The following is a 230,686-nucleotide window of genomic DNA, read 5'->3' as shown; positions in this document are numbered from 1 at the left end:
GCGCGGTCAGCCTGATGAACCAGCTGCATGGCCGGGTGAAAATGGGCATCATCACCAACGGTTTTACTGCGCTGCAGCAGACGCGTCTGGAGCGCACCGGTTTCCGTGATTACTTCTCGGCGCTGGTAATCTCCGAGCAGGTCGGTCAGCCAAAACCGGCGCCAGAGATTTTTGATTACGCACTGAATCTGATGGGCAACCCGGATCGTGAGCGGGTGCTGATGGTGGGTGATACGCCAGAGTCAGACATTCTGGGCGGCATGAATGCCGGTATTAAAACCTGCTGGCTCGATCATGGCACCCGGCCATTGCCGGAACATATTAAGCCCACCTGGCAGGTCAAATCACTGGGCCAGCTGGAAGCGCTGCTCATCGGCTAACGCAAGACGCCTCGCAAATCAGCATCTTTCCCATAAAAAAGGCCCGCACAGCGGTAATGCTGGTCAGTTAAGCGACAGGTGATAACGCAGTCTGGTGCCGGGCAGGGGCTGGCGGTCCTCGCGCCGCTGCGCGGTTCCTTCACTTCATTCCTCTGCCTGACGGACCGCCGGGGATGGCACATCCTGTGCCGCCCCGCCTTTCGCCCGCGTCCTGCGGGCTCTCCTGGCAGACTCATTCTGTTCAGCGCTGCGGATTGCCTGCCCCTGCCCGGCCCCGGCCTGCTCTGAAACTTCAGTGTGTATTGTTAAAAAGGGCACGAGAGTGGAGGCCTGAGCGCCTCTGCTGCTGAAAGGGCTATCCGCAGCGCTGAGGCGTGACGGCGGGCCAGAAGTCCACGCCGGGAAGCGTGGACAGTTCGGGGCCGGCCAGGGAGGGCCGATCCCCGAACGGTTCGTCGGCAAGACGTCAAAGCCGAAGGTACCGCGTGAGCGGCGCGAGGACGGCCCGGCAGCAGCAGAGGTGCGCTGGCCCGCACTGAGGCTCGCTCGCCCATAAAAAAAGCTGCCACGTCTGACCGTGACAGCCTTTACAAATCTAATCTTAACTGACCAGCATTACCGTTGTGCGGGCCTTTCTTGTTTTATCTTTACCGCAGCCGGAGCGTTACTCTTTCTTCTCGTCGTCCTCATCCCGATCCTCTTTCACCGGGGTGCTGGCGGTGAGCAGGAACGGCGACTGCTGCCAGCGGGTGCGGCGGTGGCGCAGCAGGGTGCGTGAGAGAATAATGCCAATTGCCAGCGCCAGCAGCATCATCAGACGCAGAATATTGGTGGTGTTATCGACCTGATGCGAGTCGGTGACAAGTACGTGGGTATCCAGCGTCACGCGCAAAAAGCCCAGCGGACCCTCGTTTCCGGCCAGCGGCTGCACAATCTGATGGTTGAAATAGCTGCCCGCGCGCTGGCCGTCGAGCGCCAGCCGATCGCGGACATTGATGTTTTCACCACTGTGCGCCACCAGGCTGCCGTCGCCGTCATAGACCGATGCATCCAGAATACGGCTGTTAGCCGTCATCTGATTAAGAATGGCTTCTATCTGAGTCCGGTTATTTTCACTGTTGTCCATCAACGGCTTAAGGCTGAACGCCACCTGGCTGGTCAGCGTATGCGCCAGCTCCTCGACCTGTTCAGAACGCGCCGCCTGATGGCCGAGGCTGAACCAGGATGCGCCCTGCATCAGCACGACCAGCAGCGCCATCGAGATGAGAACGATCACGGTACGATGTAAGCGAAATTTCAGTGCGGTTTTAGCCATTAATCATCCGGGTCATATCACAACAGAAAGCCTGGAGATTATGTTGCCAGAAGCGGCGCAGACAAGGTAGCCTCTTGCGTGGTTTTGTTGTCCCTACAGGAGCTCTGATGCCAAATCGTTTAACCTGGTGCGATCTTCCCGCCGATGTCTCCCTCTGGCCGGGTTTGCCCCTTTCTCTTAGCGGTGATGAAGTGATGCCGCTGGATTATCGCGCTGGCCGTACCGGCTGGCTGCTGTATGGCCGCGGGCTGGATAAGCAGCGGCTGACCGATTACCAGCACCAGCTGGGTGCCGCCATGGTGATCGTCAGCGCCTGGAACGTCGATGAGTATCAGGTGATTCGCCTGGCGGGATCGCTGACGCCGTTTGCCAGCAAGCTGGCGCACGACGCTGGCCTGGATGTTGCGCCGCTGGGCAAAATCCCGCATCTCAAAACGCCAGGCCTGCTGGTGATGGATATGGACTCCACCGCGATTCAGATCGAGTGCATCGATGAGATTGCAAAACTGGCGGGCTGTGGCGAGCAGGTGGCGGAAGTCACGGAACGCGCGATGCGCGGCGAACTCGACTTCACCGCCAGCCTGCGTCAGCGCGTGGCCACGCTGCAGGGCGCGGACGCCAATATTCTGAAACAGGTGCGTGATGCCCTGCCGCTGATGCCAGGCTTAACCACCCTGACTCAGAAGCTGCAGGCGCTGGGCTGGCAGGTTGCCATCGCGTCTGGCGGCTTTACCTACTACGCCGAATACCTGCGCGACAAGCTGCATCTGTCGGCGGTGGTCGCTAATGAGCTCGAAATTCGCGACGGCAAACTGACCGGCAACGTGCTGGGACCAATTGTCGATGCACAATACAAAGCCGATACCCTGAAGAAGCTGGCGCAGCGTTTTGACATCGCGCCGGAACAGACGGTGGCGATCGGCGATGGTGCCAATGACCTGCTGATGATCAAAGCCTCAGCACTGGGCATTGCGTTCCATGCTAAACCTAAGGTGAATGAGCAGACTGCGGTCACCATTCGCCATGCCGATTTAATGGGGGTGTTCTGCATCCTCACCGGCAGCCTGATCCACGAAGAGCGTTAACTGAGGTATTGATTTGGCCAAAGCGGCAAAACGCGCATTTGTCTGTAACGAATGTGGCGCAGATTACCCACGCTGGCAGGGGCAGTGCAGCGCCTGTCACGCCTGGAACACCATCACCGAGGTGCGCATTGCCGCCTCGCCCGCGGCTGCGCGTAACGAGCGCCTGAGTGGCTATGCCGGCAGCGCCGGAACCAGCCGGGTGCAGAAGCTCTCTGAAATCAGCCTGGAGGCGTTACCGCGCTTCTCGACCAGCTTCAAAGAGTTTGACCGGGTGCTGGGCGGCGGGGTGGTGCCGGGCAGCGCCATTCTGATTGGCGGCAGCCCCGGCGCAGGCAAATCCACGCTGCTGCTGCAGGTGATGTGCCGGTTGTCAGAGGGGATGAAAACCCTGTATGTCACCGGTGAAGAGTCACTGCAGCAGGTGGCGATGCGCGCCCATCGTCTGGGATTACCCACCGAAAATGTGAATATGCTGTCGGAAACCAGCATTGAGCAGATCTGCCTGATCGCCGAACAGGAGCAGCCGCAACTGATGGTGATCGACTCGATCCAGGTGATGCACATGGCGGAGATCCAGTCATCGCCGGGCAGTGTCGCCCAGGTGCGTGAAACCGCCGCTTACCTGACGCGCTTCGCCAAGACGCGCGGCGTGGCGATCATCATGGTCGGTCACGTCACCAAAGATGGCTCCCTGGCCGGACCGAAAGTGCTGGAACACTGTATCGACTGTTCGGTGCTGCTGGATGGCGATGCCGATTCCCGCTTCCGCACCCTGCGCAGTCATAAAAACCGCTTCGGCGCGGTTAATGAACTGGGTGTGTTTGCCATGACCGAGCAGGGCATGCGTGAAGTCAGCAACCCGTCAGCTATTTTCCTGTCGCGCGGCGAAGAGATCACCTCGGGCAGTTCGGTGATGGTGCTGTGGGAGGGAACGCGACCGCTGCTGGTGGAGATTCAGGCGCTGGTCGATCACTCGATGATGGGCAATCCACGCCGCGTGGCAGTGGGTCTGGAGCAGAACCGTCTGGCGATTCTGCTGGCGGTGCTGCACCGGCACGGCGGATTGCAGATGGCCGATCAGGATGTGTTCGTTAACGTGGTCGGCGGCGTCAAAGTCACTGAAACCAGTGCTGACCTGGCGCTGATGCTGTCGATGGTGTCGAGCCTGCGCGATCGTCCGTTGCCGCAGGATCTGGTGATCTTCGGCGAAGTGGGGCTGGCGGGCGAAATCCGTCCGGTGCCCAGCGGTCAGGAGCGCATCGCTGAAGCGGCGAAGCATGGCTTCAAACGCGCCATTGTGCCGGCAGGGAATGCACCGAAAAAACCGATTGCCGGGATGCAGGTTTTCAGCGCGAAGAAGCTGGCCGATGCGCTGGCGATTCTGGACGATCTGTAACGCGCCTGCGGCCGCCAGCGAAAAGCCGCTGGCAGGCCGCTCCCACCTTAACCGCATTGATGCAGGAGGCACGACATGTCGTCGTTTGATTATCTGAAAACGGCCATTCGCCAGCAGGGCCACACGCTGCAACAGGTCGCTGATGCCAGCGGCATGACCAAAGGCTATCTGAGCCAGTTGCTCAATGCCAAAATCAAAAGCCCCAGCGCGCAAAAGCTGGAGGCGCTGCACCGTTTTCTGGGTCTGGAGTTTCCGCGCCGCGATAAAACGGTCGGCGTGGTGTTTGGTAAATTCTATCCGCTGCACACCGGCCATATCTATCTGATTCAGCGCGCCTGTAGCCAGGTCGATGAGCTGCATATCATTATGGGCTACGACGAGCCACGTGACCGCGAACTGTTTGAGAACAGCGCGATGTCACAACAGCCCACGGTCAGCGATCGCCTGCGCTGGCTGTTGCAGACCTTTAAGTATCAGAAAAATATCCGCATTCACGCCTTTGATGAGGAGGGGATTGAGCCCTATCCGCACGGCTGGGATGTCTGGAGTAAGGGCGTCAGCGCGTTTCTCAGCGAGCATGGTATTGCGCCGGATTGCATCTACACCAGCGAAGCGCCCGATGCGGAGATGTATCAACAGCATCTTGGCATTCAGACCGTACTGGTCGATCCCAGCCGATCCTTTATGAGCATCAGCGGCGCGCAGATCCGTCAGGATCCGTTCCGCTTCTGGGATTATATCCCGACCGAAGTGAAACCTTTCTTTGTGCGCACCGTGGCGATCCTTGGCGGTGAGTCGAGCGGTAAATCGACGCTGGTGAATAAACTCGCCAACATCTTCAATACCACCAGTGCCTGGGAATATGGCCGCGACTATGTCTTCTCCCACCTGGGCGGTGATGAAATGGCGCTGCAATATTCAGATTACGACAAGATCGCGCTGGGCCAGGCGCAGTACATCGATTTCGCGGTTAAATACGCCAATAAAGTGGCGTTTATCGACACCGACTTTGTGACCACGCAGGCGTTTTGTCTGAAGTATGAAGGGCGTGAACATCCATTTGTGCAGGCACTGATCGATGAATATCGCTTTGATCTGGTGATCCTGCTGGAGAACAACGTGCCGTGGGTTGCCGATGGCTTGCGCAGCCTGGGCAGTTCCGTGGATCGACGGGAGTTTCAGTCGATGCTGGTGACGATGCTGCGGGAAAACAACATCGAATTCTTGCACGTGCAGGAAGATGATTATGACACCCGGTTCCTGCGCTGCATTGAACTGGTGAAAGCGATGCTGGGCGAGAAAAACGCCCAGCCGTAACGCATGCTGTAACCCGGTCTGCCGCACGGCAGCCGGGTCAGCGCATTAATACACCATCACTACTTTGCCGCGCATGTGGCCTTCCAGCACGCGCTGATGGGCAGCAGTTAAGGTCTCAACGCTTAAGCCGTGCAGCGTCTCGCTCAGTGTGGTTTGCAGCTTACCTTCATCCAGCAACGCCGAGACGGCATCCAGAATCTCGCCCTGACGCGCCATATCCGGCGTGTTAAACATGCTGCGGGTGTACATCAGCTCGAAATGCAGGGCAGCACTCTTCAGCTTCAGCTGATCCATCGACAGCGGATGTTCGTTTTCCACGATGGTGCAGATATGGCCCTGCGGGGCGATCAGCTTTGCCATGGTTTCCCAGTGACCGTCGGTATCATTCAGGCAGAAGATATAATCGACCTGTTTAATGCCCTGTTTTTCCAGCTCTCCAATCATATCTTTGTAGTTGATCACCAGATCGGCGCCGCGATCGCGGCACCACTGCGCGGAATCTTCACGCGAAGCGGTGGCAATGATCTTCACCTTGCTGCGCAGTTTTGCCAGCGGGATCGCCAGCGATCCGACGCCGCCTGCGCCGCCCACGATCAGCAGCGTCTGATCTTCCGTTGCTGACTCCAGGTTCAGTCGCTCAAACAGTCCTTCCCAGGCGGTCAGGGCCGTCAGCGGGATCGCGGCCGACTGCGCCCAGTCCAGGCTCTCTGGCTTGTGACCGGTAATGCGTGAGTCAACCAGCTGCTCGGTGCTGTTACTGCCAGGACGGGTCAGGTCACCCGCATAAAAAACTTTATCGCCTGGCTTAAAGTTGCTGACTTTGCTGCCCACTTCCAGCACCACACCGCTGGCATCCCAGCCGAGGATGCGTGGCTGCTCTAATCCGTTCTTCTTCGCCCCTTTGTGAACCTTGGTATCGACCGGGTTGACCGACGCGGCTTTGACTTCGACCCGCAGGTCATACTCCCCTGGCGCTGGGGTGTCAGGGAAAATTTCAGTGAAGTTTTCAGGACTTTCCGGATTAATTGCGATAGCGCGAATAGACATAAATTTTTCCTGTTTAGTCAGGCTGGAAGCCTGGATCTGGTGGTTGCCATTCTGGCCCTGAAGAGTGCTCACACTCCGCAGGGGCTGTGCCACGCTGTCTGTGGCAGACTGGCTGATGATTCGGAACAGGCTTTAAGTGTAGAACCTGATTTTAGCAGTGATAAGATGGACAATCTTTCATAGAGTGTTCGTCTGAGGTGAACAATGGCGTTTCGTCAGTGGCAGGATATGGCACTGTTTGCGCTGGTGGCGGAGTGCGGTAGCTTTACCGGCGCGGCAGAACGCGCAGGGCTGCCAAAATCGAGCGTCAGTCAGCGCATCAGCCAGCTGGAGCAGCGGCTGGGGATTCGTCTGCTGAACCGCACCACCCGCCAGCTCAATCTGACCTTTGCCGGTGAGCGCTATCTGCTGCATTGTCAGGAGATGATGCAGGCCAGTGAACGCGCCGATCAGGCGATCGCCAGCCTGCGCGAAAACCCCAGCGGGCGTCTGCGCATCACCAGCCCGGCGGGGATTGGTGCCACGCTGCTGGCGCGCTGTAACGCGGCGTTTTTACGTCTCTATCCCGATGTGACGCTGGATGTCGCGATCTCCGATGAGATGCGTGATCTGGTGCAGGAGGGCTTTGATGTGGCGCTGCGCACCGGTCAGCCGCAGGAGTCCTCGCTGATTGGCCGCCGTATAGGCAACTGCCCGCGACTGCTGGTCGCTTCACAGCGCTATCTTGATCAGCATCCGCCGCTGGTTCATCCACAGCAGCTGTCTGCCCACCGCTGTATAGCGCATCGTGCCTGGAATGAATGGGTGTTGCAGCGCGATGACGAATTCTATCGCTGGCTGCTGCCGCCAGGCCATCTCACGGACAATTTGCTCTATGCGCGCGAATCTGCGCTGGGCGATGCGGGCATTACGCTGCTGCCGCACTTTCTGACCGACGGGGCGATGGCGGATCCCCGGCTGGTGCCGGTATTGCCGGAATGGGAAATCGAGGGGAATGAGCTCTGGCTGGTCTATCCGGGCCGTAAACTGAATTCACCTGCGCTGGCGCGGTTTATTGAGTTCGCGCTGCAGTCACCGGTGTTCAGGGAGTTTTATCGCTGACCGGTACAATGTGGCGCAGGAAGAGTGCCGCCATTTTTTCCGGGCCACTCTGGTAACCTGCGATATTTGCCGCTAACCAGTCGCTGGGGCTCACGCCTTCCCAGCTCACCTGATAGCCTGCGTGAAGAATGATATGCTCGAACAGAATGCGTAATGCCCGACCGTTTCCTTCCCGAAAGGGATGCAAGATATTGAACTCGCAGTAATACCAGGCAACCTGATGACAAAAAGCTTCATGGTCAGTCTGCTCAAGCCATCTTTCGCACGCCAGTTTTGCAAATAATTTCTCCGCTTCACGCAGAATAAAAGCGGGCTGGCAAAAGCGGGTCTCTCCTTTGCTGATAGAGATATCGCGTATCTGCCCCGCCCAGCTATAAAGCTCGTTAAACAGGCAGTAATGAATGTGACACAGTGACTGAAGGGTAAAAGGAGGATGAGAGAGCTTAATGGTGTGAATGGTCAGCGCGGTAACAGCACGCTCAGCCTGATCCAGCAGGGTTTGTTCGCGGATATCATAGCGATTGATCAGCACATCGGAATCGGGATAACAGTAGTGATCTCGCCAGACAAGATAACGATTCACGTTGGCTTCCTGTTACTGCTTATAGCGGCGTCGAACCTGTTCCAGGGTCGATAATTCAGCATCTGCTGAAATACGTATCCCCTCCAGCAGGGAACTTGCGGCAAAGTTTGCGACTTTAGTGGCTTCATAAATCGCTTCAGCTTTTTTAGCCACTGGCCGCTCAGCTTTTTTCTTCATTGCGTTCAGCCCTTAAAACGTCACTGGTGAAGCAGGAGGAGGCCTGAGCCTCCCCCTGACATCGTTACTTCGTCATACGCTTGTACTTGATGCGCTTCGGCTCCAGCGCTTCGGCGCCGAGAGTACGCTTCTTGTACTCTTCATATTCGGTAAAGTTACCTTCGAAGAATTCGATGTTGCCCTCATCCTGATAATCCAGAATGTGTGTGGCGATACGGTCCAGGAACCAGCGGTCATGCGAGATCACCATGGCACAACCCGGGAACTCCAGCAGGGCGTTTTCCAGCGCGCGCAGGGTTTCAATGTCCAGGTCGTTGGTTGGCTCATCGAGCAGCAGCATGTTGCCGCCAACCTGCAGCAGCTTCGCGAGGTGCAGACGACCACGCTCACCACCCGACAGTTCGCCTACGCGTTTGCCCTGATCGACGCCTTTAAAGTTAAAGCGGCCGACATAGGCGCGGCTTGGCATCTCGGTGTTACCGATGCGCATGATGTCCTGACCGCCGGAAACCTCTTCCCACACGGTTTTGGCGTTATCCATGCTGTCGCGGAACTGATCCACAGAGGCCAGTTTCACGGTTTCACCCAGTACAATCTCGCCGGAATCAGGTTGTTCCTGACCAGACATCATGCGGAACAGCGTTGATTTACCCGCGCCGTTCGGACCGATAATCCCGACAATCGCACCTTTCGGTACCGAGAACGAGAGATCGTCAATCAGCACACGGTCGCCATAAGACTTACGCAGATTGCTGACTTCCAGCACTTTGTCACCCAGACGGGCACCTGGCGGAATGAACAGTTCGTTGGTTTCGTTACGTTTCTGGTAGTCGGTGTTGTTCAGCTCTTCAAAGCGTGCCAGACGGGCTTTGCCTTTAGACTGCTGGCCTTTTGGCCCTTTGCGCACCCACTCCAGCTCTTTCTCAATCGACTTGCGACGAGCGGCTTCAGAGGAGGCTTCCTGCGCCAGACGCGCATCTTTCTGCTCCAGCCAGGAGGAGTAGTTACCTTCCCACGGAATCCCTTCACCGCGGTCAAGTTCCAGAATCCAGCCTGCAACGTTATCCAGGAAGTAACGGTCATGCGTAATCGCGACGACGGTGCCTTCGAAGTCGTGCAGGAAGCGCTCCAGCCAGGCGACAGATTCGGCGTCCAGGTGGTTCGTTGGTTCGTCCAGCAGCAGCATGTCTGGTTTTTCCAGCAGCAGGCGGCAGAGGGCGACGCGACGACGTTCACCACCGGAAAGGGTGGCAATTTTCGCGTCCCAGTCAGGCAGGCGCAGCGCATCGGCAGCACGTTCCAGCTGGGTATTCAGGTTGTGACCATCGTGAGCCTGGATGATCTCTTCCAGACGGCCCTGTTCCGCGGCCAGTTTGTCGAAGTCTGCATCTTCTTCAGCATAGAGCGCATAGACTTCGTCGAGACGCTTCAGTGCGCCAACGACTTCTGACAGCGCTTCTTCTACCGACTCACGCACGGTGTGTTCAAGGTTAAGCTGCGGTTCCTGCGGCAGGTAGCCAATCTTGAGGCCTGGCTGCGGACGCGCTTCCCCTTCGATATCTTTATCGATGCCGGCCATGATGCGCAGCAGGGTAGATTTACCCGCGCCGTTCAGGCCGAGTACGCCAATTTTTGCGCCAGGGAAGAAGCTGAGCGAGATGTTTTTCAGGATATGTCGCTTCGGCGGAACCACTTTGCCGACGCGATGCATGCTATAGACGAATTGAGCCACGTTGGTTTGAGCCTCTGGGTCTGTTGGTCGTTTGAATGATGTCGAAGTTTAGCCTTTTTCACCGTTTAATCCCAGCCGGGGGGCGGCGAATATTAGCGTGGCGGAGCCGATGCCGGGCATTGCCAGGCATAACTGACTGATTTCCACACTCAATCGCTGACAGAGTCAGGAGAGGATGTCAGAAAGAGGCGTCAGGGCAGGCGCAGCGGGATCGCCTGCTGGGCCAGCCAGTTTTGCAATGCCTGATCGGGCGCGCTGTCACTCACCAGCAGATCAAAGCGCTGCAGTTCGGCGATGCGGGCAGGCAGCACCTTGCCATATTTACTGCTGTCAGCCACCAGCACCGACTTTCGGGCACGCAGCATGGCGTGATGCTTCATCATCAGCTCATTGGTGTTGTAGCAGGTCGCGCCCTGATCTTTGTCGATGCCCGCCGCAGAGATAAAGGCCAGCGTCGGGCAGAGATCGTCAAGGATGGTATGCACGCCAATCGGCGTAAACAGGGCGTTGTCGGCATGAAATTCACCGCCGCTGAGAATCACGTTACAGGCCGGTTTCTCTTTCAGGGTCAGAAAAGTATTCATGGCGCAGCAGATGGCAGTAAACGACAGGGTGTCGGGAATCGCATCCACGATGTAGGGCAGGGTGGTGCCGCAGTCAAAAAAGACCGTATCGTTCTCGTTGATCAGGCTGGCGGCCGCCTGTGCCAGTCGCTGCTTTCTGGCGGCATTCTGGCCATGCTGATCGCTGACAAAATAGTGGCTGGCATGACTTTTCGGATCGCTGACGATATAGCCGCCCAGCAGGACCACGCTGGAGCCCGGCTCGGTTAAATCGCGGCGAACGGTCATCTCTGAGACGCCGAGCAGCTGGGCCGCATCTTTCAGATGCAGTTTGTCGGTGCGTTTCAGCGCCTGCGTCAGCTTGTGAATGCGTTCGTCGCGCCGGGTTTCCATGGTCATCTCTCTGTTCCCTATCCTGCAGTGCGGAAGAAAGACGCCGGGATCGACGTCAATACGCTACAAACCTCACAGATTTGAATGAGTTGCGTCTCATCCGCCAGGCTGGCAGTCAATCTTACCCGCATTCCGTGAGGGCCGCAAACCTCCGCCGTGCTGTCAGCGCGTGGTGATATCGGCACGTCACCACAGGCGGTTGTGGCTTTCATACAGCGCGTTCAGTGATGTTAGCTTGTTATAATAATAACACTGAAAATCCCATTTTATGGCGTAAGTTGCCTATTCTCACCGCCTCAGGATGTGGTTTTTGTCACATATTTAACCTTTAAGAATTGTTATTGTTACTTTAATAACATTTTAAGTTTAAAAAACATCCGGGAGAAAAGGTCATGACAATTGCGGTCATCGGCTCAAACATGGTCGATCTGATTACCTATACCAACAGCCTGCCGAAAGCGGGCGAAACCCTTGAAGCGCCCGACTTTGCCATTGGCTGCGGCGGTAAAGGGGCCAACCAGGCGGTCGCGGCGGCAAAAATGGGCGGCAACGTGATGATGGTCAGCAAGGTCGGTGACGATCTCTTTGCTCCGAACACCGTTGCAAATCTTCAGCAGCAGGGCGTGGACACGCGCTTCGTCACCACCGCACCGGGCACCTCCAGCGGCGTGGCACCGATTTTTGTCGATGACCAGTCGCAGAACCGCATTCTGATTATCAAAGGTGCTAACCAGCAGCTGAAACCGGCCGATATCGACGACGCGGCAGAGGCGCTGAAAGCCTGCCAGCTGATCATCCTGCAGCTGGAGATCCCACTGGAGACGGTCTATTACGCCATCGATTTTGCCCGCCAGCATCAGATCACAGTGATCCTTAATCCGGCTCCGGCCGTCGCCACGCTTGATATTGATTACGCCTGCAAATGCGACTTCTTTATGCCCAATGAAACCGAGCTGGAGATCCTCACCGGTCTGCCGGTCAGCAGCGATAAAGAGGTGATCCTCGCCGGACAGTCGCTGCTGAAGCGCGGCCTTAAAAATCTGATCATCACCCTGGGCAGCCGGGGATCGGTCTGGATGAGCGGCGACGAGATCCATCGCGTGGATGCCACACCGGTTCAGGCGGTCGACACCAGCGGCGCGGGCGATGCCTTTATCGGCTGCTTTGCGTATCTGCTGGTGGAAACCGGCGATGTGGCCGCCGCCATGACCCAGGCGTCTGCCTATGCCGCCTGCAGCGTCACCGGGCGCGGCACCCAGCGCGCCTATCCCGACGCAGAGAGTTTCCAGCGCTTTCTCAACCGTAACTGAGGGTCTGCCATGCAACAGAAAATTGTTCAGCAATCTGATGGCTATCTGAATAAAACGCCGCTGTTCCAGTTCATTCTGCTGTCGTGCCTCTTTCCGCTCTGGGGCTGTGCGGCGAGTCTTAACGATATCCTGATCACTCAGTTTAAAAGCGTATTTGCCCTGAGCGACTTTGCCAGTGCGCTGGTGCAGAGTGCCTTTTATGGCGGCTATTTTCTGATTGCGATCCCCGCGTCGCTGGTGATCCGCAAGACCAGTTACAAGATGGCGATCATGATCGGCCTGGCGCTCTACATTGCCGGCTGTATCGCCTTCTATCCCGCCTCGCACATGGCGACCTACACCATGTTCCTGGCGGCGATATTTGCCATCGCCATCGGCCTGAGTTTCCTGGAAACCGCTGCCAACACCTACAGCTCGATGATTGGCCATCGTGATCACGCCACGCTCCGGCTCAACGTCAGCCAGACCTTCTATCCGATCGGTGCACTGATGGGGATCGTGCTGGGTAAATATCTGGTGTTCCAGGACGGCGACAGCCTGGAGAGTCAGATGGCGACCATGACGGCAGAGCAGGCACATGCGTTCCGCCTGACGATGCTGGAACACACGCTGGAGCCCTACAAATATCTGGTGATGGTGCTGGTGGTGGTGATGCTGCTGTTTATGTTCACCCGCTATCCGCGCTGTAAACCCGAAAGCAGCGAGAGGTCGCGCCCCTCGCTGGGCGAGACCTTCCGCTATCTGGCTGGCAACCGACACTTTAAACGCGGAATTGTGACTCAGTTCCTCTATGTCGGCATGCAGGTGGCCGTCTGGTCGTTTACCATTCGTCTGGCGCTGACGCTGGGGGCGACTAATGAACGTCACGCCTCGAACTTTATGATCTACAGCTTCATCTGCTTCTTTATCGGCAAGTTCGTGGCGAACTTCCTGATGACCCGTTTCCGCGCCGAGAAGGTGCTGATTGCCTATTCGGTGCTGGGCGTGCTGACGCTGGCTTATGTGATGCTGGTGCCGAACTTTACCGCCGTCTACGCCGCCGTCTTTGTCAGCGTGCTGTTTGGTCCCTGCTGGGCAACGATCTACGCGGGAACGCTGGCGACGGTCGATAACAAATACACCGAAGTCGCGGGCGCGTTTATCGTGATGGCGATTGTCGGTGCGGCCTTTGTCCCGGCGCTGCAGGGCCTGGTTTCGGACTCACTGGGTTCAATGCAGCTGGCATTTGGCGTCTCGCTGCTCTGTTTCGCCTGGGTCGGATTCTACTTCTATGGCGAACTGCGCCATAAAAAACAGCCGGTTGCGACCGGTCGTCTGGCGGAGGAGTTACCATGAAAACCCGTTTACCCTTAGCGCGTGAACAGTTTCACACCACACCCTGGGTGCTGCTGGAGAGCGATGATTTCCGGGTTGAGCTGTTTCGTTATCCGGCGGGCATTGAGGCGGTGCGCATTCATAACCGGCGTGGCAGCGTGACCGTGCTGCCGTTTCTCGGGCAGATGATCTGGGACGCAGAGTTCGACGATCATAACCTGACCATGGGCCACAGTTTTAAGCAGCCGCTGCCCGCAAATTCGAGCATCGACACCTATGGCTGTTTTGCGTTTCATTCGGGACTGCTGGCCAACGGCTGTCCCGCACCAGAGGACGATCATCCGCTGCACGGTGAGATGGCCTGCGCCCGTATGGACAGCGCCTGGCTGGTGCTGGAGGATCAGACGCTGTCGCTGGAAGGGGAGTGTGAATATGTCAAAGGCTTCGGCCATCACTACCTGGCCGCACCCGCCGTCCGCATTCCGGCCAGCCAGCCCCGGCTGACGATTGAGATGACAGTCACTAATCTGGCTGGCGCGCCGATGCCGCTGCAGTATATGTGTCACCTCAACAGCGCGTGGATCGATCAGGGCCGCTTCCGGCAGTCGATCCCCGAACAGGCATTCCAGCTGCGTCGCTCGATCCCGGCGCATCTGCGACCGACGCCCGCCTGGCGGGATTACACCGATCGGCTGGCGCGCGATCCGCAGGCGTTACAGCAGCTCGATCAGCCGCAGCTCTGCGATCCGGAGATCGTCTTCTTCGCGGACGATCTGCCTCAGTATGGCGATGAGGTGCAGTTTGAGCTGCATGCGCCGCAGGGCTATGCGTTGATGACGCGCTTCTCTACCGCACAGTTCCCGCACGCCACTCGCTGGCTGCTGCACAACCACGATCAGCAGGTGGCGGCCTATATTCTGCCCGCCACCTGCCGGCCAGAGGGCTTTCTTGCCGCGCAGCAGGCTGGCACGCTGATCACCCTGGCGCACGGTGAACAGCGCCACTTTTCTGTCGAGACCGGCTTACTCTGAGCCGGGTTTAAATTGCCACCAGGCCGCGCACACCCTCTGCTTCCATGGTGTCGCCGCGGCCACGCTGCACAATTTCTCCGCGCGACATCACCAGATAGCTGTCCGCCAGCTCCGCCGCGAAGTCATAAAACTGCTCCACCAGCAGGATCGCCATATCTCCCCGTTGCGCCAGCTGGCGGATCACCGCGCCGATCTCTTTGATCACCGAAGGCTGGATCCCTTCGGTCGGCTCATCAAGGATCAACAGCTGGGGCCGACAGGCCAGCGCCCGGCCAATCGCCAGCTGCTGCTGCTGACCGCCAGAGAGGTCGCCGCCCCGGCGTGACTTCATCGCCAGCAGCACCGGAAAGAGCTGGTAGATCTCCTCCGGCACTTCACGCGCCTGCGCAGCCGGAAAGCGTGACAGCCCCATCAGCAGATTCTCTTCCACCGTCAGACGCGGAAAGATTTCCCGCCCCTGGGGCACATAGCCGATGCCAGCCTGCACCCGCTGGTGCGGCTTGCGGCCATTCATGCGCTGCTGCTGCCAGTGAATCTCGCCCGACTTCGCCGGGATCAGCCCCATCAGGCATTTCAGCAGCGTGGTCTTCCCAACGCCATTGCGCCCCAGCAGACAGGTGATTTCGCCAATCTTTACCTCAAACGACAGGCCGCGCAGAATATGACTGCCGCCATAATATTGATTCAGTTCAGTAACCTGTAACATTTCAGCGCCCCAGATAAACGTCGATAACCTGCTCGTTGGCCTGCACGTCGCGCAGCGAACCCTCGGCCAGTACCTGACCCTGATGCAGCACCGTCACGTGGTCGGCAATGGTTTCGACAAAGCCCATGTCATGCTCCACCACCATCAGCGAATGCTTGCCCGCCAGGCTGCGGAACAGCTCGGCGGTGTAGTCCGTTTCGGCATCGGTCATGCCCGCGGCCGGTTCATCCAGCAGCAGCAGATGCGGCTCCTGCACCAGCAGCATGCCGATCTCCAGAAACTGCTTCTGGCCATGCGACAGCAGGCCCGCGCGACGCTGGCGTTCGCCGCCCAGCCGCAGCAGTTTCAGCACCTCATCAATGCGGTCACGCTGTTCGCCGCTGAGGCGGGCGCGCAGGCTGGCCCAGACCGATTTATCGGCTTTAAGCGCGATCTCCAGATTTTCGAACACGGTTAACGCCTCAAACACCGTGGGCTTCTGGAACTTGCGGCCGATCCCGGCGCGGGCGATCTCAACCGGTGAGAGACGGGTCAGATCGCTGTCCTGGTCGTAGATCACCCGGCCGGCGTCGGGCCGGGTTTTGCCGGTGATCACATCCATCAGCGTGGTTTTGCCCGCACCGTTGGGGCCGATCACGCAGCGCAGTTCCCCGACGCCGATCTGCAGCGAAAGATCGGTCAGCGCCCGGAAGCCTTCAAACGACACGCTGATCTTCTCCAGTTGCAGCACCGGATCGCGCTGCACCCGATGGCGATCCGCCAGTTGAGTTTGGGTAAACAGGGCATCACTCATTTTTTCCTCCGGCGCAGCAGGCCAATCACGCCGTGCGGCAGAAACAGCGTGACCAGGATAAACATCAGCCCCAGGAAAAAGAGCCAGTATTCGGGGAAGGCGACGGTGAAGAAGCTGCGTGCGCCGTTAACAATCGCGGCACCCAGCAGCGGGCCTATCAGCGTGCCGCGTCCGCCCAGCGCCACCCAGATCGCCGCTTCAATCGAATTGGCCGGTGACATCTCACCCGGATTGATAATGCCGACCTGCGGCACATAGAGCGCCCCGGCCAGGCCGCACAGCACGGCGGAGAGCGTCCAGACAAAAAGCTTGAAACCGCGCGGGTCGTAACCACAGAACATCAGACGGTTCTCCGCATCCCGCACCGCAGTCAGCACCCGGCCAAATTTGCTGCGCGCCAGGGCGAAGCCGATCGCCAGGCTCAGCAGCAGCAGCAGCACCGTGGCGATAAACAGCCCGATACGGGTGGGGGTTGCCGTTACCGAAAAGCCGAGCAGGGTGGTAAAGCCGGTAAAGCCATTGTTGCCGCCAAAACCGGTTTCGTTGCGGAAGAACAGCAGCATCCCGGCGTAGGTCAGCGCCTGGGTCATGATGGAGAAGTAGACGCCTTTAATCTTCGAGCGAAAGGCGAAGAAGCCAAAAATCAGCGCCAGCAGGCCCGGCACCAGCATGCTCAGGCAGAGCGCCCAGACGAAATAGTCGGTGCCGGTCCAGAACCAGGGTAGTTCCCGCCAGGAGAGAAAGGACATAAAGGCGGGTAAACCCTCGCCTGCGGCCTGGCGCATCAGGTACATGCCCATGGCATATCCACCCAGGGCGAAAAAGATGCCGTGGCCCAGCGACAGCAGTCCGGCGTAGCCCCACACCAGATCCAGCGCCACCGCGACCACCGCGTAGCAGAGGATTTTGCCGACCAGCGTCAGGGTATAGGTGGAGATCGCCAGCGGATGCGTGGCGGGCAGCAGCGCCAGAAACGGCATCACCAGGAGCGCTACGGTAATCGCCAGGCCAATGCTGATGGTCAGGCGCGGCGCGGTGCGCGCCACGCGAAGCGTGATGGGTTGCGTCATCAGTCAGTCACCCTTCCTTTTACCGCAAACAGCCCCTGCGGACGTTTCTGAATAAACAGCACGATAGTCACCAGAATCAGGATCTTGCCCAGCACGGCGCCAATCTGCGGCTCCAGCACTTTGTTGAGAATGCCCAGGCTGAACGCGGCAACCACGGTGCCCGCCAGCTGACCGACGCCACCCAGCACCACCACCAGGAACGAGTCGATAATGTAGCCCTGGCCCAGCTCCGGTCCGACGTTACCGAGCTGCGACAGCGCCACGCCACCCAGCCCGGCAATGCCCGAGCCGAGTCCAAACGCCAGCATATCGACGCGGCCGGTCGGCACGCCGCAGCAATCCGCCATGGCGCGGTTCTGGGTCACGGCGCGCACGTTCATGCCAAGGCGGGTCCGGTTCAGCAGCAGCCAGGTGAGCGCCAGCACAAACACCACAAACAGGATCACCGCGATGCGGTTCCACGGCAGCACCAGATTGGGCAGCAGCTGTAAGCCGCCGGAGAGCCACGCCGGATTCGCCACCTCCAGGTTTTGCGCCCCGAACAGCACCCGTACCAGCTGGATCAGCATCAGGCTGATCCCCCAGGTGGCGAGCAGCGTCTCCAGCGGACGGCCATAGAGATGGCGGATCACCGTGCGTTCCAGCGCCATGCCGATGGCGGCGGTGACCAGAAAGGCGACCGGCAGCGCCAGCAGCGGATACCAGGCTAAATAGTGCGGCGCAAACTGCTGAAACAGGCTCTGTACCCACCAGGTGGCGTAAGCACCGAGCATCAGCATTTCACCGTGCGCCATGTTGATCACCCCGAGCAGGCCATAGGTGATCGCCAGACCCAGCGCGGCCAGCAGCAGTATGGAACCCAGCGACAGGCCGCTAAAGGCCTGCCCCAGCAGATCGCCCCACATCAGCCGTTTCTGAATCTGTTGCAGACTTTCCGCCGCGACGGCCCGTACCGTGGCGTCCGGTTCATTCGCGGGCTGGGTCAGGCGTTGCAGGCTGGCCTGCGTATTGGGATCGCTGGACTCACCCAGCAGTTTTACCGCCCGCAGACGCACCATCGGCTCGCCATCCGCCAGTTGCAGGTTCGCCAGCGCCAATGCCAGTGCGGCATGAACCCGGCTGTCCTGCTCGGCGGCAAAACGCTGCTCCAGCAGCGGCAGCTGGTCAGCAACGCCCTCACTTTGCAGCTGCTGCGCAGCGCGCAGACGCAGGGCCGTATCAGTGCTCACCAGCTGGTGGGCGGCCAGCGCGTTGTTAACCAGCACGCGCAGACGATTGTTCATAAACAGCTTTTTCAGGTTGCCCGTGGGCTGCGCCACCGCATCCAGCGGCTGCAGCGTGGATCCCTGCTGGCTGAACGGCTGTTTATTCTGGTCGATGACCACCGTTTCGGCATGCAGCGCTTCCAGCAGCGGCAGACGATGGCTGTCCGGTGCGGCGGCCCACTGCTGCAGCAGCGTGGCCTGCTGACTGCGGCTGGCGGCGGCAAAGTCAGCCGCCGGTCCGGCACTGGCCAACAGCGGCATCAGCAGCAGCAGGCTGAACAAGCAGCGACATAGATTCATAAAAGGAGCCTCGTCAGGGGAGGGCAGCACGGCGGGGTGCCGTGCTGCCGCTTCACAGCGGGTGACGCTGCGTATCTATCAGCAACCCGCGATTACTGCGCGGTCTTCACCGGGTGATCGGGTTTTTTGTCGTTACCGGCAATGTACGGGCTCCACGGCTGCGCGCGTACCGGCTGATCGGTCTGCCACACCACGCTGAACTGGCCGTTCTCTTCCACTTCGCCAATCATGACCGGCTTATGCAGATGATGGTTGGTCTGATCCATGGTCAGGGTAAAGCCATCCGGCGCTTTAAAGGTCTGACCGGCCATCGCCGCCCGCACTTTGTCCACATCCGTGGTGCCCGCTTTTTCCACCGCCTGCGCCCACATATGAATGCCAACATAGGTCGCTTCCATCGGGTCGTTGGTGACGACGGTGGCGGCGTTCGGCAGGTTATGTGCTTTGGCATATGCGCGGTAGTCGGCGACAAACTTCGCGTTGGTCGGATTATCGATAGACTCGAAATAGTTCCAGGCGGCTAACTGACCCACCAGCGGTTTGGTGTCGATGCCGCGCAGCTCCTCTTCGCCCACCGAGAAAGCGACCACCGGAATGTCAGTGGCTTTGATCCCCTGGTTCGCCAGCTCTTTGTAGAACGGCACGTTGGAGTCGCCGTTGATCGTGGAAACCACTGCCGTTTTGCCGCCAGCCGCAAACTTTTTGATGTTGGAGACAATGGTCTGGTAGTCGCTGTAACCAAACGGCGTGTAGACCTCTTCGATATCTTTATCCGCCACGCCTTTGCTGTGCAGGAAGGCGCGCAGGATCTTGTTGGTGGTGCGCGGATAGACATAGTCGGTGCCAAGCAGGAAGAAGCGTTTCGCGCTGCCGCCATCTTCGCTCATCAGATACTCCACGGCCGGAATCGCCTGCTGGTTAGGCGCAGCGCCGGTGTAGAAGACGTTGGGTGACATCTCTTCCCCTTCATACTGCACCGGATAGAACAGCAGGCCGTTCAGCTCTTCAAACACCGGCAGCACCGATTTGCGCGACACCGAGGTCCAGCAGCCAAACACCACCGCCGCCTTATCCTGAGTCAGCAGCTGCCGCGCCTTCTCGGCAAACAGCGGCCAGTTAGAGGCGGGATCGACTACCACCGGCTCCAGCTTTTTCCCCAGCACGCCTCCTTTGGCGTTGATCTCATCAATGGTCATCAGCGCCACATCTTTCAGCGGCGTTTCCGAAATCGCCATGGTGCCGGAGAGTGAATGCATGATCCCCACTTTGATGGTGTCAGCCGCCTGCGCACTCCAGGCGAACCCCATGCTGACAACGGTGGCGGAGAGGGCGAAAGCCTTGATCAACGAACGTCTTTTCATCATCTGAAACCCCTGAGTAGTTGTTGTGTTATTCGGTGAGCTGGAGCCGGGCCTGCTGAAGGCGGTGCAGCGTGATCTTTCTGACCTCCGCCTTACTCACGGCGATGTGATCGGTCAGGATGCGTTGCGCCCCGGCGGTCTGCTGCTGAAAAATCGCCTGTAAAATCTGTGCATGTTCCTGATAAGTGGCACAGATGCGATCGTCACGAGTGAAGTCGAGCCGGCGGATAATGCGGATCTTCTCGGTGAGTTCGGCGTGAATGCGTGCCATCTCCGGGTTACCCGCTGCCGCCACCAGCGTCATGTGAAACGCTTCGTCATGCTGCGACACCACCAGGCCCTCTGTAAGCGCCTCCGCCTCGCACCAGAACTGGTTCAGTTCGTTTAACAGCGCGGCACACTGCGGCGCGGGCAGGGCACAGAGGCGTTTGACCGCCTCGCACTCCAGCACGGTGCGCAGGTCATACAGCGATTCGAACCAGGCGAAATCGAAGTTCTTAATCTGCCAGCCGCTGCGAAACCAGACGTCGACAAAGCCTTCGCGTTCCAGCCGGAACAGCGCCTGACGGACCGGGGTGCGGCTGACCGCCATCCGTCCGGCGATTTCGCTTTCGCTGAAGCGATCGCCGGGCATCAGGCGAAAGGCGAAGATATCGTCCTTCAGCGCCTGATAAACCCGTTCCGCCAGCGCTTCCGGGCGGGCTTTAGGGGAGTGGGGTTGCGTTGTCATTACCGCTCCTTATTCCAGCCACAGCAGGTTATCGCCAGGACTGACCGGACGGCCCGCCTGGCAGGCAATCCGCGTCACACGACCGGCCTGCGGGGCGACAATCGCCAGCTCCATCTTCATCGCCTCTACGATAATCAGCGTCTGCCCGGCGCTGACCTCGTCGCCCGGCTGCACCAGCACTTTCCAGATGTTGCCATTGAGATCCGCCTGCACCGGCAGCCCGTTCTCCTCCTCTTCGCTGGCGCTGGCGCGCGTTTCATCCTCCTCCGGCGGCGCGTTCTGCTCCTCCTGCGCCCATAGCTGCACTTCCTGTTCAAAGGCGGCGGCCTGGCGCTGGCGGAACGCTGCAATATCAGCGGCGTGGTCGGCAAGGAACTGCTGGTGGGCGGCAAAATCAAACTGCGTCTCTTCAATACGAAGGCTGGCACGGCCTTCGCGGAAATCTTCGCGCAGCTGGGTCAGTTCGGTTTCACTCACCGGATAGAAGCGCACCTGATCGAAGAAGCGCAGCAGCCACGGCGCATCGGTAGCGAACTGCGGATTTTTCAGGAAGGTGTTCCAGATGGGCAGCGTGCGGCCCACCAGCTGATAGCCGCCGGGCGAATCCATGCCGTAGATGCACATGTACATGCCGCCGATCCCTACGGTACCTTCGGCGGTGAAGGTGCGCGCCGGACTGTATTTGGAACTCAGCAGGCGATGGCGCGGATCGATCGGAACGGCACAGGGCGCGCCAAGGTAGACGTCGCCCAGCCCCAGCACCAGATAGCTGGCGTTGAACAAGGTATCGCGCACCTCATCGCGGCTGCTTAAGCCATTAATCCGCTGGATAAAGTCCACGTTGTTGGGCAGCCAGGGGGCGCTGGCGCGCACCGTCTCCTGATAGCGGCTGACGGCACCCAGCGTGGCGCTGTCTTCAAATGCCATCGGCATCCACACCACGCGGGAGGGCACTTTCAGCGTGCTGACGTCGCCCAGCCTCGCTTCCAGCGCCAGCAGCAGCGACATCAGCCGGGACTGGTTAATGATGCGGCTGTCGTAGCGCACCTGCAGCGAACGCACGCCAGGCGACAGCTCCTCTACGCCGGGCTCCGCCTGCGCCGTCAGCGCATTCATCAGCAGATGGACACGCAGACGCAGCGCCAGATCCAGCACATTGTCGCCATACTCAATCAGCACATATTTGTCGCCCGCCTGGCGATAGACCACTTTCGGCGTGCTGGTCGTGGCCTCCAGAGCGGCCAGAATCGTGGCGGAACCGTGGGCGGTTTCGGCCAGTGACGGCACGGCAAATGTGGGCGGATGCTCAGGCCGCAATGTCTCAATCAGATGCATCTGCGCTTTTTCCCGCGCCAGCGCATCGTCTGCGGTGATGGGGTGGAAGCGGATGGTGTCGCCAGGTTTAACCTGGCCCACTTTCCACAGCTCGGCTTTGGCGATGGTCACCGGACAGACAAAGCCGCCGAGGCTCGGGCCGTCGTGCGTCAGGATCACCGGGAAGTCGCCGGTAAAATTGACCGCGCCAATGGCATATTCACAGTCGTGAACGTTGGAGGGATGCAGGCCCGCTTCGCCGCCGTTGGCGCGGGTCCAGGTCGGTTTCGGGCCGACCAGCCGCACGCCGAGGCGGTTGGAGTTGTAGTGCACCTGCCAGTCACTGGCAAAGAACGCATCGATGGCGGCCTGGGTGAAGAAATCCGGTGCGCCGTGCGGGCCGTAAAGCACGCCGATGCGCCACTCGCTGCCGTAGTGCGGAATCAGCGCCGCATCGAGCGGCTGCGGATCGCTGACCGGGGCAGGCGTGGTGCAGGCTGCCCGCTCAGGCTGGGAGATCGCCAGCATATCGGCAACCCGCAGGGTGCGTCCGGCGTGACCGCCAAACTGGCCCAGCGAAAAGGTGCTGCGGCTGCCCAGATACTCCGGCACGTCGAAGCCGTTACGCACGGCCAGATAGCTGCGGCAGCCCGTCCGGGCGCGTCCCAGCACCAGAGTCTCTCCCGCTTTCACCGCCAGCGGCTGCCAGGTGCTGACCGGTTCGCCCTCCAGCGTGGCGTCGCAGTCAGCACCGGTCAGCGCCACGATGGCATCACAGTGGAAACGCAGCGTCGGCCCCTGCAGGGTAAATTCCAGCCCCGCCGCCGCGTCATGATTACCGACGATGCGGTTAGCCAGCCGGAAAGCGAAGTCATCCATCGGGCCGGAAGGCGGCACGCCGATATCCCAGTAGCCGAGGCGGCCTGGATAGTCCTGAACCGAACTGAAGGTACCAGGTTGCAGCACTTCCACCACGGAGGAGGCAGGCACCACGCTGTCGAGGTAGCGCGTCCAGACGTTGCCGCTGCGAAACGCGTCGCTGGCGGTAATCTGGCGCAGATAGTCGAGGTTGGTGGCGATGCCGTGCAGCTGAGTGGCATCCAGCGCATGGCGAAGTTTTTCCAGCGCCGCATCGCGGGTGTCGGCATGCACGATCAGTTTGGCGATCATCGGATCGTAGAAGCTGGAGACCTCGCTGCCGGTTTCGATGCCGCTGTCGACCCGCACGCCGTCAGGGAAAGTTACGCCGGTTAGCAGGCCGGGGCTGGGCTGAAAGTTCTTGAGTGGATCTTCCGCATAGAGCCGCACTTCAATGGCGGCGCCCTGCGGCGCCTGCTGCAGACGTGACCAGTCAACCGCATCGCCCGCCGCCACCAGCAACATGCACTCCACCAGATCGAGTCCGGTGACGCACTCAGTGACCGGATGCTCCACCTGCAGGCGGGTGTTCACTTCCAGAAAGTAAAAGGCCTGCTGGTCGACGTCGTAGATATACTCCACGGTGCCTGCGCTGCGGTAGTTTACCCGCTCGCCGAGCCGCACCGCCGAGGCGAGCAGGGCGTCACGCGTCGCCGGAGACAGACCGGGCGCGGGCGTCTCTTCCACCACCTTCTGATTGCGGCGCTGCAGTGAGCAGTCGCGTTCACCCAGCGCGACCACAGTGCCGTTACCGTCACCAAAAATCTGCACTTCTACGTGGCGGGCGCGATCGATGCAGCGCTCCAGAAACACGCCCGCATCACTGAAGAACTGCTCGCCAAGACGGCGTACGCTCTCCCAGGCGCTGGCGAGCGCTCCGGCGTCGGCGCAGCGCGTAAGGCCAATGCCGCCGCCGCCCGCCGTGCTTTTCAGCATCACCGGATAGCCGATCTTATCGGCCGCCTGTATCGCCTCCTCCAGCGACGCAAGCAGCGGTGTGCCGGGCGTCATTGGTACACCCGCACTGGCTGCCAGCTCACGGGCACGGTGCTTAAGGCCGAACTCACCAATCTGCTGCGCGGTGGGGCCAACAAAGGCGATCCCCGCCGCTTCACAGGCTTCGGCAAACGGCTGGCTTTCTGAAAGAAAACCGTAGCCCGGCCAGATAGCCTGGGCGCCGCTCTGCTGAGCCGCCGCCAGAATTTTGTCGGTGCGCAGATAGCTGTCGCTGGCTTTATCGCCGCCCAGCGCGATAGCGATATCCGCCTGCTTAACGTGCTGCGCGTTGCGGTCAGCATCTGAATAGACCGCGACACTTTTGACGCCCAGGCGCTTCAGCGTCCGAATGGCGCGGCAGGCGATTTCGCCGCGGTTGGCAATCAGTACGGTGGTGAACATGATCAGTGACTCCCCTGTGATGCCAGCCAGTTGCGCCAGCCGCCCGTCTCAGTAATCTCCAGCGCGTTGTTCAGCGCCGCGCCTTCGCAGATAAAGCCTTTCACCACCCGCCCATCCGCCAGCGTCAGGCTGCCGATGCCCAGCGGTGCGGGAATCTCGGCCACAAACTCACCAAAGCGCGCCAGCGGGATATCCCACAGCTCCACGGTGATAGCGGCGCCCTGTTCGTCACGCATCAGGCCGGGTTTTTTGATCGCGCCCTCCAGCAGGGCAAACAGGCGATAGTGTGGCGCGGTCTTCGTCTCTTCCACCCAGACGGCATGGCGATCGGTGAGCTGGAAATTAAGCGGCATTCCGGTGAGATGCGCGCCCACTACCGCCAGCCGGACATGGTCGGCGGAGGCGGGCAGGCTGGTGCGCCAGGCAGGGCAGGGCTGGCCGGTCGCGCCCAGCGGCAGAGCAAGCTGCTGCTGCCAGCGAATGCCAAACTCAGCCAGCGCCCGATCGTGCCAGGCGGGCGCAATCAGCGTGATGCCTGCCGGGAGATCGTCATTGCGGAACGGTGCGGGCAGCGCCAGCGCGGCGAGGTCGGCAAGGTTGGTAAAGTTGGTATAGGTGCCAAACTGCGAGTTGTAGTGAATCGGCTCCTGCTTCATCTCCTCCAGGGTATGAATCGTGGGCGAGGTCGGCACCACCAGCGCGTCAAACTGTGCCAGCGTCTGCTGAATCTGGCGCGTCAGTTCGGCCCGCAGATACTCCGCCTTATAGGCGTCGACTGCGCTGTATTTCAGGCCACTGGCAATAATCTCGTGTACCACCGGGTCCATCTCCGCCGGGCGATCGAGCATCCCGCCCACCGCCGCCGTGCGTTCAGCGATCCAGGCACCGTAGTAGAGCTGTTCAGCCAGCTTCCGGAACGGGGTGAAGTCGATGGGGTGCAGCGTCACGCCACCCGCCTGCAACGCCTCCAGCGCCTGGTCCCAGGCGGCTTCGGCGGCGGCATCATCAAAAAACTCCGGGTTCAAAGGTACCGCAAAATGGGGATGAACCGGCAGGCTGGCCGGGGCGGTGCGCGGATTAATGCGCGAATAGGCGTCACCGGCATCATAGCCACCCATGACGCTGGCGACGCTAAAGGCATCTTCTGCCGTCAGCGCAAACACGGAAATCGTGTCGTTGAGGCGGCAGGCGGGCACCACGCCGCGTGCAGAGAACCAGCCCTTGGTCGGTTTTAGTCCGACAATATTGTTAAAGCCCGCCGGAACGCGGCCCGATCCCGCAGTATCGGTGCCCAGTGAAAAGGCGACCAGCCCGCGCGCCAGCACCGACGCGGAGCCGGAGCTGGAGCCGCCACTGACGTAATCGGCATCAAAGGTGTTACTGACCGCGCCAAACGGGGAGCGGGTGCCCACCAGGCCGGTAGCGAACTGATCGAGGTTGGTTTTGCCGATGACTATCGCGCCGGCGGCTTTCAGCCGGGCGACCGCTACCGCGTCTTCGCTGGCGGTATAGGTAAAGGCGGGGCAGGCGGCGCTGGTCGGCCAGCCCGCCACATCAATGTTGTCTTTGACGGCGAAGGGAACACCAAACAGCGGCAGCGAGCCGGGATCGCGCTGATAGTGCGCCAGCAGGGGCTCAATCTGAGCCGCTAACTGCTCCGGTGTCGCCAGATAAATCCAGGCATTATCCTGAGGATCGAGTGCCGCCAGGTGTGCGCTCAGCAGCGAAGTAATCTGTTGCGGCGCCTGCTGATAGCGCTGCTGCCAGGCGTGAAGCGTCAGGCCAAAGGTTGAAGTCATACGAAGAATTCCAGCTGGTATACAAGATGGAATTCAACAGAGCAAAGGCTGTGCCACTTTTTTAACGCGATGATTCAACAGTTTAATGCGTTCAGTGATAAGATTTTCTGATGATAATTTGCACAATTACGGCGCGCACGCTGAGCGATGACGGTGCGTTTACCTTTCGTGTGCGTAAATTTTGTGAAGAACATGGCAAGAGTCCGGTGGCCTGGTTAGCATGAAGACTGTCTGGCAACTCGCCGGCCCCAGCAACAGAGGAGATTTACGTGGTGAAGTGGCGTAACTGGATAATAGGGATCTGCATGGCCGGCACGGCCAGCAGCGCATGGGCCGATTCGCTTGATCAACAACGGCAACGTTATCAACAAATTAAACAGGCCTGGGACAGCAATCAGATGGCCACCGTGGATCAGCTGTTGCCCACGCTACAGGATTATCCGCTCTATCCTTATCTGCAATATCGCCTGCTGGCACAGGATCTCGATCAGGAGACCACCCTGGCGGTACAGAACTTTATTCGCCAGTATCCAACGTTGCCACCCGCGCGTTCGCTCAGCACCCGCTTTATTAATGTGCTGGCTTACCGACAGGACTGGCAGGGTGTGCTGAACTTCAGTCCGACCGAACCTAAGCCGGTGCAGGCACGCTGTAACTGGTATTACGCCAAATGGGCCACCGGTCAGCAGCAGGCCGCGTTTGACGGCGCGAAGCAGATCTGGCTGCGCGGCACGGCGCTGCCCGCGGACTGCGATAAGCTCTTTTCGGTCTGGCAGGCGTCCGGTCAGATTTCGCCAATTACGATCCTGGAGCGTATCCGGCTGGCGATGAAAGCAGGCAACGACAGCCTGGTGAGCTATCTGGCGAAAACGTTGCCTACTGACTATCAGACCATGTCTGACGCGATACAGGCCCTGCAGCAGGATCCGTTAACGGTCAGCACCTTCGCCAGCGCTGTCGGGCCAACCGATTTTACCCGCCAGGCGACGATTTACGCCTTTACGCGTGTGGCGCGGCAGGACATGGAAAATGCCCGCAGCCTGATTCCGATCCTGGTCCGGGCGCAGAAGATGGGGCCGGAGGATGAGCAGGCGCTGAAGGAGATTGTGGTCTGGCGCATGATGGGCAGCGATCTCACCTCTGAGCAGGCACGCTGGCGCGATGCGGTGGTGATGAACAGCGAGTCTACCGCGCTGGTAGAACGCCGGGTACGACTGGCACTCTCTCAGCATGACCGACGCGGCCTTAACACCTGGATCGCTCGTCTGCCGCTGGAAGCCAAAGAGAAAGATGAATGGCAGTACTGGCAGGCCGATCTGCTGTTTGAGAAAGATCGCAAAGAGGAAGCGGAAGAGATCCTGCGCAAACTGATGCAGGCACGTGGCTTCTACCCGATGGTGGCCGCGCAGCGGCTGGGCGTTGACTACCCGTTGCAGGTGGATGAAGCGCCGAAGCCTGACAGTGCCACGGTGCAGGGACCGGAGCTGGCCCGCGTTCGCGAGCTGATGTACTGGGGTCTGGATAACCTGGCGCGCAGCGAGTGGAGCAATCTCATCGGCAGCCGCACGCACACGCAGCAGCAGATGCTGGCGCGCTACGCCAATGAGCAGGACTGGTGGGATCTCAGCGTACAGGCAACCATCACGGCCAAAATGTGGGACAGCCTGAAAGAGCGTTTCCCGCTGGCGTGGCAGAGCGTCTATGAGCGCAACACCGCGGTGAAGCAGATCCCGCCGAGCTATGCGATGGCGATTTCGCGTCAGGAGAGCGCCTGGAATCCGAAAGCGCGTTCACCGGTCGGCGCCAGCGGTCTGATGCAGATTATGCCTGCCACGGCGGCGCATACCGTGAAGATGTACAACATCCCTGGCTACAGCAACACCAGCCAGCTGCTCGATCCGGAAACCAATATTCAGATCGGCACCCAGTATCTGGAATATGTCTATCAGCAGTTCAATCAGAACCGGATTTTCGCCTCGGCGGCCTACAATGCCGGGCCGGGCCGGGTGCGAAGCTGGCAGAAAACCAGTGCAGGCAATCTTGATGCCGTCGCGTTTATCGAGACCATCCCGTTCTCTGAAACGCGTGGCTATGTGAAGAATGTGCTGGCGTACGACGCCTACTATCGTCACTTCATGGGCAAGCCTGACAAGATCCTGTCAGATGCTGAGTGGAATCGCCGTTACTAGCTGTGCTAAGCTTCCGTACTCTTTAGCGAGTACGGAAGCCTCTTCATGACCCATTCTGATTCCCCCACCGATGCGCATCCGGCACAAGATAGCTGGCAACGCTTTGTCGTGCTGATGCAGCAGGCCTTTGCTGATGGTCATGCGCTGCCACTGATGCAACTGATGATGACGCCCGACGAGCGGGAAGCGTTCGGCACCCGTCTGCGGATTATCGAAGAGTTAATGAACGGCGAGATGAGCCAGCGCGAACTGAAAAATGAGCTCGGCGTTGGCATTGCGACCATTACACGAGGCTCGAACAGCCTGAAAGAGGCGCCGCCGGAGCTGAAACGCTGGCTGGAGGCGCGTCTGGGACGCGCCTGATCACTGCTGGTAAAGCGGATGGATGAACGGGCAGAGCGCCAGAATCAGTGCCTGATGATAGACACTGGAGCGGCTGAGCAGGCCATTTGTGAACGCCCCGATAGCGCCACCCTGGTGTTTGATATTTTCGATGCCGGTTAACCGCGCCATCTCTTCACCCAGCTCCCGGCCTTCACGCAGACCCGCCAGCACCACCGGCGGCAGGGTGAAACTGGCCGAGCGCGATTCGCCGCGCTGCTTCTGATTTTCTACCACCATCCAGGCAAACGCGCTGTCATCTTCGATGCCCGCCTCAATCGCTACCCAGAACGCCGCTTCTGGCCGGACCTGCCGGGCATTCATCACGCGCTGACGTGCGCCAGTTCGCGTTTCGAGATGGGTTAACGGTTGTGCTGCTACGCCGCTATCGACCTCGACCCCTTCAATATGGCAGGATCCCTCGCCGAAAACGTCGTTGAATGCCTGAGCAATCGCATGAATTTTCGCTGGATTGGTGGTGGCTGCGACAACATGGTACATAATTGGTTGAACCCTCAGGTGATTAAGCGCCTGGCCTATCGGGCTGTTTGATTTGTCATTCTGAACCCGGGCAGTGCTCACAATCCTCACGTACTTTCCGTACGCGCCGGTTGTTTCGCGCTCTCCGTGTGCAGACTGACTGCAACAATGACGCCTGATGGGGTAAGCTCTAAAGCGATTTTTGTCGCAGTATAACGGAAACTAACATGCTACAGGTCTATCTTGTTCGTCACGGTGAAACGGTATGGAATGCGGAGCGTCGCATTCAGGGTCAGTCCGACAGTCCGCTGACGGAAAAAGGTGAGCAGCAAGCCTGGCAGGTGGGTGAGCGCGTGAAACATCTGGGCATTACGCACATTATTGCCAGCGATCTGGGGCGAACGCGCCGCACCGCGGAGATTATTGCGGATGCCTGCGGTTGCTCAGTAACGCTTGATCCGCGGTTGCGTGAGCTGAATATGGGGGTGCTGGAGAAGCGTCCGCTGGATGGCTTAACCGCGGAAGAAGAGCAGTGGCGCGCCACGCTGGTCAACGGCACCGAAGGGGGCCGTATTCCTGAAGGGGAGTCGATGACTGAGATGGCGACGCGCATGCACGCCGCGCTGAATGCCTGTCTTGATCTTCCTGCTGGAAGCCGTCCACTGCTCGTCAGTCACGGTATGGCGCTGGGGGCGCTGGTTAGCACGATCCTCGGTCTGCCCGCCTATGCGGAACGTCGTCTGCGTCTGCGTAACTGCTCACTCTCACGTGTTGATTATCAGCAGAGCGCCTGGCTGGCAGAAGGCTGGATTGTCGAGACGGCGGGGGATATTTCCCATCTGGATGCGCCTGCACTCGACGAGCTTCAACGCTGATTTACCTGAGGCTGCCGTCGCGATGACGGCAGCCTTAACGTCAGCTGGCTACGGTCTGGCGGCGAATGGGAATCAGATATTCGCAACGGATCTCGGTCGGTGGCTCAGCGCGTTTTTTACCGCCATCGGTATAAAAGCGTTCGATGTCCTGTCCCTGACGACGGGTCAGCCCCAGCGTCGGCATGCAGGTGCCGTAGAGCAGCAGGATAAACTCCTGCAGATTGACGCGCGGGCCGGTATAGGTGAACTGCACGTAGTCGCCCGCTTCCAGAATCACGTTCTGGCCGGAGTGCAGGTTGACCGCGCTGTCAGCAGGCACCGCCGTGGTGTAGAGAATCTCCTGCTCATCATCTTTGTCCTGGCTGGCGCGCACCTGATGCAGGCCATACAGTACCGGCGGCACCGTGTCGGTTTCCAGCAGGAACTGCTTCCAGAAATGAATACGCATTTCGTCGCGGTAGCTGGAAATCTGCTCCAGAATACAGGTGTAGTTCTGGGTTTGTCCTACCAGCACCGTCTCCGGTAAGGTGACGAAAGCCGGTTCCGGCTGCGTCTCATCGTCCAGGCGAATAGGGGGGCGAATACCGAATGAGTTCCAGTCGGAAGAGCGGCGATACCACGCCGGTGTCTGAGCAAACTGCTTCTTGAATGCGCGAGTAAAAGTCTGTTGTGAATCAAAACGATACTGCAGTGCGATGTCCAGAATCGGGCGGCTGGTCAGGCGCAGCGCCACGGCGGCTTTAGACAGACGACGCGCACGAATATAGGCACCTATTGCGTGTCCGGTTACGTCTTTAAACATCCTCTGTAAATGCCATTTAGAGTAACCGGCTTTCTGGGCAACATTGTCCAGTGAAAGGGGTTGATCCAGATGGCTCTCCAGCCAGACAAGCAAATCGCGAATGATACCGGCTTGGTCCATAAAACATCCTCATACTCTGGTGGTGCAGCTAAACGCATTCGAAGAATATTAGCACTCATTGCTCAAAAGACGTGGGCCGTTTTCCGGGGAAGGTTGTGCTAAATCAGTACGGGCTTCAACCCGTTTTGGTTTGGTCATTAACTCGATTAACAGTACATTACATTCTCATCTATTCCATTTGCAATGGTAACTCCATGACAATATTCCGACTTATGATCGCTGCGCTGACCACGCTGACCTTTTCCAGCCCGCTGTTTGCCGAACAGATTGGCTCTGTTGATACGGTATTCAAGATATTCGGGCCTGACCACAAGATTGTCGTTGAGGCTTTCGATGACCCGGACGTTAAAAATGTAACCTGTTATATCAGCCGGGCGAAAACCGGGGGTATTAAAGGCGGACTGGGTCTGGCAGAAGATACCTCTGATGCCGCGATTTCCTGTCAGCAGGTGGGTCCGGTCGAACTGAGTGATAAAATCGCGCAGGGCAAAGCAGAGGGTGAAGTGGTATTCCGCCAGCGCACCTCATTGATCTTCAAGAAGCTGCAGGTTGTACGCTTCTTCGACAAAAAGCGCAACGCCCTGGTCTATCTGACCTATTCCGATAAAGTGGTTGATGGCTCACCGAAAAATGCGATTAGCGCTGTGCCAATTATGCCGTGGCACTGATTATGCCGTCACGCTAAGGACAAAAAAAACGCCCGCAGGGGCGTTTTTTATTTGCCGCGTCTGACAGGGGCTTAATCCTGCAGGTCACCGCAGAAGCGATAACCTTCACCATGAATGGTGGCGATGATCTCTGGCGTGTCCGGCGTTGATTCGAAATGCTTACGAATACGACGGATGGTGACATCAACGGTGCGATCGTGTGGCTTGAGGTCGCGGCCGGTCATTTTTTTCAGCAGATCGGCACGGGTCTGAATTTTGCCCGGGTTTTCGCAGAAGTGCAGCATGGCGCGGAACTCACTGCGTGGCAGTTTGTAGTGCTCGCCGTTCGGGTTGATCAGTGAGCGGCTGTTGATATCCAGCTCCCAACCGTTGAACTTGTAGCTCTCTACCTGACGACGCTCTTCGCCTGGCATGGCCAGATTCATGGTGCGCGACAGCAGGTTGCGGGCACGAATAGTCAGCTCACGCGGATTAAACGGTTTGGTGATGTAGTCGTCAGCGCCAATTTCCAGACCAAGAATTTTATCGACTTCGTTGTCACGACCGGTCAGGAACATCAGAGCGACATTGGCCTGCTCACGCAGTTCACGGGCCAGCAACAGGCCGTTTTTACCGGGCAGGTTGATGTCCATGATGACCAGGTTAACGTCATTGTCGGTCAGCACCTGATGCATTTCAGCACCATCAGTCGCCTCATACACCACATAACCTTCCGCCTCAAAAATACTCTTGAGGGTATTACGCGTGACCAGTTCGTCTTCAACGATAAGAATGTGCGGGGTCTGCATGTTTAGCTACCTAAAATTTGCCAACAAATTGAAAACAGGGCGTACAGCGGTATGGCGTTCTCCATCATCGAGAGCGGCGGGCCGCGCTGAACCGTTGTACGAAATCATATTTTGATAAGCCATCTATCAACGTCAACAACAGTATTAGCTCAGCCAGTCAGGATGAAAATTGCATGCCCCGGGCGTTAATGATAATGGCGCATATCCTAACTGTATTAACAGCAACCTAACAGCACCAACTACAACCGATAAGCATAAAAACAACGCTTCGTTGACTTATATCAAATGCAATTGTAGCACGTTAACACTTTTGTGAAAAACTTCTCGCAGATTGCCTGTTTAGCTCACAAAAAGCATCATTTTCGTTACATTTTTTACGCAGTCGGGCCAAAATAAAACCCGCCGGAAATCACATTCTATCTCGTTGAAGTTAAATGGTTTAATAATGATTTCTTTAATAAAGCTCGTTTCAGGGATAAAAAGATTCAGGCCATCACTTTTAACCAGTTTTAACATGGTTAACACACGATTTTCTTATTACCTTCTGGCGACTGAATCATTAACAGCCATGTTAATATGGCGTTATGTTAATGGACCAATGGAATAAATATGCTTTTTCCCCTGATTCTCGTCTCGCCCGCGCGGCCAGAAAATATCGGCGCTGCGGCGCGTGCCATGAAAACCATGGGATTCAGTCAGCTGCGCATCGTTGCCAGTGACGCCTGGCAGGATCCCGCCGCGCGCCGGGTGGCACATGGTGCCGGCGAAATTCTCGACAATGTTCAGACCTTTGCAACCCTGGCCGACGCGTTAGCGGACATCGATTTTTCGGTCGCGACCACCGCGCGCAGCCGGGCAAAGTTTCGTTATTACGCCACACCGGAGCAGGTTGAAACGCAACTGCTGGAGAAACGCCAGTGGGTAAACAGTATGGCGCTGGTGTTTGGCCGCGAAGATAGCGGGCTGACCAACGAGGAGCTAGAGCTTGTAGACCTGCTGACCGGCATCCCGATGGCGAATGACTATCCTTCACTCAATCTCGGACAGGCGGTGATGGTCTACTGCTATCAGCTGTCGAAGCTGAATCAGGTTGAGGCACCAAAAGCCTCTGCGGCGGATGGGCAGCAGTTGCAGGCGCTGCGTCAGCGTTTCCATCAGCTGCTGGCGCAACTGGAGGTCAGTGATGATGAGAAGCTGTCAGACTGGATCGATCAGCGGGTGGCGCTGCTGGAACAGCGCGACAGTGCGATGCTGCATCGTCTGCTGCACGATATTGAAAAAAAACTCACAGATAAATCCTCGGCAAAAAGCTGATTTTACAGCAACAGATCGCAGGGAATTTCTGCATCGCAACCGATCGAACAGCGTTTTACGCTTTCACCGGTGGCTGTGCGCAGTGGTGGAAATCTGTCCGCCGGACAAATCGGGTTGACTTAATGTGCGCTTTGCTTTACTTCTGGAAGCAAGACGGACAGACAAAAACAGACAGAAAATAAATCTAAATGCGTAAAATCAGCCTGAACACCACAATTATTACCACCACCATTACCACAGGTAACGGTGCGGGCTGACGCATACAGGAAAAACAGAAAATAAGCCCGCACCTAAACAGTGCGGGCTTTTTTTTCGGCTTAAATTCAGGAGAGTTTATATTATGCGAGTGCTGAAATTCGGCGGGACCTCGGTAGCGAATGCGGAGCGGTTTCTTCGCGTCGCTGACATTCTGGAAAGTAATGCGCAACAAGGACAGGTTGCAACCGTGCTCTCTGCGCCAGCAAAGATCACTAACCATCTGGTGGCGATGATTGAAAAAACCATCAGTGGTCAGGATGCTTTGCCGAATATCAGCGACGCCGAACGCATCTTCAGCGAGCTGTTGCAGGGACTGGCTGACGCGCAGCCGGGCTTTGAGTACGATCGACTGAAAACCCGCGTTGACCTGGAGTTTGCGCAGCTGAAGCAGGTTCTGCACGGTATCAGCCTGCTGGGACAGTGCCCGGACAGCGTCAATGCGGCGATTATCTGCCGCGGTGAAAAACTCTCGATTGCGATCATGGAAGCGCTGCTGCAGGCGCGTGGCCATGAGGTCAGCGTGATCGATCCGGTGGAGAAATTGCTGGCGGTCGGCCACTACCTTGAATCCACTGTTGATATCGCCGAATCAACCCGTCGCATTGAAGCGAGTCAGATTCCGCCGCAGAACATGATCCTGATGGCAGGCTTCACGGCTGGTAACGAGCGAGGCGAGCTGGTCGTACTGGGCCGTAACGGTTCTGACTATTCAGCCGCTGTGCTGGCCGCCTGTCTGCGCGCCGACTGCTGTGAAATCTGGACTGATGTGGATGGCGTCTATACCTGCGATCCGCGTCAGGTGCCGGATGCGCGCCTGCTGAAGTCGATGTCCTATCAGGAGGCGATGGAGCTCTCCTATTTCGGCGCCAAAGTACTGCATCCCCGCACCATCGCGCCCATTGCCCAGTTTCAGATCCCCTGCCTGATCAAAAACACGGCCAATCCGCAGGCACCCGGCACCCTGATTGGAGCAGAAGGCGAACAGGATGAGAACCCGGTAAAAGGCATCACCAACCTGAATAATATGGCGATGGTCAACGTCTCCGGTCCTGGCATGAAAGGGATGGTCGGGATGGCGGCCAGAGTCTTTGCGGCGATGTCGCGCACCGGCATCTCGGTGGTGTTGATCACCCAATCCTCTTCCGAATACAGCATCAGTTTCTGCGTGCCGCAGAGCGAGCTGGCGCGGGCGCGTCAGGTGCTGGAGGAGGAGTTCTACCTGGAGCTGAAAGATGGCCTGCTGGATCCGCTGGATATCATTGAAAACCTGGCGGTGATTTCAGTGGTGGGCGATGGCATGCGCACGCTGCGCGGCATTTCAGCCAAATTCTTCTCGGCGCTGGCGCGCGCCAATATCAATATCGTGGCGATTGCTCAGGGCTCCTCCGAGCGTTCAATCTCGGTGGTGGTGAACAATGATGAAGTGATCACCGGGGTTCGCGTGGTGCATCAGATGCTGTTCGCCACCGATCAGGTGATCGAAGTGTTTGTGGTCGGCGTCGGCGGCGTCGGCGGCGCGCTGCTGGATCAGTTACATCGCCAGCAGGCGTGGCTGAAGAAAAAGCATATCGACCTGCGCGTCTGCGGCATCGCTAACTCCCGTGCGCTGTTAACCCACGTCCACGGCATCGATTTAAGCAACTGGCAGGCGGCATTAGGCGAAGCGAAAGAGCCGTTCAATCTCGGTCGTCTGACCCGTCTGGTGAAAGAGTATCATCTGCTCAATCCGGTGATTGTGGATTGTACTTCCAGCCAGGCGGTCGCCGATCAGTATGCTGATTTTCTCAGCGAAGGTTTCCATGTGGTGACGCCAAACAAAAAGGCCAACACCTCATCCTGGAATTACTATCAGCAGATGCGCGCCGCCGCTGCCAAATCGCGGCGTAAATTCCTTTATGATACCAACGTCGGCGCCGGACTGCCGGTGATCGAAAACCTGCAGAACCTGATGAACGCCGGTGATGAGCTACTGCGCTTCTCCGGTATCCTCTCTGGCTCGCTGTCCTACATCTTCGGCCAGCTGGATGACGGAATGTCACTGTCGCAGGCGACAACGATGGCGCGTGAGATGGGCTTTACCGAGCCCGATCCGCGTGACGACCTCTCCGGCACCGATGTGGCGCGTAAGCTGCTGATCCTGGCCCGTGAAGCGGGTCATCAGCTGGAGCTGAGCGACATTGAGATTGAGCCGCTGCTGCCCGCCAGCCTGACCGAAATCCAGGACATTGAGCAGTTTATGCAGCGTCTGCCTGAGCTGGATAACGCTTTTGCCGCCCGGGTTGCGCAGGCGCAGGATGAGGGCAAAGTATTGCGCTATGTTGGCGTGATTGAAGAGGGCGGCATCTGCAAAGTGAAGATCGACGCCGTTGACGGCAACGATCCACTCTATAAGGTGAAAAACGGCGAGAATGCGCTGGCGTTTTACAGCCGCTACTATCAACCGATTCCGCTGGTGCTGCGCGGATACGGTGCAGGAAATGATGTCACAGCGGCCGGTGTTTTTGCCGACCTGCTGCGGACGCTGTCATGGAAGTTGGGAGTTTAATCATGGTAAAAATTTACGCACCGGCCTCGATTGGTAACGTCAGCGTCGGCTTCGATGTGCTGGGCGCGGCGGTTTCGCCGGTAGATGGCTCCCTGCTGGGTGACTGCGTCTCCGTGGAAGCGGCAGAGCAGTTTTCACTGACCAACGCCGGACGTTTTGTCAGTAAGCTGCCCGCCGATCCGAAAGAGAATATTGTTTACCAGTGCTGGCAGCGTTTCTGCCAGGAAATCGGCAAAGCGATCCCGGTGGCGATGACGCTGGAGAAGAATATGCCCATCGGCTCCGGACTGGGTTCCAGCGCCTGCTCGGTGGTGGCCGGTTTAATGGCGATGAACGAGTTTTGCGGCAAACCTCTCAGCGACAGCACGTTACTGACCCTGATGGGCGAGCTGGAAGGACGGATCTCCGGCAGCGTGCACTATGATAATGTCGCCCCCTGCTTCCTCGGCGGCATTCAGCTGATGCTGCAGGAGAATGACATTATCAGCCAGGCGGTGCCGGGCTTTGATGACTGGCTGTGGGTAATGGCCTATCCGGGCATTAAAGTCTCAACCGCAGAAGCGCGCGCCATTTTACCGGCGCAGTACCGCAAAGAAGACTGCATCAGGCATGGCCGCTTGCTGGCTGGCTTCATTCACGCCTGCCATACGCGTCAGCCGCAGCTGGCAGCTAAACTTATGCAGGATGTGATTGCCGAACCTTACCGGACCCGGCTGCTGCCAGGCTTCACCGAGGCGCGGCAGGCCGCGAAAGATATTGGCGCACTGGCGTGCGGTATCTCAGGCTCTGGTCCGACACTTTTCGCCGTTTGCAATCAGATGGAAACGGCACAGCGGATGGCTGACTGGCTGAGCCAGCACTATCTGCAGAATGATGAAGGCTTCGTCCATATCTGCCGTCTCGACACGGCTGGCGCACGACAATTGGGATAACGCATGAAACTCTACAATCTTAAGGATCACAACGAGCAGGTCAGCTTCGCCCAGGCGGTGAAACAGGGTCTGGGTTCGCAGCAGGGTCTGTTCTTTCCGCTGGAACTGCCGGAGTTTGAACTGACCGACATCGACGCGATGCTGGAGATGGATTTTGTCAGCCGCAGCAGCAAAATTCTCTCGGCTTTCATTGGTGACGAGATTCCGGCCCAGCAGCTGCATGAGCGTGTTAAAGCCGCTTTTGCTTTTCCGGCCCCGGTGAAAGCCGTCAGCGAAGATATCGCCTGTCTGGAGCTGTTCCACGGCCCGACGCTGGCGTTTAAAGATTTCGGCGGCCGTTTTATGGCGCAGATGCTGTCGTATGTCTCAGGCTCAGATGAGCAGATCACCATTCTGACCGCCACCTCCGGTGATACCGGCGCGGCCGTGGCGCACGCCTTTTACGGCATGAAGAACGTGCGCGTGGTGATCCTCTATCCGCAGGGCAAAATCAGTCCGCTGCAGGAGAAACTCTTCTGTACTCTGGGCGGCAACATCGAAACCATCTCTATCGACGGCGATTTTGATGCCTGCCAGTCGCTGGTGAAACAGGCGTTTGATGATGAAGATCTGAAGCGCGCGATTGGCCTGAACTCGGCTAACTCCATCAACATCAGCCGCCTGCTGGCGCAGATCTGCTACTACTTTGAAGCGGTTGCACAGCTGCCTCAGGAAAAACGTAATCAGCTGGTGGTGTCAGTGCCGAGCGGCAACTTTGGTGATTTGACCGCCGGTCTGCTGGCGAAATCGCTGGGCCTGCCGATCAAACGTTTTATCGCCGCCACCAACGCCAACGACACGGTGCCGCGCTTTCTGGGCAACGGCGAGTGGCAGCCAAACCAGACGGTCTCTACGCTGTCGAATGCCATGGATGTCAGCCAGCCTAATAACTGGCCGCGTGTGGAAGAGCTGTTCCGCCGTAAAACCTGGCGCTTAACCGATCTGGCCTGTGGTGCGGTCTCGGATGAGACCACGCGCGCCGCCATGCGTGAACTGGCTGAGATGGGCTACATTTCCGAGCCGCATGCCGCCATTGCCTGGCGTCTGTTGCGCGATCAGCTGCAGGAAGGGGAGTATGGTGTGTTCCTGGGAACCGCGCATCCGGCGAAATTCCGCGAAAGTGTGGAAGCGATCCTTGAACAGACCCTGACGCTGCCGCCGGAGTTAGCGGAGCGCGCCGACCTGCCGCTGCTGTCGCATCAGATGAAGGGTGATTTCGCCTCGCTGCGGGCGTTTCTGCTGAAGTAAACCTGTGAAAGGCTTCCCGGTTGCGGGAAGCCTGTTTGTGGAAAGCAGAGGGCGCGGGGTGTTACTGCTCTGCGCGCTTAAAGACCAGCTCGCTCTCGCTGCTGCTGGCTGCATCAAAACGATAGCCATCCAGATCAAACGCCTTTAGCTGTTCCGGCTTCGTCAGGCGCTGCTGAATCACATAGCGACTCATTAATCCACGCGCCTTTTTGGCATAGAAGCTAATCACTTTGTAACTGCCATTCTTTTCGTCGAGGAACACCGGCTTAATCATCTGTGCCCGCAGCGTCTTCGGCTTAACGGCCCGGAAATATTCGTCCGAGGCGAGGTTGATCAGCACCTCATCGCCCTGTTCCGCCAGCGCGGCATTCAGCGTTTCAGTGATGAGATCGCCCCAGAAGGTGTAGAGATCTTTGCCCGCCGGATTCGCCAGGCGAATGCCCATCTCCAGACGGTAAGGCTGCATTAAATCGAGTGGACGCAGTACGCCATACAGGCCTGATAACATACGCAGGTGCTGCTGAGCAAAATCGAAATCCTGATCGCTGAAGGTCTCTGCCTGTAAACCGGTGTAGACATCACCTTTGAACGCCAGGATAGCCTGACGGGCATTCTTAGGGGAAAAATCGGGCTGCCAGCTGTTAAAGCGCTCGGCATTGAGGTGCGCCAGTTTATCGCTGATGCCCATTAACGAGGCGATGCTGGCGGGTGACAGCTCGCGCGCAATTTCAATCAGCTGTTGTGACTTTTCTAACAGCGCAGGCTGGGTGAAACGCGTTGTCGCCAGCGGGCTTTCATAATCCAGCGTCTTGGCGGGAGAGATCACCATCAACATAGTTGCTTCCTCGGTTAATGCCTGGTTTAACAGGGCATTGGCTGCTTATCAGGCTTCGCAGTGTACCAAAAAAGCCGCAAAGAATGACGAATCACACCTATTTGTTCGCGCTATCGTAAACGGCATTCCCTGACCTTGCGCCACCGTTGCCGCGTGATATTATCGCAACAGCCTTTTTTCACACTGACAGTTAACTAAGAGAAAAGAACATGACGGACAAACTTACCTCCCTGCGTCAGCTCACCACCGTCGTCGCCGACACCGGTGATATTGCAGCCATGAAGCTGTATCAGCCACAAGACGCCACCACCAACCCTTCTCTGATTCTCAACGCCGCGCAAATTCCTGAATACCGTAAACTGATCGATGAAGCGATCGGCTGGGCGCGTGATCAGAGCAGCAACAAAGAAGAGCAGCTGCAGCTGGTTTCTGACAAGCTGGCCGTGAACATTGGTCTGGAAATCCTCAAACTGATCCCAGGCCGCATCTCGACGGAAGTGGATGCGCGTCTCTCTTACGACACTGAAGGCAGCATCGCCAAAGCCCGCAGCCTGATCAAACTCTACAATGATGCCGGTATCAGCAACGACCGCATCCTGATCAAACTGGCCTCTACCTGGCAGGGCATCCGTGCTGCAGAGCAGCTGGAAAAAGAGGGTATCAACTGTAACCTGACGCTGCTGTTCTCCTTTGCTCAGGCGCGTGCCTGTGCTGAAGCGGGCGTGTTCCTGATCTCTCCGTTTGTTGGCCGTATCCTCGACTGGTACAAAGCCAACACCGACAAGAAAGAGTATGCCGCGCACGAAGATCCAGGCGTGGTTTCAGTTTCTGAAATCTACAACTACTACAAGCAGCACGGCTATGAAACCGTGGTGATGGGCGCCAGCTTCCGTAACGTCGGCGAAATCATCGAGCTGGCTGGCTGTGACCGTCTGACCATTTCTCCTGCGCTACTGAAAGAGCTGGCGGAGAGCGAAGGCACCCTGGAGCGTAAACTGAGCTACAGCGGCGAAGTGAAAGCGCGTCCGGCGCGCATGACCGAGTCTGAGTTCCTGTGGCAGCACAACCAGGATCCGATGGCGGTTGCGAAGCTGGCAGAAGGTATCCGCAATTTTGCCGTTGATCAGGGCAAACTTGAGAAGATGCTGGCAGAACTGCTGTAATCTGTTGACCGTGGCGGCGCAGGCTGCCACGGTTTTCCCTTTTCCGACCCTTTCACTTTATATTATCCTCTCGGCTATTCCCCTTTTACTCCAACCGCACCGCGGTAAATCACAGCGAAGCTAATCATGAATACATTACGCATTGGCCTGATCTCGGTCTCCGATCGCGCCGCGAACGGCATTTATCAGGATCAGGGTATTCCCGCGCTGGAGAGCTGGCTCGGCAGCGCAATCAGCAGCCCGTTTGAGATTGAGTCCCGACTGGTGCCCGACGAGCAGCCGATGATTGAGCAGGCGATTTGCGAACTGGTCGATGAACGTTTTTGCCATCTGGTGTTAACCACTGGCGGCACCGGTCCGGCCCGACGTGATGTCACGCCCGATGCCACCTTAGCCGTTGCCGATCGTGAAATGCCTGGTTTTGGTGAGCAGATGCGCCAGATCAGCCTGCAGTTCGTGCCGACCGCGATTCTGTCGCGTCAGGTCGGGGTGATCCGCAAGCAGTCGCTGATCCTCAATCTGCCTGGTCAGCCGAAGTCGATCAAAGAGACGCTGGAAGGACTGAAGGATGAGCAGGGCAACGTAAAAGTTCACGGCATCTTTGCATCTGTACCTTATTGTTTACAGTTGCTGGAAGGGCCTTACGTCGAAACGCATTCCAGCGTAGTAGCAGCATTTCGGCCTAAAAGCGCGATACGTGAGATAAATAACTAAATATTCCCCATTTCAGGCATAAGCTATAGCCTTGCTGGTGTGGCAAAAGATTGACGGTATAGTAATAAGATCTTTACAACTTTATCTCTTTTGCCTCTGGAATATTATGAATCCGACTCACATTCAGCGTCTGACCGGTAAGGATTACAAGACCCTGGCGCTGGCCGCGCTGGGCGGCGCGCTGGAATTCTACGACTTCATCATCTTCGTTTTCTTCGCCACCGTGATTGGCGAACTCTTTTTCCCTTCGGATATCCCGGAATGGCTGCGTCAGTTGCAGACGTTTGCCATTTTTGCCGCAGGCTATCTGGCTCGTCCGCTGGGCGGCATCGTGATGGCGCATTTTGGCGATAAGCTCGGGCGCAAAAAGATGTTCAGCCTGAGCATTCTGCTGATGGCGCTGCCGACCCTGATGATGGGCGCTTTACCCACCTGGCAGACGATTGGCATTGCTGCGCCACTGCTGATGCTGCTGATGCGGATGTTACAGGGCGCGGCGATTGGCGGTGAAGTGCCGGGCGCCTGGGTGTTTGTCGCGGAACACGTGCCCTATAAACGTATCGGCATCGCCTGCGGCACGCTGACGGCCGGGCTGACTATCGGCATTTTACTGGGGTCACTGGTAGCCACGCTGATCAATACCTCAATGTCGCAGCAGGCGATCCATGATGGCGGCTGGCGCATCCCGTTCTTCCTCGGCGGCGTGTTCGGGCTGGTCGCGATGTACCTGCGTCGCTGGCTGCATGAGACGCCGGTGTTTATTGAGATGCAGCAGCGTAAAGCGCTGGCGGAAACCCTGCCGCTGAAGACCGTGCTGGCAGAGCATAAAAAGTCGATTGTCATCTCTATGCTGCTGACCTGGCTGCTCTCCGCCTGCATCGTGGTGGTGATCCTGATGTCGCCGGTGTGGCTGCAAAAACAGCAGGGCATCGCGCCTGCGCTGACCCTGCAGGCCAACAGCATCGCCACCGTGATGCTCTGCATTGGCTGCATTATTGCCGGACTCGCGGCCGATCGCTTTGGTGCCAGTCGTACGCTGTGTGTCGGCAGCCTGCTGCTGGCGATCTGTAGCTGGCAGTTTTATCACCTGACCGCCCTCTATCCACAGCAGCTCTTCCTGCTTTATGGCGTGGCGGGTCTCAGCGTCGGTATCGTCGGCGTGGTGCCCTTTGTGATGGTGCGCGCCTTTCCGGCAGAAGTGCGTTTTACCGGACTCTCATTTTCCTACAACCTCTCCTATGCGATCTTCGGCGGGCTGACACCGATCTTTGTGTCGCTGCTGATGAACGTCTCAGTTATGGCACCCTGCTGGTATGTGATGGCGCTGGCGCTGGTGGGATTGCTGACGGGGATCTGGCTGCGGCGTGATGTCAGCCACGAGCCTGGCCTGCAGCAGGGGATTAACTCTTTGTAATGCGGGGACGCGGAGCCTGGCTCCGCGTCTTTTTTTATGTGTAAAAGCAGGCTTAAAGCGATTTCGCGCCAATCGGCAGAATGGTGCGGCCAAAGGTTTCGTTCAGCACTTCACCCATCGCCAGATAGCAGGCGCTGGCACCACAGAGTATCCCGACCCAGCCCGCGGAGACCACCAGCGCCGACAGGTGCATAAGATGAGCCACGGCCAGCAGCAGAAACAGCAGCGTGAGCGAGCCGAAAACAAACTGCAGCATCCGCGCACCTTTCAGCGTACCGACGAACATAAACAGCGTGAAAATGCCCCACAGTGCCAGCCAGGCCCCCAGGAAACGTTCGTCTGGCGCTTTTGCCAGACCCATTTCAGGTAACAGCAGAATCGCCACAAAGCTTAACCAGAACATGCCGTAAGAGGTAAAGGCGGTCAGCCCGAAAGTGTTGTTCTTTTTAAACTCCAGCAGACCGGCCAGCACCTGTGCAATCCCGCCATAAAAAATGCCCATGGCTAAAATCGCCACGTCCATGGCAAACAGGCCCGTGTTGTGCAGGTTCAGCAAAATGGTCGTCATGCCAAATCCCATTAATCCCAGCGGGGCAGGGTTAGCCAGCGTTGAATTTGCCATAGTTCCTCGGCAGTAAAATGATCGTTGATGTAATAAACGGATTTCGTCCTGCTCCCTGAGGGGAACAAGGCGACGCATCATATTCAGCGTTGTGGCAGCGTTCTTTGATCCCGACAGGGCCAAAGGTAAAAATTTTTTTTTGGTTTAGCCCTTGATGCGCATCGAAGCGGCCCCATTTACTTGTCATCGAGCGTTGTGAACGTTGGAAAAAAAGCATGTGCTGGCAGTTGAATGCAAACAACCCGCCCACATAAAAGGTTCACAACCCAAATTGGCAACGAATTTAAGTGGGAGATGTTTAGATGGGTAAGATTATTGGTATTGACCTGGGTACAACCAACTCTTGTGTTGCGATCATGGATGGCACTAAAGCACGCGTGCTGGAAAATGCCGAGGGCGATCGCACCACGCCTTCAATTATTGCGTATACACAGGATGGCGAAATTCTGGTCGGTCAACCGGCTAAACGTCAGGCAGTGACCAACCCGCAGAATACCCTGTTCGCAATTAAGCGTCTGATCGGTCGTCGCTTCCAGGACGAAGAAGTACAGCGTGATATTAAAATCATGCCGTACAAAATTACCGGCGCTGACAACGGCGACGCATGGCTGGAAGTGAAAGGTCAGAGAATGGCACCGCCGCAGATCTCTGCTGAAGTGCTGAAGAAAATGAAAAAGACCGCCGAAGATTACCTCGGTGAGCCAGTGACTGAAGCGGTTATTACCGTACCGGCTTACTTCAACGATGCGCAGCGTCAGGCGACCAAAGACGCCGGCCGTATCGCGGGTCTGGAAGTCAAACGTATCATTAACGAACCGACTGCTGCTGCACTGGCATACGGTCTGGATAAAGGCCAGGGTAACCGCACCATCGCGGTTTATGACCTGGGTGGCGGTACCTTCGATATCTCAATCATTGAGATCGACGAAGTTGACGGCGAAAAAACCTTTGAAGTTCTGGCGACCAACGGTGATACCCACCTGGGTGGTGAAGACTTCGATAGCCGCCTGATTAACTATCTGGTTGCTGAATTCAAGAAAGACCAGGGCATCGATCTGCACAACGATCCACTGGCGATGCAGCGTCTGAAAGAAGCGGCAGAGAAAGCGAAAATCGAACTTTCTTCTGCACAGCAGACCGACGTTAACCTGCCATACATCACGGCAGATGCGACCGGTCCTAAACACCTGAACATCAAAGTGACCCGCTCTAAACTGGAGTCACTGGTTGAAGATCTGGTTGCTCGCTCAATCGCGCCACTGAAAGTTGCGCTGCAGGACGCCGGACTGTCTGTTTCAGACATCAACGACGTTATCCTGGTGGGTGGTCAGACTCGTATGCCACTGGTTCAGGCCAAAGTGACTGAGTTCTTCGGTAAAGAGCCACGTAAAGACGTGAACCCGGATGAAGCGGTCGCGGTCGGTGCTGCAGTTCAGGGTGGTGTACTGGGTGGCGACGTGAAAGACGTGCTGCTGCTGGACGTTACCCCGCTGTCACTGGGTATCGAAACCATGGGTGGTGTGATGACTTCGCTGATCAGCAAGAACACCACTATCCCAACCAAGCACAGCCAGGTCTTCTCGACTGCTGAAGATAACCAGTCAGCCGTGACCATTCACGTGCTGCAGGGTGAGCGTAAGCGCGCCAATGACAACAAGTCACTGGGCCAGTTCAACCTCGACGGTATTCAGAACGCGCCACGCGGTCTGCCGCAGATCGAAGTGACCTTCGACATCGATGCGGATGGTATCCTGCACGTGTCGGCGAAAGATAAGAACAGCGGTAAAGAGCAGAAAATCACCATCAAAGCCTCTTCAGGTCTGAGCGATGAAGAGATCCAGAAAATGGTGCGTGATGCGGAAGCGAACGCTGAATCTGACCGCAAGTTCGAAGAGCTGGTACAGACGCGTAACCAGGGCGATCAGATTGCCCACAGCACGCGTAAGCAGTTGGAAGAAGCGGGCGACAAACTGTCAGCTGATGACAAAGCGCCAATCGAAGCCGCTCTGGCCGCGCTGGAAACTGCGCTGAGAGGCGAAGACAAAGCTGAAATCGACGCCAAAATGCAGGCGCTGATGGAAGTGTCCGGCAAACTGATGGAAGCGGCACAGCAGTCTCAGGCGGGTGCAGCGGATGCCGGTGACGCGTCAGCGAAGAAAGATGACGACGTTGTCGATGCTGAATTCGAAGAAGTGAAAGACAACAAGAAATAATTGCCCCTGACCGGGCGCGACGGTTGGCCTGACAGCCGTTGAAACCAGCACGGGCGTAGGAGATCTCTCCACGCCCGTGCGATCATGTTAAGGGCTAAATAAACATGGCGAAGAGTGATTACTACGAGATTTTAGGCGTCGCCAAATCCGCGGACGAGCGTGAAATCAAAAAGGCTTACAAACGCCTGGCAATGAAATTTCACCCGGACCGTAATCCCGGTGACAAAGAAGCCGAAGCCAAATTCAAAGAGGTCAAGGAAGCGTACGAAATCCTGACCGATGCGCAGAAGCGTGCGGCCTACGATCAATATGGTCATGCAGCCTTTGAACAGGGCGGTATGGGTGGCGGTGGATACGGCGGCGGCGGCTTTGGTGGCGGCGGCGCAGACTTCAGCGATATCTTTGGCGACGTGTTCGGTGACATCTTTGGTGGTGGACGCCGTCAGCGCGCCTCCCGTGGCGCCGATTTACGCTACAACATGGAGCTGTCGCTGGAAGAAGCGGTACGCGGCGTGACCAAAGAGATCCGCATTCCAACGCTGGAAGAGTGTGACGTCTGCCACGGCAGCGGCGCGAAAGCGGGAACGCAGCCACAAACCTGTTCAACCTGTCACGGTGCAGGCCAGGTGCAGATGCGCCAGGGCTTCTTCACCGTTCAGCAGGCCTGTCCGACCTGTCATGGTCGCGGCTCGGTGATTAAAGATCCGTGCAACGCCTGTCATGGTCATGGCCGTGTTGAGAAGTCGAAAACGCTGTCAGTGAAAATCCCGGCAGGGGTCGACACCGGCGATCGCATTCGTCTGAGCGGCGAAGGCGAAGCGGGCGAGCAGGGCGCACCAGCAGGCGATCTCTACGTTCAGGTCTCGGTGAAGAAACACCCGATCTTCGAGCGTGAAGAGAACAATCTCTACTGTGAAGTGCCGATCAACTTTGCGATGGCAGCGCTGGGAGGTGAGATTGAAGTACCGACCCTGGATGGTCGCGTGAAGCTGAAAGTGCCGTCAGAAACTCAGACCGGCAAGCTGTTCCGCATGCGCGGACGTGGCGTGAAATCTGTGCGTGGCGGCGCGGTCGGCGATCTGCTGTGTCGTGTCGTGGTGGAAACACCGGTCAGCCTGAATGAGAAACAGAAAGCGCTGTTGCGTGAACTGGAAGAGAGTTTTGGCGGCCCGAGCGGCGAGCATAACAGCCCACGCTCCAAGAGTTTTTTCGACGGCGTGAAAAAATTCTTTGATGATCTGACTCGTTAAGTCTGCCTGATAAAAAGCGGAGCCCCGGCTCTGATGCTGATCAGTTTAGATTAGATTTGTAAAGGCTGTCACGGTCAAACGTGGCAGCTTTTTTTTGGGCGAGCGAGCCGCAGTGCGGGCCAGCGCACCTCTGCTGCTGCCGGGCCGTCCTCGCGCCGCTCACGCGGTACCTTCGGCTTTGACGTCGTGCCGACGAACCGTTCGGGGATCGGCCCTCCCTGGCCGGCCCCGAACTGTCCACGCTTCACGGCGTGGACTTCTGGCCCGGCACCAGACTGCGTTATCACCTGTCGCTTAACTGACTGGCATTAGAGCCCCGGCTCCGCTTTTTTTTACTTTAAATCCCCTGCCTGTGATGGCTGCATTATCTCTCCCTCACCGCAGCACTCATAAAAATGTCGACGTTTACTGCTATTACTGCTCGGCGAAACCGAGCATATAGCGCGGTATAAGCTGCTTTTAACGAACTATATGAATCGTTACACTGTTTAACATTCTGTCTCTGCTCAGGAAGATGAACGTTGAACAAGCCGCGCAAATTAAAGAATCTGCTAAAAAGTTTTATTGAAAGTGATGCCAGCAATGGCGTGATGTTGATCGTGGCGGCGGTCGCGGCGATGATCCTCGCCAATACGGCCGCTACCGCCCAGGGTTACCAGGCGTTGCTGAATGAACCGGTACAAATCCGCTTCGGAGCGCTGGATATCAGCAAAAACTTGCTGTTGTGGATCAACGATGCGCTGATGGCGCTTTTCTTTCTGGTTATTGGCCTGGAAGTAAAGCGTGAGTTGATGGTCGGCGAACTTGCCAGCCGTGACAAGGCGATCTTCCCGGTCATCGCGGCAATAGGCGGCATGGCGTTACCCGCCCTGATCTTCCTGCTTTTCAACCATGGTGATGAGATTGCACGTAACGGCTGGGCCATTCCCACCGCAACCGATATCGCTTTTGCGCTGGGTGTGCTGGCCCTTCTGGGCAGCCGTGTTCCCGTTGCGCTGAAAGTCTTTCTGATGGCACTGGCGATTATTGATGACCTGGGTGCCATTGTGATTATCGCTCTGTTCTATACCAGTGACCTCTCAGTGCTCTCCCTGTGCGTGGCTGCTGGCGCAATTGTCGTGCTGGCACTCCTGAACCGCTTTAACGTCCGTAGAATCTCAGTCTACATACTGGTGGGTATCATACTCTGGACCGCCGTGCTGAAGTCGGGCGTCCACGCAACCCTGGCTGGCGTCATTGTGGGCTTCTTCGTGCCTCTGGAGAAGAAAGAGGGGCACTCTCCAGCGGAACATCTGGCGCATGGTCTGATGCCGTGGGTGAACTGGATGATTCTGCCGCTGTTTGCCTTTGCTAATGCCGGTATCTCACTTGCTGGCATTACGCTGAGTGATGTCCTCTCGCCTGAACCGTCAGGCATCATCTTCGGCCTGTTAATCGGTAAGCCATTAGGCATTACGCTCTTCTGCTGGCTGGCGGTAAAATTGCGGCTGGCGGTATTACCCAACGGCACAACCATACGCGATATTATGGCGATTGGTGTGCTGTGCGGAATTGGCTTCACTATGTCAATTTTTATCAGTTCGCTGGCCTTTGATGCCGCGCATGAACAGCTGGTGACCTTTTCAAAACTGGGCATTCTGACCGGCTCTCTGCTTTCAGCTGTCATCGGCTATACGCTGCTGCGAATTAAACTGCGTTAATGGAGAGGAGGCGCAAGCCTCCTTTTTTCTATGAATCAGCTCAATTTCAATCATCTCTACTACTTCTGGCACGCCTGCCGTGCGGGATCAATTACGGCAGCAGCAGAGGCACTCTCCCTGACGCCACAGACCATTACCGGGCAGATTAAGGCACTGGAGGAGCGCCTGCAGGGCAAGCTGTTCCGGCGTCAGGGACGGGGCCTGGTACCGACGGAGCTGGGGCAGCTGGTTTTTCGCTATGCTGACCGCATGTTTATGCTGAGTCAGGAGATGCTGGATATTGTGAATTACCGCAAAGAGTCCCATCTGCTGCTGGATGTTGGCGTGGCAGATGCGCTCTCAAAGCAGCTGGTCAGCAAGGTGCTGGAGACGGCGGTGGTCGCAGAGGAGAAAATTCATCTGCGCTGTTTTGAATCGACCCACGAAATGCTGCTGGAGCAGCTCAGTCAGCACAAGCTGGATATGATTATCTCTGACTGCTCCATCGACCCCACCCAACAGGAAGGGCTATTTTCGGTGAAGCTGGGGGAATGCCCGATCAGCTTCTGGTCAACCCAGCCGCTCAGCGATCTCTCTTTTCCGGCCTGCCTGGAGACGCGTCCCCTGCTGATTCCGGGGCGCCGCTCCATGCTGGGGCGCAAAATCCTCAACTGGATCAGCACCCAGGGAGTGCAGGTGGAGATTCTCGGTGAGTTTGATGATGCGGCACTGATGACGGCGTTTGGTGCGCGACAGAATGCGATTTTTGTCGCGCCTTTGCTGGAGATGGGTCAACGTGAGGGGATATATGAAGTCGGGCGGCTCGACGCGGTATCAGAGGAGTATCACATACTCTTCGCGGAGCGGATGATTCAGCATCCGGCGGTGCAGCGACTCTGTCACGCAGACTTCAGCGAACTCTTTCCCCGCCAGGGGACAGACGAAAAAAAACCGGCGTAAGCGCCGGCTTTTTTAACAAAGCGATTAACAACAGGCGATTAAGCCAGTTTGTTGATCTGTGCAGTCAGGTTAGACTTATAACGTGCAGCTTTGTTCTTGTGGATCAGACCTTTAGCAGCCTGACGGTCCACGAGTGGTTGCATTTCATTGAATGCGTTCTGCGCAGCAGCTTTGTCGCCTGAAGCGATCGCCGCGTATACTTTCTTAACGAAGGTACGCATCATAGAGCGGCGGCTAGCGTTATGCTTACGGCGTTTCTCAGATGTTACGGCGCGTTTCTTAGCTGATTTGATATTAGCCAAGGTACAACTCCCAAATGTGTTCTATAGAGACAAATCAAAGGCCGAGGACTATGCCCTTCTAACCTGATTTTGTCAATGGATTTGTGCAAATAAGCGTCGCCCTGAGAGCGGCACTCGGTTACGTATTTGATGGCGCAGGATTCTACCAGCTTCCCCTCGCTGAATACAGTATTTCGCGACAAAATTCTTAACATGCGCTTCTGCAACAGGAAATGCAGCGCCTAAAGCATGAAAGGCGTGCTGACGGGTTAACCTGAGTCGCTTTCAAGGGTATAATCCGCCGATTTCCACCGGTTTGGGCCAGCCATGAAGTTTATCCGCGGTATTCATAATCTTAACGAGCAGCATCGCGGCTGCGTTCTGACCATTGGTAATTTCGATGGCGTGCACCGTGGGCATCAGGCGCTGATGTCGCGGCTGTGTGAAGAGGGACGTAAGCGTAATCTGCCGGTGGTGGTCATGGTTTTTGAGCCACAGCCGCTGGAGCTGTTTGCCGGTGACAAAGCGCCGGCTCGTCTGACGCGTCTGCGTGAAAAACTGCGATACATGGCGGAAGCCGGCGTCGATAAAGTGTTGTGCGTGCGGTTCGACCGTCGCTTTGCGGCCTTGTCCGCCCAGCGTTTTATCAGTGACCTGTTAGTCGAAAAGCTGGACGTAAAGTACCTTGCGGTAGGCGATGATTTCCGCTTCGGCGCTGGTCGCCAGGGTGATTTCCTGTTATTACAGAAAGCCGGTGCGGAGTACGGCTTTGAGGTCGTCAGCACCGAAACCTTCTGTGATGGCGGTAAGCGAATCAGCAGTACTGCCGTGCGTCAGGCGCTGGCCGTGGATGATTTAGCGCTGGCGCAGTCGCTGCTTGGTCACCCTTTCACTATTTCCGGCCGCGTTGTGCACGGTGATGCACTGGGACGCACGCTGGGTTTCCCCACGGCGAACCTCCCTTTACGCCGCAGCGTCTCGCCGGTGAAAGGGGTTTATGCGGTAGAGGTACGGGGTCTGACGCCCGAGCCACTGCCAGGTGTCGCCAATATCGGCACCCGTCCGACCGTAAAAGGTTTACGCCAGCAGCTTGAAGTTCACCTGCTCGACATCAATATGGATCTCTATGGTCGTCACATTGATGTGGTGCTGAAACAGAAAATACGAAACGAGCAGCGCTTTGCCTCACTGGAGGCGTTGAAAGAACAAATTGCGAACGATGTGGTAACGGCCCGGCAGTTCTTTGGGCTGCTTTAACCTGAGCGAAAAACGGAATCGAGAATCTGATGAGTGACTATAAATCTACCCTGAATTTGCCGGAAACGGGATTCCCGATGCGTGGCGATCTGGCCAAACGCGAACCGGGAATGTTGCAACGCTGGTATGCCGACAACCTGTACGGCATCATCCGCGAAGCCAAAAAAGGGAAAAAAACCTTTATCCTGCATGATGGCCCTCCGTATGCGAACGGCAGCATTCATATTGGTCACTCCGTTAACAAGATTCTGAAAGACATTATCGTTAAGTCGAAAGGCATGGCGGGTTATGACTCGCCGTATGTGCCGGGCTGGGACTGTCACGGTCTGCCAATCGAACACAAAGTTGAGCAGATGATCGGCAAGCCAGGCGAGAAAGTCACCGCTGCTGAATTCCGCGAAGCGTGCCGCAAATATGCCGCGGAACAGGTTGAAGGCCAGAAGGCAGACTTTATCCGTCTGGGCGTGCTGGGCGACTGGGATCGTCCTTACCTGACCATGGATTTCGGTACCGAAGCCAACATCATTCGTGCGCTGAGTAAAATCATCGGCAACGGCCACCTGCACAAAGGCGCGAAGCCCGTGCACTGGTGTCTGGATTGCCGTTCTGCCTTAGCAGAAGCGGAAGTGGAGTATTACGACAAAACGTCACCGTCGATTGATGTGATGTTCAACGCCATTGATGCCGACGCGGTGCGTCAGGCGTTTGGTGTGGCACAGGTTAATGGTCCGATTTCACTGGTGATCTGGACGACGACACCGTGGACGCTGCCGGCTAACCGTGCCATCTCGTTAAACGCGGAATTTGAGTATCAGCTGCTGCAGATCGACGGTCGCGCGCTGATCCTGGCAAAAGATCTGGTCGAGAGCGTGATGAAGCACGCGGGCGTCAGCGAATGGCAGGTACTGGGCGAATGTAAAGGCGCGGCGCTGGAGCTGCAGAAATTCCAGCATCCGTTCCTGGCGCTTGAGTCGCTGGTGGTGCTGGGCGATCACGTCACCCTGGAAGCGGGTACCGGTGCAGTCCACACGGCACCTGGCCACGGCCCGGATGACTATGTTATCGGTCAGAAATATGGCATCGAAACCGCCAATCCGGTCGGACCGGATGGCCGCTATCTGCCAGGCACCTATCCAACGCTGGATGGGGTCAATGTCTTTAAAGCCAACGACATGATCGTTGAGCTGCTGAAAGAGAAGGGCGCGCTGCTGCACGTTGAGAAACTGCTGCACAGCTACCCGCACTGCTGGCGCCATAAAACGCCGATCATCTTCCGCGCCACGCCGCAATGGTTCATCAGCATGGATCAGAAAGGATTGCGTGCGCAGTCGCTGAAGGAGATCAAAGGCGTGCAGTGGATCCCGGACTGGGGCCAGGCGCGTATCGAATCGATGGTGGCGAACCGTCCCGACTGGTGTATCTCTCGTCAGCGTACCTGGGGCGTACCGATGGCGCTGTTCGTTCATAAAGAGAGCGAAGAGCTGCACCCGGACACGCTGGCGCTGATGGAGAAAGTGGCGCAGCGCGTTGAGCAGGAGGGGATTCAGGCCTGGTGGGATCTCGATCCGCGCGAGCTGATGGGCGATGATGCCGATCATTACGTAAAAGTGCCGGATACGCTGGATGTCTGGTTTGACTCCGGTTCAACCAGCTATTCCGTGGTTGATGCGCGTCCGGAATTTGGCGGACATGCGCCTGACCTTTATCTGGAAGGGTCCGATCAGCATCGCGGCTGGTTTATGTCCTCGCTGATGATCTCCACGGCGATGAAGGGCAAAGCGCCTTATCGTCAGGTACTGACGCACGGTTTCACCGTGGATGGTCAGGGCCGCAAGATGTCGAAATCGATCGGTAACACGGTTGCGCCGCAGGATGTGATGAACAAACTGGGCGCCGATATTCTGCGCCTGTGGGTGGCATCAACCGACTACTCGGGCGAAATGGCGGTCTCCGATGAGATCCTTAAACGTTCTGCCGATGCCTATCGCCGCATCCGTAACACCGCGCGTTTCCTGCTGGCTAACCTCAGCGGCTTTAACCCGGCTACCGATCTGGTGAAACCGGAAGAGATGGTGGTGGTGGATCGCTGGGCCGTCGGTCGCGCTCAGGCGGCACAGGCCGATATCGTTGCCTCTTACGAGAACTACGATTTCCACGAAGTGATCCAGCGTCTGATGCAGTTCTGTTCAATTGAGATGGGCAGCTTCTATCTCGACATCATCAAGGATCGTCAATACACCGCGAAAGGCGATGGCCTTGCGCGTCGCAGCTGCCAGACCGCACTGTGGCATATCGTCGAAGCGCTGGTGCGCTGGATGGCACCGATCATGTCCTTTACGGCGGATGAGATCTGGGGCTACCTGCCAGGCGAACGTGCGCAGTATGTCTTTACCGAAGAGTGGTATCAGGGGCTGTTTGGCCTGGCTGAAGATGAAGCGCTGAATGACGCCTACTGGGCTGAGCTGCTGAAAGTGCGTGGCGAAGTGAACAAGGTGATCGAGCAGGCGCGTGCGGATAAACGTATCGGTGGCGCACTGGAAGCAACGGTCACGCTCTATGCCGATCCGGAGCTGGCGGCTAAACTGCAGGCGCTGGGTAATGAGCTGCGCTTTGTGCTGCTGACCTCTGGCGCACAGGTGGCTGATTACGCCCTGGCGAACGACGAAGCGCAGCAGAGTGAGCTGCTGAAAGGTCTGAAAATCGCGCTGCACAAGGCGGAAGGCGAGAAATGTCAGCGCTGCTGGCATTACACTACCGACGTCGGACAGAATCCTGAGCATGCTGAGGTCTGTGGTCGTTGTTACACTAACGTAGCCGGTGACGGCGAACAGCGTGAATTTGCCTGATGCGTAAACCTATTTTATCAACCGGATTGCGCTGGCTGTGGCTGGTGCTGGTGGTGATTGTTGTCGACTTCGCCAGCAAGCAGTGGGTGATGAACAACATGATGCTGCATGAAACCCAGCCACTGATGCCCTACCTGAACCTGTTCTACGCGCGCAACTACGGCGCGGCGTTCAGTTTCCTGGCGGACAAAGGCGGCTGGCAGCGCTGGTTCTTTGCCGGTATTGCGCTGGCTATCGTGATCTCACTGGTCGTGATGATGTATCGTAATCATGCCAGTCAGAAGATCGCTAACATCGCGTATGCCCTGATCATCGGCGGCGCGATAGGCAATCTGTTTGATCGCTCATACCATGGCTTTGTGGTCGATTTTATCGATTTCTATGTCGGTAACTGGCACTTCGCTACATTTAATATCGCTGACTGCGGCATCTGTATCGGTGCTGCATTGGTGGTGCTGGAGGGCTTTTTCAGCCCGAACGGCAAACAGGCTAAACAGAAAGGGTAAGTGATGACTGAGTCCGTACAGCGCGAAAGCGCGGTGTTGGTGCATTTTACGCTGAAGCTGGAAGATGGCTCGACGGCGGAATCGACCCGTGCAAACGGCAAGCCCGCGCTGTTCCGTCTCGGTGATGGCAGCCTCTCTGCGGCACTTGAGCAGGCACTGCTGGGGCTGAAAGCGGGTGAAACTAAACAGTTTACCCTGGAACCGGACGACGCCTTTGGCGGCGTCAGCCCTGACCTGATCCAGTATTTCTCGCGTCGGGACTTTATCGATGCGGGTGAGCCGGAAGTGGGAGCCATCATGCTGTTCAGCGGCATGGGCGGCAGTGAAATGCCTGGCGTGATCCGTGAAATCTCTGGTGACTCTATCACTGTGGATTTCAACCATCCGCTGGCAGGTCGTCGTATTCAGTTTGATGTAGAGGTGCTGGAAATCGATCCCGCACTGGAGGCCAACGATGCAAATCCTGTTAGCTAATCCGCGCGGCTTCTGCGCTGGCGTTGATCGTGCCATCAGTATTGTTGAGCGCGCGCTGGAGATGTATGGCGCGCCAATCTATGTCCGTCACGAAGTGGTGCATAACCGTTACGTGGTAAACAGCCTGCGTGAGCGCGGTGCCATCTTCATTGAAGAGATCAGTGAAGTGCCGGATAACGCGATTCTGATCTTCTCCGCGCACGGTGTTTCTCAGGCGGTGCGTGCCGAAGCCAAAGCGCGCAATCTGACTATGCTGTTTGACGCTACCTGTCCGCTGGTGACCAAGGTGCATATGGAAGTGGCTCGCGCCAGCCGTAAAGGCGTTGAGGCAATACTGATTGGTCATGCAGGTCATCCGGAAGTCGAAGGCACCATGGGGCAGTACAACAACCCTAATGGCGGCATGTATCTGGTGGAGTCACCGGAAGATGTCTTCAGACTGACAGTAAAAGACGAAAACAATCTGAGCTTCATGACGCAGACTACGCTGTCGGTGGACGACACCTCTGACATCATTGATGCTCTGCGCCAGCGCTTCCCGGCGATTATCGGGCCGCGTAAAGATGATATCTGCTACGCCACCACCAACCGTCAGGAAGCGGTTCGTACTCTGGCTAAAGATGCGGAAGTGGTGCTGGTGGTGGGGTCGAAGAACTCCTCTAACTCTAACCGTCTGGCTGAGCTGGCTCAGCGTGCCGGTAAGCTGGCGAAGCTGATCGACTCTGCGGATGATATTCAGGAAGAGTGGGTAAAAGGCGTGGCCTGCATCGGCGTCACCGCAGGCGCGTCAGCGCCCGATATTCTGGTGCAGCAGGTGATCCAGCGGCTGCGTGAACTGGGCGGCGAAGCGGCAATTGAGCTGATTGGCCGTGAAGAGAATATTGTCTTCGAAGTGCCCAAAGAGCTGCGTGTCGAAGTGCGTAACGTGCAGTAACTCATCGATATTACTGATAAAAAGGCCGACTCTGTTCGGCCTTTTTTGTTTTTTGAATCTGACAAAAAAAGCCGTTATTTGCTGCGGTGATTGCTTTTACTGATAATCACGGGCGGCTGGCATAAAATTCTTATTATCACGGATTAATAGTGGCGTGACTGTTAACTCATCGTTAACCTGATGACGCTTTGGATGCATAGTTTTGTTTTAGGAATGAATAAATATGAACACAATCCGCATTGCTATTGTGGGCGCGCCGGGCCGTATGGGCCGTAATCTGATTCAGGCGACGCAGCAGGCAGAAGGCGCAGAACTGGGTGCGGCACTGGCTCGCCCGGGCTCATCGCTGACCGGCAGCGACGCTGGTGAATTAGCGGGCATCGGAAAAAATGGCATCATCATCGCTGACGATTTACGCGCGGTGATTAACGATTTTGATGTGCTGGTCGACTTCACCCGCCCGGAAGGCACGCTGGAGTATATGGCGATCTGCCGTGAGCAGGGCAAAGCGATGGTGATCGGCACCACCGGTTTTGATGAAGCAGGCAAAGCGGCCATTCGGGCCGCGGCAGAAGATATCCCTATTGTGTTCGCCGCTAACTTCAGCGTGGGGGTTAACCTGGTGCTGAAGCTGCTGGAGAAGGCTGCCAAAGTGATGGGGGAGTACGCAGATATTGAGATCGTTGAAGCGCACCACCGCCATAAAGTGGATGCGCCCTCCGGAACCGCGCTGGCGATGGGTGAGGCGATTGCCGATGCGATGCAGTGGAAACTGGATGAGCATGCGGTCTATACGCGTGAGGGCCACACCGGCGAACGCCAGCCGCAGAGCATCGGTTTTGCAACAGTACGCGCGGGTGACATCGTAGGTGAGCATACTGCGATGTTTGCAGATATCGGCGAGCGCGTAGAGATAACCCACAAGGCTTCAAGCCGTATGACCTTTGCAAATGGCGCGGTTAAGTCCGCTTTATGGTTGAAAGATAAGAAATCTGGCCTGTTTGACATGCGTGATGTGCTGGATTTGTCGATGTTGTGAGTGTTGTTAACCATCGTGATGTGGTTGTTTCAATCGATAATCGCTTGATTGAAAAGGGGCAATGTTTTCATTGCCCTTAATTTTATCTGAAATATGCCTTCCAGATATAAATTTACCTCTGACTCCTGTTTTTGCCTGTTTTCTTCATTTATTTGCTCTGCCGGATGCTATTTTTGACCATTTGGTCAAAAATAAAGGCCGAGCTGCTTCTGTTTTGCTTTTACGCTGCCTGGCAAACGATTATTCCGCCGAGTTTTCCTCTCTTTTTGCTGCTTATGCCCGTTATTTTCCTCAGAAGGCAGATAAGGGTGAAAAAATCCCGCCGCAGGGTAGACAATGGCCAGGGCGATCATTAGAATGCGCGCAATTTGCCAAAAATCGACAATTCAGGCGGTTTTTGCATTGATTCAGGCGGCTATTTTGAATTAATATGCAGATATTGTGACTGTTTATTCCCTGGAGGATGTTTTGATTAAGTCAGCGCTCTTGGTTCTGGAAGACGGAACCCAATTCCACGGTCGGGCCATCGGGGCAACAGGGTCGGCAGTGGGAGAAGTCGTTTTCAATACCTCAATGACCGGTTATCAAGAAATCCTCACTGATCCTTCCTATTCCCGCCAAATCGTTACTCTCACTTATCCCCATATCGGTAATGTCGGAACCAATGCCGCCGACGAAGAATCCAGCCAGATTCATGCGCAGGGCCTGGTTATCCGTGACCTGCCGCTGATTGCCAGCAACTTCCGTAGTGAAGAGGGCTTATCCGCCTACCTGCAGCGCAACAACATCGTGGCGATTGCCGATATCGATACCCGCAAGCTGACGCGCTTGCTGCGTGAGAAAGGTGCGCAAAACGGCTGCATCATTGCGGGCGATAATCCGGATGCCGCGCTGGCGCTGCAAAAAGCTCAGGCGTTCCCGGGACTGAAAGGGATGGATTTGGCGAAAGAGGTCTGCACCACTGAGACCTACAGCTGGCAGCAGGGCAGCTGGACGCTGGAGGGAGGGCTGCCAGAGCAGGCCGACGCTGAATCACTGCCTTACCATGTGGTGGCTTACGATTACGGTGCCAAGCGCAACATTCTGCGGATGCTGGTCGATCGCGGCTGTCGTCTGACCGTCGTTCCGGCACAGACGCCTGCCGAAGAAGTACTGAAGCTTAATCCGGATGGCATCTTCCTCTCCAACGGTCCTGGAGACCCGGAGCCGTGCGACTACGCTATCAGCGCAATTCAGGCCTTCCTGAAAACAGAGATCCCGGTGTTCGGAATCTGTCTGGGTCATCAGCTGCTGGCGCTGGCCAGCGGGGCTAAGACCGTGAAGATGAAGCTGGGCCACCACGGCGGCAACCATCCGGTGAAAGATCTCGATAACAATCGCGTGATGATCACCGCGCAGAACCACGGTTTTGCGGTCGATGAGAACAATCTTCCCGCTAACCTGCGTGTAACTCACATTTCGTTGTTCGATAAAACCGTGCAGGGCATTCACCGCACTGACAAGCCCGCATTCAGCTTCCAGGGACACCCGGAAGCCAGCCCGGGCCCAGGCGATGCTGCGCCGCTGTTTGACCACTTTATTGAATTGATTGACGCATTCCGTCTGCAAGCGAAGTAATCAGGAGCTAATTCATGCCAAAACGTACAGACCTAAAATCCATCCTGATTCTTGGTGCCGGTCCGATTGTGATCGGCCAGGCCTGCGAATTTGACTATTCCGGTGCGCAGGCGTGTAAAGCGCTGCGTGAAGAGGGTTACCGCGTCATTCTGGTGAACTCCAACCCGGCGACGATCATGACCGACCCGGAAATGGCTGATGCGACTTACATTGAGCCGATTCACTGGGAAGTGGTGCGCAAAATCATCGAAAAAGAGCGCCCGGACGCGGTACTGCCGACCATGGGCGGTCAGACAGCGCTGAACTGTGCGCTGGAGCTGGAACGTCATGGCGTGCTGGAAGAGTTTGGCGTCACCATGATCGGCGCAACGGCTGATGCGATCGACAAAGCAGAAGATCGTCGTCGTTTCGACGTGGCGATGAAAAGCATCGGTCTGGATACCGCGCGCTCCGGCATTGCGCACACCATGGAAGAAGCGCTGGCCGTGGCTGAAGATGTCGGTTTCCCCTGCATTATCCGTCCCTCATTTACTATGGGCGGAACCGGTGGCGGCATCGCCTACAACCGCGAAGAGTTTGAAGAGATTTGCGAACGCGGTCTCGACCTCTCACCGACCAATGAGCTGCTGATTGATGAGTCGCTGATTGGCTGGAAAGAGTATGAGATGGAAGTGGTGCGCGATAAAAACGACAACTGCATCATCGTCTGCTCAATTGAAAACTTCGATGCGATGGGGATCCACACCGGTGACTCCATCACGGTGGCACCTGCCCAGACGCTGACCGACAAAGAGTATCAGATCATGCGTAACGCCTCGCTGGCGGTACTGCGTGAGATCGGTGTTGAAACCGGTGGCTCCAACGTGCAGTTCTCGGTTAACCCGAAAGATGGCCGCCTGATTGTCATTGAGATGAACCCGCGCGTGTCACGCTCCTCGGCGCTGGCCTCCAAAGCGACCGGTTTCCCGATTGCTAAAGTGGCGGCCAAACTGGCGGTCGGCTATACCCTCGACGAGCTGATGAATGATATCACCGGCGGTTTAACGCCTGCCTCGTTCGAGCCTTCCATCGACTACGTTGTCACCAAGATCCCGCGTTTCAACTTCGAAAAATTTGCCGGTGCCAACGATCGCCTGACCACGCAGATGAAGTCGGTCGGGGAAGTGATGGCAATTGGTCGTACTTTCCAGGAATCCATGCAGAAAGCGCTGCGCGGCCTGGAAGTGGGCGCTAACGGCTTCGACCCGAAAGTCCACCTCGACGACCCGGAAGCATTAACCCGCATCCGCCGTGAGCTGAAAGATGCCGGTTCAGACCGCATCTGGTACATCGCAGACGCTTTCCGTGCCGGCATGTCAGTGGATGGCGTGTTTAACCTGACCAATATTGACCGCTGGTTCCTGGTGCAGATCGAAGAACTGGTGCGGCTGGAAGAGCAGGTTGCCCGTGAAGGGGTTAATAGCCTGGATGAGACGTTCCTGCGCGCCCTGAAGCGTAAAGGCTTTGCTGATGCACGGCTGGCAACACTGGCGGGCGTGGCAGAGAGCGAAATCCGCAAGCTGCGTCAGCAGTTTAACCTGCACCCGGTTTACAAGCGCGTGGATACCTGCGCCGCAGAGTTCGCGACAGACACCGCCTACATGTACTCCACCTATGAGGAGGAGTGCGAAGCCAATCCAAGTCCGGATCGCGAAAAAATCATGATTCTGGGCGGTGGGCCAAACCGTATCGGTCAGGGTATCGAATTCGACTATTGCTGCGTTCACGCCGCCCTCGCGCTGCGTGAAGATGGTTATCAGACCATTATGGTCAACTGTAACCCGGAAACAGTCTCGACCGATTACGACACCTCTGATCGCCTCTACTTCGAGCCGGTCACGCTGGAAGATGTGCTGGAGATTGTGCGCATTGAGCAGCCAAAAGGTGTGATTGTGCAGTATGGCGGTCAGACTCCGCTGAAACTGGCGCGTGCGCTGGAAGCCGCAGGCGTACCGGTCATCGGCACCAGCCCGGATTCCATCGACCGTGCTGAAGACCGTGAACGTTTCCAGCAGGCGGTTGATCGCCTGAACCTGAAGCAACCCGCCAACGCCACGGTGGCGACACTGGAGCAGGCGGTTGAGAAAGCCGCGGGTCTGGGTTATCCGCTGGTGGTGCGTCCTTCTTATGTGCTGGGTGGCCGTGCCATGGAGATCGTCTACGACGAGATCGACCTCAAGCGCTACTTCCAGACGGCGGTCTCGGTTTCCAACGATGCACCGGTGCTGCTGGATCGCTTCCTGGATGATGCGGTCGAAGTGGATGTTGATGCGATTTGCGACGGTGAGCGGGTGCTGATTGGCGGCATCATGGAACACATCGAGCAGGCTGGCGTCCACTCCGGTGACTCCGCCTGTTCACTGCCGGCCTACACCCTGAGTCAGGAGATTCAGAATGTGATGCGCCAGCAGGTTGAGAAGCTGGCGTTTGAGCTGAACGTTCGTGGCCTGATGAACGTCCAGTTCGCGGTGAAAGACAACGAAGTCTACCTGATCGAAGTTAACCCTCGCGCGGCGCGTACCGTGCCGTTCGTCTCTAAAGCGACCGGTGTCCCGCTGGCGAAAGTTGCCGCGCGCGTGATGGCAGGCAAAACGCTGGCAGAGCAGGGCGTCACTGAAGAGGTGATTCCGCCTTACTACTCTGTCAAAGAAGTGGTGCTGCCGTTTAACAAGTTCCAGGGCGTTGACCCGATTCTGGGGCCAGAAATGCGCTCTACCGGTGAAGTCATGGGCGTGGGCCGCACCTTCGCTGAGGCGTTTTCTAAAGCGATGCTGGGCGCACAGAGCAACATGAAGAAGTCGGGCCGTGCGCTGCTGTCGGTGCGTGAAGGCGACAAGAAACGTATTGTCGACCTGGCCGCTAAGCTGCAGAAGTTTGGTTTCGAACTGGATGCGACTCACGGCACGGCGGTCGTGCTGGGCGAAGCGGGCATCAATCCGCGCCTGGTGAACAAGGTGCACGAAGGGCGTCCGCACATTCAGGACCGTCTGAAGAATGGCGAGTATAGCTACATCGTCAATACCACGGCGGGTCGTCAGGCGATTGAAGATTCGAAACTGATTCGCCGCAGTGCCCTGCAGTATAAAGTGCACTACGACACCACGCTGAACGGCGGCTTCGCCACCGCGATGGCGCTGAATGCAGACCCGACGGAACAGGTTATCTCCGTTCAGGAGATGCATGCCCAGATCAAGGCGATGTAAGGCGATATAATGTGAAAAACGGCTCCTGCGGGAGCCGTTTTTTTTTTACCATCTTATTGGCGATAATCCGAAAACAGGGTCCAGAAAAAGCAAAGAGTTTGCGTTAAAGTGACTGATTTGGCTTAATTTTTTAGCTATAGGTGCGAATAAGGCCGGTTCGCACAAATTTATAATATAAACACTTCCTGTGCGGATTTTTCGTCAGTACTATGCCTGCCGCTCATCACTGGAGCGTATCAGGACATAAATAAAAAATGAAAATGCGTACTTTTTCTCTGAGTGCAGTGGCTGCACTGATGGCAATTCTTCCTTTCGCCAGCCAGGCGGAAATTACCCTGTTAAAACAGGATCCGCAGGCAGGCGATCCGCTTAGCCGTCTTAACTTTACTTTTGGCGGTAGCATTCGTGCTCAGTTCAATCATCAGACCGGCGTGGATGATAAATCCTACAAGCGCGACGGTTTTGATGGCGGCACCCGTTTCCGTTTCGGCGCTGACTACTACCTGTTTGATGACGTCAGCTGGATCAGCTACTACGAACTGGGCGTTAACGTCCCGGCGGTCTTCAGCTGGGATCGTCACTATGCGGACGGTGCCAATAACACCACGCGTCGTCAGCTCTACACCGGTCTGAAAAGCAAAACCTGGGGCCAGCTTACCTTTGGTCAGCAGAACAGTGTCTATTACGATACCGTGGGCGCCAAGACCGATATCTGGGATTACGACATGGTCGGCCAGGCTCCGGGTAACGGGATCAATGGCGACTACGACGGATCTTACCGCTCACGCAAACAGCTGAAGTATAAAAACAGCTTCGGCGATGCGGATCTTTACGCCTCTTATCTGTTCGAAGATAACGAGTATCTGCCAGGCAACGGCCTGCGCTATAAGCGCAAAGGCGGCGGCTCGCTGGGTGTGGACTACCACATCACGGACGATCTGAGCTGGGGCACGGCGTGGAACTACACCCGCGCGGCGATGCGTAACCCGAACAACGGCGACAGCCGCGATTACGATCAGAACATTTACGGCACCGCGCTGAGCTGGACCCCAGGTAACTGGACGTTGTCAGCCGGCGGTGGCTGGTATGAGAACTTCATGACCACCAAACGCAAAGATGTGCATGACTACTTTGCCGGCGACGCGTGGGGCATTGAATATTTCGCCGGTTACAAGATTCCGGTGGGGCAGTATGGTCTGAAAGCGGTACAGCCGTATGTCATGGGTGATCGCATTGAGTATGCGACAGGCCGTGATTATCAGCGCATCGACAACGGTCTGGGTGTGGTGCTGTTCCTCGACTACGGTTTCCGTGTCGATTACGAACATGTGTTTACCTCCAGCACCGATAACCTGGGTGATATGAATCTGGTGCGTCTGCGCTACGACTTCTGATAACCCTGACGGCTCCTCCGGGAGCCGTTTTCTTTTGCGCACGACTTTTGTGCCAGCCTGAGGCCGATCGCTGGCGAGCTGCGGCAAACTGACGCGATTAGGCGGTGAAAAACGCTGCACAGGCCGTGAAAAACGACGTCATGAAAAGCTTTACGCAATTAGACCTTTCCCCCTATCGACGAAAGTTTCACCTTTACGTATCATGGCGCCAATTTTTTTCAGTGAGTGGTTAACATGATTAGTCTTATCGCGGCATTAGCAGCAGATCGCATTATTGGAATGGAGAACGCCATGCCGTGGGACCTGCCTGCAGATCTGGCGTGGTTCAAGCGCCATACGCTGAAGAAACCGGTGATTATGGGCCGACTGACCTTTGAATCTATTGGCCGTCCGTTACCTGGCCGACTGAATATCGTGGTCAGCAGCCAGCCGGGCACCACCGAAGGCGTTACCTGGGTCACTTCGCTGGATGAGGCGTTACAGGCAGCCGGTGACGCTGAAGAGATCATGGTGATTGGCGGTGGCCGCGTCTATGAGCAGATGCTGAAGCGTGCCGATCGTCTCTATCTGACGCACATTGATGCGGAAGTCGAAGGTGATACGCAGTTCCCGGATTACGAGCCGGATGAGTGGCAGTCAACGTTCAGCGAATTCCACGACGCTGACGAGCAAAATTCCCACAGCTACTGCTTTGAGATCCTTGACCGTCGTCGCTAATCCCCCCCCTGCCGGGCTGTAACCTGGCTGTCATCTTTATTCATTAGCATTGCTTCTTTTCTGGGATCGACACAAAGGAAGCAATCACTAATGAAAATCGAACTCTCCGCATTAAGCACTGACCGCCTGCCTGATCCACTGCGTCGTAAATTCCTTGCCGGTTCCGGTGCTATCGGCCTGACCGGCTTTCTCAGCGGCGGCCTGACGCTCTCGGGCAGTGCACTGGCGCAGGAGAAGCCTGCGGGCAGCCCACTGCTGGGCTTTCAGGCGATTGCCGCGTCCACGGCCGATGAGATTGTGGTAGCCCCTGGCTATCGCGCCGACGTGTTGATCTCCTGGGGTGATCCGCTGGTGAATGGCGCAGCCGCGTTTGATCCGCAGGGCAACAACAGCGCCGAAGACCAGGAAAAGCAGTTCGGTGACAACAACGACGGTATGAGCTTCTTCGCGATTAATGACCATCGCGGCGTGATGGCGATTAACAATGAATATGTGAATGAGCCGACGCTGTTCGCCCACGGCGGCAGTAAAGCGACCAGCCTGGAAGATGTCAAAAAGTCGCAGGCGGCGCACGGTATCTCCATCGTTGAAGTCAAACGGGGTGAGGACAATCGCTGGCAGGTGGTACGTCCTTCTGACTATAACCGCCGCATTACCGCCAATACCCCGATGCGCTTCTCCGGTCCGGCAGCGGGGGATAAAGCGCTGCAGACTGCCGCCGATCCGCAGGGAATGCATGTCCTGGGCACCTTTGGTAACTGCGCCAACGGCAAAACGCCGTGGGGCACCTATCTCACCTGTGAAGAGAACTACGACACCTACTTTGGCACCCATCAGGCGGACTTTACGCCGACCCCACAGCAGAAGCGCTATACCCTGAATGCCGCTGAGCCGGAGCGCAACTGGGCCGACTTTGATCCCCGCTTCGATATCGCTAAGAATCCCAACGAATTCAACCGTCACGGCTGGATTGTCGAAATCGATCCTTTCGATCCTCACTCCGTGCCGGTAAAGCGGACCGCGCTGGGCCGCTTCAAGCACGAGAATGCCGCCGTGACGGTCGCGAAAACCGGCCAGCTGGTGGTTTATATGGGCGACGACGAGCGCGGCGAGTATATCTATAAATTTGTCTCAGATGACAAGGTCACTCCGGATGATGCTAAAGCCAATCACGGACTGCTTGATAAGGGCACGCTCTATGTGGCGCAGTTCAACGGCGATGCTCAGGGCACGCCGCTTAAAGGCACCGGGCGCTGGCTGGCGCTGAAGTGGGGCGAAAATGGACTCACCGCTGAAAAGGGATTCAATAGCCAGGCAGATGTTTTGATCAATGCGCGTGCCGCGGCAGATGTGGTCAACGCAACGCGAATGGACCGGCCGGAGTGGATTGCGGTTAACCCGCATGACGGCCGTGCCTACTGCACCCTGACCAACAACAACAAGCGCGGAAATGAAGGCATGCCGGTCAATGCAGCGAATCCGCGGCCAAAAAATATCTACGGTCAGATTATTCGCTGGGATGAGAAAGGCGATGCTACCGCGCAGACGTTTGAGTGGGATATCTATGCGCTGTGTGGCAACCCGATAGCGCATCCTGAGGGGATCTATCGTGGCACACCGAACATCACCGCGGAGAATACCTTTAACAGTCCGGATGGGCTGGGGTTTGATGCGCAGGGGCGGTTATGGATCCTGACCGATGGCAAATACAGCAACAAAGAGGATTATCAGGGGCAGGGGAATAATCAGATGCTGGTGGGTGATCCTGATAGTGGCGAGATCCGCCGGTTTATGGTCGGTCCAAAATCGTGCGAGCTGACCGGTATTACCTTCACGCCCGATTACAAAACGCTGTTCGTGAATGTGCAGCATCCCGGCGAAGAGGGTGACTCGCACTTCCCGGACAACAGTCCGCGTCCGCGGTCGTCGGTGATTATGATCACCCGTGAAGATGGCGGAATTATCGGCGCATAAAACAGGATGCTGGCCTGATGGCCAGCATCGCCGTTATAGCGTGGGCGGTGCCAGACTTTCGCTGGAGGCCAAAGCTTTTTCGCGATTAGAGGGTTGCACCACATAGCGTTGTGTCTCCCAGTGCAGCAGGGTCAGCGTTCCGCCCCAGCAGCAGCCGGTATCCAGCCCGATAATGCCCTCTGGCGTGCCTTTGCCTTCCAGCGAGGCCCAGTGACCAAAGACGATGGTGTAGTCACGTGCGACCGGCCCCTCAATGTTAAACCAGGGTTTCAGCGGCGGAAGCGCCGATTCTGGGGCATCTTTGCAGATCATGTCCAGCTGGCCGTTAGGGAAGCAGTAGCGCATGCGGGTGAGGGCGTTGGTGCTGAAGCGCAGACGCGCCAGGCCGGTCAGATCTTCACTCCAGTTGTTCGGCATGTCGCCATACATGGCATCCAGGAACAGCGGATAACTGTCGCTGGCGAGAACCGCTTCGACTTCACGCGCGCACTTTTTCGCGGTCTCAATATCCCATTGCGGCGTGATACCGGCGTGTCCCATCACTAGCTTTTTCTCTTCATCAACCTGTAACAGCGGCTGACGACGCAGCCAGTTGATCAGCTCATCCGCATCATCCGCTTCCAGCAACGGGGTCAGGCGATCTTTAGGCTTGTTACGGCTGATGCCGGCGTAGACCGCCAGCAGATGCAAATCGTGATTGCCCAGCACCAGACGCACCGCGTCGCCCAGCGATTTTACGTAGCGTAATACTTCCAGTGAGCCAGGACCGCGCGCCACTAAGTCGCCGGTCAGCCACAGGGTATCCTGTTCAGGATTGAAGTCGACCTGTTGCAGCAATGCACGTAATTCATCGTAGCAACCGTGAACGTCGCCAATCAGGTATGTGCTCATAACGTTTTATCCATCAGGAAGGTGCCCGACTTAACGGGCAAAAAGCGTGTGAATCAATGAATGTGGGTCTGAATGGCGAGGCGGAACACCGGGATCTCTACGTGAAAGGTGTCGCCCTGTTCGTCGACCATCACATAGTGCCCCTGCATGGTGCCCATCGGTGTTTCGATCACGGCACCGCTGGTGTACTGAAATTCATTGCCTGGCGCGATAAGCGGCTGTTCACCGACCACGCCTTCACCCTGAACTTCCGTTTCGCGGCCGTTACCGTTGGTAATCAACCAGTAGCGTCCCAGCAGTTGCACTGAGGAACGGCCCAGATTGCGTATCGTAATGGTATAGGCGAAAACGTAGCGATCATCATCCGGTGAGGATTGTGAGGCGACGTACTGGCTTTGCACATGGACGGAGACGCGGGCCGTTTCACTCATGACTTACTCCTGCGATTTTCCCTGATGATTCGCCAGCCAGTTCGCCAGCTGACAATATTGCGCCACCGAGACGTTCTCGGCACGCAGGGTTGGATCTATGGATAACTCTTCCAGCGCACCGGCGGCCACCATGTGGCTCAGGCTGTTGCGCAGCGTTTTACGACGCTGGCCGAACGCTTCAGTGGTAATACGGCTCAGGATACGCACATCGCTGACCGGATACGGCGGCTCGGCATACGGCACCAGACGCACTACGGCAGAGTCCACTTTCGGTGGTGGCGTGAAAGAGTGCGGAGGCACTTCCAGCACCGGAATGATCTGGCAGTAGTACTGCGCCATCACTGTCAGACGACCATAAGTCTTGTTACCCGGACCGGCAACCAGACGATTAACCACCTCTTTCTGCAGCATGAAGTGCATATCTTTGATCGAACCAGTATAGCTGAAAAGGTGGAACATCAGCGGGGTCGAAATATTGTACGGCAGGTTACCAAATACCCGCAGCGGCTGGCCTCTCTCCTGCGCCAGCGCGGCGAAGTCGAAGGTCATGGCATCCTGCTGGAAGATAGTCAGTTTCGGGCCAAGGAATGGATGCGTTTCCAGACGCGCAGCGAGATCGCGGTCCAGCTCTATCACCGTTAATTTATCGAGGCGTTCGCCTACCGGCTCGGTTAAGGCACCCAGGCCTGGGCCGATCTCCACCAGCGCTTCGTCGCGCTGAGGATGGATGGCGGAGACAATGCTGTCGATAATGTACTGATCGTTCAGGAAGTTCTGCCCGAAACGTTTACGGGCGTAGTGCCCCTGATGGACGCGATTATTCATTACTGCTCTTGATCATAGTGATGGCGAGGTTAAGCGCCGTGATGAAGCTGCCCGGCTCAGCCTGACCCAGGCCAGCGAGTTCAAGCGCGGTGCCGTGGTCAACTGAAGTCCGGATAAAGGGCAGGCCCAGGGTGATATTTACCGCCCGGCCAAACCCCTGAAATTTGAGTACCGGCAGGCCCTGGTCGTGATACATCGCCAGCACCGCATCGGCGTATTGCAGATATTTGGGCTGGAAAAGGGTATCCGCAGGCAGCGGGCCGGTCAGATTAATGCCCTGCTTACGCAGTTCATTGAGTGCCGGCGTGATGGTCTCGATCTCTTCCCGACCCATGTGACCACTTTCGCCGGCATGAGGGTTAAGACCACAGACGTAAATATGCGGCTCGGCAATCGCAAACTTCTGCTGCAGATCACGATGCAGAATCGTAATCACTTCATGCAGACATTCACGGGTTACCGCAGCGGGCACATCTTTCAGCGGCAGATGGGTGGTGGCCAGCGCGACTCGTAGCTCTTCTGTCGCCAGCATCATGACCACCCGATGGCCGCCTGCGCGATCGGCGAAGAATTCGGTATGGCCGGTAAAGGCGATGCCGGCATCGTTAATCACGCCTTTATGCACCGGGCCGGTAATCAGGGCAGCGAATTCACCGTCAAGACAACCGTCGCAGGCGCGCGTCAGCGTGGCCAGCACATAGTCGCTGTTGGCGACGCAAAGCTCGCCGGGTGTGACCGGCGCTGCCGTTTCAATTGGCAGGATAGTCAGTGTACCCGCCAGCTGTGGCTCGGCTGCCCCACCAGGCTGGTAGGGCCGCAGCGTCAGCGGCAGACCGAGTTGCGCCGCACGCTGCTGCAACAGGGCAGGCGAGGCGCAGACCACCAGTTCAACTGGCCACGACTGCTGGGCCAGCTGAACGGTAAGATCGGGACCAATCCCGGCAGGTTCGCCGGGCGTGATCACCACACGGGCGTTACTGCGCATTGCCATCCAGAATCTTCACGTAGGCACTGGCACGTTGTTCCTGCATCCAGGTCTGCGCTTCTTCCGCGAACTTACGGTTAAACAGCATACGGTAAGCACGCTCTTTCTGGGCCGCATCGGTTTTATCCACCTGACGGGTATCCAGCAACTGAATCAGATGCCAGCCGAAAGAGGAGTGAACCGGCTGGCTGGTCTGGCCTTTCTGCAGGCGCAGCAGCGCGTCACGGAACGCCGGGTCAAAGACTTCCGGAGAGGTCCAGCCGAGGTCGCCGCCCTGGTTCGCCGAACCCGGATCGTCAGAATACTGTTTAGCCGCCGCCGCAAAGGTGGTTTTGCCACTGCGGATATCGTTAGCAATCTGCTCCAGCTGCGCGCGTGCCTGATCGTCTGTCAGGATCGGCGATGGCTTCAGCAGAATGTGACGCGAATGGACTTCGGTGACCGAGACATTTTTGCTCTCGCCACGCAGGTCGTTCACTTTCAGGATGTGGAAGCCCACACCAGAGCGCACCGGCCCGACGATATCGCCTTTTTTGGCGCTTGAGAGTGCCTGAGCAAACAGGGTCGGTAACTCTTCGATTTTACCCCAGCCCATGTTGCCGCCTTTCAGCGCCTGGGAGTCGGCGGAGTAGGTCACGGCCATCTTGCCGAAGTCAGCGCCATTTTTCAGTTCGCCAACCAGCTGTTTCGCCAGCGTTTCCTGCTCATCAACCTGCTGTTGCGTGGGGTTTTCCGGCAGCGGCAGCAGAATATGACTGACGTTCAGTTCGGTACCCTGGCTGTTCTGAGAGCCGATCTGCGTAGCAAGCGTATCCACTTCCTGCGGCAGAATCGTGACACGACGACGCACTTCGTTGTTGCGCACTTCGGCGATAGTCATCTCTTTGCGGATCTGAGAACGATACACGCTGTAGTTCATGCCGTCATAAGCCAGACGGCTACGCAGCTGATCAAGGCTCATCTTGTTCTGCGCAGCGATGTTCTGAATAGCCTGGTCCAGCTGCTCGTCGCTGATCTGAATTCCCGCTTTATCACCCATCTGCAGAATGATGTTGTCCATGATCTGACGTTCCAGAATCTGATGGCGCAACGTTTTATCATCCGGCAGCTGCTGACCAGCCTGCTGGGCCTGAGATTTAACGGTGCTCATCATGCCATCCACGTCACTCTCAAGAACCACGCCGTTATTGACCACGGCTGCAACTTTATCAACGACTTGTGGTGCTGCGAACGCGGTGTTGGCACTGATTGCCACACCAAGAATCAGCATTCTCCAGTTCTTCATACTTTATCCATTGTTGGTTCCGCACTGCGGGATTGCCTGTCAAACATCACAACATCAGAAAGCAGGCTGGTAAGGGATAATGCCCTGACGCAGCATATCGTTGGTGCCTAAGCCATAGTTCGGACTCAGACCACGCAGCTCAATGTTGAATGAGATTTGGTTGTCGTACTTACTGTCGTTGTTTTCCCAACCGTTAATTTTGCGTTCGTAACCGACCCGGATAGCGTAACAGCATGAGCTGTATTGCAGGCCAACCAGTTGTGAAGCCGGACGCGTGTTGCGGGTATCGTAGTAGTAAGCGCCTACCACAGACCATGCGTCGGCAATCGGCCAGCTGGCCGTGGTACCTACCTGTGAAATCCCATTTTTGTAGATAGGATTCGTGACCAGGCTGCTATCGTTCAGCGCGGTCGCAACATACTCCGGGCTGCTGTAACGGTAGCTCAGCTGCACCATGCGGTCGGCATCACGACGGTATTCCAGTACGGTATTGCCCTGGGAGACGTTGTCGAGTTTGGTGTCATATTGCAGCCCACCACGGACGCCCCAGCGATCGCTGATTTTCCAGTATGTATCGCCAGCCCAGATCAGGCTGCCGGTATCATCTTCTTTACTGGTTTGATTCACACCAGTACGAGAAGGGGTAAACGAGTAGATTTGACCTACAGAAACGTTAAAACGTTCAACCAGATCGTTATCATAAATACGCGAGGTGACGCCGGTAGCCACTTCATTGGCGGAAGCGATGCGATCCAGGCCGCTATAAGTACGATCGCGGAACAGACCGGTGTAGTCGGTTTGCAGCAGCGTTGAGTCGTACGGATAGATATTGCTCTGATTACGATACGGGATATAAAGGTACTGCACGCGCGGTTCCAGCGTCTGGGTATAACCCACCGCCGAGTTCATATCGCGGTCAAACACCAGACGGCCATCAACTTTAAATTGCGGCAGGGTGCGGTTGACAGACTCATCCAGATCGCCACTTTTGCCGTTATTGTTCGCAAAGTTATTGTTGTAATAATCAACGTTAGTTTGCTGGTAATGGGTCGCCAGGAACTTCGCTTCGGTATCCAGGCTGGCCCAGCCGTTTGACAGTGGCAGGTTCAGCGTTGGCTCAACATGTAAACGGGTCGCTTCGGGATAGCGGCTGCTGACATTGGTGAACTTCACCGCCTGGGCATAAACCCGGCCATCAAACGGGCCGATATCGTTCTGATAGAGATTGACGTCCAGCTGCGGCATGGCGCGGTAGACGTTATTGCTGGTGGTATCGCCGAACACCTGGAAATCTTTGGTGGAGAGCGTGGCGTCCCAGTTGGTGTCCGCATAGCCGATGCTGAATTTCTGCGTGGCGTAGTTGTCGGTGGAGCTGTAGTACTTCGAGTCGAGATCGTTGAAGTAGTACTTATCACTGACCTTGGTGTAGTCCGCGCTGAAACGCCAGTTCTGGTCATAGACACCGGCATGACGCCAGTAGAACAGCCAGCGATCGGAGCTGTCATTTTCGGCAATGCCGCGCACCGCTTTGTCGTTATCGTACTGTTTGTCCGAGCCGAGGTAGTCGAATTCAACCAGACCTGCACCCAGCGTGGTCAGATAACGGAATTCGTTCTGGAACTGCATGCCGCGCTTACTCATGTAGTGCGGCGTGATGGTCGCATCGGCCTGCGGCGCGATGTTCCAGTAATAGGGCAGCATGAACTCAAAGCCGTTGTTGCTGCCATATTTTGCATTCGGGATCAGGAAACCGGAGCGGCGACGATCGCCAATCGGTAATTGCAGATAGGGGCTGTAGAACACCGGAACAGATCCGATTTTGAAGCGGGCATTCCAGATCTCCGCCACTTCCTCTTCGCGATCCTGGATTACTTCTGAACCCACCACGCTCCAGCTGTTGGAGCCGGGCAGACAGGAGGTAAAGGTACCGTTTTCCAGAATGGTGTAGCGGTTATCGCCGCGCAGCTTCATCTGATCTGCGACGCCGCGTCCCTGACGATCTACCATCTGGTACTGACCATTCCAGACGTTGGTATCTTTGCTGTTGAGGTTTGACCAGGCTTTCGGACCTTTCAGGATGACCTGATTGTCATCGTAGTGCACATTACCCAGCGCATCGACGGTACGTACGGGCGCGGTCTGGCCTTCCTGCTGACGCTGATGAAGCTGGACTTCATCCGCCTGCATACGGCTGTTGCCCTGCTCAATATTCACATTACCGGTGAATACCGCATCGTTGGGATAGTTCCCTTTGGCGGCGTCGGAGTGAATGGTGACGGGCATCTGATTCGTATCGCCATTCACCAGCGGGCGGTTATAACTCGGCACGCCTAACATACACTGCGACATCAAATCGTCGGCAAAGGCTTGCTGGCTAATGGCTGCGCCGATCAGTGTGGCCAGCAGGGTAGGTATATGTTTTTTCATACGCGGTATCGAGAATTCCATGAAAACTGGCATCATGCCGACAATCGGGTCAGAGACTAACTTACTGCCCGGCGTTGCGCCAGTGTTAATCCTGGTCAGTCAGCGTTGCCGTTAGGCGCTGAGATAAATGACAGGTATGATAATGCAATTTTCAGCCGCAAGCATGGCGAATTGAGGAGTTTATGCGCTACTGGGGAAAAGTTGTGGGTCTGGCGGTGGGATTACTTTCCGGCGCAGGCTTTTGGGGTATTGTGATCGGTTTGATCATTGGCCATATGATTGACAAAGTACGCGGCGCGCAAGGCAAGGCTTACTTCTCAAATAATCAGACCCGACAAACGCTGTTTTTCAGCACCACCTTTCAGGTGATGGGCCATCTGACCAAGTCAAAAGGGCGCGTCACGGAAGCAGATATTCAGATTGCTTCGCTGTTAATGGAGCGGATGCAACTGCACGGTGACTCTCGTACGGCTGCCCAGCGCGCGTTCCGCGAAGGCAAGCAGGCGGATTACCCGTTACGCAGCAAACTGCGTGAACTGCGCAGCGCCTGTTTTGGCCGGTTTGATCTGATTCGGATGTTCCTGGAGATCCAGATTCAGGCCGCCTTTGCCGACGGTTCACTGCATCCTAATGAGCGACAGGTGCTCTATGTGATTGCCGAAGAGCTGGGCATTTCACGCGGTCAGTTCGATCAGTTCCTGCGCATGATGGAAGGTGGCCAGCAGTTTGGCGGTGGTCAGCGCAGTTCAGGCGGTTTTCAGCAGGCGCAACGCGGGCCAACGCTGGAAGATGCCTGTAGCGTGCTGGGTGTGAAGAGCAGCGACGACGCCACCACCATCAAACGCGCCTACCGCAAACTCATGAGCGAACATCATCCTGACAAGCTGGTAGCGAAAGGGTTACCGCCAGAGATGATGGAGATGGCGAAGCAGAAAGCGCAGGAAATTCAGGCGGCGTACGATCTGATTCGCAAAGAGAAAGGCTTTAAGTAAACACCATGTTCCGTGGCCGCTTCTGCAACAGAGGAGGCCACGGTGACAGGCGAGCAGTAAACCTTAAAAATCGGCGGGCTGACGAAACGTCATGGCGTTACCAAATGCCGGATGGGTAATGGTCAGTGACTCCGCATGCAGCAGTAAACGGGGCGCCATCGCTTTGGCCTCCGGATGCGCATAGAAGTTATCCCCCAGAATCGGATGGCCCAGCGCCAGCATATGCACCCGCAGCTGGTGTGAGCGGCCGGTAATCGGTTTCAGCGAAACACGCGCACTGTTATCCGCACGATATTCCAGCACCTGATATTCCGTCTGCGCGGCTTTGCCGGTCTCGAAGCAGACCATCTGCTTCGGACGATTTGGCCAGTCGCAAATCAGCGGCAGGTCAACCAATCCCTCTTCCTTCGCCGGATGACCCCAGATGCAGGCCACGTAAGTCTTGGAAGGCTCCCGCTCACGGAACTGTCGTTTCAGCTCGCGCTCAGCAGCCTTAGTCAGCGCCACGACCATCACGCCGCTGGTCGCCATATCCAGTCGGTGGACAGATTCAGCCTGCGGGAAATCACGCTGAACCCGCGTCATCACGCTATCTTTATGTTCGTCCAGCCGACCGGGTACCGAGAGCAGACCGCTGGGTTTGTTCACCACCATGATGTGCGCATCCTGATAAAGGATGTGCAGCCAGGGTTCACGCGGTGGATTGTAAGGTTCCATGGGGCTTTCCAAAAATAAGGGGCCATGCGGCCCCTGAGCTTACTGGTGTGTCACCACAATCAGGCGCAGTGCGTCGAGACGCCAGTTGGCCTGATCGAGACTTTCCAGCACCTGTTCACGGTTGCTTTCCAGCGCCTCGACTTCATCGTCACGGATGTTCGGATTCACCGCTTTCAGCGCGTTGAGACGGGAGAGTTCTGCGCCCAGCTTCTCGTTCGCTTCGGCACGTGCTGCATCAATCACCGCACGCGCTTCGCTGACCACGCTCTCTTCGCCCTGGGTCAGAATCGCATGCACATCCTGCTGCACCGCATTCACCAGTTTACTGGCGGTATGACGGTTTACCGCATTCAGCTGACGGTTAAAGCTTTCGAACTCCACTTTGTCCGCCAGGTTAGTGCCTTTGGTATCCATCAGCAGACGGATTGGCGTTGGCGGCAGGAACCGGGTCAGTTGCAGATGCTTCGGTGCCTGTGCTTCAACCACATAGATCAGCTCGACCAGCAGCGTCCCCACCGGCAGCGCCTTGTTCTTCAGCAGTGACAGTGCGCTGCTGCCGGTATCGCCCGACAGAATCAGATCCAGACCGTTGCGGATCAGCGGATGTTCCCAGGTAATGAACTGGGTATCTTCGCGCGACAGCGCCTGATCGCGGTTGAAGGTGATGGTGCAGCCATCTTCCGGCAGGCCAGGGAAATCGGGCACCAGCATGTGGTCGGAAGGGGTCAGCACAATCAGGTTATCGCTGCGATCTTCCTGATTGATACCAACGATATCAAACAGGTTAAGCGCGAAGTTCACCAGACCGGTGTCGTTATCCTGCTCGCTGATGGCATTGGCCAGTAGCTGAGCCGATTCGCCGCCGTTGGAGTTCAGCTCCAGCAGGCGATCGCGACCCTGTTCCAGCTGCAGTTTCAGCGCGTCATGCTGTTTACGGCAGTCGGTGATAAACGCATCAAAACCTTCGCTGTTTTCCGGCGCGGCCAGATAGCCGATCAGTTGCGAATGGACGCTGTCATAGATTGTCCGGCCGGTCGGGCAGGTGTGTTCAAACGCGTCCAGCCCTTCGTGATACCAGCGCAGCAGCACCGCCTGTGCGGTCTGCTCCAGCCACGGTACCAGAATCTGAATGTCGTGTGCCTGACCGATACGATCCAGACGACCGATACGCTGCTCCAGCAGGTCCGGGTTAAACGGCAGGTCGAACATCACCAGACGGCTGGCAAACTGGAAGTTACGGCCTTCAGAACCGATCTCGGAGCACAACAGCACCTGCGCGCCATTCTCTTCTGAGGCGAACCAGGCGGCGGCACGGTCACGTTCAATGATCGACAGGCCTTCGTGGAACACCGCTGCACGTATACCTTCGCGTTCACGCAGTACCTGCTCCAGTTGCAGCGCGGTGGCCGCTTTGGCGCAGATCACCAGCACTTTCTCTTTGCGGTTGGTGGTGAGATAGCCCATCAGCCATTCCACGCGCGGATCGAAGTTCCACCAGGTGCCGCTGTCGCCTTCAAATTCCTGATAAATCTGCTCCGGATAGAGCAGGTCACGCGCCCGCTCTTCTGCATTTTTGCGCGCGCCCATAATGCCGGAGACTTTAATCGCCGTCTGATACTGCGCAGGCAGCGGCAGGCGGATCTGGTGCAGTTCGCGTTTCGGGAAGCCTTTAACCCCGTTACGGGTGTTACGGAACAGCACGCGGCTGGTGCCGTGGCGGTCCATCAGCATGGAGATCAGCTCCTGACGCGCCTCCAGCTTGCCGTCACGGTCGCTGTTGGCGACCTGCAGCAGTGGCTCAATATCCTGCTCGCCGACCAGATCGTTGATCCGGTTCATCTCCTCCTGGGAGATCGCTTTATCGGCCAGCAGCGCCGTGACGGCATCGGCAATCGGACGGAAATGCTGCTGCTCTTCAACAAAGGCGGCAAAGTCATGGAAACGATTAGGGTCGAGCAGGCGCAGACGGGCGAAGTGACTCTCCATGCCCAACTGCTCAGGTGTTGCAGTCAGCAGCAGAACCCCGGCGGTTTTCTCAGCCAGCTGTTCGATAACCTGATATTCACGGCTGGGCTCGCCTTCTGACCAGGCCAGATGGTGCGCTTCATCGACCACCAGCAGATCCCATTCGGCATCGGCCAGCATCTCAAGACGCTGCTTGTTACGGCGCACGAAGTCCAGTGAGCAGATAATCAGCTGCTCCGTCTCAAACGGGTTATCGCTGTCGTGCTGCGCTTCGGTATAGCGATCGTCATCAAACAGCGCAAAGCGCAGGTTGAAGCGGCGCAGCATTTCGACCAGCCACTGATGCTGTAAAGTTTCAGGTACCACGATCAGGACGCGATCGGCGCGGCCAGCCAGCAGCTGCTGCTGGATGATCATCCCGGCTTCAATAGTTTTACCCAGGCCAACTTCATCGGCCAGCAGGACGCGCGGCGCATGGCGACGGCCGACATCGTGGGCGATATGCAGCTGGTGAGGGATCAGGTTGGTGCGCATGCCGCGTAAGCCGCTGATTGGCAGACGATATTGCTCACTCTGGTATTTACGGGCGCGGAAGCGCAGGGCAAAACGATCCATCCGGTCGAGCTGGCCGGCAAACAGGCGATCCTGCGGCTTACTGAACACCAGCTTGCTGTCGAGCATGACTTCGCGCAGCATCACTTCGCTCTCTTCGGTATCCAGACGGGTACCGATATAGGTCATCAGGTCATTTTCGTTGCGTACTTCATCGACGCGCATCTGCCAGCCTTCGTGGCTGGTGATGGTATCACCCGGATTAAAGATGACGCGGGTAACTGGCGAATCGTTGCGGGCGTAGAGGCGGTTTTCCCCCGTGGCCGGAAACAGCAGGGTGATCATGCGGGTATCGATCGCCACCACGGTGCCCAGTCCCAGTTCACTTTCCGTATCACTAATCCAGCGCTGACCTAATGTAAAAACCATATATTTTTTGCTCGAATTTTAACGTTTTTAGAGGTGTTCCCAAAGCTCAGGCAATAGCGTTACCGCCAGACAACAAGGCCTGGAGCGTACTTAAGAGCGGTGAGTTTCAGGAAGGGCGCTATGGTACTGGATGGCAGGACGTTCGTCACCTGTCAAAAAAGCCCCAGCTGTCCGGTAATAAGTGTAGCAAAGTCCCCCTCGACAAAGGGCAGAATCCCCTCTGCAACCGGCTGAAGTTGCTTCGTCACGTAGTGGTCATAGTCCAGCGGCGTGCTGCGCGCCTCCAGTGGCTCGGGGCCTGCGGTGGCGATGACATAACGGATCCGGCCACCATTCTGGTACTGCAAGGGCCGGTTTAATTTACGATTGTACTCATCGGCCAGCCTGGCGGCGCGCACGTGCGGGGGCACGTTTCGTTCATATTCTTTCAGCGGACGCCGCAGCCGCTTTTTGTAGATCAGCTGATCGTCGAGTTCACCCGCCAGCAACAGCGCCACGGTTGTACGGATATAATCCTGCCACGGCTGACGGTGGAAGATACGGTGGTAGAGCTGCTGCTGGAACGCTTTTGCCAGCGGCGTCCAGTCTGTTCGCACCGACTCCAGCCCCTTAAAGACCATGCGCTCACCGGCGGCGTCACGGATCAGTCCGGCGTAGCGTTTCTTGCTGCCCTGTTCCGCGCCGCGAATGGTGGGCATCAGAAAACGGCAGAAGTGGTTTTCATACTCCAGTTCCAGTGTGCTGGTCAGCCCCTGCGTCTGCTGCAGATGGTCGCGCCACCAGGCGTTCACTTTCTGCACCAGCTGCTGACCAATCGCGGCGGCATCTTCTTCACTGTGCGCCGACTTCAGCCAGACAAAGGTGGAGTCGGTGTCGCCATAGATGACGTCGTAGCCTTCCGCCTCAATCAGCGTGCGGGTCTGCTGCATGATGGCGTGACCGCGCAGCGTAATAGAGGAGGCGAGCCGCGGATCAAAGAAGCGGCAGGCGCTGGTGCCCAGCACGCCATAAAAGGCGTTCATAATGATTTTCAGCGCCTGAGACAGCGGCTGATTATTCTGCTTTTTCGCCGCTTCGCGACCCAGCCAGATCTGTTCAACTATCGCAGGCAGGCAGTGGGTATGCCGCGAAAAACGCGCTTCACGGAAACCCTCAATCGAATCGGCATCATCAGGATGGGCCAGCCCTTCCACCAGACCCACCGGGTCAATCAGGAAGGTGCGGATAATCGACGGGTAGAGGCTTTTGTAATCCAGCACCAGCACTGAGTCATACAGGCCGGGGCGCGAATCCATCACATAACCGCCAGGACTGGCTTCCGGGGCCACATCACCCATGTTCGGGGCGACAAACCCGGCGCGATGCATCCGCGGAATATAGAGATGACCAAAGGCCGCTACCGAACCGCCGTGGCGATCCACCGCCAGTCCATTGACCGCCGCGCGTTCCAGCAGAAACGGCATAATCGCCGTTTTGTGAAAAATGCGCGTCACCAGTTCGCAGTCTTTCAGGTTGTAGCGCGCCAGCGCCGGTTTATCGTTGGCAAAGCGCCAGTTGATCTCCTCCATACGCTGCCAGGGATTATCAATCGCTTTCCCTTCTCCCAGCAGTTGCTGCGACACGGACTCGAGGCTGAATGAGGGAAAATCCCAGAACGCCGATTTCAGCGCGTCAATGCCATCAATAATCAACCGGCCACTGGCCTGAGCGAAAAATACGCCGGGTTTGAAGCCATGTTCACGCCACTCCAGCGCGGCCTGCTGGCGTCCCAGACGCAGCGGAATGCCGTAACGATCGGCATGCTTTTGCAATACCCGCAGGTCAAACTGCACGACGTTCCAGCCAATTAAGACATCCGGATCATGCTCTGCAAACCACTGGTTCAGCGCTTCAAGTAACTGCGGCCGGCTGTCGAGATAGATCAGCTCGAAATCCAGCGTGCTGGCATCACCGTTGGCCGGGCCGAGCATAAAGACCTGGCGCTGACCGCATCCCTCCAGCCCGATGCAGTAAAGCTCGCCATGCTGTGTGGTTTCAATGTCCAGCGAGACCCATTTCAGCGGCGGGCGATAGTCGGGATGGGGTTTGAGCCGTGCATTGACCACGCTGTTACCGCGCTGCTCGCCGTCAAACCAGACCGGCGCGGTAATAAAACGCTCCATCAGGTAGCGCTCCGGCGGACGGATATCGGCTTCATAGACCGGAATACCCTCTTCGCGCAGCCGTTTTTCAATGCGCTGTAGCTGGCGGTTCTGCTGGCAGTAGAGGCCAAAAACCGGGCGACGCCGAAAATCTTTCAGCGCCAGCGACTGAATCCGAAACTGACGTTCATCTTTCAGTAATTCGCTGACCTGCGCCTGAAATTCCTCAGGAATAAACGCGACGGACTCCTGCACCGGCAGCACCACGCGCTGCGCGCCCGCATCGGTCGCGAGCCAGAGGATAATTTCGGTGCCATGCGGGCTGTCGCGCCAGTGGCGGGTGAGCAGAAAACCTGCGCGGGGCATATTCAGATGTTCTCCGGACTCAGCATTTCAGGATGAGAAAACCGCTTCAGTATAACATGGATATTTATACAGTTCCCGCCACCCGCTTTTGTCAACATTGTCCTACAATTCTTGCCTTGACGCTGTGTGGCTGGCTCAGGACAATCCAGCCTTCTGCTTTTACTTAGGATGATTATGGAAGCCTGGATTCAACAACTGATTACGCAGTCCCTGGAGTGGGCGCTGTTTGCCGTTGCGCTGGTGACGTTTCTGGAGTCGCTGGCGCTGGTCGGGCTGTTGCTGCCAGGTACGGTGATGATGGCCAGTCTGGGCGCGCTGGTCGGCAGTGGCGAACTTGGCCTTTATCCGGCCTGGGCGGCGGGCTTTGCGGGCTGCCTGATTGGTGACTGGGTTTCCTACGGCATCGGCTGGAAATTTCAGGGGCCGCTGCATCGCTGGAAGTATCTGCAAAAGTATAAAGGCCTGCTGGATAAAACTGAGCACGCCCTGCATCAGCACAGCATGTTTACGATTCTGGTCGGACGCTTTGTTGGCCCCACGCGTCCGCTGATCCCGCTGGCGGCCGGTATGCTGGAGCTGCCGGTGCGTAAATTCCTGCCGCCGAACATTATCGGCTGCATTCTCTGGCCGCCGCTCTATCTGCTGCCCGGTATTCTGGCGGGTGTGGCGATCGATGTGCCCAAAGCCGCGCAGGGCGGCAGCTTTAAATGGCTGTTACTCGGCGCAGCACTGCTGATCTGGCTGGGTGTCTGGTTATGCTGGCGCTGGTGGCGCAGCGGCAAGAGTCGCGACTGGGCATCGGCCTGGCTGCCGCCTGAGCGCCTGCGCTGGGCAGGGCCGCTGGGGCTGGTGATTGCCGTCGCGGCTTTCGTCGGCATTCAGTTCCATCCGATGATGCCCATTTTCCGTCATCTGCTGTGGCAGGTTTTCTTCGCCTGAATCGCTTAACGACGCGGGATGCCAAGCACTTCGGCCTCCCGCGTGTCGCCCGACAGTAACTGTCGGGTCTCGCCATCCCAGTAAACCCGGCCATCCACAATCACCACGCTGCGCGGCGCAATCTGCTGGGCATCTTCCAGACTGTGCGACACCATCAGCAGCGTGATGCTGCGCGCTTCACACACCGAACGCACCAGTTGCAGCATCTCTCCGCGCAGCGCGGGATCCAGCGCAGAAAAAGGCTCATCCAGCAGCAGCACCGGACGGTCACGCAGCAGACAGCGTGCCAGCGCCACGCGCTGTCGCTGTCCGCCTGACAGCTCGCCCGGCAGGCGCGTCAGCAGATCGCCTAATCCCACCTGATCGGCCAGCGCTGCAAGCTGCTGGCGCTGCCCGGCGCTCAGCTTCAGTCCGGGGTGCAATCCCAGCGCCATGTTCTGCTGCACGCTGAGGTGCGGAAACAGGTTGTTCTCCTGAAACAGCATCGAAACCGGCCGTCTGGCCGGCACGCTGTGGGTGTGCTCCTGGCCGTCAATCATCAGGGTGCCCTGTTTCACCGGCAGGAAACCGGCAATCAGGCTCAGCAGGGTGCTTTTACCGGCCCCGCTGGGGCCGAGGATCGCGATGCGCTCGCCGCGGGTGGCTTTGAGACTAAAGCGCATCGGCAGATGCTGATAAAGGTACGTGAGGTTATTCAGTGTCAGCATGGCGGCCTGGTAATTTTTCCATCAGGGTGAACAGCAACAAACAGAGCAGCAGCAGCAGCAGCGCGGTCACTGCACCGTCAGCACCGCGATAGGCACCGATCTGTTGATAAAGGTAGAACGGCAGGGTACGGAAATCGGCAGTGCCAAACAGCGCCACCACGCCAAAATCACCGATCGACAGTACGCAGGCAAAGGCCAGCGCCTGAGCCAGCGGACGTTTCAGCGCCCGCAGTTCAATCAGCCGCAGCCGGTTCCAGCCGTGGATATCCAGCGAATCACAGAGTCTGCCGTAACGCTCCGCGACGTCACGCATCGGGTTCTCCAGCACTTTCAGCGCATAGGGAATGGCGATCAGCGCATTGGTGAAGATCACCAGCCCGTCCGCCGACGCCGGCAGACCAATGGTGGCGTTAAACAACAGGAAAAAGCCGGTGGCGAGCACGATACCTGGCATCGCCAGAATCAGCATGCCGCTGGTGTCGATAAGGGTTGCCGCCGCCGGGCGCTGACGCAGGCGCAGCTCGCGACTGCTCCACAGCAGCATCATGGTCAGCACCACACAGAGCAGACCGGCGCCGGTGGCGATGCGCAGTGAGGTAAACGTCGCCTGCCAGAGTGCAGGCTGCGCCAGCGCGCCGCGCAGTCCGCCGTGCAGACCATCGATGATGACCGCCGCCAGCGGGGGCAGCAGCAGGATCAGCGCCAGCAGGATCAGCAGCGCATCAACCAGCTGCGCCCCGCGCGAATCCTGCGGATCGCGCCAGCCGTTCAGCTGGCTGGTTCCGACGGGAATCGCTTTGCTGAAGCGCTGGCTGAGCAGCACCAGCGTCACGCAGCAGCCAAGCTGGATCAGCGCCAGCAGTGCAGCGCGCCCCGGATCGTAGTCATAACTCAGCGCCTGGAAAATCGCCAGCTCGATGGTCGTCGCCTGCGGGCCGCCGCCCAGCGAGAGCACGGTAGCAAAGCTGGCGAAACAGAGCATGAAGATCAGCGCGCCGGTCGGCAGCAGCTGACGCCGCAGCCATGGCCACTCCAGCAGACGAAAATGGTGCCAGCCGCGCAGGTCGAGCTGTGCCGCCAGCTGACGCTGTTCCGCCGGAATGCTCTCCAGCGCCTGCAGCATCAGGCGGGTCGCCAGCGGCAGGTTAAAGAAGACGTGCGCCAGCAAAATGCCCGACAGACCGTAGGGAGAGAAGTGGTAATCAATCCCTGCCAGCTGGCACAGCTGCGCCAGCCAGCCGACACGACCATAGACGGTGAGCAGACCAAATACCGCCACCAGCACCGGCAGTACCAGGGTCATGGCGCACAGACGCAGCAGCAGCTGACGGCCAGGGAAACGGCGTCGGTAGAGCGCGCGCGCCAGCGGTATCGCCGGCAGCAGCGACAACAGCGCGGAGAGCAGCGCCTGACCAAAAGAGAAGGCGATAACGTGATGCAGGTAATCATCCTGCAGCACGCTGCGCCAGTCATTCTCTGGCGCGGCGCTCCAGAGTGCACCGAAGGCCAGCAGCGCCACGCTGATTAACAGCAGCGTGGCGAGCGAACCGGGGATAAGCCAGCGCGGCATCAGCGGCTGACGGCGCGTTGCCACTGGCTGATCCAGCCTGAACGCTGGCTGGCAACCTCTTCCGGCGAGAACTGCAGGGCGGTGGCGGGCACAGTGAGCGCGCTAAAACCGGCAGGCAGCGGCGTGTCGATTACCGGGTACATCCAGTTACCGGTCGGGATAGTGCGCTGGAAGTCGGGTGACACCATAAACTTCATGAATTGCTGTGCCAGCGCCGGCTGTTTGCTGCTGGCTAACTGCGCGGCAACTTCAACCTGCAGATAGTGGCCCTCTGCAAACGGCGCGGCGGCATAGTTCTCTTTTTTCTCTTCGATGATGTGGTAAGCCGGTGAGGTGGTGTAGCTCAGCACCAGATCGCCTTCGCCCTTGAGGAACAGGCCATAGGCTTCACTCCAGCCTTTGGTCACCGTCACGGTTTTCTGCGCCAGCTTTTGCCACGCCTGCGGTGCCTGATCGCCATAGACTTTCTGCATCCACAACAGCAGACCTAAGCCGGGGGTGCTGGTACGGGGATCTTCGTAGATCACCCGCCACTTATCCGGGCTGTCGACCAGCTCTTTCAGGCTTTTTGGCGGATTCTTCAGCCGGGTTTTGTCATAGACAAACGCGAAGTAGCCATAATCAAACGGCACGAAGGTGGTGTTGTGCCAGCCGCCGGGCAGTTTTAATTTCGAGGCATCGACCTGACTTTCGGCAAACAGACCGGTTTTTTGCGCCGCCTGTACCAGATTGTTATCCAGCCCCAGTACCAGATCGGCTTTGCTGTTTTTTCCTTCCATGCGCACGCGGTTCAGCAGCGACACGCCATCTTCCAGCGTGACGAATTTCAGCTCGCAGTTGCACTGCGCCTCGAAGGCTTTTTTAACCGCCGGGCCAGGGCCCCAGTCAGCGGAGAAGGAGTCGTAGGTGTAGACCGTGAGAACCGGCTTAGCCGCCAGAACGGGGGCGGAGAGTAACAGCAGCACCGGCAGAACTTTGTTTAACACTTTGCGCTCCTTCAGGAGAATAGGGGATGAGTCGCAAAGGATCTGAGCACAGAGGCCTCCCAAATCCCTACGTCGGTATTAACCGAATCAGGTTCGACGGGTATCTCTCAGCTGCTTGCTGGTGGCAGGCGGCACCCCGTTGAGAACGTCACATTCTAGTCATTTCAGCGCCGGGGCGAAAGCCTCACAGCGCGGGTGGCGCGAACCAGGCGGATTTAAAATCAAACCAGCCCAGCGTATTCATCCGAACGCCGCGCATGCTGCGCTGACCTTCAAGCAGCAGCCAGTGGTGAAACAGCGGATGCAGACCCGCTTCTTCGACTAACTGTTTACTCCATTCGGCCAGCGGCAGCGTTTTCTCGCGCCAGCGGGCCGCATCGCTGTGCCAGTCGATCGGCAGACAGTGATGCAGCAACGGGATCTCATAAAGCTGCGCAAACAGAGAATAATTCAGCGGCAGGGTAAAGTTCACGCTGCCAAGCCAGATATCACTTTCCGCTTCGCCCTGATACCAGCTTTCGTAGCTGATCTCGCGGGTCTCCAGCGTGACGCCATGCTCTGCCAGCAGCGGACGCAGCGCGTTAGCGATGCCTTCATGCTCCACGTGCTGGCTGTACCAGGTCAGCGTCAGGTGGGTTAAGCCGGGCGGTTTTTCCACTGGCGTCAGGTCGCGCCGGTGATGCCAGCGCGGCAGCAGGCCATACGCCGGAAACCAGTAGCGCTGGTAGCCGACACCGGCGTGATTGAGCAGGGCGATAGGATTAAACAGGTAGCTGACCCATCGCCGGACCGCCTCGTTGCGTCCCTGCTCTGAACGCTGGTCGAACAGCAGATAGTAGCAGCCCTCTTCAAGACGGCTCTCCTCCTGAATCTCATCGGCTCCGTCGCCCTGCAGGCGGACACCGGCATAGACCAGCTCATCGCTGATGTCGGGCAGTACCCAGATAGAGACATCATCAATCAGCGCGCGAAAACCAAAATAGTCATCAAACGCTTCGATCTTCAGCTGACTCTCCTGATTGCGGATCACCCGGTAAGGACCGGTGCCAACGGGCTGGCGGGCAAAATCGTGCAGCGTCGGCCATTCGCGCGGCAGGATCATCGCACTGACGCTGCCCAGCAGCCAGGGCAATCCCTCGTCGGGCTGGCTTAAGCGGATATCCAGCGTCCAGGGCGCGGGCGAGTCGATCTGCTCGATATGGGAAAAGAGCGGATGAGGGCGCTGACGCTCAAGCGTGGCCAGCACATCCTCCATCTCCAGTTCTCTGCCGTGATGAAAGCGAATCGCCGGACGCAGAAAAAAGCGCCAGTGAAGCGGGGAAGTCTGCTGCCAGTGGTGCGCAATATCGGGCTCGATTTCCCCGTTTTCCTCATTTATCCGCGTCAGGCCGTTGAAAATCTGTCGCGCAATATGGGTTTCGGAGCGCCGCAGCGGCGAACCGGGCAGCAGATTGAGCAGCGGACGATAGTAGAGCACCCGCAGTATATGCTTGCCCTGACGGAAACTGCGGCCCAGATGCGCGGCGATCATCTGCCGTACCTGATTTTTATCGCCCACCAGCTGGACCAGCTGATCGATGCGATCCTGCTCCAGCAAATCCTCGGCACGTTGCTGCTGCAAAGCCAGTCCGGTATAGCAGAAGGTAAGCTGTGAACGCTTGCCGCGTCCGGCTTCCGCCTGCCAGATTAGCCAGCCCGCGGCCTGCATCCGGTTGAGCAGATTGCGCATATGGCGGCGCGAGCAGTGCAGCAGGTCAGCCAGTTCGCTAAGGGTAATCTCCTGCGTTTGCCCCTGACAGCTCTGCCACAGGCGAATGAACTGCTGCTTCAGACGTGATGAGGACATAAAAGAGGAACTCCCGATGAAAAGCGCTCTGTTTTTCTTGCCCTATTTTAAGAGCAAACTTTACGTTATGGGAAGAGCGGGAGGCATTCAGCACTGAATGGCGTTCGACCCTGACTTCGCTGTTCAGCGGAGTGCTTTTCTGAGTAGGGTGCATTTACACCGCCAGCAGATGATCTCTGCTGGCTTTTTTCATGTTGCGCGGTATCGTCTACCCTTCTTTTTTCCCCTCTGTTTGTTCTGTAAGGGATTTCGGTATGAAATCGCTGTTAACGCGGCAGCGCCGCATCAATCCGGTTTACCTCGCTTTTATGGTCGCCTCGTTCATGCTGGGCATCGCGGGCGCACTGCAGGCGCCGACGCTCAGCCTGTTTCTGACGCGCGAGGTGCAGGCGCGGCCCTTCTGGGTCGGACTGTTTTTCACCATCAATGCGGTGGCCGGTATCGTGGTGAGCATGCTGGTGGCAAAGCGTTCTGACAGCGTCGGCGATCGTCGTCATATCATTCTCTTTTGCTGCCTGATGGCGCTGGTCAATGCGCTGCTGTTTGCTTTTACCCGCCACTATCTGACCTTGCTGACGCTGGGCGTGCTGCTGTCGGCGCTGGCCAGCGTCTCGATGCCTCAGCTGTTTGCGCTGGCGCGGGAATATGCCGATCAGTCGGCGCGTGAAGCGGTGATGTTCAGTTCGGTGATGCGTGCACAGCTGTCGCTGGCGTGGGTGATTGGGCCGCCGCTCTCCTTCGCGCTGGCGCTGAACTACGGCTTTGTGACGCTATTTATGGTGGCCGCCGCGCTGTTTCTGATCTGTATCCTGCTGATCTGGTTCACCGTGCCGTCGGTGCCACGTTCGCAGCCCCTTATGCAAAGCGGCGGGCTGCCGCTAAGTGGCTGGCGCGATCGGGATGTGCGTTTACTGTTCCTGGCCTCAGTCGCGATGTGGACCTGCAACACTATGTATATCATCGATATGCCGCTCTATATCAGCACCACGCTGGGCCTGCCCGAGAAGCTGGCCGGTCTGTTAATGGGGACGGCGGCAGGGCTGGAGATCCCGGTGATGCTGCTGGCCGGACATTACGCGCGGCGTATCGGCAAGCGCCGGTTAATGCTGATCGCGGTGGCGGCTGGCGTACTGTTTTATCTGGGGCTGGTGCTGTTCAATTCCCGCACGTCGCTGATGGTGTTGCAGCTGTTTAACGCGGTGTTTGTCGGGATTATTGCTGGCATAGGGATGCTGTGGTTTCAGGATCTGATGCCAGGACGGCCTGGTGCAGCGACCACCATGTTCACCAACTCGATCTCGACCGGCATGATTCTGGCTGGGGTGATTCAGGGAACGCTGAGTGAGCGACTGGGACATGAGGCGGTTTACTGGCTGGCATTCGGGCTGGCTATTGTGGCGCTGGTGATGTCGGCACGGGTGCGCGACGTATAAAGAAGAAGGGCGACCGGATGTCGTAATGCCAGTCAGTTAAGCGACAGGTGATAACGCAGTCTGGTGCCGCTCAGGGGCTGGCGGTCCTCGCGCCGCTGCGCGGTTCCTTCACTTCATTCGCCTGCCTGACGGACCGTCGGGGATGGCACATCCTGTGCCGCCCCGCCTTTCGCCCGCGTCCTGCGGGCTCTCCTGGCAGACTCATTCTGTTCAGCGCTGCGGATTGCCTGCTCCTGATCGCCACCAGTCTGCTCTTAAGCTTCTGGTGCGTGCTGTTAAAAAGGGCACGAGAGTCGAGGCCTGAGCGCCTCTGCTGCTGAAAGGGCTATCCGCAGCGCTGAGGCGTGACGGTGGGCCAGAAGTCCACGCCGGGAAGCGTGGACAGGTCGGGGCCGGCCAGGGAGGGCCTATCCCCGAACGGTTCGTCGGCACGACGTCAAAGCCGAAGGTACCGCGTGAGCGGCGCGAGGACGGCCCGGCAGCAGCAGAGGTGCGCTGGCCCGCACTGCGGCTCGCTCGCCCGGAAAAAAAGCTGCCACGTTTGACCGTGACAGCCTTTACAAATCTAATCTTAACTGATCAGCATTACGACCTGATGTCGCCCTGCTTTAACTCAATCAGCGCAGGAAGGCGGGCTGATTCTGCTCATACTGCGAAATGGAGGCTTCGTGCTGCAGCGTCAGGCCGATGCTGTCCAGGCCGTTAATCATGCAGTGGCGGCGGAAGCTGTCGAGCTCGAACGAATAGACTTTATCGCCAGCGGTGACCGTCTGCGCCTCCAGGTCTACCGTAAAGCTGATGCCGGGCTGGGCCGCAACCAGTCTGAACAGCTCATCCACTTCCTCTTCGCTTAACTTCACCGGCAGCAGCTGGTTATTGAAGCTGTTGCCATAAAAGATATCCGCGAAGCTCGGCGCAATCACCACGTGAAAACCGAAATCGGTCAGCGCCCAGGGCGCATGTTCACGTGAAGAGCCGCAGCCAAAGTTTTCACGCGCCAGCAGGATGCTGGTGCCTTTGAACTCAGGCTTGTTCAGCACAAAGCCGGGCGTTGGCACGGTGCCCGCGTCATCTTCAAAGCGCCAGTCGTGGAACAGATGCTGTCCAAAACCGGTGCGGGTGACCTTCTGCAAAAACTGCTTGGGAATGATCGCGTCGGTATCGACGTTCGCGGCATCCAGCGGCGCAACAATGCCGGTGTGCTGAGTAAATTTATTCGCCATGACTTAAGCTCCTGTCGTCAGTTCACGGATGTCGGCAAAGTGGCCGGTTACGGCAGCCGCCGCGGCCATTGCCGGGCTGACCAGATGGGTACGTCCACCACGGCCCTGACGGCCTTCAAAGTTACGGTTGCTGGTTGACGCGCAACGCTCGCCCGGATTCAGGCGGTCATTGTTCATCGCCAGACACATTGAGCAGCCTGGCAGACGCCATTCAAAGCCCGCTTCAAGGAAGATTTTGTCCAGACCTTCCGCTTCGGCCTGCGCTTTCACCGGGCCGGAACCCGGCACCACCATGGCGACCACGCCAGGCGCGACTTTGCGGCCTTTGGCGATGGCGGCGGCGGCACGCAGATCTTCGATGCGTGAGTTGGTGCAGGAGCCGATAAACACTTTATCAATCGCCACATCAGTCAGTTTGATGCCTGGCTGCAGGTTCATGTAGGCCAGGGCTTTTTCGGCTGAGGCGCGCTCAACCGGATCGGCGAACGAGGCCGGATTTGGTATCACCTGATCAACGGCAATAACCTGACCCGGATTGGTGCCCCAGGTGACCTGCGGTGCAATCTCTTCAGCATGCAGCGTTACTACCGCATCATATTTCGCGCCTTCATCAGACTTCAGGGTGCGCCAGTAATCAACGGCCTGCTCCCATTTCTCACCCTGCGGCGAGAACTGACGACCTTTCAGATAGTTGAAGGTGGTCTCATCCGGTGCCACCAGGCCCGCTTTCGCACCCATCTCAATCGCCATGTTGCACAGGGTCATACGACCTTCCATGCTCAGCGCCTGAATCGCCGGACCGCAGAATTCGACCACATAGCCGGTTCCGCCTGCGCTGCCGGTTTTGCCGATGATCGCCAGCACGATATCTTTAGCCGTAATGCCGGTTGACGCCTGGCCCAGTACTTCAATCTTCATGGTTTTTGCCCGACCCTGTTTCAGGGTCTGGGTAGCAAACACATGTTCAACTTCAGAGGTGCCGATACCAAAGGCCAGCGAGCCAAACGCACCGTGCGTGGCGGTGTGCGAGTCGCCGCACACAATCGTCATGCCCGGCAGCGTCATGCCCTGCTCAGGACCGATAACGTGGACGATGCCCTGGAACGGATGATTCAGGTCATACAGCTGTACGCCAAACTCAGCGCAGTTCTTCATCAGCTCCTGCATCTGAATACGCGCCATCTCGCCCGACGCATTGATATCTTTGGTCTGGGTTGAGACGTTGTGATCCATGGTGGCAAAAGTTTTGCCCGGCTGACGGACTTTACGTCCGTGGGCGCGCAGACCATCAAAGGCCTGGGGCGAGGTCACCTCATGGATCAGATGGCGATCAATGTAGAGTAACGGTGTTTCTTCTGGCGTTTCGTGGACGACATGTGCATCAAATAACTTCTGGTATAAGGTTTTCATTTTTTTATTTTTCCTCGGCGATAAAGCGGGCAATGATGCTGCCCATCTCATCTGTGCTGACCGCTGGGCCATCACCGGCTAAATCTTTGGTGCGGTAGCCCTGTTCCAGCGCACGGCTGATGGCGCGTTCGATACTGTCGGCAGCCTCATCGGCATTCAGGCTGTAACGCAGCAGCAGCGACAGCGACAGGATCTGGGCGACCGGGTTGGCAATATTCTGACCGGCGATATCCGGCGCCGAGCCACCCGCGGGTTCGAACAGGCCAAAGCCCGCTTCATTCAGGCTGGCGGAAGGCAGCATCCCCATCGAGCCGGTGATCATGGCGCACTCATCAGAGAGAATATCGCCGAACAGGTTGGAGCAGAGCAGCACGTCAAACTGCGACGGGTCTTTGATCAACTGCATAGTGGCGTTGTCGATATAGATGTGGCTCAGCTGCACGTCCGGGTACTCTTTGGCCACTTCGTTGACGATTTCACGCCACATCACCGAGGTCTGCAGCACGTTGGCTTTATCAACCGAGGTGACTTTGTTACGGCGTTTGCGCGCCGATTCAAACGCGATGCGGGCGATGCGCTCAATTTCGAAACGGTGATAAACCTCGGTATCAAATGCACGCTCTTCCGGGCCGCTGCCTTCACGTCCTTTCGGCTGACCAAAGTAGATGCCGCCGGTCAGTTCACGCACGCACAGAATGTCGAAGCCTTTGGCAGCAATGTCGGCGCGCAGCGGGCAAAACGCCTCCAGTCCGCTGTAGAGTGCAGCCGGACGCAGGTTACTGAACAGCTTAAAATGTTTGCGCAGCGGCAGCAGCGCACCGCGCTCCGGCTGCGATGCCGGCGGTAAGTGCTCCCACTTCGGGCCGCCAACGGAACCAAACAGGATCGCGTCGGCCTGCTCGCAGCCTGCAACCGTTGCGGGTGGCAGGGGTTCGCCATGCTGATCGATAGCAATGCCGCCGACCGCATACTCCTGGGTGGTGATCTGCATATCAAAGCGCTGACGAATGGCATCCAGCACTTTCATAGCCTGCGCCATCACTTCCGGGCCGATACCATCACCGGGTAAAACTGCGATATGAGATGAGCTGGACATGGTTATACGGTTTCCTTCTGATCTTTAAATTTGCGCTGCAATTCTTGTTCAACCTGACGGGCACGCCAGATATTGTTCAGAGCGTTGACCATCGCTTTGGCGGAGGACTCCACAATATCGGTCGCCAGACCAATGCCGTGGAACTTGCGGCCGTTGTAGCTCACGACGATATCGACCTGACCCAGCGCATTCTCGCCGTGGCCTTTCGCGGTCAGCTTGTAGTTAACCAGCTCAGCGTCGAACTGGGTGATACGGTTAATCGCCTGGTAGACCGCGTCAACCGGGCCATTACCGGTGGCTGCATCCGATTTAGCGACATCGCCGCAGCCCAGATTGACAGAGGCGGTGGCGGTGATGCTGGAACCGGTCTGGACGTTAAATTCGTGCAGCTGGAAATGTTCCGGCTCTTCATTCTGCTTGTTGATGAAGGCCAGCGCTTCCAGGTCGTAATCGAAAACCTGCCCTTTTTTATCGGCCAGTTTCAGGAAGGCGTCATACAGCGTATCCAGATTGTAATCCTGCTCGGCATAGCCCATCTCTTCCATACGATGTTTTACCGCCGCGCGGCCAGAACGTGAGGTCAGGTTCAGCTGGATTTTGTGTAAGCCGATCGATTCCGGCGTCAGGATTTCATAGTTCTCGCGGTTCTTCAGCACGCCATCCTGATGGATACCCGAGGAGTGAGCGAAGGCGTTAGAGCCGACCACTGCCTTGTTCGCCGGGATCGGCATGTTGCAGATCTGGCTGACCATCTGGCTGGTACGGTAGATTTCCTGATGATTGATATTGGTATGCACGTTCATGATCTGCTGGCGGGTTTTAATCGCCATGATCACCTCTTCCAGCGCACAGTTACCGGCACGTTCACCCAGGCCATTCATCGTTCCTTCCACCTGACGCGCGCCCGCCTGTACGGCAGCCAGGGCGTTGCCGGTTGCCATACCCAGGTCATCGTGGGTGTGAACAGAGATAATTGCTTTGTCGATGTTAGGAACGCGATTCATCAGCTCGCCGATGATGTGGGCATACTCGCCTGGCAGGGTGTAGCCAACGGTATCCGGGATGTTGATGGTGGTGGCACCGGCGTTAATCGTGGCTTCTACCATCCGGCACAGGTCATCAATCGGGGTACGGCCGCCATCTTCGCAGGAGAACTCAACGTCGCTGGTGTAATTGCGCGCACGCTTCACCATATGCACCGCACGCTCAATCACTTCCGGCAGCGTGCTGCGCAGTTTGGTGGCGATGTGCATCGGTGAGGTAGCGATAAAGGTATGAATACGGAAGGCTTCGGCAACGCGCAGTGATTCGTACGCCGCATCAATATCTTTTTCCACACAGCGTGCCAGACCGCAAACCCGACTGTTTTTAATGGTGCGCGCAATGGTCTGCACAGACTCAAAGTCGCCCGGTGAGGAGACCGGGAAACCGACTTCCATCACATCCACGCCCATGCGCTCCAGCGCTAAAGCAATCTGCAATTTTTCTTTCACACTCAGGCTGGCCTGTAATGCCTGCTCACCGTCGCGCAGAGTGGTATCGAAAATAATGACTTGCTGGCTCATCGTAATCATCCTTATGCTTTTTCTGGCCTGGCAACGAGCATAAAAAAACCCGCGACAGGCGCGGGTTTTTAACTTTCAGCAGGTTTGAATCAGTGTTTGATTCCGCCCACAAGTCTACCGCGCAAGCTGAGTGCGTTTAGTAGTAGACCGAGAAGGCGAACAGAACGAAACATGGATTCAAACCTTATAAAATGTTGTGCTGTACATATTGGTACTGGAATCACTCAGGGATGTCAACCTTCAATGCAGGGGTATTCTTAGTGGTGCCAGAGGAAGATATCCTGTTATTTAACGGTCAGGCAGCGTAATGAACAGCGCCGTAGTGGCTGAGGAGGCAATCGACCCGGGAATGAGCACTGATTCTGCGGGTCTTTGATTTTATTGTGTTGAAAATTAAAGACTTTATCGGGAAGGTATCTCACGAGGATACAGGATATATCACCTGCTCTTTAGCATAATCGAATGCGTCTCAGCGATTTACTGGTTAATTACGCCAGAAAAGAAAAGTGTCAGGCGATTGTGGGCCAGGGCAGCCGGGTAATAAGTTTTCGTTATTTCTTAGATCACGCTGAAAATAATTTCTTAATCAGCATTTTCCTCTGCGGTTCTGCCGCGTAATTAGTTTAATCCGCGCAGCCAATTCTTATCGGGCAGAGCCTTTACGCCCCTGCCTTTTAATTTACGTGGGTTTGCGGTTTGCCTGCCCGGTTAACTGCGGTTATGGTAATCGACCTACTCTCAGAAAAATAAACTCAACAGATTTCTCTGTAACCGGACAGCGGCAGTTGTTTCCGCTGTCATGCATAAACATAAGATTTTGATTGGCAAAGCAGGCACCGGGGCTTTGTGGTACGCGCTAACGGGCGTATTAACAGAGCCGGGTCCGCAAGCCTGGAGGCAGAAGATGGAGATGTTGTCAGGAGCCGAAATGGTCGTCCGTTCGTTAATCGATCAGGGCGTTAAGCAGGTATTCGGTTATCCGGGTGGCGCAGTGTTGGATATCTATGATGCGCTGCAAACCGTCGGGGGTATCGATCACATTCTGGTGCGTCATGAGCAGGGTGCGGTGCACATGGCTGACGGCCTGGCGCGCGCCACCGGTGAAGTCGGCGTGGTGCTCGTCACCTCCGGACCCGGCGCAACCAATGCGATTACCGGTATCGCCACCGCCTATATGGACTCGATTCCGCTGGTGATCCTCTCGGGTCAGGTTCCCTCGTCGCTGATTGGCTATGACGCCTTTCAGGAGTGCGACATGGTCGGCATCTCTCGTCCGGTAGTGAAGCACAGCTTCCTGGTGAAAAGTACCGAAGAGATCCCAACCGTGTTGAAAAAGGCGTTCTGGCTGGCTTCCACCGGACGTCCGGGGCCGGTGGTGATCGATCTGCCGAAAGATATTCTGAATCCGGCCAATAAGTTGCCTTATCACTGGCCGGATACGGTGAGCATGCGCTCCTACAATCCGACCATTCAGGGCCATAAAGGTCAGATTAAGCGTGCGCTGACCACGTTGCTGGCCGCGAAGAAGCCGGTGATCTACGCTGGTGGTGGTGCCATTACCGCAGGCTGCGAAGCCGAACTGTTAAAGCTGGCCGAAAGCCTGAACATTCCGGTGACGACCTCGCTGATGGGCCTGGGCGCGTTCCCTGGCACTCATCGTCAGTGCGTTGGCATGCTCGGTATGCACGGCACGTACGAAGCCAACATGACCATGCACAACACCGACCTGATTTTTGGTATCGGTGTGCGCTTTGATGACCGCACCACCAACAACCTGGCGAAGTATTGTCCCAACGCCACGGTGATGCATATCGATATCGACCCGACCTCTATCTCTAAGACGGTGGCGGCGGATATCCCGATTGTCGGTGATGCGAAGCAGGTGCTGCAACAGATGCTGGAGTTACTGGCGCAAAGCGAAAGCCAGCGCGCTGAAAGCCTGCACGACTGGTGGCAGGAGATTGAGGGCTGGCGCAGTCGTCACTGCCTGGAATTTGATCGCACCAGCGACAAAATCAAGCCGCAGGCGGTGATTGAAACCATCAGCCGTCTGACCAAAGGCGATGCGTATGTGACCTCGGATGTGGGCCAGCACCAGATGTTTGCTGCGCTCTATTATCCTTTCGATAAACCGCGTCGCTGGATCAACTCCGGCGGTCTGGGCACCATGGGCTTTGGCCTGCCTGCTGCGCTGGGCGTGAAGATGGCGCTGCCGGATGAAACAGTCATCTGCGTTACCGGCGATGGCAGTATCCAGATGAACATTCAGGAGCTTTCCACCGCGCTGCAGTACGATCTGCCGGTGCTGGTGCTGAACCTGAACAACCGGGTGCTGGGCATGGTGAAGCAGTGGCAGGATATGATCTACTCCGGTCGTCACTCCCAGTCTTATATGGAGTCACTACCTGACTTCGTGCGTCTGGCGGAAGCCTACGGCCACGTCGGGATCGCGATTGAACATCCGGCTGAGCTGGAAGAGAAACTGGCGCTGGCGCTGGAAACCCTGGCGAAGGGACGTCTGGTATTCGTAGATGTCACCGTGGACGGTAGCGAGCATGTTTACCCGATGCAGATTCGCGGTGGCAGCATGGATGAGATGTGGTTGAGCAAAACGGAGAGGACATAATTATGCGTCGTATTTTATCAGTTCTGCTGGAGAACGAATCCGGCGCATTATCCCGTGTCGTCGGCCTGTTCTCGCAGCGCGGCTATAACATTGAGAGCCTGACCGTGGCACCAACGGATGATCCTACGCTGTCGCGGATGACCATTCAGACGGTGGGCGATCAGAAGGTGCTGGAGCAGATTGAAAAGCAGCTGCACAAGCTGGTGGATGTGCTCCGCGTCACCGAGCTGGGGCAGGGCGCCTATGTTGAGCGCGAAATCATGCTGGTGAAGATTCAGGCGAGCGGCTACGGACGTGAAGAGGTGAAGCGTAACGCCGAGATCTTCCGTGGTCAGATCATCGACGTAACGCCGACGCTGTACACGGTTCAGCTGGCAGGCACCAGTGACAAACTGGACGCCTTCCTGAATACCGTCCGCGATGTCGCCGAAATTGTTGAAGTGGCACGCTCCGGTATCGTCGGCGTTTCACGCGGCGATCGTATCATGCGTTAATCACGCAGCGTCATCATCAATCCTCACCTAACCCGGCGAAATGCCGGGTTTTTTTATTTTTTATGCGCCAGGCGAGTTACATTCAGAAAAGCGGTTGCTCCGCGCACTTTTCTGCTGTTAGATGATAGCCATGAGTTATCCATAGCTTAACTGCGGCTATTTCTGCCGTAAAAGCGGATTTGATGGTGGGGTTATCGTGAAACTGGATGAAATTGCGCGTTTGGCAGGCGTGTCGCGCACCACGGCCAGTTATGTGATCAATGGCAAAGCGCGGCAGTATCGTGTCAGCGACAAAACCGTTGAGAAAGTCATGGCGGTGGTACGTGAGCATAATTATCACCCTAATGCGGTGGCTGCCGGGCTGCGCGCCGGGCGTACGCGCTCTATTGGGTTAGTGATCCCCGATCTGGAAAATACCAGTTATACCCGTATTGCGAACTATCTTGAGCGGCAGGCCCGTCAGCGCGGCTATCAGCTGCTGATCGCCTGTTCTGAAGATCAGCCCGATAACGAGATGCGCTGCATTGAGCATCTGTTACAGCGCCAGGTCGATGCGATCATCGTCTCTACCTCGTTACCGCCAGAGCATCCCTTTTATCAGCGCTGGATCAACGATCCCCTGCCGATTATTGCGTTAGATCGCGCCCTGGATCGTGAACATTTCACCAGCGTAGTCGGTGCCGATCAGGACGATGCCCATATGCTGGCGGCTGAACTGCGTCAGCTTGAGGTCAAAAATGTGCTGTTCCTCGGTGCGTTACCCGAGCTGTCGGTAAGTTTCCTGCGCGAGCTGGGGTTCCGCGATGCATGGAAAGACGATCCCCGGCCGATTGACTATATCTACTGCAATAGCTTCGAACGCACAGCCGCCGCAGCACTGTTTGAACAATACCTTGAAGATCACCCGATGCCGGAGGCGCTTTTTACCACCTCATTTGGTCTGCTGCAGGGTGTGATGGATGTGACGCTGAAACGAGACGGACGGCTTCCGACCGAGCTGGCCATCGCCACCTTTGGCGACCACGAATTACTGGACTTTCTTGAGTGTCCGGTGCTGGCGGTGGGTCAGCGTCATCGCGACGTGGCAGAGCGCGTGCTGGAATTAGTTTTAGCCTCGCTGGATGAACCCAGAAAACCAAAACCCGGGTTAACCCGCATTCGCCGTAATTTATACCGCCGCGGACAATTAAGCCGAAAAGTTAAATGAGTCACGGGCAGTATTACGCTGCCCGCCCATTTTATTTAACGATTTAACTGATTAAATAAACAGGTCGACGTAAAAAAGCGTAAATTCTGCTCATCAAATCTAACAAAGCAGAAAGAGTTATTTTTATTATCTGCTTACAACTTCAACAAACTTACTTTCCCGTCTGGCCTGAAGCCGCTGGGCTTCCTTTCGGAAATCCCCTAAAATGCCGCCGCTGTCTCAGAAACCACGATTAATATTTAGCCCTTTACATTGTTTCATTTTTAGTCGTTTTTTCCCGGGTCGTTTTTTTTATTCAGGTATTCATCGGCTTAATTTTTACTTTCCCCTTTTATTCGTTTATATCGTCGCCAGAGATTAATTCTTCACTCTGTAAAGAGTGATATTCACCTGCCGCTCCGGCTTGACAAGGATTTCATGGGATCCTTAAACTCGTTTCGTGGTAAAAAGTGGGATAAAGTGGCGTAAATGGGTGATGAGGAGAAGAGACTGGCATGTTCCGCGGAGCAACGTTAGTCAATCTCGACAGCAAAGGGCGGCTCGCCGTACCCACGCGATATCGCGATTTGCTGATTGGGGAGTCTCAGGGGCAGATGGTCTGTACCATCGACCTCCACCAGCCATGCCTGTTGCTTTATACCCTGCCCGAATGGGAAATCATTGAAAAAAAGCTGGCACGCCTTTCCAGTATGAATCCACCTGAGCGCCGCGTGCAGCGTTTGCTGCTGGGGCATGCCAGTGAATGTCAGATGGATAATGCAGGCCGCCTGCTGCTGGCGAATACGCTTCGGCAGCACGCAAAATTAACCAAAGAAGTGATGCTGGTTGGACAGTTCAATAAGTTTGAGCTGTGGGATGAACAGACCTGGTATCAACAAGTCAGGGACGATATTGACGCAGAACAGTCGGCTCAGGAGCCTTTATCTGAGCGGTTGCAGGACTTGTCGCTATAGCTATGCAGGAAAATTTCAAACATACCACCGTGCTGTTGGATGAGGCGGTTAACGGCCTCAATATCAGGGAAGACGGTATTTACATCGACGGCACTTTTGGTCGTGGTGGCCATTCACGCCTGATTCTTTCGCAGCTGGGAGAGAAGGGAAAGCTGATCGCCATCGATCGTGATCCGCAAGCTATCGCCGCTGCCGCAGAGATCACCGACCCGCGTTTTTCAATTATTCATGGCCCTTTTTCCGCGCTGGCAGAGTATGTCTCTGAACGGGATCTGGTCGGAAAGATTGACGGCATTTTGCTGGACCTGGGGGTTTCATCACCGCAGCTGGATGACGCCGAACGTGGCTTCTCCTTTATGCGTGACGGACCGCTGGATATGCGAATGGACCCGTCGCGCGGGCACTCCGCCGCAGAATGGTTGCTGCACGCAGAAGAGGCGGATATCGCGTTTGTCCTGAAGACCTACGGTGAAGAGCGATTCGCCAAACGCATCGCCCGGGCCATTGTCGAGCGTAATCGTGAACAGCCGATGACCCGGACCCGGGAACTGGCTGAGGTGATCTCAATTGCCATGCCGGTAAAAGATAAGTTTAAGCATCCGGCCACGCGCAGCTTCCAGGCGATTCGTATCTGGATTAACAGCGAACTGGAAGAGATCGATATTGCCCTGAAAGGCGCTGTTGAAGTGCTGGCTCCGCAGGGTCGTCTCTCTGTTATCAGCTTCCATTCACTGGAAGATCGGCTGGTGAAGCGCTTTATGCGCGATCAGAGTCGCGGGCCGCAGGTGCCGCCTGGGATTCCCATGACTGAACATCAGCTGCGTGCCTTGGGTGGGCGTGAACTGAAGTTGCTCGGCAAAATGTCGCCGGGTGACGCTGAAGTCTCTGAAAACCCACGTGCGCGCAGCTCGGTATTACGTATCGCGGAGAAAACCGACGCATGATCGGTAATGAGCGTCACAGTCTGCCTGCCGTCATTGGCGGGGATCTGCTGCGAAAAGGCAAGATTCCGGTGCTGTTGCTGATCGCTGTGGTGGTTTCTGCCGTGCTGGTGGTGACTACCACCCATAAAACACGACTATTAACCGCGCAGCGCGAACAGCTGGTGCTGGAGCGTGACGCACTCGATATCGAGTGGCGCAACCTGATCCTGGAAGAGAATGCACTGGGCGATCACAGCCGTGTTGAACGCATCGCCACCGAGAAGCTGCAACTGCAGCACGTTGATCCTTCACAAGAAAATATCGTGGTGCAGAAATAAGGACCTCAGATAGCGAATGAGCGGCACAGGCAGAACGCTGAAATTGAAGAAACCGGAAGATAAAGCCAGCTTTGTAAGCTGGCGTTTTGCGTTGCTGTGCGGCTGTATTTTACTGGCGCTGGGTGGATTGCTGTCACGTGTGGCCTGGCTGCAGGTGATCAATCCTGGCAAGCTGGTAAAAGAGGGCGATCTGCGCTCGCTGCGTGTTCAGGCGGTGCCCACCTCACGCGGCATGATCAGCGATCGCGCCGGACGCCCGCTGGCAGTCAGCGTGCCGGTCAACGCTATCTGGGCCGATCCCAAAGAGCTGCACGCCGGTGGCGGCGTGACGCTGGACAGCCGCTGGAAGGCGCTTTCCGATGCGCTCTCTATTCCCCTTGATCAGCTGGCCGCCCGCGTGAATGCCAATCCCAAAGGCCGCTTTGTCTATCTGGCGCGCCAGGTCAATCCGGCTATCGGTGACTACGTTAAAAAACTCAAACTTCCCGGTATTCATCTGCGCGAAGAGTCGCGCCGTTACTATCCTGCCGGGCAGGTCACCTCCCATCTCATTGGCTTTACCAACATCGACGGGCAGGGCATTGAAGGCATCGAGAAGAGCTTTGATAAGTGGCTGACCGGTGCACCCGGCGAGCGGACGGTGCGCAAAGATCGGTACGGTCGGGTCATCGAGGATATCTCTTCGGTGGACAGCCGGGCCGCTCATAACCTGACGCTGAGCATTGATGAGCGGTTACAGGCGCTGGTTTACCGTGAACTGAATAACGCCGTTGCCTTTAACAAAGCGGAATCGGGTACGGCGGTGCTGGTGGATGTCAATACCGGTGAAGTGCTGGCGATGGCCAACAGCCCGGCTTACAACCCGAACAATCTCGGCAACACGCCAAAAGATCTGATGCGTAACCGCGCCATCACCGACATTTTCGAACCTGGCTCTACCGTGAAGCCGATGGTGGTGATGACGGCGTTGCAGCGTGGTGTGGTGAGAGAGAACAGCGTCCTGAATACCGTGCCGTACCGCGTCAATGGTCATGAGATCAAAGATGTGGCGCGCTACAACGAATTGACCCTGACAGGGGTTTTACAGAAGTCGAGTAACGTCGGTGTTTCACGTCTGGCGTTAGCGATGCCTTCCTCAGCGCTGGTAGAAACTTACGCGCGCTTTGGACTGGGCAAACCGACCAATTTGGGGCTGGTCGGGGAAAGCAGTGGCTTATACCCTAAAAAACAACGGTGGTCTGACATAGAGAGGGCCACCTTCTCTTTCGGCTACGGGCTAATGGTAACGCCGTTACAGTTAGCGCGAGTCTACGCAACGATTGGCAGCTATGGCATTAATCGCCCGCTGTCGATCACCAAAGTGGATCCGCCCGTCGCGGGACAACGCGTTTTCGATGAGTCACTGGTGAAAACCGTGATGCACATGATGGAAAGCGTGGCGCTGCCCGGTGGTGGTGGCGTCAAAGCGGCAATCAAGGGTTATCGCATTGCGATAAAAACCGGTACGGCGAAAAAGGTCGGGCCGGACGGACGCTACGTCAATAAATACATTGCCTACACCGCAGGCGTCGCGCCTGCCAGTCATCCCCGATTCGCGCTGGTGGTGGTGATCAACGATCCCCAGGCCGGCAAGTATTACGGCGGTGCGGTCTCTGCACCGGTATTTGGAGCCATCATGGGTGGCGTACTGCGTACCATGAACATCGAGCCGGACGCGTTACCGACCAATGACAAGAATGAGCTGGTGACTAACAGAAGTGAGGAATCAAGTGACAGATCGTAACCTGCGCGATTTACTCGGCCCCTGGGTGCCAGGCGCGCCGGCGCGCCCACTGCGTGACATGACACTGGATAGCCGCATTGCGGCTTCTGGCGATCTGTTTGTCGCTGTTGCAGGCCATCAGGTTGATGGACGCCGTTTCATTCCGCAGGCAATTGCGCAGGGCGTTGCCGCTGTGGTGGCGGAAGCTGAGGGTGAAGCGGTCGACGGCGAAATCCGTGAAATGCACGGCGTACCGGTTATCTATCTGGCGCAGCTGCATCAGCGCCTTTCGGCCCTGGCAGGCCGTTTTTATCAGCAGCCGGGCGCAAAACAGAAGCTGATTGGCGTCACCGGCACCAACGGTAAAACCACCACCACCCAGCTGCTGGCGCAGTGGGCGACGCTACTGGGTGAGACCAGCGCGGTGATGGGCACCGTCGGTAATGGGCTGGTAGGTCACTTAGCGGCGGCAGAAAATACCACGGGTTCAGCGGTTGATGTTCAGCATCTGCTGCACGATCTGGCTGAAAAAGGGGCGACCCTGACCGCAATGGAAATCTCGTCACACGGATTGGTTCAGCATCGTGTCGCTGCGCTGCCGTTTGCCGCGGCGGTCTTCACCAATCTCAGTCGCGATCACCTCGATTACCACGGTGATATGCAGAGCTATGAGTCAGCTAAATGGCTGCTCTTTTCTGAGCATCAGGTTGGGCAGGCGATTCTTAACGCGGATGACGAAGTCGGTCGTCGCTGGCTGGCGCGCTTACCTGATGCCGTTGCGGTCACCATGGAGGATAACCTCCAGCCGGGCTGCCACGGGCGCTGGCTTAAAGCCGATGCGGTGGATTACCACGATAACGGCGCACATATTCGTTTCAGCTCCAGCTGGGGCAACGGCGAAATCGACAGTCCGCTGATGGGTGCCTTCAACGTCAGCAATCTGATGCTGGCGCTGGCGACGCTGCTGTCACTGGATTATCCGCTGGCGACGCTAATCAGCGTTGCACCGCAGTTGCAGCCGGTCAACGGGCGTATGGAAGTGTTCAGCGCCGCAGGAAAACCGACGGTTGTCGTGGATTATGCCCACACCCCGGATGCGCTGGAAAAAGCGCTGGAAGCGGCACGTCTGCACTGCAAAGGAAAACTCTGGTGCCTGTTTGGCTGCGGCGGTGACCGTGACAAAGGCAAACGCCCGTTAATGGGCGCGATTGCTGAGCAATATGCGGATGTGGTGGTGATTACGGATGACAATCCGCGCAGCGAAGATCCGCAGGCGATTGTAAAAGATATTCTGACCGGTTTGCTGGACCCAGGCCGCGCCCGCGTGGTCTCTGGTCGTGCGCAGGCGGTCACTAACACCATTATGCAGGCGCAGCCCGACGATATCGTACTGGTGGCTGGCAAAGGCCATGAAGATTATCAGATCATTGGCAATCGCCGTCTCGACTACTCCGATCGTGCCACCGTTGCGGCACTGCTGGGAGGCGTTGCATGATTCCGGTTTCATTAAAAACCCTGGCAGAGATCACCGGCGGCACGCTGCATGGCAGCGATTTAACGCTGAGTGACGTGACCACCGATACCCGCAAAGTCACGGCGGGCAGCCTGTTTGTTGCGCTGGTGGGCGAACGCTTTGATGCGCACGACTTCGCCGGCGATGCCATTGCGAATGGCGCACAGGCGCTGCTGGTAAGTAAGCATTTACCTGTCGCTGTGCCACAGGTGGTGGTTGAAGATACCCGTCTCGCCTTTGGCAGGCTGGGCGCATGGGTTCGTCAGCAGTCGAACGCCCGTGTAGTGGCGCTGACCGGCTCCTCCGGCAAAACCTCGGTTAAAGAGATGACGGCGGCGATTCTGCGTGAGTGTGGCGAAACGCTCTACACCGCAGGCAATCTCAACAACGATTATGGCGTACCGATGACGCTGTTGCGACTGACCGCAGAACATCAGTATGCGGTCATCGAACTCGGTGCGAATCATCAGGGCGAAATCGCCTACACCACCGGACTGGTTCAACCGGAAAGCGCGCTGGTGAATAACCTGGCCGCGGCGCATCTGGAAGGCTTTGGTTCGCTGGCCGGTGTCGCTAAAGCCAAGGGCGAGATCTTCCAGGGCTTACCGGCTCACGGCATTGCGATTCTGAACGCAGAGAGCAATGACTGGCCCAACTGGCAGAGCACGCTGCAGGATAAAACCGTGTGGCGTTTCTCACCGCAGGCGGCAGAGTGTGAATTCTCCGCCCGTGATATCCGCATTGCTCAGGATGGTACTCATTTTGTGATGATAACGCCGCGTGGCGAAGCTGAGATCGTGCTGCCATTGCCGGGTCGGCATAACATCGCCAACGCCCTGGCGGCGGCGGCACTGGCTCTGTCAGTGGATGCACCGCTTAGCGCCGTTCAGCAGGGGCTGAAAAACCTGCAGTCGGTGCCAGGTCGCTTGTTCCCGGTTCGCCTCTCTGCGCATCAGCTGCTGCTGGATGACAGCTACAACGCTAACGTCGGTTCGATGACAGCAGCTGTTCAGGTCCTGTCAGAGATGCCGGGTTACCGGGTGCTGGTCACAGGTGATATGGCGGAACTGGGTGAAGAGACCGAAAGTTGTCATCGCGAAGTGGGGCAAGCGGCACGTGATGCAGGCATTGATCGCGTGCTGAGCACCGGAAAATTCAGCCATTTCATCAGTGAAAGCAGTGAAGTTGGCGAACATTTCAGCGATAAGACTGCGCTGACTGAACGTTTGCGTCAATTGTTGTCCGAACACTCAGAAATTACCGTCCTGATAAAAGGTTCACGTAGTGCCGCCATGGAGCAGGTAGTACAGAGCTTAAAGGAGAAAGGAACATGTTAGTTTGGCTGGCCGAGCATCTGGTCGCTTTTTATTCGGGATTTAACGTCTTTTCCTATCTGACGTTTCGCGCCATTGTCAGCCTGCTGACCGCGTTATTCATCTCTCTCTGGATGGGGCCGCGCCTGATCGCCTGGCTGCAGAAATTACAGATTGGCCAGGTCGTCCGTAACGATGGCCCGGAATCGCATTTCAGTAAGCGCGGCACGCCGACCATGGGCGGCATCATGATTCTGACCTCCATCACCATTTCGGTGCTGATGTGGGCATATCCGTCGAATCCTTATGTCTGGTGCGTGCTGTTCGTGTTAATCGGCTTTGGCATCATCGGCTTTGTCGATGACTACCGCAAAGTGGTACGCAAAGACACCAAAGGCCTGATCGCCCGCTGGAAATATTTCTGGATGTCGGTGATTTCGCTGGGCGTCGCGTTCGGGCTCTATGCGGCGGGTAAAGATACCCCCGCGACCCAACTGGTCGTGCCCTTTTTCAAAGACATCATGCCGCAGCTAGGTCTGTTTTATGTGCTGCTGGCTTACTTTGTGATTGTCGGAACGGGTAATGCGGTCAATCTGACCGATGGCCTGGATGGGCTGGCGATTATGCCAACCGTCTTTGTCGCCGCGGGCTTTGCGCTGGTTGCCTGGGCCACCGGTAACGTGAAGTTTGCTGAATATCTGCATATTCCCTATCTGCGTCACGCCGGTGAGCTGGTGATTGTCTGTACCGCCATTGTCGGGGCAGGGCTGGGCTTCCTGTGGTTCAACACCTATCCGGCTCAGGTCTTTATGGGCGACGTGGGTTCGCTGGCACTGGGCGGCGCGCTGGGCACCATTGCGGTGTTGCTGCGTCAGGAATTTTTACTGGTGATCATGGGTGGCGTGTTTGTGGTTGAAACGCTGTCGGTGATCCTGCAGGTGGGATCGTTTAAGTTGCGCGGCCAGCGTATTTTCCGCATGGCGCCGATCCATCACCACTATGAACTTAAGGGCTGGCCGGAACCGCGCGTCATTGTGCGCTTCTGGATTATTTCGCTAATGCTGGTGCTGATTGGCCTGGCCACGCTGAAGGTGCGTTAATCATGGCTGACTATCGGGGTAGAAAAGTCGTCATCATCGGGCTGGGCCTCACCGGGCTCTCCTGTGTTGATTTCTTTTTAGCGCAGGGCGTAACGCCTCGCGTGATGGACACCCGTGTCTCGCCGCCGGGGCTGGATAAATTGCCCGGGCAGGTTGAACGCCATCTGGGCGGCATCAACGGCGACTGGCTGCTGGCGGCCGATCTGATTGTTGCCAGCCCTGGCGTCGCGCTGGCGCATCCGATTCTCAGCGAAGCCGTCGAAGCCGGCATTGAAATTGTCGGTGACATTGAGCTCTTTTGCCGCGAGGCGCAGGCGCCGATCGTGGCGATCACCGGCTCCAACGGTAAAAGCACGGTGACTACGCTGGTGGGTGAAATGGCGAAAGCCGCAGGCTGGCAGGTGGGCGTCGGCGGCAATATTGGTCTTCCCGCGCTGAGTCTGCTGCAGTCACCGGCGCAACTCTATGTACTGGAACTCTCCAGTTTCCAACTGGAGACCACGCACAGTCTGAAAGCCGCGGCGGCAACCATACTTAACGTCAGCGAAGATCATATGGATCGCTATCCGCTGGGTATGCAGCAGTATCGCGCTGCTAAGCTGCGGGTCTATGAAAATGCACAGGTCTGCATCGTTAACGCCGATGATGCCCTGACGATGCCGGTACGCGGCGCGGACACCCGCTGCGTCAGCTTTGGTGTCGATTTCGGGGACTACCACCTTAACAAGCAGCAGGGCAGTATCTGGCTGCGGGTGAAAGGCGAGAAAGTTCTGAACACGGCTGAAATGAAGATGGTGGGACAGCACAACTACACCAATGCGCTGGCTGCGCTGGCGCTGGCCGATGCGGTGGGTCTGCCACGCGCCTCCAGTCTGGCCGCCTTAACGCACTTTAACGGTCTGGCGCATCGCTTCCAGCTGGTTCATGAGCATCAGGGCGTGCGCTGGATCAATGACTCCAAAGCCACCAACGTCGGCAGCACCGAAGCAGCGCTGAATGGCCTGCAGGTGAAGGGAACGCTGTGGCTGCTGATGGGCGGTGATGGCAAGTCGGCCGATTTTACGCCGCTGATCCCCTGGCTGCAGGGCGACAATGTGCGCCTTTACTGCTTTGGTCGCGATGGCGATGCGCTGGCGGCGCTGCGTCCGGAGATCGCCGTGCGCACTGAGACCATGCGCCAGGCGATGGAGCAGATTGCGCCGCAGGTTAAAGCAGGCGATATGGTTCTCCTGTCGCCAGCCTGTGCCAGCCTTGACCAGTTCCGAAACTTTGAGCAGCGCGGTGAGCAGTTCGCGCAACTGGCGAAGGAGCTGAGCTGATGCGTATTCCTGGCGCCGGACTGGCGGGATATTTCTCAGGACGCCTGAAAGACTGGGTCATGGGCGCACGCGAAAGTGATGACTCTTCGCTGGTGCTCTATGACCGCACACTGCTATGGCTGACGCTGGGCCTGGCGGTGATTGGTTTCGTGATGGTGACGTCGGCTTCAATGCCGGTGGGTCAGCGTCTGAATGACGATCTCTTTTATTTTGCCAAGCGCGATGCCTTCTACATCGTGCTGGCTGTATGTATGGCGCTGGTCACGCTGCGGGTGCCGATGGATTTCTGGCAGCGCTACAGCAACGTGATGCTGATGGTCACGGTCGCGATGCTGCTGATTGTTCTGGTAGTCGGTAGCTCGGTTAACGGTGCATCGCGCTGGATCGCGCTGGGTCCGCTGCGTATTCAGCCTGCAGAGCTGTCGAAGCTCTCTCTGTTCTGCTATCTCGCCAGTTATCTGGTGCGCAAAGTGGAAGAGGTGCGTAACAACTTCTGGGGTTTCTGTAAGCCGATGGGCGTGATGGTGGTGCTGGCCGTGTTACTGCTGGCGCAGCCGGATCTCGGTACGGTGGTTGTGCTGTTTGTGACGACTCTGGCGATGCTGTTCCTGGCGGGGGCCAAACTGTGGCAGTTTCTGGCAATCATCGGTTCCGGCATCTTTGCGGTGATCCTGCTGATCATTGCAGAACCCTACCGTATGCGCCGTGTGACCTCGTTCTGGAACCCGTGGGAAGATCCCTTTGGTAGTGGCTACCAGCTGACCCAGTCACTGATGGCATTTGGTCGCGGGGAATTCTGGGGCCAGGGGCTCGGTAACTCCGTGCAAAAGCTGGAATATCTGCCCGAAGCGCATACCGACTTTATTTTCGCCATCATCGGGGAAGAACTCGGCTACGTCGGTGTGGTAATGGCACTTTTAATGGTATTCTTCGTCGCTTTTCGTGCGATGTCGATTGGCCGTCGTGCTCTGGAACTGGATCAGCGTTTTTCCGGCTTTTTAGCCTGTTCAATCGGAGTCTGGTTTAGCTTCCAGGCGCTGGTTAACGTCGGTGCAGCAGCCGGTATGTTACCGACCAAAGGTCTGACCTTACCGCTGATCAGTTACGGTGGGTCAAGTCTGATCATTATGTCGACTGCCATCGTCTTTTTATTACGCATAGATTATGAAACGCGCCTGGCGAAAGCGCAGGCGTTTACCCGAGGTGGTCGATGAGCGGTAAGCGATTGATGGTGATGGCAGGCGGAACCGGCGGACATGTCTTTCCCGGTCTGGCTGTCGCCCATCATCTGATGGAACAGGGCTGGCAGGTCCGCTGGTTAGGCACTGCCGACCGTATGGAAGCCGATCTGGTGCCAAAGCACGGCATCGACATCGACTTCATCCGCATCAGCGGATTACGCGGTAAAGGCATGAAGGCGTTGCTGCTGGCACCGCTGCGCATCTTTAATGCATGGCGTCAGGCCCGTCGCATCATGAAAGCCTGGCAGCCGGATGTCGTGCTGGGCATGGGTGGCTACGTTTCCGGTCCTGGCGGCTTAGCGGCCTGGAGCTGCGGTATTCCGGTGGTGCTGCATGAGCAGAACGGTATTGCCGGGCTGACCAACAAATGGCTGGCGAAAATCGCTACGAAAGTATTGCAGGCGTTTCCGGGCGCGTTTCCGGCCGCCGATGTGGTGGGAAATCCGGTTCGCACTGATGTACTGGCACTGCCTTTACCCGCGCAACGTCTGGCAGATCGTCATGGCCCGATACGGGTGCTGGTGATCGGTGGCAGTCAGGGTGCGCGGATACTGAACCAGACGCTGCCGCAGGTTGCCGCGCTGGTGGGTGATGAGATCACCCTGTGGCATCAGACCGGTAAAGGGTCGTTGCCCGAAACAGAGAAAGCTTATCAGCAGGTCGGGCAGACGCAGCACAAGGTGAGCGAGTTTATTGATGACATGGCTGCCGCCTACGCCTGGGCTGATGTGGTGGTGTGCCGCTCCGGCGCGTTAACCGTGAGCGAAGTCGCTGCCGCTGGCTTACCGGCGATTTTCGTGCCATTTCAGCACAAAGATCGCCAGCAGTACTGGAACGCGCTGCCGCTGGAGAAAGCGGGCGCCGCCAGAATTTTTGAGCAGCCGCAATTTACTGCGGAGGCTGTAGCGGATCAGCTACGCCACTGGGATCGCGCAACACTGCTGACGATGGCTGAGCAGGCCCGTCAGGTGGCGATCCCCGATGCGACTGAACGGGTCGCTCAGGAAGTGGCTCGCGCCGCAAAGTAATCATTCCGGTCAGCGCGTCTGGCCTGTACCCGGACTGGGTACAAACTGAAATAGCAGGTAACTGAGAGCGATGAATACACAACAATTGGCAAAACTGCGTTCTATCGTGCCCGAGATGCGTCGCGTCCGGCACATCCACTTTGTCGGCATCGGCGGTGCTGGCATGGGCGGTATTGCCGAAGTGTTAGCAAATGAAGGCTACCATATCAGCGGTTCAGATCTGGCCCCTAACCCGGTGACGCAGAACCTGATTGCGCTGGGTGCCACCATTTATTTTAACCATCGCCCCGAAAACGTGACCGATGCCAGCGTGGTGGTGGTTTCCAGCGCCGTTTCGCAGGATAACCCCGAACTGGTGGCGGCACGTGAACAGCGTATCCCGGTGATCCGTCGCGCGGAGATGCTGGCTGAGCTGATGCGTTTTCGTCACGGCATCGCCGTTGCGGGTACCCATGGCAAAACGACCACCACGGCGATGGTGTCGAGTATTTATGCGGAAGCGGGTCTCGATCCGACTTTTGTTAACGGCGGACTGGTCAAAGCAGCAGGCACCCATGCCCGTCTGGGTCACAGCCGGTATCTGATTGCTGAAGCGGATGAGAGCGATGCGTCGTTCCTGCATCTGCAACCGATGGTGGCGATTGTGACCAACATCGAAGCTGACCATATGGACACCTATCAGGGCGATTTTGAGAACCTGAAGCAGACGTTTATTAACTTCCTGCACAACCTGCCGTTTTACGGCCGTGCGGTGATGTGTGTGGATGATGCGGTTATTCGTGACCTGATCCCACGCGTGGGACGCCATATCACCACGTACGGTTTCAGTGATGATGCTGACCTGCGCATTGAAAATTATGAACAGAGTGGCGCGCAGGGGCATTTCACCTTGATCCGTCAGGATAAAGCACCGCTGCAGATTACGCTGAACGCGCCGGGTCGCCACAACGCCCTGAATGCGGCAGCCGCCGTCGCCGTCGCCAGTGAAGAGGGCATTGAAGACAATGCTATCCTGGCTGCGCTGGAGAGTTTCCAGGGCACGGGCCGTCGCTTTGATCTGCTGGGTGAATTCCCGACAGAGCCGGTCAACGGACAGCCGGGCACCGCGATGCTGGTTGATGATTACGGTCATCATCCCACCGAAGTGGACGCGACAATTAAAGCCGCGCGCGCAGGCTGGCCGGATAAAAAACTGGTGATGGTGTTTCAGCCGCACCGTTACAGCCGAACCCGCGATCTGTTTGATGATTTCGCCAACGTACTGTCGCATGTGGATGTGTTGCTGATGCTGGATGTTTACTCTGCCGGTGAAACCGCTATTCCGGGTGCTGACAGCCGGTCGCTGTGCCGTGCGATTCGTAATCGCGGCAAGGTGGATCCGATTCTGGTGCCGGAACATGACGCGCTGCCAGAGATGCTGGCACCGCTGCTGTCAGGCAATGACCTGATTCTGGTGCAGGGAGCCGGTAACGTCGGCAAGGTTGCCCGCAAGCTGGCTGACACTAAGCTCCAGCCGGAACGCAAAGCGGAGGATCGTCATGGCGGATAAAGTTGCAGTATTAATGGGTGGCACCTCGGCAGAGCGCGAGGTTTCGCTGAACTCAGGTCAGGCCGTCCTCGCCGGATTACGGGAAATGGGCATTGATGCGCATGGCATCGATACCCGTGATGTCTCTGTGCTGACGCTGAAAGAGCAGGGCTTTACCAAAGCCTTTATCGCACTGCATGGCCGGGGCGGAGAAGATGGCACGCTGCAGGCGGTGCTGGAGTTCCTGCAACTGCCGTACACCGGCAGCGGCGTGATGGCATCGGCCGTGACCATGGATAAGCTGCGCACCAAGCTGCTGTGGCAGGGACGTGGTTTACCGTCAGGAAAGTTTGTCTGGCTGACGCGTCAGCAGTTTGATGCCGGTCTGGACGCAGAAAACAACGCGGCAATTGCGGCGCTTGGCCTGCCACTATTTGTGAAGCCAGCCTGTGAAGGCTCCAGCGTGGGCATCAGTCGGGTTAACGATCTGAGCGCGCTGCCGGCGGCTCTGGACATGGCGTTTAAGCACGACAATGACGTGCTGGTCGAAGCGTTTCTTAGCGGCGCGGAGTACACCGTCGCGATTGTGGGCGATCGTATTCTGCCCTCGATTGAAATAAAGAGCGCCAGCGAGTTCTATGACTATGAAGCTAAATACATTTCTGACGATACTCAGTACGTCTGTCCGGCCGATTTAAGCGCTGAACGTGAAGCGGAATTACAGCAGCTGGTACTGGCGGCCTGGCGTGCGCTGGGATGTCGCGGCTGGGGACGGGTTGATGTAATGACCGATGGGGAAGGGCGCTTTCAGTTACTGGAAGCCAATACCTCACCGGGCATGACCAGCCACAGTCTGGTACCAATGGCAGCGAAACAGGCGGGCATGAGCTTCCCGCAGCTGGTTGCCCATATTCTGGAGCTGGCCGACTGATATGTCACAGGCGGCGATGAGAGTTCGAAACCGTGAACCGCAGGAGCGTATTCGCACTGGACGCAGTAACGGTGCCCGACTGTTCGGCATTATTTTTCTGCTGATCGTCATCGGGATTATGGTTGCCGGCGGGCTGGTGGTACTGAAGTGGATGAACGATGCGTCCCGGCTGCCATTGTCAAAACTGGTGGTGACAGGACAGACGCACTACACCACACACGATGATATTCGTCAGGCGATTTTGTCGCTGGGTCCGCCTGGTACGTTTATGTCTCAGGACGTGGACATCCTGCAGCAGCAGATTGAGCGGCTGCCCTGGATTAAGCAGGTCAGCGTACGTAAGCAGTGGCCGGACGAACTGAAGATCCACCTTGTGGAGTACACACCGGTGGCGCGCTGGAACGATTTGCACATGGTGGATGCTGAGGGTGTCTCCTTCAGCGTACCCGCCAGTCATGTCGGCAAAGAGACAATGCCGATGTTGTACGGGCCGGAAGGGAGTGAGAAAGAGGTCCTGGCGGGCTATCACAGCATGGATGATGTGCTGAAAGCCCGGAAGTTTACTCTGAAGGTGGCGTCGATGACGGCGCGGCGTTCATGGCAGCTGGTCACCAGCGACGATGTTCGTATCGAACTGGGCCGCAGCGACACCATGAAACGACTGAATCGCTTTATTGAGCTCTACCCGGTGCTGCAACAGCAAGGTCAGAACGAGAGCAAACGTATCAGCTACGTGGATTTACGATACGACTCTGGCGCTTCTGTTGGCTGGACACCGATCGTGATGGAGCCACAGGACAGTAATCAGCAACAGAACCAGGCACAGGCTAAACAACAATGATCAAGGCAACGGACAGAAAACTGGTAGTTGGACTCGAAATCGGCACTGCGAAGGTTGCCGCCCTGGTTGGGGAAGTTCTGCCCGATGGTATGGTCAACATTATTGGGGTGGGCAGCTGCCCTTCCCGCGGTATGGATAAAGGTGGCGTAAACGACCTTGAGTCGGTGGTGAAATGCGTTCAGCGCGCCATCGATCAGGCTGAGCTGATGGCAGATTGCCAGATCTCCTCCGTCTACCTTGCTTTATCGGGCAAACATATTAGTTGTCAGAACGAAATCGGGATGGTTCCGATTTCCGAAGAGGAAGTGACTCAGGATGATGTAGAGAACGTCGTACATACCGCCAAATCGGTGAGAGTACGTGACGAGCATCGCATCCTGCACGTCATTCCTCAGGAATACGCCATCGACTATCAGGAAGGGATTAAAAATCCGGTCGGGCTTTCCGGCGTGCGTATGCAGGCGAAAGTGCATCTGATCACCTGCCACAACGATATGGCGAAGAACATCGTTAAAGCCGTTGAACGTTGCGGGCTGAAAGTGGATCAGCTGATTTTTGCCGGTCTCGCCTCCAGTTTTGCCGTTCTGACTGAAGACGAACGTGAGCTGGGCGTGTGTGTTGTCGATATTGGTGGCGGTACAATGGACATAGCCGTATATACCGGCGGCGCTTTACGGCACACTAAGGTTATTCCGTATGCAGGCAACGTCGTTACCAGCGACATCGCCTATGCGTTTGGCACACCACCAACGGATGCTGAGGCGATTAAAGTGCGCCATGGTTGCGCGCTGGGCTCGATTGTCGGCAAAGACGAGAACGTTGAGGTGCCGAGTGTGGGCGGACGTCCACCACGTAGCCTGCAACGTCAGACGCTGGCTGAAGTGATTGAGCCGCGTTACACCGAACTTTTGAATCTGGTCAATGACGAGATTCTGCAGTTACAGGAACAACTGCGTCAGCAGGGCGTGAAGCATCACTTAGCCGCAGGCATTGTCCTGACCGGTGGTGCAGCGCAAATCGAAGGACTGGCGGCCTGTGCGCAACGCGTATTCCATACGCAGGTGCGTATCGGACAGCCGCTGAATATTACCGGCCTGACTGACTATGCGCAGGAATCGTACTACTCCACTGCCGTGGGACTGTTGCATTACGGCAAAGAGTCGCACATGAACGGTGATGCAGAGACCGAAAAACGGGTCTCAGTAGGTAACTGGTTCAAGCGTATTAACAGTTGGTTAAAAAAAGAGTTTTAATTTTTGTGAAAGGGGATCATGCTGTTTTCTTTAGTGATCTCCAGGCGACAGGCACATAACGGAGAGAAATCATGTTTGAACCTATGGAATTAACCAACGACGCGGTGATTAAAGTCATCGGCGTCGGTGGCGGCGGCGGTAACGCCGTAGAGCACATGGTACGCGAGCGTATCGAAGGTGTGGAATTCTTTGCTGTGAATACCGACGCGCAAGCGCTGCGTAAAACAGCTGTCGGCCAGACCATTCAGATCGGTAATAACATTACCAAAGGTCTGGGTGCGGGTGCGAACCCGGAAGTGGGCCGTAACTCTGCAGAAGAAGATCGCGAAGCACTGCGTTCTGCGCTGGAAGGGGCAGACATGGTCTTCATCGCAGCAGGTATGGGCGGCGGTACCGGTACCGGTGCAGCGCCTGTCGTGGCTGAAGTGGCTAAGGAGCTGGGTATCCTGACGGTGGCGGTTGTCACCAAGCCGTTCAACTTCGAAGGCAAAAAGCGCATGGCGTTTGCCGAGCAGGGGATCGCCGAACTCTCTAAGCATGTCGATTCACTGATCACCATTCCAAACGACAAGCTGCTGAAAGTGCTGGGCCGTGGTATCTCTCTGCTGGATGCGTTTGGTGCAGCTAATGACGTGCTGAAAGGCGCCGTTCAGGGTATCGCTGAGCTGATCACCCGTCCTGGCCTGATGAACGTCGACTTTGCTGACGTGCGTACCGTCATGTCCGAAATGGGCTATGCGATGATGGGTTCAGGCGTCGCGTGCGGTGAAGATCGTGCGGAAGAAGCGGCTGAAATGGCGATCTCCAGCCCACTGCTGGAAGATATCGACCTTTCTGGTGCGCGTGGCGTGCTGGTCAACATTACGGCGGGCTTCGACCTGCGTCTGGATGAGTTCGAGACCGTGGGTAACACTATCCGCGCCTTCGCCTCTGACAACGCGACCGTCGTGATCGGTACTTCACTGGATCCGGAAATGAATGACGAACTGCGCGTCACCGTGGTGGCAACCGGTATCGGCATGGACAAGCGTCCTGAAATCACCCTGGTAACCAACAAGCCAGCCAGTCAGCCAGTGATGGATCATCGCTATCAGCAGCACGGTATGTCACCGCTGCCGCAGGAGCAGAAACCTGCTGCCAAAGTCGTTAACGACCAGGCTGCGCAGTCGAACAAAGAGCCCGATTATCTTGATATTCCGGCCTTTTTACGTAAGCAGGCCGATTAGGATTAACCCTATAATTGGGATTCTCCGCTCTTTGTGCTAAAGTCTCTGTCCGCTGGTAAAGTATACTGGCGGTCGGACAGGTGATATTGCGAGATAATACGATGATCAAACAAAGGACATTAAAACGTATTGTTCAGGCGACTGGTGTCGGTTTACATACCGGCAAAAAAGTCACCCTGACATTACGCCCTGCGTCGGCTAATACCGGGGTCATCTATCGTCGCACCGACTTGAATCCACCGGTAGATTTTCCGGCTGATGCAAAATACGTGCGCGACACCATGCTGAGTACCTGCCTGGTGAATGATGAAGGCGTGCGTATTTCAACGGTTGAACACCTCAATGCCGCCCTGGCGGGTCTGGGTATCGACAACATTATTGTTGAAGTCGATGCGCCAGAAATCCCGATCATGGATGGCAGCGCAGCACCGTTTATCTATCTGCTGATGGATGCGGGCATCGAGCAGCTCAACAGCGCGAAGAAATTTGTGCGTGTTAAGCAGACCGTGCGTGTGGAAGAGGGTGACAAATGGGCCGAGATCAAACCGTTTAACGGCTTCTCGCTTGATTTCACCATCGACTTCAAACACCCGGCTATCGATTCCAGCTCACAGCGTTATGCGATGAACTTCTCTGCTGACGCCTTTGTTCGTCAAATCAGCCGGGCGCGTACATTTGGCTTTATGCGTGAAATCGAATATCTGCAGTCTAAAGGCCTGTGCCTGGGCGGTAGCTTAGATTGTGCGATAGGTCTGGATGATTTCCGCGTACTGAATGAAGAAGGCCTGCGTTTTGAGGACGAGTTTGTGCGTCACAAAATGCTGGACGCGATTGGCGACTTGTTTATGTGTGGTCACAACATCATTGGCGCATTCACTGCGTTCAAATCGGGCCACGCGCTGAACAACAAGCTGCTGCAAGCGGTTCTGGCTAAGCAGGAAGCCTGGGAATGGGCAACCTTCGAAGACGAAGCTGAACTGCCGCTGGCATTCAAAGCACCGAATCTGGTTCTGGCTTAATTACCCCGGAACGTGAAACGGCTGGTTATGCTGACACCCTCTCCGGTCAGCGGCGCCAGCCGTTTTTTATTGCCTCTTATCACACGCCTGATGACTGCGACCTCGCTCGCAAAGCGTTGTCTGTTCTGCTGATTTGCTGAACAATCACACGTGTTTTCTCTCGCCATCACTTTAATCCCAGGTGTGGATGCCCCACATTAATGATACTATCTGTGGCGCTTTTACAGGCCGAAATCCGTTGCGGCTCGCGGCGGGTACCAGAATACAAGAGCGCAACAGAGCATGCGCGATGGAAAGGTTGTGATTGGGATTCTTCTGCGCTGGCGACAATTAGGTAGACGCTACTTCTGGCCTCATCTCCTGTTAGGGATGGTAGCGGCCAGCTTTGGCCTGCCAGCCTGTGCGCAAAGCTCCGAACTCAACGCGTCGTCTGAATCTCCGGCCAGCAGTCTCTTTCTTGGCAGTGCCACACGCTTTGATCACCTGATCCGGCTGCAGGAAGCGTCCCGACGCCCGAGCTTCAGCGTGGATTACTGGCATCAGCACGCCATCCGCACCGTTATTCGTCATCTCTCTTTCACGCTGGCGCCCCAGGCGCAGGCGGAGCAACAGACATTACCGCTGGCGGCACAAAAGCTGGCGCTGATCGACTCACTGCATAGTTTACTGACATCACATTCTGCGCTGCACACTGCACCGCAGCAGATCTCTACGCCGCCTCTTTTCACGGCCGTTACCCGTTCATGGGTAGAGTGGCATGCCAGCGTGCATGGCATTCGCGCCGGACCCGCCCGATTGTTCTGCTAATATTTTTGGTTTTATTCACTCTGTTTAGATTTCGCAGTCCGGAATGCTCCGGCTGAATTGAGAATATATTTATTATGTTAAGCAAAATATTAACCAAGGTTTTTGGTAGCAGTAACGATCGTACCCTGCGTCGTATGCGTAAAGTGGTGGACGTCATCAATAAGATGGAGCCCGATTTTGAGAAGCTCTCTGATGATGAACTGAAAGCTAAAACGGATCTGTTCCGCGAACGCCTGAAAAAAGGTGAATCGCTGGAAAGCCTGATCCCGGAAGCGTTCGCAACCGTGCGTGAAGCGAGTAAACGCGTGTTCGGGATGCGTCACTTCGACGTGCAGCTGATCGGCGGCATGGTGCTGAACGATCGCTGCATCGCTGAGATGCGAACCGGTGAAGGTAAAACGCTGACCGCAACGCTGCCAGCCTATCTGAATGCGCTGTCCGGCAAAGGCGTTCACGTGGTTACCGTCAACGACTATCTGGCACAGCGTGATGCGGAAAACAACCGTCCGCTGTTTGAGTTCCTGGGTTTAACCATTGGTATCAACATGTCGGGCCTGCCGGCGGTGGCAAAGCGTGAAGCTTACGCAGCGGACATCACCTACGGCACCAACAACGAATATGGCTTCGACTACCTGCGCGACAACATGGCTTTCAGCCCGGAAGAGCGTGTACAGCGTAAACTGCACTATGCGCTAGTGGATGAGGTCGACTCCATCCTGATCGATGAAGCGCGTACGCCGCTGATCATCTCTGGTCCGGCAGAAGACAGTTCTGAGCTTTACACCAAAGTGAACAAGATCATCCCTCATCTGGTGCGCCAGGATAAAGAAGATACCGAAACCCATCAGGGTGAAGGCGACTTCTGGGTCGATGAAAAAGCGCGTCAGGCTCACATGTCTGAGCGCGGTCTGGTCAAAGTGGAAGAGCTGCTGGTCAGCGAGGGCATCATGGAAGCGGGCGAGTCACTCTACTCTCCGACCAACATCATGCTGATGCACCACGTCACTGCGGCGCTGCGTGCGCACGCACTCTTTACCCGCGATGTTGATTACATCGTGAAAGATGGCGAAGTGGTGATTGTTGATGAACACACCGGCCGTACCATGCAGGGTCGTCGCTGGTCTGATGGTCTGCATCAGGCGATTGAAGCGAAAGAAGGCGTTGAGATCCAGAACGAGAACCAGACGCTGGCCTCTATCACCTTCCAGAACTACTTCCGTATTTACGAGAAGCTGGCCGGTATGACCGGTACCGCTGATACCGAAGCATTTGAATTCAGCTCCATTTATAAGCTCGACACCATTGTCGTGCCGACTAACCGTCCGATGGTGCGTAAAGATCTGGCTGACCTGGTCTACATGACCGAGAAAGAGAAGATCGATGCCATTATCGAAGATATCCGTGAGCGCACCGCCAATGGTCAGCCGGTGCTGGTGGGAACCATCTCGATTGAGAAATCAGAAGTGGTCTCTAACGAACTGACCCGTGCCGGTATCAAACATAACGTTCTGAACGCCAAATTCCACGCCCGCGAAGCGGATATAGTTGCGCAGGCCGGTCAGCCGGGTGCGGTCACTATCGCCACCAACATGGCCGGACGTGGTACAGATATTATGCTGGGCGGCAGCTGGCACGCTGAAGTGGCCGAACTGGAAGAGCCAACTGAAGCGCAAATCGAAGAGATTAAAGCGGCATGGCAGATTCGTCATGATGCGGTTCTGGCGTCAGGTGGTTTACACATCGTCGGTACTGAGCGTCACGAATCGCGTCGTATCGACAACCAGCTGCGTGGTCGTGCAGGTCGTCAGGGTGACGCCGGTTCTTCTCGCTTCTACCTGTCGATGGAAGATGCGCTGATGCGTATTTTTGCCTCAGACCGCGTCTCGAATATGATGCGTAAACTGGGCATGAAGCCAGGCGAAGCGATTGAGCATCCGTGGGTCACCAAAGCGATTGCCAATGCCCAGCGCAAAGTTGAAAGCCGTAACTTCGATATTCGTAAGCAGCTGCTGGAATATGATGATGTGGCTAATGACCAGCGTCGCGCGATCTACAGTCAGCGTAATGAGCTGCTGGATGTGTCTGACGTTAGCGAAACCATCAACAGTATTCGCCACGACGTCTACAAAGTCACCATCGATACTTACATTCCGCCGCAGTCGCTGGAGGAGATGTGGGACGTGCCAGGCCTGGAAGAGCGTCTGCGCACTGACTTCGATCTGAACCTGCCGATTGCAGAGTGGCTGGATAAAGAGCCCGATCTGCATGAAGAAGTGCTGCGTGAGCGCATCATGACCCATGCTATGGAAAGCTACGCTGAGAAAGAAGAGATCGTTGGCGCAGAGATGATGCGCAACTTCGAAAAAGGCGTGATGCTTCAGACGCTGGATTCGCTGTGGAAAGAGCATCTGGCCGCGATGGACTATCTGCGTCAGGGCATCCATCTGCGCGGCTATGCGCAGAAAGATCCGAAGCAGGAGTACAAGCGTGAATCCTTCGCCATGTTTGCCGCGATGCTTGAATCACTGAAATATGAAGTGATCAGTACGCTGAGCAAAGTCCAGGTGCGCATGCCAGAAGAAGTTGAAGCGATGGAGCAACAACGTCGCGAAGAAGCTGAACGTCTGGCACAGCAACAGCAGCTGAGCCATGTTGAAGAGGATCTGCTGGCAGCAGCAGAGCCTGTGGCGGAGCAGAGTGGTGAACGCAAAGTCGGCCGCAACGATCCCTGCCCATGTGGTTCCGGTAAAAAGTACAAGCAGTGTCATGGCCGTATCGCCTGAGACTGAATGCTAATAAAAAAGGAGCCGCTGGCTCCTTTTTTTATGTTCTCTGCCACCTAGGCAACAGCGACTCCGCTGAGCTAAAGCGGTTAACATCCGCTACGGCATGCTCTAAAATCAGGCTTCATTCACCCATTACTACCGGATAGTCTCCATGAAGCACCTGCAGGTTGCAGTTGGCATCATTCGCAATGCCAGTAAACAAATTTTCCTTGCCCAGCGCGCGGCGACCTCTTACATGGCGAACAAGTGGGAGTTTCCTGGCGGTAAGATTGAAGCGGGCGAAAGCGCCGAACAGGGATTGATAAGGGAACTTCAGGAAGAGACCGGGATTGAGGTCACCGAGGCACGCCCGATTGGTCATGCAGACCACAGTTATGACGATCTGCGCGTGACGCTGCATTTCTTTCTGGTCGAAGGGTGGAAAGGAGAGCCGTGGGGCAAAGAGGGTCAGCCGCAGCGTTGGGTTGATCAGCATGCATTGGTCGCGGAAGAGTTTCCGCCCGCGAATCATCAGCTGATTGCGCGTCTGATCGCCGGCGAACTCTGAGCGGATGGGGCAGCGTGCCCCATCCGGTTCGGCTATCAGCGATCTTCTTCACTCCAGTTGTCACTGTCGTTCATATCGTCGCGGCTGGGAATGCGTTTCTCTTCTGCGGCCCACTCACCTAAATCAATGAGCTGGCAGCGCTTACTGCAAAAGGGGCGCCACGGGCTGAGTTCATCCCAGATCACATCTTTGCCGCACTGCGGACAGGCAACGGTCATCACTTCTTGCTGCATTTTTACCTCTAACAACAGGCCAGTTGAAAATTAAGGCGGGCCGGAACTTCACCACGCTCACTATCAAGCGGCATAAAACGAATGGCGTAGCGGCTTTTATGTCCGGACACCTGTGGATAGAGCGCATCCTCCAGCGACAACTGCAGTCGCAACAGATCGGCGCCTTCGGCATTATCCTGATAAAAACCATTAAGGCTGGTCTGCACATGAAACGCGCCGGACTGGCGGATCAGATCCAGTATCATCGCCAGCGCATGATGCAGTGGCTCCAGCGTCAGCATCCAGGCTTCGACCTGCGCATCGCGTGCTTCCTGCGGCAGATGGAGCCAGATGTGCAGGCCCGGCAAATCAAAGCTGCAGCATCCACCAGGGATGCTCAGGCGCTGCCGCACCAGGGCAATCAGACGGTCCTCGCGGAGTTGCTGGCCCATACGTGGGGCATTCATTAACTGCGTCGACTGAATTTTGAGTTTATCGCGCAGGGCATTAACCAGCGTCATATCAACACCTGGCACATCAGCCCATGCACGTAACTTTTGCTGCTGACGCTCCAGCTCTTTTAACAATTCAGTACGCATATCGCCACGCTCAAAAATGTCGAGCAGCTCGCTAATCAGGCGAAAAAAGGTCAGCGCATTAACGGTTTTATCCAGTGGGACAATTTCATCTAACTGATTGATCAAAAACTCAACCCGTAACCAGGTTCGCATTTTTTCATTCAGTGGGTGTTCAAACAGAACGGGTGTGCTCATGGTATTAATCCTGTTTCGTTGCCGCCAGCCTGAGATAGCGCTGATGGAGTTCGGCAACCTGCGGCAAGGCGTCGTCGGGCTCGCCACTGTTATCAATAATGTCATCGGCACAGGCGAGGCGCTGCTGGCGCGTCGCCTGTGCGGCAAGAATGCGTTTCGCCTGCGCGACGGAAAGATGATCACGCTGCCGGGTGCGCGCTAACTGCGTTGCCTCATCGACATCCACCACCAGTACCCGATCAGCCTGGTGCTGTAACTGATTTTCCACCAGTAGCGGCACCACCCAGAGCACATAAGGTGTGGTGGCTTCGGCGATCAATTGACGCGTCCGGGCATTAATCAGTGGATGCAGCAGCGCGTTTAACCAGCTTTTTTCTTCCGGCTGCTGAAAAATAATGTCGCGAAGCCGGCTACGATCAAGCTTCCCCTCATCAGTCACTATCGACGTGCCATAGCGCGCCTGAATGGCCTGCAAAGCGGGTGTGCCGGGTTCGACAACTTCACGTGCTATCAGGTCAGCATCAATAATTTCCACGCCAGACGCTGCGAATGCCTGGGCAATCGTACTTTTACCACTGCCGATCCCCCCTGTAAGCGCGACGATATAGGGCATGTTTCTCACCTGACTTCTCTTTTCGACAGGGCTTCAGGGTAATGATCTGTATAAAAAACGCAAAAATGCGCGTCAGATCACACCGATAAAGCACAATTAAATTTAACGGATTGTAGCGTAAATAAAGTGAAATTCGCAGTCTTGTCGCGCAGCGAGAGGCGCGTATCATAACGTCACTGGAGCTGTGCTTACTTCGTGAACGACGATTCATTGCCACTTACCAGGACACTGTTTATGCGTATTGAAGAAGATTTAAAACTGGGCTTTAAAGATGTCTTAATCCGCCCCAAACGCTCCACGCTGCAAAGTCGCTCACAGGTTGAGCTGGAACGCAGCTTTACCTTCAGACATTCGGGCCTGAGCTGGAGCGGCGTACCGATTATCGCCGCCAACATGGATACCGTCGGCACATTTTCAATGGCTGAGGCGCTGGCCAGCTTCAATATCCTTACAGCAGTCCATAAGCATTACAGCGTAGATGAGTGGCGCGCGTTTATTCAGCGCGTCCCCGCGACGGTATTGAAACATGTGATGGTTTCAACCGGCACCTCGGAGGCCGATCTCAATAAACTGGTCGCGATTATGGCGCTGTCAGACGATCTGCAGTTTATCTGTATCGACGTGGCCAACGGTTACTCTCAGCATTTTGTTGATTTTCTGCAGCGCGCCCGTGAAACCTTCCCGGCTAAAACCATCTGCGCCGGTAACGTGGTAACGGGCGAAATGGTGGAAGAGCTGATTCTCTCTGGCGCGGATATCGTTAAGGTCGGCATTGGCCCGGGTTCGGTCTGTACAACCCGGGTGAAAACCGGCGTGGGCTATCCGCAGCTTTCCGCTGTCATTGAATGTGCCGATGCGGCGCATGGCTTAAGCGGACAGATTGTCAGTGATGGCGGCTGTTCAGTGCCTGGCGATATTGCGAAAGCGTTTGGCGGCGGTGCCGACTTCGTGATGCTGGGTGGCATGCTGGCGGCACATGATGAGTGTGAAGGGCAGGTGGTCGAAGAGAATGGCGAAAGCTTTATGCTGTTTTACGGCATGAGTTCCGAATCGGCGATGAAGCGTCACGTTGGCGGTGTGGCGCAATATCGCGCAGCAGAAGGTAAAACGGTGAAGCTGCCATTACGTGGCCCGGTTGCTGACACCGCGCGCGATATCCTGGGTGGACTGCGTTCCGCCTGCACTTATGTGGGGGCGGAGCGGCTGAAAGAGCTGACCAAGCGCACCACCTTTATTCGGGTTAATGAGCAGGAAAACCGCGTTTTCAACCGATAGTTATCCGGGGCGCAGCCTGCGCCCCTTAATGCATCGCATCACCCAGCCCGAACACCGGCAGATACATCGCAATCACCAGCGTGCCGACAATGCCGCCAATCACCACCATCATCATCGGTTCCAGCGAAGCAGCCAGTGTGTCAGCGCGCTCACGGGTTTCTGCCTCATGCCATTCCGCCAGACGAGCCAGCATTAAATCCAGCGCGCCCGCCTCTTCGCCGACGCGAACCAGCTGACCGCATAATGGTGTGAACAGCGGATGATGCATCAGCGCCTGATGCAGAGGATTCCCCTGAGCAATGTGCTGCTGCAGTCCGGCCATTGCTTCCCGCCATAGCAATGATGAGAGCGTCACTTCAACGGCAGCCAGTCCCTGTAGCAAAGTTAACCCGGCGCGCTGTGTCAGATTCAGAATGGTGTAGATCTGCGTCAGCTGTGTGCCACGCCATAACCCGGAAAGCAGCGGGATGCGCAGGAAAATCGCCTGCTCACGGCGCTGCCAGCCCGCAGAGCGTCGTCGTAACTGATGCCACGCCACCAGCATCAGCGATACGCCGATGGCTAACACAGCTCCCCACTCCTGAAGCGCGGCAGATAACTGCATTACCGCTGCCGTAAAGGCGGGCAGGGGGGCATCAAAGGAGTCATAAACGGCAACGAACTCTGGCAGAACGAACAGGAGCATGCCGCAGGTGACCGCAATCGCCACCAGCAGAATGAACAGAGGATAACGCAGCGCCTTCGCCACCTGATGCCATAACTGCTGTTGCCGGATCTGCTGCCGGGCCAGCTCACTGCAACAGGTATCCAGCTGACCGGTCAGTTCGCCCACCTCCATCAGGGCCGGATAGAGTGCCGGAAAAATCTGCGGCCATTCACGTAAAGCCTGCGAAAAAGGGGCACCGCTGAGTACCCGATGATGCAGGGCGAGCATCAGAGCACGCCAGCCTGCATGCGGATGGCCCTCAGCCAGTAAAGCCAGACTCTCTGCCAGCGGCAGTCCCGCTTTGAGTAGGGTTGCCAGCTGACGAATCAGATCGGTTTTGTGCTGCCACTTCCACTCCCTCTGACGCCACACTTTTTCTCGTTTCCAGCTCACCGGCAGAAGATCGCGCTGCGCCAGCATCAGCAGCAGGTTATCACTGTCGATAGCCAGTAGCTGGCCACTGACTAACTGGCCCTGGCTATCGACCGCCTGCCAGCGAAATAAAGACGCATCAGCCATCGTCCAGCCCAATCACCCGTTGCATCTCTTCCAGCGAGGTATCGCCCCGGCTTACCGCTTCCAGGCCAGAAACCAGCAGGGTGCGTAATCCCTGCTGTTTCGCCAGGCTGAGCAAATTCTCCAGCGGCATTTCGGCGGCGATCGCATTTTGCAGCCTGGCATTGATCGGCAGCAGTTCAAACAGCGCCAGCCGGCCAAAATAGCCGGAAAAACAGTGGTCGCAGCCGGGAGCTCGCCAGGTTTGCAAGGTACCGGGCCAGAGTTCCGCAGGATAGTGCGCCACCGCCTGAGCGGGCTGACGGCAGTGGGGACAGAGGCGTCGAACCAGGCGCTGAGCAACAATCAGTTTCAGCGCCGACCCCAGAAGATAACCGGGAATACCCATCTGTCGTAGCCGGGTCAGGGTCTCGGCGGTGGAGTTGGTGTGCAGCGTTGACAGCACCAGATGTCCGGTCTGTGCCGCTTTAACCGCAATCTCCGCCGTTTCAGCATCGCGGATCTCTCCTACCATGATTACATCTGGATCCTGTCTCAGCAGCGCCCGCAGCACGCGGTTAAAATCGAGGCCATTTTTAGCATGGATCTGCGTCTGATTAACGCCGGGCAGGGGGATCTCAATCGGATCTTCAACGCTGCACAGATTTTTTTCCGGCGTATTCAGGGCACTGAGTCCGCTATAGAGCGTAAACGTCTTGCCGCTGCCGGTAGGCCCGGTGACCAGAATCAGCCCCTGCGGCTGCGCCAGCGCGGCGCAGAACAGGCGCAACTGCGCGGCGGGTAAGCCGAGCTTATCCAGCGACAGCGCCGCGCTTTCACTCTGCAACAGCCGGACCACCGCTTTCTCACCACCGTAGATGGGTAAGGTGGCCAGGCGAAAAGAGGCGGGTTTACCGGCGATCTCCAGACTGAACTGACCATCCTGCGGTAACCGGCGTTCGGCGATATCCAGTCCGCCGAGGATCTTCAGTCGCGCCAGCAGCGCAGCAGGCTGGGTGGCGGGCAGGGAAGATAGAGGGTGCAATACACCATCGATACGCAGACGCACACGCAGGCCATCACGGCCGGGTTCGATATGGACATCGGAGGCGCGACGCTCCAGCGCCTGACGCAGGATCAGCTGTGTCGCTTCGATCGCTGATTCTGCTGGTGCCTCTTCGCGCGCCACCAGCGGTGTGTCAGCGTGCTGAAGCTGGTCGAGCCGGGCCTGCGGCCAGCATTCAATCTCAATCTGACACTGGCTGGCAAAATGGAGGGCTTCAGCCAGCCCTGGCGGCACGCTCTCCGCGACGGCAACACGCAGCTGGCTGGCATCATGGTGCAAAACCAGGGCGCGATAGCGCTGACATAATGCCGCGATCGCCTCATCAGGCTTGCTCATCGCTGGCTCCTTTATCCGCAAAGCGGAACTGCTGCAGGCAATTGTCACGCAGGCTATTGTTGCTGCTGGTACAGCTGCGTTGCCAGCTGATGCCGCCCTCGTTGCTGTCCCAGAGCGGCAGCATTTCAACGCTCAGGCCATTCAGGCTCTCCTGGCCGGTCAGCGTAATGACCCCGTTGGTCACGCTCAGTCCCGAGACATAGCGCGATCCCCTGGCAGCAGGAATACCCGCTTCTCCGGCCTGGCACTGCGTCGGGCCGCCGCGCTCCATGGCGCAAAGCTCAACAGCAGTTTTATAGGGCACCATGGTTTGCAGCATGTCAGTAAGGGCAGCACGCTGCAGATAATTTTGATAAGCGGGCAGGCCGATAGCACTTAAGATTGCCACAATACCCACCACAATCATCAGTTCAACCAGCGTAAATCCACGTTGATAATTCATCACATCGTCTCCGTATTAAGAAGGCGACAGGTTAAAAATCGGGGGCAGTAAAAGACAGGCAGAGATGGGCAAACTGGAAAGCGTGATGTGAACAGATTTCAGACTTACAGCGCAGTCGAAACTGCGCCGGAAGCAGGGTCGCAAAATCGCCGTGTTGAGTGACGGCGAGGCAGGCTATTTTTGTTTAAAGCGCATCGAGAGATCCAGCGCCCGCACATGTTTGGTCAGCGCGCCAACCGAAACATAGTCCACGCCGGTCAGGGCGATCTGTGGCAGGGTAGTTTCGGTGACGTTACCGGAGACCTCCAGCAACGCCCGACCCTGATTAAGTTCGACGGCGGCACGCATCGCTTCCAGGCTGAAGTTATCCAGCATCACGATATCGGCTTCCGCTTCCAGCGCCTGACGTAACTCCTCCAGCGATTCCACCTCAACTTCAACCGGCACATCGGGCTGCAACCATTGCGCTCTTTCTACTGCCTGCCGAATCGAACCGCTGGCAATAATATGGTTCTCTTTGATGAGATAAGCGTCAGAGAGGCCCAGCCGATGATTACTGCCACCGCCGCACAACACGGCATATTTCAGCGCAGTCCGCAGTCCGGGCAGGGTTTTACGCGTGTCCAGCAGTTGCGTCTGGCTTCCCGCCAGCAGCGCGACATAGCGGCTGACTTCGGTAGCAACGCCTGAGAGCGTCTGCACAAAATTAAGCGCCGTTCGCTCGGCGGTCAGCAGCAGCCGGGCAGGCCCCTCGATTTCAAACAGCAGCTGGTCAGCCTCGATCTGATCACCATCTTCGACATGCCAGATCAGGGTCGCGTGTGAGCCGAGCTGAATGAACACCTCTTCAACCCAGCGTTTACCACAGAAAACACCGGCTTCGCGGGTGATGACCTGCGCATCGGCCTGGGTATCGGCGGGTAACAGCTGCGCGGTGATATCGCGGTCAGCGTCGATCTCGCCCCCGAGATCCTCTTTTAACGCCAGCGCAACGCTATCCGGAATGTCACTTTCAATGCGTTTAATCAGCGCCTGACGACGGCTGTCGGGATCATAACCACGGGATGACATAGGCGTTTTACTCCTGAAAGGGGAAATGACAGAGGCGGTCACAATAGCCTGAACCGCCATTCGGTTCCAGCAACTGATAGTATTTTGTTTAGTATCCTTAACACGCAGTGCGTGAATGTCATCAGACCGGCACACTAAGAAGCAAGAATCCTTTATTATTCATGCTATTCTCAGCCAGGTGAAATAAGGAAAACCGCTATGAAAATCAAACAGGGCTGGCTGACCCGCGTGCGTCATGTGCCGTCGCCGCATTGCAACGAACGCCCTGATAATGAGGCACCTTCACTGCTGGTGATCCACAATATCAGCCTGCCACCCGGTGAATTTGGCGGGCCATGGATCGATAAACTGTTCACCGGCACCTTACCGCCCGATGCCCATCCCTATTTTGCGGATATCGCCGCGCTGAAAGTGGCGGCACACTGCCTGATTCGCCGTGACGGGGAGATCGTGCAGTATGTCCCCTTTGATAAACGCGCCTGGCATGCAGGCATTTCGCAGTTCGAAGGACGTGAGAACTGCAACGACTTCTCCATAGGCATCGAACTGGAAGGAACAGACAGTGAGCCTTATAGCGAGGCGCAATATCGGGCCTTGCAGCAGGTGACGCAATTACTGCTGCAACACTATCCGTTAACGCCTGCACGTATCACGGGGCACAGTGACATCGCACCGGTACGCAAAACCGATCCCGGACCTGCTTTTGACTGGGACTACTACAAACAGCTGTTAACGCAGCAAAAATCCTGATTTTTGCGGAGTCAGTATGACGTTGTTTACCTTGTTGTTGGTTTTAGGCTGGGAGCGCCTGTTTAAACTGGGCGAGCACTGGCAGCTCGAACACCGGCTGGAGCCGATCTTTCGCCAGCGCCACCATTTCTCAATGATGCGCACTCTGCTGATGACCGTGCTGGCGATGGCGCTGACCGCGCTGGTGATCTGGAGTCTGAAAGGGCTGCTGTTTGGCGTGCTGCAGCTGCTCTTCTGGATTGTTGCCGGACTGCTCTGTATCGGTGCCGGGTCGGTGCGACAGCACTACCACAGCTACCTGAAAGCGGCCAGTCATGATGACGACGCTGCGCATCAGGCGATGGCGGCTGAACTGACGCTGATTCATGGCGTGCCGGTGGAATGCAGCGAGCGCGAGTTCCTGCGTGAGCTGCAGAATGCCCTGATCTGGATAAACTTCCGTTTCTACCTTGCGCCAATGTTCTGGCTGGTGGTAGGCGGTCCGTGGGGGCCGGTGCTGCTGGTGGGTTACGCTTTTCTGCGGGCCTGGCAAGGCTGGCTGGCAAAGCATGGAACACCGATGACGCGTTCACAATCTGGCGTGGATGCCATTCTGCATCTTCTCGACTGGATCCCGGCGCGGCTGGCGGGTGTGGCTTACGCCCTGCTGGGTCATGGCGAGAAAGCGCTGCCCGCCTGGTTTGCTTCGCTGACCGATCGGCATCGTTCTCAGTATCAGGTGCTGACGACCCTGGCGCAGTTCTCACTGTCACGCGATCCGCACACCGATAAAGTCGAAACGCCACGGGTTGCCGTGGCGTTAGCGAAACGTACCTCACTGGTACTGGTGGTCGCTGTCGCGTTGCTGACGATTTACGGCACGCTGGTGTAATCGGCAGGCGGCACGCCGAAATCAGGCGTGCCATCTTCCCGCCAGCTGAAATATTTCAGTCGGGTATGGCGGTTCGGATCCCATAACGGATCGCCTTCAATTTCAGTGTAGTTACGCGCGTGGTACACCAGCACGTCGCGTCCCGCCTCATCCTGGGTAAAACTGTTGTGACCCGGCCCATACTGATGGTTGTCCCAGCTGGAGACAAATACCGGCCGTGCAGACTTTTGCCATGCGGCGACATCAAGCGGATCGGCATCAGCAGCAATCGACAGTATTCCCAGACAGTAATTCTCATCGGTGGCGCTGGCAGAGTAGGTCACAAACAGCCGATCCCCGTGACGGATAACCGCCGGTCCTTCATTAACGCTAAAGCCTGCGCACTCCCACTCATATTCCGGCCGGCTCAGCATCACCGGCGTGCCTTTCAGCGTCCAGGGATTAAGCAGCTCAGCCAGATAGAGGTTAGAGTTGCCGGGAATCAATGGATCTTTCTGCGCCCAGAGATACCAGTTTTTACCCTGATGCATGAAGTGGGTGGCATCCAGTGAGAAGCTGTCGAACTGGCTGAAGACCCGGCGGCAGGGCTGCCAATCGCCCTGCAGCGGATCTTCCGCCTCACACACCAGCGCATACATCCGGTGCTGAAACAGTCCCTCTTTGATTTCACGCGTCGGTGCTGCCGCGAAATAGATGACCCACTGTCCGTCAATGTAGTGCAGCTCAGGTGCCCAGATTAACTCGCTAAAGGGGCCGCTCTCGGGCTTGCGCCAGACGACTACCGGCTCGGCGCTGCGCAGGCCAGCCAGCGTCGTGGCGCGACGGATCTCCAGCCGGTCATACTCTGGCACCGATGCTACAAAGTAATAGAACTGTTCATGGCGCAGGATAAAGGGGTCGGCACGCTGCTCGATAAAAGGATTCGGCAAGATTGCGGTCATTTAACATCTCCGGTTGGCGTGACAACACCGTCGCGCAGGCGAACGGTGTGTAACTCATGGAAGTTTTCGCGGCGCAGCGCGAGATCCTGCTGGATGGTAATCATCATTTTGCGGTCGACCTTCATCAGTCGTACCACACCGGCGGTAATCAGATAGCCGACACCCGGAATAATGGTGAACAGCAGCATGATGCCGTTAATCGCCTCAGGTGACTGCTGCTTAGCACCTGCATTGTAGCCATAGATCGACAGCAGAAAGCCGACCATCGCACCGGCAACCGCCAGTCCCACCTTGAGGAAGAACAGGTTGCCGGAGAAGCTGATGCCGGTGATGCGTTTGCCGGTTTTCCATTCGCCGTAGTCATCCACATCGGCCATCAGTGACCAGTGCAGCGGAGAGGGGATCTGATGCAGGATATTCAGCACAAAGTAGGCGATCACGACCATCACGGTGGCGTGGGGATCGATCCAGTAGAAACCGCTGGAGAAGAGTGCCAGCGCGATATTGGTCCAGAAGAAGACTTTGAGTTTGCACCAGCGATCGGTGAGCAATTTCGCCAGCGTGCTGCCGACCATCATGCCAATCACACCCAGGCTGATAAACAGCGTGGCGAAGTGCGTCGACTGGCCCATGACCCAGGTCACGTAATACATGGTGGCCGCCATACGGATGAAGCCGGGACAGACGTTACAGAAGGTCAGCAGCAGAATGCGTACCCACTGGTCATTCTTCCAGACGTCACGCAGATCTTTTTTCAGGTCATCATTGCTCGGCACGGCAGGGCGGATACGTTCACGTACCGTGGCAAAGCAGAACAGAAACATCGCCAGGCCAATGGTTGCCAGTACCGCCATCGCCATCTGGTAGCCGCGCGCTTTGTCTTCGCCACCGAACCACTCTGCCATCGGCAGCAGTGACAGAGAGAGTATCAGCGTGGCGATGCCGACCATGACAAAGCGATAAGACTGGCAGGAGACGCGCTCACCAGGATCGTTGGTAATCACGCCGCCCAGAGAGCAGTAAGGGATGTTAATCGCCGTGTAGGTCAGCGACATCAGGAAGTAGGTGACGAAGGCCCAGATCACCTTGTTGTGGTAGGTCCAGTCTGGCGTGGTGAACATCATTACGCTGAAGACGACATAAGGCACGGAAACCCACAGCAGCCAGGGACGAAAACGGCCCCAGCGGCTCTGGGTGCGATCGGCGATCGCGCCCATAATCGGATCGGTTACCGCATCGAGCACTCTGACCGAGAGCAGCAGGGTCCCCACCAGCGCCGGGGCCAGGCCGAAAACGTCGGTATAGAAGTAGTTCAGGAACAGCATGATGGCACCGCCAATCATGTTGCATCCGGCATCGCCCATGCCATATCCCAGTTTTTCCCGAAACGGGAGGGCTGTACCTTTCATGGTTTTCTCCTGCGCATCCAGTGTGAACAGGAATTATTGGCAGGAAATCAGCGAGATGAACGGGAGTAATTCGTTATGAAGATGGACAAAACAGTTGCGGGGAGAGAAGTGTGAACTGGATCGGGGCAGTTGAGACGGACAGAGAGGCGCGGGTGACGTGCTGCAACCCCGCAGGAGGTCGCAGCACGTGGTAAAGCATCAGGCTTTCTGTGTCTGGTTCTTGATAAAGTAACCCACGCCCAGAATGACCAGCCAGACCGGAATCAGCCAGACAGAGATCGCCATGCCCGGCGTGGTCGCCATCAGTACCAGAATCGCCGCCAGGAAAATCAGGCAAATCCAGTTACCGGCCGGATAGAGCAGCGCTTTAAAGCGGGTGGTTACGCCCTGCTTATCTTTCTTACGACGGAACTTAAGGTGCGCCAGGCTGATCATCGCCCAGTTGATCACCAGCGCAGAGACGACCAGCGACATCAGCAGGCCAAACGCTTCACCCGGCATCAGATAGTTGATCAGCACACACAGCGCAGTGGCGACAGCAGAGACCAGAATCGTTAATACCGGCACACCGCGACGGTCGACCTTCAGCAGCGCTTTCGGCGCATTACCCTGCTGTGCCAGACCAAACAGCATACGGCTGTTACAGTAAACGCAGCTGTTATAGACCGATAGCGCCGCTGTCAGGATGACCACGTTGAGCGCATTCGCTACCATGGCATCGCCCAGCTCGTGGAAGATAAAGACAAACGGGCTGACTTCTGACGTGACACGCGTCCACGGCATCAGTGACAGCAGCACCGCCAGCGAACCAATATAGAAAATCAGAATACGCCACAGCACCTGGTTGGTCGCTTTTGGAATGCTCACTTCCGGGTTATCGGCTTCAGCGGCGGTGATACCCACCAGCTCCAGGCCACCAAAGGAGAACATGATAATCGCCATGACCATCACCAGACCGCCGATGCCATGCGGGAAAAATCCGCCCTGTTCCCACAGGTTGCGCACGGTAGCCTGCGGACCCGCGTGACCGCTGAACAGCAACCAGCCTCCGAACAGGATCATGCCAATCACCGCAACCACTTTAACGATGGCGAACCAGAACTCCATCTCACCAAACACTTTCACGTTGGTCAGGTTGATAGCGTTAATCATCACGAAGAAGATGGCAGCCGAAGCCCAGGTCGGAAAGTCTGGCCACCAGAACTGGACATATTTGCCAACGGCGGTGAGTTCCGCCATGGCGACCAGCACATAGAGCACCCAGTAGTTCCAGCCCGAGGCGAAGCCTGCAAAGTTGCCCCAGTATTTATACGCGAAGTGGCTGAAGCTGCCGGCGACCGGCTCTTCCACGACCATTTCACCTAACTGACGCATGATTAAAAAGGCAATAAAACCGGCAATTGCATAGCCCAGAATTACGGCCGGTCCGGCGGATTCAATGACCGATGCACTGCCCAGAAACAGGCCGGTTCCCACTGCACCACCCAGCGCGATGAGCTGAATATGGCGGTTCTTGAGACCACGTTTCAGCGCTTCGCCTTGCTGTTGTTCCATACAAACCTCGTGATGTTTTTATTCTTCGTTCGCAGCGCAGGACGCTGTAATGAAGTAGTTACAATAACGTATTGATTATTTTACGGTATCTGGCGTGCTGAATAGTGCCATCTGCTACCCTGGCGACAAGAATAGTGATAAGCGAATCGCTTTGCACCTGCTTTCGCCTTTCGTGCTGAGAGTTGACTGAAAAAACGCCGTCCTGGTCACGTCTGCCCACAGCAACTTCTGCCATGAAATTCCGTTAATGACGAATAGCTTTCACTTATGTCTGCCGCTGCGCTAACGCGCTAAGCGGGTGTAAGGTTTGGTAAAAGTGAAATTATTTAACATTTGCGGTAACGCGAATTTTTCATTTTTTTAACCGCAAGTTAGCGCCAGCACAGGCTTTGGGAGCAGGTGAATGTCGCAGACACCATATAGACACAAGGTGAATACTTTGTTACTTTACCGGCACCTCTTTACAATTGGTATTACCAATTTACTCCGGACGATTGGCTTGATAAGAAGGGATGATGGCTTACAGTAAGATTCGCCAACCTAAGCTCTCCGACGCTATCGAGCAACAGCTCGAATCGCTGATTATGGAAGGGACCCTGCGTCCGGGAGAGAAGCTGCTGCCTGAGCGCGAACTCGCCAAACAATTCGATGTCTCACGTCCGTCTCTCCGCGAAGCGATCCAGCGCTTAGAAGCCAAAGGATTATTGCTGCGCCGACAGGGTGGCGGAACGTTCGTGCAGGAGAATCTCTGGCAAAGCTTAAGCGATCCACTCGTTGAGCTTCTCGCCGACCATCCGGAATCACAGTTTGATCTGCTGGAAACGCGCCATGCCTTAGAAGGCATCGCCGCCTATTACGCGGCGCTGCGCGGCACAGAGGAAGACCTGCTGCGCATTCGCGACTGCCATGTGAATATCCAGCAGGCGCAGGACAGCGGCGATTTAGACGCCGAAGCGGACGCAGTGATGCAGTATCAGATCGCTGTCACAGAAGCGGCCCATAATGTTGTGCTTTTACATTTGCTACGCTCAATGGGCCCTATGCTGGAACAAAACGTTCGCCAGAATTTCGAATTGCTCTACTCGCGCCGGGAAATGCTGGCAAAAGTGAGCGGTCACCGCGCCAGAATCTTTGAGGCGATTGTGGCTCGTGAGCCAGAAAAAGCGCGCGAGGCTTCACACCGTCACCTGGCGTTCATAGAGGAAATCTTGCTGGACAGAAGTCGGGAGCAGAGCCGTCGAGAACGCTCCCTGCGTCGTTTACAGCAACGTAAGGAATAACGTGCGACAAAGATCGTACTGACATCAGACGAGCCTGCCTGCATCTGCTTTAACAGGCTCCCGATTATTCAACGTATTAGACACAGATAAGGAACACACCCATGTCAGAACGTTTACACAATGACGTGGATCCGATTGAAACTCGTGACTGGCTACAGGCGATCGAATCGGTCATCCGTGAAGAAGGTGTTGAACGTGCACAGTATCTGATTGATCAGGTACTGGGTGCAGCCCGCAAAGGCGGCGTAAACGTGGCTGCAGGATCTTCTGCAATCAGCAACTACATCAACTCTATTGCCGTTGAAGATGAACCCGATTATCCGGGCAATACCTCTCTTGAACGTCGTATCCGTTCCGCAATTCGCTGGAACGCCATCATGTCGGTGCTGCGCGCATCGAAGAAAGATCTGGAACTCGGCGGCCACATGTCCTCCTTCCAGTCTTCTGCGACGATTTATGAAGTGTGCTTCAACCACTTCTTCCGCGCGCGCAGTGAGAAGGATGGCGGCGATCTGGTCTATTTCCAGGGCCACATCTCTCCCGGCATCTATGCCCGTGCGTTCCTTGAAGGTCGTCTGACCGAAGACCAGATGAATAACTTCCGTCAGGAAGTTGACGGTAAAGGCCTCTCTTCTTATCCGCACCCGAAATTAATGCCGGAATTCTGGCAGTTCCCGACCGTATCAATGGGTCTGGGTCCGCTGTCGGCTATCTACCAGGCGAAGTTCCTGAAGTATCTGGAACACCGTGGCCTGAAAGATACCTCTGCTCAGACCGTTTACGCCTTCCTGGGTGACGGTGAGATGGATGAGCCAGAATCCAAAGGCGCGATCACCATCGCGACCCGTGAAAAACTGGATAACCTGGTCTTCATCATCAACTGCAACCTGCAGCGTCTGGATGGCCCGGTGACCGGTAATGGCAAGATCATCAACGAGCTGGAAGGCATCTTTGCCGGCGCTGGCTGGGAAGTGATCAAGGTCATCTGGGGCGGTCGCTGGGATGAGCTGCTGCGCAAAGATACCAGCGGCAAGCTGATTCAGCTGATGAACGAAACCGTCGACGGCGATTACCAGACCTTCAAATCCCGTGATGGTGCCTATGTGCGTGAGCACTTCTTTGGTAAATATCCGGAAACCGCCGCGCTGGTTAAAGATCTGTCCGATGATGAAATCTGGGCATTGAACCGTGGCGGCCACGATCCGAAGAAAATCTACGCGGCACTGAAAAAAGCGCAGGACACCAAAGGCAAGCCAGTATTGATCCTGGCGCATACCATCAAAGGTTATGGTATGGGCGACACCGCGGAAGGCAAAAACATTGCCCACCAGGTGAAGAAGATGAACATGGATGGCGTGCGCTATATCCGTGATCGCTTCAACGTGCCAGTTGCAGATGACAAAATTGAATCACTGCCGTACGTGACCTTTGAAAAGGGCTCTGAAGAGCACACGTATCTGCACGGTCAGCGTGAGAAGTTAGGCGGCTACCTGCCAACACGTCAGCCGAAGTTCACTGAAAAGCTGGAAATGCCAGCACTCGAAGAGTTCAGTGCGCTGCTGGATGAGCAGAACAAAGAGATCTCAACCACCATCGCCTTTGTACGTGCCCTGAACGTGATGCTGAAGAACAAGTCGATCAAAGATCGCCTGGTTCCGATCCTCGCCGATGAAGCGCGCACCTTTGGTATGGAAGGTCTGTTCCGTCAGATTGGTATCTACAGCCCGAACGGTCAGCAGTACACCCCACAGGACCGCGAGCAGGTTGCTTACTACAAAGAAGACGAGAAAGGCCAGATTCTGCAGGAAGGGATCAACGAGCTGGGCGCAGGTTCATCCTGGCTGGCTGCGGCGACCTCTTACAGCACCAACAACCTGCCGATGATCCCGTTCTACATCTATTACTCGATGTTCGGCTTCCAGCGTATCGGCGATCTGATGTGGCTGGCGGGCGACCAACAGGCGCGCGGCTTCCTGGTCGGCGGCACCTCAGGTCGTACTACCCTGAACGGCGAAGGTTTGCAGCATGAAGATGGTCACAGCCACATTCAGTCGCTGACTATCCCGAACTGTATCTCCTACGATCCTTCTTACGCCTATGAAGTGGCTGTCATCATGCATGACGGTCTGGTGCGTATGTATGGCGAAGCGCAGGAGAACGTTTACTACTACATCACCACGCTGAACGAAAACTACCATATGCCAGCAATGCCCGCTGGTGCAGAAGAGGGTATCCGTAAGGGTATCTACAAACTGGAAACGGTAGACGGCAGCAAAGGCAAAGTGCAGCTGCTGGGTTCAGGTTCTATCCTGCGTCATGTGCGTGAAGCTGCGCAGATCCTGGCGAAAGATTACGGTATCGGCTCTGATGTCTACAGCGTCACCTCGTTCACTGAACTGGCACGTGATGGCCAGGATTGTGAGCGCTGGAACATGCTGCATCCGACAGAAGAAGCGCGCGTACCTTACATCGCTCAGGTGATGAACGACGCACCTGCTGTCGCCTCAACCGACTACATGAAACTGTTCGCTGAGCAGGTTCGTAGCTATGTCCCGGCCAGCGATTATCGCGTACTGGGTACCGATGGCTTTGGTCGCTCTGACAGCCGTGAGAACCTGCGTCATCACTTTGAAGTTGATGCATCTTATGTGGTGGTTGCCGCGCTGGGTGAGCTGGCTAAACGCGGCGAGATCGAGAAGAAAGTGGTGGCCGATGCGATCACCCGATTCAATATCGATGCCGATAAAGTTAACCCGCGTCTGGCTTAAGAGGTAATAGAGTAATGGCTATCGAAATTAAGGTACCGGATATCGGGTCTGACGAAGTTGAAGTCACCGAGATTCTGGTGAAAGTTGGCGACAAGGTGGAAGCCGAGCAGTCGCTGATCACCGTGGAAGGCGACAAAGCCTCAATGGAAGTGCCGTCGCCGCAGGCTGGCGTAGTGAAAGAGATCAAAATCTCTACCGGTGACAAAGTTGAAACCGGCTCACTGATCATGGTGTTTGATGCTGAAGGCGCTGCGGAAGCAGCACCTGCCGCCGCCGAAGAGAAAAAAGCGGACGCGGCGCCAGCGCCAGCCGCTGCTGCGGCCACGGCCAGCAAAGAAGTGGCTGTGCCGGATATCGGCGGTGACGAAGTTGAAGTCACTGAGATTCTGGTTAAGGTTGGCGACAAAGTCGAAGCCGAGCAGTCACTGATTGTGGTGGAAGGCGATAAAGCGTCGATGGAAGTCCCGGCTCCGTTCGCGGGTGTGGTCAAAGAGATCACTATTTCCACCGGCGACAAGGTCAGCACCGGTTCAGCCATCATGGTCTTTGAAGCAGAAGGCGCAGCACCGGCCTCTGACGCGAAGCCAGAAGTGAAAGAAGAAGCGGCATCGGCACCTGCCGCGGCTGCAGGCGCCAAAGACGTTAACGTTCCGGATATCGGCGGTGATGAAGTTGAAGTTACCGAGATACTGGTCAAAGTCGGCGACAAAGTTGAAGCTGAGCAGTCACTGATTGTGGTTGAAGGCGACAAAGCCTCTATGGAAGTGCCTGCGCCGTTTGCAGGTACCGTCAAAGAGCTGAAAGTGGCGACCGGCGATAAAGTCAGCACCGGCTCACTGATCATGGTGTTCGAAGTCGAAGGTGCTGCTCCGGCTGCCCCTGCGGCCGCGAAACAGGAAGCCGCACCGGCCCCTGCTGCCAAATCTGAAGCTAAAGCCGCGGCACCTGCTCCAGCTAAAGCGGATAGCAAAGGTGAGTTCGCAGAGAACGACGCTTACGTTCACGCTACCCCGGTGATCCGTCGCCTGGCGCGCGAGTTCGGTGTTAACCTGGCAAAAGTCAAAGGCACCGGCCGTAAAGGTCGCATTCTGAAAGAAGACGTGCAGACTTACGTGAAAGAGGCCGTGAAACGCGCTGAAGCAGCACCAGCTGCAGCCAGCGGCGGCGGTCTGCCAGGCATGCTGCCATGGCCGAAAGTTGATTTCAGTAAATTTGGCGAAATCGAAGAAGTGGAACTGGGTCGTATCCAGAAAATTTCTGGCGCGAACCTGAGCCGTAACTGGGTAATGATCCCGCACGTTACGCATTTCGACAAAACCGATATCACCGATCTGGAAGCCTTCCGTAAGCAGCAGAATGCTGAAGCAGAGAAGCGTAAGCTGGATGTGAAGTACACCCCGGTGGTGTTCATCATGAAAGCGGTCGCGGCGGCGCTTGAGCAGATGCCACGCTTCAACAGCTCGCTGTCTGAAGATGCGCAGAAACTGACGCTGAAAAAATATATCAACATCGGTGTGGCGGTTGATACACCAAATGGCCTGGTGGTTCCGGTCTTCAAAGACGTGAACAAGAAAGGCATCACCGAGCTGTCGCGTGAACTGATGGCGATTTCGAAGAAAGCGCGTGACGGTAAGCTGACAGCGGGCGACATGCAGGGCGGATGTTTCACCATCTCCAGCCTGGGCGGCCTGGGCACCACGCACTTCGCGCCGATCGTGAACGCGCCGGAAGTGGCTATCCTGGGTGTCTCTAAATCGGCGATGGAGCCGGTGTGGAACGGTAAAGAGTTTACTCCGCGTCTGATGATGCCGATTTCTCTCTCCTTCGACCACCGCGTAATCGACGGTGCTGATGGTGCACGATTCATCACCATCATCGGCAATATGTTGTCTGACATTCGTCGTTTAGTTATGTAAATGTAAAGAAGGCCGGCGGAAGCCGGCCTTCCTGTAACGATTCGTCGCGCCGCGGTTGGCAGTTTGTTAACAATTCTGTAAACTCTTGCGGTGAAAGTCCCGGTGGAACAAGGGCATTATAAGAAAGTCTGACCCGCCGGATATCAATTAAGAGGTCATGATGAGTACAGAGATTAAAACCCAGGTCGTAGTACTTGGGGCAGGTCCTGCAGGTTACTCTGCAGCCTTCCGTTGTGCGGATTTAGGTCTGGAAACCGTACTGGTAGAGCGTTACAGCACCCTGGGTGGTGTTTGTCTGAACGTCGGTTGTATCCCATCTAAAGCGCTGCTGCACGTTGCTAAAGTGATTGAAGAGGCGAAAGCCCTTGAAGAGCACGGCATTGTGTTTGGCCAGCCATCTACTGATATCAACAAGATTCGCAGCTGGAAAGAGAAGGTTATCAACCAGTTGACTGGCGGCCTGTCAGGAATGGCAAAAGGTCGTAAAGTCACCGTGGTTAACGGCCTCGGCAAATTCACCGGTGCTAACACCCTGGTGGTTGAAGGAGAAGGCGGCGCGACCACCATCAACTTCGATAATGCCATTATCGCTGCGGGTTCACGTCCAATCGAACTGCCATTCATTCCACATGAAGATCCACGCGTCTGGGACTCTACCGATGCGCTGGAACTGAAAGAAGTGCCGAAGCGCTTGCTGGTCATGGGCGGCGGCATCATCGGTCTGGAAATGGCGACGGTTTATCATGCGCTGGGTTCAGAGATTGATGTGGTTGAGATGTTCGACCAGGTTATCCCGGCTGCGGATAAAGACGTGGTGAAAGTCTTTACCAAGAAAATCAGTAAGAAATTTAACCTGATGCTGGAAACCAAAGTGACCGCCGTTGAAGCAAAAGACGATGGCATTTACGTTTCAATGGAAGGTAAAAAAGCACCAGGCGAAGCGCAGCGTTACGACGCGGTGCTGGTGGCGATCGGCCGTGTGCCGAACGGTAAAGGTCTGGATGCCGGTAAAGCGGGCGTGGAAGTGGACGATCGCGGCTTCATTCGCGTCGACAAGCAGATGCGTACCAACGTGCCACACATCTATGCTATCGGCGACATCGTCGGTCAGCCAATGCTGGCGCATAAAGGCGTGCACGAAGGCCACGTGGCGGCAGAAGTGATCTCCGGTCTGAAGCACTACTTCGATCCGAAAGTGATCCCTTCAATTGCCTATACTGAGCCAGAAGTTGCCTGGGTCGGTCTGACCGAGAAAGAAGCGAAAGAGAAGGGCATCAGCTACGAGACCTCCACCTTCCCGTGGGCAGCCTCAGGCCGTGCTATCGCTTCTGATTGTGCAGACGGTATGACCAAACTGATTTTCGACAAAGAGACGCACCGGATTATTGGTGGCGCGATTGTCGGTACTAACGGCGGCGAGCTGTTAGGCGAAATCGGTCTGGCGATTGAGATGGGTTGTGATGCGGAAGATATTGCGCTGACCATCCACGCTCACCCGACCCTGCATGAGTCAGTCGGTCTGGCGGCAGAAATCTTCGAAGGCAGCATCACCGATCTGCCTAACGCGAAAGCGAAGAAGAAATAACTTTCTGCTACTAAAGAAGAAAGCTCCCGTTATGGGGGCTTTTTTTTCGCCTGGATTCTGGTGCTGTATGGCAAGAATCGATTTGGGTTAAGACTAAAGGTAACCCCAATAACCCTGAAAACGTTGCCTGTGAGAGTTATTAGAGTTATCGTGCTTTCATCGGGACGCGACAGGACACAGGGATGGATAGCAGCACGTTAATTTCCGAAATGAAGGCTGATGGCTGGGTTCTGACAGGGATAAACGGTAGCCATCACCATTTCACACATCCGACAAAACCGGGGCTGGTTACAGTACCCCATCCTAAAAAAGACTTACCGATCGGTACGGTAAAGAGCATCAGGAAACAAGCGAGAATTTAATCCCGCTTGCCCGTAGAGGTATGAATATGTTTTATCCAATCGCGATTGAAGCGGGTGATCACGAACACGCATACGGCGTAATCGTTCCCGATTTACCAGGGTGTTTCTCTGCCGGGGATACTCTTGATGAAGCCATTAAAAACGCCAAAGAGGCTATCACAGGGCATATCGAATTATGTGTAGAACTCGGTCAAGAGATCCCTGCCGTGTCCACCATTGAGACTCTGGCCACGAATCCTGAATATCAGGGTTATATCTGGGCATTGGTTGATGTAGATGTCATTCGCTTGCTGGGCGGCTCTGAAAAAATCAATGTCACTTTACCCAGGTCGTTAATTGATCGGATTGATCGTTGTGTGGCTTCACACCCCGAATACAAAAGTCGCTCGGGCTTTCTGGCTCAGGTAGCGCTTGAGCGTATTACTGCTCCGATTAACAGGCCTCAAAAGTAAGTCCGCGTGATAGCTAAATTTATTGGTGGCAGAGGAATCAAAAGGCACCGTTTATGAGTTTTTACCCCTTAAGCCGTTGCCATGATCTTTCTCCCGTATGGTCAGGTTGATGTCTTTGATGATGCTTTTATCCAGATTGATAAAACCGGCGTAAGAATGCATATTCCGGTGAATCTGGATGGACTGCAGCTGATTCTCTTCCTGACTCTTACAAATCAGTGAGTTACTGATCTTTAAATACGTGAATTTAGTGGTGATTTTTTTATGAGGGTAAAATCATCATATTTTACAGCCACATACATTAAGAGTGTTCCCCGCGCTAGCGGGGATAAACCGCATTGATGATGGAGGTGGCCAGACATCTGGCCTGTAATCCCCTACGAATGTGAATATCAGAGTCAGGCCCGATGAAAAAAAAGAACAGCACTCCCACACCTCACGATGCCACTTTCCGGCAGTTTCTCTCACAGCCGGACATTGCCCGCGACTTCATGGAACTGCATCTGCCCGCCGAACTGCACGCTATATGCGACCTCAGCACCCTGAAACTTGAATCCGGTTCGTTCGTTGAAGACGATCTTCGCCAGTATTTCAGCGATATCCTCTACAGCCTGAAGACCAGTAACGGGGATGGGTACATACACGTCCTGGTTGAGCATCAGTCTACGCCGGACAGGCATATGGCATTCAGGCTGATGCGATACGCTGTGGCGGCTATGCACCGCCACCTTGAAGCGGGCCATAAGCAGCTGCCGCTGGTTATACCGGTACTGTTCTATACCGGCAAACGCAGCCCTTATCCGTATTCAACACGCTGGCTCGACGAATTTGAAGACCCTTCGCTGGCGGAAAACCTCTATGGCAGCGCCTTTCCACTGGTGGATGTCACGGTGATCCCGGATGAGGAAATCATGGGGCACCGCAGCATGGCGGCGCTGACGCTGTTACAGAAGCACATTCATCAGCGTGACATCGCGACTCTCACCGATCGGCTGGCCACGTTACTGATGGCTGATTATCTTTCTTCACCCCAGGTAACAGCGCTGATACACTATTTACTGCAGGCAGGCGAGTCGGCTGACTCCGAAGCCTTCGTGCGCGAACTGGCACAGCGAGTGCCGCAACACGGAGACGCACTTATGACCATCGCACAGCAGCTGGAGCAGAAGGGCATCGAGAAAGGTATTCAGCTTGGTGAACAGCGTGGAATCGAGAAAGGCCGAAATGAAGGCAAAGTCGAAGTTGCCCGCACTATGCTGCAGAACGGCATTGACCGTAACACCGTCATGAAAATGACCGGTCTCTCAGAAGATGAACTTTCACAGATCCGTCACTGATTTTGATGTCAGAAAACGGCTCGGCAACGTAAAGCCCTGCACTACAGGGCTTAACAAATTTAATGAAACGCAGGCGCTGCTCATCAGTCAGTGCGCTGACACAGTCTCCTAGGTTAACTGACTATAATTACGAGCGTGCTTTTCTGCCATTCCCGAAACTCATCACAAAGCAATTCGACTGTTATGACAAAATTACCGGGGCTCCTGGCTTAAACATCAGGATAGGTGGAGTTCCTGGGAGGTAGCGAAGAGGGCTGCAGATCAGCAGGGCATAACCTTCCTGGATGCTAAAATTCAGGGTTCGGCTAAGGTCTGGCTTATCCCTTTCACTGTTTCCAGTACACCCGGTAAACACAATATGGGATGCTGGACGGTGGCACTCTGACAGTCAAATTCTCAGAAGATTAGGCAGCAAGCTAACCTTCATCTAACCACGCATCTCCCATGCAGCCACTCGTTCAATAAACATCTGTGCCAGGGCAGTAATGGCGCTGTTGCCGGGCAGTCTTTCTTCATTGATATACATCACCAGCGAACTACTGCGTCGGCGGCCCTGTAACAGCGGCAGGGGACGGAGCTCACCGCTCTCTAACAGCGCGGCGATATTCTGTTCCGGCAGCCAGCCATAACCTAACTGATGCTGGACCGCTTCAATGGCTGCCGACAGCGTCGTGAAGGACCAGTTCTCCGCCTGATCGCCATTGACCTCCGACTGCTGCTGTTGCTGACGATCCAGAATGGTAATGCAGGGCCAGCGTGCCAGCGTAGCAGCACTAAGCGGGGCGGATTCGCGGTGCAGCGGGTGGTCGCGATGGGCGACGGCGACGAAATCGACACTCATCAGGCTTTCGCCTGCTAACGGCGTGTCGCCATATTGTGCCACCAGCCAGAGATCAGCCTGATTTTCCGCCAGTCTGTCAGGCGTTTCGCTTCGGACGATTTCGCTAAACCAGATGCGGACATGCGGATAGCGTTGCTGAAAGGTCTGAAGCACATCGAATAGCAAGGGTTTGGGCAGAGTCGCATCGACCATCAGATCGATGCGCGAACGCTCGCCGCGTTGCAGTGCACTGGCCTGCGCCTCAAGCGCGCCGAATCCCTCCAGCAGCGGACGCACCTGTGCCAGCAACTGATGTCCCTCTGCACTCAGGACAGCGCGGCGGCCCTCCTGCTGAAGCAGGGTCAAACCCAGCCGCTGCTGTAACAGGCTCAGCTGATAACTCAGTGAGGACTGGCTGCGATTGTTCTTCTCCGCTGCCAGCGCAAAACTCCCCTCATTCACTACTGCTTCGAGCAGATACCACTGTTCGAGTGTTGTCTTGTACATGCTCACTCATCTAAAAATTAAATTATTTAGTGCTAAAAATAGCGTTATTCATCGGTTTTGTAACGAGCAATAATCTCCTCAAGGAAAACAAATGAGGAATTAACCATGAGCACTTTCGATAAACATGACCTGTCTGGCATCGTCGGCAAACATCTGGTTTACACTTATGACAACGGCTGGAATTACGAGCTCTACATTAAAAATGCCAGCACCATCGACTATCGCATTCACAGCGGTATGGTCGGTAATCGCTGGGTTAAAAATCAGCATGTCTATGTCGTCCGTCTGGCGCAGGATGTCTATAAAGTTTCCTGGACTGAACCAACCGGTACCGATGTCAGCCTGGCCGTTAATCTGGCTGATAAAATTTTCCACGGCACCATCTTCTTCCCGCGCTGGGTAATGAATAATCCGGAAAAAACCGTCTGCTTCCAGAATGATCATCTGGAAGAGATGGCAAAATTCCGCGAAGCGGGTCCGGCTTATCCAACCGAAGTGATTGATGAGTTCGCGACGCTGACCGTAATCCGTGATGTGGGTGAAAATAACGAAAGCGTGATCGACTGTCCGCCTGACCAGTTGCCCGCCAATTTTCCGGAAAATCTGAAAAATTAAACATGCACAGAAGAGGTCATGACGACCTCTTCTGAATAGCAGTTTCTGTCTTGTAGCTTCTGACGTGTAACTTGCGAGAATGAAAAAGAGATTTACCGACCAGGGTTTTATCAGTAGTAATCAGCAGGACGAATTCGGTTTCAGTTGCATCAGGCTGATTTCCGGCCTGGTGTTGTTATCCTCCTGAGCTCACCTCCGCTGTACCCCATAAACACGCCGGCTTCTATTCCTGCCAGTTATCTATTTCCCTGAATCACTTCGCTAAAGCCACGGCAAAACTGACATAAACCTGCAGCCATTTGTGTGGAATGCGGTACGCTGCAGAGAGACCCATTCAGCCGACTCAGCTGGCTGATGCAGGGAGTTGAGCGGGCAGAATGGCCGTAGTGGATTATGTTGTATTTTTGTAAACAGATTAACAAACAGACGAAATACTGCTATTCTGCCCTCCGCGAAACCGGGCACCTCAACCTGGACGAGAAAGGGAAGATTGTTCTCCATAAGTGAGCAAGGTGGTCGGAAAGCCCTACATAATGAGAGCGAGGATAACGTCGTGCTAGAAGAATACCGTAAGCACGTTGCCGAGCGTGCTGCCCAGGGAATTGTACCTAAGCCTTTAGAGGCTTCCCAAATGGCCGCGCTGGTTGAACTGCTAAAAAATCCACCTGCGGGTGAAGAAGAATTTTTGATCGATTTATTGGTCAACCGCGTCCCACCTGGCGTCGATGAAGCGGCGTATGTCAAAGCCGGTTTCCTGGCGGCTGTCGCCAAAGGCGAAGCAACCTCTCCTCTGATATCTTCTGAAAAAGCGGTTGAACTGCTTGGCACCATGCAGGGCGGTTACAATATTCATCCGCTGATTGAGGCGCTGGACGATAGCAAACTGGCTCCGATTGCCGCGAAAGCCCTTTCACACACGCTGCTGATGTTCGACAACTTCTATGATGTCGAAGAGAAAGCGAAAGCGGGTAATGAATACGCGAAGCAGGTGATGCAATCCTGGGCAGATGCGGAATGGTATCTGTCACGGCCTGAACTGGCAGAGAAGATCACGGTTACAGTGTTTAAAGTCACTGGCGAAACCAACACCGACGATCTCTCTCCGGCCCAGGATGCCTGGTCACGTCCAGACATTCCTCTGCACGCCCTGGCGATGCTGAAAAATGCCCGTGAAGGCATTGAGCCTGATGACGCGGGCAATATCGGCCCGATCAAACAGATTGAAGCTCTGAAGACCAAAGGCTTCCCGCTGGCGTATGTCGGTGATGTTGTCGGAACTGGTTCTTCACGTAAATCCGCCACCAACTCGGTGCTGTGGTTTATGGGCGACGACATCCCGAACGTGCCAAATAAAAAAGGCGGCGGCGTGGTGCTGGGCAGCAAAATTGCACCCATCTTCTTCAACACCATGGAAGATGCGGGCGCACTGCCCATTGAAGTAGACGTAAACAACCTGAACATGGGCGATGTGATCGACATCTATCCATTCAAAGGCGAAGTCCGCAACCACGAAACCAATGAACTGCTGGCCAGCTTCGAGCTCAAAACCGAAGTAGTGATTGACGAAGTGCGCGCCGGTGGCCGTATTCCACTGATCATCGGTCGCGGTCTGACCACCAAAGCGCGCGAGTCGCTGGGTCTGCCGCACAGCACCGTATTCCGTCAGGCAAAAGATGTCGCGGAGAGCACCCGTGGTTTCTCGCTGGCGCAGAAAATGGTTGGCCGCGCCTGTGGTGTAACCGGCGTTCGTCCGGGTGCCTATTGCGAACCTAAGATGACCTCGGTTGGCTCGCAGGATACCACCGGCCCGATGACCCGTGACGAGCTGAAAGATCTGGCTTGCCTGGGCTTCTCTACCGATCTGGTGATGCAGTCGTTCTGTCACACCGCCGCGTATCCTAAGCCGGTGGATGTGAGCACGCACCATACACTGCCAGACTTCATCATGAACCGCGGTGGTGTGTCACTGCGTCCGGGTGACGGCATCATCCACAGCTGGCTGAACCGTATGCTGCTGCCGGATACCGTCGGTACCGGTGGTGACTCGCACACCCGTTTCCCTATCGGCATCTCTTTCCCGGCGGGTTCAGGCCTGGTGGCGTTTGCCGCCGCGACTGGCGTAATGCCGCTCGACATGCCGGAATCGGTTCTGGTGCGCTTCAAAGGTAAGATGGAGCCGGGCATTACCCTGCGCGATCTGGTTCACGCCATTCCGCTGTATGCCATCAAACAGGGTCTGCTGACCGTTGAGAAGAAAGGTAAGAAAAACATCTTCTCTGGTCGCATCCTGGAGATTGAAGGTCTGCCGGATCTGAAAGTCGAGCAGGCGTTTGAGCTGTCCGATGCGTCAGCAGAACGTTCCGCTGCGGGCTGTACCATCAAGCTGGATAAAGCGCCGATTATCGAATACCTCAGCTCTAACATCGTGCTGCTGAAGTGGATGATCGCAGAAGGCTACGGCGATCGTCGTACGCTGGAGCGTCGCATTGAAGGTATGGAGAAATGGCTGGCCGATCCTCAGTTGCTTGAGCCGGATGCCGATGCTGAATATGCCGCCGTGATCGAAATCGATCTGGCTGAAATCAAAGAGCCAATCCTCTGTGCGCCAAACGATCCGGACGATGCACGTCTGCTCTCTGACGTTCAGGGTGAGAAGATCGACGAAGTGTTTATCGGCTCATGCATGACCAACATTGGTCACTTCCGTGCTGCGGGTAAACTGCTGGATAGCCACAAAGGCCAGCTGCCAACCCGTCTGTGGGTGGCACCGCCAACCAAGATGGATGCGGCACAGCTGACCGAAGAGGGCTACTACAGCGTATTCGGCAAAAGCGGTGCGCGTATCGAGATCCCGGGCTGTTCACTCTGCATGGGTAACCAGGCACGTGTTGCAGATGGTTCGACGGTGGTTTCGACTTCGACCCGTAACTTCCCGAACCGTCTGGGTAACGGCGCTAACGTCTACCTGGCGTCAGCGGAGCTGGCTGCGGTCGCGTCTCTGCTTGGCAAACTGCCAACGCCGGATGAGTATCAGCAATTCATGGCGCAGGTCGATAAAACGGCCAGCGACACGTATCGCTATCTCAACTTCGACCAGCTGACGCAGTACACCGACAAAGCTGATGGTGTGATTTTCCAGACCGCGGTCTGATTCTTCACCTTGCAGGCATGAATAAGGGGCGATGATTCGCCCCTTTTTTTCGTCTCAGCATGGGGTAGAGAGACGATCAAAAGCTGGCTTTCGGCAGACAGCCTGTAATAATGCGCGACGTGTCACACTTTGCCGCGAGAGCAGCACGGACACTTACCAGGTGAGACGACGACGTTGAGAGGAACGGGCGATGGAATATGAATTTTTACGCGATGTGACCGGACAGATTAAGGTTCGCATGTCGATGGATCATGAAGCGGTCGGCCACTGGTTCAACGAAGAGGTCAAAAACGATCCGGGATTGCTGGATGAAGTTGAAGCCGCCATTGAAGATGTCAAAGGCAGCGTACGTCAGTGGCAGCGGATCGGCAGCGAGTACACCATTCTGCTGGATGAAGAGGAGGTGATGATCCGCGCCAACCTGCTGGCTCTGGAAGATGACGGTATGGAAGAGGGGATGAACTACTATGACGAAGAGAGCCTCTCGTTCTGCGGCATTGAAGATTTTCAGCTGGTGATCGCTGCTTATCGCCAGTTTATGAACCAGTACGGCAAACCCGTACGGTAAGACAGTAAGGCAATCCTTTACGGTTATAAGGCCGGGCGAACTCAGCAGCCCGGCCTGTTAACTAACTCAGCGATGCACCGCCACACATTACCAGCTGCTGGCCGGTGATCGCCGCCGCCGCAGGGGAGAGCAGGAAATCGACCAGCCCGGCCACTTCCTGCGGCTGAATATAGCGGCCAATGGGAGGCAGACGGGGCGGTGAACTGGCACGGCCCGGCTGTTGCAGCATCGGCGTTTCGGTGGCGCCTGGCGCCACAATATTGGCGGTAATGCCGCGCGGAGCGAGTTCCGCCGCCCAGCTGCGCACCATACCGATCATCGCCGATTTGGTGGCGACATACTGACTGCGGCCCGCCGCACCGCCTGATGTCCGGCTGCCCAGCAGCACAATTCTGCCGCCCACACGCATCCGCGGTGCAAAATGATTCGCCAGCTGCTCAGCAGCGGCAACGTGCAGTTGCCATAAGCGTGCGCTGGCGTTCAGATCCAGCTCCCCAAGCGGCGCGGCCTGCATCATACCGGCTGCATGGATTACCGCCTGCGGCACCGGTAGCGCGTCCAGTAAAGTCTGCAGTGCCGCGCTGTCGCTGATATCGATTTGATGGCTCTGCCAGCCCGCTTCTGCCCGGCTTATCGCCGAGCGACTCAGGCCGATAACCTGCCAGCCCTCATCGAGTAAACGGTCAGCAATCGCCTGACCGATGCCGGAGCTGGCCCCGGTCACCAGCGCCATCCGTTCAATCACGCATCACCTCCCTTCACCCATGACTCCGCGACCCGCACATACTTAATCGCCTGACGATACCAGGTGTAGGCGATATGCAGTTCGCCATCCAGGCCTTGTTTAATGCTGGGATAGGAAAACTCACGGTTTAATTTCTGCTGGGAGTTATTGGTCATGCAGTAGCCATCGCCCTCGTCCAGATTGCGCTGCAGCGGCCAGCTTTTACCGCCATCCGTTGAGATAGCTAGCGTCATCGGCGCACGTGGCGTACCCCAGAAAGCGGTGCGACCACTGTGCATCACCGGCTCAGCGGCGACGGCAACATCACTTTCCTCTTCATCATCTTCAATTTCGTCATACAGCGACAACCGGCGTTCGCTGGCACCTTCGGCGCTCATGGCATTGAACACCAGCGCCAGATGACCATTGCGCAGCGTCGTGACCTGAATTGAGGAGTTATTGTTGGGCAGCGACAACGGCTGTGGCGCGCTCCAGCTTTCACCCTGATCAAGTGAGCGGCTCTGATAGATGTGGTCGGCCCAGCGGCTGCGGTAGAGCGCCAGCAGCGAGCCATCATCCAGCAGGGTAACGTTCATATGAACGCAGCCGGTGCTGTCAGGCACGCTGACGTCACGCCAGCTCTGGCCTTTATCTTCTGAGATTTTTACCGCGCTCACGTCATAGCTGCCGACCCACTTTTCGCCGGGCTGGGTCAGACAGTAAAACACCGGCAGCAACCAGTTACCGTTGGGCAGCACCACAATCGGCTGGCGAATAAAGGTGCCAGGCTTATCCAGCAGCGTTTTGATCTCCCCCCAGCTCTGGCCCAGATCGTGAGACTGGCGATAGCGCACAATTGCGGTGTCCTGATTGCCCGATTTCTGCGCCGTCCACAGCAGCCACAGCACCTGGTCGGGATCGAGAAACAGCACCGGATTCTGTTCTGAACGGCCCGGATCGTCAGAGAGTTTTTGGGCTTCACTCCAGCGATCGCTGCCTTTTCGCAGCCGTGAACACCAGACAGAGATATCGGCAATCCCTTCCTGCGTGCCGCCAAACCAGACGCAAAGCAGATCGCCATTGGGCAGCGGCAGCAGGTTAGCCGCGTGGTTTTGCGGGCAGGAGGAGGGCAGCATCGCAACCTGCTGCGCGCTATCCTGCGGGTGAGGCGCAAGCAGGCCGGTGCGTTCTGCGGTGACGGTTTCCTGAGTCATTTTAGGCTCCACTATTTTGTGCATTGTGTTGCGATTGAGGCTGAGACTGGCGTGATGGGATACAGCGGTCAATCACCATAATAATTGCCGGGGTGATCAGCGCCACGTACATATTGTCGATACCAAACGGGTTACCCATCAGGAACCAGACGGAAGTGACAACGCAGGCGCCAATCAGACCGGCATTGGCGCCGCGTGTGCTCTTAAACCACGGCAGGTAGAACGCCATGATCGCCACAACAGTAATCGACAGACGAATCGCACGGGTAAAGAACGAGAGCTTCAGCACTTCCGGGAAGAACAGAACAAACAGCAGCGGGAAGAAGCCGATGCCAATCGAGATCCAGCGTGTCATTTTAAATTCGCGCTCTGGGGTCGGGTTACGATAAGGCACGTAAAAGTCTTTCACCACCAGCGAGGCGATGGCCAGCGCCACGGTACCGACGCTGACGAAAATCGAGGCCACCAGCGAGGTGGTGACAATGCCCGCCAGCCACGGTGACATATCCTGCAGAAACACCGGCAGCGCATAGAGGCTCTTGATATCCGGGTGAGCAAACTTCGCTGCCACGCCAATCAGCGCCATCGCCAGACCGATCGGCAGGCAGAAGAAGAAGGCGACCCAGGTGGCGCGCTTCGCTGACTTCACATCTTTGGTGGAGGAGATCGCCTGGATCACAAACTGGGTACAGAAGATCGAACCCACGGTCCCGATCAGCCAGGCCACAATGGTACTGGCACTGACGTGACCATCCCATGTCCAGTAGAACGCCGGCATTTTCTCCATCATCGGGGCGACGCCGCCGGTCATCTTCAGCGCCACATAGAGGATAATCAGGATCCCCATATACTTGATGGCGCTGTGCAGCAGCGTGACCCAGGCCACGCCTTTCATGCCGCCAAACGCAAAGTAGAAGGTGCTGACCACCGCAGTGATAAAGGCAGCCTGAGTCAAGTCGATCTTGAGTACGGTAGAGATTGCCGCCGCGCCGCTGATGTAGTTACCGACGTTCACCAGCAACAGCGCATAGATCATGATCAGCGAGATAATATTTTTGGTCGAACTGCCATATTTCTCGGCGATAGCACCGGAGATAGTGATCTTTCCGGTGTTGTAGATGCGTTTGACCAGTATCAGGCCAAACAGCGGGAAGCCAATTGCCGCGCCAATCACCGACCATGAGGCGGCGAAGCCATCTTCAAAGGCCGCCTGCGCGGTGCCGATGGTGGATTTTGCCCCGATATATTCAGACATCAGCATAATGCCGACGATAAAAGCAGGCATGGCGCGCGAGCCTTCCATAAAGTCGCCGCTGGTTTTACTGCGCAGCCGCCAGGTGAGCCAGGTGGTGAACAGGATATAGGCGACCACCATGCCGACGATCAGTAAGGTGCTCTCAGTTGAAAATGCTTTCATCATGACCTCGATTGTTCTGGCAGATGGCGACCATCAGGTTCGTTCTCATCTGACCGGTAGGGTGCAAAGGTGATGGACGTTATTGCAGGTAGTGGTTCACGATTTGACGGATCTGCTGCTGCTCTTCGGCGCTGAACTGCACCGCATAGCGGCTTTCACCCACCTCAAAGCCCTGCAGGCTGACCGCTTTTTTCACGGCGGCCGGTGAGAAACCGATGCTGTACAGTGCGGTGCGCAGGCCGGTGACGTTCTCCTGTGCCTGATGCGAACCGGCAATATCGCCCGCATGGAAGCGCGCCCAGATGGCGTTAATCGCCTCCGGTGCCACGTTTGCCAGCCCGGAAATTGAGGCGGAGCAGCCATCCACGAAACCCTGGTGGATCAGCGAGTCCGGGCCGTTCAGCACAGCAAAGTCCTGGCAGTCGGCGGTAGCCTGCAGAAAGCCGCTCAGACTTTCATAGCTGCCTGCTGAATCTTTAATGCCGATGATGTTCGGATGCGCGGCCAGCGTACGAACGGTCTCTGGCTGCAAGGTATTGCCGGTACGCGCCGGGATGTTGTAGAGGAACAGCGGCACCGTAAGCGCATCAGCCACGCGCTGATAGTGGTCGATCAGCTCCTGCTGCTTAAGCGGAACAAACCACGGGGTGATCGCGGAAACAGCATCTACGCCAAGGCGGGCAATCTGTTTGCCGAGCCGGATAGTTTCACGGGTCGAAATCTCCCCGATATGCGCCACCACAGACGCCCGGCCGTTAACTTCATCGACGCAGGTGGTGGTAACCGCGATCTTCTCCTGCTCGTTCAGCACAAAGAATTCGCCGTTGGTTCCGCCACAGAAGATGCCGTTACCGGCGTTGATCTGGCGTCTGACCTGTTCGCGCTGCCTCTCCGGATCAAAGGCACCTTCCCGGTCAAAAGTGGTGACGATGGCGGTCAGTACGCCGTTTATTTTCTTATTCATGACAATCCTCATTACGCCTGGCAGGAAGGGAAAAGCGTCAGGTAGACGGCGCGCACATCGTCGGCGGTGACCGCCATCGGCACGTTGTTCATCAGACGCTGGACGTCGAGCGCGGCTTCCACTAACCAGGGCAGGTGATCCGGGCTGATGCCCAGTGCTTCCAGGCTGGCAGGCAGCTGCAGCCGCGCCACCAGCGCGGTGAAGTAGTCGACCAGCGCGTGTGATTTCGCTTCATCGCTTAAACGGACGTCGGCGTCGGGCAGCAGATCATAGGCCTGAGCGAATTTGCTCACCGCCGCCGGACGGACAAAGCGCATGCAGGGAGCCAGCAGGATGGCGTTGGCAACGCCGTGTGGCAGATGATATCTGCCCCCGAGCGGGTAAGAGAGGGCATGCACCAGATGTGTCCCGGCATGGGCAATCGATGCACCGCCATAATAAGAGGCCCAGAGCATCTCCAGGCGTGCCTGCAAATTTTCTGGCTCGCGCAGGGTGGTTTCGAGATTAGCGAACAGTTTCTTCATCCCAATCAGCGCATAGTTGTCGCTGACCGGGTTGGCGACATTGGCGGTAAAGCACTCAATCAGATGGCAGAGGGCGTCAATACCGGTTGAAGAGGCAATATGTGGCGGCATGCTGGTGGTCAGTTCCGGCACCAGGGCCACCACATCGGGCAGCATCACCGGTGAAATAATGCCGACTTTGGTCTCTTTCTCCGGGATCGCCAGGATCGCATTGGGCGTCGCCTCAGAACCCGTGCCTGCGGTGGTAGGGATCAGTATTGAACGGGTACGACGCTGCGGTTTTTCGCCTGCCAGCAGGGCGTCCAGCGAAGGCGCGGCGTCGATGCACAGCACTGAGAGTAGCTTCGCCACATCCAGCACGCTGCCGCCGCCGATGCCAATCACCATATCGACATGGGGCCGGGAGAGCGTCGCGATAATCGCTGCCACATCATGCTGGCTTGGTTCAGGCGGGACGCTGTTGACCACGCTGATACCCGGAATCTGATCCCGAAGTTGACCCATCAGCGCCTGCACTGCCGGAATAGCCTCAATGTTCCGGTCAGTGACCACGACTGCTGTCGATATCCCCTTCAGCAGATAGCGCATGTCGTTTAACGCCTGATAACCGCTAATCACCGTGCTGTTAATGTTCATTTCATACCCTTATTTCTGTCCTGTCTGAGCGGATGATTAATCTTGCTCAGCGCAATGCGAAGTCAGTCACTCTCTGTGGCTAATTTTATAAGGCATATCGATTTCGATTAATTTGAACTTGCTCACATATAATCAATCATGATTGAATATAATCAAATGCAGCGGCAATCGCCTGACAGGAGTGAGGATGGGCTCATCATTATGGAAAACCCCGGTGCTGGTCATCGCCGATGACTTTACCGGTGCCAACGATGCGGGTAGCGGACTGGCACAGGCTGGCGCCCGCGTACATGTGCTGTTTGGCACTGAGGCGCCGTTGCCAGAGGACGCTGCGGATGTGCTGGTTATCAGCACCGACAGTCGGGCAGTCAGCGCCAGCCAGGCCGCAGAGCGCGTGGCTCAGGTGGTGCAGCACTTCGCCGCACAGCTTCAGCAGGGCTGGCTGTTTAAAAAGATCGACTCCACGCTGCGCGGCAACGTCGGTGCTGAAACCGCGGCTGCGCTGCGAGCCAGCGGCAAAAGGCTGGCGCTGGTTGCGCCGGCCGTGCCACGACTGGGCCGCACCACACGCGAAGGTAAAGTGTGGGTCAATCAGCGGTTACTGACAGACACCGAATTTGCCAGCGATCCTAAAACCCCGATCCTCAGCGCCCGCGTAGTCGATCAGATGCAGATCGACGGCACGGAGATCGATCTCCCGACGCTGCGCAGCGATCGGCTTGATGCGGTGTTAGCGGCGGCGCACGGCGTGGTGGTGGTGGATGCCGAAAATGAAGCCGATCTGGCGCGACTGATAATCGCTGCGGCGCGGCTGACAGAGAAGCCGCTGCTGGTGGGAGCAGCCGGGTTAAGCGATGCGCTGGGCGCAGCGCTCTCTGTTCGCCCGTCGCGGCCCGTGCTGGCGGTAGTGGGATCGATGAGCAGCAGCGCGCAGCAGCAGATCGCCACGCTGCTTAACCAGCGGGCAGTTGAGATCGTGGATGTCGATATCCGTCAGCTGTTTCAGCAGCCCGCCTGGCCTGACCGGGATCGCTGGATCGAACAGGCTGCCGGCGCACTGCGTGCCGGTCGCCATACGGTGATCCGCACCTGCCAGCATGAATCCCAGCGTCACGACATTGAGCATCTCAGCCAGCAGCACAGCGTGACCCGCCAGCAGCTGGGCGAAGCGATCAGTCTGTTGCTGGGCGAAATGACTCACAGCCTGTGCCGGACACAGCTGCCGCATGCGCTCTATCTGTCGGGAGGCGACGTGGCGATTGCCGTTGCCCAGGCACTGGGGGCCAGCGGCTTTAAAATTCAGGGTCTGGTGGCGGGCTGTGTGCCGCACGGGGTTCTGCTTAACAGTGAATTTACTCTGCCGGTGATGACCAAAGCGGGTGGCTTTGGTGATGAAAATACCCTGGTAGCAGCCATTGGTTTTATTGAGGAGAAGTCGAGTGAGTAAAATTATTGCGATCACCATGGGCGATCCAGCGGGCATCAGCCCGGAAATCATCATTAAGTCACTCTCTGAAGGTGAGCTGAATGGCATCCCTGCGGTGGTGATTGGCTGTGCCAGTACGCTGCGCCGCATTATGGCGATGAACATTACGCCACAGGCCGAGCTGCGGGTGCTGGACCGGGTTCAGGATGCGCGATTTGCGCCCGGCATCATCAACGTCATCGATGAGCCCCTGGCCGATCCCGACGCGCTGAAACCTGGCGTGGTGCAGAAAGAGGCGGGAGATCTGGCCTGGCGTTGCGTGAAGCGTGCTACAAAGCTGGCACTGGCGGGCGACGTGCATGCCATTGCCACCGCGCCGCTGAACAAAGAGGCGCTGCATGCGGCGGGCCATCTCTATCCTGGTCACACTGAACTGCTGGCGCATCTTACCGGGACCAAAGATTACGCCATGGTCCTCTACACCGATAAGCTGAAAGTGATTCATGTCACGACCCACATTGCGCTGCGTAAGTTCCTCGATACGCTGAACCAGACGCGCATCAAAACCGTGATTGGTATGGCGGACACTTTCCTGCGTCGTGTCGGTTACAGCGCCCCACGTATCGCCGTGGCGGGCGTTAATCCGCACGCTGGTGAGAACGGCCTGTTTGGCGATGAGGAGATCACCACCGTGGCACCCGCTATTGAGGCGATGAAAGCGCAGGGGATTGATGTCTACGGGCCTTGTCCGCCGGACACGGTGTTCCTGCAGTGCCAGGATGGACGGTATGACATGGTGGTCGCGATGTACCACGATCAGGGGCATATTCCGCTTAAACTGCTGGGCTTTTATGATGGCGTTAACATCACCGCAGGCCTGCCGTTTATCCGCACCTCTGCTGACCATGGCACCGCATTTGATATCGCCTGGACAGGTAAAGCGAAGTCTGACAGCATGGCGATCTCTATTAAACTCGCGATGCAGCTCGCATAGGGATATATGAAGGGACAGAGCCGTCTTGACCAGATTATGGATTACCTGAAAAGCCATAATCTGGTGACTGTTGAGCAACTGGTCAGTGCGATTTCCGCCTCACCCGCCACGATTCGCCGTGATTTGATTAAGCTGGATAAAGAGGGCGTGATCAGCCGCAGTCATGGCGGCGTTACCCTGAATCGTTTTATTCCTGCCCAGCCGACCACGCTGGAGAAGATGCAGCGTAACCTGGCCGAGAAGCAGGCGATTGCAGAATGTGCCGCCAGCTTTGTCCGGGCGGGCGATGCGGTCGTGCTGGATGCGGGCACCACTATGCTGGAGCTGGCGCGGCAGCTCACGCATCTGCCGCTGCGGGTCATCACTGCCGATCTGCACATTGCACTGTTTTTGTCTGAGTTTAAGCAGATCGAAGTGACGATTATCGGCGGACGTATCGACGACTCCAGTCAGTCCTGTGTGGGCGAACATGGACGGCGGCTGCTGCGCAGCATCAATCCCGATATCGCCTTTGTCAGCTGTAACTCCTGGAGCCTTGAGCGCGGCATTACCACGCCGACGGAGGAGAAAGCGGGGCTGAAACACGATCTTCTGGCCAATGCGGCTCGTCGGGTCTTGCTGGCGGACAGCAGTAAATATGGCTCCTGGTCGTTATTCTGCGCTTCTCCGGTGGATGACCTGACCGATGTGGTGACCGACAGCCGGTTAGATGAGGCTGTCTGCCGCACGCTGCGCGAGCGCGGGATTACGCTGGCGCTGACCTCCGCCTGAACAGAACGCGCCGTGTTGCTCTGACCTGATCAGCAGGACGAGAACAGCACCGCGCGTTTATCTTTAACTCTCGCCGTTAACGCGTGCCCTTATCGCGCGTAGGTATCATTCTCTTCGCACGTAATCGCGGGGGCGTCCACCGAAACCCGCTCAAACCTCATTCCGGCGGTTGCCGTGATGAAAAAGCAGGGGGAACAAGGAGGGCAGACGCGCAGGTTATGAGCTATAACGCTGCGCGCCTGATAATCAGAGGGTCTTCAGGCCCACTGAGGGGATATTTCTGCCGTAGTAGATCTCGCGCATCTCTTTCCAGAGCAGATCGGTAATGCGCTTGTGCTCCTGCGGAGTGAGATCTTCCGGGCGGGTGTTAAACAGGTAGTGTTTAAGGTCGAACTCTTTCAGCAACATCTTGGTATGGAAGATGTTTTCCTGATAGACATTCACATCCACCATGTCATACATCGCTTTCATATCTTCAGACATGAAGTTCTGAATCGAATTGATCTCGTGATCGATGAAGTGCTTCATCCCTTTCACGTCACGGGTAAAACCGCGCACCCGGTAATCGACGGTGACAATATCTGACTCCAGCTGGTGGATCAGATAGTTCAGCGCTTTTAGTGGCGAAATGACGCCACAGGTGGAGACTTCAATGTCCGCACGGAAGGTGCACAGGCCGCCTGCCGGATGGCTCTCCGGATAGGTGTGCACGCAGATATGACTTTTATCGAGATGAGCCACCACCGAGTTGGGCAGCGGACCGGGGTGCTCTGAGTTATCGATATCTTTCGGATCGATCGGCTCTTCGCTGACCAGAATCGTGACGCTGGCCCCCTGCGGCTCATAATCCTGGCGCGCAATGTTGAGCACGTTAGCCCCGATAATAGAGCAGGTCTCAGTCAGAATTTCCGTCAGACGGTTAGCGTTATATTGTTCGTCAATGTAGGCGATGTAACCATCGCGTTCAGCTTCAGTATTCGCATAGCAAATATCGTAAATACAAAAACTCAGGCTTTTCGTCAGGTTGTTGAAGCCATGTAGTTTTAGCTTTTGCAATTTCGTTCACCCCCTTAGAAATGCACTATCAGCACGCGGCGGATAACGCATTTAACAGATATTGCGGCAGGGCAAAGCTGCCGGTATGGATTGCTGGCGTGTAATAACGGCAGGTCAGGCCAGCGGCCTCGAAACGCGCCTTTAAGGTCGCGGTGTCGAGCTGGCGCAGCGCCGGATTATCACTCGCCCAGGCAAAGGTCATAATGCCGCCGTAGTAGGTCGGAATCGCCGCCTGATAGAAACTGACGTCCGCAAAGTAATGTCCCAGCTTACGATGGCTGTTAACGGCCTCATCCTGCTGCAGGAAGCAGACGCCATTCTGCGCCACAAAGATGCCATTTTCATTAAGGGCCGCTTTGCACCCGGCATAAAATTCCGAGGTAAACAGACTCTCGCCCGGACCAATCGGATCGGTGCAGTCGGAGATAATGACATCAAACTTTTCCTGCGTCTGATTAACGAAGTTCACCCCGTCATCAATCACCAGCGTAAAGCGCGGATCGTCATAGGCACCCGCGCTGTGGTTCGGCAGATACTGGCGACAAAAGGTCACCACGCCCGCATCGATCTCCACCATGGTAATCTTTTCGATCCCGGGATGACGTGACACTTCACGCAGCATTGCGCCGTCACCGCCACCGATAATCAGAACGCTCTTCGCCGCGCCGTGCGCCAGCAGCGGAACGTGGGTCATCATTTCATGGTAGATAAATTCGTCGCGTTCGGTGGTCTGAACGACGCCGTCCAGCGCCATTACGCGGCCCATCGCGGCATTTTCGAAAATGATTAAATCCTGATGCGCAGTCTTCTCACGGTACAGCTCTTTATCAACCGTGAAATACTGGCCAAAACCGGCATGAAGGGTTTCATACCACGTTTCATTGTGGGCCATGGTGCTCTCCTCTGATGACATCGCCATGAAGATGGGCGGCATATGATAGCTAACACTGACCGTGGTTGCACGGTCAATGTCCGGCTGCAGAGGGAAGAATCGTTACCTGACGTAGGCCAGCAGGCTCAGCGAATCGCGGGCCAGTGACTTGCACTTTTTATCGTTGGTGATGGCGATGCCGCTGAGATCGCGATAGCTATCTTCACCCAGCGCTTTCATGTTGTAGTTGCTGTAGTTGCTTAAATCCCAGCGGTTCTGCTGAGCAAAAAAGACCAGCGCTTTGCGAATCTGCGCGTCCGGTAAATCCTGATAGCCACAATCATTTTTCAGATAGACGAAAACCGCCGTCAGATCGGCCAGATCTTCCGCTTCGGATTCGCTCAGGGCAAAACTGGTGGAGGAGAAGCCAAGGAGTCCCGTCAGCAGCAGGATCCTGATACTTTGCTTCATAGTCGTTCTCTTCAATGGATATTGTTAATGACGTTAGCACAGTTGCTCTCAGGTTTTCGATTAATTTGCCGCTGTGGGCTGCTGCACCGCCTTTTTTCGTCAGATTCGCACGGGTAAGACTTGACCTTCCCATAAGGTCAGGGTTTAGGCTGTGCGCTCTGATGCCACAAGGATGATCACCATGCAACGTCGCCATTTCCTGAAACTCACTGCCGCACTGAGTGCAGCCGGAGCATTACCGCTCTGGAGCCGTTCGCTGATGGCAGCCACCCGTCCGCTGCTGCCGATTCCGTCTCTGCTGGAACCCGATGCCAGGGGCAGCTACAGCCTCACCGCGATGCAGGGTACCACCCAGTGGAACGGCAAAGCGGTGCCGACCTGGGGCTATAACGGCAGCCTGCTGGGGCCGGTGCTGAAGATGCAGAGTGGCAAACCGGTGACGGTGAACATTCATAACCGGCTCAGCGAAGCGACCACACTGCACTGGCACGGGCTGGAAATCCCCGGTGCAGTGGATGGCGGCCCGCAGGCGGTGATTGCGCCTGGCGGCTCGCGTCAGGTCTCTTTTACGCCCGATCAACCCGCCGCAACCTGCTGGTATCACCCGCATCTGCATGGCAAAACCGGGCATCAGGTGGCTCAGGGGCTGGCGGGACTGATCCTGCTGGAAGATAAAGAGAGCGGAACGCTGCGATTGCCCTCGCAGTGGGGTGTGGATGATGTGCCGCTGATTTTTCAGGATAAGCAACTGACCAAAGATGGCAGCCGCATTGATTATCAGCTCGACGTGATGCGCGCCGCGGTGGGCTGGTTTGGCGACATGATGCTGACCAACGGCGTGCACTATCCACAGCATGCGGTGCCGCGTGGCTGGCTGCGTCTGCGCCTGCTCAACGGTTGCAATGCCCGTTCGCTGCATGTTGCCGCCAGTGATAAACGTCCTCTCTACGTGATCGCCAGCGATGGTGGCCTGCTGGCCGAGCCGGTAAAGCTCGACTCGCTGCCGCTCCTGCCGGGCGAGCGTTTTGAGGTGATGATCGATACTTCTGACGGTAAGAGCTTCGATCTGGTGACGCTGCCGACAGAGCAGATGGGCATGACGCTGCCGCCGTTTGACCAGCCGCTGCCGCTGGTGCAGATCCTGCCGCTGCGGGTGATGGCCAGCGCCACGCTGCCGGATCAGCTGGCGACGCTGCCAGCGCTACCCTCAACAGACGGCCTGACGACACGCTGGCTGCAGCTGATGATGGACCCGCAGCTGGACCAGCAGGGCATGCAGGCGCTGATGCAGCGCTACGGCGAGAAAGCGATGGGCAAGGGCGGTCATCACGCGATGCCGGAAAAAACGGCTGCCGAGCCGATGCCACCAATGGAAAATATGGCAAGCATGGATCACAGCATGCACGGCAATACACCGCCCGCTGGTTACGATTTCCGCAACGGCAATAAGATTAATGGCCAGGCCTTTGATATGACGAAGCCGTCGTTTGCGGTGAAGCTGGGTGATTACGAGAAGTGGACGATTTCAGGTGAAGGCGACGCGATGCTGCACCCGTTCCACATTCACGGCACCCAGTTTCGTATTCTTTCAGAAAACGGCAAACCGCCAGCCCCGCACCGGCAGGGCTGGAAGGATATGGTGAATGTCGACGGCTGGCGCAGCGAAGTGCTGGTACGCTTCAACTATGTCGCCGCCGCAGAACACGCTTACATGGCCCATTGCCATCTGCTGGAGCATGAAGACACCGGCATGATGCTGGGCTTTACCGTCAGCTGATTACGCCTGATCCAGCGCCAGCTTCACATCTTCAATCAGGTCGCCGGCGTTTTCGATGCCAATCGACAGCCGCACCGTGGCGTCAGTGATCCCAATACGCTGACGCACTGCCTGCGGCACGCCGGAGTGGGTGGTGCTGCCAGGATGGCTGGCCAGCGACTCGGTACCGCCCAGGCTTACCGCCTGCTTAAACAGCGACAGCGCATTAAGAAAACGGAACGCAGCGGGCTGATCGCCGACGATATCAAATGAGAAGGTCGAACCGGCACCGCTGCACTGCTCGCGATAGGTTTTCCCTTCGGCGCTCTCCGCATCCAGATAGGGCAGCCAGTGCAGCTTCGCCACTTTCGGGTGATCGCGCAGAAACGCCGCGACCGCTTCCGCATTCTGCCAGGCTTTCTCCATGCGTAGCGACAGCGTTTCCAGCGAGCGGCTGAGCATCCAGCTGGAGTGTGGATCCAGCTGCGTGCCGATTGCGCTGCGCAGGGCGCGCACTTTCGCCATCAGCGCTTTACTGCCCATCGCCGCGCCTGCAATCAGGTCAGAGTGACCGCCAACATACTTGGTCAGCGAGTAGAGCGACAGATCAGCGCCCAGCGTCAGCGGCTGCTGGAACAGCGGGCCGAGCAGCGTGTTGTCACAGGCGATAATCGGTCGTGAACCCTGCTGCTGATCAATCTCATCAGCGATACGCGCCATCAGACGGATATTGACCAGGCTGTTGGTGGGATTCGCTGGCGTTTCAATCAGGATCACCGCTACCCGGCCCTGGGCCATCGCCTGCTGAGCGGCTTCACGCACTTTGACTTCATCATTGCCGTCGCTGAAACCCACCGCTTTGATGTCCAGATTGTGCAGCGTCTTGCTAAGCAGGGTTTCGGTGCCGCCATACAGCGGCTGGGAATGCAGGATCACCTCGCCCGGACGGGCAAACGTCAGCAGGGCAGTGGAGATGGCGGCCATACCGGAAGAGAAGAGCGAACAGCTCTCCGCCTGCTCATAGACCGCCAGCCGATCTTCTACAATTTCGCTGTTAGGGTGGTTAAAGCGGGAATAGACCAGCCCACCCGATTTGCCTTCCGGCGGCTCACGTCGGCCAGAGACGTAATCAAAGAAATCCCGTCCCTCTTCGGCGCTGTCAAAGACAAAGGTTGATGTCAGAAACACCGGCGGCTTCACCGCACCCTCAGAGAGGCGGGGATCATAGCCATAGTTCAGCATCTGGGTTTCAGGGTGCAGCGGCCTGTCGCCGATATGCGTTTTTTTGCTTGAAGATGAAGTCATTGTGATCTCCGGCCAGCGGCGCGAGTAGGGTAACGATCTGTTGGATAAAGGCTACCATGCAGCGAATCATGCTGGTAAATGCCAGAATGTTCTAAGGTAATGCGCATTTCAGCGAGCCGCAGGCGGCGGGTAATAATTTTCGCGACGTAATCGTTTGCTTATGGGGCCGCGCAGCCGTCGCTGCTGCGTCTGTGATAGACTCCGGGGCTTTTCTGACGTAACCGGGCTGAACGCAATGAAACACACTGTTGAAGTGATGATCCCTGAACAGGCAATCGCCACGCGCATCGCTGAACTGGGCAAAGAGATTAACGACCACTACCGCGACAGCGGCAGCGATATGGTGCTGGTGGGGCTGCTGCGCGGCTCCTTTATGTTCATGGCTGATCTCTGTCGCGCCATCGATGTGCCGCATGAAGTCGACTTTATGACGGCTTCCAGTTACGGCAGCGGGATGTCCAGCACGCGTGATGTGAAAATCCTGAAAGATCTGGATGAAGACATTCGTGGCAAGGATGTGCTGATCGTCGAAGATATCATCGACTCCGGCAACACCCTGAGCAAAGTGCGTGAGATTCTGCAGCTGCGTCAGCCAAAATCCCTGGCGATCTGTACGCTGCTGGATAAGCCAGAGCGCCGTGAAGTCGAAGTGAACGTCGAATATGTCGGCTTTGCGATTCCGGATGAGTTCGTGGTGGGCTTTGGTATCGACTATGCTCAGCACTATCGCCATCTGCCTTATATTGGCAAAGTGGTGCCGCTGGAATCCTGATACCGCTCTACCGCACATTCTTCCAAGGCCTGCACCTGTTGCCTGGTGTAGGCTATGCCGCGCTTTGCGCTGCGATCGGCTCAGGCCTCGCCGTTCTTCCGCAGATTAGCAATGCCGTGGCGGTAGCGCTGTTCGAGGATCTCCCGGCTGTTTGCCGTCACATCAAGGTTACGCAGACAGCCGTCCTGAATGCCGTATACCCAGCCGTGCAGGGAGACATCCTTTCCGCGTTTCCAGGCAGATTGCAGTACGGTGGAGTGCCCCAGGTTATAGACTTGTTCAATAACGTTGATTTCGCACAGTTTGTCCAGGCGCTTATCCGGCGGGAGTTCCCCCAGCAACACGCTATGCTTGTACCAGAGGTCGCGGATGTGCAGCAGCCAGTTGTCGATTAATCCCAGTTCCGGGTTATCCATCGCCGCCTGCACGCCGCCGCAGCCGTAATGGCCGCAGACGATAACGTGTTCCACTTCCAGCACTTCGATAGCGTACTGCACCACGGACAGACAGTTCAGGTCGGTGTGGATTACCAGATTGGCCACGTTGCGGTGAACGAAGAGTTCGCCGGGTTCGAGCCCGGTCAGACGTTCGGCAGGAACCCGGCTGTCAGAACAGCCAATCCACAGGAAGCGCGGTTTTTGTGCCTGGGCGAGCCGCTCAAAAAAGCTGGGATCTTCTTCAACCAGTAATTTTGACCATTCGCGGTTGTTTCTGATCAGGGTGTTGATGTCTGTCATGGTGTTGAGCGACCGGTTACTGCGCAGAGTGCGCGCGCGTACTATATGACAGGGCCTGATAAATTTAAACGGCATTGCAATGCCATCAAAACAGGGTATGGATGCAGAATGACTTATGCACTGGAACTTTCCCGGCTGACCAAGACCTATCCCGGCGGCGTGCAGGCGCTGAAGGGCATCGATCTTAACGTTGAAGCGGGTGACTTTTATGCGCTGCTGGGGCCAAACGGTGCCGGTAAATCGACCACCATCGGAATTATCAGTTCGCTGGTTAACAAATCCGAGGGCAGCGTGCGGGTGTTTGGCTACGATCTCGAAAAAGATGTGGTGAATGCCAAGCGCCAGCTCGGCCTGGTGCCGCAGGAGTTTAACTTCAACCCGTTTGAGACGGTGATGCAAATCGTTGTTAATCAGGCGGGTTACTATGGCGTTGAGCGTCGTGAAGCCAATGAGCGGGCAGAAAAGTATCTGAAGCAGCTCGATCTGTGGGGAAAACGCGCTGAACGTGCACGCATGCTTTCCGGCGGGATGAAGCGTCGCCTGATGATCGCCCGTGCGCTGATGCATGAGCCTAAGCTGCTGATTCTGGATGAACCCACCGCTGGCGTGGATATCGAACTGCGACGCTCGATGTGGGTGTTCCTGAAAGATCTCAATGCCAAAGGCACGACCATTATTCTCACTACCCACTATCTGGAAGAGGCGGAGATGCTGTGCCGCAACATCGGCATCATCCAGAGCGGTGAGCTGGTGGAGAACACCTCAATGAAAGGGCTGCTCTCCAAGCTCAAATCAGAAACCTTTATCCTGGATCTGGCACCCCGCAGTCCGCTGCCCACGCTGGAAGGGTTCCAGTACCGGCTGACCGATACCTCAACGCTCGAAGTGGAAGTGCTGCGTGAGCAGGGGCTCAACAGCGTCTTCAGCCAGCTTAGCGCGCAGGGTGTGCAGGTGCTGAGTATGCGCAATAAAGCCAACCGTCTTGAAGAGCTGTTTGTGGGTCTGACGACGCAGGGAAAAACAGGAGCAAAAGCATGACACATCTCTACTGGGTGGCGCTGAAGAGCATCTGGGCCAAAGAGGTTAACCGTTTCGCCCGCATCTGGATCCAGACGCTGGTGCCGCCGGTCATCACCATGACGCTCTATTTCATCATTTTTGGCAACCTGATCGGGTCGCGCATCGGTGAGATGCACGGCTTCAGCTATATGCAGTTCATCGTGCCGGGATTGATCATGATGGCGGTCATCACTAACGCCTATGCCAACGTGGCGTCGTCGTTCTTCAGCGCCAAGTTCCAGCGCAATATTGAAGAGCTGCTGGTCGCGCCGGTGCCGACCCACATCATTATTGCCGGTTATGTTGGCGGCGGGGTGGCGCGTGGTGTCTGCGTGGGTATTCTGGTGACGGCCATCTCGCTGTTCTTTGTGCCGTTCCACGTGCATTCCTGGACGATGGTAGCGGTCACGCTGCTGCTGACCGCGATTCTGTTTTCACTGGCAGGTCTGCTGAACGCTGTCTTTGCGCGCACCTTTGACGATATCAGCCTGATCCCGACCTTTGTGCTGACGCCACTGACTTATCTGGGCGGCGTATTCTATTCACTGAGTTTGCTGCCGCCGATCTGGCAGGCTGTCTCTAAACTCAATCCAATCGTTTATATGATTAGCGGATTCCGTTATGGCTTCCTCGGCATTAATGATGTGCCGCTGGTGTTTACCCTCTCGGTGCTGGTGGCCTTTATTCTGGTGTTCTACTGGCTGGTCTATGCGCTGATACAGCGCGGGCGCGGATTACGCACCTGACGTTAAGCTGAATGGTAAGGGCCACGCTGCGATAAGGGCGTGGCTTTTTTTTGGGTGGAGAGCAAATCACGCTGACTACGGTTCTGCCTGGCCTTAAAAATCACCTTAAAACCCGCCTCATTCGTTATATTTTGCCTCTGAAGCCGCCCGACGCCTCGCTTACATCCTTACTCACAAAAAATAACCCTAAGTATTATCTGATAATACTCTGACATCTTTCGCTATCTGAATGATTCTTAACTATTAAATATTTTTTAAGAATAGCCTTAAAGTCTGGCTGTTGTTTATTTGATTATGAATTATCAGAATAGCGCCGGAATAAGGTTATTCCTCTGCTCAGGGACGAATGAGTAGGCTAAGAGTCTTCTTAATAAGAAAAATGGCAACCGAATCAGGGCCAGTTTTTAATCAAAGGCAGGAAAAGATGAATCGTATAACGTGGATCGATAATCTGCGGGGATTGAGTATTCTCGCAATCATTTTTTTGCACAGCACTATTGCCGTACATAATAACGCCGGACATTTTACCGCCTTCAGCGGCCTGTTAAATGAGATGCTGGCACCTGTAAGGCTGGGGCTGATGTTCTTTGTTTCAGGTTTATTTGTCGATGCCGGGTTAAGAAAAGGCCTGGGTCCTTTTTTTAATAACAAGGTGCGCAGTATTCTCTATCCATTTGTGGTCTGGGTTGCCGTCTACGGCGGGTTGAAAATCCTGTTCAGCTCGATGGCTAATACGCCGCAATCACCGATGAATATTATTCTCTCCCACCTGACCGGTGGCGGTGATATGACCTGGTTCCTGCATTCGCTGTTTCTCTTCTTTATTGTGATTATCTTTGCCCGTCACTTGCCGTTCCTGCTGGTGTTTGCCATCTGTATGACGCTGAGCTGGGCGCTGCCAGCGATTGAGGCGGATGGCGTGTTTGCCAGCTTCGACAATACCCACATCAATAAATCGCTTTATCTGTTTGTATTCTTCTATCTCGGCGATTACGTCGTGAGAAAGCAGGTGGATATCGCAGAGAAAGTGCAGCATGGCCCGACGCTGTTAATCTCGGTAATTAGTTTTGTGCTGCTCTCCTGCCTGAATATCTTTGTACTGGAACGTCATTCCCAGGCGTTATTGTCACCGCTGGCACTATTATCGGTTCCGTTCTTTGTCTGGATTGCGCTGAAACTGAAGTCTGAACTGGTCTACTACATAGGCGTCAATTCTATCGTCTTCTACCTGTCGCATTATCTGGCGATTCAGTTCTTCAGTAAGATTGTGAAGTTTGAAAGCCCGTCTGCCTGGGTAAATGACCTGAAGTTTATTTCGGCATTCCTGGTGGCGCTGGCGTTACCGTGGACATTATGTCTGATGAGAAAACGCGGCTGGTTTAATTTCCTCTTTACGATGAAAAAGTCATCGAAGCCGATGACAACCAAACCGGTTTAATTACTGCAGCAGAAATAAAAAGGGCCGCCCGTTTTACCGGCGGCCCTTTTTTAATCAGGTTGTAATCAGGCAATCTGCACCGGCAGCGCTTTCGCCAGACGCTTCATCTGGTTGTCACCTTCAAAATAGGCGACCTTAGGCTGCCACTGACGCGCTTCGGCATCGTCTACCTGCACATAGGAGCAGATAATTAAAATATCGCCTTCGCAGGCACAGCGGGCGGACGCACCGTTGACCGAGATGATTTTCGAGCCACGCTCAGCCGCGATAGCGTAGGTGGAAAAGCGCTGACCGTTGGTGACGTTATAAATATCGATCGCTTCATATTGCAGAATGCCGGAAGCATCCAGGAAATCCTGATCGATAGCGCAGGAACCTTCATAATTGAGGTCCGCCTGCGTCACCTTCACGCGGTGCAATTTGCCTTGCAGAACTGTGCGAATCATAGCCAGAAACCTTGTCAGAGAAATAAAATAACCTGCAGCGGGATTAATTACTGCGTCAGGTCAACGGTTTGATTATCAATCAGGCGGGCCTTGCCCAGCCAGGCGGCCATCAGCACCACCGCGCGCTGGCTGTCCACCGTCAGCGGTTGCAGCGTTTCCGCATCACAGATCGCCAGGCCATCAGGGCGTAATCCCTGCGCCAGCAGTGCCTCACTGGCTGCCTCAATGATCTCGTCAATATGACGCTCGCCATTCTCCAGCTGCGTCGCCATCTGATGCATCACCTGGCTCAGGACCGGTGCCAGCTTACGCTCATCTGCCGTCAGGTAGCCGTTGCGCGAACTCAGCGCCAGGCCATCTTTAGCGCGCACCGTAGGCACACCAACAATCTCAATGTCGAAGCCCATATCGGCCACCATCTTACGAATGATAGCCAGCTGCTGAAAATCCTTTTCACCGAAACAGGCAATATCGGGCTGTACCAGATTAAACAGTTTGCTGACGATAGTGGCCACACCGCGAAAATGACCTGGACGTGTGGCCCCTTCCAGCAGGGAAGAGAGCACCGGCACCTCAACAAAGGTCTGATTCTGCGCGCCCTGCGGATAGACTTCAGCAGGTGAGGGGGCGAAGACCACGTCAACCTGGTGGCGATTCAGCTTTTCACAATCTTCCTGCAGCGTGCGCGGGTAGCGCGCTAAATCATCGGCGCGATCGAACTGCATCGGATTGACAAAGATCGAGACAATCACGATGTCGCCGCGCGCCCGTGCTTCATCCACCAGCGTCAGGTGACCTTCATGCAGGTTGCCCATGGTCGGCACCAGCGCAATGCGTTTACCCTGCTGGCGCCAGCGTCGGACTTCCTGGCGCAGCATCAGCAGCGTTTCAATGATCAACACGGTGACTCTCCTGGATTACTGGAAACTGTGCTCTGCCGCCGGATAGGTTCCGGCCTCGACTTCGGCGATATAGTGGCGAATCGCCGCGCGAACATCGCCGGTCTCCGCCAGGAAATTTTTGGCAAATTTGGGAATGTGGCCGCCGGTCACGCCCAGCGCGTCATGCATCACCAGAATCTGACCATCGGTGACATTGCCGGCACCGATACCGATCACCGGGATGGTGAGCGCGTCGGTAATCCGCTGCGCTACCGACACCGGCACACACTCCAGCACCATCAGCTGTGCACCTGCGGCTTCCAGCGCCAGCGCATCGGCCAGCAACTGCTCTGCACCGGCTTCATCCCGGCCCTGTACTTTATAGCCGCCAAAGATATTGACCGACTGCGGTGTCAGGCCCAGATGACCACATACCGGAACGGCCCGCTCGGTCAGCATCTGCACGGTCTCAGCCAGCCAGCTGCCGCCTTCCAGCTTCACCATGTTAGCACCGGCACGCATCAGCTGCGCGGCGTTGTCAAAGGTCTGCTGTGGCGTGGCATAACTCATAAACGGCAGGTCGGCGAGCAGCAGTGCCTGTGGTGCGCCACGGCGCACGGCGGCGGTGTGATAGGCGATGTCGCTGACCGTGACCGGCAGGGTGGAATCATGCCCCTGCACCGTCATCCCTAAAGAATCACCAACCAGCAGCACCTGAATGCCTTCATCGGCAAACAAGCGGGCGAAACTGAAATCGTAGGCGGTCAGGGTCGCGAATTTTTTACCGCTGGCTTTCGCCTGACGCAGATGTGAAATCGTGGTGGGTTTCATGGCGCTCTCAACTCAGGAATTCTGATGGGCGCAGTTTACTGGATAGCGTGAAAGAGCGGAATCAGAGATGTGCGTTTGTCTGCTCAGCCGTGCCACAGCACGATGCTGCTGCTGTCGAGGGTCGCCAGGATTGTGCTGAGTGCGCGGCCGTCGGACAGGCGGGCGTCTGGCGCAATCGCCAGCAGGGGCACCAGCATAAACGCACGATTCAGCAGATCATAGTGCGGCACAATCAGCCGCTCCGTGTTGATGTGCGCCTCGCCAAACAGCATCAGATCGATATCCAGCGTGCGCGGACCCCAGCGTTCTGCCTTGCGCACCCGGCCATGCTCGCGCTCGATCCGCTGGGTATGGTCAAGCAGCGCTTCGGCACTGAGATCGGTCTCCAGCGCCACGGCGGCATTGAGAAAATCGGGCTGATCGGGCGGGCCATAAGGCGGCGTGCGGTAGAATGGCGAGGTAGCGATGCGTTGCGTCTGCGGCAACGCATCCAGTGCGGTCAGCGCTGCATCAACCTGATGCAGCGGATCGGCCAGATTACTGCCTAACGCGAGGTAAACCCGTGTCATGAGACGTTCTGGTTGTCACGACGCGGTGCGGAAGGACGGCGGCGCGGACGACGCGATTTATTACGCGGCACCGGATCGTCACCCAGGTTATTGAGCATGTTTTTCTGATGCGGCGGCGCAGCCACCTGGAATTCACCCCACCACTGGCTCAGGCGCAGCAGTTCCGGGTTATTTTCCACTTCCGCCCGCAGCGCCAGCAGATCGTAAGCGGCGCGGAATTTCGGATGCTCCATCAGTTTCCAGGCGCGTTTACCGTGACGGCGGGACATGCGTAACTGCAGCAGCCAGATATCGCGAATTAGCGACGTAATACGTTTCGGAATCGCCAGCGCACGGCAGGCTTCGTCCAGCGTATCGTTCATCGCCATCGCAAAAGCTTCGAAGTAGGTCAGGCCACTCTCCTGCGCAATGCGTTCTGCCGTTTCAAGCTGCGGATACCAGAACATCGCGGCAAACAGGAACGCCGGGTTAACGCGCATGTCGTTGTGAATGCGGTTATCGGTGTTTTTCAGCACCTGCGCCAGCATCCTCTCCATGTGGCTATCGCTGTTTTCGGTGAAGTTGCGCGCCAGCGTCGGGAACAGGGGCTGGAACAGCTGATATTCACACAGCTTGAGATATGTGCTGTAGCCGTAGCCAGCCTGCAACATCTTCAGCGACTCTTCAAACAGGCGAGCAGGCGGAATATCACGCAACAGCGAGGCCAGACGTGGAATCGGCTCGGCGGTTTCCGGCGCAATGCTCATATTGAGTTTGGCAGCAAAGCGTGCGACGCGCAGCATGCGGACCGGATCTTCGCGGTAGCGAGTTTCCGGATCGCCAATCAGGCGAATGATGCCCTGTTCGAGATCGCTGATGCCGCCGACATAGTCACGCACGCTGAAATCAGCCACACTGTAGTAGAGGCTGTTGATGGTGAGATCGCGTCGCTGGGCATCATCTTCGATAGAGCCGAAGATGTTGTCGCGCAGCAGCATGCCGCTCTGGGCGCGCTGCGAGCTGTTGCGATCCTCTTCCGGCTCTTCCGCCTGATGATGTCCACGGAAGGTGGCGACTTCGATCACTTCCGGGCCAAACATCACGTGCGCCAGACGGAAACGACGGCCAACCAGGCGACAGTTGCGGAACAACTTACGCATCTGCTCAGGCGTGGCATTGGTGGTCACGTCGAAATCTTTGGGTTTTTGCCCCAGTAGCAAATCGCGCACGCCACCGCCTACCAGATAGGCTTCATAACCGGCTTTGTTCAGGCGATAGAGCACTTTGAGGGCATTTTCGCTGATGTCTTTACGTGAGATGGTATGGCTTTCACGAGGAATGATGGTCATCAGACGCTCTGGTTCAACCTCTGCTGGGGCTTCCTCTTCATCACGCTTCAGGACTTTCCGGCAAAAATTAGCTACTCGGGTAAAAATGGGACACCTCGACAGTGGCAATTAGGGTGTAGGTAAAATCAGCGGCTAATCATAGCCTGTTGAGAACCGTTTGAGAATGCTGTTGTCTATGCATCCGGTTTCAGGGCGTTCTCTTGCGGCATCAAAGCGATATTCCACTGCGCCACCGCATCAGACAGCAGTTTGTCCTGCGTTAAGTCCTGCCAGCCGCCTGAAACCGGCTGTCCGAGGAAGCGTAACGCCGCCACCAACAGGGGTCTGGCATCGCCATCCGGCAGCGCAGGTGCATGATTCTGCTTCGACAACTTATGGCCATCGTGATTAAGCGCCAGCGGCAGATGCAGCCAGTCAGGCACCGGCCAGCCAAATTGCTGGCAGAGCGCAATCTGTCGCACCGTCGGCTCAATCAAATCTGCGCCGCGAACCACTTCGGTAATGCCCTGAAAATGATCATCGACAACGACCGCCAGGTTATAGGCAAACAGGCCATCACGGCGGTGAATAATAAAATCTTCCTGTGCCAGACGCCTGTCCGCCTCCACACGGCCACGCAGACGATCGTCAAACGCAAAGACCGGTGCATGCTGGCGTAAACGCAGCGCGGCATTCTCCGGTCCGCGTTGCCGTTCACGGCAGTAACCATCATAGAAACCGCCAATCTGCTGAATGCGACGCCGGGGGCAGGTGCAGTAATAGCTCTGACGATGCTGCTGCAGCCAGGCCAGCGCGTCACGGTAGGCCTCATGACGTTGTGACTGCCACAGAACCTCGCCATCCCACTCTAAACCGTAGTGCTCCAGCTGATGCAGGATACGGCTGGCGGCACCCGGTACTTCCCGTGGCGGATCGATATCTTCAATTCTCACCCGCCAGACGCCGTTTTGCGCACGTGCGCTCAGGTAACTGCCCAGGGCAGCAATCAGCGATCCGAAGTGGAGTTCACCAGAGGGAGAAGGGGCGAAGCGACCGATACAGGAGGATGACATAGGTTTCAGAAGTGACCACGCAGCGGACAAAACAGCAGTTGTTCCACTGCGTGGTAACAGGCTGGACGCGGCATCAGCCGGCCATTTGTTTCTCACGAATTTCTGCTAACGTCTTACAGTCGATGCAGAGATCGGCAGTAGGACGGGCTTCGAGACGGCGGATACCAATCTCAACGCCACAGGAATCGCAATAGCCGAAGTCGTCATCTTCAACTTTCTTCAGCGTCTTCTCGATCTTTTTGATCAGTTTACGTTCGCGATCGCGGTTACGCAGCTCCAGGCTGAACTCCTCTTCCTGCGCGGCACGGTCAACCGGGTCCGGGAAGTTAGCGGCTTCATCCTGCATATGAGAAACGGTACGATCGACTTCGTCCCGTAATTGATTACGCCAGGCTTCCAGAATCTTGCGAAAATGGGTCAGCTGCGCATCATTCATATACTCTTCGCCAGGCTTCACCTGATAAGGTTCGACGCCAGCAATAGAGAGAATACTCAGGGACGATGTTTTACGGTTTTGACCTTCTTGCATGTTGCTTCTCCTGGATAACACGCACTATACCCTTCGAATTTCGTCTCGCAGGGGCCTTGCTGCCAGCCTGCATTTGACGTCTGCGGGGTACATCGATCCCCCATTGGGGAAAAAAACAGGCCGCTATAAATAACAGAAGCAGTCAGGGTTGGCAATTCTTCATGAACACACCTTGACAAGCCTGTGAGGAACAGCGTAATTGGCCCTTAGCTCAGAACATTCTTAACACATAAAATTGCAAAAGATATTACAAGGTTACGTTGATCGGCGATTTAAGAAACATTCCCTCCGCCGATAAGTCTGCCTGATACGCTAAAACCTCTACGCCCTCCTGCTGCGCCTGAGCCAGTTGTTCTGCATACGCCACATCAATGTGACGTGCCGGAGAAACGTCCTCAATCCCCGAGTGCAAAACGGCAAACAACAAAACGGCCCGATGACCCTCTGCCGCAACTGTTGCCAGTTCACGCAGGTGTTTCTGTCCTCGAATCGTCACCGCATCCGGAAAATACCCTTTTCCTTCATGTAGAAGGGTTACGGATTTCACCTCAATATAGCAGTTGCGCCGGGCCTCTGCTTTGAGCAGGAAATCAATTCTGCTTTTTTCAGTGCCATATCTCACTTCCGCCTGACGATGCGTATAACCGGCCAGCGCCGGCAGCCGTTCCTGCTCCAGCGCCTCAGCCACCAGTTGGTTGGCGCGCAGCGTATTCACGCAGATCCAGTGGCCCTGTTGCGTTTCGGTCAGCTCCCAGCTGTGGGGGTATTTGCGCGTCAGGCTATCGGACGTCGAATACCAGACCCGATCGCCCGGCGTGGCGCAGCCGGTCATGGCGCCGGTATTGGCGCAGTGAATCGTCAGAACGTCGCCCTCTGGCGTCACCACATCGGCCAAAAAACGTTTGTAACGGGCAATCAGACGGGCGGGTTTAAGGGGCGGAGAGAAGTGCATGTGGATCCTGAGAATGTAATGGCCAGCTAGCCAGGGCGCGATAGCGGGTGCGGCCCCGGGCATATTCAGAGGCGAACAGAGAAAAGGTAGAGACGCGAAAACGCCAGTGAAAGCCGCGCGGCGGTAACGTCACCGGCTGCGTGGCGTGGCGTAACAGCGTGATGTGCGGATGAAACGGCTGGGGGCTCTGGTAACAGCCATGCCGGGCGGCCTGGGCCCGCAGCAGGCTGGCGAGCTGCAACAGACCGCGTGGCGCGCGCTGGCAGCCGAGCCAGACCACGCCGGGGCGCGGCCAGTGTCCGGCATCATCCAGGTCGAGATCAAAACCGGGCTGCACAATACGGGAGGCCAGCGTCTGCAGGCGCTGTGAGGTTTCCGGCGCAACTTCACCCAGAAACGCCAGCGTCAGGTGCAGATTCGCCGCGACCACCGGCTGGCCCGCCTCCGCAGGAAAGGTATCGACCCGCCAGCGCACCAGCTCTTGCTGCATCTCGTCAGGCAGGCTGATGGCAAAAAATAAGCGTTGTGTCGCCATGGCGCTCTCCGGCAAATATCACGGATGGATGCTACAATGCGCGCCATCTTAGCACAGGCAGAAGCGGAGTTTGCTGTGAGCGATTTACCGGTCAGCGCGGTGCTGCCTGACATTTTGGCGGCGCTGAGTGACGCCCCACAAATCCTGCTGGCTGCACCAACCGGCGCGGGCAAATCGACCTGGCTGCCGCTGCAGTTGTTACAGCAGGCGGCGCTGCCGGGACGGATCATCATGCTGGAGCCACGTCGGCTGGCGGCGCGTAATGTGGCGCAGCGGCTGGCGGAGCAACTCGGCGAGCAGCCGGGTGGCACGGTGGGATTCCGGATGCGTGGCGAAAGCTGCGTCGGGCCACAGACCCGGCTGGAAGTGGTGACCGAAGGCATGCTCACGCGCATGCTTCAGCACGACCCGATGCTGGAAGGCGTGTCGTTGGTGATCCTGGATGAATTTCACGAGCGCAGCCTGCAGGCCGATCTGGCGCTGGCGCTGCTGCTTGATGTGCAGCAGGGGCTGCGCGACGACCTTAAAATCATGCTGATGTCCGCCACGCTGGACAACGCCCGGCTGGCGGCGCTGCTGCCGGATGCGCCACTGATTGTCTCAGAAGGGCGCAGCTATCCGGTTGAGCGGCGTTACGCGTCACTGAATCAGAATGTGCGTTTTGAAGAGGCGGTCGCGCGTGAAGTCGCCCAGCTGCTGCGGGATGAGAGCGGTTCGCTGCTGCTGTTTCTGCCGGGTGTGGCGGAGATCGAACGGGTGAAGCGCGAGCTGGAATCACGCATCAGTGACGACGTTGATCTGACGCCGCTCTATGGCGCACTGCCGCTGGCGGCGCAGCGCCGGGCAATTCTGCCTGCCGCCGACGGCCGCCGCAAAGTGGTGCTTGCCACCAATATCGCCGAAACCAGCCTGACCATTGAGGGGATTCGGCTGGTGGTCGACAGTGCGCTGGAACGCAGCGCACTGTTTGATGCCCGCAGCGGCGTGACGCGTCTGCAGACCCAGCGAGTCAGCCAGGCATCGATGATCCAGCGAGCGGGTCGCGCCGGGCGACTGATGCCGGGGCTATGCCTGCATCTGGTGCCGCAGGAGCAGGCATCACGAGCGGCGGCGCAGAGTGAACCGGAAATCGTTAACAGCGATCTCTCGTCGCTGTGGCTGGATCTGCTGCAGTGGGGCTGTACCCAGCCGCAACAGCTGCAGTGGCTGGACCAGCCGCCCGCCAGAAATCTGGATGCGGCGCAGCAGCAGCTGACCCGACTGGGAGCACTGGACAACAACGGCCTGCTCAACACGCTGGGACGGCGCATGGCGCAGCTGGGATGCGATCCCCGACTCGCCGCCATACTGTGTGCCGCAGGCGATGAGCCGGATGCGGTCGCCAGCGCCGCGCTGCTGGTGGCGATTCTGGAAGATCCTCCCCGCAGCGGCAGCGCCGACCTGCGTGATGCGCTGCATCGGCCGCAGGCGCAATGGCAGCGGCGGGCGCAGCAGTGGCAGCAGCGGCTTAAAATCCGTGGCGGGCGCATCGATGAAGATCGTTTCGCCGGATTGCTGGCGGTGGGCTTTGGCGATCGGCTGGCGCGGCGACGCGATCAGAGTGGTCGCTATCAGCTGGCCAACGGGCTGGGCGCCAGACTCGATGAGCAGGATGGCCTGACGCGTAATGAATGGCTGATTGCGCCTGCTCTGTTGCAGGGCAGTGCCACACCGGATGCCCGGATGTTGCTGGCACTGCCGGTCGATATTGAAACGCTGTGCCAGCAGCAGCCCGCCCTGATTGAGCGCCGGACCGAAGTGGAATGGGACGAAGAGAAAGGCACGCTGCGTGCTTTCAGACGTGAGCAGATTGGCGCGCTGATACTGAAAACCCAGCCGATGGCGCGCCCGGAACCGGAGGTGCTGCACGCGGCCATGCTGCGCTGGATCGCCGAAAAAGGTCTGTCGGTACTGGGCTGGACGCCGGAGGCCGAACAGCTGCGCCTGCGCATCCAGTGTGCGGCCCGGTGGCTGCCGGAAGAGAGCTGGCCCGCGACCGACGATGAAACCCTGCTTGAGAGCCTGCCGCAGTGGCTGTTGCCGCAGATGTCAGCGGTACGCGATCTCCGCAGCCTGCAGGCGGTGAACCTGACCACGGCACTCTTACATTTACTCACATGGTCACAGCGTCAGCGGCTGGATACTGTGCTGCCAACTCATTACACTGTGCCCACCGGAAGCCGGCTGCCAATCCGCTACGATGCGGAGAAGCCGCCCGCGCTGGCGGTAAGGATTCAGGAGATGTTTGGCGAAGCGCAGAATCCCACCGTAGCGGAAGGACGTATTCCGCTGGTGCTGGAGCTGTTATCGCCCGCCCAGCGCCCGTTGCAGATCACCCGCGATCTGGCGGCGTTCTGGCGCGGTGCCTGGCCGGAGGTCAGGAAAGAGATGAAGGGACGTTATCCTAAACATCCCTGGCCCGAGGATCCGGCCACCGCCTTGCCAACAAGGCGAACCAAAAAAATGTCCCCGCAGGGTTGAGTCCGCTGGATCGAATTCAGAGGGTTCTGCCATGCGGCACGCGAGAAAGCAGTTAGAGTAGCGGCGCTGCCGTAAGCACTGCCTGGAGAAGAAAAGTAATGTCTGGGAACGATCGCGAACCAATAGGGCGCAAAGGTAAACCGTTGCCGCCGCGCAGCAGTGCGGGCCGGGGACGACGCAGGGATATCGAACAGGATATCGATCAGGACGATTTTAATGATGACGAGGAGGAAGCGCCGGTGCCACGTAAAGGTAAAGGTGGAAAACCGCCGCGCGGCAAACGCCGTTGGCTGGGATGGGTAATCAAACTGTTCCTGGTGTTTGTGGTGGTCATGGCCGCGTGGGGCATCTACCTCGACTCGGAAATTCGCAGCCGGATTGACGGTAAAGTGTGGCAACTGCCCGCCACCGTCTATGGCCGCATGGTCAGCCTGGAACCCGGCATGGCCTACAACAAAAGTGAAATGGTAGCGCTGCTGGAAGGTACTCAGTATCGCGAAGTCTCCCGTATTACCCGCCCTGGCGAGTTTTCGGTGAAGGGCAACACCATCGATCTGCTGCGTCGCCCGTTTGATTTCCCCGACAGTAAAGAGGGGCAGATCCACGCGCGCATGAGCTTCAGTAAAGATGAGCTGAGCGAGATTAAAAACCTCGAAACCGGTCGTGATTTTGGCTTTTTCCGCCTCGATCCGCGCCTGATCACCATGCTGCAGTCGCCGAACGGTGAACAGCGACTCTTCGTACCGCGCGCCGGTTTCCCGGATCTGCTGGTCGATACGCTGATCGCCACCGAAGATCGCCATTTCTATGAGCATGATGGCATCAGCCCTTACTCCATCGGCCGCGCCTTCCTGGCGAACATCACGGCCGGGAAAGCGGTGCAGGGCGGCAGTACGCTGACGCAGCAGCTGGTGAAGAACCTGTTCCTCACCAACGAGCGTTCGCTGTGGCGTAAAGCGCGTGAAGCTTACATGGCGGTGATCATGGATGCGCGCTACAGCAAAGATCGCATCCTGGAGCTCTACCTGAACGAGGTCTATCTCGGTCAGGCTGGCAGCGATCAGATCCGCGGTTTCCCGCTGGCCAGCCTCTACTACTTTGGCCGTCCGGTTGATGAGCTGAGTCTGGATCAGCAGGCGATGCTGGTCGGCATGGTGAAAGGCGCGTCGCTCTATAATCCGTGGCGTAACCCGAAACTGGCGCTGGAACGACGCAACCTAGTGCTGCGCCTGTTGCAGCAGCAGAAAGTAATCGACCAGGAGCTGTATGACATGCTGTCGGCCCGTCCGCTGGGCGTGCAGCCGAAAGGCGGCGTGATTACGCCGCAGCCGGCCTTTATGCAGATGGTGCGTAACGAGCTTCAGGCGAAACTGGGCGACAAGGTGAAAGATCTCTCCGGGGTGAAAATCTTCACCACGCTGGATCCGGTGTCGCAGGATGCGGCCGAAAAGGCGGTGATCGATGGCATTCCGACGCTGAAAAAACAGCGTGGTCTGAAAGATCTGGAAACCGCGATGGTGGTGGTTGACCGTTTCAGCGGCGAAGTCCGCGCTATGGTCGGCGGTGCCGATCCGCAGTATGCCGGTTACAACCGTGCGCTGCAGGCACGCCGCTCTATCGGCTCACTGGCGAAACCGGCGACTTACCTGACCGCGCTGAGTCAGCCAAACAGCTACCGGCTGAACAGCTGGATCGCCGATGAACCGATTGCGCTGAAACAGCCAAACGGCAGCATCTGGAAACCGATGAACGACGATCGTCGCTTCAGCGGCAAAGTGATGCTGGTGGATGCGCTGACCAACTCAATGAACGTGCCGACCGTAAACCTCGGCATGACGCTGGGGCTGGATGCGGTAGTGGATACCTGGAACAAACTGGGCGTGCCGAAAGAGCAGCTGCATCCGGTGCCATCGATGCTGCTGGGTGCCTTAAACCTGACGCCGGTTGAAGTGGCTCAGGCGTTCCAGTCGATTGCCAGCGGCGGCAACCGCGCGTCGCTGTCAGCGGTGCGTTCGGTGATTGCGGAAGATGGCAGCGTGCTCTATCAGAGCTATCCGCAGGCGCAGCGTGTTGAGCCGGCGCAGGCCGCTTATCTGACGCTCTACACCATGCAACAGGTAGCTGACCACGGTACCGCCCGTGCGCTGGGCGCGCGTTTCCCGAATGCGCATCTGGCGGGCAAAACCGGTACCACCAACGATCTGGTGGACAGCTGGTTTGCCGGTATTGATGGCAAAGAAGTGGCGATCACCTGGGTGGGACGTGATAACAACCAGCCGACCAAACTCTATGGTGCCAGCGGCGCGATGCAGCTCTACCGTCGCTACCTGGACATTCAGGCCCCGATGCCGTTACAGCTGACGCCGCCGGAAGATGTGTCGCTGATGAATGTGGATTCTGCCGGTAACTTTGTCTGCGGCACGGGCAGCAGTACCTGGCGTTCTCTGCCGGTGTGGGCGCTGGATCCGAATGCGCTGTGTCAGCAACAGCAGCAGCAGGTTCAGCAGCAACAACAGCTCTTCGATCAGCAGCAGCAACAACAGCAGCAGCCGCAACAACCGGCCCAGCAACAGCAACATCAGGAGCAGAAAGATAGCGACGGCGTAGCAGGGTGGATAAAAGATATGTTTGGCAAATAAATCAGTCAGACAGGTTAAAAAGGGCGCTTCGGCGCCCTTTTTTTGTTCCTGATCAATACGCGTCAATCGGCCTGCAAACGGCGTCACTACTGGGATTTCTTCTTGCAGTGCCTGCTGAATTTCGCATATTATCTAAGCGTTATAATAATCATTATCGTTTCGATTCGCCTGCCTGAGCCTATTGTTAAGAGACACTTTTATGAATGCGCGAACGACTTTTTCTGACAACACCAAAAAAACATTTTCCCGACCGCTTCTGGGCATCATGATCACACTGAGCCTGAGCTCCTCTCTTTACGCCGCACAGGCGGAGACGATGGTCGTCTCGGCTGATGGCGGCAGCGGCGTCGAGGCGGAAAGCGCCTGGGGACCGGCGCCCACCGTGGCAGCGAAACGCAGCGCCACCGGGACCAAAACTGATACCCCCATTGAAAAAAATCCGCAGTCCATCTCCGTGGTCACCCGTGAAGAGATGGAGATGCGTAACGTAACCAGCGTGAAAGGGGCGTTTAACTACACGCCTGGCGTGCTGACCGGTAACCGGGGCAGCTCAGACGTGATTGATGCGCTGTCGATTCGCGGTTTCAGCGAAACCAACATCAATCAGTATCTGGATGGTCTGAAACTGCAGGGTGACAACTACTCTGAGTTTGCCATCGATCCCTACTTCCTGGAACGCGCTGAACTGCTGCGCGGCCCGGTTTCGGTGCTTTACGGTAAGAGCAATCCCGGCGGCGTGGTCTCGCTGGTGAGTAAGCGTCCGACCCAGGAAACGCTGCGCGAAGTGCAGTTCCAGATGGGCAACGATAACCTCTTCTCGACCGGCTTTGACTTTGGCGGCGCGCTGGACGACGACGGCGTCTACAGCTATCGCCTGACCGGCCAGGCGCGCAGTCAGGATGCGCAGCAGGCGATGAACAAAGAGAAGCGCTACACCATCGCACCGGCTTTCAGCTGGCGTCCCGACGATCGCACCCGCATTGACCTGCTGACCTATTTCCAGAACGAGCCAGAAACCGGTTATTACGGCTGGCTGCCGCGTCAGGGCACGGTGGTACCGATCACCCGCGCCGATGGCAGCCAGTACAAACTGCCAACCAACTTTGATGAAGGCGAGCAGAGCAACAAGATTTCACGCAACACCAAAATGGTCGGTTATAACGCCGAGCACAGCTTTAACGACACCTGGACGCTGCGCCAGAACCTGCGTTATGCCGACCTGCGCACCGATTACCGCAGCATTTATGGCAATGGTTTCCTGCCGGCGACTCAGGAAATCACGCGCGGTTCGGCGGTTTCAGAAGAGAAACTCAACCAACTGGCGGTCGATACCCAGGCGCAGGCGAAATTCGCCACCGGCCAGGTTGATCATACGCTGCTGCTGGGCGTGGACTTCCAGCGTACCCGCAATGATATCGATGCACAGTTTGGCACTGCCTCCAGCCTGAATGCGGTTAATCCGCAATATGGCGATAACAGCGTAACGCCATTTGCCGATCCCTATCAGCATCTCAACAAACAGCGTCAGACCGGCCTCTATGCTCAGGACCAGATGGAGTGGAACCGCTGGGTGCTGACGCTGGGTGGCCGCTACGACTATGCCATGAACTCGGTTTACGATCGGGTAGCGGATAGCGTTGATCGCCAGAACGATCAGGCCTTTACCTGGCGCGGCGGCCTGAACTATGTGTTTGATAATGGCATCGCGCCTTACTTCAGCTACAGCGAAGCCTTTATTCCGAATGCAGGTTCGACCTATGAGGGTCAGGCATTTGATCCGTCACGTGCTAAGCAGTATGAAGCGGGCGTGAAGTATGTGCCGAAAGATCGTCCGGTGGTGCTCACCGCCGCGCTTTATCAGCTGACCAAAACCAAGAACCTGACTGCCGATCCCGATCCAAACAGAGCTTTTTTCAGCGTTCAGAGCGGTGAAATCCGGTCACGGGGCGTAGAGCTGGAAGCTAAAGCGGCGCTGAATGCCAACGTTAACCTGACGGCGTCCTACACCTACACCGATGCGGAATATACCGAAGACACCCAGCTCAAAGGCAAAACACCGGTGCAGGTGCCGAAACATATGGCCTCACTGTGGAGCGACTACACCTTCCACGAAACCGCTTTGTCAGGCGTGACGATCGGCGCGGGTGTGCGTTATGTCGGTGAGAGTCAGGGCCTTTACAGCACTGGCACTGAGCAGAACCAGAACTTTAAAGTTGCCGGTTACACCACGGTGGATGCGGCGCTGAAATATGATCTGGGTCGTTTCGGTTTGCCGGGTTCGACTGTGGGCGTCAACGTTAACAATCTGTTTGACCGCGACTACGTCGCCAGCTGCTATCGTGAATACGCCTGCTACTGGGGTGCGGAGCGCCAGATTGTCGGCACCGCAACCTTCAGATTCTGATTTAACCGGGCGCTTCGGCGCCCGTTCACAGGGATAACCATGCCGTATCCGCACGCAGAAGAGGCGACCTTTACGCTGAAAAACGCCAGTTTTGAAGTGCCGGGCCGGACGCTCCTTCAGCCACTGTCGCTGACCTTTCCGCCGGGAAAAGTGACCGGGCTGATCGGTCACAACGGCTCGGGCAAATCAACACTGTTAAAAATGCTGGGTCGTCACCACGCGGCCAGCAGCGGAGAGGTGCTGTTGAATCAGCAGCCCGTCGGACGCTGGAACAGCAAAGCCTTTGCCCGTCAGGTGGCCTATCTGCCGCAGCAGTTACCGGCAGCCGAAGGGATGACGGTGCGTGAACTGGTGGCGATTGGCCGCTATCCCTGGCACGGCGCGCTGGGGCGCTTTGGTCAGGAAGATCGCGACCGGGTAGAGGATGCGATTGCCCAGGTCGGGCTTAATGCCTTTGCCGGACGGCTGGTAGATAGCCTGTCGGGCGGCGAGCGTCAGCGCGCCTGGCTGGCGATGATGGTGGCGCAGAACAGCCGCTGTCTGCTGCTGGATGAACCGACGTCGGCACTGGATATTGCCCATCAGGTTGAGGTGCTGGCGTTGATAAAAGCGCTGAGCCAGCAGCGCGGCTTAACCGTGATTGCGGTGCTGCACGATATCAATATGGCAGCACGCTACTGCGATCATCTGGTGGCGCTGCGTCAGGGCGCGATGATTGCCGAAGGAGACGCAGAGGCGATTATGCAGGCTGAGGTGCTCGGTGCGATTTATGGCATTCCGATGGGCATTTTACCGCACCCGCAGGGCGGCGCGCCGGTCAGTTTTGTCTGTTAAGGAGAGGATGATGCCCGATCTTAATCGCCGCCGACTGATGCTGGCGCTGGCAGTCTCTCCGCTGTTTTGTGCGCTTCCCCTGCGTGCCGCCACGCCAAATCCGGGTCGGATTATTGCACTGGAGTGGTTACCCACCGAACTGCTGATAGCACTAGGCGTCACGCCCTGGGGCGTGGCCGATCTGCACAACTACAACATCTGGGTAGGGGAGCCGCCGCTGCCTGAAGGCGTGATCGATGTAGGTCTGCGCACTGAACCCAATCTTGAGCTGATGGCGCAAATGCAGCCGTCGCTGATCCTCTGCTCCAACGGCTACGGCCCGCCTAAAGAGAAACTGACGCGCATCGCGCCCATTATGGGCTTCGACCTCCACAGCGGCGACGGGAAACCTCTCACTGCCGCGCGCGCATCGCTGCGTCAGCTGGCGGCGCGCCTTGGATTAAGCGCGCGAGCGGAACAGCATCTGCGCGAGGTCGATGATCAGCTGGCGGCGGCGCGCCAGCGGCTGGCTCCCTATGCCGGACGTACTATCCTGCTGATGTCGCTGCTCGACAGTCGTCACGCCATTACCTTCGGCAAAAACAGTCTGTTTCTGGAAGTGATGACTCTGCTGGGCCTGAAAAATGGCTGGCAGGGCGAAACAAATTTCTGGGGCAGCGCGGTGATCGGCATTGAAAAGCTGGCGCAGGTCGGGGATGTGGATGTCATCTGTTTTGATCATGATAACGATGCGGAGATGCAGCAACTGATGCGCAGCCCGCTATGGCAGTCGCTGCCGTTTGTACGCACCGGACGCTTTCAGCGCGTCCCGGCCGTCTGGTATTACGGTGCGACGCTCTCGGCGCTGCACTTTGTTCGCGTGCTGGAACGCGCGCTGGAGACGCACTGATGCGCCATGCTCTGTTTCCCGCAGGCCTCCTCAGCCTGCTGTTTCTGCTGGCGCTCAGCCTGACGCTGGTCAATCTGCATCAGGCGTTGCCACAGGCTGAATGGTGGCAGGCACTCTGGTCACCGGTGGTCGATAGCCTGCCGCAGATGGTGTTTCACTACAGCCTGCTGCCGCGCACGGTACTGGCGCTGCTGGTGGGTGCCGGGCTGGGCTTAGCCGGTCTGCTGTTTCAGCAGATATTGCGTAATCCGCTGGCGGAGCCAACCACGCTGGGCGTCTCTTCCGGTGCACAGCTGGGCATTACCGTGGCAACACTGTGGCATCTGCCGGGCGGGGCGCTGACACAGCAGTTTGCCGCGCTCAGTGGCGCGCTGCTGGTGGGGGCGCTGGTGTTTGGTGTGGCCTGGGGCAAACGTCTGTCGCCGGTGACGCTGATTCTGGCCGGGCTGGTGCTGAGCCTTTACAGCGGCGCGGTGAATCAAATCTTCGCTATCTTCAATCACGATCAGCTGCAGAACATGTTTCTGTGGAGCACCGGCGCGCTGAATCAGATGAGCTGGGAAAATGTGCAGCAACTCTGGCCGCGCCTGCTGCTGGCGTTTGTGCTGGCGCTGGCGCTGCTACGTCCGCTGACGCTGATGGGGCTGGATGATGGCGTAGCGAAAAACCTTGGCCTTGCGCTCTCCGTGGCGCGTGTCGGTGGCCTCGGGCTGGCGATCCTGCTCAGCGCACAGCTGGTCAACGTCGCCGGTATCATCGGCTTTATCGGGCTGTTTGCGCCGCTGCTGGCGAAGATGCTGGGTGGACGACGGCTCATCACCCGGATGCTGCTGGCTCCGCTGACTGGCGCGCTGCTGCTGTGGCTGGCGGACAGTTGCGTGTTGTGGCTCAGCACTCACTGGCGCGATATCCCGACCGGCACCGCCACGGCGCTGCTCGGCGTACCGATTCTGCTGTGGCTGCTGCCGCGACTGCGCACCGGTTCGGTGCCGCCCGCGCTGAATCAGGGTGATAAGGTGCCCGTCGAGCGACAGAACCTGCTGCGCTGGGCGCTGACCGGGCTTGCCATCCTGGCACTGCTGGGGTGGGGCGGTCTGGCATTTGGGCGAGATGCGCAGGGCTGGGTCTGGTCTGCGGGTGAGATGCTGCAATCGCTGCTGCCGTGGCGCGCACCGCGCGTGCTGGCCGCGCTGGTGACCGGCCTGATGCTGGGCGTGGCGGGGAGTCTGATTCAGCGGCTGACCGGCAATCCCATGGCCAGCCCGGAAGTGCTGGGCATCAGTTCGGGTGCCGCTTTTGGCGTGGTGATGATGATGTTCTTTGTGCCGGGCGATGCGCTGGCCTGGCTGCTGCCCGCCGGTGCGCTGGGCGCGGCGCTGACGCTGCTGGTGATCATGGCGGTAGCCAGTCGGGGTGGCTTTTCACCTGAACGAATGCTGCTGGCGGGCATGGCGCTTAACAGCGCCTTTGTCACCCTGCTGATGCTACTGCTGGCGAGTGGCGATCCGCGTATGGGCGGGCTGCTGAGCTGGATCTCCGGCTCGACCTATAACATCAGCGGCACTCAGGCGATTCAGAGCGCAGTCTGCGCGCTGGTGCTGGTGTCGCTGGCACCGCTGGCCAGTCGCTGGCTGACGTTGCTGCCGCTGGGAAGCGCTACCGCACGCTCGGCCGGTATGGCGTTGACGCCTGCGCGGCTGAGTCTGCTGCTGCTGGCGGCCGCGCTGACCGCCAGCGCGACACTGACTATCGGTCCGCTGAGTTTTGTCGGACTAATGGCGCCCCATATGGCGCGCATGCTGGGATTCCGGCGGGCGTTGCCGCAACTGCTGCTGTCAGGATTACTGGGGGCGGGATTGATGGTGCTGGCTGACTGGTGCGGACGAATGCTGGCATTCCCGGATCAGATCCCCGCCGGGCTGATGGCGACCTTTTTAGGCGCGCCTTACTTTATCTGGCTGCTGCGGCGTTCAGGTTAAAAAACGACCGGCGCAAACCGGTCTGAGATTATTAACAAAGTCTGGCCCGATTGGCTGTGAGACTGAGCCTGCGAAGGGAACACGGTCAGATCGGAAAGACGCAAAAGCCGTCATCCCTGACACGCTCGGCCCGCGCTATTACGCACCTCATCCTTGAGGTGCGCCCGTAAACGGGCCAACGCTTTGCGTTGTTCAAAAGCGCTCCCGGCGCTTTTGTCCCTGGCGCGGGACGCTTTCCTCCTCTGCCCGTGTTCCCTGCGCGTTGAGTTTTATGTTGCTGTGAGATCCTGGACCGGGTGCCGCTGCCGGTCTTTGCCTCTAACGCTGCCGCAATTACAGCTTCGCGAAACAACAACGCGCGGCGTCGACAGTGCGCTGAATATCCTCTTCGCTGTGCGCCAGCGACATAAAGCCCGCTTCATAGGCTGAAGGCGCAAAGTAAACGCCCTCTTCAAGCATCAGGTGGAAGAAGGTTTTAAAGCGCTCCACATCGCAGCGGGTCACATCGGCGTAACAGGTCACACTGTCAGCATCGGTGAAGAACAGGCCGAACATCCCGCCAACATGGTTAATCACCAGCGGGATATTTTGCTGTTGTGCTGCTTCACGCAGACCCTCTGCCAGCTTGCGGGTCAGGGCATCCAGCTTCTCATGGGTGCCCGGCTGCGCGATCTGCGTCAGGCAGGCGAAACCCGCCGCCATGGCGATTGGGTTACCAGAGAGCGTTCCCGCCTGATAAACCGGACCGGTCGGAGCCAGCGCCGCCATCACTTCGCGACGGCCACCGAACGCACCGACGGGCATTCCGCCACCAATGATTTTCCCAAGGCAGGTCAAATCAGGGCGCACATTGTAATGAGCCTGCGCGCCACCCAGCGCGACACGGAAACCGGTCATCACTTCATCAATAATCAGCAGTGCGCCGAACTCATCACACAGTGAACGCAGACCCGGCAGGAACTCCGGCTGAGGTGGGATGCAGTTCATGTTGCCAGCCACCGGCTCAACGATGATGGCCGCAATCGACTCGGGATATTGCTCAAAAGCGCTGCGCACTGAGTCGAGATCGTTAAAGGTGCAGGTCAGAGTATGTTTAGCGAAATCGGCCGGTACGCCCGGCGAGTTCGGCTGACCCAGTGTTAACGCACCGGAGCCGGCTTTCACCAGCAGATGATCGGCGTGGCCGTGGTAGCAGCCTTCAAACTTGATGATTTTATCGCGGCCGGTAAAGCCACGCGCCAGACGGATAGCGCTCATGGTCGCTTCGGTGCCGGAGTTGACCATCCGCACCATCTCCATGCTCGGCACCAGCTCACACACCAGCTGTGCCATGGTCACTTCCATTTCGGTCGGTGCGCCAAAACTTAAGCCGCGCTGTGCCGCTTCAATCACGGCGTTACGGATCGCCGCGTTGTTATGACCCAGCACCATCGGACCCCATGAGCCGACATAGTCGATATAGGCTTTGCCGTCAGCGTCATAGAGATAGGCGCCATCAGCGTGTTCAATAAACAGCGGAACGCCGCCCACACCGGTAAATGCGCGTACTGGCGAGTTTACCCCACCCGGGATCAGGCGTTGTGCCTCGGCAAACAGTTGTTCGGACTTACTCATTTTCGGCTCCAGCGGTTCATAAAAATATTGCGCCATTCTACGGAAGAGGGGCAGCAGACGAAAGGTGGATTCACCCTCTGTGCCCTTAACAGGAGTGAAAGCGGCACAGAGTGCGAAGGGCAGAGCTTGATTGCGCTGAGGTGCTGGCTGATAATAGCGTAATTAAGGTCGTTTTCTGACCTGGGCGTTTACCGGAGTAAAACATGAGTGATGAAGTAGTAGCACTGCCGTTGCAGTTTACCGACGCCGCAGCCACCAAGGTGAAGAACCTGATTGCCGACGAAGAGAACCCGGCGCTGAAACTTCGCGTCTATATCACCGGTGGCGGTTGCAGTGGTTTCCAGTACGGCTTCACCTTTGATGACCAGATGAATGATGGCGACATGACGATTGAAAAGCAGGGCGTCTCGCTAGTGGTTGATCCGATGAGCCTGCAATATCTGGTGGGCGGTTCAGTGGATTACACGGAAGGTCTGGAAGGCTCACGCTTTATCGTGACCAACCCGAATGCCAAAACCACCTGTGGCTGTGGCTCTTCCTTCAGTATCTGATAATGCAGGCCGTCATACAGACGGCCTCGTTTACCATTCTATTGTGACCAGCCGGTTACTTTGCTTCACACTTCCCTGCGATTGAATCTGGCCGTTTGTTACGCGCGGCTGCGCGCTTGCCTGTCTGCCGCAGTTGATCTGCGGCGCGGGCTGACCGTTAGCCGTGTTGATTTCACAGCGTGAATAGATGACAAGTCTGGCGCCAATAGAGCCATTTATCGATCCTGCAAAGGCAGAACCGGCGATCGACAGCCCTATGGCCAGCAGCAGTGCTCTGGTCATATAAGGTTCCTGGTGTTTTAAAAAAGCGCCGGAGCGCTAAAAGGACGGCGAGCATACGTGGCGCGTTCGTCTCTGGTATTGATCAACGGCAAAAATCGCAGTGACTTTAATCAATTCGCCGATTTATTCATCGGGATGCAGGGCCGCACAGAGTTGCTGCGCGGCCAGCAGCAGTCGCGGGCCTGGCCGGCTAAGCCAGTCCTCGTTGATGGCAATCACCGGTACATCCAGCTGCGGTCGCCAGAACACCCGGATGTTTTCCGCCTGCTGCGCACTGCCACCCGTCACAACGGCCTGAGGATGGCGCATCAGCACCTGCTCACGGCTGACCTGCGGCCAGCTGACGCGGCTGTCAGCAAAGATGTTCCTGCCACCACATAACGTAATAATTTCATTCTGCAGCGTGGCTCTGGCGGCGGTAAACAGGGGCTGCTGACCAAATTGCAAAAAAAGCGGAACCGCAGTCAGATGAGCATAGCGCTGACGCAGCGCGGCTTCCTGCTGACGTAACTGGCGGGCAGCGCGAGTTGCCTGCTCCGGTCTGGGACTCCAGTGGCCCAGATCGGCCAGCGCCGTGAACATCTCATCCAGCGTCAGCGGATCAATCCATTTAACCGGCACGCCGAGCTGCTGTAGCTGGTCAATCTGCCGCTGCGGATTACCGCCTCGCCAGGCTAATACCAGATCCGGCTTAAGCTGCAGAATACGTTCAGCCTTGATGCCCTGCCAGTTTGCGACCTGCTCAATCTGTTTCGCCTGCGGCGGATAGTCGGACCAGGCGCTGACCGCAATCGGGGTAATCCCGGCAGCAAAGGCGAGTTCGGTAAGGTGAGGGGAGAGGGTAATCACGCGTGGCGGGGAAGCCAGCAGGCTGCCGCTTAACAGCAGCAGCCAGCAGAGGAGTCGCGTTTTAGCCACGCGCCAGATGCGCCAGCAGGTTCTCCACCATCAGCGAAGATTGCTTCGCCGCAACGCTTAAGAACTCATCAAAGCTGAGGTGAGATTGCTTATCGGCCACGTCGGAAATGGCGCGGACTACTACAAAAGGCACCTGGAATTGATGACAGACATGGCCGATAGCGGTGGCTTCCATCTCAACGGCAATCGCCTGTGGGAACAGATTACGAATGCGCGCCAGCGGTTCGGCACCATTGATAAAGGCATCACCGCTGACCACCAGACCGCGTACGGCATTCAGATCCAGCTGCTGAATACAGGCTTCTGCAGCGGCGATAAGCTTGCTGTCTGCCACAAACGCGGCCGGACAACCCGCCATCTGACCCGGCTCATAACCAAAAGCGGTGACGTCAGCATCGTGATAACGCACTTCTTCTGACACCACGATATCACCGACGCTGAGCGACGGCGCTAAACCGCCAGCCGAACCGGTGTTGATCACCACATCCGGCTTGCAGAGCTGCAGCAGCAGCGTGGTACCCAGCGCGGCAGAGGTTTTACCAATGCCCGATTTCAGCAGAGCCACCTCAACGCCCTGCAGGGTGCCGGTATAAATTTCACAACCCGCCAGCGACAGCGTTTGACGGTTTTCAATTTTGTCGCGCAGCAGTGTGACTTCCTGCTCCATCGCGCCAATAATGCCTGCTTTCATAGTGAGTTCCGCTAATGTAAAGAATCAAAATTTAGGGCATAGTCTACCATGGCATTCAGGGGATTAATTCACGAAAAAATAAGGGGTAATCCATGTCAGCGATCAATTTCAGGAAGAAGATCAGCTTCTCGCGCCCTTATAACAGCCGCAAGGAACCGGAAGGCGAATATTACATTACGCGCCATTTTGAGAGCGATCGCGGACGGATTATAAACTCCGCCGCTATCCGGCGTTTGCAGCAAAAAACGCAGGTGTTTCCGCTGGAGCGTAACGCTGCCGTTCGTTCCCGCCTGACGCATTCGCTGGAGGTGCAGCAGACCGGGCGTTACATCACCAAAGAGATTCTGCAAACCCTGAAGATGCAGGGCGGGCTGGCGCAGTATGGTCTTGATGAACTGGAAGGCGCGTTTGAAAGTCTGATTGAGATGGCCTGTCTGATGCATGATGTCGGTAATCCACCTTTTGGCCATTTTGGCGAGGCGGCGATTAACGACTGGTTTGAAGAGAACCTCTCTGCCGAGCTGGTTGATCCGCTGGTGGCCGGCGTGGAAGGAGAAGCACAGCGTAAAGCCTTTGATCAACTCAACGCCATGATCCGCCAGGATCTCTGTCACTTTGAAGGCAATGCGCAGGCGATCCGGATGGTGCATACGCTGCTGCAACTGAATCTCAGTTATTCTCAGGTCGCCTGCATCCTGAAATATACCGCGCCTGCCTGGTGGCAGGGGGAAAAGCCCGCCGAATTTAGCGTACTCATGAAGAAGCCTGGGTTTTATCTCTCTGAGCAGGATTATATTGCCGACCTGCGTGCTGCCACCAATATGGAAGAACACCACCGTTTTCCGCTGACTTATATAATGGAAGCTGCGGATGATATCTCCTATTGTATTGCCGATTTGGACGACGCTGTAGAAAAAGATATCTTTAATGTTGAAAGTTTGTATGAGTTTCTCAATAAAGCCTGGGGGCCGGTTAAAAATAATGACGCTTTCAGCCGGACTATTGGCGAAGCCTGGCGTGAAGCCTGCAGTAAAAAACGCCGAAGCCGCAGCGATCAATTTTTTATGTCACTCCGCGTAAATGTTCAGAGCGTACTGGTAAGCTATGCGGTGAAACGTTTTGTTGATAATCTCCCTGCTATATTCGATGGAAGTTTTAACCATGCACTACTGGAAGATGAGGGTGAAGAGGGCCGCTTACTGCAATTGTTTAAAACCGTTGCGCGCCAGCAGGTCTTTAATCATTCTGAAGTAGAGCAGCTGGAGTTGCAGGGTTACCGGGTGATTAAAGGGCTGCTGGAGATCTATCAGCCGCTGATGCGCCTTAATTACGAAGCCTTTACCACGCTGATAAATGAAGATTTCCTGCGTCAGCATCCGATCGAAACCCGGCTTTTTCATAAGCTCTCGGGTAAACACCGTAAAGCCTATTTGCATAAGATGCGTAATCTGGTTGTAGAACATAAATATCAGCGTCTGTTGTGGGAACGTTATTATCGCTTCCGGCTCATTCAGGATTATATCAGTGGTATGACCGATCTCTATGCCTGGGATGAGTACCGACGACTGATGGCGGTAGAATAAGCCGCCAATTGTAAAGAGCGCGAATAAATTTTTACTTTTGCCTTAAACTTTTAAAGGAACTTCGCGCTAAAACATTTATCTCACCTTTCGACCACAGCAATGGTCTGAACAGTAATCTTATTGAGAAACGAAAAATGAAAAAAAAGACCTTAATGTTAAGTGCGCTGGCGTTGAGCCTGAGCATGGCGCTCGCCCCTGTTACTGTTTCTGCTGCGCAAACGGCCTCTTCCGATAGCCTGCAACAGCCAAGTCTGGCACCGATGCTGGAGAAGGTGATGCCGTCTGTGGTCAGTATCAGCGTCGAGGGGACCACCACGGTGAAAACCCCGCGTATGCCGCAGCAATTTCAGCAATTCTTTGGCGACAATTCGCCATTCTGCCAGGATGGTTCCCCGTTCCAGGGTTCACCGATGTGCCAGAACGGCGACGGTGCAGGCGGTAACGGCGGCGCGCCAGTGCCTGATACACAGCAGGAAAAATTCCGTGCTCTGGGATCGGGTGTCATCATTAACGCTGACAAAGGCTATGTGGTAACTAATAACCACGTCGTGAATAATGCCACCAAAATTCAGGTACAGCTCAGCGACGGTCGTCGCTATGACGCCAAAGTCATCGGTAAAGATCCCAGCTCTGACATTGCCCTGATTCAGCTGCAGGAAGCCAAAAATCTTACCGCAGTCAAAATCGCTGACTCTGACAACCTGCGCGTCGGCGATTATACCGTGGCGATCGGCAACCCTTATGGTCTGGGTGAAACGGTCACCTCAGGTATCGTCTCCGCGCTGGGACGCAGTGGCCTGAACGTGGAAAACTACGAAAACTTTATCCAGACAGATGCGGCCATTAACCGGGGCAACTCCGGTGGTGCGCTGGTTAACCTCAACGGTGAACTGATCGGGATTAACACCGCCATTCTGGCGCCCGATGGCGGCAACATCGGTATCGGCTTTGCTATCCCCAGCAACATGGTGAAAAACCTGACGGCACAGATGGTCGAGTTTGGTCAGGTGAAACGCGGCGAGCTGGGCGTGCAGGGGACTGAGCTGAACTCTGAGCTGGCAAAAGCGATGAAGGTCGACGCACAACGTGGTGCCTTTGTCAGCCAGGTGCTGCCAGACTCAGCGGCCGCCAAAGCCGGTATTAAGGCGGGTGACGTCATTGTCTCGATGAACGGTAAACCGCTGAGCAGCTTTGCTTCGCTGCGTGCGGAAGTGGGCTCACTGCCGGTTGGCACCACCCTGAAACTGGGACTGCTGCGTGACGGCAAACCGGTCGATGTCTCTGTTCAGTTGCAGCAGAGCAGCCAGTCAAAAGTGCAGTCCGCGACCATCTACACCGGTATTGAAGGCGCCGATCTCAGTAATATCGAAGCGGGTGCCAAAGGTGTCCGGGTTGATAACGTGAAACCGGGCAGTGCTGCGGCGCGTATCGGCCTGAAAAAGGGCGATGTGATCCAGGGCGTTAACCAGCAGGTAGTGACCAACCTGGGTGAGCTGCGCAAAGTTCTCGACAGCAAGCCGTCCGTTCTGGCGCTGAATGTGAAACGCGGCGACAGCAGTATTTATCTGCTGATGCAGTAAGAGAACAGCAACGGATTAAGAGGCGGACTGCGGTCCGCCTTTTTTATGTCCACTTTCTGCCTCGTCAGAGTGTGATGCTCACCGCAAATTCGGCAAATGACGGCCTGGCTCTGTGCAATTGCACAATGTTCTGCGTGCTGTGCATGCGTATTCTGTTTCTCCCCCCTCTTTTCAGGAGTAATGGATGGCTACCTATCACCTTGATGCCCGGCTGGCACAGGATATCGTGGCGCGCACCATGAAAATTATTGACAGCAATGTCAACGTGATGGATGCGCGGGGCCGGATTATCGGCAGCGGTGACCGGGAACGTATTGGGGAGTTGCACGAAGGTGCACTGCTGGTGCTCTCTCAGGGGCGCGTTGTCGACATCGATGAGGCCGTGGCTAAACATCTCCATGGCGTGCGGCCTGGCATTAACCTGCCGCTGCGCATTGATGGTGACATCGTCGGGGTGATCGGCCTGACCGGTGAGCCGCTGGCGCTGCGGCATTATGGCGAGCTGGTCTGCATGACCGCAGAGATGATGCTGGAGCAGGCCCGGCTGCTGCATATGCTGGCGCAGGACAGCCGTCTGCGTGAAGAGCTGGTGCTGAACCTGATCCGCAGCGATACCCTGTCGCCACAGCTGACCGAATGGGCGCAGCGGCTCGGGATCGATCTCAATCAGCCGCGTGTGGTCGCCGTGGTGGAAGTGGATAGTGGTCAGCTCGGGGTAGACAGCGCGATGTCAGAGTTACAGCAGCTGCAAACGCTGCTGACCACGCCGGAGCGGGACAATCTGATCGCGATTGTGTCACTGACCGAAATGGTGGTGCTGAAACCGGCCCTTAATGGGCATGGGCGTCACGATCAGGAAGATCATCGCCGCCGCGTAGAGCAGCTACTACAGCGGATGAAAGAGAGCGGTCATCTTCGGATGCGTATCGCGCTGGGCAACTTCTTTACCGGACCCGGCAGCATCGCACGCTCTTACCGGACGGCGCGCACCACGATGATGGTGGGCAAGCAACGTATGCCCGAGGTGCGCAGCTATTTTTATCAGGATCTGGTGCTGCCCGTGCTGCTCGACAGCCTGCGGGGTGGCTGGCAGGCCAATGAGCTCGCCCGGCCACTGGCGAAGCTCAAGAGCATGGATAACAACGGCTTGCTGCGCCGCACGCTGATCGCCTGGTTTACCCATAACGTCCAGCCGAGCGCCACCGCGCGTGCGCTGTTCATTCATCGTAATACGCTGGAATACCGGCTGAACCGGATTTCTGAACTGACCGGACTGAATCTTGGCCATTTTGATGACAGGCTGTTGCTCTATGTTGCTTTGCAACTGGATGAGCAGGGCTGAAGTGCAGATTTGCGGCATAAAAAAGGCCAGCAATGCTGGCCTCTCTGGTCGGGCAGGAAATTAACGACCGTTACGGGTTAATTTTTCCAGATCCGATTCAATTTCAGTGATCTTGTGAGAAACCACGCTTTCCAGGTGACGCAGGTCATCCAGAATTTTGCGTTTCAGATCGACTTCAACCTGATCGCGCTGGCAAATCTGGTCCAGTTCATCGATGACATAACGCAGATTCGGGCTTATTTCCTGAACTTCTTTGTAGCCCTGGGTCGCGTGATCGGCAACAACCGTTTTGCGCTGGCGCGGATATTTGAATTTGACGCTCTTCGCGAAAAACTCACCTTTATCTTTGCGGAAGTAGATTTTCAGAATGTCGTTATTGGCTTCCTGACGCAGGCTATAGCGGTCAATGTCGTCCGGGTTACTGATACCTAAGCTTTTCAGATTGTCATACATAGCGTTGTTTCCATCAAAAGTGAGAAGCGCGCAGACTTGTTCATGACGTCCGTCAACTGTAGACATAAATAAGCGGGATGAACATTGCGCGACAGGATTTAACTGGCGCGGATTATGACCTGGATAAAAACTAAACGCACCAGTTAATTCGCGACGCGAAGCATGTTATTTGGGAATCACTGTAAAGAAAAGATGACGGGCTGGAAACCAGCCCGTCACTTAAATCAGTCGATGGTGCGCAGCAGTTCGTTGATGCCGGTTTTGCCCAGCGTTTTCGCATCCACTTTCTTCACGATTACGGCACAGTAGAGGCTGTAGCTGCCATCTTTAGAGGGCAGGTTACCTGAGACCACTACGGAACCCGCAGGAACACGGCCGTAATGCACTTCACCGGTCTCGCGGTCATAGATTTTGGTGCTCTGACCGATGTAAACGCCCATTGAGATCACGGAACCTTCTTCAACAATCACGCCTTCAACGATTTCAGAGCGCGCGCCAATGAAGCAGTTATCTTCGATGATGGTCGGGTTCGCCTGCAGCGGCTCCAGCACGCCACCGATACCCACGCCGCCAGAAAGGTGTACGTTTTTACCAATCTGTGCACAGGAGCCAACGGTTGCCCAGGTGTCCACCATGGTGCCTTCATCCACAAAGGCGCCAATGTTGACATAAGAAGGCATCAGCACCGTGTTGCGGGCGATATAGGCACCCTGACGCACAGCCGCAGGCGGCACGACGCGGAAACCGGCTTCTTTGAAACGCGCTTCATCCCAGCCTGCAAACTTCATCGGCACTTTGTCGTAAAAGCGGGTTTCTGCACCTTCCATCACCTGATTGTCATTGATGCGGAAAGAGAGCAGTACGGCTTTCTTCAGCCACTGATGCGTTACCCACTCGCCGTCGATCTTCTCAGAAACGCGCAGTGCACCGCTGTCCAGCAGGGCGATCACCTGGTTGATGGCATCACGGGTTTCGCTGTCGACGCTGGCGGGTGTGATGTCAGCGCGACGTTCGAAGGCGGATTCAATAACGCTCTGTAACTGTTGCATATTTTTTTCCTGATCTGTCATGTGCGATGCCGGGCAATACCCCGACACAAGTAAAGAGATTAATGTTTACAAATCGAGTCTGGTCACACTTTATCGTTTGGATTAAGGGCCTCTGTCAACCGTTGTCGCAACGCTTTTCGCATTTCTTCGTCCAGTGCCTGACGTTCACTGTTGGCCAGAATAAACAAATCTTCGACCCGCTCGCCGATGGTGCTGATGCGTGCGCCATGCAGTGAGACTCCGAGATCGGCAAAGACTTCACCGACCCGCGCCAGCAGGCCTGGCTGATCCAGCGCCACCAGTTCCAGATAGCTGCGACGATCGGTATGCGTCGGCAGGAAATTGACCTCGGTATCGACGCTGAAATGCCTGAGTTTGGCCGACGGACGGCGGGTACGCGGCGGCGCCCACTCTGACTGGGTTATCGCCTGCTCCAGCGCCTGAATGATCATCGGATGGCGATCCGGAGAGAGCGGGCTGCCATCCGGCTCCAGCACAATAAAGGTATCCATCGCCATGCCGTCGCGGCTGGTAAAGATTTGCGCATCGTGCACGCTGAGATTACGGCGATCGAGTTCACCCGCAACGGCGGCAAACAGGTGCGGGCGATCGGGACTCCAGATAAAGATTTCGGTCCCGCCGCGCGTGGCCTGCGGACTGACCAGCACCAGCGGTTTTTTCAGGTCGTGAACCAGCAGGTGGCGGGCATGCCAGGCGATCTGATTCGGCGTATGGCGCAGGAAGTAGTCAGCGCGGCAGCGATTCCAGATCTGGTGCAGACGCTCTTCATCGATGTTGTCCATCCGCAGCAGCGCCAGCGCCTGCAGGCGATGATGACGCACCCGCTCACGCAGATCCGGACTATTTTCCATGCCGCGTCGCAACTGCTTCTCGGTGGCGAAAAAGAGCTCGCGTAACAGGCTCTGCTTCCAGCTGTTCCACAGACTTTCATTGGTGGCGCAGATATCGGCTACGGTCAGGCAAACCAGATAGCGCAGCCGGTTCTCATTCTGCATCACCTCGGCGAACTGCTGTATCACCGTCGGGTCCTGAATATCGCGCCGCTGTGCTGTCACCGACATCAGCAGATGATGACGCACCAGCCAGGCCACCAGCTGGGTTTCACGTGAGTTAAGACCGTGCATTTCAGCAAAATCGAGCGCATCCTGCGCGCCGAGAATGGAGTGATCGCCGCCGCGCCCTTTGGCGATGTCATGCAGCAGCGCGGCCATCAGCAACAGCTCCTGCTGCGGCAGGCGCGGCCATAACTCGACGCACAGTGGATGCTGCGGACGGGTGCTTTCATTGGCAAAACTTTCCAGCTTCTGCAACACCCGAATGGTGTGCTCATCTACGGTGTAGGCGTGAAACAGATCGAACTGCATCTGTCCGACGATATGGCCCCACAGCGGCGTATAAGCCCACAGCACGCTGTAGCGATGCATCGGCACCAGCGCCCGGCTGACCGCGCCGGGATGTCGCAGAATCGACATAAAGGTGCGGCGCGCTTCCGGGATCTGACACAACGGCTGTTTAAGATGACGACGCGCATGGCGCAGGTGACGCAGGGTGGTGGAGTAGATCCCTTTGATGCTGTCGTTACGCACCATGACGTAGAACATGCGCAGAATCGCCTGCGGCTCTCGCCGGAACAGCGTTTCGTCGCGCAGATCGATCAAATCGCCACGCAGCTGGAAATCGTCATCAATAGGCCTGGGCTTTTCGCTGGTGGAGAGCGCCAGAATCGCCTCATCAAACAACTGCAGCAGCATCTGATTCAGTTCGCCGATACGCCGCGTGACCCGATAGAAATCTTTCATCATCCGCTCGACCGGCTCATTGCCCTCGCCCTGATAATTCAGGCGTTGTGCCACGCTGAGCTGGCGATCAAACAGCAGGCGATTATCGTAGCGGGGCAGGGAGAGGTGCAGGGCAAAGCGGATGCGCCAGAGAAATGCCTGACATTCGTTGAGTTCGCTGCGCTCCGCGTCGGTGAGGAAACCAAAGCCGACCATCTCATCCAGCGTGGTGGCGCCAAAATGGCGTCGGGCGACCCACTGCAGCGTATGAATGTCCCGCAGGCCACCGGGGCTGCTTTTAATGTCCGGTTCAAGGTTATAGCTGGTGCCGTGATAACGCTTGTGGCGCTCCTGCTGCTCTTCAATTTTGGCGGCGAAAAAGCAGGATGAGGGCCAGAAACCATCGCTGAAGATGTTTTTCTGTAATTCCAGAAACAGCGCCACATCGCCGGTCAGCATGCGTGACTCAATCAGATTGGTGGCAACGGTCAGGTCAGATAACCCCTCCAGCAGGCACTCTTCCAGCGTGCGGACGCTGTGACCCACTTCCAGCTTAAGGTCCCACATCAGCGTTAACAGATCGCTGGTGCGCTGCGCAGCCTGTTCATTCAGCGGCTGGCGGCTCAGGATCAGGACGTCAATATCAGAGAGTGGATGCAGCTCGGCACGGCCATAGCCGCCGACGGCGACCAGCGCGATAGCCGGCATCTCATCAAAGCCAAAAAAGCGCCACAGGCGACGCAGCAGCCGATCGATAAACAGCGTGCGGGCATCAATCAGCGGCTCAACGGGTTCACCGGCATCAAAAGCGGCGGCCAGATGTTGCTGAAACTGCTCCAGCCGCGGCTTCAGAATGTCACGTGTCAGCTGGTCGTCACCCCATTCGGCTGGCGAATCGACCAGACCGTTTTTCACATCTTCTGACAGACTCACGCTCATGCAGCTCTTCTCTTTTTTAGCCAAAAAAAAGCCGGCTCAGCGCCGGCTTGATCTGTAATGGGGGAATTACCCTTCGGCGACAAGCATAGCGGGCAGCGTGTCGTCTTTGCGCAGGGTTAAAATCTCACAGCCGTTCTCCGTCACCACAATAGTATGCTCATACTGCGCGGACAAGCTGCGATCTTTGGTTTTTACCGTCCAGCCATCTTTCATGGTGCGGATGCGGTAATCCCCGGCGTTGACCATCGGTTCTACCGTAAAGGTCATACCTGCCTGGAGTACCACGCCGCCATCATCGGCATCGTAATGCAGCACCTGAGGCTCTTCATGGAAACCCTTGCCGATACCGTGGCCGCAATATTCGCGCACCACAGAGAAGTCGTTGGCTTCAACATATTTCTGGATGGCGCGGCCCAGTTCGCGCAGGCGGATGCCGGGCTTGATCAGACGCAGTGAGAGATAGAGGCTCTCCTGCGTGACACGGCACAAGCGTTCGCCCTGAATGGTCGGCTTACCGACGATAAACATCTTTGAGGTATCGCCGTGGTATTCATCTTTAATTACGGTGACATCGATATTCACTACATCACCATCTTTTAACGGACGATCATCGCTGGGGATCCCGTGGCACACCACTTCATTCACCGAGATGCAGACCGACTTCGGAAAGCCGTGATAGCCGAGGCAGGCGGAGACGGCCTGTTGCTTTTGAGTAATGTGATCGTGGCAGATGCGGTCCAGTTCACCGGTGGTCACACCCGGTTTTACGTAAGGCTCGATCATCTCCAGCACTTCGGCGGCCAGTCGGCCCGCGACGCGCATTTTTTCGATTTCTTCAGGGGTTTTAATTGAAATTGCCATTAAATTAATCCGCAGTTGTCGAAATTTTCGACAATAATAAGTTCTGTGCTGTCATGTTAGCAGCCAGCAAATGGGCTGCCAAATAGAGAACGCGCTGACCTCCGTCAGCGATCATTTATTGGCGTCCCTGGGCTGGTTGTGGTATAAAGCGCGCCGACGATTCTCTGTATGGCCGTTTCGGTCAGCAGGAAACGCATAACTCTCATTATGTGTAATAAAACACACATGTATCGACACATACGCCGGGGTGCCTTGAAAGAGGTCGGTCGTATGGGATACATGGAGGCCCAACCCCAATCAAACTTTAGAGGTTTTATCATGGCAACTGTTTCCATGCGCGACATGCTCCAGGCTGGTGTTCACTTCGGTCACCAGACCCGTTACTGGAACCCAAAAATGAAGCCATTCATCTTTGGTGCTCGTAACAAGGTTCACATCATCAACCTGGAAAAAACTGTACCTATGTTCAACGAAGCTCTGGCTGAACTGAACAAGATCTCTTCCCGTAAAGGTAAGATCCTGATCGTAGGTACTAAGCGTGCTGCTGCTCAGGCGGTAAAAGAGTCTGCACTGAGCTGCGACCAGTTCTTCGTAAACCACCGCTGGTTGGGTGGCATGCTGACTAACTGGAAAACCGTGCGTCAGTCAATCAAGCGTCTGAAAGATCTGGAGATTCAGTCTCAGGATGGTACTTTCGACAAACTGACCAAAAAAGAAGCGCTGATGCGTGCGCGTGAGCTGGCCAAGCTGGAAAACAGCCTGGGCGGTATCAAAGATATGGGCGGTCTGCCAGACGCGCTGTTTGTTGTCGATGCTGACCACGAACACATCGCAATCAAAGAAGCAAACAACCTGGGTATCCCGGTATTTGCTATCGTTGATACCAACTCAGATCCAGATGGCGTTGATTTCGTTATCCCAGGTAACGACGATGCAATCCGTGCTGTAAACCTGTACCTGACTGCCGTTGCGACCACCGTTCGCGAAGGCCGCTCTCAGGACCTGGCTGAGCAAGCTGAAGAAGCGTCTTTAGAAAACGCTTAATAAGGTTTGCTCTGCATAAGAGCCCTTAGCATTCAGATGTGATCTGTAAGGGGCCTATACTGGCCCCTTTATTTTATCTAAGTCTGTTACGCCCCCAACCGGACGGCGGGACAGAGTAAATTTTCCGCAAATAAGTGTCTGCTGGTGCAAACGTACACAGGCACGAACCGAGGATTCTGGAATGGCTGACATTACCGCTGCATTGGTAAAAGAACTGCGTGAGCGTACTGGCGCTGGCATGATGGATTGCAAAAAAGCGCTGACTGAAGCGAATGGCGACATTGAGCTGGCGATTGAGAACATGCGTAAGTCTGGCGCAATCAAAGCAGCGAAAAAAGCAGGCAACGTTGCTGCTGATGGCGTAATCAAAACCAAGATCGTTGGCGACTACGGCGTGATTCTGGAAGTAAACTGCCAGACTGACTTCGTTGCAAAAGATGGCGGTTTCCAGGCGTTCGCAGACAAAGTTCTGGATGTGGCTGCAGCTGATCGCGTTACCGACGTTGAAGTTCTGAAAGCGCAGTTCGAAGAAGAGCGCGTTGCACTGGTTGCTAAAATCGGTGAGAACATCAACATCCGTCGCGTTGCTATCCTGGAAGGCGCAGAGCTGGGCAGCTACCTGCACGGCGCACGTATCGGCGTTCTGGTTTCAACCAAAGGCGCTAACGAAGATCTGATCAAACAGATCGCGATGCACGTTGCGGCAAGCAAGCCTGAATTCGTTAAGCCAGAAGACGTTTCTGCTGACGTGGTTGATAAAGAGTACCAGGTTCAGCTGGACATCGCGATGCAGTCTGGCAAGCCAAAAGAGATCGCAGAGAAGATGGTTGAAGGCCGTATGAAGAAATTCACCGGCGAAGTCTCTCTGACTGGTCAGGCTTTCGTTATCGACCCAAGCAAAACCGTTGGCCAGGCTCTGAAAGAGCAGGGCGCTGACGTTATCAACTTCATCCGCTTCGAAGTCGGTGAAGGCATCGAGAAAGTTGAGTCTGACTTCGCTGCAGAAGTTGCAGCAATGTCCAAACAGTCTTAATGCTCTGAAAGAACCGCCAGATGGCGGTTCTTTTTTGTCTGTGAATCGCAACAGATACATTTTCAGTTTCATCCCAATAGCAATTTCATTGCGGTAAGCGGATGATCGATCAGAATTTACTTCTCCTTTACACCCTATCTTCCAGGAAGAACTGACCATGGCGACCAACGCAAAACCTGTTTATCAACGTATCCTGCTTAAACTCAGCGGCGAAGCCCTGCAAGGCGCTGAAGGTTTTGGTATCGACGCGAGTGTGCTTGACCGCATGGCACAAGAGGTAAAAGAGCTGGTTGAACTGGGCATCCAGGTTGGCGTGGTGATTGGCGGAGGGAACCTGTTCCGTGGAGCGAGCCTGCAGCAGGCTGGCATGAACCGCGTTGTGGGTGACCACATGGGTATGCTGGCAACCGTAATGAATGGCCTGGCGATGCGTGATGCACTGCACCGCGCCTATGTGAATGCACGCCTGATGTCAGCGATTCCACTGAATGGCGTTTGTGACAACTACAGCTGGGCAGAAGCGATCAGCCTGCTGCGTAACAACCGTGTGGTGATCTTCTCCGCCGGTACCGGTAACCCGTTCTTCACCACTGACTCTGCAGCGTGCCTGCGCGGCATTGAGATTGAAGCGGACGTCGTGCTGAAAGCGACCAAAGTAGACGGCGTCTACTCTGCGGATCCGGTGAAAAGCCCGGACGCAACGCTGTATGAGCAACTGACCTATGCTGAAGTGCTGGATCAGGAGCTGAAAGTGATGGATCTTGCGGCCTTTACCCTGGCGCGTGACCACAAATTACCTATCCGTGTTTTCAACATGAATAAGCCTGGCGCACTGCGTCGCGTAGTGATGGGTGAAAAAGAAGGCACCCTGATTACGCATTAATACCCGAGGCGAGATAAAATAAGGTATATTCTGTCAGCGCGATGATAATGCATCGCGCACCAGTCAGGATTATCGATGATTATCGATCCCGCTTCCGGTTACGCCGGAACTGGCCAGGTCAAACCGAATCCAAGGGTTTCAACGTGATTAACGACATCAAAAAAGATGCTGACACGCGCATGGAAAAATGCGTTGAAGCATTCAAAACCACCATCAGCAAAGTGCGCACCGGTCGTGCTTCACCTTCGCTGCTCGACGGCATCGTCGTCGAATATTACGGCACGCCGACGCCACTGCGTCAGCTGGCTTCTGTCACTGTGGAAGATTCACGCACGCTGAAAATCAACGTGTTTGATCGTTCACTGAGTCCGGCAGTCGAAAAAGCGATCATGAAGTCCGATCTCGGTCTGAACCCAAGTTCAGCCGGTACCGACATCCGTGTTCCGCTGCCTGCGCTGACAGAAGAGCGTCGTAAAGATCTGATTAAAATCGTGCGCGGCGAAGCCGAGCAGGGCCGTGTGTCGGTACGTAACGTCCGTCGCGATGCCAACGATAAAATCAAAGCGCTGCTGAAAGATAAAGAGATCAGCGAAGACGACGAACGTCGTGCGCAGGATGAAGTGCAAAAAATGACCGATGCGTACATCAAGAAAGTTGATGCTGCACTGTCAGAAAAAGAGACGGAGCTGATGGATTTCTAATCCCATCACTGCCGGACAAAACGCCGTACAGAGAGGTATTCGTATGAATGCGACATCTGGCGGCGTTTTACATTGTGCCTGTGGGCACGCTGACTTCACACGGATAGCTTCATGAAGCGATTAACTCTGCTGGGATCCACCGGCTCTATCGGCACCAGTACGCTGGCGGTGGTGCGCGCCAACCCGGCGCTTTATCAGATTACGGCGCTGGTTGCCGGCCATAACGTGGCGCTGATGGCCGAGCAGTGTGCGGCCTTTACACCGCGCTACGCCTGCATGGCAGATGAGGCATCCGCCGCTGCGTTGCGTGAGCGACTGAGAGCAATCAGGGTCAATACTGAAGTGCTCTCCGGCGTTCAGGCAGCCTGTGAGCTGGCCGCGCTGGATGAGGTGGATCAGGTGATGGCGGCGATCGTCGGCGCATCGGGTTTGCTGCCGACGCTGGCGGCCATTCGCGCCGGAAAAACGGTGCTGCTGGCCAACAAAGAATCGCTTGTCACCTGCGGCCGTTTGTTTATGGAGGCCGTGCGTCATCATAACGCACAGTTACTACCGGTCGACAGCGAGCATAACGCCATTTTTCAGAGTTTACCGGCTACCATCCAGCATCAGTTAGGTTACGCTGACCTGCGGGATAATGGCATTGAGTCGATTATCCTTACGGGATCGGGTGGTCCTTTTCGTGACACAGATTTAGCGGATCTCAGCGCCATGTCGCCAGATCAGGCCTGTGCACATCCGAACTGGTCGATGGGGAGAAAAATCTCTGTCGATTCGGCCACCATGATGAATAAAGGTCTTGAGTACATTGAGGCCCGTTGGTTGTTTAATGCCAGCGCAGCGCAGATGGAAGTGATACTCCACCCACAGTCGGTGATTCACTCCATGGTGCGATACTGCGATGGCAGCGTGCTGGCTCAATTAGGTTCTCCTGATATGCGTACGCCGATTGCCCACAGCATGGCCTGGCCTTCGCGCATCAATGCAGGCGTGACGCCGCTGGATTTTACCCGCATGTCGGCGCTCTCCTTTGCAGAACCTGATTTTAGTCGCTACCCCTGTCTGAAACTGGCCATTGATGCCTGTGATGCAGGGCAGGCGGCGACCACCACGCTAAATGCAGCCAACGAGGTTGCCGTCGCGGCTTTCCTGAATCACCAGATCCGCTTCACCGACATTGCCGCGCTTAATAGTGAGGTGATGGCGGCACAAGTGTGTCCGGAGCCGGATTCGGTGGACGCTGTCCTTGAAATCGATCGCACTGCGCGCGCGCTGGCGACAGAAATGTTGCCGCGTTTCACGTCGTGATGCCGATCGTTATGAGGCCATTTGTTCGCTTCAGGTGAAAATGATATAGTCGCTGGCTCGCGTTTCACGGTCTGTCACCGAATTCGGTGTGGCCCGGCACTGAGAGTGTGTCGGGATTTGAATCGGGCGCAATGTATTCAGAAACCACAGCATTTCTGATGAAAGGAATTGGTTAAGCGTTATGTCGTCTAACAATCACAACAACACTGATGACCAGCAGGGAAACGGTCCGCGCCACGTCGCTATCATCATGGATGGCAATGGCCGCTGGGCCAAAAATCAGGGAAAATTGCGCATTTCAGGCCATAAAGCTGGCGTTAAATCGGTACGCCGTGCCGTCAGCTTTGCGGTCAGTAACAATCTTGAAGCCCTGACGCTTTACGCCTTCAGCAGTGAAAACTGGAGTCGTCCGCCGCAGGAAGTCACCGCGTTAATGGAACTCTTTGTCTGGGCGCTTGATAGTGAAGTGAAGAGCCTGCACAAACACAATGTTCGCTTACGCGTCATTGGCGATACCAGCCGTTTCAGCCCGCGTATTCAGGAACGTATTCGCCGTTCTGAGACGCTGACCGCAAATAATAGTGGCCTGACGCTCAACATTGCTGCCAACTATGGCGGCCGTTGGGATATTATCGAAGGCGTGAAAAAACTGGCTGAACAGGTTCAGGAAGGATTACTGCGACCTGACCAGATTACCGAAGAGAGCCTGACGTCGCAGCTCTGTATGCAGGAGCTGGCGCCAGTGGATTTAGTGATAAGGACCGGGGGAGAGCATCGGATTAGCAACTTCCTGCTGTGGCAGATTGCCTATGCTGAATTCTATTTTACCGATGTGCTCTGGCCGGATTTCGATGAACACGTTTTTGAAGGTGCACTGAATGCATTCTCTCTGCGGGAGCGTCGTTTTGGCGGCGCTGCACCAGGCGGCGCCTGAGCAATCTGGGGGTAACCTTTGCTGAAGTCTCGTCTGATTACCGCGTTGATATTAATTCCGCTGGTAATAGCTGCACTGTTCTGGTTACCGCCTGTTGGCTTCGCCCTTACAACCATCGTTATCTGCATGCTGGCAGCCTGGGAATGGGGTCAGTTTGCAGGGATGGCATCACGGCAACAGCGCGTCTGGCTGGCTGTACTTTGTGGTCTGCTGCTGGCGCTGATGCAGTTTACGCTGCCACCTTATCAACACACGGTGCATCTGCCACAGATCGCGACATCGCTTTGGGCGTCGCTGGTGTGGTGGGTCGTTGCACTGCTGCTGGTGCTCTCCTATCCCGCTTCTGCGGCCTTCTGGCGCCATTCGCGTCCCCTTCGCTTACTGTTTGGCGTGTTAACGCTGGTCCCTTTTTTCTGGGGCATGGTGGCGTTGCGCCAGTATCACTATGACACCGACCACTTCGCCGGTGCCTGGTGGCTGCTGTTTGTGTTGCTGCTGGTGTGGGGAGCGGATTCAGGTGCCTATATGTTTGGCAAGATGTTCGGCAAGCACAAGCTGGCGCCAAAGGTCTCACCAGGCAAAACCTGGGAAGGCTTCCTGGGCGGTCTGGTCACCTCGGCGCTGATTGCAGTGCTGTTTGCGACGCTGGCGCCACTGACGGTTTCCACCGGTACGCTGGTGATTTGCGCGATTATCGCGACGCTGGCCTCCGTGCTGGGCGACCTCACTGAGAGCATGTTTAAACGTGAAGCGGGCATCAAAGACAGTGGTAATCTGATTCCTGGTCACGGCGGCATTCTTGATCGTATTGATAGTCTGACTGCGGCGGTGCCGGTGTTTGCCTGTTTATTGCTGCTGGTGTTTCGCACCCTTTAAGGACAGGCAAAGATGTTGAGCATACTCTGGAGTTTCGTCGCCTTTATCGTTGCGCTGGGCGTATTAATTACCGTTCATGAGTTTGGCCATTTCTGGGTCGCTCGTCGCTGTGGCGTCAAAGTTGAGCGCTTTTCCATTGGTTTTGGTAAGTCGCTCTGGCAGCGCCGTGATCGCCACGGCACCGAATTTGTCATCGCGCTGATTCCCCTTGGCGGCTACGTTAAAATGCTCGACGAGCGTGTTGAAAGCGTGCCAGCCGAATTTCGTCATCAGGCTTTTAACAACAAAGCCGTCTGGCAACGCGCCTCCATCATTGCGGCAGGTCCTGTCGCTAATTTCATCTTTGCCATCTTTGCCTACTGGGTTGTGTTTATTCACGGCGTGCCCGGCGTGCGCCCGGTAATCGGTGAAATTTTAAACGGTTCGGTGGCTGCGGAAGCTCAAATTACGCCCGGCATGGAACTTAAGGCTGTTGACGGTATCGAAACGCCTGACTGGGATGCTGTGCGTATGGCGCTGGTGGGTAAAATCGGCGACAGCAGCACCACCTTAACGGTGGCTCGATTTGGCGAGGACGCGACCCAGCAGAAACAGCTGGATTTGCGTAACTGGCAGTTTGAGCCTGATAAGCAGGATCCGGTCGTCGCGTTAGGGATTCAGCCACGCGGTCCGCAGATTGAGACCACGCTGGCAGAAGTGCAGGCGAACTCGCCAGCCAGTGAAGCCGGTTTGCAAGCAGGCGACAGGATCGTTAAAGTCGATGGTCAGCCATTATCGCAGTGGCAGACTTTTGTCATGCAGGTCCGGGATAACCCCGGCAAAAGCATGGCGCTTGAGGTGGATCGCGGCGGTGAGTCTATTGCGCTGACGATGACGCCAGAAGCGAAATCTGGCAGTAAAGCGGGATTTGCGGGTGTCATTCCGCGCATTGTTCCTCTGCCAGAAGAGTACAAGACGGTAAGACAGTATGGCGCGTTTGCGGCTATCGGTGAAGCTAGTGTAAAAACCTGGCAACTGATGAAGCTCACCGTCTCCATGCTGGGCAAGTTAATAACCGGTGATGTGAAGCTGAACAACCTGAGCGGGCCAATTTCGATTGCGCAGGGTGCAGGGTTGTCAGCAGAGTATGGGTTGATTTACTACCTGATGTTCCTGGCGTTGATTAGCGTCAACCTGGGCATCATCAACCTGTTCCCTCTGCCGGTTTTAGATGGTGGGCACTTGCTCTTCCTGGCGATCGAAAAGATCAAGGGTGGACCGGTGTCCGAGCGAGTTCAGGACTTTAGTTATCGCATCGGTTCAATTTTACTGGTGCTGTTAATGGGGCTTGCACTTTTCAATGATTTCTCACGTTTGTAACCGCTGGAACGCGAACATTCGAGGGATGTGTTAGGAAAACGCATAACAACGATGGCGATGAAAAAGTTGCTCATAGCGTCGCTGCTGTTTAGCAGCGCCACCGTTTACGGTGCAGACGATTTCGTAGTGAAGGATATTCATTTCGAAGGGCTGCAGCGAGTCGCCGTCGGCGCGGCTCTGCTGAGCATGCCAGTACGGGTTGGCGATACGGTGAATGACGATGATGTCAGAAATACCATTCGCTCGCTGTTCGCTACTGGCAACTTTGAGGATGTTCAGGTCCTGCGAGACGGTACAACGCTGATTGTCCAGGTCAAAGAACGTCCTACCATTGCCAGCATTACCTTCACCGGTAACAAAGCGGTGAAAGAGGATCAGCTCAAACAAAATCTGGAAGCCTCAGGTGTCCGTGTCGGCGAAGCGCTGGACCGTACCACCATCTCCTCTATCGAGAAGGGGCTTGAGGATTTCTACTACAGCGTAGGTAAATATACCGCCAACGTGAAAGCCGTGGTCACGCCACTGCCGCGTAATCGTGTGGATCTGAAGCTGGTCTTTACTGAAGGTGTCTCTGCAAAAATTCAGCAGATCAACATCGTCGGTAATAAAGCCTTTAGCTCCGATGAGCTGATTTCCCGCTTCCAGCTGCGCGATGAAGTGCCATGGTGGAACGTGGTCGGCGATCGTAAATATCAGAAGCAGAAACTGGCGGGTGACCTCGAGACCCTGCGCAGCTTCTATCTGGATCGTGGCTATGCACGCTTTAACATCGATTCGACGCAGGTCAGCCTGACGCCTGATAAAAAAGGCATCTACATCACGGTGAACATCACCGAAGGTGACCAGTACAAAATCGCTGGCGTGATCGTCAATGGCAGCATGGCGGGCCATTCAGCAGAAATTGAACATCTGACCAAGATTCCGGCGGGCGAGCTTTATAACGGCGCCAAAGTCACGAAAATGGAAGATGACATCAAGAAACTGCTGGGCCGCTACGGCTATGCCTATCCGCGCGTGGCAACACAGCCAGAAATCAACGACGCCGACAAAACCGTAAAACTGCATATCAATGTGGATGCGGGTAACCGTTATTATGTCCGTAACGTCCGTTTCGAAGGCAATGACACGTCGAAAGACTCCGTGTTACGTCGCGAAATGCGTCAGATGGAAGGCGCGTGGCTGGGCAGCGATCTGGTTGAACAGGGTAAAGAGCGCCTGAACCGTACCGGTTACTTTGAAACCGTTGATGTGGATACTCAGCGTGTGCCAGGTTCGCCGGACCAGGTTGACGTGGTCTACAAGGTTAAAGAACGTAACACCGGTACCTTTAACTTCGGCGTCGGCTACGGCACCGAAAGTGGTGTGAGCTTCCAGGTCGGCGTCACGCAGGATAACTGGCTGGGCACCGGTAATACCGTGGGCATCAGCGGGACCAAGAACGATTACCAGACCTATGCTGAATTCTCGCTGACTGACCCTTACTTCACCGTTGATGGTGTCAGTCTGGGTGGTCGTCTGTTCTACAACGACTTTAAAGCAGATAACGCGGACCTTTCTGACTATACCAACAAAAGTTATGGTCTGGATGGCACGCTTGGCTTCCCGGTTAACGAAAACAACACCCTGCGTGTCGGTCTGGGCTATGTCCACAATGACCTGTCAAACATGCAGCCGCAGGTGGCGATGTGGCGTTATCTTGACTCGGTCGGCAAGCCGCAGCAGCTCAATGATGAAGGTGATTTCTCAGCAGATGACTTCACCTTTAACTACGGCTGGACTTATAACACCCTTGACCGCGGCTTCTTCCCGACGTCCGGTAACCGTACCAACCTGAACGGTAAGGTGACGATTCCGGGCTCGGATAACAGCTTCTATAAGGCCACGCTGGATACTCAGCAGTATGTGCCGATTAACCAGGATCGTACCTGGGTGCTGTTAGGCCGTGGTCGCGTAGGTTATGGCGATGGTCTCGACGGCAAAGAGATGCCGTTCTACGAGAACTTCTACGCCGGTGGTTCAAGCACCGTGCGCGGCTTCCAGTCCAACACCATTGGACCGAAAGCAGCCTACTTAAATAACAACTCGTCGAACTGCCGAATCGCCGATCCAAATGGCGTCTGTAAGTCTGACGATGCGGTAGGCGGTAACGCCATGGCGATTGCCAGCCTTGAGCTGATTACGCCAACGCCGTTCCTGAGCGAGAAGTATGCTAACTCGGTTCGTACCTCGGTGTTTGTCGATGCCGGTACAGCGTGGGATACCCATTGGGAAAATACCGCAGAAACGCGTGCGGCGGGCATTCCTGACTACAGCGATCCAAACAATATCCGTGTATCCAGCGGTGTTGCGCTACAGTGGATGTCACCGCTCGGCCCGCTGGTGTTCTCTTACGCCCAGCCGATGAAGAAAGTCGATGGAGACAAGTCAGAGCAGTTCCAGTTTAACATTGGTAAAACCTGGTAATGTTCTGAGCATGGATGCATAGCTGAAGTATTGCTGCCGGACAGCACCTGTTGCTGTTCCGGGGCAAACACTGTGTCGCTGACACAAACGTTGATGGTAAGGAGTTTATAGTGAAAAAGTTGTTGTGTGCCGCAGGTCTGGGTCTTGCTTTAGCGGTTTCCGCTGGTGTTCAGGCTGCCGACAAAATTGCAGTGGTAAACGTGTCCAGCATTTTCCAACAGTTACCGCAACGTGCGACTGTTGCTAAACAGCTGGAAAACGAGTTCAAAGGCCGTGCAACTGAGTTGCAGAGCCAGGAGCGCGATCTGCAAACCAAAATGCAGCGTCTGCAGCGTGACGGTTCTACCATGAAGGCGAGCGAACGCAGCCGTATGGAAAAAGATGTCATGTCTCAGCGTGAAGCTTTCTCTACAAAAGCCCAGTCTTTTGAGCAGGATAATCGCCGTCGTCAGATGGAAGAGCGTAACAAGCTGCTGAGCCGTATTCAGGATGCCGTGAAGAAAGTCGCTGACAGCGATGGTTACGACGTCGTGATCGACGCTAACGCGGTGGCTTATGCGTCAAACGCAAAAGACATCACTGCTGACGTGCTGAAACAGGTTAAATAATTCATGTCATCTATTCGACTGGCTGATTTAGCCCAGCAGTTGGATGCAGAATTGCACGGAGATGGCGATATCGTCATCTCCGGCATTGCTTCTATGCAATCCGCCACAACTGGCCAAATCACTTTTCTTGCAAACAGCCGTTACCGCGAGCAACTCGCCCTGATTAAGGCCTCAGCCGTGGTGCTGACGGAAGCGGATCTGGAGTGGTGCAATACCGCAGCGCTGGTGGTCAAAGATCCCTACCTGACCTATGCGCGTATGGCACAAATACTCGATACCACGCCACAGCCAGCGCAAAATATTGCCCCCAGTGCAGTGATCGATCCCTCAGCCCGACTCGGCAGCAACGTCGCCATTGGCGCCAATGCGGTGATCGAAGCGGATGTTGAACTGGGCGATAACGTGGTCATTGGTGCAGGATGTTTTGTTGGCAAAAAAACCCGTATCGGCAGCGGTACCCGTCTCTGGGCCAACGTCTCTGTTTATCACGAAATTGAAATCGGTCAGGATTGCCTGATTCAGTCAGGTACCGTCATCGGTTCTGATGGTTTCGGCTATGCCAACGATCGCGGTAACTGGGTGAAAATCCCGCAGTTAGGCGCGGTGATAATCGGCGATCGCGTAGAAATAGGTGCCTGCACCACTATCGATCGCGGTGCGCTGGATAACACTCTGATCGGCAATGGTGTTATCATAGACAACCAGTGCCAGATCGCTCACAACGTAGTTATTGGCGACAATACTGCGGTTGCAGGCGGTGTGATCATGGCGGGTAGTTTGAAAATTGGGCGTTACTGTATGATTGGCGGTGCCAGCGTCATTAACGGCCATATGGAAATCTGTGACAAAGTAACGGTGACCGGTATGGGTATGGTCATGCGTCCTATCACAGAGCCTGGTGTCTATTCATCAGGCATTCCGCTGCAACCCAACAAAACCTGGCGCAAAACTGCAGCGCTGGTGATGAACATCGATGACATGAGCAAACGCTTAAAAGCCATCGAGCGCAAGGTCGGCAAAGACGACTAACCGCCATCCCAAAACTGACCGGCTTTCATAATAAAAATGTTAAGCAGGGAAGCCCGGCGCCACAGAACCTATTTGCGGCCTGCGGAAGATCATTTTGATCTGTGCAGGCCGTGTTATTGATGTCATCAGATTTTTAGGACAGGAAGAGTATTTTGACTACTGAAACTCATACTCTGAAAATTGAAGAGATTTTAGAGCTGCTGCCGCACCGCTATCCGTTTCTGCTGGTAGACCGCGTGCTGGAATTTGAAGAGCACAAATACCTGCGTGCAGTGAAGAACGTTTCTGTTAATGAACCGTTTTTCCAGGGGCACTTCCCTGGTAAACCGATTTTTCCTGGCGTTCTGATCCTGGAAGCGATGGCGCAGGCTACCGGTATTCTGGCGTTTAAAAGCGTAGGTAAACTGGAGCCAGGCGAACTCTACTACTTTGCCGGTATCGACAGTGCCCGTTTCAAGCGCCCTGTGGTACCAGGCGACCAAATGATCATGGAAGTCACTTTCGAGAAAACCCGCCGTGGTCTGACCCGCTTTAAAGGCGTGGCGACTGTCGACGGTAAAATCGTTTGTGAAGCGACCATGATGTGTGCCCGCAGCCGGGAGGCATAATTCGTGATTGATCCAACAGCCACTATCCATCCCAGTTCTGTCATCGAAGAGGGCGCTATTATTGGCGCCCGCGTTCACATTGGCCCGTTTTGCTTTATTGGTGCGAATGTTGAGATCGGTGAAGGAACGGTACTGAAGTCACATGTTGTGGTGAACGGCCACACGCGCATCGGTAAAGATAATCAGATTTATCAGTTCGCCTCAATTGGCGAAGTGAATCAGGATCTGAAATATGCCGGTGAGCCAACACGGGTTGAGATCGGTGATCGTAACCGCATCCGTGAAAGCGTGACGATTCATCGCGGCACCACGCAGGGTGGCCAGGTCACCACAGTGGGCAGCGATAATCTGCTGATGGTTAATGCTCACATCGCGCATGACTGCGTGATTGGCAACCGCTGTATCTTCGCCAACAACGCCACCCTGGGTGGTCACGTGACGGTCGATGATTTCGCCATTATTGGCGGCATGACAGCGGTACATCAGTGGTGCATCATCGGTGCTCACGTGATGGTTGGCGGCTGTTCGGGCGTGGCGCAGGATGTGCCGCCTTACGTTATTGCGCAGGGCAACCACGCTACGCCGTTCGGGATCAATATCGAAGGTCTCAAGCGTCGCGGCTTCAGCAAAGAGTCGTTGCACGCTATCCGCAACGCCTACAAGTTGCTCTATCGCAGCGGCAGAACGCTGGAGGAAGTGAAACCGGAGATCGAAGCCATCGCACAGCAGCACAGCGAAGTGCAACCTTTCTACGATTTCTTCACCCGTTCAACCCGTGGATTAATTCGTTAATCCATGTCAGCGCGTCCCTTAACGATTGCCCTGGTCGCCGGAGAAACCTCCGGCGATATTCTTGGTGCAGGTCTGATCCGTGCCCTGAAAGCCCGTCATCCGGATGCACGCTTTGTCGGCGTGGCGGGTCCCCTGATGCAGGCAGAAGGGTGTGAAGCCTGGTATGAGATGGAAGAGCTGGCGGTGATGGGCATTGTCGAGGTGCTCGGTCGCCTGCGACGCCTGCTGACAATCCGTCGCGATCTCACCCGGCGTTTTACCGAACTCAGACCCGATGTCTTTGTCGGGATTGATGCGCCCGATTTCAATATCACGCTGGAAGGCAATCTTAAACGCACTGGCATTCGCACTATCCACTATGTCAGCCCCTCGGTGTGGGCATGGCGGCAAAAGCGTGTCTTTAAGATTGGTCGTAACACCGACCTGGTGCTGGCGTTCCTGCCATTTGAAAAAGCTTTTTACGATCGCTATAACGTTCCCTGTCGTTTTATCGGTCACACCATGGCAGATGCCATGCCGCTGCAACCCGATAAGCTGGCTGCACGCCGTCATCTGGGCATTGCCGATGATGCGCTCTGCCTGGCCTTGCTGCCCGGCAGCCGGGGTGCGGAAGTGGAAATGCTCAGCGCCGATTTTCTGAAAACCGCTCAGTTGCTGCGTCGTCACTATCCGGCACTGGAAATCGTGGTGCCGCTGGTCAACGCCCGTCGCCGCGAACAGTTTGAGAAGATTAAAGCCGAAACCGCCCCCGAACTGCCGATGCATCTGCTTGATGGTCAGGGACGTGAGGCGATGATTGCGAGCGATGCCGCACTCCTGGCGTCAGGCACTGCCGCACTGGAGTGTATGCTGGCAAAATGCCCAATGGTCGTCGGTTATCGCATGAAGCCGGCCACCTTCTGGCTGGCAAAACGGCTGGTCAAAACCCCTTACGTCTCGCTGCCAAACCTGCTGGCAGGGCGTGAGCTGGTCAAAGAGTTACTGCAGGATGAGTGTCAGCCTGAAGCCCTGGCCGCAGCGTTAGATCCGCTGCTGCATGCCGGGCCTGAGCGAGAAACACTCCTGCAGACGTTTCATGAATTACATCAACAGATCCGCTGGAACGCCGATGAGCAGGCAGCGGATGCGGTACTGGAGCTGGTGAATGCCTGATTTTATCTATCCTGTCGCCAGACTGATTGCCGGTGTGGACGAAGTGGGGCGCGGTCCGCTGGTTGGCGCGGTCGTTACTGCCGCGGTGATCCTCGATCCGGCAAACCCGATTACCGGCCTGGCCGACTCGAAGAAACTGTCTGAAAAGCGCCGCCTCGCGTTGTATGACGAAATCAAAGAGAAAGCGCTGGCATGGAGTCTGGGACGCGCAGAGCCTGAAGAGATCGATCAGCTCAACATTCTGCATGCCACTATGCTGGCGATGCAGCGCGCCGTAGCTGGCCTCGGCATTCAGCCCGATTATGTGCTGATTGATGGTAATCGTTGCCCGGCACTGCCAATGCCTTCACAGGCGGTAGTTAAAGGGGATAGTCTGGTTGCCGAAATCAGTGCAGCATCGATCATCGCCAAAGTGTCGCGTGACCAGGAGATGACCGAACTCGATCTGCTGTTCCCGCAGTATGGTTTTGCGCAGCACAAAGGTTATCCGACGGCGCTGCATATGGAAAAACTGACGCAGTATGGCGTCACGCCGCACCACCGTCGCAGTTTTGCGCCCGTACGCAATGCGCTGCTCGATGCTGAAGTACTGGCTGCACGCCAGACCCTTACGCTTTAATAGCCTGACGCTGTTTTAACCGGAAACTGATATGGCTGAACCCCGTTTTATACATCTGCGTGTCCACAGTGACTATTCGATGGTTGATGGCCTGGCGAAAACCGGGCCGTTAATCAAGAAGGCGGCTGCCCTTGGCATGCCGGCTATCGCGATTACCGACTTCACTAACCTCTGTGGCCTGGTGAAATTCTACGGTGGCGCGCACAGCGCAGGGATAAAGCCGGTCATTGGTGCCGATTTCAACGTTGCCAGTGAGCTGATGGGGGATGAACTGACACAGCTTACCGTGCTGGCGTCCAGTAATACCGGATATCAGAACCTGACGCTGCTGATCTCCCGTGCCTATCAGCGTGGGTATGGCGTGGACGGACCGATCATCGACCGCGACTGGCTGATTGAATTGCAGGAAGGATTAATCCTGCTGTCGGGCGGACGGCGCGGCGATGTGGGTCGCAGCCTGCTGCGCGGCAACAATGCCCTGGTTTCGCAATGCCTGTCGTTTTACCAGCAACATTTCCCCGATCGCTACTACCTGGAGCTGATTCGTACCGGCCGTCAGGACGAAGAGAGCTATCTGCATGCGGCAGTTGAACTGGCGATTGCAGAGGGAATACCGGTCGTTGCCACCAATGAAGTCTGCTTTATCAATGCAGAAGATTTCGATGCGCACGAAATTCGCGTTGCCATTCATGATGGCTATACGCTGGATGATCCCAAGCGTCCGCGTAACTACAGTCCTCAGCAATATATGCGCAGCGAAGAGGAGATGTGCGAGCTCTTCTCGGACATCCCGGAAGCGCTGGAAAACAGCGTAGAGATTGCTAAGCGTTGTAACGTCACGGTCCGGCTGGGCGAATACTTCCTGCCGCAGTTCCCGACCGGTGACATGACCACCGAAGATTATCTGGTGGTGAAATCCCGTGAGGGTCTGGAAGAGCGTCTCGAGTTCCTGTTCCCGGACGAAGCCGAACGCCTTGAGAAACGCCCGGAATATGATGAACGTCTGGAGATTGAACTCAACGTTATTAACCAGATGGGTTTCCCCGGCTACTTCCTGATCGTAATGGAGTTCATCCAGTGGTCGAAGGACAACGGCGTGCCGGTCGGGCCGGGGCGTGGTTCCGGTGCCGGTTCGCTGGTGGCCTATGCGCTGAAAATCACCGATATCGATCCGCTGGAATTTGACCTGCTGTTCGAACGCTTCCTGAACCCGGAACGCGTCTCGATGCCCGATTTCGACGTCGACTTCTGCATGGAGAAGCGCGATCAGGTGATCGAACACGTTGCAGATATGTACGGACGTGAAGCGGTTTCCCAGATTATTACCTTCGGCACCATGGCGGCGAAAGCGGTCATTCGCGATGTGGGCCGCGTGCTGGGACATCCTTACGGCTTCGTTGACCGCATTTCAAAACTGATCCCGCCCGATCCCGGCATGACGCTGGAAAAAGCTTTTATTGCTGAACCGCAGCTTCCCGCCATGTATGACGCGGACGAAGAGGTTAAAGCGCTGATCGACATGGCGCGCAAGCTGGAAGGGGTCACGCGTAACGCCGGTAAACATGCGGGCGGCGTGGTCATTGCGCCAACGAAGATCACCGATTTTGCGCCGCTCTATTGTGATGAGCATGGGCAGTTCCCGGTAACTCAGTTCGATAAAAATGATGTGGAATATGCCGGCCTGGTGAAGTTCGACTTCCTGGGTCTGCGTACGCTGACCATCATCGACTGGGCGCTGAAGATGATCAACCCGCGCCGGGAAAAGCAGGGGCTGGAGCCGATCGATATCGCCTCTATCCCGCTGGACGATAAGAAAAGCTTCGATATGCTGCAGCGCTCGGAAACCACTGCGGTGTTCCAGCTTGAATCGCGCGGCATGAAAGATCTGATTAAGCGTCTGAAGCCCGACTGCTTCGAAGATATGATCGCACTGGTGGCGCTGTTCCGTCCTGGCCCACTGCAGTCCGGCATGGTGGATAACTTCATTGACCGTAAGCATGGCCGTGAAGCGATCTCCTATCCCGACATTCAGTGGCAGCATGAAAGCCTGAAACCGGTGCTGGAACCGACCTACGGCATCATCCTCTATCAGGAACAGGTGATGCAGATCGCCCAGGTTCTCTCCGGTTACACGCTGGGCGGTGCGGATATGCTGCGTCGCGCCATGGGTAAAAAGAAACCCGAGGAGATGGCCAAACAGCGTTCTGTATTCCGCGACGGTGCCGAAAGCATGGGCATCGACGGGGAACTGTCGATGAAGATCTTCGATCTGGTAGAAAAATTTGCAGGTTATGGCTTTAACAAGTCACACTCTGCGGCCTACGCACTCGTCTCCTACCAGACGTTGTGGCTGAAGGCGCACTATCCGGCTGAGTTTATGGCTGCGGTCATGACCGCCGATATGGATAACACCGAGAAAGTGGTTGGCCTGGTCGATGAGTGCTGGCGGATGGGACTGAAAGTCCTGCCGCCTGATATCAACTCCGGTCTCTATCAGTTCCATGTTAATGACGCGGGCGAGATCGTTTACGGCATTGGCGCGATTAAAGGCGTCGGTGAAGGTCCGATCGAAGCGATCATCGACGCCCGTAACGAAGGCGGTTATTTCCGCGAGTTGTTTGATCTCTGCGCCCGTACCGACACCAAAAAGATCAACCGTCGGGTAATGGAAAAATTGATCATGTCCGGGGCCTTTGATCGCCTTGGACCGCATCGCGCTGCGCTGATGAGTTCACTCAGTGACGCGTTAAAAGCGGCCGATCAGCACGCGAAAGCGGAAGCGATTGGCCAGGCTGATATGTTTGGCGTACTGGCGGAAGAGCCGGAGCAGGTTGAGAAATCGTACGCCAGCGTCACGCCGTGGCCTGAGCAGGTGCAGCTGGATGGCGAACGGGAAACGCTGGGGCTTTACCTTACCGGCCACCCGATTAATCAGTACCTGAAAGAAATTGAGCGTTATGTTGGCGGGGTGCGGCTGAAAGATATGCATCCTACCGATCGGGGTAAAATTACCGTGGCGGCCGGTCTGGTGATCGCGGCACGGGTAATGGTCACCAAACGCGGCAACCGAATTGGTATCTGTACTCTGGACGATCGCTCCGGTCGTCTTGAGGTGATGTTATTTACCGATGCGTTAGATAAATACCAGCAGTTGCTGGAGAAAGACCGAATTCTGATCGTCAGCGGACAGGTCAGCTTTGATGACTTCAGTGGTGGCCTTAAAATGACCGCTCGTGAAGTCATGGACATCGACGAAGCTCGCGAAAAATACGCGCGCGGACTTGCTATCTCGCTGACGGACAGGCAAATTGATGACCAGCTATTAAACCGACTCCGTCAGTCTCTGGAACCTCATCGATCAGGGACTATTCCGGTGCATCTCTACTATCAGAGAGCCGACGCGCGAGCGAAGCTGCGCTTTGGTGCAGCGTGGCGAATTTCGCCCAGCGATCGTTTACTTAACGATCTGCGCTCGTTGATTGGATCGGAGCAGGTGGAACTGGAGTTTGACTAGAACAGGAACATTATGAGTCTTAATTACCTGGATTTTGAACAGCCAATTGCAGAACTGGAAGCGAAGATCGATTCGCTGACCTCAATTGGTCGTCAGGATGATAAACACGTTAATCTGGATGAAGAAGTTCAGCGTCTGCGTGAGAAAAGCGTTGAGCTGACCCGTAAAATCTTCGCCGATTTGGGCGCATGGCAAATCGCTCAGCTGGCGCGTCATCCTTTGCGTCCTTACACCTTTGACTACGTGCGCAACGCCTTCGACGATTTCGATGAGCTGGCGGGCGACCGTGCTTATGCCGATGACAAAGCGATTGTGGGCGGGATTGCACGTCTTGATGGACGTCCGGTGATGATCATCGGGCACCAGAAAGGCCGTGAAACCAAAGAGAAAATTCGCCGTAACTTCGGCATGCCAGCACCGGAAGGCTATCGCAAAGCGCTGCGCCTGATGGAGATGGCTGAGCGTTTCAAAATGCCAATCATCACCTTCATCGACACACCGGGTGCCTATCCGGGTGTGGGCGCGGAAGAGCGTGGGCAGTCTGAAGCGATTGCCCGCAACCTGCGTGAAATGTCTGGCCTGAAAGTGCCGGTGATCTGTACGGTCATCGGTGAGGGCGGTTCAGGTGGTGCGCTGGCGATTGGCGTGGGCGACAAAGTGAATATGCTGCAGTACAGCACCTATTCAGTGATCTCGCCGGAAGGCTGTGCATCTATTCTGTGGAAAAGCGCTGACAAAGCGCCGCTGGCTGCTGAAGCGATGGGCATTACCGCTCACCGTCTGAAAGAGCTGAAGCTGATTGACTCGGTGATCCCTGAGCCACTGGGTGGCGCGCATCGCCGTCCGGTTGATATGGCGCAGTCATTGAAGCAGCAGCTGCTGGCCGATCTGGCCGATCTCGATGGATTTAGCACTGAAGAGCTGCTGGATCGTCGTTATCAGCGCCTGATGAGCTACGGCTACGCCTGATTTAGCCCCATCAATAAAAGCGGACTCCGGTCCGCTTTTTTTATGCCGCCGGTTTATCTCCGCACGCTATTCCCCTCTCTTTCAGCGCCATCCGATAGCCGCCTCGCTACACCTTCCGCGGGTTAGCGGTTATGCTTGTCCGGTTCCACAATAATCAGGGAGATGGGCATTGAATATTCTGGCGATCATGGGCGCGCACGGCGTGTTTTATAAAGATGAACCGTTACGCGAACTCGACGCGGCGTTAAATCTGCAAGGCTTCAGGCTGCTTTACCCGAAAAACAGTGACGATCTGCTGAAACTGATCGAGCATAATCCGCGTATCAGCGGCGTCATCTTCGACTGGGACGCGCACAACAGTCCGGAACTCTGCGGTGAGATTAATCAGCTCAACGAATACCTGCCGCTGTACGCCTTTATCAACACCCACTCGCAGATGGATATCAGCGTCAATGAGATGCGCATGCCGCTGCACTTTTTTGAGTACGCGCTGAATGCCGCCGACGATATCGCGCTGCATATCCGGCAATATACCGATGACTATCTCGACCACATTACGCCGCCGCTGACTAAAGCGTTGTTCACCTATGTGAAAGAGGGCAAGTACACCTTCTGCACGCCGGGCCATATGGCGGGTACCGCGTTTCAGAAGAGCCCGGTGGGCTGCCTGTTCTACGATTTCTTCGGGGCCAATACCCTGAAATCGGACATCTCAATTTCCGTTACCGAACTGGGTTCGCTGCTTGATCACACCGGTCCGCACCTTGAAGCGGAGGAGTACATTGCACGCACTTTTGGTGCCGAGCAGAGTTACATGGTGACCAACGGGACCTCAACGTCGAACAAAATTGTCGGCATGTATGCCGCACCGGCGGGCAGCACCGTGCTGATCGATCGCAACTGCCACAAGTCACTGACCCATCTGCTGATGATGAGCGATCTTATCCCCATCTGGCTGAAGCCGACCCGCAATGCGTTGGGTATTCTCGGCGGTATCCCGAAGCAGGAGTTCACCCGCGAGAGTATTTCGCTCAAGGTGGCTGCCACCGACCGTGCCACGTGGCCGGTTCATGCGGTGATCACCAACTCCACCTATGATGGGCTGCTCTACAATACCCAGTACATCAAAGAGACACTGGATGTACCGTCGATTCATTTCGATTCAGCCTGGGTGCCTTACACTAATTTCCATCCGATCTACGCCGGTAAAAGTGGCATGAGTGGCGACCGCATCCCGGGAAAAGTGGTGTATGAGACGCAATCGACCCACAAACTGCTGGCGGCGTTTTCGCAGGCATCAATGATTCACATTAAGGGCGACTACGACGAACAGACGTTTAACGAAGCCTACATGATGCACACCACCACCTCGCCCAATTACGCCATCGTCTCCTCTATTGAAACTGCTGCTGCCATGCTGCGTGGCAATCCCGGTAAACGACTGATCAATCGCTCGGTGGAGCGCGCGCTGCACTTCCGTCGGGAGATCCAGCGCCTGCGCGAAGAGTCTGACAGCTGGTTCTTTGATATCTGGCAGCCGGAAGAAGTTGATGAAGCGCAATGCTGGCCGATCCAGCCCGGCGACGAAGAGTGGCACGGATTTACTCAGGCCGATCGCGATCACATGTACCTGGATCCGATCAAAGTCACCATTCTGACGCCGGGCATGAGCGAACTGGGGAAGATGGCGGAAGAGGGGATCCCGGCGGCGCTGGTGGCGAAGTTTCTGGATGAGCGCGGCATCGTGGTGGAGAAAACCGGTCCCTATAACCTGCTGTTCCTGTTCAGCATCGGTATCGACAAAACCAAAGCGATGAGCGTGCTGCGCGGACTGACCGAGTTCAAACGCGCCTACGATCTTAATCTGCGGGTGAAAAACATGCTGCCGGATCTCTATGCCGAAGATCCTGACTTCTATCGCAATATGCGCATTCAGACACTGGCGCAGGGGATCCATCAGCTGATCCGCCATCACGATCTGCCGCGTCTGATGCTGCAGGCATTTGATGTCCTGCCCGAAATGAAGATGACGCCGCATCAGGCGTTTCAGCAGCAGGTGAAGGGCAACATCGAAACGGTGGATCTCAGCGAGCTGGTCGGGCGGGTGTCGGCCAATATGATTCTGCCTTATCCGCCAGGCGTTCCACTGGTGATGCCAGGCGAGATGATTACTGAGAAGAGCCGCGCGGTGCTCGATTTTCTGCTGATGCTGTGCAGCATTGGACGGCATTATCCGGGCTTCGAAACGGATATTCACGGTGCCAGCCTGACCGAAGAGGGCGAGTATCGCGTCCGCGTGCTGAAAAACGACCTCGCATAAACCTTTAAACGACTATCAGCGGCAGGGTGTCTGCGGACAGCCTGCCCGAATCAGGGAATTGAACATGTTGCAGTTAACCGCTATTCACCACATCGCCATCATCGCCTCTGACTATCAGCGCAGCAAAGCATTCTATTGTGACGTACTGGGTTTCCGTCTGATGGGCGAATATTACCGCGAAGCGCGGGACTCCTGGAAAGGCGACCTGGCCCTACAGGATCGCTATACCATTGAGCTGTTCTCTTTTCCTGAGCCGCCGGCGCGAGTCAGCCATCCCGAGGCGTGTGGCCTGCGTCATCTGGCCTTTACCGTGCCGGATGTTGCCGCTGCCGTCGCGACGCTGGCCGATAAAGGCGTTATCTGCGAGCCGATTCGCATTGATGACCTGACCGGTAAACAATGCACTTTCTTTGCCGATCCGGATGGTTTGCCGCTGGAGCTTTATCAGGCGTAAAATAGCGCGCTCAGCGGGCGACATTCAGTGGCCCGATTTTCTGGATTCTGCCATGTCTTTGCCCGCTTTTGACAACCTTTTGCAACCTGATGCCGCCTTGGTGGTCGCATTCAGCGGTGGACTGGATTCAACCGTGCTGCTGCATCAGCTTCGCGGCTGGCAGCAGCAGCATCCTCAGTTGCGCCTGCGGGCACTGCATGTTCACCATGGGCTTAGCCCGAATGCCGATCGCTGGGCAACCCATTGCCAGACGATTTGCGCGCAGTGGCAGCTGCCCTGTGAAGTGCTCCGCGTTAACGTTGATGGCAGGGAAAACGGCATTGAAGCAGCCGCCCGCACCGCCCGTTATCAGGCGCTGAGTGCGGCACTGCAGCCGGGCGAAGTGTTACTCACTGCGCAGCACCTCGACGATCAGTGCGAAACATTCCTGCTGGCGCTGAAGCGCGGCAGTGGTCCCGCCGGGCTGGCAGCGATGCCCGCTACACGCACGCTGGGTTCACATCAGCTGGTGCGTCCGCTGCTGAATCAGACGCGACAGTCGCTTGAAGCCTATGCCGACGCGCATCAGCTGGCGTGGATTGAAGATGAGAGCAATCAGGATCTTCGCTACGACCGCAACTTTCTGCGTCAGCGGCTGCTGCCTGAGCTTCACCAGCGCTGGCCCCATTTTGCCGAGGCAACGGCCCGTAGTGCGGCGTTATGCAGTGAGCAGGAGCAGTTGCTGGATGAACTGCTCACCGGGCAACTGGCAGAGCTGATCCAGCCTGATGGCAGCCTGCACTTTCCACCCATAATGGCCATGAGTGAGCTGCGTGCTAATGCCTTATTGCGGCGCTGGATCGCCGGACAGGGTGGGGCGATGCCGTCCCGTGAAGCGCTGAAACGCATCCACGACGAAGTGATGGCGAGCCGGGAGGATGCGCAGCCCCGGCTGCGATTCGGTCAGGCTGAACTCCGTCGTTACCGTCAGCAGCTCTACTGGCTGCCGTTGTTCAGTTCACTGCGCGACACCGTGCTGGCATGGCCCGATCTCTGCCAGCCGCTGGCGTTACCGCAGAACCTTGGCACGCTGCGTGCCAGCCAGTCAGAGAGCCTGTTGCGCTATCCTGAGCCGGATGAGCAGGTCAGCGTGCGGTTTCACGCACAGGGTCATGTCCATCTGGTGGGCCGTCGTGGCGGAAGGGAAATGAAAAAACTGTGGCAGGAGTTACAGATACCGCCGTGGCAGCGTGAACGGCTGCCGTTAATTTTTTATAACCAGACGCTGGTCTGCGTTCCGACTCTTTTTGTCACCCGTGATGGCGCGGCCACTGATCAGCAGGGCTGGCAGATAGTCTGGGACGGAGCATGCGGCGCAGGAGAACAACAATAATGAAACAGTGGCTTATTGCCTGTTTAGCGGTCACCGTGTTACCGGCATGGGCAGCGGGTGATGCGCAGCGCGGCGCACAGAAAGCGGGCAGTTGCATGGCCTGTCATGGCGCAGCAGGAAAAGCGGCGGTGCCGCTCTATCCTGACCTGGCCGGGCAGCACGCACCTTATCTGGAACATGCGCTGCAGGCCTATAAAAAGGGCGAACGCAGTGGCGGTCAGGCTGAAGTCATGAAGGCGTTTGTGGCGGGATTGAGTGACAGCGATATGGCGGATTTAGCGGCGTACTACAGTTCGTTGCAGCCCTGAAGTTTAACAGGGCGGAAAGGTCCCGCCCTGAATGCGTAGGTTACTCTGCGCTGACAACCACCGTACCCAACTCGGGATGGGTGAAGCTGGCGATATGGTCGAGACGTAATTCGCGATGTTCACCGGAAAGATCGATAGCCAGATATTCAACGTTCTTACGTGAAAAGATCTCTTTGGCTTTTGCCTTAAGCTGCTCGCCATCTTTCATTTCCAGCGACAGCATCCAGTTGTTCTGGCAGGCGAGTTCCAGATTATCGTAATCATCGCAATTGATAGGTTGGTACGCTTCATTTATCAACATAGTCGCTCACCAATAAGTTAGCAGCGGCGTAGGCCGCCTGTTCCCTGACAGAAGAGTTTAGCTCAGTATTTGCGGCAACATCATTAAGTGCCTTCAATGCGCAGCCAATCGCATCCGGTATGTAACCTAAATCCCCGCTGCCGATTTCGGCATACTTCCGGCGAACTAACTCACAATAATTTTGCACGTGGCCCTCCTCGGCAGAGCGTAAATACTCTGGTTAACTGGCGACTATATCATAGCCATTTAGAGGAAATCAGCCTGCGTAAAGCAGGAACAGTGCGCGAATCACTGCTAAAGTGACAGATTCCGCTGTCTGAGGCGGAATAAATCAGAGCACAAAAGGTTAATTTGATGAACAGGTTATCGGAGGTCAACGTGGTTAAGGTGTGGGGAGCGAGCTTATGATTATGCTATCCCGTTCGGTTGAGATTCCGGAAAGTGAGATCGAGCTGACGGCGATTCGTGCTCAGGGCGCAGGCGGACAACATGTCAATAAAGCCAGCACCGCCATTCATCTGCGCTTCGATATTGCTGCCTCTTCACTGCCCGCGTTTTATAAAGAGCGGCTGCTCACCGCCACTCATCATTTGATTACCGGTGATGGCGTTGTGGTGATCAAGGCGCAGGAGTATCGCAGTCAGGAGATGAATCGTGAAGCGGCGCTGCAACGTCTGGTTAATCTGATCCAGGAGCTGAGTACCGTGGAAAAAGCCCGGCGCGCCACGCGGCCGACCCGCGCCTCAAAAGAGCGCCGTCTGGAAGGAAAAGCCCGCCGAAGTTCAACTAAATCGATGCGCGGCAAGGTACAATAAAAAACGCCCCGCAGGCGGGGCGTTTGAGTACTTACAACGTCAGGGGCGAGCGGCGAAGAGATCGAGCCTGCTCAGGGAACGGGGTCAGATCGGAAAGTCGCTAAAGCCATCCATGGCCGCTCGGCCCGCACCGTCCCTGGCGCGGGACGCTTTCCTCTCCTGACCCGGTTCCCTTCGCGTTGAGCTCATCTGTTGCGGCCAGATTCAGCCCGCTTTGATTAACGCTAAGAACTTACTTATTCAGAGCCTTCAGCAGGAATTCAACAATTTCATCCTGCTTAATCATCTGCTTCTCACCGGCACGACGTGATTTGTACTCAATCTCCTGATTATCGAGATTGCGATCACCAATGACGATGGTGTGTGGCACACCGATCAGTTCCATATCAGCGAACATCACGCCCGGACGCTCTTTACGGTCATCCAGAATAACCTCAACGCCTTTAGCACGCAGGGTGGCATACAGCTCTTCCGCCAGCTCTTTAACCCGGAACGATTTCTGCATATTCATTGGCAGAATCGCAACTTCGAAAGGTGCCAGTGCGGCTGGCCAGATAATGCCGCGGTCGTCATGGTTCTGCTCAATGGCTGCCGCAACAACGCGGGTGATGCCGATGCCGTAGCAGCCCATGCTCATCACCTGATTGCGGCCATCTTCGCCCTGAACAGACGCTTTCAGCGCGTCAGAATACTTGGTGCCGAGCTGGAAAATATGACCGACTTCGATGCCACGCTTAATCTGCAGCGTGCCTTTACCATCCGGGCTTAAATCGCCTTCGACCACGTTACGAATATCCGCAACGCTGGCCAGCGGCAGATCGCGCTCCCAGTTAATGCCGAAGTAGTGCTTACCATCGACGTTGGCACCGGCGCTGAAGTCGCTCATCTTCGCCACGGTACGGTCAGCAATCACAGGCATCTGCAGACCAACCGGGCCGATTGAACCCGGTCCGGCACCCACTGCGGCGCGAATCTCTTCTTCGGTCGCGAACACCAGCGGTGACGCAACGATCTCTGACTTCTCCGCTTTGATCTCATTAAGCTGATGATCGCCGCGTACCAGCAGGGCAACCAGCGCGTGGCCGCTCTCTTCGGCACCTTTAACAATCAGCGTTTTCACTGTTTTTTCAACAGGCACATTGAATTGCTCAACCAGCTCCGCGATGGTTTTTGCGTCTGGCGTCTCGACCAGTTGCATCTCCTGCGACGGCGCTGCGCGCTCACCGGCGGGTGCGACGGCTTCGGCCAGCTCAATATTGGCCGCGTAATCAGAATCGGTAGAGAAGATCACATCATCTTCACCGCTCTGCGCCAGAACCTGGAACTCATGGGAGGCGCTGCCGCCAATCGAGCCGGTGTCGGCCTGCACGGCGCGGAAATCCAGGCCCATACGGCTGAAGATCTGGCTATAGGCGCGGTACATCGCGTCATACGTTTCCTGCAGCGACTCCTGCGAAACGTGGAACGAGTAAGCATCTTTCATGATGAATTCACGTGAACGCATCACGCCAAAGCGCGGACGGACTTCATCACGGAATTTGGTCTGGATTTGATAGAGGTTGAGCGGCAGTTGCTTATAAGAGCTCAGCTCATTGCGGATCAGGTCAGTGACCACCTCTTCATGCGTCGGACCCAGCACGAACGGACGCTCGTGGCGATCTGCAATACGTAACAGTTCCGGGCCATACTCCTCCCAGCGACCGCTCTCCTGCCACAGGTCGGCGGGCTGCACAACCGGCATTAAAATCTCAACCGCGCCCGCGTTGTTCATCTCTTCGCGCACGATGTTTTCGACTTTTTTCAGCACGCGAACCCCGGTCGGTAACCAGGTGTACAAGCCAGAAGCCAGTTTGCGGATCATACCGGCGCGCAGCATCAGCTGGTGGCTGATCACTTCAGCGTCGGAAGGCGTCTCTTTCTGAGTAGAGAGCAGATATTGAGTAGTACGCATTGATTACGGTTCCAGTTGATCGGAAAGTCACAGACAGAATTTTGCTGGCGGCTAGTGTACCAGTGAGATCACCGGCTCAAAAGCGGGTTTTAACGCGGGTCGATGGCGATCACTTCAGTACCGGCATCGTCAATGCGCCAGCGTACATTAAAATCCATCAGCCAGGCCGCATATTCCCGCGCCTGTGTCTCGCCCTGACGGTAAGCGGGACGGGGATCCTGTGCCAGCACTTCACTGATAAAGCGAGCCAGATTGGGATAGCGCGACTGCTGGTGGAGCTGCTGTTGTGCCAGCGCGGAGAAGCGAACCGGCATATCAGCCGCAGGTGCCGCCTGAGCAAAACCCGCCTGGGCATGGGGCAATGCTTCGGCAAAGGGCAGATAAGGTTTGATATCCACCACCGGGGTGCCATCGACCAGATCCAGACTGCCAAGCTGCAGGATCACCTGCTGTTTTTCAATCCTGATACCTTTTAGCTCAACCAGCGACATGCCAATGGGATTGGGACGGAACGTTGAACGTGTCGCAAATACACCTATGCGCGCATTGCCGCCCAGTCGGGGAGGGCGAACCGTGGGACGCCAGCCGCCTTCCATCGTCTGATGGAAGACAAACAGCAGCCAGAGGTGGCTGAACGCTTCCAGTCCACGCACCGCTTCCGGCTGATTGTAAGGTGGCTGCAGGTGCAGTTCGCCGCCGCCATCCTGCACCAGCCCTGGCTGGCGCGGCACGGCAAACTTCTCCTTCCACGGTGAGCGGATTACCCCAATTTGCGCAAAGGCGAATTCACTCATTGATTGCTGACTTTCAGTGCCGAACCCTGACACACCGCCTGACGATAGCAGCCTGGCGTGCCGGTGACGATTTCACACTGATGCAGCAGCACCGCATTGGCTTTCATCTGTGACGCTTTGATCTGCAGGCGTTTACGTGCAGTAGCGATGTTGGCTGGGGAGTTCTGATTACTCATCTGGCAATCTTCAGCGGAGACTTCACCCAGATCGCGGAACGGCTTGCTGACCAGATCGGCGGCATCGGTATAGAGCTTAACCGGTGCCGGTCGTGACACAGGCTTGCGGGTGGGTTCACTGGATTGCTGCGGCCGGGACGGTGCGCTGCTTATCGGGTGATACTCATGAACACACCCTGTCAGCATCAATGCTAACAAGCAGAGCGGTAAAAAACGCATGGCAACATCCTCAGGTTTCAAAAAGTGGCGTTATTGAAACAAGGACAAGAATAAATAACAAGTCGGGCAGGGCACCCAATAACAGAAAGGGCGGCATAGCGCCGCCCTTAAGGAGATGAACAGCTGAATTACCAGCCTTTAACCGCGCCGCCGTTAAAGACTTTGTTAGCGGCATCGTAGACTTCGTCAGACTGGTAAGCCTTGACGAATTTCTTCACGTTTTCCGCATCTTTATTATCTTCGCGCGCCACAATCAGGTTCACGTACGGTGAATCTTTATCTTCGACGAAAATGCCATCTTTGGCTGGCGTCAGGCCAATCTGGCTGGCGTAGGTGGTGTTGATAACCGCCAGCGCGATCTGCTGATCGTCCAGTGAGCGTGGCAGCTGCGGCGCTTCCAGCTCAACAATTTTCAGATGCTTAGGGTTTTCAGTGATATCCAGTGAGGTTGGCAGCAGGCCCACGCCATCTTTCAGCTTGATCAGACCCACTTTCTGCAGCAGCAGCAGCGTACGGCCCAGGTTGGTCGGGTCGTTTGGAATAGCAACCTGAGCGCCATCCTGCAGCTCATCCAGTGACTTAATCTTTTTCGAATAGCCCGCGATTGGGTAGACGAAGGAGTTACCCACTGAAACCAGCTTGTAGCCACGATCTTTGATTTGCTGATCCAGATACGGTTTGTGCTGGAAAGCGTTGACGTCGATATCGCCTTTGCTCAGCGCTTCATTCGGCAGTACGTAATCGTTGAAGGTGACCAGCTCAACGTCCAGACCATATTTCTCTTTGGCAACTTTCTGCGCTGCTTCAGCAACCTGCTGCTCAGCACCGACAATCACACCCACTTTGATGTGGTTAGGGTCTTTCTCTTTTTGATCGCATCCTGCCAGCGCAATCGCGCCAATCAGTGCACCCACAGCGGCAATTTTCTTGAATCTGAAAGACATATCCTTTCCTTCTTAATAATGTGATATTGCTGGCTTATTTATGGGACACCGCATGCACGATGCGGTCGCCACAGAATTGAATGAGATACACCAAAACTACTAACAACACCAATACCGTATTCATCACAGTGGCGTTATATCCGATATAACCATACTGATAACCGATCTGGCCCAGACCACCGGCACCCACCGCGCCACCCATGGCGGAGTAACCAACCAGGGTAATCAGGGTGATGGTCGCAGCATTCACCAGGCCAGGCATCGCTTCCGGCAGCAGAACCTTACGGATGATCTGCATTGGCGTGGCGCCCATAGCTCGTGACGCTTCAATCAGTCCGGTTGGCAGTTCCAGCAAGGCATTTTCAACCATACGTGCGATAAACGGCGCCGCGCCAACGGTCAACGGCACGATGGCCGCCTGCAGTCCGATTGAGGTGCCGACGATTACGCGAGTAAAAGGAATCATCCAGACCAGTAAGATAATGAAAGGAATGGAGCGGAAGATATTCACCAGCGCGGAGAGCACGCGATAAAGTCCCTGATTCTGCAGAATCTGGCCCGGACGGGTGACATAGAGTAAAACGCCGACCGGCAGACCCAGCACAAAACCGAAAAAGCCCGAGACGAAGGTCATCATCAGCGTTTCCCACACGCCCCGTCCCAGCAACCACATCATCGCTTCAGACATAACCTAACACCTCTACTTTCACATGATTCTCCTTCAGCCAGGCTATCGCCTCGCGGGTATCGCTTTCTGTGCCGTGCATTTCGGCCAGCATAATGCCGAACTTCACGCCACCGGCGTAATCCATCTGGGCACTGATAATGTTGTTATTCACGTTGTAACGGCGGGCAGCTTCAGACAGCAGCGGCGCATCAACCGATTTACCGGTGAATTCCAGTCGCAGCAGGGGCACGGTGCCTTCAGCGGCGGTGGCAGAAAGGCGCTGCTGGTAATCATCCGGAATATCCAGATGCAGCGTAGACTGAATAAACTGCTGCGCCAGCGGTGTCTTAGGATGAGAGAAGACCTCACTGACGCTATCTTTCTCAATCAGCTCACCGTGACTGATGACCGCAACCTGATCGCAGATGCGTTTCACTACATCCATTTCATGGGTGATCAGCAGAATCGTCAGCCCAAGCCGGCGGTTAATGTCTTTAAGCAATTCCAGAATAGAGCGGGTCGTCGCGGGATCCAGTGCACTGGTAGCTTCATCACACAACAGAACCTTGGGATTGCTGGCCAGGGCGCGGGCAATCGCGACACGCTGCTTCTGTCCGCCCGACAGATTGGCGGGCCAGGCATCATGCTTGTCTGATAATCCCACCAGTTCCAGCAGCTCAGTTACGCGAGCCGTGATCTGAGCGCGGGAGAGATTACCGAGTTCCAGTGGAAGAGAGACGTTACCCGCGACGGTACGGGAGTTCATCAGATTAAAGTGCTGGAAGATCATGCCGATCTGGCGGCGCGCCTGGGTTAACTGACGTTCGTTGAGTGCGGTTAAATCAGCACCGTCTACCAGTACGCGGCCCGAAGTAGGGCGCTCCAGCAGGTTAACGCAACGAATCAACGTACTTTTACCGGCACCGGAAGCGCCGATAACGCCATAAATCTGTCCGGCAGGCACGTGCAGGCTGACATCCGTTAGCGCCGGAACAGACCGCGTACCTTGCTGAAACACCTTGGTGATATTTTCTAGTTTAATCATTATGTTATTTATTATCGTGTTGCGTTGTCCGTGGTGTGGGAAGCCTCGTCGCTTTTATTCGGTATAAAAGCTGGATGGATGTTAAGGCATCCAGACGTCTAAATCAATGGAAGTGATTCAATCTGACATTCTCCCTTTTATAGCAATCATGCGATACTGATCGGCAATTTTTACAGCAGGAGTTTCTACGTGGCGAATAAAGTCCCCGCTATTTTTCTTGATCGTGATGGCACCCTTAATGTCGACAATGGCTATGTCCATGAGATCGATGACTTCCAGTTTATTGACGGCACGATTGAAGCGCTGCAACAACTTAAGACAATGGGTTTTGCGCTGGTGGTCGTGACCAATCAGTCTGGTATCGCGCGCGGTATGTTTACTGAAGATACCTTTATGCGGCTGACAGAATGGATGGACTGGTCGCTGGCCGATCGCGATGTTGATCTTGATGGCATCTATTTCTGTCCTCACCATCCTGAAGCAACAGTAGCAGAGTTCCGTCAGGCCTGTGACTGCCGCAAGCCTCAGCCAGGTATGCTGCTGACGGCACAGGAAGAACTGAATATTGATATGGCCGCTTCTTATATGGTGGGTGACAAGCTGGAAGACATGCTGGCAGGGCAGGCTGCCGGTGTCGGCATGAAAGTCCTGGTGCGCAGCGGCAAACCGGTCACCGCTGAAGGTGAAGCAGCAGCAGATTGGGTGATTAATAGCCTGGCAGAGCTTCCGGCGCGCATTAAAAAGGGGTAAAACGGCGCTTTTGTGCAAATTTCAGACGAACAGAAAAAAAGTCTCAATTTGCACTTGCGCTATCTGAGCCGTTCCCTATAATGCGCCTCCACTGACACGGCAAACCGGAAACGGAAAACGGGTCAGGAGGCACAGGAGACTGCGCCGCCGGAGAAAAACTTCTGAAAT

Annotated in this window: 199 protein-coding genes, 1 pseudogene, 1 riboswitch and 1 other annotated feature (1 of these 202 cut by a window edge); of the genes and pseudogenes, 116 read left to right on the top strand and 84 right to left on the bottom strand. The window is 56.3% G+C overall.

Going from position 1 to position 230,686, the window contains the following annotated elements:
* Positions 1-380, top strand: the 3' portion of a protein-coding gene (gene yjjG, locus OK412_RS15085) for a pyrimidine 5'-nucleotidase (protein WP_050680029.1). Its footprint begins 301 nt before the window's first position; 380 of the gene's 681 nt are visible here — the last part of the coding sequence; its start codon lies beyond the left edge, outside the window; its stop codon occupies positions 378-380.
* 664 nt (positions 381-1,044) lie between these two features.
* Here yjjG and OK412_RS15080 read toward each other — a convergent pair.
* Complete coding sequence (locus OK412_RS15080; RefSeq protein ID WP_010253606.1) at positions 1,045-1,695, bottom strand: YtjB family periplasmic protein; 651 nt, start codon at positions 1,693-1,695, stop codon at positions 1,045-1,047.
* Positions 1,696-1,802: 107 nt separating this feature from the next.
* Here OK412_RS15080 and serB point away from each other — a divergent pair, with 107 nt between their 5' ends.
* The 3 genes from serB (at position 1,803) to nadR (ending at position 5,493) form a co-directional block, all read left to right on the top strand.
* A complete protein-coding gene (gene serB / locus OK412_RS15075) occupies positions 1,803-2,780 on the top strand; it encodes a phosphoserine phosphatase (protein ID WP_033770935.1) in 978 nt (325 codons plus the stop codon).
* Positions 2,781-2,793: 13 nt separating this feature from the next.
* Positions 2,794-4,176: a DNA repair protein RadA gene (gene radA / locus OK412_RS15070; RefSeq protein ID WP_010253610.1), complete on the top strand. Its 1,383-nt coding sequence runs from the start codon at positions 2,794-2,796 to the stop codon at positions 4,174-4,176.
* 75 nt (positions 4,177-4,251) lie between these two features.
* Complete coding sequence (gene nadR / locus OK412_RS15065; RefSeq protein ID WP_010253612.1) at positions 4,252-5,493, top strand: multifunctional transcriptional regulator/nicotinamide-nucleotide adenylyltransferase/ribosylnicotinamide kinase NadR; 1,242 nt, start codon at positions 4,252-4,254, stop codon at positions 5,491-5,493.
* 45 nt (positions 5,494-5,538) lie between these two features.
* Here nadR and OK412_RS15060 read toward each other — a convergent pair whose 3' ends face one another.
* On the bottom strand, positions 5,539-6,540 hold the full coding sequence (locus tag OK412_RS15060; protein WP_033756486.1) for a zinc-binding alcohol dehydrogenase family protein: 1,002 nt from the start codon (positions 6,538-6,540) through the stop codon (positions 5,539-5,541).
* Between the two features lie 204 nt (positions 6,541-6,744).
* Between OK412_RS15060 and OK412_RS15055 the strand changes: the two genes are divergently transcribed.
* Positions 6,745-7,641, top strand: a complete 897-nt coding sequence (locus OK412_RS15055; protein ID WP_264353300.1) for a LysR family transcriptional regulator — start codon at positions 6,745-6,747, stop codon at positions 7,639-7,641.
* On the opposite strand, the gene OK412_RS15050 is transcribed toward OK412_RS15055, so the two are convergent.
* From OK412_RS15050 to deoR, 4 genes are all read right to left on the bottom strand, one after another.
* Positions 7,622-8,224 carry a putative adenosine monophosphate-protein transferase Fic gene (locus OK412_RS15050; protein WP_158149574.1) on the bottom strand — a complete coding sequence of 201 codons (603 nt, stop codon included), beginning with the start codon at positions 8,222-8,224 and terminating at the stop codon, positions 7,622-7,624. The genes OK412_RS15055 and OK412_RS15050 overlap by 20 nt on opposite strands.
* A gap of 12 nt (positions 8,225-8,236) precedes the next feature.
* Entirely contained in the window at positions 8,237-8,401 is a 165-nt protein-coding gene (locus tag OK412_RS15045; RefSeq protein ID WP_109652447.1) for a YhfG family protein, read from the bottom strand.
* A gap of 64 nt (positions 8,402-8,465) precedes the next feature.
* Positions 8,466-10,133: an energy-dependent translational throttle protein EttA gene (gene ettA / locus OK412_RS15040; protein WP_031593292.1), complete on the bottom strand. Its 1,668-nt coding sequence runs from the start codon at positions 10,131-10,133 to the stop codon at positions 8,466-8,468.
* A gap of 191 nt (positions 10,134-10,324) precedes the next feature.
* Positions 10,325-11,089, bottom strand: coding sequence for a DNA-binding transcriptional repressor DeoR (deoR, locus tag OK412_RS15035; RefSeq protein ID WP_010253621.1), 765 nt, complete (start codon positions 11,087-11,089; stop codon positions 10,325-10,327).
* A gap of 392 nt (positions 11,090-11,481) precedes the next feature.
* Here deoR and rbsK point away from each other — a divergent pair, with 392 nt between their 5' ends.
* Genes rbsK through OK412_RS15020 form a run of 3 tightly spaced genes read left to right on the top strand, consistent with a single transcriptional unit; the run spans position 11,482 to position 14,744 of the window.
* Positions 11,482-12,399: a ribokinase gene (gene rbsK, locus OK412_RS15030; RefSeq protein ID WP_264353299.1), complete on the top strand. Its 918-nt coding sequence runs from the start codon at positions 11,482-11,484 to the stop codon at positions 12,397-12,399.
* 9 nt (positions 12,400-12,408) lie between these two features.
* On the top strand, positions 12,409-13,734 hold the full coding sequence (gene fucP, locus OK412_RS15025) for an L-fucose:H+ symporter permease (RefSeq protein ID WP_010671707.1): 1,326 nt from the start codon (positions 12,409-12,411) through the stop codon (positions 13,732-13,734).
* Positions 13,731-14,744, top strand: a complete 1,014-nt coding sequence (locus OK412_RS15020; RefSeq protein WP_264353298.1) for an aldose 1-epimerase family protein — start codon at positions 13,731-13,733, stop codon at positions 14,742-14,744. Before fucP ends, OK412_RS15020 begins: the two co-directional genes overlap by 4 nt.
* Positions 14,745-14,751: 7 nt before the next feature.
* Here the strand turns inward: OK412_RS15020 and urtE are convergent, their stop codons facing one another.
* The 8 genes from urtE to atzF form a co-directional block, all read right to left on the bottom strand.
* A complete protein-coding gene (urtE, locus tag OK412_RS15015) occupies positions 14,752-15,450 on the bottom strand; it encodes an urea ABC transporter ATP-binding subunit UrtE (protein WP_061703615.1) in 699 nt (232 codons plus the stop codon).
* A gap of 1 nt (position 15,451) precedes the next feature.
* Positions 15,452-16,243, bottom strand: coding sequence for an urea ABC transporter ATP-binding protein UrtD (gene urtD, locus OK412_RS15010; protein ID WP_010671705.1), 792 nt, complete (start codon positions 16,241-16,243; stop codon positions 15,452-15,454).
* Positions 16,240-17,313, bottom strand: a complete 1,074-nt coding sequence (gene urtC / locus OK412_RS15005; protein ID WP_050680507.1) for an urea ABC transporter permease subunit UrtC — start codon at positions 17,311-17,313, stop codon at positions 16,240-16,242. The genes urtD and urtC overlap by 4 nt, the downstream gene beginning before the upstream one ends.
* The gene (gene urtB / locus OK412_RS15000; RefSeq protein WP_264353297.1) at positions 17,313-18,878 is read right to left on the bottom strand and encodes an urea ABC transporter permease subunit UrtB; all 1,566 of its coding nucleotides are present in this window, start codon (positions 18,876-18,878) and stop codon (positions 17,313-17,315) included. The genes urtC and urtB overlap by 1 nt, the downstream gene beginning before the upstream one ends.
* Positions 18,879-18,970: 92 nt before the next feature.
* Positions 18,971-20,239, bottom strand: coding sequence for an urea ABC transporter substrate-binding protein (urtA, locus tag OK412_RS14995; protein ID WP_031292851.1), 1,269 nt, complete (start codon positions 20,237-20,239; stop codon positions 18,971-18,973).
* 28 nt (positions 20,240-20,267) lie between these two features.
* Entirely contained in the window at positions 20,268-20,969 is a 702-nt protein-coding gene (locus OK412_RS14990; protein WP_010253646.1) for a GntR family transcriptional regulator, read from the bottom strand.
* 9 nt (positions 20,970-20,978) lie between these two features.
* Complete coding sequence (gene uca, locus OK412_RS14985) at positions 20,979-24,599, bottom strand: urea carboxylase (RefSeq protein WP_264353296.1); 3,621 nt, start codon at positions 24,597-24,599, stop codon at positions 20,979-20,981.
* 2 nt (positions 24,600-24,601) lie between these two features.
* A complete protein-coding gene (atzF, locus tag OK412_RS14980; RefSeq protein ID WP_264353295.1) occupies positions 24,602-26,398 on the bottom strand; it encodes an allophanate hydrolase in 1,797 nt (598 codons plus the stop codon).
* A 269-nt stretch (positions 26,399-26,667) separates the two neighbouring features.
* Here atzF and sltY point away from each other — a divergent pair, with 269 nt between their 5' ends.
* On the top strand, positions 26,668-28,587 hold the full coding sequence (gene sltY / locus OK412_RS14975; protein ID WP_033756501.1) for a murein transglycosylase: 1,920 nt from the start codon (positions 26,668-26,670) through the stop codon (positions 28,585-28,587).
* A 45-nt stretch (positions 28,588-28,632) separates the two neighbouring features.
* Positions 28,633-28,950, top strand: a complete 318-nt coding sequence (gene trpR, locus OK412_RS14970; protein ID WP_010671698.1) for a trp operon repressor — start codon at positions 28,633-28,635, stop codon at positions 28,948-28,950.
* Here the strand turns inward: trpR and yjjX are convergent, their stop codons facing one another.
* Positions 28,951-29,469 carry an inosine/xanthosine triphosphatase gene (yjjX, locus tag OK412_RS14965; RefSeq protein ID WP_010253660.1) on the bottom strand — a complete coding sequence of 173 codons (519 nt, stop codon included), beginning with the start codon at positions 29,467-29,469 and terminating at the stop codon, positions 28,951-28,953. It abuts the gene before it with no gap.
* A 206-nt stretch (positions 29,470-29,675) separates the two neighbouring features.
* Between yjjX and gpmB the strand changes: the two genes are divergently transcribed.
* Positions 29,676-30,323, top strand: coding sequence for a 2,3-diphosphoglycerate-dependent phosphoglycerate mutase GpmB (gene gpmB / locus OK412_RS14960; RefSeq protein WP_010253664.1), 648 nt, complete (start codon positions 29,676-29,678; stop codon positions 30,321-30,323).
* A gap of 40 nt (positions 30,324-30,363) precedes the next feature.
* On the opposite strand, the gene robA is transcribed toward gpmB, so the two are convergent.
* A complete protein-coding gene (robA, locus tag OK412_RS14955) occupies positions 30,364-31,245 on the bottom strand; it encodes an MDR efflux pump AcrAB transcriptional activator RobA (protein WP_033756504.1) in 882 nt (293 codons plus the stop codon).
* Positions 31,246-31,439: 194 nt separating this feature from the next.
* On the opposite strand from robA, the gene creA reads away from it, so the two are divergent.
* Complete coding sequence (gene creA, locus OK412_RS14950) at positions 31,440-31,913, top strand: protein CreA (RefSeq protein ID WP_010253671.1); 474 nt, start codon at positions 31,440-31,442, stop codon at positions 31,911-31,913.
* Between the two features lie 71 nt (positions 31,914-31,984).
* Here creA and arcA read toward each other — a convergent pair whose 3' ends face one another.
* Complete coding sequence (gene arcA, locus OK412_RS14945; protein WP_010253677.1) at positions 31,985-32,701, bottom strand: two-component system response regulator ArcA; 717 nt, start codon at positions 32,699-32,701, stop codon at positions 31,985-31,987.
* Between the two features lie 609 nt (positions 32,702-33,310).
* On the opposite strand from arcA, the gene OK412_RS14940 reads away from it, so the two are divergent.
* The 5 genes from OK412_RS14940 (at position 33,311) to thrC (ending at position 39,037) form a co-directional block, all read left to right on the top strand.
* Positions 33,311-34,015 (top strand): tRNA/rRNA methyltransferase, encoded by a 705-nt coding sequence (locus tag OK412_RS14940; protein WP_264353294.1) that lies wholly within the window; start codon positions 33,311-33,313, stop codon positions 34,013-34,015.
* A gap of 188 nt (positions 34,016-34,203) precedes the next feature.
* Positions 34,204-34,272, top strand: a complete 69-nt coding sequence (gene thrL, locus OK412_RS14935; RefSeq protein WP_071591720.1) for a thr operon leader peptide — start codon at positions 34,204-34,206, stop codon at positions 34,270-34,272.
* Positions 34,211-34,329 (top strand) — a sequence feature (Thr leader region). It overlaps the preceding gene by 62 nt.
* Positions 34,330-34,355: 26 nt before the next feature.
* The gene (thrA, locus tag OK412_RS14930; protein ID WP_010671695.1) at positions 34,356-36,818 is read left to right on the top strand and encodes a bifunctional aspartate kinase/homoserine dehydrogenase I; all 2,463 of its coding nucleotides are present in this window, start codon (positions 34,356-34,358) and stop codon (positions 36,816-36,818) included.
* Positions 36,819-36,820: 2 nt separating this feature from the next.
* Positions 36,821-37,750, top strand: coding sequence for a homoserine kinase (gene thrB / locus OK412_RS14925; protein WP_010671694.1), 930 nt, complete (start codon positions 36,821-36,823; stop codon positions 37,748-37,750).
* 3 nt (positions 37,751-37,753) lie between these two features.
* Entirely contained in the window at positions 37,754-39,037 is a 1,284-nt protein-coding gene (gene thrC, locus OK412_RS14920; RefSeq protein WP_033769620.1) for a threonine synthase, read from the top strand.
* A 61-nt stretch (positions 39,038-39,098) separates the two neighbouring features.
* Here the strand turns inward: thrC and yaaA are convergent, their stop codons facing one another.
* Complete coding sequence (gene yaaA / locus OK412_RS14915; protein WP_010253688.1) at positions 39,099-39,872, bottom strand: peroxide stress protein YaaA; 774 nt, start codon at positions 39,870-39,872, stop codon at positions 39,099-39,101.
* Positions 39,873-40,081: 209 nt separating this feature from the next.
* On the opposite strand from yaaA, the gene tal reads away from it, so the two are divergent.
* The 3 genes from tal to OK412_RS14900 all read left to right on the top strand — a co-directional run bounded on the left by tal (position 40,082) and on the right by OK412_RS14900 (position 43,163).
* Positions 40,082-41,035: a transaldolase gene (gene tal, locus OK412_RS14910; protein ID WP_010253690.1), complete on the top strand. Its 954-nt coding sequence runs from the start codon at positions 40,082-40,084 to the stop codon at positions 41,033-41,035.
* A gap of 126 nt (positions 41,036-41,161) precedes the next feature.
* Positions 41,162-41,749 carry a molybdopterin adenylyltransferase gene (gene mog / locus OK412_RS14905; protein WP_010253692.1) on the top strand — a complete coding sequence of 196 codons (588 nt, stop codon included), beginning with the start codon at positions 41,162-41,164 and terminating at the stop codon, positions 41,747-41,749.
* A gap of 106 nt (positions 41,750-41,855) precedes the next feature.
* On the top strand, positions 41,856-43,163 hold the full coding sequence (locus OK412_RS14900; RefSeq protein ID WP_264353293.1) for an MFS transporter: 1,308 nt from the start codon (positions 41,856-41,858) through the stop codon (positions 43,161-43,163).
* A 52-nt stretch (positions 43,164-43,215) separates the two neighbouring features.
* On the opposite strand, the gene satP is transcribed toward OK412_RS14900, so the two are convergent.
* Positions 43,216-43,785: an acetate uptake transporter gene (gene satP / locus OK412_RS14895; RefSeq protein WP_264353292.1), complete on the bottom strand. Its 570-nt coding sequence runs from the start codon at positions 43,783-43,785 to the stop codon at positions 43,216-43,218.
* Positions 43,786-44,087: 302 nt separating this feature from the next.
* On the opposite strand from satP, the gene dnaK reads away from it, so the two are divergent.
* The 4 genes from dnaK to nhaR all read left to right on the top strand — a co-directional run bounded on the left by dnaK (position 44,088) and on the right by nhaR (position 49,887).
* Positions 44,088-45,998, top strand: coding sequence for a molecular chaperone DnaK (dnaK, locus tag OK412_RS14890; RefSeq protein WP_010253698.1), 1,911 nt, complete (start codon positions 44,088-44,090; stop codon positions 45,996-45,998).
* Between the two features lie 104 nt (positions 45,999-46,102).
* On the top strand, positions 46,103-47,248 hold the full coding sequence (gene dnaJ, locus OK412_RS14885; RefSeq protein ID WP_010253699.1) for a molecular chaperone DnaJ: 1,146 nt from the start codon (positions 46,103-46,105) through the stop codon (positions 47,246-47,248).
* A 521-nt stretch (positions 47,249-47,769) separates the two neighbouring features.
* The gene (gene nhaA, locus OK412_RS14880; protein WP_010671807.1) at positions 47,770-48,948 is read left to right on the top strand and encodes a Na+/H+ antiporter NhaA; all 1,179 of its coding nucleotides are present in this window, start codon (positions 47,770-47,772) and stop codon (positions 48,946-48,948) included.
* A 30-nt stretch (positions 48,949-48,978) separates the two neighbouring features.
* Complete coding sequence (nhaR, locus tag OK412_RS14875; protein ID WP_033770947.1) at positions 48,979-49,887, top strand: transcriptional activator NhaR; 909 nt, start codon at positions 48,979-48,981, stop codon at positions 49,885-49,887.
* Between the two features lie 38 nt (positions 49,888-49,925).
* Here nhaR and rpsT read toward each other — a convergent pair whose 3' ends face one another.
* Positions 49,926-50,189: a 30S ribosomal protein S20 gene (gene rpsT / locus OK412_RS14870; RefSeq protein ID WP_008925553.1), complete on the bottom strand. Its 264-nt coding sequence runs from the start codon at positions 50,187-50,189 to the stop codon at positions 49,926-49,928.
* A 306-nt stretch (positions 50,190-50,495) separates the two neighbouring features.
* Between rpsT and ribF the strand changes: the two genes are divergently transcribed.
* The 12 genes from ribF to OK412_RS14810 all read left to right on the top strand — a co-directional run bounded on the left by ribF (position 50,496) and on the right by OK412_RS14810 (position 66,168).
* Positions 50,496-51,425, top strand: coding sequence for a bifunctional riboflavin kinase/FAD synthetase (gene ribF / locus OK412_RS14865; protein ID WP_010253714.1), 930 nt, complete (start codon positions 50,496-50,498; stop codon positions 51,423-51,425).
* Between the two features lie 29 nt (positions 51,426-51,454).
* Positions 51,455-54,271 carry an isoleucine--tRNA ligase gene (ileS, locus tag OK412_RS14860; protein WP_264353291.1) on the top strand — a complete coding sequence of 939 codons (2,817 nt, stop codon included), beginning with the start codon at positions 51,455-51,457 and terminating at the stop codon, positions 54,269-54,271.
* Positions 54,271-54,777, top strand: a complete 507-nt coding sequence (gene lspA / locus OK412_RS14855) for a signal peptidase II (RefSeq protein WP_264353290.1) — start codon at positions 54,271-54,273, stop codon at positions 54,775-54,777. The genes ileS and lspA overlap by 1 nt, the downstream gene beginning before the upstream one ends.
* Before the next feature lie 3 nt (positions 54,778-54,780).
* Complete coding sequence (gene fkpB / locus OK412_RS14850; protein WP_010253720.1) at positions 54,781-55,251, top strand: FKBP-type peptidyl-prolyl cis-trans isomerase; 471 nt, start codon at positions 54,781-54,783, stop codon at positions 55,249-55,251.
* Positions 55,232-56,185, top strand: a complete 954-nt coding sequence (gene ispH / locus OK412_RS14845; RefSeq protein ID WP_010253724.1) for a 4-hydroxy-3-methylbut-2-enyl diphosphate reductase — start codon at positions 55,232-55,234, stop codon at positions 56,183-56,185. The genes fkpB and ispH overlap by 20 nt, the downstream gene beginning before the upstream one ends.
* Positions 56,186-56,408: 223 nt before the next feature.
* A complete protein-coding gene (dapB, locus tag OK412_RS14840) occupies positions 56,409-57,224 on the top strand; it encodes a 4-hydroxy-tetrahydrodipicolinate reductase (protein WP_010253726.1) in 816 nt (271 codons plus the stop codon).
* A 61-nt stretch (positions 57,225-57,285) separates the two neighbouring features.
* Entirely contained in the window at positions 57,286-57,630 is a 345-nt protein-coding gene (locus OK412_RS14835) for a hypothetical protein (RefSeq protein WP_264353289.1), read from the top strand.
* A gap of 62 nt (positions 57,631-57,692) precedes the next feature.
* Positions 57,693-58,841 (top strand): glutamine-hydrolyzing carbamoyl-phosphate synthase small subunit, encoded by a 1,149-nt coding sequence (gene carA, locus OK412_RS14830; protein WP_010253731.1) that lies wholly within the window; start codon positions 57,693-57,695, stop codon positions 58,839-58,841.
* A 14-nt stretch (positions 58,842-58,855) separates the two neighbouring features.
* Positions 58,856-62,083 (top strand): carbamoyl-phosphate synthase large subunit, encoded by a 3,228-nt coding sequence (gene carB, locus OK412_RS14825; protein ID WP_010253739.1) that lies wholly within the window; start codon positions 58,856-58,858, stop codon positions 62,081-62,083.
* Between the two features lie 254 nt (positions 62,084-62,337).
* Positions 62,338-63,477 (top strand): porin, encoded by a 1,140-nt coding sequence (locus OK412_RS14820; RefSeq protein WP_010253747.1) that lies wholly within the window; start codon positions 62,338-62,340, stop codon positions 63,475-63,477.
* A gap of 234 nt (positions 63,478-63,711) precedes the next feature.
* Positions 63,712-64,194 (top strand): type 3 dihydrofolate reductase, encoded by a 483-nt coding sequence (gene folA / locus OK412_RS14815; RefSeq protein WP_010253752.1) that lies wholly within the window; start codon positions 63,712-63,714, stop codon positions 64,192-64,194.
* 90 nt (positions 64,195-64,284) lie between these two features.
* The gene (locus OK412_RS14810; protein WP_010253756.1) at positions 64,285-66,168 is read left to right on the top strand and encodes a PhoX family protein; all 1,884 of its coding nucleotides are present in this window, start codon (positions 64,285-64,287) and stop codon (positions 66,166-66,168) included.
* Positions 66,169-66,201: 33 nt separating this feature from the next.
* Here the strand turns inward: OK412_RS14810 and apaH are convergent, their stop codons facing one another.
* From apaH to lptD, 6 genes are read right to left on the bottom strand one after another with little or no spacing between them, the layout of a single operon-like run.
* Positions 66,202-67,059 carry a bis(5'-nucleosyl)-tetraphosphatase (symmetrical) ApaH gene (gene apaH / locus OK412_RS14805; protein WP_033787393.1) on the bottom strand — a complete coding sequence of 286 codons (858 nt, stop codon included), beginning with the start codon at positions 67,057-67,059 and terminating at the stop codon, positions 66,202-66,204.
* 53 nt (positions 67,060-67,112) lie between these two features.
* Positions 67,113-67,490, bottom strand: a complete 378-nt coding sequence (gene apaG, locus OK412_RS14800; protein ID WP_003854807.1) for a Co2+/Mg2+ efflux protein ApaG — start codon at positions 67,488-67,490, stop codon at positions 67,113-67,115.
* Between the two features lie 3 nt (positions 67,491-67,493).
* Positions 67,494-68,315: a 16S rRNA (adenine(1518)-N(6)/adenine(1519)-N(6))-dimethyltransferase RsmA gene (gene rsmA, locus OK412_RS14795; RefSeq protein ID WP_003854805.1), complete on the bottom strand. Its 822-nt coding sequence runs from the start codon at positions 68,313-68,315 to the stop codon at positions 67,494-67,496.
* Entirely contained in the window at positions 68,308-69,300 is a 993-nt protein-coding gene (gene pdxA, locus OK412_RS14790) for a 4-hydroxythreonine-4-phosphate dehydrogenase PdxA (RefSeq protein ID WP_033756915.1), read from the bottom strand. Before pdxA ends, rsmA begins: the two co-directional genes overlap by 8 nt.
* Complete coding sequence (gene surA, locus OK412_RS14785) at positions 69,290-70,585, bottom strand: peptidylprolyl isomerase SurA (RefSeq protein WP_010253800.1); 1,296 nt, start codon at positions 70,583-70,585, stop codon at positions 69,290-69,292. Before surA ends, pdxA begins: the two co-directional genes overlap by 11 nt.
* A gap of 54 nt (positions 70,586-70,639) precedes the next feature.
* Positions 70,640-73,012 (bottom strand): LPS assembly protein LptD, encoded by a 2,373-nt coding sequence (gene lptD / locus OK412_RS14780; protein WP_010253807.1) that lies wholly within the window; start codon positions 73,010-73,012, stop codon positions 70,640-70,642.
* Between the two features lie 182 nt (positions 73,013-73,194).
* Here lptD and djlA point away from each other — a divergent pair, with 182 nt between their 5' ends.
* Entirely contained in the window at positions 73,195-74,004 is an 810-nt protein-coding gene (gene djlA / locus OK412_RS14775) for a co-chaperone DjlA (RefSeq protein ID WP_010253811.1), read from the top strand.
* Positions 74,005-74,067: 63 nt separating this feature from the next.
* Here djlA and rluA read toward each other — a convergent pair whose 3' ends face one another.
* From rluA to polB, 3 genes are all read right to left on the bottom strand, one after another.
* Entirely contained in the window at positions 74,068-74,721 is a 654-nt protein-coding gene (gene rluA, locus OK412_RS14770; protein WP_010253813.1) for a bifunctional tRNA pseudouridine(32) synthase/23S rRNA pseudouridine(746) synthase RluA, read from the bottom strand.
* Positions 74,722-74,760: 39 nt separating this feature from the next.
* Positions 74,761-77,667: an RNA polymerase-associated protein RapA gene (gene rapA / locus OK412_RS14765; RefSeq protein ID WP_264353288.1), complete on the bottom strand. Its 2,907-nt coding sequence runs from the start codon at positions 77,665-77,667 to the stop codon at positions 74,761-74,763.
* A 152-nt stretch (positions 77,668-77,819) separates the two neighbouring features.
* Complete coding sequence (gene polB / locus OK412_RS14760) at positions 77,820-80,180, bottom strand: DNA polymerase II (RefSeq protein ID WP_264353355.1); 2,361 nt, start codon at positions 80,178-80,180, stop codon at positions 77,820-77,822.
* 168 nt (positions 80,181-80,348) lie between these two features.
* On the opposite strand from polB, the gene OK412_RS14755 reads away from it, so the two are divergent.
* A complete protein-coding gene (locus OK412_RS14755) occupies positions 80,349-81,113 on the top strand; it encodes a DedA family protein (RefSeq protein ID WP_010253821.1) in 765 nt (254 codons plus the stop codon).
* A 5-nt stretch (positions 81,114-81,118) separates the two neighbouring features.
* Here OK412_RS14755 and thiQ read toward each other — a convergent pair whose 3' ends face one another.
* From thiQ to sgrR, 4 genes are all read right to left on the bottom strand, one after another.
* Positions 81,119-81,820 (bottom strand): thiamine ABC transporter ATP-binding protein ThiQ, encoded by a 702-nt coding sequence (gene thiQ, locus OK412_RS14750; protein WP_010671815.1) that lies wholly within the window; start codon positions 81,818-81,820, stop codon positions 81,119-81,121.
* Positions 81,804-83,414 carry a thiamine/thiamine pyrophosphate ABC transporter permease ThiP gene (thiP, locus tag OK412_RS14745; RefSeq protein WP_264353287.1) on the bottom strand — a complete coding sequence of 537 codons (1,611 nt, stop codon included), beginning with the start codon at positions 83,412-83,414 and terminating at the stop codon, positions 81,804-81,806. The genes thiQ and thiP overlap by 17 nt, the downstream gene beginning before the upstream one ends.
* Positions 83,390-84,376 (bottom strand): thiamine ABC transporter substrate binding subunit, encoded by a 987-nt coding sequence (thiB, locus tag OK412_RS14740; protein WP_264353286.1) that lies wholly within the window; start codon positions 84,374-84,376, stop codon positions 83,390-83,392. The genes thiP and thiB overlap by 25 nt, the downstream gene beginning before the upstream one ends.
* A 46-nt stretch (positions 84,377-84,422) precedes the next feature.
* A riboswitch (TPP riboswitch) is annotated at positions 84,423-84,525 on the bottom strand.
* A gap of 35 nt (positions 84,526-84,560) precedes the next feature.
* Positions 84,561-86,222, bottom strand: coding sequence for an HTH-type transcriptional regulator SgrR (sgrR, locus tag OK412_RS14735; protein ID WP_033770955.1), 1,662 nt, complete (start codon positions 86,220-86,222; stop codon positions 84,561-84,563).
* Positions 86,223-86,476: 254 nt separating this feature from the next.
* Here sgrR and OK412_RS14730 point away from each other — a divergent pair, with 254 nt between their 5' ends.
* Positions 86,477-87,655 carry an MFS transporter gene (locus tag OK412_RS14730; protein WP_022625401.1) on the top strand — a complete coding sequence of 393 codons (1,179 nt, stop codon included), beginning with the start codon at positions 86,477-86,479 and terminating at the stop codon, positions 87,653-87,655.
* A gap of 617 nt (positions 87,656-88,272) precedes the next feature.
* Here the strand turns inward: OK412_RS14730 and leuD are convergent.
* From leuD to leuL, 5 genes are all read right to left on the bottom strand, one after another.
* Positions 88,273-88,878 carry a 3-isopropylmalate dehydratase small subunit gene (gene leuD / locus OK412_RS14725; protein WP_008925570.1) on the bottom strand — a complete coding sequence of 202 codons (606 nt, stop codon included), beginning with the start codon at positions 88,876-88,878 and terminating at the stop codon, positions 88,273-88,275.
* 3 nt (positions 88,879-88,881) lie between these two features.
* Complete coding sequence (gene leuC / locus OK412_RS14720; RefSeq protein ID WP_010671818.1) at positions 88,882-90,288, bottom strand: 3-isopropylmalate dehydratase large subunit; 1,407 nt, start codon at positions 90,286-90,288, stop codon at positions 88,882-88,884.
* 4 nt (positions 90,289-90,292) lie between these two features.
* The gene (gene leuB, locus OK412_RS14715; RefSeq protein WP_022625403.1) at positions 90,293-91,384 is read right to left on the bottom strand and encodes a 3-isopropylmalate dehydrogenase; all 1,092 of its coding nucleotides are present in this window, start codon (positions 91,382-91,384) and stop codon (positions 90,293-90,295) included.
* 2 nt (positions 91,385-91,386) lie between these two features.
* Positions 91,387-92,949 carry a 2-isopropylmalate synthase gene (gene leuA / locus OK412_RS14710; protein WP_010253843.1) on the bottom strand — a complete coding sequence of 521 codons (1,563 nt, stop codon included), beginning with the start codon at positions 92,947-92,949 and terminating at the stop codon, positions 91,387-91,389.
* A gap of 89 nt (positions 92,950-93,038) precedes the next feature.
* Positions 93,039-93,122: a leu operon leader peptide gene (leuL, locus tag OK412_RS23540; RefSeq protein ID WP_099257765.1), complete on the bottom strand. Its 84-nt coding sequence runs from the start codon at positions 93,120-93,122 to the stop codon at positions 93,039-93,041.
* Between the two features lie 731 nt (positions 93,123-93,853).
* Here leuL and ilvI point away from each other — a divergent pair.
* From ilvI to mutT, 22 genes are all read left to right on the top strand, one after another.
* Positions 93,854-95,575 carry an acetolactate synthase 3 large subunit gene (gene ilvI / locus OK412_RS14705; RefSeq protein WP_010671820.1) on the top strand — a complete coding sequence of 574 codons (1,722 nt, stop codon included), beginning with the start codon at positions 93,854-93,856 and terminating at the stop codon, positions 95,573-95,575.
* 2 nt (positions 95,576-95,577) lie between these two features.
* Positions 95,578-96,069: an acetolactate synthase small subunit gene (gene ilvN, locus OK412_RS14700; protein ID WP_010253849.1), complete on the top strand. Its 492-nt coding sequence runs from the start codon at positions 95,578-95,580 to the stop codon at positions 96,067-96,069.
* 196 nt (positions 96,070-96,265) lie between these two features.
* On the top strand, positions 96,266-97,276 hold the full coding sequence (cra, locus tag OK412_RS14695; protein WP_010253851.1) for a catabolite repressor/activator: 1,011 nt from the start codon (positions 96,266-96,268) through the stop codon (positions 97,274-97,276).
* A gap of 494 nt (positions 97,277-97,770) precedes the next feature.
* A complete protein-coding gene (gene mraZ / locus OK412_RS14690) occupies positions 97,771-98,229 on the top strand; it encodes a division/cell wall cluster transcriptional repressor MraZ (RefSeq protein ID WP_264353285.1) in 459 nt (152 codons plus the stop codon).
* Positions 98,230-98,231: 2 nt separating this feature from the next.
* A complete protein-coding gene (rsmH, locus tag OK412_RS14685) occupies positions 98,232-99,173 on the top strand; it encodes a 16S rRNA (cytosine(1402)-N(4))-methyltransferase RsmH (RefSeq protein ID WP_010253859.1) in 942 nt (313 codons plus the stop codon).
* The gene (ftsL, locus tag OK412_RS14680; RefSeq protein WP_003854764.1) at positions 99,170-99,490 is read left to right on the top strand and encodes a cell division protein FtsL; all 321 of its coding nucleotides are present in this window, start codon (positions 99,170-99,172) and stop codon (positions 99,488-99,490) included. The genes rsmH and ftsL overlap by 4 nt, the downstream gene beginning before the upstream one ends.
* Before the next feature lie 16 nt (positions 99,491-99,506).
* Complete coding sequence (locus OK412_RS14675) at positions 99,507-101,273, top strand: peptidoglycan glycosyltransferase FtsI (protein ID WP_010671821.1); 1,767 nt, start codon at positions 99,507-99,509, stop codon at positions 101,271-101,273.
* Entirely contained in the window at positions 101,260-102,747 is a 1,488-nt protein-coding gene (gene murE / locus OK412_RS14670) for a UDP-N-acetylmuramoyl-L-alanyl-D-glutamate--2,6-diaminopimelate ligase (RefSeq protein ID WP_264353284.1), read from the top strand. The genes OK412_RS14675 and murE overlap by 14 nt, the downstream gene beginning before the upstream one ends.
* A complete protein-coding gene (gene murF, locus OK412_RS14665) occupies positions 102,744-104,102 on the top strand; it encodes a UDP-N-acetylmuramoyl-tripeptide--D-alanyl-D-alanine ligase (protein ID WP_033787382.1) in 1,359 nt (452 codons plus the stop codon). Before murE ends, murF begins: the two co-directional genes overlap by 4 nt.
* Positions 104,096-105,178, top strand: coding sequence for a phospho-N-acetylmuramoyl-pentapeptide-transferase (gene mraY, locus OK412_RS14660; protein WP_003854755.1), 1,083 nt, complete (start codon positions 104,096-104,098; stop codon positions 105,176-105,178). The genes murF and mraY overlap by 7 nt, the downstream gene beginning before the upstream one ends.
* A 2-nt stretch (positions 105,179-105,180) precedes the next feature.
* Positions 105,181-106,497, top strand: coding sequence for a UDP-N-acetylmuramoyl-L-alanine--D-glutamate ligase (murD, locus tag OK412_RS14655; protein WP_010253876.1), 1,317 nt, complete (start codon positions 105,181-105,183; stop codon positions 106,495-106,497).
* On the top strand, positions 106,497-107,711 hold the full coding sequence (gene ftsW, locus OK412_RS14650) for a cell division protein FtsW (RefSeq protein WP_010253879.1): 1,215 nt from the start codon (positions 106,497-106,499) through the stop codon (positions 107,709-107,711). Before murD ends, ftsW begins: the two co-directional genes overlap by 1 nt.
* The gene (gene murG, locus OK412_RS14645; protein ID WP_163799010.1) at positions 107,708-108,766 is read left to right on the top strand and encodes an undecaprenyldiphospho-muramoylpentapeptide beta-N-acetylglucosaminyltransferase; all 1,059 of its coding nucleotides are present in this window, start codon (positions 107,708-107,710) and stop codon (positions 108,764-108,766) included. The genes ftsW and murG overlap by 4 nt, the downstream gene beginning before the upstream one ends.
* Positions 108,767-108,836: 70 nt before the next feature.
* Positions 108,837-110,315, top strand: coding sequence for a UDP-N-acetylmuramate--L-alanine ligase (murC, locus tag OK412_RS14640; RefSeq protein WP_010253883.1), 1,479 nt, complete (start codon positions 108,837-108,839; stop codon positions 110,313-110,315).
* A complete protein-coding gene (locus OK412_RS14635; protein WP_010253885.1) occupies positions 110,305-111,225 on the top strand; it encodes a D-alanine--D-alanine ligase in 921 nt (306 codons plus the stop codon). Before murC ends, OK412_RS14635 begins: the two co-directional genes overlap by 11 nt.
* Before the next feature lies 1 nt (position 111,226).
* Positions 111,227-112,066, top strand: coding sequence for a cell division protein FtsQ (gene ftsQ / locus OK412_RS14630; RefSeq protein ID WP_010253887.1), 840 nt, complete (start codon positions 111,227-111,229; stop codon positions 112,064-112,066).
* Positions 112,063-113,319, top strand: coding sequence for a cell division protein FtsA (gene ftsA, locus OK412_RS14625; RefSeq protein WP_010253890.1), 1,257 nt, complete (start codon positions 112,063-112,065; stop codon positions 113,317-113,319). The genes ftsQ and ftsA overlap by 4 nt, the downstream gene beginning before the upstream one ends.
* A gap of 71 nt (positions 113,320-113,390) precedes the next feature.
* Positions 113,391-114,545, top strand: a complete 1,155-nt coding sequence (gene ftsZ / locus OK412_RS14620; RefSeq protein WP_010253892.1) for a cell division protein FtsZ — start codon at positions 113,391-113,393, stop codon at positions 114,543-114,545.
* A 101-nt stretch (positions 114,546-114,646) separates the two neighbouring features.
* A complete protein-coding gene (lpxC, locus tag OK412_RS14615) occupies positions 114,647-115,564 on the top strand; it encodes a UDP-3-O-acyl-N-acetylglucosamine deacetylase (RefSeq protein WP_010253894.1) in 918 nt (305 codons plus the stop codon).
* A gap of 300 nt (positions 115,565-115,864) precedes the next feature.
* Complete coding sequence (gene secM, locus OK412_RS14610) at positions 115,865-116,371, top strand: secA translation cis-regulator SecM (RefSeq protein WP_242461324.1); 507 nt, start codon at positions 115,865-115,867, stop codon at positions 116,369-116,371.
* Between the two features lie 74 nt (positions 116,372-116,445).
* Entirely contained in the window at positions 116,446-119,154 is a 2,709-nt protein-coding gene (gene secA, locus OK412_RS14605) for a preprotein translocase subunit SecA (protein ID WP_010671827.1), read from the top strand.
* Between the two features lie 154 nt (positions 119,155-119,308).
* On the top strand, positions 119,309-119,704 hold the full coding sequence (gene mutT / locus OK412_RS14600; protein ID WP_010253900.1) for an 8-oxo-dGTP diphosphatase MutT: 396 nt from the start codon (positions 119,309-119,311) through the stop codon (positions 119,702-119,704).
* Positions 119,705-119,739: 35 nt separating this feature from the next.
* Here mutT and yacG read toward each other — a convergent pair whose 3' ends face one another.
* Genes yacG through coaE form a run of 3 tightly spaced genes read right to left on the bottom strand, consistent with a single transcriptional unit; the run spans position 119,740 to position 121,302 of the window.
* Entirely contained in the window at positions 119,740-119,937 is a 198-nt protein-coding gene (gene yacG, locus OK412_RS14595) for a DNA gyrase inhibitor YacG (RefSeq protein WP_010253903.1), read from the bottom strand.
* A gap of 8 nt (positions 119,938-119,945) precedes the next feature.
* Entirely contained in the window at positions 119,946-120,689 is a 744-nt protein-coding gene (gene zapD, locus OK412_RS14590; RefSeq protein ID WP_033756556.1) for a cell division protein ZapD, read from the bottom strand.
* 4 nt (positions 120,690-120,693) lie between these two features.
* Positions 120,694-121,302 (bottom strand): dephospho-CoA kinase, encoded by a 609-nt coding sequence (gene coaE / locus OK412_RS14585; RefSeq protein ID WP_010253911.1) that lies wholly within the window; start codon positions 121,300-121,302, stop codon positions 120,694-120,696.
* 234 nt (positions 121,303-121,536) lie between these two features.
* On the opposite strand from coaE, the gene OK412_RS14580 reads away from it, so the two are divergent.
* Positions 121,537-122,577 carry a GMP reductase gene (locus OK412_RS14580; protein ID WP_010671832.1) on the top strand — a complete coding sequence of 347 codons (1,041 nt, stop codon included), beginning with the start codon at positions 121,537-121,539 and terminating at the stop codon, positions 122,575-122,577.
* Positions 122,578-122,602: 25 nt separating this feature from the next.
* Here OK412_RS14580 and hofC read toward each other — a convergent pair whose 3' ends face one another.
* From hofC to nadC, 4 genes are all read right to left on the bottom strand, one after another.
* A complete protein-coding gene (gene hofC, locus OK412_RS14575) occupies positions 122,603-123,802 on the bottom strand; it encodes a protein transport protein HofC (protein ID WP_039386512.1) in 1,200 nt (399 codons plus the stop codon).
* On the bottom strand, positions 123,795-125,180 hold the full coding sequence (gene gspE / locus OK412_RS14570; protein WP_264353283.1) for a type II secretion system protein GspE: 1,386 nt from the start codon (positions 125,178-125,180) through the stop codon (positions 123,795-123,797). Before gspE ends, hofC begins: the two co-directional genes overlap by 8 nt.
* A complete protein-coding gene (gene ppdD, locus OK412_RS14565; RefSeq protein WP_033787372.1) occupies positions 125,167-125,622 on the bottom strand; it encodes a prepilin peptidase-dependent pilin in 456 nt (151 codons plus the stop codon). The genes gspE and ppdD overlap by 14 nt, the downstream gene beginning before the upstream one ends.
* A gap of 174 nt (positions 125,623-125,796) precedes the next feature.
* Positions 125,797-126,693 (bottom strand): carboxylating nicotinate-nucleotide diphosphorylase, encoded by an 897-nt coding sequence (gene nadC, locus OK412_RS14560; RefSeq protein ID WP_010671835.1) that lies wholly within the window; start codon positions 126,691-126,693, stop codon positions 125,797-125,799.
* Between the two features lie 198 nt (positions 126,694-126,891).
* On the opposite strand from nadC, the gene ampD reads away from it, so the two are divergent.
* On the top strand, positions 126,892-127,443 hold the full coding sequence (ampD, locus tag OK412_RS14555; protein WP_010671836.1) for a 1,6-anhydro-N-acetylmuramyl-L-alanine amidase AmpD: 552 nt from the start codon (positions 126,892-126,894) through the stop codon (positions 127,441-127,443).
* A gap of 16 nt (positions 127,444-127,459) precedes the next feature.
* On the top strand, positions 127,460-128,314 hold the full coding sequence (gene ampE / locus OK412_RS14550) for a beta-lactamase regulator AmpE (protein WP_264353282.1): 855 nt from the start codon (positions 127,460-127,462) through the stop codon (positions 128,312-128,314).
* On the opposite strand, the gene OK412_RS14545 is transcribed toward ampE, so the two are convergent.
* From OK412_RS14545 to aroP, 3 genes are all read right to left on the bottom strand, one after another.
* Positions 128,296-129,255, bottom strand: a complete 960-nt coding sequence (locus OK412_RS14545; RefSeq protein ID WP_250489159.1) for a family 43 glycosylhydrolase — start codon at positions 129,253-129,255, stop codon at positions 128,296-128,298. The two genes, ampE and OK412_RS14545, sit on opposite strands and share 19 nt — an antisense overlap.
* Positions 129,252-130,664 (bottom strand): glycoside-pentoside-hexuronide (GPH):cation symporter, encoded by a 1,413-nt coding sequence (locus OK412_RS14540; protein ID WP_264353281.1) that lies wholly within the window; start codon positions 130,662-130,664, stop codon positions 129,252-129,254. Before OK412_RS14540 ends, OK412_RS14545 begins: the two co-directional genes overlap by 4 nt.
* Before the next feature lie 198 nt (positions 130,665-130,862).
* The gene (gene aroP, locus OK412_RS14535; protein ID WP_033756570.1) at positions 130,863-132,218 is read right to left on the bottom strand and encodes an aromatic amino acid transporter AroP; all 1,356 of its coding nucleotides are present in this window, start codon (positions 132,216-132,218) and stop codon (positions 130,863-130,865) included.
* Positions 132,219-132,733: 515 nt separating this feature from the next.
* On the opposite strand from aroP, the gene pdhR reads away from it, so the two are divergent.
* From pdhR to OK412_RS14495, 8 genes and pseudogenes are all read left to right on the top strand, one after another.
* Entirely contained in the window at positions 132,734-133,498 is a 765-nt protein-coding gene (pdhR, locus tag OK412_RS14530) for a pyruvate dehydrogenase complex transcriptional repressor PdhR (protein ID WP_010253942.1), read from the top strand.
* A 101-nt stretch (positions 133,499-133,599) separates the two neighbouring features.
* The gene (aceE, locus tag OK412_RS14525) at positions 133,600-136,266 is read left to right on the top strand and encodes a pyruvate dehydrogenase (acetyl-transferring), homodimeric type (protein ID WP_010253944.1); all 2,667 of its coding nucleotides are present in this window, start codon (positions 133,600-133,602) and stop codon (positions 136,264-136,266) included.
* Positions 136,267-136,280: 14 nt separating this feature from the next.
* On the top strand, positions 136,281-138,182 hold the full coding sequence (aceF, locus tag OK412_RS14520) for a pyruvate dehydrogenase complex dihydrolipoyllysine-residue acetyltransferase (protein ID WP_039386527.1): 1,902 nt from the start codon (positions 136,281-136,283) through the stop codon (positions 138,180-138,182).
* A gap of 160 nt (positions 138,183-138,342) precedes the next feature.
* Positions 138,343-139,767 (top strand): dihydrolipoyl dehydrogenase, encoded by a 1,425-nt coding sequence (gene lpdA, locus OK412_RS14515; RefSeq protein ID WP_010253950.1) that lies wholly within the window; start codon positions 138,343-138,345, stop codon positions 139,765-139,767.
* A 182-nt stretch (positions 139,768-139,949) separates the two neighbouring features.
* Positions 139,950-140,129 carry a type II toxin-antitoxin system HicA family toxin gene (locus tag OK412_RS14510; protein ID WP_010253953.1) on the top strand — a complete coding sequence of 60 codons (180 nt, stop codon included), beginning with the start codon at positions 139,950-139,952 and terminating at the stop codon, positions 140,127-140,129.
* A gap of 26 nt (positions 140,130-140,155) precedes the next feature.
* Positions 140,156-140,581, top strand: coding sequence for a type II toxin-antitoxin system HicB family antitoxin (locus tag OK412_RS14505; RefSeq protein WP_264353280.1), 426 nt, complete (start codon positions 140,156-140,158; stop codon positions 140,579-140,581).
* Between the two features lie 81 nt (positions 140,582-140,662).
* A pseudogene (locus OK412_RS14500) lies at positions 140,663-140,752 on the top strand (CRISPR-associated protein Cas1); the annotation flags it as partial.
* Between the two features lie 236 nt (positions 140,753-140,988).
* Positions 140,989-141,918: an Rpn family recombination-promoting nuclease/putative transposase gene (locus OK412_RS14495; RefSeq protein ID WP_264353279.1), complete on the top strand. Its 930-nt coding sequence runs from the start codon at positions 140,989-140,991 to the stop codon at positions 141,916-141,918.
* A 427-nt stretch (positions 141,919-142,345) separates the two neighbouring features.
* On the opposite strand, the gene OK412_RS14490 is transcribed toward OK412_RS14495, so the two are convergent.
* On the bottom strand, positions 142,346-143,245 hold the full coding sequence (locus OK412_RS14490) for a LysR family transcriptional regulator (protein ID WP_062759495.1): 900 nt from the start codon (positions 143,243-143,245) through the stop codon (positions 142,346-142,348).
* Positions 143,246-143,350: 105 nt separating this feature from the next.
* Here OK412_RS14490 and OK412_RS14485 point away from each other — a divergent pair, with 105 nt between their 5' ends.
* From OK412_RS14485 to yacL, 3 genes are all read left to right on the top strand, one after another.
* Positions 143,351-143,860 carry a phenolic acid decarboxylase gene (locus tag OK412_RS14485; protein WP_010253965.1) on the top strand — a complete coding sequence of 170 codons (510 nt, stop codon included), beginning with the start codon at positions 143,351-143,353 and terminating at the stop codon, positions 143,858-143,860.
* A 553-nt stretch (positions 143,861-144,413) separates the two neighbouring features.
* The gene (gene acnB, locus OK412_RS14480; RefSeq protein WP_031593569.1) at positions 144,414-147,011 is read left to right on the top strand and encodes a bifunctional aconitate hydratase 2/2-methylisocitrate dehydratase; all 2,598 of its coding nucleotides are present in this window, start codon (positions 144,414-144,416) and stop codon (positions 147,009-147,011) included.
* A gap of 190 nt (positions 147,012-147,201) precedes the next feature.
* Positions 147,202-147,579 carry a protein YacL gene (gene yacL / locus OK412_RS14475; protein WP_010253973.1) on the top strand — a complete coding sequence of 126 codons (378 nt, stop codon included), beginning with the start codon at positions 147,202-147,204 and terminating at the stop codon, positions 147,577-147,579.
* 61 nt (positions 147,580-147,640) lie between these two features.
* Here yacL and OK412_RS14470 read toward each other — a convergent pair whose 3' ends face one another.
* From OK412_RS14470 to OK412_RS14450, 5 genes are all read right to left on the bottom strand, one after another.
* Complete coding sequence (locus OK412_RS14470; protein WP_264353354.1) at positions 147,641-148,312, bottom strand: SDR family NAD(P)-dependent oxidoreductase; 672 nt, start codon at positions 148,310-148,312, stop codon at positions 147,641-147,643.
* Between the two features lie 8 nt (positions 148,313-148,320).
* Complete coding sequence (locus tag OK412_RS14465; RefSeq protein ID WP_264353278.1) at positions 148,321-149,517, bottom strand: sialidase family protein; 1,197 nt, start codon at positions 149,515-149,517, stop codon at positions 148,321-148,323.
* A gap of 1 nt (position 149,518) precedes the next feature.
* Positions 149,519-150,934 (bottom strand): sodium:solute symporter family protein, encoded by a 1,416-nt coding sequence (locus tag OK412_RS14460; protein ID WP_264353353.1) that lies wholly within the window; start codon positions 150,932-150,934, stop codon positions 149,519-149,521.
* A 79-nt stretch (positions 150,935-151,013) separates the two neighbouring features.
* Positions 151,014-151,898 carry a dihydrodipicolinate synthase family protein gene (locus tag OK412_RS14455; protein WP_033770977.1) on the bottom strand — a complete coding sequence of 295 codons (885 nt, stop codon included), beginning with the start codon at positions 151,896-151,898 and terminating at the stop codon, positions 151,014-151,016.
* Positions 151,899-151,909: 11 nt separating this feature from the next.
* On the bottom strand, positions 151,910-153,058 hold the full coding sequence (locus OK412_RS14450) for an iron-containing alcohol dehydrogenase (RefSeq protein ID WP_264353277.1): 1,149 nt from the start codon (positions 153,056-153,058) through the stop codon (positions 151,910-151,912).
* 187 nt (positions 153,059-153,245) lie between these two features.
* Between OK412_RS14450 and dtnK the strand changes: the two genes are divergently transcribed.
* The 3 genes from dtnK to OK412_RS14435 are packed head-to-tail and all read left to right on the top strand — an operon-like array spanning position 153,246 to position 156,249.
* Positions 153,246-154,505: a D-threonate kinase gene (gene dtnK, locus OK412_RS14445; RefSeq protein ID WP_264353276.1), complete on the top strand. Its 1,260-nt coding sequence runs from the start codon at positions 153,246-153,248 to the stop codon at positions 154,503-154,505.
* The gene (locus OK412_RS14440; RefSeq protein WP_122889283.1) at positions 154,498-155,478 is read left to right on the top strand and encodes a D-threonate 4-phosphate dehydrogenase; all 981 of its coding nucleotides are present in this window, start codon (positions 154,498-154,500) and stop codon (positions 155,476-155,478) included. The genes dtnK and OK412_RS14440 overlap by 8 nt, the downstream gene beginning before the upstream one ends.
* 6 nt (positions 155,479-155,484) lie before the next feature.
* Positions 155,485-156,249: a DeoR/GlpR family DNA-binding transcription regulator gene (locus tag OK412_RS14435; protein ID WP_033756597.1), complete on the top strand. Its 765-nt coding sequence runs from the start codon at positions 155,485-155,487 to the stop codon at positions 156,247-156,249.
* 246 nt (positions 156,250-156,495) lie between these two features.
* Here the strand turns inward: OK412_RS14435 and speD are convergent, their stop codons facing one another.
* From speD to OK412_RS14420, 3 genes are all read right to left on the bottom strand, one after another.
* Positions 156,496-157,305, bottom strand: a complete 810-nt coding sequence (speD, locus tag OK412_RS14430) for an adenosylmethionine decarboxylase (protein ID WP_010253978.1) — start codon at positions 157,303-157,305, stop codon at positions 156,496-156,498.
* Positions 157,306-157,333: 28 nt separating this feature from the next.
* Positions 157,334-158,197: a polyamine aminopropyltransferase gene (gene speE, locus OK412_RS14425; RefSeq protein WP_010253980.1), complete on the bottom strand. Its 864-nt coding sequence runs from the start codon at positions 158,195-158,197 to the stop codon at positions 157,334-157,336.
* A gap of 102 nt (positions 158,198-158,299) precedes the next feature.
* Positions 158,300-158,647 carry a YacC family pilotin-like protein gene (locus tag OK412_RS14420; protein WP_003854673.1) on the bottom strand — a complete coding sequence of 116 codons (348 nt, stop codon included), beginning with the start codon at positions 158,645-158,647 and terminating at the stop codon, positions 158,300-158,302.
* Positions 158,648-158,828: 181 nt separating this feature from the next.
* On the opposite strand from OK412_RS14420, the gene cueO reads away from it, so the two are divergent.
* A complete protein-coding gene (gene cueO, locus OK412_RS14415) occupies positions 158,829-160,424 on the top strand; it encodes a multicopper oxidase CueO (protein ID WP_264353275.1) in 1,596 nt (531 codons plus the stop codon).
* Here cueO and OK412_RS14410 read toward each other — a convergent pair whose 3' ends face one another.
* Entirely contained in the window at positions 160,425-161,708 is a 1,284-nt protein-coding gene (locus tag OK412_RS14410) for a cystathionine gamma-synthase family protein (protein ID WP_022625436.1), read from the bottom strand. It abuts the gene before it with no gap.
* Between the two features lie 235 nt (positions 161,709-161,943).
* Here OK412_RS14410 and hpt point away from each other — a divergent pair, with 235 nt between their 5' ends.
* On the top strand, positions 161,944-162,480 hold the full coding sequence (gene hpt / locus OK412_RS14405) for a hypoxanthine phosphoribosyltransferase (protein WP_010254010.1): 537 nt from the start codon (positions 161,944-161,946) through the stop codon (positions 162,478-162,480).
* Positions 162,481-162,560: 80 nt separating this feature from the next.
* Here hpt and can read toward each other — a convergent pair whose 3' ends face one another.
* Positions 162,561-163,217, bottom strand: a complete 657-nt coding sequence (can, locus tag OK412_RS14400) for a carbonate dehydratase (protein WP_029519477.1) — start codon at positions 163,215-163,217, stop codon at positions 162,561-162,563.
* A gap of 108 nt (positions 163,218-163,325) precedes the next feature.
* Between can and OK412_RS14395 the strand changes: the two genes are divergently transcribed.
* The 3 genes from OK412_RS14395 (at position 163,326) to OK412_RS14385 (ending at position 166,460) form a co-directional block, all read left to right on the top strand.
* A complete protein-coding gene (locus tag OK412_RS14395; RefSeq protein WP_010254017.1) occupies positions 163,326-164,255 on the top strand; it encodes an ABC transporter ATP-binding protein in 930 nt (309 codons plus the stop codon).
* Positions 164,252-165,022, top strand: a complete 771-nt coding sequence (locus OK412_RS14390) for an ABC transporter permease (protein ID WP_010254018.1) — start codon at positions 164,252-164,254, stop codon at positions 165,020-165,022. The genes OK412_RS14395 and OK412_RS14390 overlap by 4 nt, the downstream gene beginning before the upstream one ends.
* A gap of 424 nt (positions 165,023-165,446) precedes the next feature.
* Positions 165,447-166,460 (top strand): acyltransferase family protein, encoded by a 1,014-nt coding sequence (locus tag OK412_RS14385; protein WP_264353274.1) that lies wholly within the window; start codon positions 165,447-165,449, stop codon positions 166,458-166,460.
* A gap of 65 nt (positions 166,461-166,525) precedes the next feature.
* Here OK412_RS14385 and panD read toward each other — a convergent pair whose 3' ends face one another.
* From panD to thpR, 9 genes are all read right to left on the bottom strand, one after another.
* Positions 166,526-166,906, bottom strand: a complete 381-nt coding sequence (gene panD / locus OK412_RS14380; protein ID WP_264353273.1) for an aspartate 1-decarboxylase — start codon at positions 166,904-166,906, stop codon at positions 166,526-166,528.
* A 47-nt stretch (positions 166,907-166,953) separates the two neighbouring features.
* Positions 166,954-167,808: a pantoate--beta-alanine ligase gene (panC, locus tag OK412_RS14375; RefSeq protein WP_045140767.1), complete on the bottom strand. Its 855-nt coding sequence runs from the start codon at positions 167,806-167,808 to the stop codon at positions 166,954-166,956.
* Positions 167,809-167,823: 15 nt separating this feature from the next.
* Positions 167,824-168,618 carry a 3-methyl-2-oxobutanoate hydroxymethyltransferase gene (panB, locus tag OK412_RS14370; RefSeq protein WP_010254026.1) on the bottom strand — a complete coding sequence of 265 codons (795 nt, stop codon included), beginning with the start codon at positions 168,616-168,618 and terminating at the stop codon, positions 167,824-167,826.
* 83 nt (positions 168,619-168,701) lie between these two features.
* The gene (gene folK, locus OK412_RS14365; protein ID WP_264353272.1) at positions 168,702-169,187 is read right to left on the bottom strand and encodes a 2-amino-4-hydroxy-6-hydroxymethyldihydropteridine diphosphokinase; all 486 of its coding nucleotides are present in this window, start codon (positions 169,185-169,187) and stop codon (positions 168,702-168,704) included.
* Positions 169,184-170,602: a polynucleotide adenylyltransferase PcnB gene (gene pcnB, locus OK412_RS14360; RefSeq protein WP_203583884.1), complete on the bottom strand. Its 1,419-nt coding sequence runs from the start codon at positions 170,600-170,602 to the stop codon at positions 169,184-169,186. Before pcnB ends, folK begins: the two co-directional genes overlap by 4 nt.
* An 86-nt stretch (positions 170,603-170,688) precedes the next feature.
* Positions 170,689-171,567 carry a tRNA glutamyl-Q(34) synthetase GluQRS gene (gene gluQRS / locus OK412_RS14355; protein ID WP_033756612.1) on the bottom strand — a complete coding sequence of 293 codons (879 nt, stop codon included), beginning with the start codon at positions 171,565-171,567 and terminating at the stop codon, positions 170,689-170,691.
* Positions 171,568-171,640: 73 nt separating this feature from the next.
* Positions 171,641-172,096: an RNA polymerase-binding protein DksA gene (gene dksA / locus OK412_RS14350; RefSeq protein WP_010254035.1), complete on the bottom strand. Its 456-nt coding sequence runs from the start codon at positions 172,094-172,096 to the stop codon at positions 171,641-171,643.
* A gap of 247 nt (positions 172,097-172,343) precedes the next feature.
* Positions 172,344-173,048 carry a DNA/RNA nuclease SfsA gene (gene sfsA, locus OK412_RS14345; RefSeq protein WP_033756614.1) on the bottom strand — a complete coding sequence of 235 codons (705 nt, stop codon included), beginning with the start codon at positions 173,046-173,048 and terminating at the stop codon, positions 172,344-172,346.
* Positions 173,026-173,583: an RNA 2',3'-cyclic phosphodiesterase gene (thpR, locus tag OK412_RS14340; protein ID WP_264353271.1), complete on the bottom strand. Its 558-nt coding sequence runs from the start codon at positions 173,581-173,583 to the stop codon at positions 173,026-173,028. The genes sfsA and thpR overlap by 23 nt, the downstream gene beginning before the upstream one ends.
* A gap of 36 nt (positions 173,584-173,619) precedes the next feature.
* Here thpR and hrpB point away from each other — a divergent pair, with 36 nt between their 5' ends.
* The 6 genes from hrpB to fhuB all read left to right on the top strand — a co-directional run bounded on the left by hrpB (position 173,620) and on the right by fhuB (position 184,848).
* Complete coding sequence (gene hrpB / locus OK412_RS14335; RefSeq protein ID WP_264353270.1) at positions 173,620-176,103, top strand: ATP-dependent helicase HrpB; 2,484 nt, start codon at positions 173,620-173,622, stop codon at positions 176,101-176,103.
* A 98-nt stretch (positions 176,104-176,201) separates the two neighbouring features.
* Complete coding sequence (gene mrcB, locus OK412_RS14330; protein ID WP_264353269.1) at positions 176,202-178,742, top strand: bifunctional glycosyl transferase/transpeptidase; 2,541 nt, start codon at positions 176,202-176,204, stop codon at positions 178,740-178,742.
* Between the two features lie 199 nt (positions 178,743-178,941).
* Positions 178,942-181,146 (top strand): ferrichrome porin FhuA, encoded by a 2,205-nt coding sequence (fhuA, locus tag OK412_RS14325; RefSeq protein WP_264353268.1) that lies wholly within the window; start codon positions 178,942-178,944, stop codon positions 181,144-181,146.
* Positions 181,147-181,185: 39 nt separating this feature from the next.
* Positions 181,186-181,980 carry a Fe3+-hydroxamate ABC transporter ATP-binding protein FhuC gene (gene fhuC / locus OK412_RS14320; RefSeq protein WP_010254053.1) on the top strand — a complete coding sequence of 265 codons (795 nt, stop codon included), beginning with the start codon at positions 181,186-181,188 and terminating at the stop codon, positions 181,978-181,980.
* 10 nt (positions 181,981-181,990) lie between these two features.
* Positions 181,991-182,869, top strand: a complete 879-nt coding sequence (fhuD, locus tag OK412_RS14315; RefSeq protein ID WP_022625447.1) for a Fe(3+)-hydroxamate ABC transporter substrate-binding protein FhuD — start codon at positions 181,991-181,993, stop codon at positions 182,867-182,869.
* Positions 182,869-184,848: a Fe(3+)-hydroxamate ABC transporter permease FhuB gene (gene fhuB, locus OK412_RS14310; protein ID WP_264353267.1), complete on the top strand. Its 1,980-nt coding sequence runs from the start codon at positions 182,869-182,871 to the stop codon at positions 184,846-184,848. The genes fhuD and fhuB overlap by 1 nt, the downstream gene beginning before the upstream one ends.
* A 333-nt stretch (positions 184,849-185,181) precedes the next feature.
* On the opposite strand, the gene hemL is transcribed toward fhuB, so the two are convergent.
* Positions 185,182-186,462, bottom strand: coding sequence for a glutamate-1-semialdehyde 2,1-aminomutase (gene hemL / locus OK412_RS14305; RefSeq protein WP_264353266.1), 1,281 nt, complete (start codon positions 186,460-186,462; stop codon positions 185,182-185,184).
* 203 nt (positions 186,463-186,665) lie between these two features.
* Here hemL and erpA point away from each other — a divergent pair, with 203 nt between their 5' ends.
* Positions 186,666-187,013, top strand: a complete 348-nt coding sequence (erpA, locus tag OK412_RS14300) for an iron-sulfur cluster insertion protein ErpA (protein WP_010254064.1) — start codon at positions 186,666-186,668, stop codon at positions 187,011-187,013.
* Positions 187,014-187,043: 30 nt separating this feature from the next.
* Here erpA and OK412_RS14295 read toward each other — a convergent pair whose 3' ends face one another.
* From OK412_RS14295 to mtnN, 3 genes are all read right to left on the bottom strand, one after another.
* Positions 187,044-187,295: a hypothetical protein gene (locus tag OK412_RS14295; RefSeq protein ID WP_010254068.1), complete on the bottom strand. Its 252-nt coding sequence runs from the start codon at positions 187,293-187,295 to the stop codon at positions 187,044-187,046.
* 123 nt (positions 187,296-187,418) lie between these two features.
* Entirely contained in the window at positions 187,419-188,213 is a 795-nt protein-coding gene (gene btuF, locus OK412_RS14290) for a vitamin B12 ABC transporter substrate-binding protein BtuF (protein WP_045140762.1), read from the bottom strand.
* Complete coding sequence (gene mtnN, locus OK412_RS14285) at positions 188,206-188,904, bottom strand: 5'-methylthioadenosine/S-adenosylhomocysteine nucleosidase (protein WP_010254075.1); 699 nt, start codon at positions 188,902-188,904, stop codon at positions 188,206-188,208. Before mtnN ends, btuF begins: the two co-directional genes overlap by 8 nt.
* A 92-nt stretch (positions 188,905-188,996) precedes the next feature.
* On the opposite strand from mtnN, the gene dgt reads away from it, so the two are divergent.
* The 3 genes from dgt to OK412_RS14270 all read left to right on the top strand — a co-directional run bounded on the left by dgt (position 188,997) and on the right by OK412_RS14270 (position 193,409).
* Positions 188,997-190,487: a dGTPase gene (gene dgt / locus OK412_RS14280; protein ID WP_010254077.1), complete on the top strand. Its 1,491-nt coding sequence runs from the start codon at positions 188,997-188,999 to the stop codon at positions 190,485-190,487.
* A 134-nt stretch (positions 190,488-190,621) separates the two neighbouring features.
* Positions 190,622-192,067 (top strand): serine endoprotease DegP, encoded by a 1,446-nt coding sequence (gene degP / locus OK412_RS14275; RefSeq protein WP_010254080.1) that lies wholly within the window; start codon positions 190,622-190,624, stop codon positions 192,065-192,067.
* Positions 192,068-192,251: 184 nt separating this feature from the next.
* Positions 192,252-193,409, top strand: coding sequence for a CdaR family transcriptional regulator (locus OK412_RS14270; protein WP_010254083.1), 1,158 nt, complete (start codon positions 192,252-192,254; stop codon positions 193,407-193,409).
* 60 nt (positions 193,410-193,469) lie between these two features.
* Here the strand turns inward: OK412_RS14270 and OK412_RS14265 are convergent, their stop codons facing one another.
* From OK412_RS14265 to map, 4 genes are all read right to left on the bottom strand, one after another.
* The gene (locus OK412_RS14265; protein WP_010254085.1) at positions 193,470-193,862 is read right to left on the bottom strand and encodes a DUF3461 family protein; all 393 of its coding nucleotides are present in this window, start codon (positions 193,860-193,862) and stop codon (positions 193,470-193,472) included.
* A 224-nt stretch (positions 193,863-194,086) separates the two neighbouring features.
* On the bottom strand, positions 194,087-194,911 hold the full coding sequence (dapD, locus tag OK412_RS14260) for a 2,3,4,5-tetrahydropyridine-2,6-dicarboxylate N-succinyltransferase (RefSeq protein WP_010671859.1): 825 nt from the start codon (positions 194,909-194,911) through the stop codon (positions 194,087-194,089).
* Between the two features lie 83 nt (positions 194,912-194,994).
* Complete coding sequence (gene glnD, locus OK412_RS14255; protein ID WP_010671860.1) at positions 194,995-197,649, bottom strand: bifunctional uridylyltransferase/uridylyl-removing protein GlnD; 2,655 nt, start codon at positions 197,647-197,649, stop codon at positions 194,995-194,997.
* 66 nt (positions 197,650-197,715) lie between these two features.
* Entirely contained in the window at positions 197,716-198,510 is a 795-nt protein-coding gene (map, locus tag OK412_RS14250) for a type I methionyl aminopeptidase (protein WP_033767962.1), read from the bottom strand.
* Between the two features lie 318 nt (positions 198,511-198,828).
* Here map and rpsB point away from each other — a divergent pair, with 318 nt between their 5' ends.
* From rpsB to OK412_RS14145, 21 genes are all read left to right on the top strand, one after another.
* The gene (rpsB, locus tag OK412_RS14245) at positions 198,829-199,554 is read left to right on the top strand and encodes a 30S ribosomal protein S2 (protein WP_008925636.1); all 726 of its coding nucleotides are present in this window, start codon (positions 198,829-198,831) and stop codon (positions 199,552-199,554) included.
* A gap of 181 nt (positions 199,555-199,735) precedes the next feature.
* Positions 199,736-200,587 (top strand): translation elongation factor Ts, encoded by an 852-nt coding sequence (gene tsf / locus OK412_RS14240; protein ID WP_010254097.1) that lies wholly within the window; start codon positions 199,736-199,738, stop codon positions 200,585-200,587.
* A 157-nt stretch (positions 200,588-200,744) separates the two neighbouring features.
* Entirely contained in the window at positions 200,745-201,470 is a 726-nt protein-coding gene (pyrH, locus tag OK412_RS14235; protein ID WP_010254099.1) for a UMP kinase, read from the top strand.
* Between the two features lie 143 nt (positions 201,471-201,613).
* Complete coding sequence (gene frr / locus OK412_RS14230) at positions 201,614-202,171, top strand: ribosome recycling factor (RefSeq protein WP_010254103.1); 558 nt, start codon at positions 201,614-201,616, stop codon at positions 202,169-202,171.
* 111 nt (positions 202,172-202,282) lie between these two features.
* Entirely contained in the window at positions 202,283-203,479 is a 1,197-nt protein-coding gene (ispC, locus tag OK412_RS14225) for a 1-deoxy-D-xylulose-5-phosphate reductoisomerase (protein WP_022625453.1), read from the top strand.
* Positions 203,480-203,660: 181 nt separating this feature from the next.
* Positions 203,661-204,413, top strand: a complete 753-nt coding sequence (ispU, locus tag OK412_RS14220; RefSeq protein WP_010254107.1) for a (2E,6E)-farnesyl-diphosphate-specific ditrans,polycis-undecaprenyl-diphosphate synthase — start codon at positions 203,661-203,663, stop codon at positions 204,411-204,413.
* Between the two features lie 18 nt (positions 204,414-204,431).
* The gene (gene cdsA, locus OK412_RS14215; protein ID WP_010254111.1) at positions 204,432-205,289 is read left to right on the top strand and encodes a phosphatidate cytidylyltransferase; all 858 of its coding nucleotides are present in this window, start codon (positions 204,432-204,434) and stop codon (positions 205,287-205,289) included.
* A 12-nt stretch (positions 205,290-205,301) separates the two neighbouring features.
* The gene (rseP, locus tag OK412_RS14210) at positions 205,302-206,648 is read left to right on the top strand and encodes a sigma E protease regulator RseP (protein WP_033780608.1); all 1,347 of its coding nucleotides are present in this window, start codon (positions 205,302-205,304) and stop codon (positions 206,646-206,648) included.
* 51 nt (positions 206,649-206,699) lie between these two features.
* Positions 206,700-209,111 carry an outer membrane protein assembly factor BamA gene (gene bamA, locus OK412_RS14205; protein ID WP_010254119.1) on the top strand — a complete coding sequence of 804 codons (2,412 nt, stop codon included), beginning with the start codon at positions 206,700-206,702 and terminating at the stop codon, positions 209,109-209,111.
* A gap of 110 nt (positions 209,112-209,221) precedes the next feature.
* Positions 209,222-209,719, top strand: coding sequence for a molecular chaperone Skp (skp, locus tag OK412_RS14200; RefSeq protein WP_010254125.1), 498 nt, complete (start codon positions 209,222-209,224; stop codon positions 209,717-209,719).
* Positions 209,720-209,722: 3 nt separating this feature from the next.
* Positions 209,723-210,748, top strand: coding sequence for a UDP-3-O-(3-hydroxymyristoyl)glucosamine N-acyltransferase (gene lpxD, locus OK412_RS14195; RefSeq protein ID WP_010254128.1), 1,026 nt, complete (start codon positions 209,723-209,725; stop codon positions 210,746-210,748).
* A 152-nt stretch (positions 210,749-210,900) separates the two neighbouring features.
* The gene (gene fabZ / locus OK412_RS14190) at positions 210,901-211,356 is read left to right on the top strand and encodes a 3-hydroxyacyl-ACP dehydratase FabZ (protein ID WP_003852639.1); all 456 of its coding nucleotides are present in this window, start codon (positions 210,901-210,903) and stop codon (positions 211,354-211,356) included.
* A gap of 3 nt (positions 211,357-211,359) precedes the next feature.
* Positions 211,360-212,148 carry an acyl-ACP--UDP-N-acetylglucosamine O-acyltransferase gene (lpxA, locus tag OK412_RS14185; RefSeq protein WP_010254134.1) on the top strand — a complete coding sequence of 263 codons (789 nt, stop codon included), beginning with the start codon at positions 211,360-211,362 and terminating at the stop codon, positions 212,146-212,148.
* A gap of 3 nt (positions 212,149-212,151) precedes the next feature.
* Positions 212,152-213,300 carry a lipid-A-disaccharide synthase gene (gene lpxB / locus OK412_RS14180; RefSeq protein ID WP_010254138.1) on the top strand — a complete coding sequence of 383 codons (1,149 nt, stop codon included), beginning with the start codon at positions 212,152-212,154 and terminating at the stop codon, positions 213,298-213,300.
* Positions 213,293-213,919 (top strand): ribonuclease HII, encoded by a 627-nt coding sequence (gene rnhB / locus OK412_RS14175; protein ID WP_022625455.1) that lies wholly within the window; start codon positions 213,293-213,295, stop codon positions 213,917-213,919. The genes lpxB and rnhB overlap by 8 nt, the downstream gene beginning before the upstream one ends.
* Before the next feature lie 31 nt (positions 213,920-213,950).
* The gene (gene dnaE / locus OK412_RS14170; protein ID WP_010671865.1) at positions 213,951-217,433 is read left to right on the top strand and encodes a DNA polymerase III subunit alpha; all 3,483 of its coding nucleotides are present in this window, start codon (positions 213,951-213,953) and stop codon (positions 217,431-217,433) included.
* A 12-nt stretch (positions 217,434-217,445) separates the two neighbouring features.
* The gene (gene accA, locus OK412_RS14165) at positions 217,446-218,402 is read left to right on the top strand and encodes an acetyl-CoA carboxylase carboxyl transferase subunit alpha (RefSeq protein ID WP_010254150.1); all 957 of its coding nucleotides are present in this window, start codon (positions 217,446-217,448) and stop codon (positions 218,400-218,402) included.
* 169 nt (positions 218,403-218,571) lie between these two features.
* Positions 218,572-220,722, top strand: a complete 2,151-nt coding sequence (locus OK412_RS14160) for a lysine decarboxylase LdcC (protein ID WP_033756642.1) — start codon at positions 218,572-218,574, stop codon at positions 220,720-220,722.
* 64 nt (positions 220,723-220,786) lie between these two features.
* Positions 220,787-221,176: a VOC family protein gene (locus tag OK412_RS14155; protein WP_010671867.1), complete on the top strand. Its 390-nt coding sequence runs from the start codon at positions 220,787-220,789 to the stop codon at positions 221,174-221,176.
* Positions 221,177-221,228: 52 nt separating this feature from the next.
* Positions 221,229-222,548, top strand: a complete 1,320-nt coding sequence (gene tilS, locus OK412_RS14150) for a tRNA lysidine(34) synthetase TilS (protein ID WP_187492794.1) — start codon at positions 221,229-221,231, stop codon at positions 222,546-222,548.
* A complete protein-coding gene (locus tag OK412_RS14145) occupies positions 222,548-222,856 on the top strand; it encodes a c-type cytochrome (RefSeq protein ID WP_010254164.1) in 309 nt (102 codons plus the stop codon). Before tilS ends, OK412_RS14145 begins: the two co-directional genes overlap by 1 nt.
* Before the next feature lie 40 nt (positions 222,857-222,896).
* On the opposite strand, the gene rof is transcribed toward OK412_RS14145, so the two are convergent.
* Positions 222,897-223,157 carry a Rho-binding antiterminator gene (rof, locus tag OK412_RS14140; RefSeq protein ID WP_010254167.1) on the bottom strand — a complete coding sequence of 87 codons (261 nt, stop codon included), beginning with the start codon at positions 223,155-223,157 and terminating at the stop codon, positions 222,897-222,899.
* Positions 223,144-223,344 carry a YaeP family protein gene (locus OK412_RS14135; RefSeq protein ID WP_010254172.1) on the bottom strand — a complete coding sequence of 67 codons (201 nt, stop codon included), beginning with the start codon at positions 223,342-223,344 and terminating at the stop codon, positions 223,144-223,146. Before OK412_RS14135 ends, rof begins: the two co-directional genes overlap by 14 nt.
* Before the next feature lie 217 nt (positions 223,345-223,561).
* Here OK412_RS14135 and arfB point away from each other — a divergent pair, with 217 nt between their 5' ends.
* Positions 223,562-223,972, top strand: a complete 411-nt coding sequence (arfB, locus tag OK412_RS14130) for an alternative ribosome rescue aminoacyl-tRNA hydrolase ArfB (protein WP_010254175.1) — start codon at positions 223,562-223,564, stop codon at positions 223,970-223,972.
* A 232-nt stretch (positions 223,973-224,204) separates the two neighbouring features.
* Here the strand turns inward: arfB and proS are convergent, their stop codons facing one another.
* The 6 genes from proS to metN form a co-directional block, all read right to left on the bottom strand.
* Positions 224,205-225,923: a proline--tRNA ligase gene (gene proS / locus OK412_RS14125; protein WP_022625458.1), complete on the bottom strand. Its 1,719-nt coding sequence runs from the start codon at positions 225,921-225,923 to the stop codon at positions 224,205-224,207.
* Positions 225,924-226,012: 89 nt separating this feature from the next.
* Positions 226,013-226,717: a tRNA (N6-threonylcarbamoyladenosine(37)-N6)-methyltransferase TrmO gene (gene tsaA, locus OK412_RS14120; RefSeq protein WP_052271755.1), complete on the bottom strand. Its 705-nt coding sequence runs from the start codon at positions 226,715-226,717 to the stop codon at positions 226,013-226,015.
* Positions 226,714-227,112: an Rcs stress response system protein RcsF gene (gene rcsF / locus OK412_RS14115; protein WP_010254182.1), complete on the bottom strand. Its 399-nt coding sequence runs from the start codon at positions 227,110-227,112 to the stop codon at positions 226,714-226,716. Before rcsF ends, tsaA begins: the two co-directional genes overlap by 4 nt.
* Before the next feature lie 128 nt (positions 227,113-227,240).
* Positions 227,241-228,056 carry a MetQ/NlpA family lipoprotein gene (locus OK412_RS14110; RefSeq protein WP_010254184.1) on the bottom strand — a complete coding sequence of 272 codons (816 nt, stop codon included), beginning with the start codon at positions 228,054-228,056 and terminating at the stop codon, positions 227,241-227,243.
* A 34-nt stretch (positions 228,057-228,090) separates the two neighbouring features.
* Entirely contained in the window at positions 228,091-228,744 is a 654-nt protein-coding gene (locus tag OK412_RS14105) for a methionine ABC transporter permease MetI (protein WP_003852613.1), read from the bottom strand.
* Positions 228,737-229,768: a methionine ABC transporter ATP-binding protein MetN gene (metN, locus tag OK412_RS14100; RefSeq protein ID WP_010254188.1), complete on the bottom strand. Its 1,032-nt coding sequence runs from the start codon at positions 229,766-229,768 to the stop codon at positions 228,737-228,739. Before metN ends, OK412_RS14105 begins: the two co-directional genes overlap by 8 nt.
* Before the next feature lie 189 nt (positions 229,769-229,957).
* Between metN and gmhB the strand changes: the two genes are divergently transcribed.
* Positions 229,958-230,518, top strand: a complete 561-nt coding sequence (gmhB, locus tag OK412_RS14095; RefSeq protein ID WP_163639955.1) for a D-glycero-beta-D-manno-heptose 1,7-bisphosphate 7-phosphatase — start codon at positions 229,958-229,960, stop codon at positions 230,516-230,518.
* The last annotated feature ends 168 nt before the right edge of the window (positions 230,519-230,686 follow it).

It is taken from the genome of Pantoea sp. JV6, from assembly GCF_025910055.1.
Classification (GTDB): Bacteria; Pseudomonadota; Gammaproteobacteria; order Enterobacterales; family Enterobacteriaceae; genus Pantoea; species Pantoea agglomerans.
Note: the sequence above shows the minus strand (reverse complement) of the source record. Positions and strands in the feature narration are given on the sequence as shown.

Excerpts from the sequence above, each read along its gene's own strand:
- murG (WP_163799010.1), top strand. The coding sequence starts at position 107,708 with ATGAGCGGTAAGCGATTGATGGTGATGGCAGGCGGAACCGGCGGACAT.
- lspA (WP_264353290.1), top strand. The coding sequence starts at position 54,271 with ATGCGTAAACCTATTTTATCAACCGGATTGCGCTGGCTGTGGCTGGTG.
- yjjX (WP_010253660.1), bottom strand. The coding sequence starts at position 29,469 with ATGTACCATGTTGTCGCAGCCACCACCAATCCAGCGAAAATTCATGCG.
- gspE (WP_264353283.1), bottom strand. The coding sequence starts at position 125,180 with ATGAGCAAGCCTGATGAGGCGATCGCGGCATTATGTCAGCGCTATCGC.
- arcA (WP_010253677.1), bottom strand. The coding sequence starts at position 32,701 with ATGCAGACCCCGCACATTCTTATCGTTGAAGACGAACTGGTCACGCGT.
- OK412_RS14105 (WP_003852613.1), bottom strand. The coding sequence starts at position 228,744 with ATGTCTGAAGCGATGATGTGGTTGCTGGGACGGGGCGTGTGGGAAACG.
- nadR (WP_010253612.1), top strand. The coding sequence starts at position 4,252 with ATGTCGTCGTTTGATTATCTGAAAACGGCCATTCGCCAGCAGGGCCAC.
- rsmH (WP_010253859.1), top strand. The coding sequence starts at position 98,232 with ATGCAGGAAAATTTCAAACATACCACCGTGCTGTTGGATGAGGCGGTT.
- leuA (WP_010253843.1), bottom strand. The coding sequence starts at position 92,949 with ATGAGCCAGCAAGTCATTATTTTCGATACCACTCTGCGCGACGGTGAG.
- ilvN (WP_010253849.1), top strand. The coding sequence starts at position 95,578 with ATGCGTCGTATTTTATCAGTTCTGCTGGAGAACGAATCCGGCGCATTA.
- ilvI (WP_010671820.1), top strand. The coding sequence starts at position 93,854 with ATGGAGATGTTGTCAGGAGCCGAAATGGTCGTCCGTTCGTTAATCGAT.
- OK412_RS14435 (WP_033756597.1), top strand. The coding sequence starts at position 155,485 with ATGAAGGGACAGAGCCGTCTTGACCAGATTATGGATTACCTGAAAAGC.
- djlA (WP_010253811.1), top strand. The coding sequence starts at position 73,195 with ATGCGCTACTGGGGAAAAGTTGTGGGTCTGGCGGTGGGATTACTTTCC.
- carB (WP_010253739.1), top strand. The coding sequence starts at position 58,856 with ATGCCAAAACGTACAGACCTAAAATCCATCCTGATTCTTGGTGCCGGT.
- dgt (WP_010254077.1), top strand. The coding sequence starts at position 188,997 with ATGTCAGCGATCAATTTCAGGAAGAAGATCAGCTTCTCGCGCCCTTAT.
- thiQ (WP_010671815.1), bottom strand. The coding sequence starts at position 81,820 with ATGCTGACACTGAATAACCTCACGTACCTTTATCAGCATCTGCCGATG.
- OK412_RS14460 (WP_264353353.1), bottom strand. The coding sequence starts at position 150,934 with ATGAAAGCATTTTCAACTGAGAGCACCTTACTGATCGTCGGCATGGTG.
- OK412_RS14510 (WP_010253953.1), top strand. The coding sequence starts at position 139,950 with ATGGATAGCAGCACGTTAATTTCCGAAATGAAGGCTGATGGCTGGGTT.
- yacL (WP_010253973.1), top strand. The coding sequence starts at position 147,202 with ATGGAATATGAATTTTTACGCGATGTGACCGGACAGATTAAGGTTCGC.
- uca (WP_264353296.1), bottom strand. The coding sequence starts at position 24,599 with ATGTTCACCACCGTACTGATTGCCAACCGCGGCGAAATCGCCTGCCGC.
- folA (WP_010253752.1), top strand. The coding sequence starts at position 63,712 with ATGATTAGTCTTATCGCGGCATTAGCAGCAGATCGCATTATTGGAATG.
- OK412_RS14730 (WP_022625401.1), top strand. The coding sequence starts at position 86,477 with ATGAAATCGCTGTTAACGCGGCAGCGCCGCATCAATCCGGTTTACCTC.
- leuL (WP_099257765.1), bottom strand. The coding sequence starts at position 93,122 with ATGTTTCGTTCTGTTCGCCTTCTCGGTCTACTACTAAACGCACTCAGC.
- OK412_RS14410 (WP_022625436.1), bottom strand. The coding sequence starts at position 161,708 with ATGACTTCATCTTCAAGCAAAAAAACGCATATCGGCGACAGGCCGCTG.
- folK (WP_264353272.1), bottom strand. The coding sequence starts at position 169,187 with ATGACACGGGTTTACCTCGCGTTAGGCAGTAATCTGGCCGATCCGCTG.
- rseP (WP_033780608.1), top strand. The coding sequence starts at position 205,302 with ATGTTGAGCATACTCTGGAGTTTCGTCGCCTTTATCGTTGCGCTGGGC.
- ppdD (WP_033787372.1), bottom strand. The coding sequence starts at position 125,622 with ATGAATTATCAACGTGGATTTACGCTGGTTGAACTGATGATTGTGGTG.
- rcsF (WP_010254182.1), bottom strand. The coding sequence starts at position 227,112 with ATGCGTTTTTTACCGCTCTGCTTGTTAGCATTGATGCTGACAGGGTGT.
- can (WP_029519477.1), bottom strand. The coding sequence starts at position 163,217 with ATGACAGACATCAACACCCTGATCAGAAACAACCGCGAATGGTCAAAA.
- lpdA (WP_010253950.1), top strand. The coding sequence starts at position 138,343 with ATGAGTACAGAGATTAAAACCCAGGTCGTAGTACTTGGGGCAGGTCCT.
- dnaJ (WP_010253699.1), top strand. The coding sequence starts at position 46,103 with ATGGCGAAGAGTGATTACTACGAGATTTTAGGCGTCGCCAAATCCGCG.
- mraZ (WP_264353285.1), top strand. The coding sequence starts at position 97,771 with ATGTTCCGCGGAGCAACGTTAGTCAATCTCGACAGCAAAGGGCGGCTC.
- OK412_RS14580 (WP_010671832.1), top strand. The coding sequence starts at position 121,537 with ATGCGTATTGAAGAAGATTTAAAACTGGGCTTTAAAGATGTCTTAATC.
- tsf (WP_010254097.1), top strand. The coding sequence starts at position 199,736 with ATGGCTGACATTACCGCTGCATTGGTAAAAGAACTGCGTGAGCGTACT.
- murF (WP_033787382.1), top strand. The coding sequence starts at position 102,744 with ATGATTCCGGTTTCATTAAAAACCCTGGCAGAGATCACCGGCGGCACG.
- OK412_RS14835 (WP_264353289.1), top strand. The coding sequence starts at position 57,286 with ATGTTTTCATTGCCCTTAATTTTATCTGAAATATGCCTTCCAGATATA.
- OK412_RS14395 (WP_010254017.1), top strand. The coding sequence starts at position 163,326 with ATGACTTATGCACTGGAACTTTCCCGGCTGACCAAGACCTATCCCGGC.
- OK412_RS14900 (WP_264353293.1), top strand. The coding sequence starts at position 41,856 with ATGAATCCGACTCACATTCAGCGTCTGACCGGTAAGGATTACAAGACC.
- ftsW (WP_010253879.1), top strand. The coding sequence starts at position 106,497 with ATGCGTATTCCTGGCGCCGGACTGGCGGGATATTTCTCAGGACGCCTG.
- lpxB (WP_010254138.1), top strand. The coding sequence starts at position 212,152 with ATGTCAGCGCGTCCCTTAACGATTGCCCTGGTCGCCGGAGAAACCTCC.
- bamA (WP_010254119.1), top strand. The coding sequence starts at position 206,700 with ATGGCGATGAAAAAGTTGCTCATAGCGTCGCTGCTGTTTAGCAGCGCC.
- degP (WP_010254080.1), top strand. The coding sequence starts at position 190,622 with ATGAAAAAAAAGACCTTAATGTTAAGTGCGCTGGCGTTGAGCCTGAGC.
- surA (WP_010253800.1), bottom strand. The coding sequence starts at position 70,585 with ATGAAGAACTGGAGAATGCTGATTCTTGGTGTGGCAATCAGTGCCAAC.
- fhuB (WP_264353267.1), top strand. The coding sequence starts at position 182,869 with ATGCGCCATGCTCTGTTTCCCGCAGGCCTCCTCAGCCTGCTGTTTCTG.
- arfB (WP_010254175.1), top strand. The coding sequence starts at position 223,562 with ATGATTATGCTATCCCGTTCGGTTGAGATTCCGGAAAGTGAGATCGAG.
- rapA (WP_264353288.1), bottom strand. The coding sequence starts at position 77,667 with ATGGTTTTTACATTAGGTCAGCGCTGGATTAGTGATACGGAAAGTGAA.
- hofC (WP_039386512.1), bottom strand. The coding sequence starts at position 123,802 with ATGGCTGATGCGTCTTTATTTCGCTGGCAGGCGGTCGATAGCCAGGGC.
- ispC (WP_022625453.1), top strand. The coding sequence starts at position 202,283 with ATGAAGCGATTAACTCTGCTGGGATCCACCGGCTCTATCGGCACCAGT.
- ispU (WP_010254107.1), top strand. The coding sequence starts at position 203,661 with ATGTCGTCTAACAATCACAACAACACTGATGACCAGCAGGGAAACGGT.
- yacG (WP_010253903.1), bottom strand. The coding sequence starts at position 119,937 with ATGCAGCAAGAAGTGATGACCGTTGCCTGTCCGCAGTGCGGCAAAGAT.
- mog (WP_010253692.1), top strand. The coding sequence starts at position 41,162 with ATGAATACATTACGCATTGGCCTGATCTCGGTCTCCGATCGCGCCGCG.
- OK412_RS14990 (WP_010253646.1), bottom strand. The coding sequence starts at position 20,969 with ATGACAACGCAACCCCACTCCCCTAAAGCCCGCCCGGAAGCGCTGGCG.
- tilS (WP_187492794.1), top strand. The coding sequence starts at position 221,229 with ATGTCTTTGCCCGCTTTTGACAACCTTTTGCAACCTGATGCCGCCTTG.
- fhuD (WP_022625447.1), top strand. The coding sequence starts at position 181,991 with ATGCCCGATCTTAATCGCCGCCGACTGATGCTGGCGCTGGCAGTCTCT.
- OK412_RS14385 (WP_264353274.1), top strand. The coding sequence starts at position 165,447 with ATGAATCGTATAACGTGGATCGATAATCTGCGGGGATTGAGTATTCTC.
- leuB (WP_022625403.1), bottom strand. The coding sequence starts at position 91,384 with ATGTCCAGCTCATCTCATATCGCAGTTTTACCCGGTGATGGTATCGGC.
- OK412_RS14155 (WP_010671867.1), top strand. The coding sequence starts at position 220,787 with ATGTTGCAGTTAACCGCTATTCACCACATCGCCATCATCGCCTCTGAC.
- satP (WP_264353292.1), bottom strand. The coding sequence starts at position 43,785 with ATGGCAAATTCAACGCTGGCTAACCCTGCCCCGCTGGGATTAATGGGA.
- mraY (WP_003854755.1), top strand. The coding sequence starts at position 104,096 with ATGTTAGTTTGGCTGGCCGAGCATCTGGTCGCTTTTTATTCGGGATTT.
- rof (WP_010254167.1), bottom strand. The coding sequence starts at position 223,157 with ATGTTGATAAATGAAGCGTACCAACCTATCAATTGCGATGATTACGAT.
- OK412_RS14420 (WP_003854673.1), bottom strand. The coding sequence starts at position 158,647 with ATGAAGCAAAGTATCAGGATCCTGCTGCTGACGGGACTCCTTGGCTTC.
- OK412_RS14270 (WP_010254083.1), top strand. The coding sequence starts at position 192,252 with ATGGCTACCTATCACCTTGATGCCCGGCTGGCACAGGATATCGTGGCG.
- lptD (WP_010253807.1), bottom strand. The coding sequence starts at position 73,012 with ATGAAAAAACATATACCTACCCTGCTGGCCACACTGATCGGCGCAGCC.
- OK412_RS14265 (WP_010254085.1), bottom strand. The coding sequence starts at position 193,862 with ATGTATGACAATCTGAAAAGCTTAGGTATCAGTAACCCGGACGACATT.
- OK412_RS14485 (WP_010253965.1), top strand. The coding sequence starts at position 143,351 with ATGAGCACTTTCGATAAACATGACCTGTCTGGCATCGTCGGCAAACAT.
- mtnN (WP_010254075.1), bottom strand. The coding sequence starts at position 188,904 with ATGAAAGCAGGCATTATTGGCGCGATGGAGCAGGAAGTCACACTGCTG.
- atzF (WP_264353295.1), bottom strand. The coding sequence starts at position 26,398 with ATGACTTCAACCTTTGGCCTGACGCTTCACGCCTGGCAGCAGCGCTAT.
- OK412_RS15060 (WP_033756486.1), bottom strand. The coding sequence starts at position 6,540 with ATGTCTATTCGCGCTATCGCAATTAATCCGGAAAGTCCTGAAAACTTC.
- speE (WP_010253980.1), bottom strand. The coding sequence starts at position 158,197 with ATGGCCCACAATGAAACGTGGTATGAAACCCTTCATGCCGGTTTTGGC.
- urtD (WP_010671705.1), bottom strand. The coding sequence starts at position 16,243 with ATGAGTGATGCCCTGTTTACCCAAACTCAACTGGCGGATCGCCATCGG.
- dnaE (WP_010671865.1), top strand. The coding sequence starts at position 213,951 with ATGGCTGAACCCCGTTTTATACATCTGCGTGTCCACAGTGACTATTCG.
- gpmB (WP_010253664.1), top strand. The coding sequence starts at position 29,676 with ATGCTACAGGTCTATCTTGTTCGTCACGGTGAAACGGTATGGAATGCG.
- OK412_RS14470 (WP_264353354.1), bottom strand. The coding sequence starts at position 148,312 with ATGGCGCTGGTGACCGGGGCCAGCTCCGGCATCGGTCAGGCGATTGCT.
- map (WP_033767962.1), bottom strand. The coding sequence starts at position 198,510 with ATGGCAATTTCAATTAAAACCCCTGAAGAAATCGAAAAAATGCGCGTC.
- OK412_RS14390 (WP_010254018.1), top strand. The coding sequence starts at position 164,252 with ATGACACATCTCTACTGGGTGGCGCTGAAGAGCATCTGGGCCAAAGAG.
- panD (WP_264353273.1), bottom strand. The coding sequence starts at position 166,906 with ATGATTCGCACAGTTCTGCAAGGCAAATTGCACCGCGTGAAGGTGACG.
- rbsK (WP_264353299.1), top strand. The coding sequence starts at position 11,482 with ATGACAATTGCGGTCATCGGCTCAAACATGGTCGATCTGATTACCTAT.
- OK412_RS14505 (WP_264353280.1), top strand. The coding sequence starts at position 140,156 with ATGTTTTATCCAATCGCGATTGAAGCGGGTGATCACGAACACGCATAC.
- aceE (WP_010253944.1), top strand. The coding sequence starts at position 133,600 with ATGTCAGAACGTTTACACAATGACGTGGATCCGATTGAAACTCGTGAC.
- ispH (WP_010253724.1), top strand. The coding sequence starts at position 55,232 with ATGCAAATCCTGTTAGCTAATCCGCGCGGCTTCTGCGCTGGCGTTGAT.
- fucP (WP_010671707.1), top strand. The coding sequence starts at position 12,409 with ATGCAACAGAAAATTGTTCAGCAATCTGATGGCTATCTGAATAAAACG.
- pdxA (WP_033756915.1), bottom strand. The coding sequence starts at position 69,300 with ATGCGCAGTAACGCCCGTGTGGTGATCACGCCCGGCGAACCTGCCGGG.
- ftsA (WP_010253890.1), top strand. The coding sequence starts at position 112,063 with ATGATCAAGGCAACGGACAGAAAACTGGTAGTTGGACTCGAAATCGGC.
- fhuA (WP_264353268.1), top strand. The coding sequence starts at position 178,942 with ATGAATGCGCGAACGACTTTTTCTGACAACACCAAAAAAACATTTTCC.
- thpR (WP_264353271.1), bottom strand. The coding sequence starts at position 173,583 with ATGGCGACACAACGCTTATTTTTTGCCATCAGCCTGCCTGACGAGATG.
- metN (WP_010254188.1), bottom strand. The coding sequence starts at position 229,768 with ATGATTAAACTAGAAAATATCACCAAGGTGTTTCAGCAAGGTACGCGG.
- OK412_RS14820 (WP_010253747.1), top strand. The coding sequence starts at position 62,338 with ATGAAAATGCGTACTTTTTCTCTGAGTGCAGTGGCTGCACTGATGGCA.
- panB (WP_010254026.1), bottom strand. The coding sequence starts at position 168,618 with ATGAAACCCACCACGATTTCACATCTGCGTCAGGCGAAAGCCAGCGGT.
- urtC (WP_050680507.1), bottom strand. The coding sequence starts at position 17,313 with ATGACGCAACCCATCACGCTTCGCGTGGCGCGCACCGCGCCGCGCCTG.
- thrC (WP_033769620.1), top strand. The coding sequence starts at position 37,754 with ATGAAACTCTACAATCTTAAGGATCACAACGAGCAGGTCAGCTTCGCC.
- OK412_RS14545 (WP_250489159.1), bottom strand. The coding sequence starts at position 129,255 with ATGACCGCAATCTTGCCGAATCCTTTTATCGAGCAGCGTGCCGACCCC.
- glnD (WP_010671860.1), bottom strand. The coding sequence starts at position 197,649 with ATGAGCGTGAGTCTGTCAGAAGATGTGAAAAACGGTCTGGTCGATTCG.
- OK412_RS14495 (WP_264353279.1), top strand. The coding sequence starts at position 140,989 with ATGAAAAAAAAGAACAGCACTCCCACACCTCACGATGCCACTTTCCGG.
- sgrR (WP_033770955.1), bottom strand. The coding sequence starts at position 86,222 with ATGTCCTCATCACGTCTGAAGCAGCAGTTCATTCGCCTGTGGCAGAGC.
- mutT (WP_010253900.1), top strand. The coding sequence starts at position 119,309 with ATGAAGCACCTGCAGGTTGCAGTTGGCATCATTCGCAATGCCAGTAAA.
- OK412_RS14455 (WP_033770977.1), bottom strand. The coding sequence starts at position 151,898 with ATGAATAAGAAAATAAACGGCGTACTGACCGCCATCGTCACCACTTTT.
- coaE (WP_010253911.1), bottom strand. The coding sequence starts at position 121,302 with ATGCCCTATATCGTCGCGCTTACAGGGGGGATCGGCAGTGGTAAAAGT.
- zapD (WP_033756556.1), bottom strand. The coding sequence starts at position 120,689 with ATGAGCACACCCGTTCTGTTTGAACACCCACTGAATGAAAAAATGCGA.
- erpA (WP_010254064.1), top strand. The coding sequence starts at position 186,666 with ATGAGTGATGAAGTAGTAGCACTGCCGTTGCAGTTTACCGACGCCGCA.
- rnhB (WP_022625455.1), top strand. The coding sequence starts at position 213,293 with ATGCCTGATTTTATCTATCCTGTCGCCAGACTGATTGCCGGTGTGGAC.
- proS (WP_022625458.1), bottom strand. The coding sequence starts at position 225,923 with ATGCGTACTACTCAATATCTGCTCTCTACTCAGAAAGAGACGCCTTCC.
- murC (WP_010253883.1), top strand. The coding sequence starts at position 108,837 with ATGAATACACAACAATTGGCAAAACTGCGTTCTATCGTGCCCGAGATG.
- mrcB (WP_264353269.1), top strand. The coding sequence starts at position 176,202 with ATGTCTGGGAACGATCGCGAACCAATAGGGCGCAAAGGTAAACCGTTG.
- hrpB (WP_264353270.1), top strand. The coding sequence starts at position 173,620 with ATGCGCGCCATCTTAGCACAGGCAGAAGCGGAGTTTGCTGTGAGCGAT.
- accA (WP_010254150.1), top strand. The coding sequence starts at position 217,446 with ATGAGTCTTAATTACCTGGATTTTGAACAGCCAATTGCAGAACTGGAA.
- rluA (WP_010253813.1), bottom strand. The coding sequence starts at position 74,721 with ATGGAACCTTACAATCCACCGCGTGAACCCTGGCTGCACATCCTTTAT.
- dapB (WP_010253726.1), top strand. The coding sequence starts at position 56,409 with ATGAACACAATCCGCATTGCTATTGTGGGCGCGCCGGGCCGTATGGGC.
- trpR (WP_010671698.1), top strand. The coding sequence starts at position 28,633 with ATGACCCATTCTGATTCCCCCACCGATGCGCATCCGGCACAAGATAGC.
- hpt (WP_010254010.1), top strand. The coding sequence starts at position 161,944 with ATGAAACACACTGTTGAAGTGATGATCCCTGAACAGGCAATCGCCACG.
- gluQRS (WP_033756612.1), bottom strand. The coding sequence starts at position 171,567 with ATGTCATCCTCCTGTATCGGTCGCTTCGCCCCTTCTCCCTCTGGTGAA.
- sfsA (WP_033756614.1), bottom strand. The coding sequence starts at position 173,048 with ATGCACTTCTCTCCGCCCCTTAAACCCGCCCGTCTGATTGCCCGTTAC.
- rpsB (WP_008925636.1), top strand. The coding sequence starts at position 198,829 with ATGGCAACTGTTTCCATGCGCGACATGCTCCAGGCTGGTGTTCACTTC.
- aceF (WP_039386527.1), top strand. The coding sequence starts at position 136,281 with ATGGCTATCGAAATTAAGGTACCGGATATCGGGTCTGACGAAGTTGAA.
- OK412_RS14450 (WP_264353277.1), bottom strand. The coding sequence starts at position 153,058 with ATGAACATTAACAGCACGGTGATTAGCGGTTATCAGGCGTTAAACGAC.
- hemL (WP_264353266.1), bottom strand. The coding sequence starts at position 186,462 with ATGAGTAAGTCCGAACAACTGTTTGCCGAGGCACAACGCCTGATCCCG.
- leuC (WP_010671818.1), bottom strand. The coding sequence starts at position 90,288 with ATGAAAACCTTATACCAGAAGTTATTTGATGCACATGTCGTCCACGAA.
- OK412_RS14145 (WP_010254164.1), top strand. The coding sequence starts at position 222,548 with ATGAAACAGTGGCTTATTGCCTGTTTAGCGGTCACCGTGTTACCGGCA.
- OK412_RS14465 (WP_264353278.1), bottom strand. The coding sequence starts at position 149,517 with ATGACTCAGGAAACCGTCACCGCAGAACGCACCGGCCTGCTTGCGCCT.
- OK412_RS14675 (WP_010671821.1), top strand. The coding sequence starts at position 99,507 with ATGAGCGGCACAGGCAGAACGCTGAAATTGAAGAAACCGGAAGATAAA.
- murD (WP_010253876.1), top strand. The coding sequence starts at position 105,181 with ATGGCTGACTATCGGGGTAGAAAAGTCGTCATCATCGGGCTGGGCCTC.
- lpxD (WP_010254128.1), top strand. The coding sequence starts at position 209,723 with ATGTCATCTATTCGACTGGCTGATTTAGCCCAGCAGTTGGATGCAGAA.
- serB (WP_033770935.1), top strand. The coding sequence starts at position 1,803 with ATGCCAAATCGTTTAACCTGGTGCGATCTTCCCGCCGATGTCTCCCTC.
- ftsZ (WP_010253892.1), top strand. The coding sequence starts at position 113,391 with ATGTTTGAACCTATGGAATTAACCAACGACGCGGTGATTAAAGTCATC.
- OK412_RS14635 (WP_010253885.1), top strand. The coding sequence starts at position 110,305 with ATGGCGGATAAAGTTGCAGTATTAATGGGTGGCACCTCGGCAGAGCGC.
- tal (WP_010253690.1), top strand. The coding sequence starts at position 40,082 with ATGACGGACAAACTTACCTCCCTGCGTCAGCTCACCACCGTCGTCGCC.
- urtA (WP_031292851.1), bottom strand. The coding sequence starts at position 20,239 with ATGAAAAGACGTTCGTTGATCAAGGCTTTCGCCCTCTCCGCCACCGTT.
- OK412_RS15020 (WP_264353298.1), top strand. The coding sequence starts at position 13,731 with ATGAAAACCCGTTTACCCTTAGCGCGTGAACAGTTTCACACCACACCC.
- dtnK (WP_264353276.1), top strand. The coding sequence starts at position 153,246 with ATGGGCTCATCATTATGGAAAACCCCGGTGCTGGTCATCGCCGATGAC.
- dapD (WP_010671859.1), bottom strand. The coding sequence starts at position 194,911 with ATGCAACAGTTACAGAGCGTTATTGAATCCGCCTTCGAACGTCGCGCT.
- urtE (WP_061703615.1), bottom strand. The coding sequence starts at position 15,450 with ATGTTACAGGTTACTGAACTGAATCAATATTATGGCGGCAGTCATATT.
- OK412_RS15080 (WP_010253606.1), bottom strand. The coding sequence starts at position 1,695 with ATGGCTAAAACCGCACTGAAATTTCGCTTACATCGTACCGTGATCGTT.
- pyrH (WP_010254099.1), top strand. The coding sequence starts at position 200,745 with ATGGCGACCAACGCAAAACCTGTTTATCAACGTATCCTGCTTAAACTC.
- deoR (WP_010253621.1), bottom strand. The coding sequence starts at position 11,089 with ATGGAAACCCGGCGCGACGAACGCATTCACAAGCTGACGCAGGCGCTG.
- dksA (WP_010254035.1), bottom strand. The coding sequence starts at position 172,096 with ATGCAAGAAGGTCAAAACCGTAAAACATCGTCCCTGAGTATTCTCTCT.
- secA (WP_010671827.1), top strand. The coding sequence starts at position 116,446 with ATGTTAAGCAAAATATTAACCAAGGTTTTTGGTAGCAGTAACGATCGT.
- fkpB (WP_010253720.1), top strand. The coding sequence starts at position 54,781 with ATGACTGAGTCCGTACAGCGCGAAAGCGCGGTGTTGGTGCATTTTACG.
- OK412_RS14755 (WP_010253821.1), top strand. The coding sequence starts at position 80,349 with ATGGAAGCCTGGATTCAACAACTGATTACGCAGTCCCTGGAGTGGGCG.
- OK412_RS14490 (WP_062759495.1), bottom strand. The coding sequence starts at position 143,245 with ATGTACAAGACAACACTCGAACAGTGGTATCTGCTCGAAGCAGTAGTG.
- ampE (WP_264353282.1), top strand. The coding sequence starts at position 127,460 with ATGACGTTGTTTACCTTGTTGTTGGTTTTAGGCTGGGAGCGCCTGTTT.
- urtB (WP_264353297.1), bottom strand. The coding sequence starts at position 18,878 with ATGAATCTATGTCGCTGCTTGTTCAGCCTGCTGCTGCTGATGCCGCTG.
- thrA (WP_010671695.1), top strand. The coding sequence starts at position 34,356 with ATGCGAGTGCTGAAATTCGGCGGGACCTCGGTAGCGAATGCGGAGCGG.
- apaG (WP_003854807.1), bottom strand. The coding sequence starts at position 67,490 with ATGAGTGAAACGGCCCGCGTCTCCGTCCATGTGCAAAGCCAGTACGTC.
- dnaK (WP_010253698.1), top strand. The coding sequence starts at position 44,088 with ATGGGTAAGATTATTGGTATTGACCTGGGTACAACCAACTCTTGTGTT.
- ampD (WP_010671836.1), top strand. The coding sequence starts at position 126,892 with ATGAAAATCAAACAGGGCTGGCTGACCCGCGTGCGTCATGTGCCGTCG.
- OK412_RS15045 (WP_109652447.1), bottom strand. The coding sequence starts at position 8,401 with ATGAAGAAAAAAGCTGAGCGGCCAGTGGCTAAAAAAGCTGAAGCGATT.
- ftsQ (WP_010253887.1), top strand. The coding sequence starts at position 111,227 with ATGTCACAGGCGGCGATGAGAGTTCGAAACCGTGAACCGCAGGAGCGT.
- aroP (WP_033756570.1), bottom strand. The coding sequence starts at position 132,218 with ATGGAACAACAGCAAGGCGAAGCGCTGAAACGTGGTCTCAAGAACCGC.
- nhaR (WP_033770947.1), top strand. The coding sequence starts at position 48,979 with ATGAATCAGCTCAATTTCAATCATCTCTACTACTTCTGGCACGCCTGC.
- OK412_RS14540 (WP_264353281.1), bottom strand. The coding sequence starts at position 130,664 with ATGAAAGGTACAGCCCTCCCGTTTCGGGAAAAACTGGGATATGGCATG.
- ribF (WP_010253714.1), top strand. The coding sequence starts at position 50,496 with ATGAAGTTTATCCGCGGTATTCATAATCTTAACGAGCAGCATCGCGGC.
- OK412_RS15055 (WP_264353300.1), top strand. The coding sequence starts at position 6,745 with ATGGCGTTTCGTCAGTGGCAGGATATGGCACTGTTTGCGCTGGTGGCG.
- ftsL (WP_003854764.1), top strand. The coding sequence starts at position 99,170 with ATGATCGGTAATGAGCGTCACAGTCTGCCTGCCGTCATTGGCGGGGAT.
- robA (WP_033756504.1), bottom strand. The coding sequence starts at position 31,245 with ATGGACCAAGCCGGTATCATTCGCGATTTGCTTGTCTGGCTGGAGAGC.
- OK412_RS14110 (WP_010254184.1), bottom strand. The coding sequence starts at position 228,056 with ATGTCTTTCAGATTCAAGAAAATTGCCGCTGTGGGTGCACTGATTGGC.
- fhuC (WP_010254053.1), top strand. The coding sequence starts at position 181,186 with ATGCCGTATCCGCACGCAGAAGAGGCGACCTTTACGCTGAAAAACGCC.
- OK412_RS14940 (WP_264353294.1), top strand. The coding sequence starts at position 33,311 with ATGCTTTTTCCCCTGATTCTCGTCTCGCCCGCGCGGCCAGAAAATATC.
- lpxC (WP_010253894.1), top strand. The coding sequence starts at position 114,647 with ATGATCAAACAAAGGACATTAAAACGTATTGTTCAGGCGACTGGTGTC.
- thrB (WP_010671694.1), top strand. The coding sequence starts at position 36,821 with ATGGTAAAAATTTACGCACCGGCCTCGATTGGTAACGTCAGCGTCGGC.
- OK412_RS14295 (WP_010254068.1), bottom strand. The coding sequence starts at position 187,295 with ATGACCAGAGCACTGCTGCTGGCCATAGGGCTGTCGATCGCCGGTTCT.
- apaH (WP_033787393.1), bottom strand. The coding sequence starts at position 67,059 with ATGAGCACATACCTGATTGGCGACGTTCACGGTTGCTACGATGAATTA.
- ileS (WP_264353291.1), top strand. The coding sequence starts at position 51,455 with ATGAGTGACTATAAATCTACCCTGAATTTGCCGGAAACGGGATTCCCG.
- tsaA (WP_052271755.1), bottom strand. The coding sequence starts at position 226,717 with ATGAGTGAATTCGCCTTTGCGCAAATTGGGGTAATCCGCTCACCGTGG.
- cueO (WP_264353275.1), top strand. The coding sequence starts at position 158,829 with ATGCAACGTCGCCATTTCCTGAAACTCACTGCCGCACTGAGTGCAGCC.
- creA (WP_010253671.1), top strand. The coding sequence starts at position 31,440 with ATGACAATATTCCGACTTATGATCGCTGCGCTGACCACGCTGACCTTT.
- rsmA (WP_003854805.1), bottom strand. The coding sequence starts at position 68,315 with ATGAATAATCGCGTCCATCAGGGGCACTACGCCCGTAAACGTTTCGGG.
- nadC (WP_010671835.1), bottom strand. The coding sequence starts at position 126,693 with ATGTCATCCCGTGGTTATGATCCCGACAGCCGTCGTCAGGCGCTGATT.
- OK412_RS14810 (WP_010253756.1), top strand. The coding sequence starts at position 64,285 with ATGAAAATCGAACTCTCCGCATTAAGCACTGACCGCCTGCCTGATCCA.
- pdhR (WP_010253942.1), top strand. The coding sequence starts at position 132,734 with ATGGCTTACAGTAAGATTCGCCAACCTAAGCTCTCCGACGCTATCGAG.
- yaaA (WP_010253688.1), bottom strand. The coding sequence starts at position 39,872 with ATGTTGATGGTGATCTCTCCCGCCAAGACGCTGGATTATGAAAGCCCG.
- leuD (WP_008925570.1), bottom strand. The coding sequence starts at position 88,878 with ATGGCGAATAAATTTACTCAGCACACCGGCATTGTTGCGCCGCTGGAT.